Annotated in this window: 208 protein-coding genes, 1 rRNA gene and 1 riboswitch (1 of these 210 cut by a window edge); of the genes, 114 read left to right on the forward strand and 95 right to left on the reverse strand. The window is 77.1% G+C overall.

The window, feature by feature from the left end; genetic code table 11:
• Positions 1-62, reverse strand: a 16S ribosomal RNA gene (locus ACI796_RS00005); the annotation flags it as partial.
• 530 nt (positions 63-592) lie between these two features.
• Here ACI796_RS00005 and ACI796_RS00010 point away from each other — a divergent pair.
• Positions 593-2,713 carry an MMPL family transporter gene (locus ACI796_RS00010; protein WP_456939191.1) on the forward strand — a complete coding sequence of 707 codons (2,121 nt, stop codon included), beginning with the start codon at positions 593-595 and terminating at the stop codon, positions 2,711-2,713.
• 365 nt (positions 2,714-3,078) lie between these two features.
• Positions 3,079-3,462 (forward strand): hypothetical protein, encoded by a 384-nt coding sequence (locus ACI796_RS00015; RefSeq protein WP_456939192.1) that lies wholly within the window; start codon positions 3,079-3,081, stop codon positions 3,460-3,462.
• Between the two features lie 12 nt (positions 3,463-3,474).
• On the opposite strand, the gene ACI796_RS00020 is transcribed toward ACI796_RS00015, so the two are convergent.
• Together ACI796_RS00020 and ACI796_RS00025 are read right to left on the reverse strand one after the other, a co-directional pair.
• Complete coding sequence (locus ACI796_RS00020) at positions 3,475-4,572, reverse strand: permease (RefSeq protein WP_456939193.1); 1,098 nt, start codon at positions 4,570-4,572, stop codon at positions 3,475-3,477.
• A 46-nt stretch (positions 4,573-4,618) separates the two neighbouring features.
• Entirely contained in the window at positions 4,619-4,768 is a 150-nt protein-coding gene (locus ACI796_RS00025) for a hypothetical protein (protein ID WP_456939194.1), read from the reverse strand.
• A gap of 302 nt (positions 4,769-5,070) precedes the next feature.
• Here ACI796_RS00025 and ACI796_RS00030 point away from each other — a divergent pair, with 302 nt between their 5' ends.
• Together ACI796_RS00030 and ACI796_RS00035 are read left to right on the forward strand one after the other, a co-directional pair.
• Positions 5,071-7,116: a SpoIIE family protein phosphatase gene (locus ACI796_RS00030; protein ID WP_456939195.1), complete on the forward strand. Its 2,046-nt coding sequence runs from the start codon at positions 5,071-5,073 to the stop codon at positions 7,114-7,116.
• A 211-nt stretch (positions 7,117-7,327) separates the two neighbouring features.
• A complete protein-coding gene (locus tag ACI796_RS00035) occupies positions 7,328-8,077 on the forward strand; it encodes a hypothetical protein (RefSeq protein ID WP_456939196.1) in 750 nt (249 codons plus the stop codon).
• A gap of 21 nt (positions 8,078-8,098) precedes the next feature.
• On the opposite strand, the gene ACI796_RS00040 is transcribed toward ACI796_RS00035, so the two are convergent.
• Positions 8,099-9,367: an AI-2E family transporter gene (locus tag ACI796_RS00040; protein WP_456939197.1), complete on the reverse strand. Its 1,269-nt coding sequence runs from the start codon at positions 9,365-9,367 to the stop codon at positions 8,099-8,101.
• Positions 9,368-9,515: 148 nt separating this feature from the next.
• Here ACI796_RS00040 and ACI796_RS00045 point away from each other — a divergent pair, with 148 nt between their 5' ends.
• Positions 9,516-10,505: a rod shape-determining protein gene (locus tag ACI796_RS00045; protein ID WP_456939198.1), complete on the forward strand. Its 990-nt coding sequence runs from the start codon at positions 9,516-9,518 to the stop codon at positions 10,503-10,505.
• 16 nt (positions 10,506-10,521) lie between these two features.
• On the opposite strand, the gene ACI796_RS00050 is transcribed toward ACI796_RS00045, so the two are convergent.
• From ACI796_RS00050 to ACI796_RS00060, 3 genes are all read right to left on the reverse strand, one after another.
• On the reverse strand, positions 10,522-13,575 hold the full coding sequence (locus ACI796_RS00050; protein WP_456939199.1) for an FtsW/RodA/SpoVE family cell cycle protein: 3,054 nt from the start codon (positions 13,573-13,575) through the stop codon (positions 10,522-10,524).
• A 17-nt stretch (positions 13,576-13,592) separates the two neighbouring features.
• Positions 13,593-14,732, reverse strand: coding sequence for a hypothetical protein (locus tag ACI796_RS00055; RefSeq protein WP_456939200.1), 1,140 nt, complete (start codon positions 14,730-14,732; stop codon positions 13,593-13,595).
• Positions 14,733-14,912: 180 nt separating this feature from the next.
• Positions 14,913-15,176, reverse strand: coding sequence for a hypothetical protein (locus ACI796_RS00060; protein ID WP_456939201.1), 264 nt, complete (start codon positions 15,174-15,176; stop codon positions 14,913-14,915).
• A gap of 311 nt (positions 15,177-15,487) precedes the next feature.
• Between ACI796_RS00060 and ACI796_RS00065 the strand changes: the two genes are divergently transcribed.
• The 4 genes from ACI796_RS00065 (at position 15,488) to ACI796_RS00080 (ending at position 17,256) form a co-directional block, all read left to right on the forward strand.
• A complete protein-coding gene (locus ACI796_RS00065; RefSeq protein ID WP_456939202.1) occupies positions 15,488-15,739 on the forward strand; it encodes a hypothetical protein in 252 nt (83 codons plus the stop codon).
• A gap of 362 nt (positions 15,740-16,101) precedes the next feature.
• Positions 16,102-16,317, forward strand: a complete 216-nt coding sequence (locus tag ACI796_RS00070) for a DUF1918 domain-containing protein (RefSeq protein WP_456939203.1) — start codon at positions 16,102-16,104, stop codon at positions 16,315-16,317.
• 212 nt (positions 16,318-16,529) lie between these two features.
• Positions 16,530-16,661 carry an SDR family oxidoreductase gene (locus ACI796_RS00075; protein ID WP_456939204.1) on the forward strand — a complete coding sequence of 44 codons (132 nt, stop codon included), beginning with the start codon at positions 16,530-16,532 and terminating at the stop codon, positions 16,659-16,661.
• A gap of 151 nt (positions 16,662-16,812) precedes the next feature.
• A complete protein-coding gene (locus ACI796_RS00080) occupies positions 16,813-17,256 on the forward strand; it encodes a DUF4383 domain-containing protein (protein WP_456939205.1) in 444 nt (147 codons plus the stop codon).
• Between the two features lie 57 nt (positions 17,257-17,313).
• On the opposite strand, the gene ACI796_RS00085 is transcribed toward ACI796_RS00080, so the two are convergent.
• Positions 17,314-17,898, reverse strand: coding sequence for a sensor histidine kinase (locus ACI796_RS00085; protein ID WP_456939206.1), 585 nt, complete (start codon positions 17,896-17,898; stop codon positions 17,314-17,316).
• A 258-nt stretch (positions 17,899-18,156) separates the two neighbouring features.
• Here ACI796_RS00085 and ACI796_RS00090 point away from each other — a divergent pair, with 258 nt between their 5' ends.
• Genes ACI796_RS00090 through ACI796_RS00105 form a run of 4 tightly spaced genes read left to right on the forward strand, consistent with a single transcriptional unit; the run spans position 18,157 to position 22,229 of the window.
• Complete coding sequence (locus tag ACI796_RS00090; protein ID WP_456939207.1) at positions 18,157-18,834, forward strand: hypothetical protein; 678 nt, start codon at positions 18,157-18,159, stop codon at positions 18,832-18,834.
• Positions 18,831-19,652, forward strand: a complete 822-nt coding sequence (locus tag ACI796_RS00095; protein WP_456939208.1) for a glucose 1-dehydrogenase — start codon at positions 18,831-18,833, stop codon at positions 19,650-19,652. The genes ACI796_RS00090 and ACI796_RS00095 overlap by 4 nt, the downstream gene beginning before the upstream one ends.
• Positions 19,649-20,584, forward strand: coding sequence for a cyclase family protein (locus ACI796_RS00100; RefSeq protein ID WP_456939209.1), 936 nt, complete (start codon positions 19,649-19,651; stop codon positions 20,582-20,584). Before ACI796_RS00095 ends, ACI796_RS00100 begins: the two co-directional genes overlap by 4 nt.
• Before the next feature lie 10 nt (positions 20,585-20,594).
• Positions 20,595-22,229 carry a GMC oxidoreductase gene (locus ACI796_RS00105; protein ID WP_456939210.1) on the forward strand — a complete coding sequence of 545 codons (1,635 nt, stop codon included), beginning with the start codon at positions 20,595-20,597 and terminating at the stop codon, positions 22,227-22,229.
• A gap of 200 nt (positions 22,230-22,429) precedes the next feature.
• On the opposite strand, the gene ACI796_RS00110 is transcribed toward ACI796_RS00105, so the two are convergent.
• Both ACI796_RS00110 and ACI796_RS00115 read right to left on the reverse strand, forming a co-directional pair.
• Positions 22,430-23,698: a cation:proton antiporter gene (locus ACI796_RS00110; protein WP_456939211.1), complete on the reverse strand. Its 1,269-nt coding sequence runs from the start codon at positions 23,696-23,698 to the stop codon at positions 22,430-22,432.
• Positions 23,699-23,710: 12 nt separating this feature from the next.
• On the reverse strand, positions 23,711-25,114 hold the full coding sequence (locus ACI796_RS00115; RefSeq protein WP_456939212.1) for a dihydrolipoyl dehydrogenase family protein: 1,404 nt from the start codon (positions 25,112-25,114) through the stop codon (positions 23,711-23,713).
• Positions 25,115-25,229: 115 nt separating this feature from the next.
• Here ACI796_RS00115 and ACI796_RS00120 point away from each other — a divergent pair, with 115 nt between their 5' ends.
• The 6 genes from ACI796_RS00120 (at position 25,230) to ACI796_RS00145 (ending at position 29,951) form a co-directional block, all read left to right on the forward strand.
• Positions 25,230-27,059: a glycoside hydrolase family 15 protein gene (locus ACI796_RS00120; protein ID WP_456939213.1), complete on the forward strand. Its 1,830-nt coding sequence runs from the start codon at positions 25,230-25,232 to the stop codon at positions 27,057-27,059.
• A gap of 103 nt (positions 27,060-27,162) precedes the next feature.
• Positions 27,163-27,879 carry an RNA polymerase sigma factor gene (locus tag ACI796_RS00125; RefSeq protein ID WP_456939214.1) on the forward strand — a complete coding sequence of 239 codons (717 nt, stop codon included), beginning with the start codon at positions 27,163-27,165 and terminating at the stop codon, positions 27,877-27,879.
• Complete coding sequence (locus ACI796_RS00130) at positions 27,872-28,174, forward strand: zf-HC2 domain-containing protein (protein WP_456939215.1); 303 nt, start codon at positions 27,872-27,874, stop codon at positions 28,172-28,174. The genes ACI796_RS00125 and ACI796_RS00130 overlap by 8 nt, the downstream gene beginning before the upstream one ends.
• Before the next feature lie 171 nt (positions 28,175-28,345).
• Complete coding sequence (locus ACI796_RS00135) at positions 28,346-28,594, forward strand: PLD nuclease N-terminal domain-containing protein (RefSeq protein ID WP_456935372.1); 249 nt, start codon at positions 28,346-28,348, stop codon at positions 28,592-28,594.
• 119 nt (positions 28,595-28,713) lie between these two features.
• Positions 28,714-29,247, forward strand: coding sequence for a hypothetical protein (locus tag ACI796_RS00140; RefSeq protein WP_456939216.1), 534 nt, complete (start codon positions 28,714-28,716; stop codon positions 29,245-29,247).
• A 29-nt stretch (positions 29,248-29,276) separates the two neighbouring features.
• A complete protein-coding gene (locus tag ACI796_RS00145; RefSeq protein ID WP_456939217.1) occupies positions 29,277-29,951 on the forward strand; it encodes a hypothetical protein in 675 nt (224 codons plus the stop codon).
• 180 nt (positions 29,952-30,131) lie between these two features.
• On the opposite strand, the gene ACI796_RS00150 is transcribed toward ACI796_RS00145, so the two are convergent.
• Both ACI796_RS00150 and ACI796_RS00155 read right to left on the reverse strand, forming a co-directional pair.
• Entirely contained in the window at positions 30,132-30,584 is a 453-nt protein-coding gene (locus tag ACI796_RS00150) for a thioredoxin family protein (protein WP_456939218.1), read from the reverse strand.
• Positions 30,585-30,665: 81 nt separating this feature from the next.
• A complete protein-coding gene (locus tag ACI796_RS00155) occupies positions 30,666-32,249 on the reverse strand; it encodes a DUF4389 domain-containing protein (RefSeq protein WP_456939219.1) in 1,584 nt (527 codons plus the stop codon).
• Positions 32,250-32,461: 212 nt separating this feature from the next.
• Here ACI796_RS00155 and ACI796_RS00160 point away from each other — a divergent pair, with 212 nt between their 5' ends.
• Genes ACI796_RS00160 through ACI796_RS00170 form a run of 3 tightly spaced genes read left to right on the forward strand, consistent with a single transcriptional unit; the run spans position 32,462 to position 35,040 of the window.
• Complete coding sequence (locus ACI796_RS00160; RefSeq protein ID WP_456939220.1) at positions 32,462-33,550, forward strand: Acg family FMN-binding oxidoreductase; 1,089 nt, start codon at positions 32,462-32,464, stop codon at positions 33,548-33,550.
• A complete protein-coding gene (locus ACI796_RS00165) occupies positions 33,547-34,425 on the forward strand; it encodes a universal stress protein (RefSeq protein WP_456939221.1) in 879 nt (292 codons plus the stop codon). Before ACI796_RS00160 ends, ACI796_RS00165 begins: the two co-directional genes overlap by 4 nt.
• A 3-nt stretch (positions 34,426-34,428) precedes the next feature.
• On the forward strand, positions 34,429-35,040 hold the full coding sequence (locus ACI796_RS00170) for an Rv1733c family protein (RefSeq protein WP_456939222.1): 612 nt from the start codon (positions 34,429-34,431) through the stop codon (positions 35,038-35,040).
• Between the two features lie 15 nt (positions 35,041-35,055).
• Here the strand turns inward: ACI796_RS00170 and ACI796_RS00175 are convergent, their stop codons facing one another.
• The 3 genes from ACI796_RS00175 to ACI796_RS00185 all read right to left on the reverse strand — a co-directional run bounded on the left by ACI796_RS00175 (position 35,056) and on the right by ACI796_RS00185 (position 37,352).
• Positions 35,056-35,343 (reverse strand): hypothetical protein, encoded by a 288-nt coding sequence (locus ACI796_RS00175; RefSeq protein WP_456939223.1) that lies wholly within the window; start codon positions 35,341-35,343, stop codon positions 35,056-35,058.
• Between the two features lie 103 nt (positions 35,344-35,446).
• Positions 35,447-36,445 carry a zinc-dependent alcohol dehydrogenase family protein gene (locus tag ACI796_RS00180; RefSeq protein WP_456939224.1) on the reverse strand — a complete coding sequence of 333 codons (999 nt, stop codon included), beginning with the start codon at positions 36,443-36,445 and terminating at the stop codon, positions 35,447-35,449.
• A 7-nt stretch (positions 36,446-36,452) separates the two neighbouring features.
• Positions 36,453-37,352, reverse strand: coding sequence for a universal stress protein (locus ACI796_RS00185; RefSeq protein WP_456939225.1), 900 nt, complete (start codon positions 37,350-37,352; stop codon positions 36,453-36,455).
• Between the two features lie 277 nt (positions 37,353-37,629).
• Here ACI796_RS00185 and ACI796_RS00190 point away from each other — a divergent pair, with 277 nt between their 5' ends.
• Positions 37,630-38,691, forward strand: a complete 1,062-nt coding sequence (locus ACI796_RS00190) for a TerC family protein (protein ID WP_456939226.1) — start codon at positions 37,630-37,632, stop codon at positions 38,689-38,691.
• A 23-nt stretch (positions 38,692-38,714) separates the two neighbouring features.
• Here ACI796_RS00190 and ACI796_RS00195 read toward each other — a convergent pair whose 3' ends face one another.
• A complete protein-coding gene (locus tag ACI796_RS00195; protein ID WP_456939227.1) occupies positions 38,715-39,698 on the reverse strand; it encodes a universal stress protein in 984 nt (327 codons plus the stop codon).
• A gap of 195 nt (positions 39,699-39,893) precedes the next feature.
• On the opposite strand from ACI796_RS00195, the gene ACI796_RS00200 reads away from it, so the two are divergent.
• From ACI796_RS00200 to ACI796_RS00215, 4 genes are all read left to right on the forward strand, one after another.
• Positions 39,894-40,574, forward strand: a complete 681-nt coding sequence (locus tag ACI796_RS00200) for a CBS domain-containing protein (protein ID WP_456939228.1) — start codon at positions 39,894-39,896, stop codon at positions 40,572-40,574.
• Positions 40,571-41,125 (forward strand): flavodoxin domain-containing protein, encoded by a 555-nt coding sequence (locus ACI796_RS00205; protein WP_456939229.1) that lies wholly within the window; start codon positions 40,571-40,573, stop codon positions 41,123-41,125. Before ACI796_RS00200 ends, ACI796_RS00205 begins: the two co-directional genes overlap by 4 nt.
• Positions 41,126-41,316: 191 nt before the next feature.
• A complete protein-coding gene (locus tag ACI796_RS00210) occupies positions 41,317-41,736 on the forward strand; it encodes a pyridoxamine 5'-phosphate oxidase family protein (protein WP_456939230.1) in 420 nt (139 codons plus the stop codon).
• Between the two features lie 104 nt (positions 41,737-41,840).
• Positions 41,841-43,550, forward strand: coding sequence for a GAF domain-containing protein (locus tag ACI796_RS00215; RefSeq protein ID WP_456939231.1), 1,710 nt, complete (start codon positions 41,841-41,843; stop codon positions 43,548-43,550).
• Between the two features lie 4 nt (positions 43,551-43,554).
• Here the strand turns inward: ACI796_RS00215 and ACI796_RS00220 are convergent, their stop codons facing one another.
• The gene (locus ACI796_RS00220) at positions 43,555-44,226 is read right to left on the reverse strand and encodes a response regulator (protein WP_456939232.1); all 672 of its coding nucleotides are present in this window, start codon (positions 44,224-44,226) and stop codon (positions 43,555-43,557) included.
• 171 nt (positions 44,227-44,397) lie between these two features.
• Here ACI796_RS00220 and ACI796_RS00225 point away from each other — a divergent pair, with 171 nt between their 5' ends.
• Both ACI796_RS00225 and ACI796_RS00230 read left to right on the forward strand, forming a co-directional pair.
• Complete coding sequence (locus ACI796_RS00225; protein WP_456939233.1) at positions 44,398-44,985, forward strand: flavodoxin domain-containing protein; 588 nt, start codon at positions 44,398-44,400, stop codon at positions 44,983-44,985.
• Positions 44,982-45,953 (forward strand): Acg family FMN-binding oxidoreductase, encoded by a 972-nt coding sequence (locus ACI796_RS00230; RefSeq protein WP_456939234.1) that lies wholly within the window; start codon positions 44,982-44,984, stop codon positions 45,951-45,953. Before ACI796_RS00225 ends, ACI796_RS00230 begins: the two co-directional genes overlap by 4 nt.
• Positions 45,954-46,048: 95 nt before the next feature.
• On the opposite strand, the gene ACI796_RS00235 is transcribed toward ACI796_RS00230, so the two are convergent.
• Positions 46,049-48,463 (reverse strand): HAD-IC family P-type ATPase, encoded by a 2,415-nt coding sequence (locus ACI796_RS00235; protein ID WP_456939235.1) that lies wholly within the window; start codon positions 48,461-48,463, stop codon positions 46,049-46,051.
• Positions 48,460-50,160: a phosphatase PAP2 family protein gene (locus ACI796_RS00240; protein WP_456939236.1), complete on the reverse strand. Its 1,701-nt coding sequence runs from the start codon at positions 50,158-50,160 to the stop codon at positions 48,460-48,462. The genes ACI796_RS00235 and ACI796_RS00240 overlap by 4 nt, the downstream gene beginning before the upstream one ends.
• Positions 50,161-50,267: 107 nt before the next feature.
• On the opposite strand from ACI796_RS00240, the gene ACI796_RS00245 reads away from it, so the two are divergent.
• Positions 50,268-52,670, forward strand: a complete 2,403-nt coding sequence (locus ACI796_RS00245) for a phosphatase PAP2 family protein (RefSeq protein ID WP_456939237.1) — start codon at positions 50,268-50,270, stop codon at positions 52,668-52,670.
• Between the two features lie 162 nt (positions 52,671-52,832).
• A complete protein-coding gene (locus ACI796_RS00250; RefSeq protein WP_456939238.1) occupies positions 52,833-53,732 on the forward strand; it encodes a hypothetical protein in 900 nt (299 codons plus the stop codon).
• A 244-nt stretch (positions 53,733-53,976) separates the two neighbouring features.
• Here the strand turns inward: ACI796_RS00250 and ACI796_RS00255 are convergent, their stop codons facing one another.
• Together ACI796_RS00255 and ACI796_RS00260 are read right to left on the reverse strand one after the other, a co-directional pair.
• Positions 53,977-54,276, reverse strand: coding sequence for a hypothetical protein (locus ACI796_RS00255; protein WP_456939239.1), 300 nt, complete (start codon positions 54,274-54,276; stop codon positions 53,977-53,979).
• A gap of 212 nt (positions 54,277-54,488) precedes the next feature.
• On the reverse strand, positions 54,489-55,469 hold the full coding sequence (locus ACI796_RS00260; protein ID WP_456939240.1) for a universal stress protein: 981 nt from the start codon (positions 55,467-55,469) through the stop codon (positions 54,489-54,491).
• Between the two features lie 187 nt (positions 55,470-55,656).
• On the opposite strand from ACI796_RS00260, the gene ACI796_RS00265 reads away from it, so the two are divergent.
• Entirely contained in the window at positions 55,657-56,325 is a 669-nt protein-coding gene (locus tag ACI796_RS00265) for an SRPBCC family protein (RefSeq protein WP_456939241.1), read from the forward strand.
• Between the two features lie 22 nt (positions 56,326-56,347).
• On the opposite strand, the gene ACI796_RS00270 is transcribed toward ACI796_RS00265, so the two are convergent.
• From ACI796_RS00270 to ACI796_RS00285, 4 genes are read right to left on the reverse strand one after another with little or no spacing between them, the layout of a single operon-like run.
• Positions 56,348-56,539, reverse strand: coding sequence for a hypothetical protein (locus ACI796_RS00270; protein WP_456939242.1), 192 nt, complete (start codon positions 56,537-56,539; stop codon positions 56,348-56,350).
• Positions 56,536-57,210, reverse strand: a complete 675-nt coding sequence (locus ACI796_RS00275; RefSeq protein ID WP_456939243.1) for a hypothetical protein — start codon at positions 57,208-57,210, stop codon at positions 56,536-56,538. Before ACI796_RS00275 ends, ACI796_RS00270 begins: the two co-directional genes overlap by 4 nt.
• A 5-nt stretch (positions 57,211-57,215) precedes the next feature.
• The gene (locus ACI796_RS00280) at positions 57,216-58,034 is read right to left on the reverse strand and encodes a DUF6544 family protein (RefSeq protein ID WP_456939244.1); all 819 of its coding nucleotides are present in this window, start codon (positions 58,032-58,034) and stop codon (positions 57,216-57,218) included.
• Positions 58,015-58,932 carry a hypothetical protein gene (locus ACI796_RS00285; RefSeq protein ID WP_456939245.1) on the reverse strand — a complete coding sequence of 306 codons (918 nt, stop codon included), beginning with the start codon at positions 58,930-58,932 and terminating at the stop codon, positions 58,015-58,017. The genes ACI796_RS00280 and ACI796_RS00285 overlap by 20 nt, the downstream gene beginning before the upstream one ends.
• Positions 58,933-59,121: 189 nt before the next feature.
• Here ACI796_RS00285 and ACI796_RS00290 point away from each other — a divergent pair, with 189 nt between their 5' ends.
• Positions 59,122-61,530, forward strand: coding sequence for a phosphoketolase family protein (locus tag ACI796_RS00290; RefSeq protein ID WP_456939246.1), 2,409 nt, complete (start codon positions 59,122-59,124; stop codon positions 61,528-61,530).
• 107 nt (positions 61,531-61,637) lie between these two features.
• Positions 61,638-62,606 (forward strand): universal stress protein, encoded by a 969-nt coding sequence (locus tag ACI796_RS00295; protein WP_456939247.1) that lies wholly within the window; start codon positions 61,638-61,640, stop codon positions 62,604-62,606.
• Between the two features lie 18 nt (positions 62,607-62,624).
• Here the strand turns inward: ACI796_RS00295 and ACI796_RS00300 are convergent, their stop codons facing one another.
• Positions 62,625-63,347, reverse strand: a complete 723-nt coding sequence (locus tag ACI796_RS00300; protein ID WP_456939248.1) for an ANTAR domain-containing protein — start codon at positions 63,345-63,347, stop codon at positions 62,625-62,627.
• 130 nt (positions 63,348-63,477) lie between these two features.
• Between ACI796_RS00300 and ACI796_RS00305 the strand changes: the two genes are divergently transcribed.
• The 3 genes from ACI796_RS00305 to ACI796_RS00315 are packed head-to-tail and all read left to right on the forward strand — an operon-like array spanning position 63,478 to position 69,034.
• Positions 63,478-63,777 carry a hypothetical protein gene (locus ACI796_RS00305; RefSeq protein WP_456939249.1) on the forward strand — a complete coding sequence of 100 codons (300 nt, stop codon included), beginning with the start codon at positions 63,478-63,480 and terminating at the stop codon, positions 63,775-63,777.
• Positions 63,774-66,188 (forward strand): PEP/pyruvate-binding domain-containing protein, encoded by a 2,415-nt coding sequence (locus tag ACI796_RS00310; protein ID WP_456939250.1) that lies wholly within the window; start codon positions 63,774-63,776, stop codon positions 66,186-66,188. The genes ACI796_RS00305 and ACI796_RS00310 overlap by 4 nt, the downstream gene beginning before the upstream one ends.
• Positions 66,185-69,034: an alkaline phosphatase D family protein gene (locus tag ACI796_RS00315; RefSeq protein ID WP_456939251.1), complete on the forward strand. Its 2,850-nt coding sequence runs from the start codon at positions 66,185-66,187 to the stop codon at positions 69,032-69,034. Before ACI796_RS00310 ends, ACI796_RS00315 begins: the two co-directional genes overlap by 4 nt.
• Here the strand turns inward: ACI796_RS00315 and ACI796_RS00320 are convergent.
• The 7 genes from ACI796_RS00320 to ACI796_RS00350 all read right to left on the reverse strand — a co-directional run bounded on the left by ACI796_RS00320 (position 69,006) and on the right by ACI796_RS00350 (position 76,070).
• Entirely contained in the window at positions 69,006-70,292 is a 1,287-nt protein-coding gene (locus ACI796_RS00320) for a wax ester/triacylglycerol synthase domain-containing protein (protein WP_456939252.1), read from the reverse strand. The two genes, ACI796_RS00315 and ACI796_RS00320, sit on opposite strands and share 29 nt — an antisense overlap.
• Before the next feature lie 38 nt (positions 70,293-70,330).
• The gene (locus tag ACI796_RS00325; RefSeq protein ID WP_456939253.1) at positions 70,331-71,521 is read right to left on the reverse strand and encodes a hypothetical protein; all 1,191 of its coding nucleotides are present in this window, start codon (positions 71,519-71,521) and stop codon (positions 70,331-70,333) included.
• 23 nt (positions 71,522-71,544) lie between these two features.
• A complete protein-coding gene (locus tag ACI796_RS00330) occupies positions 71,545-71,979 on the reverse strand; it encodes a nitroreductase/quinone reductase family protein (RefSeq protein ID WP_456939254.1) in 435 nt (144 codons plus the stop codon).
• A gap of 7 nt (positions 71,980-71,986) precedes the next feature.
• Positions 71,987-72,463 carry a hypothetical protein gene (locus ACI796_RS00335; RefSeq protein ID WP_456939255.1) on the reverse strand — a complete coding sequence of 159 codons (477 nt, stop codon included), beginning with the start codon at positions 72,461-72,463 and terminating at the stop codon, positions 71,987-71,989.
• Positions 72,464-72,561: 98 nt separating this feature from the next.
• Positions 72,562-73,989, reverse strand: a complete 1,428-nt coding sequence (locus tag ACI796_RS00340) for a pyridoxal phosphate-dependent decarboxylase family protein (protein ID WP_456939256.1) — start codon at positions 73,987-73,989, stop codon at positions 72,562-72,564.
• Between the two features lie 47 nt (positions 73,990-74,036).
• Positions 74,037-74,465, reverse strand: a complete 429-nt coding sequence (locus ACI796_RS00345) for a hypothetical protein (RefSeq protein WP_456939257.1) — start codon at positions 74,463-74,465, stop codon at positions 74,037-74,039.
• Positions 74,466-74,549: 84 nt separating this feature from the next.
• The gene (locus tag ACI796_RS00350) at positions 74,550-76,070 is read right to left on the reverse strand and encodes a carboxylesterase/lipase family protein (protein ID WP_456939258.1); all 1,521 of its coding nucleotides are present in this window, start codon (positions 76,068-76,070) and stop codon (positions 74,550-74,552) included.
• 185 nt (positions 76,071-76,255) lie between these two features.
• On the opposite strand from ACI796_RS00350, the gene ACI796_RS00355 reads away from it, so the two are divergent.
• The 3 genes from ACI796_RS00355 to ACI796_RS00365 all read left to right on the forward strand — a co-directional run bounded on the left by ACI796_RS00355 (position 76,256) and on the right by ACI796_RS00365 (position 77,948).
• Entirely contained in the window at positions 76,256-76,525 is a 270-nt protein-coding gene (locus ACI796_RS00355; protein ID WP_456939259.1) for a DUF1876 domain-containing protein, read from the forward strand.
• A 156-nt stretch (positions 76,526-76,681) separates the two neighbouring features.
• On the forward strand, positions 76,682-76,876 hold the full coding sequence (locus tag ACI796_RS00360) for a hypothetical protein (RefSeq protein ID WP_456939260.1): 195 nt from the start codon (positions 76,682-76,684) through the stop codon (positions 76,874-76,876).
• Between the two features lie 97 nt (positions 76,877-76,973).
• Positions 76,974-77,948 carry a zinc-binding dehydrogenase gene (locus tag ACI796_RS00365; protein WP_456939261.1) on the forward strand — a complete coding sequence of 325 codons (975 nt, stop codon included), beginning with the start codon at positions 76,974-76,976 and terminating at the stop codon, positions 77,946-77,948.
• A 2,545-nt stretch (positions 77,949-80,493) separates the two neighbouring features.
• Here the strand turns inward: ACI796_RS00365 and ACI796_RS00370 are convergent.
• Complete coding sequence (locus ACI796_RS00370; protein ID WP_456939262.1) at positions 80,494-80,733, reverse strand: hypothetical protein; 240 nt, start codon at positions 80,731-80,733, stop codon at positions 80,494-80,496.
• A 224-nt stretch (positions 80,734-80,957) separates the two neighbouring features.
• On the opposite strand from ACI796_RS00370, the gene ACI796_RS00375 reads away from it, so the two are divergent.
• From ACI796_RS00375 to ACI796_RS00400, 6 genes are all read left to right on the forward strand, one after another.
• Positions 80,958-81,902, forward strand: coding sequence for a hypothetical protein (locus ACI796_RS00375; protein WP_456939263.1), 945 nt, complete (start codon positions 80,958-80,960; stop codon positions 81,900-81,902).
• Between the two features lie 97 nt (positions 81,903-81,999).
• Positions 82,000-82,251, forward strand: a complete 252-nt coding sequence (locus ACI796_RS00380) for a hypothetical protein (protein WP_456939264.1) — start codon at positions 82,000-82,002, stop codon at positions 82,249-82,251.
• Positions 82,248-83,078, forward strand: a complete 831-nt coding sequence (locus ACI796_RS00385; protein WP_456939265.1) for a hypothetical protein — start codon at positions 82,248-82,250, stop codon at positions 83,076-83,078. Before ACI796_RS00380 ends, ACI796_RS00385 begins: the two co-directional genes overlap by 4 nt.
• Positions 83,078-84,874, forward strand: coding sequence for a fumarate reductase/succinate dehydrogenase flavoprotein subunit (locus ACI796_RS00390; RefSeq protein WP_456939266.1), 1,797 nt, complete (start codon positions 83,078-83,080; stop codon positions 84,872-84,874). Before ACI796_RS00385 ends, ACI796_RS00390 begins: the two co-directional genes overlap by 1 nt.
• Complete coding sequence (locus ACI796_RS00395) at positions 84,871-85,701, forward strand: succinate dehydrogenase/fumarate reductase iron-sulfur subunit (protein WP_456939267.1); 831 nt, start codon at positions 84,871-84,873, stop codon at positions 85,699-85,701. The genes ACI796_RS00390 and ACI796_RS00395 overlap by 4 nt, the downstream gene beginning before the upstream one ends.
• 109 nt (positions 85,702-85,810) lie before the next feature.
• Positions 85,811-86,431, forward strand: coding sequence for a hypothetical protein (locus ACI796_RS00400; RefSeq protein ID WP_456939268.1), 621 nt, complete (start codon positions 85,811-85,813; stop codon positions 86,429-86,431).
• 48 nt (positions 86,432-86,479) lie between these two features.
• On the opposite strand, the gene ACI796_RS00405 is transcribed toward ACI796_RS00400, so the two are convergent.
• From ACI796_RS00405 to ACI796_RS00425, 5 genes are all read right to left on the reverse strand, one after another.
• Positions 86,480-87,988, reverse strand: a complete 1,509-nt coding sequence (locus tag ACI796_RS00405) for a peptide ligase PGM1-related protein (RefSeq protein ID WP_456939269.1) — start codon at positions 87,986-87,988, stop codon at positions 86,480-86,482.
• A gap of 46 nt (positions 87,989-88,034) precedes the next feature.
• The gene (locus ACI796_RS00410; RefSeq protein ID WP_456939270.1) at positions 88,035-88,502 is read right to left on the reverse strand and encodes a hypothetical protein; all 468 of its coding nucleotides are present in this window, start codon (positions 88,500-88,502) and stop codon (positions 88,035-88,037) included.
• Between the two features lie 111 nt (positions 88,503-88,613).
• On the reverse strand, positions 88,614-89,882 hold the full coding sequence (locus tag ACI796_RS00415) for an epoxide hydrolase family protein (RefSeq protein ID WP_456939271.1): 1,269 nt from the start codon (positions 89,880-89,882) through the stop codon (positions 88,614-88,616).
• A gap of 29 nt (positions 89,883-89,911) precedes the next feature.
• Entirely contained in the window at positions 89,912-90,898 is a 987-nt protein-coding gene (locus ACI796_RS00420) for a thioredoxin (protein WP_456939272.1), read from the reverse strand.
• Between the two features lie 18 nt (positions 90,899-90,916).
• The gene (locus ACI796_RS00425) at positions 90,917-91,261 is read right to left on the reverse strand and encodes a DUF6510 family protein (protein WP_456939273.1); all 345 of its coding nucleotides are present in this window, start codon (positions 91,259-91,261) and stop codon (positions 90,917-90,919) included.
• 240 nt (positions 91,262-91,501) lie between these two features.
• Here ACI796_RS00425 and ACI796_RS00430 point away from each other — a divergent pair, with 240 nt between their 5' ends.
• The 4 genes from ACI796_RS00430 to ACI796_RS00445 all read left to right on the forward strand — a co-directional run bounded on the left by ACI796_RS00430 (position 91,502) and on the right by ACI796_RS00445 (position 96,246).
• Positions 91,502-94,327, forward strand: a complete 2,826-nt coding sequence (locus ACI796_RS00430) for an AAA family ATPase (RefSeq protein ID WP_456939274.1) — start codon at positions 91,502-91,504, stop codon at positions 94,325-94,327.
• Positions 94,328-94,406: 79 nt separating this feature from the next.
• A complete protein-coding gene (locus ACI796_RS00435; RefSeq protein WP_456939275.1) occupies positions 94,407-95,015 on the forward strand; it encodes a molybdopterin-dependent oxidoreductase in 609 nt (202 codons plus the stop codon).
• The gene (locus tag ACI796_RS00440; protein ID WP_456939276.1) at positions 94,985-95,737 is read left to right on the forward strand and encodes a ferredoxin reductase; all 753 of its coding nucleotides are present in this window, start codon (positions 94,985-94,987) and stop codon (positions 95,735-95,737) included. Before ACI796_RS00435 ends, ACI796_RS00440 begins: the two co-directional genes overlap by 31 nt.
• Positions 95,738-95,769: 32 nt before the next feature.
• Positions 95,770-96,246 carry a CBS domain-containing protein gene (locus tag ACI796_RS00445; protein WP_456939277.1) on the forward strand — a complete coding sequence of 159 codons (477 nt, stop codon included), beginning with the start codon at positions 95,770-95,772 and terminating at the stop codon, positions 96,244-96,246.
• Between the two features lie 30 nt (positions 96,247-96,276).
• Here ACI796_RS00445 and ACI796_RS00450 read toward each other — a convergent pair whose 3' ends face one another.
• The 3 genes from ACI796_RS00450 to ACI796_RS00460 are packed head-to-tail and all read right to left on the reverse strand — an operon-like array spanning position 96,277 to position 99,271.
• Entirely contained in the window at positions 96,277-97,359 is a 1,083-nt protein-coding gene (locus tag ACI796_RS00450; protein ID WP_456939278.1) for a lysophospholipid acyltransferase family protein, read from the reverse strand.
• A gap of 1 nt (position 97,360) precedes the next feature.
• Entirely contained in the window at positions 97,361-98,212 is an 852-nt protein-coding gene (locus ACI796_RS00455) for a patatin-like phospholipase family protein (RefSeq protein WP_456939279.1), read from the reverse strand.
• Between the two features lie 36 nt (positions 98,213-98,248).
• Positions 98,249-99,271: an LLM class F420-dependent oxidoreductase gene (locus tag ACI796_RS00460; protein ID WP_456939280.1), complete on the reverse strand. Its 1,023-nt coding sequence runs from the start codon at positions 99,269-99,271 to the stop codon at positions 98,249-98,251.
• A gap of 119 nt (positions 99,272-99,390) precedes the next feature.
• Here ACI796_RS00460 and ACI796_RS00465 point away from each other — a divergent pair, with 119 nt between their 5' ends.
• Genes ACI796_RS00465 through ACI796_RS00495 form a run of 7 tightly spaced genes read left to right on the forward strand, consistent with a single transcriptional unit; the run spans position 99,391 to position 109,081 of the window.
• The gene (locus ACI796_RS00465) at positions 99,391-100,536 is read left to right on the forward strand and encodes an acyl-CoA dehydrogenase family protein (protein WP_456939281.1); all 1,146 of its coding nucleotides are present in this window, start codon (positions 99,391-99,393) and stop codon (positions 100,534-100,536) included.
• Positions 100,533-101,339: a TIGR03084 family metal-binding protein gene (locus ACI796_RS00470; protein WP_456939282.1), complete on the forward strand. Its 807-nt coding sequence runs from the start codon at positions 100,533-100,535 to the stop codon at positions 101,337-101,339. The genes ACI796_RS00465 and ACI796_RS00470 overlap by 4 nt, the downstream gene beginning before the upstream one ends.
• Positions 101,336-103,120, forward strand: coding sequence for an acyclic terpene utilization AtuA family protein (locus ACI796_RS00475; protein ID WP_456939283.1), 1,785 nt, complete (start codon positions 101,336-101,338; stop codon positions 103,118-103,120). The genes ACI796_RS00470 and ACI796_RS00475 overlap by 4 nt, the downstream gene beginning before the upstream one ends.
• Entirely contained in the window at positions 103,117-104,697 is a 1,581-nt protein-coding gene (locus ACI796_RS00480) for an acyl-CoA carboxylase subunit beta (protein ID WP_456939284.1), read from the forward strand. The genes ACI796_RS00475 and ACI796_RS00480 overlap by 4 nt, the downstream gene beginning before the upstream one ends.
• The gene (locus tag ACI796_RS00485; RefSeq protein WP_456939285.1) at positions 104,694-106,733 is read left to right on the forward strand and encodes an ATP-binding protein; all 2,040 of its coding nucleotides are present in this window, start codon (positions 104,694-104,696) and stop codon (positions 106,731-106,733) included. The genes ACI796_RS00480 and ACI796_RS00485 overlap by 4 nt, the downstream gene beginning before the upstream one ends.
• The gene (locus ACI796_RS00490; RefSeq protein ID WP_456939286.1) at positions 106,723-108,321 is read left to right on the forward strand and encodes an AMP-binding protein; all 1,599 of its coding nucleotides are present in this window, start codon (positions 106,723-106,725) and stop codon (positions 108,319-108,321) included. Before ACI796_RS00485 ends, ACI796_RS00490 begins: the two co-directional genes overlap by 11 nt.
• Positions 108,314-109,081 carry an enoyl-CoA hydratase-related protein gene (locus tag ACI796_RS00495; RefSeq protein ID WP_456939287.1) on the forward strand — a complete coding sequence of 256 codons (768 nt, stop codon included), beginning with the start codon at positions 108,314-108,316 and terminating at the stop codon, positions 109,079-109,081. The genes ACI796_RS00490 and ACI796_RS00495 overlap by 8 nt, the downstream gene beginning before the upstream one ends.
• Here the strand turns inward: ACI796_RS00495 and ACI796_RS00500 are convergent.
• Positions 109,071-109,742 (reverse strand): TetR/AcrR family transcriptional regulator, encoded by a 672-nt coding sequence (locus ACI796_RS00500; RefSeq protein ID WP_456939288.1) that lies wholly within the window; start codon positions 109,740-109,742, stop codon positions 109,071-109,073. The genes ACI796_RS00495 and ACI796_RS00500 overlap by 11 nt on opposite strands.
• Before the next feature lie 121 nt (positions 109,743-109,863).
• Between ACI796_RS00500 and ACI796_RS00505 the strand changes: the two genes are divergently transcribed.
• Complete coding sequence (locus ACI796_RS00505) at positions 109,864-111,411, forward strand: acyl-CoA synthetase (protein WP_456939289.1); 1,548 nt, start codon at positions 109,864-109,866, stop codon at positions 111,409-111,411.
• Positions 111,408-112,568: an acyl-CoA dehydrogenase family protein gene (locus ACI796_RS00510; RefSeq protein WP_456939290.1), complete on the forward strand. Its 1,161-nt coding sequence runs from the start codon at positions 111,408-111,410 to the stop codon at positions 112,566-112,568. The genes ACI796_RS00505 and ACI796_RS00510 overlap by 4 nt, the downstream gene beginning before the upstream one ends.
• On the opposite strand, the gene ACI796_RS00515 is transcribed toward ACI796_RS00510, so the two are convergent.
• The 8 genes from ACI796_RS00515 to ACI796_RS00550 form a co-directional block, all read right to left on the reverse strand.
• The gene (locus ACI796_RS00515) at positions 112,484-113,539 is read right to left on the reverse strand and encodes an alpha/beta fold hydrolase (protein WP_456939291.1); all 1,056 of its coding nucleotides are present in this window, start codon (positions 113,537-113,539) and stop codon (positions 112,484-112,486) included. The genes ACI796_RS00510 and ACI796_RS00515 overlap by 85 nt on opposite strands.
• A gap of 74 nt (positions 113,540-113,613) precedes the next feature.
• Positions 113,614-114,843 (reverse strand): ABC transporter substrate-binding protein, encoded by a 1,230-nt coding sequence (locus ACI796_RS00520; protein ID WP_456939292.1) that lies wholly within the window; start codon positions 114,841-114,843, stop codon positions 113,614-113,616.
• Positions 114,844-114,851: 8 nt separating this feature from the next.
• Positions 114,852-116,087 carry a branched-chain amino acid ABC transporter permease gene (locus ACI796_RS00525; RefSeq protein WP_456939293.1) on the reverse strand — a complete coding sequence of 412 codons (1,236 nt, stop codon included), beginning with the start codon at positions 116,085-116,087 and terminating at the stop codon, positions 114,852-114,854.
• Positions 116,080-116,970, reverse strand: a complete 891-nt coding sequence (locus ACI796_RS00530) for a branched-chain amino acid ABC transporter permease (protein WP_456939294.1) — start codon at positions 116,968-116,970, stop codon at positions 116,080-116,082. The genes ACI796_RS00525 and ACI796_RS00530 overlap by 8 nt, the downstream gene beginning before the upstream one ends.
• The gene (locus ACI796_RS00535) at positions 116,967-117,860 is read right to left on the reverse strand and encodes an ABC transporter ATP-binding protein (RefSeq protein ID WP_456939295.1); all 894 of its coding nucleotides are present in this window, start codon (positions 117,858-117,860) and stop codon (positions 116,967-116,969) included. The genes ACI796_RS00530 and ACI796_RS00535 overlap by 4 nt, the downstream gene beginning before the upstream one ends.
• Positions 117,848-118,639: an ABC transporter ATP-binding protein gene (locus ACI796_RS00540; RefSeq protein ID WP_456939296.1), complete on the reverse strand. Its 792-nt coding sequence runs from the start codon at positions 118,637-118,639 to the stop codon at positions 117,848-117,850. The genes ACI796_RS00535 and ACI796_RS00540 overlap by 13 nt, the downstream gene beginning before the upstream one ends.
• Positions 118,640-118,797: 158 nt before the next feature.
• Positions 118,798-119,985, reverse strand: coding sequence for a YVTN family beta-propeller repeat protein (locus tag ACI796_RS00545; protein WP_456939297.1), 1,188 nt, complete (start codon positions 119,983-119,985; stop codon positions 118,798-118,800).
• Positions 119,986-120,145: 160 nt separating this feature from the next.
• Complete coding sequence (locus ACI796_RS00550) at positions 120,146-121,051, reverse strand: sugar phosphate isomerase/epimerase family protein (RefSeq protein ID WP_456939298.1); 906 nt, start codon at positions 121,049-121,051, stop codon at positions 120,146-120,148.
• Between the two features lie 386 nt (positions 121,052-121,437).
• Here ACI796_RS00550 and ACI796_RS00555 point away from each other — a divergent pair, with 386 nt between their 5' ends.
• Positions 121,438-123,708: an immune inhibitor A domain-containing protein gene (locus tag ACI796_RS00555; RefSeq protein ID WP_456939299.1), complete on the forward strand. Its 2,271-nt coding sequence runs from the start codon at positions 121,438-121,440 to the stop codon at positions 123,706-123,708.
• 83 nt (positions 123,709-123,791) lie between these two features.
• Here the strand turns inward: ACI796_RS00555 and serA are convergent, their stop codons facing one another.
• Both serA and ACI796_RS00565 read right to left on the reverse strand, forming a co-directional pair.
• Positions 123,792-125,000, reverse strand: coding sequence for a phosphoglycerate dehydrogenase (gene serA, locus ACI796_RS00560; protein ID WP_456939300.1), 1,209 nt, complete (start codon positions 124,998-125,000; stop codon positions 123,792-123,794).
• Positions 125,001-125,079: 79 nt separating this feature from the next.
• Complete coding sequence (locus ACI796_RS00565; protein ID WP_456939301.1) at positions 125,080-125,820, reverse strand: HpcH/HpaI aldolase family protein; 741 nt, start codon at positions 125,818-125,820, stop codon at positions 125,080-125,082.
• Positions 125,821-126,079: 259 nt separating this feature from the next.
• Between ACI796_RS00565 and ACI796_RS00570 the strand changes: the two genes are divergently transcribed.
• Entirely contained in the window at positions 126,080-127,459 is a 1,380-nt protein-coding gene (locus ACI796_RS00570) for a diacylglycerol/lipid kinase family protein (protein WP_456939302.1), read from the forward strand.
• Here the strand turns inward: ACI796_RS00570 and ACI796_RS00575 are convergent.
• From ACI796_RS00575 to ACI796_RS00590, 4 genes are all read right to left on the reverse strand, one after another.
• Positions 127,435-129,300 (reverse strand): SulP family inorganic anion transporter, encoded by a 1,866-nt coding sequence (locus ACI796_RS00575; RefSeq protein ID WP_456939303.1) that lies wholly within the window; start codon positions 129,298-129,300, stop codon positions 127,435-127,437. The two genes, ACI796_RS00570 and ACI796_RS00575, sit on opposite strands and share 25 nt — an antisense overlap.
• Positions 129,266-129,505 carry a three-helix bundle dimerization domain-containing protein gene (locus ACI796_RS00580; RefSeq protein WP_456939304.1) on the reverse strand — a complete coding sequence of 80 codons (240 nt, stop codon included), beginning with the start codon at positions 129,503-129,505 and terminating at the stop codon, positions 129,266-129,268. The genes ACI796_RS00575 and ACI796_RS00580 overlap by 35 nt, the downstream gene beginning before the upstream one ends.
• A gap of 73 nt (positions 129,506-129,578) precedes the next feature.
• Entirely contained in the window at positions 129,579-130,289 is a 711-nt protein-coding gene (locus ACI796_RS00585) for a CPBP family intramembrane glutamic endopeptidase (protein ID WP_456939305.1), read from the reverse strand.
• Between the two features lie 18 nt (positions 130,290-130,307).
• Positions 130,308-132,038: an alpha/beta hydrolase gene (locus tag ACI796_RS00590; RefSeq protein ID WP_456939306.1), complete on the reverse strand. Its 1,731-nt coding sequence runs from the start codon at positions 132,036-132,038 to the stop codon at positions 130,308-130,310.
• Positions 132,039-132,149: 111 nt separating this feature from the next.
• Between ACI796_RS00590 and ACI796_RS00595 the strand changes: the two genes are divergently transcribed.
• Complete coding sequence (locus tag ACI796_RS00595) at positions 132,150-132,641, forward strand: hypothetical protein (RefSeq protein WP_456939307.1); 492 nt, start codon at positions 132,150-132,152, stop codon at positions 132,639-132,641.
• Between the two features lie 101 nt (positions 132,642-132,742).
• Here the strand turns inward: ACI796_RS00595 and ACI796_RS00600 are convergent, their stop codons facing one another.
• The 3 genes from ACI796_RS00600 to ACI796_RS00610 all read right to left on the reverse strand — a co-directional run bounded on the left by ACI796_RS00600 (position 132,743) and on the right by ACI796_RS00610 (position 134,243).
• Positions 132,743-133,258: a DUF1269 domain-containing protein gene (locus ACI796_RS00600; RefSeq protein WP_456939308.1), complete on the reverse strand. Its 516-nt coding sequence runs from the start codon at positions 133,256-133,258 to the stop codon at positions 132,743-132,745.
• Positions 133,259-133,304: 46 nt separating this feature from the next.
• A complete protein-coding gene (locus ACI796_RS00605; protein ID WP_456939309.1) occupies positions 133,305-133,616 on the reverse strand; it encodes an SHOCT domain-containing protein in 312 nt (103 codons plus the stop codon).
• 66 nt (positions 133,617-133,682) lie between these two features.
• Entirely contained in the window at positions 133,683-134,243 is a 561-nt protein-coding gene (locus tag ACI796_RS00610) for an HdeD family acid-resistance protein (protein WP_456939310.1), read from the reverse strand.
• A gap of 196 nt (positions 134,244-134,439) precedes the next feature.
• Between ACI796_RS00610 and ACI796_RS00615 the strand changes: the two genes are divergently transcribed.
• Positions 134,440-135,906: a DUF2252 domain-containing protein gene (locus ACI796_RS00615; RefSeq protein WP_456939311.1), complete on the forward strand. Its 1,467-nt coding sequence runs from the start codon at positions 134,440-134,442 to the stop codon at positions 135,904-135,906.
• Positions 135,907-135,964: 58 nt separating this feature from the next.
• Positions 135,965-136,561, forward strand: coding sequence for a potassium channel family protein (locus tag ACI796_RS00620; RefSeq protein ID WP_456939312.1), 597 nt, complete (start codon positions 135,965-135,967; stop codon positions 136,559-136,561).
• Positions 136,562-136,571: 10 nt separating this feature from the next.
• Here the strand turns inward: ACI796_RS00620 and ACI796_RS00625 are convergent, their stop codons facing one another.
• Positions 136,572-138,167, reverse strand: coding sequence for a hypothetical protein (locus ACI796_RS00625; RefSeq protein WP_456939313.1), 1,596 nt, complete (start codon positions 138,165-138,167; stop codon positions 136,572-136,574).
• A 133-nt stretch (positions 138,168-138,300) separates the two neighbouring features.
• Here ACI796_RS00625 and ACI796_RS00630 point away from each other — a divergent pair, with 133 nt between their 5' ends.
• From ACI796_RS00630 to ACI796_RS00645, 4 genes are all read left to right on the forward strand, one after another.
• Positions 138,301-140,178, forward strand: coding sequence for a glycoside hydrolase family 15 protein (locus tag ACI796_RS00630; RefSeq protein ID WP_456939314.1), 1,878 nt, complete (start codon positions 138,301-138,303; stop codon positions 140,176-140,178).
• A gap of 105 nt (positions 140,179-140,283) precedes the next feature.
• Positions 140,284-140,646, forward strand: coding sequence for a carboxymuconolactone decarboxylase family protein (locus ACI796_RS00635; protein WP_456939315.1), 363 nt, complete (start codon positions 140,284-140,286; stop codon positions 140,644-140,646).
• A gap of 45 nt (positions 140,647-140,691) precedes the next feature.
• The gene (locus ACI796_RS00640) at positions 140,692-142,110 is read left to right on the forward strand and encodes an MFS transporter (protein WP_456939316.1); all 1,419 of its coding nucleotides are present in this window, start codon (positions 140,692-140,694) and stop codon (positions 142,108-142,110) included.
• Between the two features lie 14 nt (positions 142,111-142,124).
• Entirely contained in the window at positions 142,125-142,721 is a 597-nt protein-coding gene (locus tag ACI796_RS00645; protein ID WP_456939317.1) for an Rv1733c family protein, read from the forward strand.
• A 24-nt stretch (positions 142,722-142,745) separates the two neighbouring features.
• Here the strand turns inward: ACI796_RS00645 and ACI796_RS00650 are convergent, their stop codons facing one another.
• From ACI796_RS00650 to ACI796_RS00660, 3 genes are all read right to left on the reverse strand, one after another.
• Positions 142,746-143,243, reverse strand: coding sequence for a DUF6325 family protein (locus ACI796_RS00650; protein WP_456939318.1), 498 nt, complete (start codon positions 143,241-143,243; stop codon positions 142,746-142,748).
• A gap of 144 nt (positions 143,244-143,387) precedes the next feature.
• Positions 143,388-143,864, reverse strand: coding sequence for a DUF7144 family membrane protein (locus tag ACI796_RS00655; RefSeq protein ID WP_456939319.1), 477 nt, complete (start codon positions 143,862-143,864; stop codon positions 143,388-143,390).
• Between the two features lie 163 nt (positions 143,865-144,027).
• Positions 144,028-146,715 carry a LuxR C-terminal-related transcriptional regulator gene (locus tag ACI796_RS00660; RefSeq protein ID WP_456939320.1) on the reverse strand — a complete coding sequence of 896 codons (2,688 nt, stop codon included), beginning with the start codon at positions 146,713-146,715 and terminating at the stop codon, positions 144,028-144,030.
• A 315-nt stretch (positions 146,716-147,030) separates the two neighbouring features.
• On the opposite strand from ACI796_RS00660, the gene ACI796_RS00665 reads away from it, so the two are divergent.
• The 6 genes from ACI796_RS00665 (at position 147,031) to ACI796_RS00690 (ending at position 151,903) form a co-directional block, all read left to right on the forward strand.
• Positions 147,031-148,104, forward strand: coding sequence for a hypothetical protein (locus ACI796_RS00665; RefSeq protein WP_456939321.1), 1,074 nt, complete (start codon positions 147,031-147,033; stop codon positions 148,102-148,104).
• Complete coding sequence (locus ACI796_RS00670; RefSeq protein ID WP_456939322.1) at positions 148,101-148,646, forward strand: RDD family protein; 546 nt, start codon at positions 148,101-148,103, stop codon at positions 148,644-148,646. The genes ACI796_RS00665 and ACI796_RS00670 overlap by 4 nt, the downstream gene beginning before the upstream one ends.
• Before the next feature lie 103 nt (positions 148,647-148,749).
• A complete protein-coding gene (locus tag ACI796_RS00675; protein ID WP_456939323.1) occupies positions 148,750-148,953 on the forward strand; it encodes a hypothetical protein in 204 nt (67 codons plus the stop codon).
• 83 nt (positions 148,954-149,036) lie between these two features.
• A complete protein-coding gene (locus ACI796_RS00680; protein WP_456939324.1) occupies positions 149,037-149,756 on the forward strand; it encodes an HDIG domain-containing metalloprotein in 720 nt (239 codons plus the stop codon).
• Positions 149,753-150,349, forward strand: coding sequence for a hypothetical protein (locus tag ACI796_RS00685; RefSeq protein ID WP_456939325.1), 597 nt, complete (start codon positions 149,753-149,755; stop codon positions 150,347-150,349). The genes ACI796_RS00680 and ACI796_RS00685 overlap by 4 nt, the downstream gene beginning before the upstream one ends.
• Before the next feature lie 147 nt (positions 150,350-150,496).
• A complete protein-coding gene (locus ACI796_RS00690; RefSeq protein WP_456939326.1) occupies positions 150,497-151,903 on the forward strand; it encodes an ATP-binding protein in 1,407 nt (468 codons plus the stop codon).
• 9 nt (positions 151,904-151,912) lie between these two features.
• Here ACI796_RS00690 and ACI796_RS00695 read toward each other — a convergent pair whose 3' ends face one another.
• On the reverse strand, positions 151,913-153,115 hold the full coding sequence (locus ACI796_RS00695; RefSeq protein ID WP_456939327.1) for a cation:proton antiporter: 1,203 nt from the start codon (positions 153,113-153,115) through the stop codon (positions 151,913-151,915).
• Between the two features lie 221 nt (positions 153,116-153,336).
• Between ACI796_RS00695 and ACI796_RS00700 the strand changes: the two genes are divergently transcribed.
• The 5 genes from ACI796_RS00700 to ACI796_RS00720 all read left to right on the forward strand — a co-directional run bounded on the left by ACI796_RS00700 (position 153,337) and on the right by ACI796_RS00720 (position 157,725).
• Positions 153,337-153,846 (forward strand): sigma-70 family RNA polymerase sigma factor, encoded by a 510-nt coding sequence (locus tag ACI796_RS00700; RefSeq protein WP_456939328.1) that lies wholly within the window; start codon positions 153,337-153,339, stop codon positions 153,844-153,846.
• Positions 153,830-154,912: a hypothetical protein gene (locus ACI796_RS00705; protein ID WP_456939329.1), complete on the forward strand. Its 1,083-nt coding sequence runs from the start codon at positions 153,830-153,832 to the stop codon at positions 154,910-154,912. Before ACI796_RS00700 ends, ACI796_RS00705 begins: the two co-directional genes overlap by 17 nt.
• Positions 154,909-155,865: an ABC transporter ATP-binding protein gene (locus ACI796_RS00710; protein ID WP_456939330.1), complete on the forward strand. Its 957-nt coding sequence runs from the start codon at positions 154,909-154,911 to the stop codon at positions 155,863-155,865. The genes ACI796_RS00705 and ACI796_RS00710 overlap by 4 nt, the downstream gene beginning before the upstream one ends.
• Entirely contained in the window at positions 155,862-156,710 is an 849-nt protein-coding gene (locus ACI796_RS00715; RefSeq protein ID WP_456939331.1) for an ABC transporter permease, read from the forward strand. The genes ACI796_RS00710 and ACI796_RS00715 overlap by 4 nt, the downstream gene beginning before the upstream one ends.
• A 79-nt stretch (positions 156,711-156,789) precedes the next feature.
• Positions 156,790-157,725: an alpha/beta hydrolase gene (locus ACI796_RS00720; protein WP_456939332.1), complete on the forward strand. Its 936-nt coding sequence runs from the start codon at positions 156,790-156,792 to the stop codon at positions 157,723-157,725.
• Between the two features lie 38 nt (positions 157,726-157,763).
• Here the strand turns inward: ACI796_RS00720 and ACI796_RS00725 are convergent, their stop codons facing one another.
• Complete coding sequence (locus ACI796_RS00725; protein WP_456939333.1) at positions 157,764-158,249, reverse strand: cupin domain-containing protein; 486 nt, start codon at positions 158,247-158,249, stop codon at positions 157,764-157,766.
• A 61-nt stretch (positions 158,250-158,310) separates the two neighbouring features.
• On the opposite strand from ACI796_RS00725, the gene ACI796_RS00730 reads away from it, so the two are divergent.
• Positions 158,311-159,483, forward strand: coding sequence for an MFS transporter (locus tag ACI796_RS00730; protein ID WP_456939334.1), 1,173 nt, complete (start codon positions 158,311-158,313; stop codon positions 159,481-159,483).
• 7 nt (positions 159,484-159,490) lie between these two features.
• On the opposite strand, the gene ACI796_RS00735 is transcribed toward ACI796_RS00730, so the two are convergent.
• Positions 159,491-160,138, reverse strand: a complete 648-nt coding sequence (locus tag ACI796_RS00735) for a formylglycine-generating enzyme family protein (protein WP_456939335.1) — start codon at positions 160,136-160,138, stop codon at positions 159,491-159,493.
• Between the two features lie 151 nt (positions 160,139-160,289).
• Between ACI796_RS00735 and ACI796_RS00740 the strand changes: the two genes are divergently transcribed.
• Positions 160,290-161,465 (forward strand): DUF222 domain-containing protein, encoded by a 1,176-nt coding sequence (locus ACI796_RS00740; protein WP_456939336.1) that lies wholly within the window; start codon positions 160,290-160,292, stop codon positions 161,463-161,465.
• 18 nt (positions 161,466-161,483) lie between these two features.
• On the opposite strand, the gene ACI796_RS00745 is transcribed toward ACI796_RS00740, so the two are convergent.
• Positions 161,484-162,509 carry an aldo/keto reductase gene (locus tag ACI796_RS00745; RefSeq protein ID WP_456939337.1) on the reverse strand — a complete coding sequence of 342 codons (1,026 nt, stop codon included), beginning with the start codon at positions 162,507-162,509 and terminating at the stop codon, positions 161,484-161,486.
• A 37-nt stretch (positions 162,510-162,546) separates the two neighbouring features.
• A complete protein-coding gene (locus tag ACI796_RS00750; RefSeq protein WP_456939338.1) occupies positions 162,547-162,936 on the reverse strand; it encodes a DUF4326 domain-containing protein in 390 nt (129 codons plus the stop codon).
• A gap of 205 nt (positions 162,937-163,141) precedes the next feature.
• Between ACI796_RS00750 and ACI796_RS00755 the strand changes: the two genes are divergently transcribed.
• A complete protein-coding gene (locus ACI796_RS00755; RefSeq protein WP_456939339.1) occupies positions 163,142-164,470 on the forward strand; it encodes a cytochrome P450 in 1,329 nt (442 codons plus the stop codon).
• Position 164,471: 1 nt separating this feature from the next.
• Here the strand turns inward: ACI796_RS00755 and ACI796_RS00760 are convergent, their stop codons facing one another.
• Positions 164,472-165,083 (reverse strand): TetR family transcriptional regulator, encoded by a 612-nt coding sequence (locus tag ACI796_RS00760; RefSeq protein WP_456939340.1) that lies wholly within the window; start codon positions 165,081-165,083, stop codon positions 164,472-164,474.
• 63 nt (positions 165,084-165,146) lie between these two features.
• Here ACI796_RS00760 and ACI796_RS00765 point away from each other — a divergent pair, with 63 nt between their 5' ends.
• On the forward strand, positions 165,147-167,474 hold the full coding sequence (locus ACI796_RS00765) for an MFS transporter (protein ID WP_456939341.1): 2,328 nt from the start codon (positions 165,147-165,149) through the stop codon (positions 167,472-167,474).
• 78 nt (positions 167,475-167,552) lie between these two features.
• Positions 167,553-167,756 carry a hypothetical protein gene (locus tag ACI796_RS00770; RefSeq protein ID WP_456939342.1) on the forward strand — a complete coding sequence of 68 codons (204 nt, stop codon included), beginning with the start codon at positions 167,553-167,555 and terminating at the stop codon, positions 167,754-167,756.
• A 2-nt stretch (positions 167,757-167,758) separates the two neighbouring features.
• Here ACI796_RS00770 and ACI796_RS00775 read toward each other — a convergent pair whose 3' ends face one another.
• Entirely contained in the window at positions 167,759-168,583 is an 825-nt protein-coding gene (locus ACI796_RS00775; protein ID WP_456939343.1) for an alpha/beta hydrolase, read from the reverse strand.
• A 544-nt stretch (positions 168,584-169,127) separates the two neighbouring features.
• Between ACI796_RS00775 and ACI796_RS00780 the strand changes: the two genes are divergently transcribed.
• The 5 genes from ACI796_RS00780 to ACI796_RS00800 all read left to right on the forward strand — a co-directional run bounded on the left by ACI796_RS00780 (position 169,128) and on the right by ACI796_RS00800 (position 172,963).
• A complete protein-coding gene (locus ACI796_RS00780; RefSeq protein ID WP_012948522.1) occupies positions 169,128-169,331 on the forward strand; it encodes a cold-shock protein in 204 nt (67 codons plus the stop codon).
• A 157-nt stretch (positions 169,332-169,488) separates the two neighbouring features.
• Positions 169,489-169,770, forward strand: a complete 282-nt coding sequence (locus tag ACI796_RS00785) for a YciI-like protein (RefSeq protein ID WP_456939344.1) — start codon at positions 169,489-169,491, stop codon at positions 169,768-169,770.
• Positions 169,767-170,234: a heme-degrading domain-containing protein gene (locus ACI796_RS00790; RefSeq protein ID WP_456939345.1), complete on the forward strand. Its 468-nt coding sequence runs from the start codon at positions 169,767-169,769 to the stop codon at positions 170,232-170,234. Before ACI796_RS00785 ends, ACI796_RS00790 begins: the two co-directional genes overlap by 4 nt.
• 96 nt (positions 170,235-170,330) lie before the next feature.
• The gene (locus tag ACI796_RS00795; protein WP_456939346.1) at positions 170,331-171,677 is read left to right on the forward strand and encodes a cytochrome P450; all 1,347 of its coding nucleotides are present in this window, start codon (positions 170,331-170,333) and stop codon (positions 171,675-171,677) included.
• Positions 171,678-171,700: 23 nt separating this feature from the next.
• Positions 171,701-172,963, forward strand: a complete 1,263-nt coding sequence (locus ACI796_RS00800) for a D-arabinono-1,4-lactone oxidase (protein ID WP_456939347.1) — start codon at positions 171,701-171,703, stop codon at positions 172,961-172,963.
• 4 nt (positions 172,964-172,967) lie between these two features.
• On the opposite strand, the gene ACI796_RS00805 is transcribed toward ACI796_RS00800, so the two are convergent.
• Together ACI796_RS00805 and ACI796_RS00810 are read right to left on the reverse strand one after the other, a co-directional pair.
• On the reverse strand, positions 172,968-174,239 hold the full coding sequence (locus ACI796_RS00805; RefSeq protein ID WP_456939348.1) for an RNA polymerase sigma factor: 1,272 nt from the start codon (positions 174,237-174,239) through the stop codon (positions 172,968-172,970).
• Positions 174,240-174,242: 3 nt separating this feature from the next.
• Entirely contained in the window at positions 174,243-174,584 is a 342-nt protein-coding gene (locus ACI796_RS00810; protein ID WP_456939349.1) for a YciI family protein, read from the reverse strand.
• 264 nt (positions 174,585-174,848) lie between these two features.
• Between ACI796_RS00810 and ACI796_RS00815 the strand changes: the two genes are divergently transcribed.
• The 3 genes from ACI796_RS00815 (at position 174,849) to ACI796_RS00825 (ending at position 176,244) form a co-directional block, all read left to right on the forward strand.
• On the forward strand, positions 174,849-175,175 hold the full coding sequence (locus ACI796_RS00815) for a WhiB family transcriptional regulator (protein ID WP_456939350.1): 327 nt from the start codon (positions 174,849-174,851) through the stop codon (positions 175,173-175,175).
• A gap of 83 nt (positions 175,176-175,258) precedes the next feature.
• Complete coding sequence (locus ACI796_RS00820) at positions 175,259-175,831, forward strand: dienelactone hydrolase family protein (RefSeq protein ID WP_456939351.1); 573 nt, start codon at positions 175,259-175,261, stop codon at positions 175,829-175,831.
• Positions 175,828-176,244 (forward strand): PaaI family thioesterase, encoded by a 417-nt coding sequence (locus tag ACI796_RS00825; protein ID WP_456939352.1) that lies wholly within the window; start codon positions 175,828-175,830, stop codon positions 176,242-176,244. Before ACI796_RS00820 ends, ACI796_RS00825 begins: the two co-directional genes overlap by 4 nt.
• Before the next feature lie 19 nt (positions 176,245-176,263).
• Here the strand turns inward: ACI796_RS00825 and ACI796_RS00830 are convergent, their stop codons facing one another.
• Positions 176,264-177,535, reverse strand: a complete 1,272-nt coding sequence (locus ACI796_RS00830; RefSeq protein WP_456939353.1) for a hydroxyacid-oxoacid transhydrogenase — start codon at positions 177,533-177,535, stop codon at positions 176,264-176,266.
• 118 nt (positions 177,536-177,653) lie between these two features.
• Between ACI796_RS00830 and ACI796_RS00835 the strand changes: the two genes are divergently transcribed.
• Positions 177,654-178,625, forward strand: coding sequence for a cyclase family protein (locus tag ACI796_RS00835; RefSeq protein ID WP_456939354.1), 972 nt, complete (start codon positions 177,654-177,656; stop codon positions 178,623-178,625).
• 7 nt (positions 178,626-178,632) lie between these two features.
• Positions 178,633-180,282, forward strand: coding sequence for an AMP-binding protein (locus ACI796_RS00840; protein ID WP_456939355.1), 1,650 nt, complete (start codon positions 178,633-178,635; stop codon positions 180,280-180,282).
• Positions 180,283-180,322: 40 nt separating this feature from the next.
• Here ACI796_RS00840 and ACI796_RS00845 read toward each other — a convergent pair whose 3' ends face one another.
• Together ACI796_RS00845 and ACI796_RS00850 are read right to left on the reverse strand one after the other, a co-directional pair.
• Positions 180,323-181,234, reverse strand: coding sequence for a hypothetical protein (locus ACI796_RS00845; RefSeq protein ID WP_456939356.1), 912 nt, complete (start codon positions 181,232-181,234; stop codon positions 180,323-180,325).
• 133 nt (positions 181,235-181,367) lie between these two features.
• Positions 181,368-182,177 carry a sulfite exporter TauE/SafE family protein gene (locus ACI796_RS00850; RefSeq protein ID WP_456939357.1) on the reverse strand — a complete coding sequence of 270 codons (810 nt, stop codon included), beginning with the start codon at positions 182,175-182,177 and terminating at the stop codon, positions 181,368-181,370.
• A gap of 114 nt (positions 182,178-182,291) precedes the next feature.
• On the opposite strand from ACI796_RS00850, the gene ACI796_RS00855 reads away from it, so the two are divergent.
• Entirely contained in the window at positions 182,292-183,278 is a 987-nt protein-coding gene (locus tag ACI796_RS00855; RefSeq protein WP_456939358.1) for a YihY/virulence factor BrkB family protein, read from the forward strand.
• A 6-nt stretch (positions 183,279-183,284) separates the two neighbouring features.
• On the opposite strand, the gene ACI796_RS00860 is transcribed toward ACI796_RS00855, so the two are convergent.
• From ACI796_RS00860 to ACI796_RS00870, 3 genes are all read right to left on the reverse strand, one after another.
• Positions 183,285-184,217: a hypothetical protein gene (locus tag ACI796_RS00860; RefSeq protein WP_456939359.1), complete on the reverse strand. Its 933-nt coding sequence runs from the start codon at positions 184,215-184,217 to the stop codon at positions 183,285-183,287.
• Between the two features lie 6 nt (positions 184,218-184,223).
• A riboswitch (cyclic di-AMP (ydaO/yuaA leader) is annotated at positions 184,224-184,374 on the reverse strand.
• A gap of 105 nt (positions 184,375-184,479) precedes the next feature.
• A complete protein-coding gene (locus ACI796_RS00865) occupies positions 184,480-185,064 on the reverse strand; it encodes a DNA-directed RNA polymerase subunit alpha C-terminal domain-containing protein (RefSeq protein ID WP_456939360.1) in 585 nt (194 codons plus the stop codon).
• Positions 185,065-185,087: 23 nt separating this feature from the next.
• Positions 185,088-186,917, reverse strand: a complete 1,830-nt coding sequence (locus ACI796_RS00870) for a protein kinase domain-containing protein (RefSeq protein WP_456939361.1) — start codon at positions 186,915-186,917, stop codon at positions 185,088-185,090.
• Positions 186,918-187,165: 248 nt separating this feature from the next.
• On the opposite strand from ACI796_RS00870, the gene ACI796_RS00875 reads away from it, so the two are divergent.
• Entirely contained in the window at positions 187,166-188,050 is an 885-nt protein-coding gene (locus tag ACI796_RS00875; protein WP_456939362.1) for a bile acid:sodium symporter family protein, read from the forward strand.
• On the opposite strand, the gene ACI796_RS00880 is transcribed toward ACI796_RS00875, so the two are convergent.
• Both ACI796_RS00880 and ACI796_RS00885 read right to left on the reverse strand, forming a co-directional pair.
• A complete protein-coding gene (locus ACI796_RS00880) occupies positions 187,957-192,573 on the reverse strand; it encodes an HAD-IC family P-type ATPase (RefSeq protein ID WP_456939363.1) in 4,617 nt (1,538 codons plus the stop codon). The genes ACI796_RS00875 and ACI796_RS00880 overlap by 94 nt on opposite strands.
• Positions 192,574-192,684: 111 nt before the next feature.
• Positions 192,685-193,932 (reverse strand): PucR family transcriptional regulator, encoded by a 1,248-nt coding sequence (locus ACI796_RS00885; protein ID WP_456939364.1) that lies wholly within the window; start codon positions 193,930-193,932, stop codon positions 192,685-192,687.
• Between the two features lie 102 nt (positions 193,933-194,034).
• Between ACI796_RS00885 and ACI796_RS00890 the strand changes: the two genes are divergently transcribed.
• Genes ACI796_RS00890 through ACI796_RS00900 form a run of 3 tightly spaced genes read left to right on the forward strand, consistent with a single transcriptional unit; the run spans position 194,035 to position 197,353 of the window.
• Entirely contained in the window at positions 194,035-195,546 is a 1,512-nt protein-coding gene (locus tag ACI796_RS00890) for a flavin-containing monooxygenase (RefSeq protein WP_456939365.1), read from the forward strand.
• On the forward strand, positions 195,543-196,502 hold the full coding sequence (locus ACI796_RS00895; protein WP_456939366.1) for an alpha/beta fold hydrolase: 960 nt from the start codon (positions 195,543-195,545) through the stop codon (positions 196,500-196,502). Before ACI796_RS00890 ends, ACI796_RS00895 begins: the two co-directional genes overlap by 4 nt.
• The gene (locus ACI796_RS00900; protein WP_456939367.1) at positions 196,499-197,353 is read left to right on the forward strand and encodes an SDR family NAD(P)-dependent oxidoreductase; all 855 of its coding nucleotides are present in this window, start codon (positions 196,499-196,501) and stop codon (positions 197,351-197,353) included. Before ACI796_RS00895 ends, ACI796_RS00900 begins: the two co-directional genes overlap by 4 nt.
• A gap of 91 nt (positions 197,354-197,444) precedes the next feature.
• Here ACI796_RS00900 and ACI796_RS00905 read toward each other — a convergent pair whose 3' ends face one another.
• The 3 genes from ACI796_RS00905 to ACI796_RS00915 all read right to left on the reverse strand — a co-directional run bounded on the left by ACI796_RS00905 (position 197,445) and on the right by ACI796_RS00915 (position 200,227).
• The gene (locus tag ACI796_RS00905; RefSeq protein WP_456939368.1) at positions 197,445-197,966 is read right to left on the reverse strand and encodes an AAA family ATPase; all 522 of its coding nucleotides are present in this window, start codon (positions 197,964-197,966) and stop codon (positions 197,445-197,447) included.
• Between the two features lie 273 nt (positions 197,967-198,239).
• Positions 198,240-199,328: a serine hydrolase domain-containing protein gene (locus ACI796_RS00910; protein ID WP_456939369.1), complete on the reverse strand. Its 1,089-nt coding sequence runs from the start codon at positions 199,326-199,328 to the stop codon at positions 198,240-198,242.
• A gap of 14 nt (positions 199,329-199,342) precedes the next feature.
• Positions 199,343-200,227, reverse strand: coding sequence for a hypothetical protein (locus ACI796_RS00915; RefSeq protein WP_456939370.1), 885 nt, complete (start codon positions 200,225-200,227; stop codon positions 199,343-199,345).
• 272 nt (positions 200,228-200,499) lie between these two features.
• Between ACI796_RS00915 and ACI796_RS00920 the strand changes: the two genes are divergently transcribed.
• Positions 200,500-203,799, forward strand: coding sequence for an ATP-binding protein (locus tag ACI796_RS00920; protein WP_456939371.1), 3,300 nt, complete (start codon positions 200,500-200,502; stop codon positions 203,797-203,799).
• Here ACI796_RS00920 and ACI796_RS00925 read toward each other — a convergent pair.
• The 3 genes from ACI796_RS00925 to ACI796_RS00935 form a co-directional block, all read right to left on the reverse strand.
• Positions 203,762-205,108, reverse strand: a complete 1,347-nt coding sequence (locus tag ACI796_RS00925) for a sensor histidine kinase (RefSeq protein WP_456939372.1) — start codon at positions 205,106-205,108, stop codon at positions 203,762-203,764. The two genes, ACI796_RS00920 and ACI796_RS00925, sit on opposite strands and share 38 nt — an antisense overlap.
• The gene (locus tag ACI796_RS00930) at positions 205,105-206,742 is read right to left on the reverse strand and encodes an FAD-dependent oxidoreductase (protein WP_456939373.1); all 1,638 of its coding nucleotides are present in this window, start codon (positions 206,740-206,742) and stop codon (positions 205,105-205,107) included. Before ACI796_RS00930 ends, ACI796_RS00925 begins: the two co-directional genes overlap by 4 nt.
• Before the next feature lie 158 nt (positions 206,743-206,900).
• Positions 206,901-207,275 carry a cupredoxin domain-containing protein gene (locus ACI796_RS00935; protein ID WP_456939374.1) on the reverse strand — a complete coding sequence of 125 codons (375 nt, stop codon included), beginning with the start codon at positions 207,273-207,275 and terminating at the stop codon, positions 206,901-206,903.
• Between the two features lie 216 nt (positions 207,276-207,491).
• Between ACI796_RS00935 and ACI796_RS00940 the strand changes: the two genes are divergently transcribed.
• Positions 207,492-209,921 (forward strand): flippase-like domain-containing protein, encoded by a 2,430-nt coding sequence (locus ACI796_RS00940; RefSeq protein ID WP_456939375.1) that lies wholly within the window; start codon positions 207,492-207,494, stop codon positions 209,919-209,921.
• Positions 209,922-209,925: 4 nt separating this feature from the next.
• Here the strand turns inward: ACI796_RS00940 and ACI796_RS00945 are convergent, their stop codons facing one another.
• On the reverse strand, positions 209,926-210,927 hold the full coding sequence (locus ACI796_RS00945) for a site-specific integrase (protein ID WP_456939376.1): 1,002 nt from the start codon (positions 210,925-210,927) through the stop codon (positions 209,926-209,928).
• Between the two features lie 125 nt (positions 210,928-211,052).
• Here ACI796_RS00945 and ACI796_RS00950 point away from each other — a divergent pair, with 125 nt between their 5' ends.
• Positions 211,053-212,288, forward strand: a complete 1,236-nt coding sequence (locus ACI796_RS00950) for a hypothetical protein (RefSeq protein ID WP_456939377.1) — start codon at positions 211,053-211,055, stop codon at positions 212,286-212,288.
• Between the two features lie 133 nt (positions 212,289-212,421).
• Positions 212,422-212,583, forward strand: a complete 162-nt coding sequence (locus ACI796_RS00955) for a hypothetical protein (RefSeq protein ID WP_456939378.1) — start codon at positions 212,422-212,424, stop codon at positions 212,581-212,583.
• Positions 212,584-212,594: 11 nt separating this feature from the next.
• Here the strand turns inward: ACI796_RS00955 and ACI796_RS00960 are convergent, their stop codons facing one another.
• Positions 212,595-213,197 (reverse strand): TetR/AcrR family transcriptional regulator, encoded by a 603-nt coding sequence (locus ACI796_RS00960; protein WP_456939379.1) that lies wholly within the window; start codon positions 213,195-213,197, stop codon positions 212,595-212,597.
• The gene (paaK, locus tag ACI796_RS00965; RefSeq protein WP_456939380.1) at positions 213,194-214,534 is read right to left on the reverse strand and encodes a phenylacetate--CoA ligase PaaK; all 1,341 of its coding nucleotides are present in this window, start codon (positions 214,532-214,534) and stop codon (positions 213,194-213,196) included. The genes ACI796_RS00960 and paaK overlap by 4 nt, the downstream gene beginning before the upstream one ends.
• Before the next feature lie 88 nt (positions 214,535-214,622).
• Between paaK and paaA the strand changes: the two genes are divergently transcribed.
• The 7 genes from paaA to ACI796_RS01000 all read left to right on the forward strand — a co-directional run bounded on the left by paaA (position 214,623) and on the right by ACI796_RS01000 (position 219,825).
• Positions 214,623-215,582 (forward strand): 1,2-phenylacetyl-CoA epoxidase subunit PaaA, encoded by a 960-nt coding sequence (paaA, locus tag ACI796_RS00970; protein WP_456939381.1) that lies wholly within the window; start codon positions 214,623-214,625, stop codon positions 215,580-215,582.
• Positions 215,572-215,940: a 1,2-phenylacetyl-CoA epoxidase subunit PaaB gene (gene paaB / locus ACI796_RS00975; RefSeq protein ID WP_456939382.1), complete on the forward strand. Its 369-nt coding sequence runs from the start codon at positions 215,572-215,574 to the stop codon at positions 215,938-215,940. Before paaA ends, paaB begins: the two co-directional genes overlap by 11 nt.
• Positions 215,941-215,991: 51 nt before the next feature.
• Positions 215,992-216,900 (forward strand): 1,2-phenylacetyl-CoA epoxidase subunit PaaC, encoded by a 909-nt coding sequence (gene paaC, locus ACI796_RS00980; protein WP_456939383.1) that lies wholly within the window; start codon positions 215,992-215,994, stop codon positions 216,898-216,900.
• 5 nt (positions 216,901-216,905) lie between these two features.
• On the forward strand, positions 216,906-217,412 hold the full coding sequence (paaD, locus tag ACI796_RS00985; RefSeq protein ID WP_456939384.1) for a 1,2-phenylacetyl-CoA epoxidase subunit PaaD: 507 nt from the start codon (positions 216,906-216,908) through the stop codon (positions 217,410-217,412).
• Positions 217,413-218,489, forward strand: coding sequence for a 1,2-phenylacetyl-CoA epoxidase subunit PaaE (gene paaE, locus ACI796_RS00990; protein WP_456939385.1), 1,077 nt, complete (start codon positions 217,413-217,415; stop codon positions 218,487-218,489).
• Positions 218,490-218,494: 5 nt separating this feature from the next.
• On the forward strand, positions 218,495-218,953 hold the full coding sequence (locus ACI796_RS00995; RefSeq protein ID WP_456939386.1) for a thioesterase family protein: 459 nt from the start codon (positions 218,495-218,497) through the stop codon (positions 218,951-218,953).
• 149 nt (positions 218,954-219,102) lie between these two features.
• Positions 219,103-219,825, forward strand: coding sequence for a DUF6875 domain-containing protein (locus ACI796_RS01000; RefSeq protein WP_456939387.1), 723 nt, complete (start codon positions 219,103-219,105; stop codon positions 219,823-219,825).
• Between the two features lie 121 nt (positions 219,826-219,946).
• Here the strand turns inward: ACI796_RS01000 and ACI796_RS01005 are convergent, their stop codons facing one another.
• Positions 219,947-220,399: a DUF5709 domain-containing protein gene (locus tag ACI796_RS01005; RefSeq protein ID WP_456939388.1), complete on the reverse strand. Its 453-nt coding sequence runs from the start codon at positions 220,397-220,399 to the stop codon at positions 219,947-219,949.
• Between the two features lie 176 nt (positions 220,400-220,575).
• On the opposite strand from ACI796_RS01005, the gene ACI796_RS01010 reads away from it, so the two are divergent.
• Positions 220,576-220,728: a hypothetical protein gene (locus ACI796_RS01010; protein WP_456939389.1), complete on the forward strand. Its 153-nt coding sequence runs from the start codon at positions 220,576-220,578 to the stop codon at positions 220,726-220,728.
• Between the two features lie 3 nt (positions 220,729-220,731).
• On the opposite strand, the gene ACI796_RS01015 is transcribed toward ACI796_RS01010, so the two are convergent.
• The 3 genes from ACI796_RS01015 to ACI796_RS01025 are packed head-to-tail and all read right to left on the reverse strand — an operon-like array spanning position 220,732 to position 224,335.
• On the reverse strand, positions 220,732-222,357 hold the full coding sequence (locus ACI796_RS01015; protein WP_456939390.1) for a bifunctional 3'-5' exonuclease/DNA polymerase: 1,626 nt from the start codon (positions 222,355-222,357) through the stop codon (positions 220,732-220,734).
• Positions 222,358-222,407: 50 nt separating this feature from the next.
• A complete protein-coding gene (locus ACI796_RS01020) occupies positions 222,408-223,214 on the reverse strand; it encodes a DivIVA domain-containing protein (RefSeq protein WP_456939391.1) in 807 nt (268 codons plus the stop codon).
• Positions 223,211-224,335 carry a globin domain-containing protein gene (locus tag ACI796_RS01025; RefSeq protein WP_456939392.1) on the reverse strand — a complete coding sequence of 375 codons (1,125 nt, stop codon included), beginning with the start codon at positions 224,333-224,335 and terminating at the stop codon, positions 223,211-223,213. Before ACI796_RS01025 ends, ACI796_RS01020 begins: the two co-directional genes overlap by 4 nt.
• Before the next feature lie 257 nt (positions 224,336-224,592).
• Here ACI796_RS01025 and ACI796_RS01030 point away from each other — a divergent pair, with 257 nt between their 5' ends.
• Together ACI796_RS01030 and ACI796_RS01035 are read left to right on the forward strand one after the other, a co-directional pair.
• Positions 224,593-225,849 (forward strand): globin domain-containing protein, encoded by a 1,257-nt coding sequence (locus tag ACI796_RS01030; protein ID WP_456939393.1) that lies wholly within the window; start codon positions 224,593-224,595, stop codon positions 225,847-225,849.
• A gap of 26 nt (positions 225,850-225,875) precedes the next feature.
• The gene (locus ACI796_RS01035) at positions 225,876-226,175 is read left to right on the forward strand and encodes a hypothetical protein (RefSeq protein ID WP_456939394.1); all 300 of its coding nucleotides are present in this window, start codon (positions 225,876-225,878) and stop codon (positions 226,173-226,175) included.
• 281 nt (positions 226,176-226,456) lie between these two features.
• On the opposite strand, the gene ACI796_RS01040 is transcribed toward ACI796_RS01035, so the two are convergent.
• Positions 226,457-227,764 carry an FAD-binding oxidoreductase gene (locus tag ACI796_RS01040; protein ID WP_456939395.1) on the reverse strand — a complete coding sequence of 436 codons (1,308 nt, stop codon included), beginning with the start codon at positions 227,762-227,764 and terminating at the stop codon, positions 226,457-226,459.
• A 174-nt stretch (positions 227,765-227,938) separates the two neighbouring features.
• On the opposite strand from ACI796_RS01040, the gene ACI796_RS01045 reads away from it, so the two are divergent.
• On the forward strand, positions 227,939-230,686 hold the 5' portion of the coding sequence (locus ACI796_RS01045) for a BTAD domain-containing putative transcriptional regulator (protein ID WP_456939396.1). Its footprint extends 153 nt past the window's final position; the window shows 2,748 of its 2,901 coding nt (coding positions 1-2,748); its start codon is at positions 227,939-227,941; its stop codon lies off the right edge, out of view.

The raw sequence follows: 230,686 nt of genomic DNA on the forward strand, positions 1-230,686 counted from the left end.
ACTTGCATGTGTTAAGCACGCCGCCAGCGTTCGTCCTGAGCCAGGATCAAACTCTCCGTAGATGAATTTGCATCCGGCTGAGAACCGCGACCTGACCGATCGCGACATCCATCAACCAAAGGAACCCTCACTCCACGATCCGAAGACCGCACAGTGCGGGGGTTTGTTACTTGGCACTGACTTTCGGCACGCTGTTGAGTTCTCAAGGAGCGGACGCGCTCGTACTCGGACCCTTGCGGGCATTCGTTCGAGGCGGTGTCCCCACTCTACACCAGGCTCCGCAACAGTGCGCCCTCAGAGGCGCTTCCGGCGGTTGACCAGGCTGGCGGCCCGGTCCGTTCTCGCTTGGTGCAGGAAGAACCATACACGGCCCCGAAGGGGTCCTGCAGGGGGGGTCCCGAGCGCGACCGGGACCGGCACGGTGCCGCCGGGTGAAGGGCCCGTCACGAGCCGCAGGCGCGCGCCCGGTAGGGCCGGGCGGTGTGATCACCGGGGACCAACGTCGGTGACGGGGCGCCGTGCCCGTCGTTAGCGTCCGGCCCGACAGTCCCCGTCCGGGTCCGCCGGCCCGGTGTTCCCGGAGGGCCCGGTCATGGGCAGGTCCTACGCGTCCCGTGTCAGTTCCCCACGCCTGAAGTGGGTCATCCTCGTCGTCTGGGTGGCGCTGGCCGCAGCGGCCGCTCCCCTGGCCGGCGGGCTCACCGGTGAGCAGGAGAACGACATCGCCGCCTGGCTGCCGCAGGACGCCGAGTCCACCCGCGTCCTCGAGCTCCAGCGCGAACTCGGCTCCAACCCGGACCTCATACCCGCGGTGGTCGTCTACGAGCGGACGACCGGGCTGACCGCGGAGGACCTCGCCGCCGTCCAGGAGGACGTCGGCGTGTTCGGGGAGCTCGACGAGATCTCCGGCAGCGTCGTGGGGCCGATCCCCGCCGAGGACGGGCAGGCCGTGCAGCTCGTCGTCCCCCTGGACGTCGGACCGGACGGGTGGGAGGCCATCGCCCCGATCGTCGACGACATCCGCGCCGAGGCCTCGCAGGCGCCCGACGGGCTCGAGGCCTGGGTGACCGGTCCGGCGGGCAACGCGGCCGACTCGTCCGAGGCCTTCGCGGGCATCGACGGCACGCTGCTGTTCGCCGCGCTCGGCGTCGTCATCGTCATCCTGCTGCTGACCTACCGCAGCCCCGTCCTGTGGATCCTGCCGATCTTCTCGGCGGTCATCGCGCTGGTCTGCGCCCAGGCCGTCGTCTACCTGCTCGCCCGGTACGCGGAACTCACGGTCAACGCCCAGAGCGCGAGCATCCTCACCGTCCTGGTCGTCGGCGCCGGGACCGACTACGCCCTCCTGCTCGTCGCCCGGTACCGGGAGGAGCTGCGGCTGCACACCGACCGGCACGAGGCCATGACCGAGGCCGTCCACCGCGCCGGCCCGGCGGTGGTGGCCAGTGCCGGCACCGTGGTCCTCGGCATGCTCTGCCTGGTCGCCGCGGAGATGAACTCGACCGCGGGCCTCGGCCCGGTCGCCGCGATCGGCGTCGCCGTCACCCTGGTCGTGCTCATGACGCTGCTGCCGGCGCTGCTGGTCATCTGCGGCCGGTGGGTCTTCTGGCCGGTGCGCCCCGCCTTCGGCAGCGCCGAGCCGAGCGCCACCGGTTGGTGGGCCCGCGTCGGGGCCTGGATCCGGCCGCGCCCCCGGGCCACCTGGATGGTCACCAGCGCGCTGCTGCTGCTCGCCTGCCTCGCCGTCTTCCGGCTCGACCCGAGCGGCCTGACCCAGGCCGAGGGCTTCCGCGGGACGCCGGAGTCGATCGCCGGCGAGGAGGTCGCCGCCGAGCACTTCCCCGCCGTCGCCGGCAACCCGGTGGTCGTGGTGACCACGGCGGACGACGCCGAGGCGGTCTCCGCCGCGGTGGCCGCGGACGACGGCATCGCCACGGTGGCTCCCCCGCAGGTCGTCGGGGACGGCGCGCTCGTCGAGGCCTCGCTGGCCGATCCCTTCGACAGCGCGGCGGCCGCCGCCACCGTCGAGCAGCTGCGCACCTCGCTCGACAACGTCGGCGACGGGCAGGCCCTGGTCGGCGGGACGACGGCGCTCAACCTCGACGTCCAGACCGCCTCGCAGCGGGACAACCGCGTCGTGATCCCGCTGATCATGCTGGTGGTGCTCGTCGTCCTGGGCGTGCTGCTGCGGGCGCTGGTCGCGCCGCTGCTCCTCATCGCCACGGTGGTGCTGTCCTTCGGCGCCGCGCTGGGGCTGAGCGCCCTGGTCTTCGACTGGGTGCTCGGCGTGACGGCCACCGACAGCTCGTTCCCGCTGTTCGTCTTCGTGTTCCTCGTGGCCCTCGGGATCGACTACAACATCTTCCTGATGACCCGGGTGCGGGAGGAGTCCGCCGACCACGGCACGCGGCGGGCCGCGCTGATCGGGCTGGCCGCCACCGGCGGTGTGATCACCTCGGCGGGCCTGGTGCTCGCGGCGACGTTCGCGGTGCTCGGCACCCTGCCGCTGACCTTCCTGACCCAGCTGGGCATCGCCGTGGCGCTCGGGGTGCTGCTCGACACGATCGTCGTGCGCTCGGTGCTGGTCACCGCGCTGACCCTCGACGTCGGCCGGTGGATGTGGTGGCCCGGCCGGCTGGCGCGCCGTCTCGACGAGCCGGAGGTGCCGCCCGCGCCGGCGGCGTCGCCGTCGGAGGCGCCGGCCCGGACCTGACGCCGGCGGGCGTGCCGGCACGGCGGCGTTCCGCTCATCGGCACGGGCCTGGGACGCCGGCGGGGACCCGGGGCAGGGTGGACCGGCCCGCGCGACCCGCCGCGGCGGACCGGAGGAGAACCGGGTGGAGCACGGAGGACGGCTGCGCCTCGCCGATCAGTGCCGGGTGGTGGTCGACAACGACTGGGCCGGCGACCCCGACGGTCTCGTCGCGCCGGCCCACCACCTGCTGTCCCCGACCAACCGGGTGGTCGCCGTCACCAGCTCCTTCCTCGACCCGGTGTTCGGCCCGCTGGGGTCGGCGGCGCGCGGGCCGGCGGGGCCGCCGAGTACGACCGGGACACCGACCGGCGGCCGCGGAGCTGGTGCTCGCCCGCCCGGAGCCGGCGATCCGGCAGTTCCCGCCGGAGACCCACCGGCGCTGCGCCTGCACGGTCGCCGCACTCGGGCACGACCTCGCCGGCAGCGGCCGGGTCGGCCGGGTCGGCCGGTGGCTGTGGACCGGCTTCCTCGAGCTCCCGCTGCCCGACTGGATCCGGCTCGGCGGCGTCTGGCCGCTCGGCGACAGCCCGGCTGTGCTGGTCACCGCCCTGGACGACGAGTCGAGCACGTACACCGAGACGGCGGGTGGGACGCGGCGGGTCCACACCGACGTCGACACCCGGCTCCTGTTCGGCGACCTGCCGGCGCGGCTGCGCCTGCACGAGGCGCGGCAGGCCGGCGTCGAGGGAGCGCCGCCGCACAGGTGACCGGCGGGGGTCTCAGCCGGCCAGGACGGTCAGGACGGCGCCGCCCACGAGCCCGCCCCCGGCGACGACGACGGCGGTGACGGCCGTGGTCCGCCAGCCGAAGGCCCGGCCGACCATCGCGATCCCGGGCACGCTGACCGCGGGCAGGGTGAGCAGCAGCGCGCCGACGCCGCCGAGCGACAGCCCGGCCAGCGCCAGGCCCTGCAGCACGGGGATCTCTCCCCCGGTCGGCAGGACGAGCAGGGTGCCGACGACGGCGGCGAGGACCACCACGAGGGGGCCGGCGCCGAGCGAGCCGTCGACGAGCGGCACCAGCCAGCCGCGGAAGGCGCCGACCGCGAGGACCACGAGCAGGTACTCGGGGACGAGGGTGACGAGCAGCCGCAGCAGGGTCCGCCCGAACCGCTCCGGCGCCGTCGCCGCCCAGCTGCGGGCCGGCCCCGGGTCCGCGGGCAGCACCCCGGCGGGGACCTCGCGGCGGTCGGTGAGCCGGGCCACCAGCGCCGCGCCGCCGACGACGACCAGCGCCCCGACGAGCAGCCGGGTGACCGTCCACTGCGAGGGCGCGACCAGCGCGAGGAACACCAGCACCGCCGGGTTGAGCAGCGGGTTGCCCAGCCAGTACGCGACGGCCGCGGCGGTGCCCACGCCGTCGCGGCGCAGCGTCGCCGCCACCGGGGCGGTGCAGCAGGTGCACATCATCGACGGCGTGCTGACCAGCCCGCCGACGGCGGCGGAGCCGAGCGTGCTGCGGCGGTCGAGCACCCGCAGCAGCCAGGCGCGCGGGACCAGGGCCTGCACCGCCGCGCTGATCAGCAGCGCCGCGACCAGCGCCTCCCAGACCGCCGCCAGGTAGGTGCCGGTGAACGTCGTCGCGGCGTGCCAGCTGGGCGCGTCGCCCGGCTCGACGCCGCCCACGGCCAGGATGCTGCCGCCGTCCCAGGTGTGGGTGGCGTGCAGCGACGCCACCCTCGCCCCGTACGGCAGCCACTTGGCCCACAGCAGCACGGCCACCGCGACCCCGAGCGCCAGCAGGGTGCCCACGACGGCGGCCGTGCGGGCCGGCGGCCGGGTGGGGCGCTCGGCGGACAGCCGGCTCGTCGTCGCCACGTCCGGGATCCAACCGGCGCGGGCGGGCGGCCGCAGCGCGGCGGCCTCAGGCCGGGGGCCGGCGCGCCCCGTCCGCCGGGCGCGCCGCCTCCACGGCCGCGACCTCCTCGTCCCGGCTGGTCACCGCGCGGCCCAGCGCGACCACCAGCGCCAGCTCCAGCACCAGGCCCACCACGGTGAGCACCACCCAGCCCACGGCGCCCTCCCCGGGTCCCGTTCCGTGGCCCGCTCAGGACGGGACCCGCTCGGTGTCCGGGCCGTGCACGAGCGGGCCGGGGTGTCGACCGGTGGTCATGCGCCCATGGTCGGGAGCCGGCGGCGACCCGCCTCACCCCTGCCGGGGGATGCCGGGCCGCCCTGAGCGCCCACCGCCGCTGTGCGCTCGGCCACATCCCCCGGGGGACGGACGCGGCCGATGCGTGAACGGGCCCGCCGCCCGGGTAAGCGCGGGGCCCGTGGTGCAGCCGCCCCCGGGTCGGGACTCCGATGGGTGTGCGCGTGACCGACCACGGCGGAGCAGACGCCGACACGACCAGCAGTGCCACCGACGGCGACGGCGCGGCCGGACCGGACGCCGCGGAGCAGCTGGCGCGGCTGGTCGGGGACGCCGACGTCGTCCGCACCGCCTTCGACCAGGTGCCGCTGATCCTCGCCGTCTACGCCGGACCCGAGCACACCGTGGTGGCGGCCAACGCGGCGATGCGGTCGTTCTTCGGCCGGGACGAGCTGGTCGGGGCGCCGATCCGGTCGGCGCTGCCAGAGCTGGCGGGGCAGCACGTCTTCGAGCTGCTCGACGAGGTGCTGGCCACCGGCCGCAGCCGGGTGGCGCGGGAGTGGCGGCTGCAGGTCGACCTCGGTGGCACCGGCGCGCTGCAGGAGGTCTACCTCGACTTCCACATGGCGCCGACGCACGCCGTCGACGGGCGGGTGAGCGGCGTGGCCACCTACGCCTACGACGTCACCGAGTCCGTGCGGGTCCGTCAGGCCGCCCAGGAGCAGGCCGCCGACGCCGAGCGACGGCTCCGCGACGCCCGCGACGTCGTCACCGCGCTGCAGGAGGCGCTGCTGCCCACCGACCTGCCGGTGCTGCCCGGCGCCCGGATCGCCGCCCGGTACCTGGTCGCCGACCGCGACCAGGTGGCCGGCGGGGACTGGTTCGACGCGATCCCGCTGCCCGGCGGCAGCGTCGCGCTCGTCGTCGGCGACGTCGTCGGGCACGGGGTCGCGGCGTCGGCGGCGATGGGCCAGCTGCGGGCGGTGCTCGCCGACGCGCTGGTCACCGGCGCCGGGCCGGCCCAGGCGCTGGCCCGCGCGGACGCGTTCGCCGCGCGCAGCCCGCGGCTGCGCGCCACCACCGTGGCGCTGGTCGTGCTCGACCCGGCCACCGGCGACCTCACCTACGCCTGCTGCGGGCAGCCCCCGCCGGTGGTCGTCGCCCCCGACGGGTCCACCCGCTGGCTCACCGACCTCGGCGGCGAGCCGCTGGGCACCGGCGTCCCCGGCACCGCCCCGGCGCTGTCGGCGGGGACGCTGGCGCCCGGGGAGCTGGTGCTCCTCTACAGCGACGGGCTGGTCGAGCGGCCGCACCGCAGCATCGCCGACGGCATGGCGGAGCTGGCGAAGGTCGCCGCCGACACCGCGACCGGGCACGCGCCGCTCGGCGCCGGCGCCGGCCCGGCCGAGCGGGTCTGCCAGCTGACCGTCGAGCTGCTCACCCGCACCGGCTACGACGACGACGTCACCACCCTCGCCGCGCACCGCCTGCCGGAGCCGGTCCCCGCGCTGCACGTGGAGACGACCACCGACCACGGCAGCATCCGCGGGCTGCGGCGCACCGTCGACGCGTGGATGGACACGCTCGACCCGGCCGACGACGACCGCGACGCCGTGGAGCTGGCGATGTGGGAGGCGATCGCCAACGCCGTCGACCACGCCTACCCGCCGGGGCTGCCCGGGCCGGTGCGGGTGGACGCCGCCCTGCTGCCCGACGGCGTGCTCGAGTGCCGCGTCACCGACGAGGGCAGCTGGCGCGACCCGGACCCCGGGGCCACCCACCGCGGCCGGGGACTGCTCATGGCGCAGCAGCTCACCGACTCCCTGCACGTGTCGCGCGGCGCCGGCCCGACCGACGCCGGCACGGTGGTCACGCTGCGGCACCGGCTGCACCGGCCGGCGATGCTCGGCTCCGACATCGGCCGCGACACCGCGCCCGCCGCCCGCCCGCCGTTCGCCGTCGACGTCGCGCCGGGTGGTGGGGACGGCGGGCCGGCCGGCCGCGACGTGCGGCTGCGGGTGTCCGGGCCGGTGGACGTCACCTCGGTCGAGGCGCTGGCCCGGCAGTTGGCCGCGGCCTCCCGCGGCGGTGTGCTGCCGCTCACCGTCGACCTCAGCGAGGTGACGCTGCTGGCCAGCGCCGGCGTGCAGGTGCTGCACCGGATGCGCGACCAGCTCGCCGGGCACGGCCACGCGCTGACCCTCCTCGCGCCGCCCGGCAGCACCGCCCGCACCGTCCTCGACCTCGTGCGCCTGCCCGCCACCGGCTGACCCGCGGCTCCTCCCGGCGGAGGCCCGGGACGGGGCGCCGGCGGCCTCACCGACCTCACCGTGCGGTGCCCGACCGCGCGCTGCGGGCCGAGGCCGGGCACCACACGGTGGGGTCGGCGCCGTGCCGCGGACCGGACCCGGGGAGCCCCCACCGCCGCCCCGGGCACGGCAGGATCGCGGGCGGTCGCAGCCACGCACGGCGGGAGGTGCCGTGGAGCTGGAACTGGAGTTCCTGCCGGTGGTCAGCGGGCGGCGGGAGCTCGTCGCCTGGCTGGTGCTCGGCTTCCTGGTGACCTTCCTCGTCACCCGCTTCGTCACGCACGCCATCCGGCTCGGCCGCGGGCCGTTCCGGGACGCCAGCGTCGGCGGGGTGCACCTGCACCACGAGGTCTACGGGATCTTCCTGCTGCTGGGCACCGGGACCGTCGAGTTCACCTACCGCCCCGCGGGAGCGGGCGCCGTCCTGGTCGCGGTGCTCTTCGGCGCCGGCGCGGCCCTCACCCTCGACGAGTTCGCCCTGTGGCTGCACCTGGAGGACGTGTACTGGTCCCGGGAGGGCCGCAGCTCGGTGGACGCGGTGCTCATCGCGCTGGTCGTCGGCGTCCTGCTGCTGGCCGGCGCCAACCCGTTCGACGCCGACGACGCCGACAGCGAGGTGGCCCTCGCCCTGACCGTGGTGGTCAACCTGCTGTTCGCGCTGGTCGCCGTGCTCAAGGGCCGCGTCGTGCTCGGCGTGGTGGGGGTCTTCGTGCCGCTGGTCGCGCTCGTGGGCGCGGTGCGGCTGGCCCGGCCCACCTCCCCGTGGGCCCGGCGCCGGTACCCGCCGGACGGCTCCCGCGCGCGGCGCGCGCTGCGCCGGTTCCCGCCGGGCCGGCGCAACCGCTGGGACGGCCTGGTCGACCTGTTCACCGCCGTGCCGCGCACCGCGCCGGCGGCCCCGGGCACCCCCGCCGCCGGCTGACCGCCGGCGGGCCGTCCCGCGTCAGTGCGGCGGCCTCCGCAGCCGCCACCGGCGCGGCCGGGGGCGGGGCGCGGCCGGGGCGTCCACCAGCTCGTAGCGCCGTCCGTAGGTCTCCACCACCGACTCGACGGCGGCGACGACCGGGATGGCCACCAGCGCGCCCATGGGCCCGAGCAGGCTCACCCCGACGATCACCGAACCGAGGGCGACCGCCGGGTGCACGTGCACCGTGCGCGCGGTGATCCGCGGCCCGACGAGGTAGTTCTCCACCTGCTGGTAGACGGTGCCGAAGACCACGACCCACAGCGCGTCCGACGGCTGGCCGGCCAGCGCCACGATCGCCGGCAGGCCGATCGCGAGGTAGGTCCCCACGGTGGGGATGAACTGCGACACCAGGCCGGTCCACAGCGCGAGCGGCAGCCAGAACGGCACGCCGAGCGCCGCCAGGAACACCGCGGTGACGAACGCGCTGAGCAGGGCCAGCAGGAACCGGGAGAACACGAAGCCGCCGGTCTTCTCCACCGCGATCTCCCAGACGGTGGCGATCACCCGCTGCTGGCGGGGCGGGAAGCGGCGGGAGACGGAGTCCCGCAGCGCGGGGGCCTGCGCGGACATGTAGAAGGCGAACAGCAGGAACGTCAGCGTCTGGAAGATCGCGCCGATCACCGTCGTCACGAACCCGAGGACGCCCGGGGTGAGGTCCTCGACGACCTGCTGGACCCGCTCGGGGGTGAGCTGCAGGGAGTCGACGACGTCGCCGGCCTGCAGCTGCGTGCCGAAGGTCCGGTTGACGGCGTCCACGAGGCTGCGGACGACGTCGGGCAGCGAGGTGACCAGCCCGGCGAGCTGGTCGACCAGCAGGGTGCCGAACGCGGCGATCAGGCCGATCGCGAGGAGCACCACGGCGAGCATCACCAGGCCGGTGGCGGCCCCGCGGCGCAGTCCCCGGCGGGTGAGGGCGTGCACGGCCGGCTCGATGCTGATCGAGAACATCCAGGCGAGGAACACCAGGCCGAGGAAGCTCCGCAGGTGGGTGAACGACCAGGCCGCCACCTGGTAGGCGGCGACGGCGAGCAGCACCAGGAGCAGGACCCGGCGCAGCCAGGGCGGCTCGGCACCCCAGCGGCCGGGCGCCGCGCCGTCGGCCGGGCCGGGGGGCGTGACGGGCGGCGTGACGGGCGGCGGGACGGGCGGCGTCAGCGGGGGCGTCACCGGGGGCGCGGCAGCGGGCGGCGGGGCGGCCGGCACCTCGCGCCCGGCGGTCCCGTCGGGCTCCCCACTCCCCGGCACGCTGGCACGGTAGAGGGGACCGGGACCTCCGTCGCGGGCCAGAGGTCTCCGGTCGGCAGGACCTCCGTCGGGGCGCGCCGGGGCATCTGGACCGGACCCGGGACCCGCCGCCAGACTGGCCGGGCACCCGTCGGTCAGGAGGCACCGCGTGGAGCTCGGGATCGATCTCGGCACCGCCACCACCGTCGTGAGCGACGTGCGCCGCGGGATCCTCTACGACGAACCGACCGTCATGCTCGTGCGCCGCGGCAGCGGCCGCCGGGACCGGGTGCTGGCCGTCGGCCGGGAGGCCGCCGACCTGCTCGGCCGCGCGCCGTCCCGGTACGCCGCGGTGCGCCCCCTCGACGACGGGGTGGTCACCGACCTGGAGACCACCCGGACCTACCTGCGCGCGGTGCTGCGGGCGGCGGGCCAGCGGCTGTGGCGGATGCCGGTCCGCGCGGTGGTCACGGTGCCGGTCGGGTCCAGCGCGCTGGAGCACCGGGCGCTGCTGGAGGCCGCCGAGGAGGCGGGCATCCGGCCGGTGACCGCGCTGGACGAGGCGGTCGCCGGCGCCGTCGGCTGCGGCCTGGACCCGCTGGAGCGGCGGGTGCACATGGTCGTCGACGTCGGCGGCGGGCGCGCCGAGGCGGTCGCCTTCTGCTACGGCGGCGTGCTCGCCTCCCGGACCAGCAAGACCGGCGGCGAGGAGATGACGCTGGCCGTCGCCCGGTTCCTGCGCGAGCAGCACCAGCTGCTGGTCGGCGACCTCGAGGCGGAGGCGCTCAAGGTCCGGCTCTCCTCGGCCGGGGACGAGCCGCTCGTCGTCCAGGGCCGGGACGGCGTCACCGGCCGGCCGCGGCTGGCCACCGTCCCGGCGGCGGAGGTGGCCGAGGCGCTGCGCCCGGTCGTCGACGACATCGTGCGGACCCTGGCGCCCTGCCTGGACGACCTCCCGCCGCAGGCGATCGCCGACGTGATGGGCGAAGGCGTGCTCGTCTTCGGCGGGTCCTCCCTGATCCCCGGCCTGCCGCAGGAGCTGGAGCGGGTCCTCGGCCTGCCGGTCAAGCCGGCCGAGGAGCCGCTGACCTGCGTCGCCGACGGCGCCGCGCGGGCGCTGCGGAACCGGGCGCTGCTGTCGGCCTACGGCCGCCGCTGACGCCCGGCGCCGCCGGTCAGGGGGCCTGCACCGGCTCGGTCGCGAGGACGTCGGCCCGGTGGTCCAGGTAGTGGCGCAGGCCCGCGGACACGACGTCCTTGGCGTTGTTGGCCCCCGTCCCCGGCCCCTGCACCATCGCGGTCACGACGATCTCCGGGGCGTCCATCGGGGCGGCGACGGTCAGCCAGTTGTCGTACTCGTCGTCGCGCAGCCCGCCGTCCTGGGCCGTGCCGGTCTTGCCGCCGACCGGAGCCGGCAGGTCCGCGAGCCGGACGGCGGTCCCGCTGGTGACGGCGTCGCGCATCCCCTCGCGGACCGGGCCCAGCTCGGCGGCGTACGGCAGCGGCGCCGGGGCCGGGGTGGGGACGGCGGTGTGCGCCCCCTGGGTCCCGATCGACATGCCCAGCCGCGGGGTGACCAGGGCCCCGGTGCTGAGCGCGGCGGTCCACCGGGCGTTCTGCAGCGGCGTCACCGTGATCTCGCCCTGGCCGATGCCGAGGATGACGGTGGACCCGCCGTACCAGGTGCCGCCGTCGGCCTCCACGGACTCCGGCGTGCCGAGGTACCCGGCCGACTCGCCGGGCAGGTCGATGCCGGTGCGCTGGCCGACGCCGAGTGACTGCGCGGTGTCGATCATCGCCTCGGGGCCGAGGGCGACGGCGAGCTTGTAGAAGTAGACGTCGTTGGAGATGGCGATCGACTCGCGCAGGTCCATCGGCCCCATCGGCCGCCAGTTGCCGAAGGTGTGCCCGCCGTAGGTGAAGCTCCCCCCGGTCGGGATCACCTGGCCGGGGTCCCACACCCGGTGGGCCTGGTTGGCCGCGGCGACGACGAGCTTGAACGTCGACCCGGGCGGCGCGACCGCCTGCGTGACGTGCTCGAGCGTCGGTGCCCCGGGCGCCGAGGCGAGCGCGTCCAGCGCGCCGCGGTCGGCCGGCGGGCCGTAGACGTTGTTGTCGAACGACGGGGCGCTGGCGATGGCGAGCACGTGCCCGGTGCGGGGGTCCATGGCGACGGCGGCGCCGATCTTGCCCTGCGGCCGCGGCTGGGCGCGCAGCGCGGCGGCGAGGCCGGCGTCCAGCTGCCGCTGCAGCCCGAGGTCGATCGCCAGCCGCAGGTCCGCGCCGGGCACGGGCTCCACGCGGCCGGCCAGCGCGACGGGCACGCCCGCCGGGTCGACGTACACGCACTGGCGCCCGTTGGTGCCGCGCAGCACCGCGTCGTACTCCAGCTCCAGGCCGGCCCGGCCGACGATCTCGCCGTTGGGCAGGCCGGACCAGCGCTCCTCCGACTCGGCGGTGGCCACGCCGACGAAGCCGAGGACCGGGCCGAGCAGCGCACCCTCCGGGTACCAGCGGCGGGGCTCCGGGACGACGAGCACGCCGGTGATCCCGGCGGCGGCGACCGTGTCGCCGACGGCCCGGGGCACCTCGGCCACCGGCAGCGACAGCGTGGTGGCCTCCGCCGCGTCGAGCTGGGCCTGCAGCTCGGCGGGCGGGCGGGCGGTCAGGCCGGCGAGCCGCTCGACGGCCGCGGCGTCGTCGCGCACGAGGGCGGGCACCGCGAGCACCCGGTCGACGCCGGTGCCGGCGGCCGCGGCGTCGACGGCCAGCGGGGCGTCGTGCCGGTCGGTGATGGCGCCGCGGGGCGCGGGCAGCCGGATGCAGCGGGTCATCTGCTCCTCGCCGGCGAGGGTGAGCTCCTCGCCGCGGGTGACCTGCATCCGCCAGCCGTAGAGCCCGAAGGCGACGAGCAGTACGGAGAGGGCGGCCGCGGCCAGCCGGAGCAGCCGCGGGCGCGGGTTGCGCCGGCCCGGCGCCGCCCACAGCCGCCGGCGGACGCTGTCCCGGCGGACGCCCAGCACGACACCGATCGCGGCCAGGTGCACGACCAGCGCCGTCCCGCCGTAGCTGAGCAGCGGGAACGGCACGCCGGCCAGGGGCAGCAGACCGAGGTTGGCCCCGATCGAGACGACGGTCTCGACGCCCATGAGGATCGCCAGCCCACCGCCGACCAGCGCGGCCTGCGGCGTGCGCGCCCGGCGACTGGCCAGCGCGAGCCGCCACACGAGGACGACGACGGCGAGCACCACGGCGGCGCCCGCCAGCAGACCCCACTGCCCGACCAGGCTGGCCGGCGCGAGGTCGGTCTGCCCCTCGGGCAGGTACTCGGCGCGCAGCTCGCGCAGCGGGTCGCCGGCCCGCCCGGTCAGCCCGCCGGAGGCGACGGCGATGTGCGCCTGCCGCAGCGCCCAGCCCGAGCCGGTCGGCGACTCGTGGGCGCCGACCAGGAAGGTGCCCAGCCGCTGCAGCTGGTAGGGCTGCAGCAGGCTGATCATCAGCGGCGCGGAGACCACGGCCGCGGCGCCCAGCGGCAGCAGGAAGCGCGCGGGCACCCGGCCGAGGACGAGCATCGACGCGGTGAGGACGACCAGCAGCATGGTGGTGCTCAGGTCCGGCTGGAGCAGGGTGAGCGCGATGGGCACGACCGCCAGCAGCACGGCGAGGCCGAAGCGCCGCCACGCCGGCCGGGCGGAGCCGAGGACGGCGGCGAGGACCAGCAGCAGCCCGAGCTTGGCCAGCTCGGAGGGCTGGAAGGTGACCGCGCCCAGGACGAACCAGCGGGTGGCGCCCTTGACCGTCACCCCGACCGTGAGGACGCCGACGAGGAAGACGACGGCCGCCACATAGGACACCCAGCCCAGCACACCGAGGTACCGGACGCGGACCCGCCAGAGGGCCGCGAGGGCGAGGATGCCCCCGGCGGCGATCAGGCCCTGGCGCAGCGCGAGGTCGTGCGCGCCGATCAGGTACAGGTTGGCCAGCCCCAGCCCGACCAGGGCGAGGGCGGCGACCACGGCGAGCAGGTCGAACAGCGCGCTGCGGCGCTCCCGGCGCTCCTCCCGGGTCCGGCCCCGCCCGCCCTCGGCGGCCGGCAGCCCGCCCGGCTCCAGCGGGGAGTCCTCCGGGACGGCCCACAGCACGCGGCGCTGGCGGCGGCTCCACCGCCGGCCCGCCCGGCGGTCCCCCGCGTCGTCGTCCGGCCGGCCGGCGGGCACCGAGTACGGCATGCGGCTCTCCCGTCGGGTCAGCGGGTGCGGAGCTCGGGCGGGCAGGAGCCCACGGACAGCGGCGCGGAGGCCGCGGTCGCGGGTGAGTCGGTGACGGCCAGGACCGCGACGGCCGGCAGGGGCGGCAGCGCGACGACGCCGACGGCCTCGGCCCGCTCCCCTCCCGGCGGGACGGCGACCGTGCCGCCCGGCGCGGTGGACGTGTCGCCGGTGCAGCGGTCGACGAGCAGGTAGGACCAGGTCACCCGCTGCTCCGCGGCGCCGGGGACGAGCCGCACCTGCACCCGCACGGTGCACGGCTGCCCCGGCTCGCACGCGTCGAGGCCGCGCAGGTCGACCGCGGCCACGCTGCCGGCCGACGCCGGGGCCGGCCGGGTGATCGGCACGCCGTCGGGCTCGGGCTCCGCGGTCGGCTCGACGCCGCTGCGCCCGGCGTCCAGGAGCACGTCGACGTCGGCGGCGATCTCGTCCCGCAGCAGGACCACCTCCGTCGTGACCGCCGCGGCGAGCACCACGACCGAGAGCAGCCACGCCCCGACCCGCCGCGCGGTGCGGGAGGTCTCGCGCCGGACCGGGCGCGAGACGGTGCCGCGGACGGCGGCCGCCGCGGCGGCGCCCACCGGCCCGCCTGTCGCGATGGACCGCACCAGCGCGCCGAGCTCGGCGCGGACGGCGCCGCGGTCGATCCCCGTGGCGGTCTCGCCGACCCGGCGCGCGACGGGAGGGACGCCGGCGTCCGGCAGGGCCGCCACCGCCGCGTCGAGCGCGTCCAGCAGCGGGTCCTCCGCGTCCGCCGCACCGGGGCGGGACCGGGCGGTGGCGACGACGTCGGCGAGCACCGCGGCGACGGCGGGACCCGACGGCGTCGCGGAGGGGTGGAGGCCCACCTGCCCGTCGGTCCCCACCGCGACCCGGTCGAGGAGCGCGCGGCCGCCGGCGGCGTCCGGCACCGGCAGCTGCGCCGCCTGCTCCAGCACGCCGGCGGCCAGCTCCAGGGCCTGCGGCGAGGTGAGCCGGGCCAGGGCGAGCAGGCGGGCGAGCGCGACGCCGTCGGAGGGTGCCGGGGACGGACCGGCCGGCCGCTGCTGGGCCGGATGGGCGGGCGCGGAACCGTCGTCGAGGCCTCCGGACGCCCGTTCGATCGTCAGGTCTGCCACTGACTGTCACCCGCCCATCCGTGCGCTCAGGATGTTCCCCGGGTCCGGCGCCGCCCAGGCTGGTGCACGAGGCCCCGCCTGTCACCGGGTCGGCGCACGCCGTCGCACCGGAACCGGCGAGTCGCGCTGTGGACCGGCGCGTCGCGCCCGCGGTCCCGCCTCCGGAGGGGTGTCCCGGTCTCAGCCGGGCGCCCGCGGGGAGGACCCCACGCCGCGCAGCGCCGCCAGCCGGCTGCGGTACCCGTCCTCGCCGATCTCCCCGCGCGCGAGACGCTCGGCCAGCAGCTCCTCGGCCGTCGGCCGCGGCGGGACGGGCGGCGGCTGCCCGCCCGTCCGCACCAGCGCCCGGAACAGGCCCACCACCACGGCGAGGAGCAGCACGGCGCCGGCGGTCAGGGTGAACCAGCCCCAGCCGCTCATGTGGTCCCAGCCGTACCAGCCCATGGGCGTCCGCCTCCTCGCCGGCGCGTCCTGCTCCCGCCCCGCGACGTCACCGTGCCGGGCCGGGTGCGGTCCGCTCCAGGGGCGGTGGCCCCTCCCGACCGCGGGCGGAGTGCCCTGTCCCCCGAAGGCCGCACACGACGCAGGTCAGCCGCCTGCGGCGGCACGGGTCGGCGCCGCGGCCCGGAGCCCGCCGCCGGCGCGGCCGGGGACCGTCCGCGCGGCCGGAGGGCCTTCCGCCCCTGCCCCGCTGCTCCCGTCCGGGGCCACCGTGACCGTGCACGGCGAGGCCGTCGGAGCGGGAGGAGACCGCGATGCAGGACGGACGCACGTCGCGGCTGCAGGACCAACTGCGCCAGGTGGAGGCCGAGATCGACCGGACCCGGCGGGCGGCGGAGGAGAGCCGCGCCTGGGTCGGGCAGCGGGCCGAGGGGGCCACCGATCCCGAGGACCGGAGCGCCGCCATCGCCGAGGCCGAACTGCAGGAGGCACTGCTCGGCGTCCTGACCCGCCGCCGGGACCGGCTCCTCGACCGCATGCGCGACCTCGACGGAGCGGCACGATGACCCGACCCGGCGCCGGCGGTCAGCGGCCCCCGGTGGAGATCCGCCGGCCGGAGGGCGTGTACCCGTAGCGGCGTCCACCTGGAGCCGCGCGGCTCGCCCCGTCCGCGGCCGCCGCCACGACGACCGGCCGACGGCCGGCGTCGCCCCGGCCACGGCGGCGCCCCCGAGCCACCGGCGCGGGTCCTGCCGTCCACGTCCGCCGGACGGTGACCGACGGTGGCAGCAGCAGGGACCGAGGTCCGTGCCGACGTGGGCCGCACGGCCGTGGCCGGGACCGTCCGTCGGATCGACGCTGGTGTCCCCGGGCGGCCCGCCGGACCCGAGCACCGGGCCGCCCGGCCGGACGGGAGGAGGCGGCCGCCGTGCGGGCGCAGGTGGGCGACTGGCTCGTCGTGCACGGCCGGCGACCGGACGACGGCCACCGCGAGCCTCTGGTCCTCGAGGTCGCGCACGCCGACGGCAGCCCGCCCCGCTCGGTCCGCCGGCTCGACGACGAGCGCACCGGCCTGGTGTACCCCGGACCGGACGCGACGCTGCGTCCCGGGCGGCGGCACGTGGGCGGGTGCGCGGGGGTCTGATCGAGCCGGAGGGCCGCACGTCCGTCGCGTCCCCCGACCTCCGGGTCCGTCGACGGTCCCGGGCCGGGAGTCCGGTGGGGTGACCGCCGGAGCCCGGACGCCGAGCCGCCACCCCGTCGCGCTCGGCTGACGTCGGCACAGGGACGCCGACCGGACCGAGGATGAGTCATGGGCACGCTCGACGGGAGGTCGGTGCTGGTCAGCGGTGGCGCGTGGGGGACATCGGCGCGGCCGTCGCCCGGGCGGTGGTGGCCGAGGAGGTCGCCGCCCTCGTGGTCTTCCTCGCCCGTGACGACAGCAGCTCCTCCACCGGGTCGGAGTCCGTCGTCGACGGGGCCCGGTGACCGGCCAGGTGCCGCCCGGCTGACCGGAGACCTCCGGCACCGCTGCACGCCGACGGAGGTCCCCGCCCCCGGTGACCTGGTCCTCTGGCGCCCCGCCGGGCGCGGCGGCTCACTGGGGCCCTCATCGCGGACGCCGTCGGAGGAGGTACCCATGTCCGCACGAGACCGCACCGTCAGCACTCCCGGGGCGTGGACGTGGCCGCAGGTCGCTGCCCTCGTCGTCGGTGCCGTCTACACGATCGCCGGCATCGCCGGGTTCTTCGTCACCGGGTTCGACGACTTCGCCGCCCACACCGGGGAGGAACTGCTCGGCTTCGAGATCAACCCGCTCCACAACGTGGTCCACCTGGCCGTCGGGGTCGCCGGCCTGGCCCTCGCCCGCTCCCTCGCCCTCGCGCGCACCTACGGCTGGCTGCTCGCCGTCGGCTACGGCGCCGCCCTCGTCTACGGGCTGATCGCCATCGGGGAGACGTGGGACTTCCTGGCGATCAACGCCGCGGACAACTGGCTGCACGCCGTCAGCGCCGCCATCGGGCTGGCCATCGCCCTCGGCCCGGTCCAGGCCGCCGTCGGCCGCCGGACGACGCGGGTCTGACCCGGACTCCGCCCGGGGCCGGCCACGGCCCCGGGCGCGAGCCGTGGCACCGCGCGATCACCGCAGCGGGACCGCCCAGGTCAGCCGGGTGCCACCGGCGGGTCCCGGCTCGACGACGCAGGACCCTCCTCGCGCGCTCGCCCGTCGGTGCAGTTCGGCCAGGCCGCCGTCGTCGGGGAGGTCCGCCGGTGCGCTGCCGTCGGCGACGACCTGCAGGGTGACGCCGCCGTCGGCGACGGTGAGCGCGACCTCGACGGGACGGGAGCCGGCGCGCCGGCCCGGGAGGGTCAGGGCTGCTCGCAGGACGTCGACCAGCTCGCCGACGACGGGCTCGGGCAGGTCACCGAGGGGTCCGGCGACGCTGGTGGTCGGGGCGGGGGTGACCGCGGTGACCGCGTCGAACAGCCGGGACGCGTACCTGCCGGAGTCCGTCACCGGGCGGTCGGCGAGCGCGAGGACCGCCAGCCGGATCCGCTTGATGGCGTCGTCGAGCTCGGCGGTGGCCGCCTGCAGACGCTGGGCGAACGGTCCGGGGCCCAGGCCGGCGGCGACGCCGTAGACGGTCAGCCCGGCCGAGTACAGGTCGCGGACGATCTCGTCGTAGAGGCCCGCCGCGACGTCGTCGTACTCGGACGGCCACATGCCCCCTCGCCTCGGTCCGGCCCACCAGCGGGCGCCTCGGGCACCGGGGGTGCCCGGAACGCATCGGTCCGCAGGCGACGGTAACGCTCCGGGCCGTGCGTGCCGACGGTCGACGGCGCGGCCGGCCCGCCGCGGTCGGTCCGGGTCGCGGGCATCGGCACCCTCCACGCGGAGGGACGGGACACGCGGAGTCGGCGGTCGCGCCTCGTCCGAGGAGGGCCGCGTAACGAACGGGCGCCGGCGTGGGACGACGGGTGCATGACGCGCACCTCGCCGCCGGCACTCGTCACGACCCGGCACAGCTGGCACCTGCTCGCCGAGCACGTCCTCGCCGCCGGGCAGTTCGCCGCCTCCGGGACCATCCGGCTGCGCCCGTTCCCCGGCGGCTACGCCACCACCCGCGGCGTCGGCGGCCGGCAGCTCGCCGTCGTCGCGGACCGGCTGGTGGTCGTCGACGGCGACGCCCGGCACCAGCACCCGCTCACCACGCTCGGGGCCGCGGCTGACGCCGCCGGCGTCGAACTCGGCCTGCGCGGCAGCTACTCCCCCGCCACGGTCCCCGACCCCGACGCGCCCCTGCCGGTCGACGCCGTCGCCGCGCACCGGCTGGCCGCCTGGTACGCACTCGGTGACGCCGCCCTGCGCCGCTTCGCCGCCGCGCTCGGCACCCCGGCCGACCCGGTGCTGTGGCCCGAGCACCTGGACCTGGCGATCACCCTCGACGCCGTCAACTACGGGGTCTCGCCCGGCGACGACGCGACACCGGAGCCCTACCTCTACGTCGGCCCGCACGAGGGGCCGCCGTCGGACGACCCGTTCTGGAACGCCCCCTTCGGCGCCCTGGTCGGCGCCGGCCGCATCCGCACGCCCGACGACGCCGTCGCCTCCTTCACCGAGGGACGGGCACGGGCACTCACCGACAGGAGCAGGACGTGAAGGGTCTGCAGGGCAAGAAGGCGCTGGTCACCGGCGGCAGCTCCGGCATCGGGCAGGCGATCGCCATCCGCCTCGGTCAGGAGGGCGTCGACGTCGCCATCAACTACGTCGGCGCTCCCGAGGGCGCCGAGGAGACCCGGGAGGCGATCGAGCACGGCGTGGAGATCTGCATGAAGGAGATGTCCGCAGCCGGCACGCACCCGATCCTGGTGGCCGCCGACGTGTCCTCCGAGGGCCAGGTCGGCGCCATGTTCGAGCAGGCGCTCGGCGAGTACGGCCGGATCGACCTGCTGGTCAACAACGCCGGCATCCAGGTCGCCGCCGACAGCGACGCGCTCGACGCCGCCGCCTTCGACCGGGTGCTCGCGGTCAACCTGCGCGGCGCCTTCCTGTGCAGCCGGCAGGCCGTCCGCACGTGGCTGGCCACCGGCTCGCCGGGCTGCATCGTCAACGTCTCCAGCGTCCACCAGGTGATCCCGAAGCCCCGCTTCCTCGGCTACTCGGTCTCCAAGGGCGGCATGCAGAACCTCACCCGCACCCTCGCCCTCGAGTACGCCGCCCGCGGCATCCGGGTCAACGGCATCGGCCCGGGCGCGACGGTCACCCCGATCAACCGGTCCTGGATCGACGACCCCGTCAAGCGGCAGATGGTGGAGAGCCACATCCCGATGCGCCGCGCCGGGGACGCCGAGGAGATGGCCGCGATCACCGCGTTCCTCTGCTCGGACGAGGCCGCCTACGTCACCGGCCAGACCCTGTTCGTCGACGGCGGGCTCACCCTCTACCCGTCGTTCGAGACCACCTGGTCCTCGGAGTGACGGCGCTGGACCGCCCGCCCTCGGCCGACGAGCGGACGGCGGGCTGGTTCCCCTCCCGCTGGGGGCCGGACGACGCCGCGGGCGCGCTCAACGAGATCACGCCCGAGGTCGTCGTCGCGGCGGTCGCCCTGGTGCGGACCGGGCGGGTGCTGGACCTGGCGCACGTGCTGCACGCCGACGTCCCGGCCTTCCCCGGGCGGACGTTCCGCTCCTACCTGACGACCAACGCCCACTTCGTCAACCGCCGCCGGCCGGACGGCGGCGGCCCCGAGGGCTGGGGCCGCAACGGGGTGAACTGGGTGGTCGAGCAGATCACCGCCACCCAGCAGATGGGGACCCACCTGGACGCGCTCAACCACCTGCAGGTCGGCGACCGCACCTACAACGGCCACAGGCTGGCCGACATCGCCGAGGAGTGGGGCACCAACCGGCTCGGCGTGGAAACGCTCCCGCAGGTGGTCACCCGCGGCCTGCTGCTCGACGTCGCCGCCGTCCGCGGCGTCGACGCCCTGGGCCCCGGCGACGTCGTCACGGTGGACGACGCCCGGGCCGCGCTCGGCGGGCGGACGCCGCGCCCGGGGGACGCCGTGCTGTTCCACACCGGCTGGGGCCGGTTCTGGAGCGAGGACCCCGGGCGGTACTCCTCCGGCGAGCCCGGCCCGGGACTGGAGCTCGCGGGGTGGCTGGCGGAGCGGCGGATCGCGCTGACCGGCTGCGACACCTGGAGCCACGGCCCGGTGCCGCCCGAGGACCCCGGCGAGCCGTTCGTCGTCCCTCAGACCCTCAACGTCCGGCACGGCGTCGTCGTGCTGGAGAACCTGCGGCTGGCCGAGGCGGCCGCGGCCGGGCTGCGCGAGTTCTGCCTCGTCGTCAGCCACGCCAAGCTACGCGGCGCCACCGGCGCCTGGATCACCCCGCTCGCCATCACCTGAGGAGGACCCCATGGCCGAGCACGCCGACGTCGTCGTCATCGGGTCGGGAGCCGGCGGCGGCGCGGTCGCCTGGGCGCTGGCGCCCACCGGGAAGCGGGTGCTGGTCCTCGAGCGCGGTGACTGGCTGCCGCGGGAGGTCGAGAACTGGGACCCGCGGGCACTGTGGGCCGACAAGCGCTACGCCAACAGCGGCCAGTGGACCGACGGCGCCGACGGGCGGCGGTTCACGCCGAAGCAGCACTACTACGTCGGTGGGAACACCAAGTTCTACGGCGCGGTCCTCTACCGCTTCCGGGAACGGGACTTCGGGCCGGTCCGGCACGTGGACGGCGTCTCGCCGGCGTGGCCGATCACCTACGCCGACCTCGCGCCGTGGTACGACCGGGCCGAGCAGCTCTACCAGGTGCACGGCACCCGCGGCGAGGACCCCGACGACCCGCCGGCGTCCGGCCCATACCCGTGGCCGGCGATCAGCGACGAGCCGCGGATCGCCCAGCTGCGCGCGGACCTGACCGCCGCGGGCCTGCACCCGTTCTCCCTGCCCAACGGCATCCTGCGCGACGAGGCGCAGCCGCACCTGTCGGCGTGCATCCGCTGCGCCACCTGCGACGGCTTCCCGTGCCTGGTGCAGGGCAAGGCGGACGCCGAGGTGATGACCGTCCGGCCTGCGCTGCGGTACCCGAACGTCGAGCTGCGGACCCGGGCGCGCGTGGTGCGGCTGGAGACCGACGCCTCGGGCCGCCGGGTCTCGCGGGTCGTCGTCGAGCGGGAGGGCGTGCGCGAGGAGTACACCGCCGACGTCGTCGTCCTGGCCGCCGGCGCGATCAACTCCGCCGCGCTGCTGCTGGCCTCGGCGTCCGACCGCCACCCGGCCGGGCTGGGCAACGGCTCCGGGCACGTGGGCCGGCACCTGATGCTGCACAACAACTCCGGCCTGGTCGCGTTCTCGAAGACGCCGAACCCGACGCGGTTCCAGAAGACGATCGGCGTGAACGACCTCTACTGGTCCGACCCGTTCGACCCGGACTGGGAGTACCCGGTCGGCTCGATCCAGATGAACGGCAAGAGCGACGCGGTGCTCATCGGCTTCGACGTCCCCGACGCCCGGGACCCCGCCGACCTCGCCCGCCACTCGATCGACTTCTGGCTCACCACCGAGGACCTGCCGCTCGACGAGAACCGGGTGACCGTGGACGCCGACGGCGGGATCCGGCTGTTCTACCGCCGCACCAACGCCGCCGAGGTCGCCCGGCTGCGGATGCGCCTGATGGGCCTGCTGGACTCCATCCGGTGCGAGCAGGACGTGTACGAGAACCGCCAGTACGCGGGCGGGCAGCTGGGCATCGGCGGGGTGGCGCACCAGAACGGGACGATCCGCTTCGGGCCGGACCCGGCGACCGCACCGCTGGACCTGGATTGCCGCATGCACGAGGTCGAGGACCTCTACGTGGCCGACGCGTCGTTCTTCGTGTCGAGCACCGCGGTGAACCCGACGCTGACCATCGTCGCCAACGCGCTGCGGGTCGCCGACCGGATCGCCGAGCGCCTCGGTGTGCCCGGCACGGCCGCCGCCGTGCCGCGGCCGCGGACCGGCTCGCAGCCGGAGGCCGGAGCGTCGCAGGAGGCCGGGGCCGGGATGGCCTGACGCGCCTGACGCGGACGCTCGTGCTCTGCCCACCCCGGGTGGGCAGAGGACGAGTCCGTGGGCAGAGCATCCGCGGGCAGAGCATCCGTGGGCAGAGCATCCGCGTGGGCAGAGCATCCGTGGGCAGAGCACGAGCCGGTCGGCGTGCCGGTCGGCGTGGCACGGGTTCCCCGGGATCGGGCCGCCCGCCCGGCCGTGGGTCAGGCCGGAGGCCGCTCCGGCACGGTCTCCGCCGGGCGCGGCGCCGGCGTCCCGCCCGGCCGCGGACCGGCCGGCCCGGGTTGCGGCTGCACCTGCGGCTCCCGGCCCAGCAGCCCGAGCGCCACCGCCGGGTACACCAGCACCGACAGCAGCCCGGCGCAGACCAGCGCCGCCCCGGTCACCGGGTCCAGCCGGCCGGTGGCCTCCCCGATCTGCACCGCGGTCACCAGGAACGGCAGCGAGGTCGCCTGCAGCAGGCCGACCGCGGCCGCGCCCCGCCGGCCCAGCGCCGGGACGTGCAGCACCGCCGGCAGGCCCCGCACGAGGAGCAGGACGGCGAGGAACACCGGGACCCGCAGCAGCGCGCCCGGCTCTTCGACCAGCCCCCGCAGGTCCAGCCGCACCCCGCTGGCCACGAAGAACACCGGGATGAGGAAGCCGAACCCGATCGCCTCGAGCTTGAGGCGGAAGTGCGGGTGCGTGGCCGAGTCACGGTCGAGCACGCCGACCAGGGCGCCGGCCAGGAAGGCGCCGAGCAGCAGCTCCAGACCGAGCCGCTCGGCGAGGACCACGAACGCGAACAGCAGCACGACCACCAGCCGCACCCGGATCTCCGCCGTCGTGTCCTGCAGCCGGACGAGCACGTCCCCCAGGCGCATCGACATCCCGACCCGGCCCAGCACGACGGCCAGGACCGCGACCAGCACGCCGAGGCCCGCGAGGACGGCCGCCGTCGTCCCCGCGCCCCCGCCGGAGGCCGAGAACAGCAGCGTGAGCAGGACGATGGCGGAGAAGTCGGCCACCGACGCGCCGGCGATCGTGGTCTGCCCCACCGGGGAGGCCACCTGCCCGGCGTCCTTGAGCACCGGGACCACCAGCCCCAGCGCAGTGGCGGTCAGCGCGACGGCGAGGAACAGCGGGCTCGCGGTCCAGCCCAGCGCGTCGGCGCCCAGCCCCACGAGCGCGGCCAGCCCGAGGCTGACCGCGTAGCCCAGCCCCGCCGTCCCCAGGGACCGCCCGCGCAGCCCGCGCAGGTCGATCTCCAGGCCCGCGAGCAGCAGCAGGAAGGCCAGCCCGACCAGGGCCAGCACCTGAACCGGCAGGTCCACCTCGACCCAGCCCAGCACCGAGGGACCGAGCACCACCCCGGCGACGATCTCCAGGACCACCGACGGGACGCGCAGCCGCGGCGCCCAGCCCAGCGCCAGCGGCACCGCCGCGGCGACCGCCGCGACCACCAGCAGGTTCGTGAACGAGACCTCGGGCACGGCGGTCCCCCGTCAGCACCCCGCCGCCTCGAGGGCGTGCAGCCACACCTCGGCGACGGTCGGGAAGGAGGGGACGGCGTGCGCGAGGTCGGCCAGCGGCACCCGGGCGGCGACCGCGACCGTCGCCGAGTGCAGGAGCTCCTGCACGCCGCTGCCGGTGATGGTCACGCCGGCGAGGACGCCGGCCGCCTCGTCCACGACCAGCCGCGTCGTCCCGCCGAGCCCCTCGCCGGAGACGTAGGACCCGGGCACCTCGCCGGTGCCCACGTCGACCACGCGGACGGCGAGGCTGCGCTCCCGCGCCTGGGCCGCGGTGAGCCCGACCGCGCACACCTGCGGGTCGGTGAAGGTGACCCGGGGGACGGCGTCGCGGCTGGCGCGGTCCCGGGCGTCCCGGCCGGTGACCACGTCCGCGGCGACCCGCGCCTGGTACTTGCCCATGTGCGTGAACGGAGCCAGCCCGGTGCAGTCGCCGACCGCGTACAGCCACTCCCCCGCGACGCCGACGGCGCGCAGCCGGTCGTCCACCGCAAGCGGCCGTCCCGGCGTCAGCCCCACGGTCTCCAGCCCGACGTCGCCGGTGCGGGGCCGCCGGCCCACGGCGACCAGCACCTCGTCGGCGGTCACCTCGTCGCCGGTGTGCAGGGCGGCCCGCACCGGCCCGTCGGACCCCTCGCGGCGGATGCCGGTCAGCAGGGTGCCCAGCCGCACGGCGACCCCCTCCCGCTCGAGGGCGTCCCGCACCTGCTCCCCGGCGAAGGGCTCCTCCCGCGGCAGCAGGCGGTCCATCCCCTCGACGACGGTCACCTCGGCCGCGCCCAGCCGCCGGAACGCCTGCGCCATCTCCAGCCCGACGGCGCCGCCGCCGAGGACGAGCAGCCGCCGGGGCACCTCCTTCGCCGACGTCGCCGACCGGTTGTCCCAGGGCCGCACGTCGGCCAGCCCGGGCACCGGGGGCAGCACCGGCACCGACCCGGTCGCGAGCACGACCGCCCGTCGGGCGGTCACGACCGGCCCGCCCGCCACCTGCACGCACCGTGGCCCGGCGAGCCGGCCGGTCCCGCGCAGCAGGCGGATGCCGTGGTCGGCGAGCCACTCCTGCTGGCCGCGGTCGTCCCACGACGCGGTCATGTGGTCCCGGCGGGTGAACGCCGCGGCGGCGTCGACCGGGACGTCGAGCACGGCGCCGGCGCCCGGCACCCGCGCCGCCGCGGCCCGCACGTCCCCCGGGCGCAGCAGCGTCTTGCTGGGGATGCACCCCCAGTAGGAGCACTCGCCGCCGACCAGCTCGCTCTCGACCAGGGCGGTCTCCAGGCCGCGGTCGGCGCAGCGGCCCGCCGCCACCTCCCCCGCCGGGCCACCACCGACGACGACGACGTCCACCTCGAGCACCTCGGACACACCGGACTCGGACATCGGACCTCCTCGCTCTCGCCGTCCCCGTCCCCACGCCCCGGCCGGGCGTTACGCGTAACGGCACCGGCGGCGGCGCGACTGCACAGGCACGACCGCTCGACCCCGGGAGACCGCCATGAGCTCCACCCCCATCGCCGACCTCGCCTTCCTCTCCGACCGGCACTCCTGCGCGCTGGTCGACCGCGCCGGCACCGTGGAGTGGCTGTGCTTCCCGCGCTTCGACGGCCCGGCGGTGTTCGCCCACCTGCTCGACGACGACGCCGGCCACTGGTCGGTGCACCCGGACGGCGAGTTCACGGCCACCCGCCGGTACGCCGGCCGCTCGCTGGCGCTGGAGACGACGTTCCGCACCGCGGACGGCGAGCTCGTGCTCACCGACGCGCTCGGGCTCGGGCCGGACAACGGCGGGCACCGCATCGGCGTCGACGCCCCGCACGTGCTGGTGCGCCGGCTGGCCTGCACCGCCGGTGAGGTGGAGGTGCTCGTCGACTACCGGCCGCGGCCGGAGTACGGGCTCATCGTGCCGCTGCTGTCCCACCTCGACGGCGGGGTCGCGGCCCGCGGCGGCGCGGACTGGCTGGTGCTGACCCTGCCGGCGCCGGCGGAGCTCGACGAGGCCCGGGCCACGGCGCGGCTGCGGCTGCGCGCCGGCGACGTCGTCCACCTGGCGCTGCAGCGCAGCACCCTCGGCGACCCCGTGCCCGCGCACGTGTGGTCCCAGCCGGAGCTGGCCGGGCTGCTCGACCGCACGCTGGAGGCCTGGGAGTCCTGGTGCGCCCTGCACCAGTCCTACGACGGCCCCTGGGCGGACCTGGTCCACCTCTCCGGGCGGGTGCTGCAGGGGCTGTCGTACCAGCCCAGCGGCGCGGTCGTCGCCGCCGCGACGACGTCGCTGCCCGAGGGCGTGGGCGGCGAGCGGAACTGGGACTACCGCTACTCGTGGGTGCGCGACGCCAGCTTCACGATGGAGGCGCTGTGGGTGGCGGCCTGCCCCGACGAGGCCGAGGACTTCTTCGCCTTCATGACCACCGCCGGCGCCGGGGGCATCGGCCCGGACGTGTCGCTGCAGATCATGTTCGGCGTCGCCGGGGAGCACGACCTCAGCGAGCGGACGCTGGACCACCTGCGCGGGTGGCGGGACAGCCGCCCGGTGCGGGTCGGCAACGGCGCGTGGGACCAGCGCCAGGTCGACGTCTACGGCGAACTGCTCGGCGCGGCCGCGCGGCTGCGCGACCAGCTGGCCGGCCTCGACGAGGAGACCCGCTGGTTCCTCGCCTCCTGCGCCGACACCGCCGCGGTCCGCTGGCGGGACCCCGACCAGGGCATCTGGGAGGTCCGCGGCGAGCCGCGGCACTTCCTGTACTCGAAGGTCATGTGCTGGGTGGCGCTGCACCGGGCCATCGAGCTGGCCCCCCGGCTCGGCTGCGAGGACCGGGTCGACGAGTGGGCGAAGACGTGCGAGGAGATCCGCGACACCGTGCTGCAGCAGGGGTGGAACGAGGAGGCCGGCGCCTTCACCCAGTCCTTCGGGTCCACCGCGCTGGACGCCTCGAACCTGGTGCTGCCGATCGTCGGTTTCCTGCCCGCCGACGACCCGCGGATGATGGCGACGATCGACGCGATCGCCGAACGGCTCACCGACGAGCGGGGCCTGGTCTACCGCTACCGCACCCAGGAGGGGGTCGACGGGCTGGCCGGCGAGGAGGGCACCTTCCTGCTGTGCACCTTCTGGCTGGCCGAGGCGCTCGCGCTGGCCGGGCAGGTGGAGCGGGCCCGTGCGGTGTTCGAGCGGGCGGCCGGCTTCGTCAGCGACCTGGGCCTGCTGGCCGAGGAGGTCGACCCGGCCACCGGCGAGCTGCTCGGGAACGTGCCGCAGGCGTTCAGCCACATCGGCCTGGTCAACGCGGCGTGGGCGATCGACCAGGCCGAGCGGGCCCGGAGGTGAGCGTCCCGGCGGGACCTCCTCCCCTGACGTCCCCGGTCCCGGCTCCGCAGGATGGCCGCAGCGGTTCCCCGTCCCCGGTCGTCGCGGCGCGAGGAGCAGGTCCATGCCACAGGAGTCGGGCTCCTCGGCGGTCGCCGCCGCCGTCCGGGAGGGCGGGAGCGAGGCCCAGGCCGAGCTGCTCGGGCGCCTGCGCGCCGGGGACCGCGGTGCCTTCGGGGACCTGGTGGACGCCTGGTCGGGCGCGCTGCTGCGCGTGGCCCTGCTGCACGTGTCGACACGCGCCTCCGCCGAGGAGGTCGTGCAGGACACGTGGCTGGCCGTGATCCGGCAGCTGGACCGGTTCGAGGGCCGGTCCTCGCTGCGCACCTGGGTGTTCCGGATCCTCGAGAACCAGGCCCGCTCCCGGGGCGCCCGGGAGGTCCGCGTGCTGCCGTGGTCCTCCGTCTTCCCCGACGGGGACGGCCCGGACGCCGGCCCCACCGTCGACCCGGCCCGCTTCCGCGGCAGCGCGGACCGGTGGCCCCGGCACTGGACCGACGCCGGCGCGCCGCGCCCCTGGCACCCCCCGCCGGAGGAGGCCGTGGAGGCCGGCGAGGTCCGCCGGGAGCTGCGCACGGCGCTGGCCGAGCTGCCCGAGCGGCAGCGCACCGTGGTCGAGCTGCGCGACGTCCACGGCCTGACGTCGGAAGAGGTCTGCGAGCGGCTGGGGATCAGCGCCGGCAACCAGCGGATCCTGCTGCACCGGGGCCGCGCGCGGCTGCGCGCCCGGCTCGAGGACGTGTACCGCGGTGCCCCGGGGGAAGGAGAGGACCGTGGCTGAGCTGCCGGCGCCCCGCCCCTCCGTCGACGACGTCCTGGAGGTCGCCTGCCAGGAGTTCGTCGAGCTGGTCACCGAGCACCTCGAGGGCGCGCTGCCCGAGCCGGTCGACCGCGCGGTCCACGCGCACCTGGAGCTGTGCGACCCGTGCGTCGTCTACCTCGAGCAGGTCCGCGGCACGGCCGCCGCGCTGCGGGCGCTGCCGGTGCCGACGCTGCCCGACGCGGCCCGCGAGCGGCTGCTCGACGTCTTCGGCGCCCTGCACGGGGACGCCGGGGAGGGCGCCCCGGCCTCCTGAGCGGCCGATCACCTCCACCACCCCGTCGGGGCGTCCGGTCTGGCGCGGCGGCGACCGGCGCCCGGAGTGCCGAACGTCCCGCCCGGCAGGGACGCACCGCCCCTCGCGCCCGGCCGGTCCGCCCCGGAGGCTCGACGGGACGGGACCCGCACCGGTGCCGAGGAGGCCGCCATGACGTCCGCGAGCACGACGTCCGCGAGCCGGGACCGGGCACGCCGCTGGGCGGAGCTGACACCGCGGGAGCGCGGCGTGCTCCTGGCCCTCGGCGCGGTGCAGGTGTCCCTGGCGGTCGCCGCGTGGACCGACCTGGCGCGCCGCCGTCCCGACCAGGTCAACGGCCGCCGGGCCGTGTGGGCGGCGGTCATCGCCGTCAACTGGGTGGGTCCCGCCGCCTGGTTCCTGTGGGGCCGCCGCCGCTGAGCGGCCCTCCTCGGCAGCGACCTCCGGCCCGCCCGCCGGGGCCCTCCGCCCGTGACCGCCGGACGGCGGCGCCGCGCAGCATCGGCAGAAGCGACCGGAACCCGAGGGAGGACGTCCCCGTGAGCCGTGCACTGGTGGTCTACGAGTCCCTGTTCGGCGACGCCGCCGCGATCGCCCGCGCGGTCGCCGCCGGCCTGTCGGAGTCGATGCCGGCCGACGTCGTCGCCGCGGCCGACGCGCCGGCCGAGATCGGCGCCGACGTCACCCTGCTCGTCGTCGGCGGCCCCAACCACGCCTTCGGCATGCCGCGGCCCTCCACCCGGCGCAGCGCGGCGGACCAGTACGGCGCCGCGGTGCCCGATCCCGGCACCGGCCTGCACGAGTGGCTGGAGTCCGTACGCGCGCCCGGCGGGGTGTCCGCCGCCGCGTTCGACACCCGCGGCAGCGGCCACCCGGTGATCGCGAAGATGGACCACGCGTCCCGCACCGAGGAGAAGCTCCTCGGCCGGCTCGGCGCCCGGGTCGTCGCGCCGGCCGAGCACTTCTCCGTCGTCGGCACGAAGGGGCCGCTCGTCGAGGGCGAGGAGGACCGGGCCCGGGCGTGGGGCCGCGACCTCGGCGCCCGGATGACCTCCGCCGCGGCCGGCCGGTAGCCGGGGGACGCGGCCGCGAGGTGGACACCGTGAGGCCCACGACCGCGCGGGTGAGGCCGCCGGAGGACACCGGACCGCGGCTGACCCCGCTGATGGCCGTGCTCGAGGACGTGGCGACCGCCGTCGTCCGCAGCCGGGCGGGCCTGCCGGGACGGTCCGCCGGCGTGGTCCTGCACCCCGACCGGCTCGAGGTCGACGGGCCGTGCGGGACTGCCGCGCCGGCCTCCCTGCTCGCCGCCGGCGGCCTGGTCCTCGACCTCCGCGCGGCGCTGGCGGCCGCGGGCTGGGCCGTCACCGCCGACCGCCTGCCCTCGGGGCCCGGCGGCCCGGTGGCCGTCCTGCACCCCGTGCCCGGCCTGCCGGACCCCGACCTCGCCGCCCTCCCGCCGGTCGCGCCGGCCGGGGAGCCCGGCGGGGACGACGTCCCCGCCCGCGTGGTCGCGCGCCTCGCGGCCGCGGCCGCCGCGGAGGGGGCGCCAGTCGTGTCGGTCGGGAGGCGGCCGCCGGTCCTCGTCCTCGACTGGCGCACCGACGACGCGGCCGCGTGGCTGCGGACGGGAGAGGCGCTGCAGCGCGTGGCCCGCACCGCCGTGGCCCTCGGCTGCACCGCGGTCCCCTCCCCGACCGCCGGCGGGCGCGCGCGGATCGCTGTCCGGCCGGGCCGCCGGCAGGGGCACCCGGCTCTCCCGGGGGAGCCGTCGTGAGGGCCCGTGTGGTCGTGAGGGCCGTGTGGTCGTGAGGGCCGTGTGGTCGTGAGGGCCGTGTGGTCGTGAGGGCCGTGTGGTCGTGAGGGCCGTGTGGGAGCACGTCCTCGCCACCGCGCCCGCGGCCGCGGCGCACACCCCCGCGGCGCGCTGAGCCGCCCGCCGCGACCGGCGGGCGGCTCAGCGACCGGCGGCGGCCAGGGCGTCGTCGAGCCAGCGGCGCAGCGCCGGTGCCGGGAGCGCCCCGGTGACGCGGGCCTGCTCCCGGCCGCCCGCGAACAGCAGCAGCGTGGGGATGCCGCGCACCCCGAGCCGGCCGCTCACCCGCGGCGCGGCGTCGGCGTCCACCTGCACCACCTTCAGCCGGCCGGCCCGCTCCCGGGCGATCTCCTCCACGACGGGGGCGACCGCGCGGCACGGGGCGCACCAGGCCGCCCACACGTCGACGAGCACCGGCAGCGGACCGTCCTCGACGACGGCGGAGAAGTCGGTGTCGTCGGCGGCCACCAGCCAGGGCAGGTCGGCGCCGCACGCGGCGCAGCGGGGCCGTCCGCGGGCGGTCGCGGGCACCCGGTTGCGCCGTCCGCAGCGCGGGCACGCGACGACGTCCGCTCCTCCGCCGTCCGCTCCCATGCCGTCCTCCTCCCGCCCCGTGGGTGGACCGTCGAGCCCGGCGCCGCGGTGCCCCGCCCACCGGCGGGGCACCGCGCGCGGTCAGGGCTGCGGGTTGGGGGACGGCGACGGCTCCGGCTCGGCGCCGCGCGGGTGGGGCAGGACCGGGGGTCCCGCGGCCGGGACCTGGCCGGACGGCGGCAGCGGCCGGGCCCGGTGCGCCCCGAGCGCGACGAGCAGCACGCCGCCGGCCAGCAGCAGCGCCCCGACGCCCAGCAGCGACACGGACACCCACGTCAGCCCGGGCAGCGTCGCGCCGACCCGGACGTCGGCCTCGATGCCGGCGCCGCCGTCGGTCCGCATGAGCACGACGGTCCAGTCGCCCTCGTCCGGCCGCCAGTCCAGCGTCACCGACCCCGTTCCGGTGGCCGAGGCGGTCCAGATGCCGGCCTCCTCCGGCGCGACCGGCGGCGGCCCGCCCGCCTCCTCGTCCACGGCCCACGCCCACTCGTCCCCGGACCACCAGCCCGGCTCGGCCGGCTCGACCTCCGCGCGGCCGACACCGTCGAGGTACCGGTCGACGTCGGCGGTGCGGGCCAGCCCCACGAACAGCTCGTCGTCGGGCCCGGTCGCGGTGGCCTCGACCCGCGCGGTGCCCAGCAGCTCGTCGACGACCCAGTCGGTCCCCTCGCCCTGCAGCAGGAGTCCCTGGCTGACGGCGGCGTGGCCGGCGGTGTCGACCGCGGCCGGCTCCGAGGTCACGAAGCCGCCGTCGCGCTGCGTGGTGTCCGCCCACAGCAGGCTGCCGCCCGCGGCGAGCAGGCCGGTCGCGCCGGCGACGAGCACCGCGCCGGCGACCACGGCCGTGACCGGCCCGGCGGTCCACCGGCTGGCCGCCGCGGCGGGAACGGGAGCCGCGGTCGCGCCCGCGGGAGCCGGCTGCCCGGCGGGGACGGGCGGCGCCACCGGGGCGGGCGCCGGCAGCGCGGCCGGGTCCGGACCGCCCATGTCGAACCGGAAGGGCGGATAGGCGTCGGTCAGCAGCAGCACGTAGCCCGCGACCCGCTGGGCCCACCGGTCCATGCCGAGGACGAAGTCGTACAGCGGTTGGGGATAACGGCCGGTGAACAGGAGGACGACGCCGGCCACGAGGACCAGCAGCGCGACCAGACCGCCGGCCGCCCAGCCCTCGCTCCAGACGCCGTCGCCGTCCCAGTCGCCCGTGCCGAACCAGAGGCCGCCGCCGACGAAGACCGCCAGCACCAGGTAGTGCGGCAGCGCCAGCAGCCACTTGACCAGCACCAGGCCGCGGGAGAGCCGCTCCGGGTACGCGACGTCCAGGCGGGCCGGGTAGCCCGGCTCGTCGGCCAGGGTGAACGGCGGGTACCGGTCGGTGCCCAGCGCGGAGTAGCCGTAGTGCTGGACCCGCCAGGTCCAGCGCAGCACGCCGACGGTGAAGTCGAACAGCGGCCGCGGGTAGTGCGCGGTCACCAGGATCGCGAAGAACGCGACGACGGTGACGACGGCCACCGCGGTCCAGAGGAACACCAGCACCACGAGGTGGGGCACCAGCAGCAGCCACTTGACCAGCCAGAGCCAGCGGGACAGCCGCGCGTCCAGGGCCCCGTCCACCCGCACCGGGTAGGCCGGCGGCCGCGCCGCCCCCGGGGACACGTACTCGCTCACGATGCACCTCCTCCGGCCACCGCGGCGACCCGGGGTCGTCTCCCCGGCGCAGGCGGCCGTCCGGAGCCTCTCCGCCCGCACCGCCGCGGCGACACGGGCGAAGGCGGGTCCTCCCGGGGACGTTGGTCGCTGGGTCCCCGGGACCGCGGGCCCGGGACGGTGGCGCCCGCGCGGACCACGCTCGGGGGAAGTCCGTCCCGAGGAGTCACACCATGGCCCGCCGCGCCACCCGGATCCCGCCGCTCGCACCACTGGAGGCGGCCGCGGACGCCGCGGTGCGGGCCCCGTCCGTGCACAACACCCAGCCCTGGCGGATCGCGCTGCACCCCGACCGGCTGGAGCTGTCCGCCGACCGCAGCCGGCAGCTGGCGGTGCTGGACCCCGTCGGCCGGGCCCTGGCGCAGAGCGTGGGTGCGGCGCTGTTCAACGCCCGCGTCGCGCTGGCCGCCGCGGGTCGCGCCGTCCGGGTCGACCGGCTGCCCGACCCCGCCCACCCGGAGCTGATGGCCGTCCTCCGCCCGGTCGACGGGATCCCCGACCCGGCCCTGGCCGCCCTCGCACCCGCCGTGCGCCGGCGCCGCACCAACCGGCGGCGGTACGGCGCCGACCGCGTCCCCGAGGACGTGCTGCGGGTCCTGGTGGCCGCGGCCGCCGCGGAGGAGACGGTCCTCGTCCCGGTCACCCGGGAGGAGCACCTGCGCCTGCTCGCCCGGCTCACGCAGCAGGCCGACCGGGTCCAGAACGCCGACCCCGCCTACCGGGCCGAGCTGCGGCGCTGGACCACCCGCGACCCCGGGGCCGGCGACGGCGTGCCGGTGAGCGTCGTCCCGCACGTGGACGGGCTGCAGCAGGACGAGCTGCCCGTCCGCGACTTCGACACCAGCGGCGGCGGGCTGCTCCCCGCCGGCACCGCCTCGGGCACCGACCAGACCCTCGTGGTGCTCGCGACGCACCGCGACGACCTGCTGGCGTGGCTGCGCTGCGGCGAGGCCCTCGAGCGGGTGCTGCTGGAGCTCACCGCCCGCGGCTGGGTGGCCGGGCCGCTCACCCAGGCCGTGGAGGTCCCGGTCACCCGCACGCAGCTGCGCTCGGCGCTCACCTGGGACGCGCACCCGCAGTCGGTGCTGCGCATCGGCCGGGCGCCGGCCACCTCGCCGACGCCCCGCCGGCCGCGCGGCACCGTCGTCGAGAACAGCGCCGTCCCCGCCCAGCGCCAGCTCCCCGGCGCCTCCTCGGGGACCCGGGCCGGACCGGGCCCCCGCCCGGTCTCCGACGGCCGCGGGGGGACGACGTGGGTGTGACCTCCCGGCTGGCCCCGGTCGTGGCCGGGATCGGCCCCGACCGCTCCGCGCCGGCGGTGGCGGCGGCCGCCGCCGACCGGGCGCACCGCGAGCTGCGCCCTCTGCTGCTGGTGGCCGCGGTGGAGGGCGCGCACGACCCCGGCCGCGCCCACGACGGGCCGTGGCACCGGGCACTCGCGCGGCTGGACGTGCTGCGCCGTGACCTCACCGCCCGTACCCCCGCCACCGCGGTGCGGACCGTCGTGCACACCGGGCCCGCGGCCGAGGTGCTGCGCGAGGAGTCCGCCGGGGCGGCGGTGCTCGTCCTCGGCACGGGTCCCGCGGCCGGGGGGCTCGGCCCGGTCGCCCGGGACCTGCTCGCGTCCGCGGCGTGCCCGGTGCTCGCCGTCCCCCCCGGAGCCACGGGAGGGACCGACGTGGTGGCCGGCGTGGACGGGACCCCGGGCACGACGGCGGTGCTCGCCGCGGCGGCGCTGGAGGCCGGCACGCGGGGCTGCCCGTTGCGCGTGGTGCACACCTGGCACCGCCGCCCCGGGGCCGCCGCGGACCCGCGCTCGTCGGCGGCGGTCACCGCCGCCGTGGCCGAGGCCGAGCGCCGGCTCGTCGAGACGCAGGCCGCCCGGGTGCACGAGGGCTGGCCGGCGGTGCCGGTGACGGTCGACGTCCGCGAGGGCGACCCCGTCCCGGCACTGGTCGGCCTGTCGCGGGACGCCGGGCTGCTGGTCCTCGGGCAGGCGCGCACCGCGGCCGGACCGGCCCTCGTCGAGGCGGTCGCGGGGCACGCGCGCTGCCCCGTGCTCGTCGTGCCGCCCCCTCCCCCGCCGCACCCCGACGACGCCCCCCGGCGCCCGGCCGCCGTCGCGCCGACGAGGTGACCCGTGAACCCCGCCCCCGCCCCCGCCCCCGCGCCGCCGGGCTACCTGCGCGCGCTGGTGCGCCGCGGCCTCGGCCCGGGTGCGCGCACGACGGACCGGGTGGAGCTGGTCTCCTGGCTGGCGAGCGTCCTGCTCGCCGTCGCGGTCGTGCCGGTGGCGCTGGCGGTGGCGAGCGTGGTGGCCTCCGACACCGGCGCGCTGGCCGAGCGCCAGGCCGCCCAGCTGCGGCAGGTCCCGGCGGTGCTCCTCGCGGACGCGGAGGTGCTGCCCGGGTCCCCGACGTCGCTGCGGGCGACCGCGCCGGCGCGGTGGCGGGCCCCGGACGGCGCCACCCACGAGGACACGGTGCCGGTCGTGCCGGGGACCCCGGCCGGGGCGACGGTGCCGGTGTGGACCGGCCCCGACGGCGGGCGCTCCGCCCCGCCGATCGAGGGCACCGACGTCGCCGTGGTCAGCGTGACCAGCGGCGTGCTGACCCTGCTGCTGGGGCTGGCGACGGCGGCGGTCACGCACGCCGGCGTCTGCGCCTGGGCCGGCCGGGCGCGCGACCGCGCCTGGGCCCGCGAGTGGGCCGAGGTCGAGCCGCTGTGGGCGCACCGGTTCCGGCTGCGCTGAGTGCCCCGCCGGCCCTCACGGGCGGCCGAGCAGGCGCCGCCACCACGGCCGCCGGGGCTCCGGCCGGGCCGGACGGGGCGCCGGCGCGTCCGCGGCCGGGGGCGCCGCCGGGCGGACCGGCTGCCCGTGCCCGCGCTCGTCGGCGTGCGCCCGGCTCAGGTAGTGCTGGACGGCCATGGGGTCGGCGTGCGAACCGCGGGCGGCCACGTCGTGGCGCGCCTCCCACTGCGCGATGAGCTTCTCGTCCTCGGACATCTCCCGGCGCGGGCGGTCCTCGGGGGTGGGGGTGCCGGTCACGGTCATCTCGGGGCCTCCTGCGCGGTGCGGTCCGTCCGTCCCCACGCTCGCCGCCACGGGACCGGCCGGGGAGGGGGCCACGGTCCCGGGGGCCGGGACCTACGGCACCTCACACGTGCAGCACCGCGGCCCCGGCGAAGCGGCCGTGCGCGAGGTCGGCCAGCGCGCGCGGGGCGTCGTCGAGGGCGTAGGCGGTCGTGGTCGCGCGCACGCCGAGCCGGGCGGCGAGGACGAGGAACTCCTCGGCGTCGCGGCGGGTGTTGGCCGTGACGCTGCGCAGCCGGCGCTCCTGGAACAGCTCGCCCGCGTAGGACAGTGCCGGCACGTCGGACAGCCAGATGCCGGCGACGGCGAGCGTGCCGCCGCGGTCCAGGGCGCGCAGCGCCACCGGCACCAGCTCCCCGGCCGGCGCGAACAGCACCGCGCCGTCCAGCGGCTCCGGGGGCGGGTCGGCGGGGCCGCCGACGGAGTCCACGCCCAGCTCCCGCGCCAGCGCCCGGTTGGCGGCGCCGCGGGTGAGCACGTGCACCCGCAGCCCCTGCGCCAGCGCGACCTGCGCGGTGAGGTGGGCGCTGCCGCCGAAGCCGTAGACCCCCAGCCGGCCGCCGGGCGGGACCGCGGCGCAGCGCAGCGCGCGCCAGCCGATGATCCCGGCGCACAGCAGCGGCGCGGCCGCCTCGTCGTCGAGGCCCGCGGGCAGCCGGTGGGCGAAGCGCTCGTCGACCAGGCAGGCCTCGGCGTAGCCGCCGTCGAGGTCCCAGCCGGTGAACCGCGGGTCGGTGCACAGGTTCTCGTCGCCGCGGCGGCAGAACCGGCAGCTGCCGTCGGTGCGGCCGAGCCACGGGACGCCGACCCGGTCGCCGGGCGCGAAGCGGGCCGCCCCGGGCCCGAGCGCGTCGACGCGGCCGACCACCTCGTGCCCGGGGACGACGCCCGGCCGCCGCGGCGGCAGGTCGCCCTCGGCCAGATGCAGGTCGGTGCGGCACACGCCGCAGCAGCTGACCGCGACCCGCACCTGCCCCGGGCCGGGCACGGGCGGCTCGCGCTCCACGAGACGCAGCGGCCCCGCGTCGGCCGGCGCCGGCGTCCCGACCACCCAGGCCCGCACGCCCGCCTCAGACCGTCGTGACGGCGGCCGGCACCCGCTGCGGGTGCAGCACGAGGACGGGACAGGGCGCGGCCACCACGCAGTGCAGCGCGGTGGAGCCGAGCAGCATCCCGCCCAGGCGGCTGCGGCTGCGACTGCCCACGACGAGCAGCGCGGCGCCCTGCGCAGAGCGCACCAGGACCTCGGCGGCCGGGCCGGGCAGCACGGCCACCCGCACGGCGTCCGGCCGGGCGCCCAGTTGCTCGTGCACGAGGGCCTCGGCATGCGCCCCGGCGTCCCCGCCCGTCGGCGGCCCCTCCGGGACGAGGGCGGCCGCCCAGGGCTCGGGCGGGCGGCGGGCGACCACGACGTCGAGGTCGGCACCCATCCGGTGGGCCTCGGCCGCCGCGCGCCACAGCACCTCGCGGGCCCCGTCGGTGTCGTCGAGCCCGACGACCACCCGCGGCCGGCCGGGGCCGGGCGCGGCCGGGTGGACGACGACCACGGGGCACCGGGCGCGGGGCACGCAGCCCAGGGCGACCGAGCCGAGCAGCGTGCTGCGGGCGGCCCCGCGGCCCCGGCTGCCGACCACGAGCAGCCCGGCGTCGGCCGAGCGCGCGACCAGCTCCTCGACCGGGCGGCCGGGGAGCACGGTCGTAGTCACCGGCACCTCCGCGTGCTGCTCGTCGAGCAGGTCGCGCACGTGCGCCGCGACGTCGGAGCGCACGAGGTCCACGCGCGCGGGGTCGAGCAGCTCGGCGTCGTCCCACGCGTCCCCGACCGGGAGCACGGTGACCACCTCGAGGCCGGTGCCGGCGCGCTCCGCAGCGGCCAGGGCCCAGACCGCCGCCGCCCGGGCGGCCGGCGACCCGTCGAGGCCCACGACCACCCGGCCGCCGGGCTCCTCCGCCGTCGTCCGCTCCGTCACGCGTGCTCCTCCCCACCCGCCCCGCCGGTCGCCGGGCGCCCCGGTCACCCTCCGCCGGAGCCGGGGGCCCGGGCCGCCGCCGGACGTCCCCCCCACGGCGGACCTTGGTCCCGGTGGCGCCGACAGCTGAAGTCTGCTTCACTTGTTCTCGCGGAGGGGAGTATCCCCACACGTCCCGTCGTCAGGACGGCGCTCCGGCGCCCGGCGGGACGGGCACCGGTCAGCGGCGCCGGGAGAGACCTCCGGTTGATGGACGTCGACCGGAGGGAGGGGACGCGTGGACGTCCCGTCGTGGGTGTGGCTGGCCGTTCTCGGCGTGATCGTGGGGATGCTCGCGGTGGACCTGTTCGCCCACCGCCGGGCGCACGTGATCGGGGTCCGCGAGGCCGCCGTGTGGTCGGGGGTCTGGGTGACGCTCGGGATCGCCTTCGGCGCCTGGGTGTGGTGGGCGTACGGCGCCGACCACGGCCAGCAGTACTTCGCCGGCTACCTGATCGAGAAGTCCCTGGCCGTGGACAACGTGTTCGTCTGGGCCATCGTCTTCACCTTCTTCGCGGTGCCCCGGGAGTACCAGCACCGCGTGCTCTTCCTCGGCGTCCTGGGCGCCCTGGTCTTCCGCGGGCTGTTCATCGCCGGCGGCTCGGTGCTCATCGCGAGCTTCGGCTGGGTGCTCTACCTGTTCGCCGCGTTCCTGCTGTGGACCGGCTGGCGGATGATCCGGCAGCGCGACGAGCACGTCGACCCGGAGCGGTCCCGGACGCTGCGCCTGTTCCGCCGCTACGTGCCGATGACCGACGCCTACCACGGCCAGCGGCTCCTGATCCGCCGCGGCGGCGTCCTGCTGGCCACCCCGCTGCTGGCGGTGCTCGTCCTCGTCGAGGTCACCGACGTCGTCTTCGCCGTCGACTCGATCCCGGCGATCTTCGCCGTGACCGACGAGCCGTTCCTCGTCTTCACCGCCAACGCCTTCGCGATCCTGGGCCTGCGGGCGATGTACTTCCTGCTCGCCGACCTGATCCACCGCTTCGTCCACCTGAAGACCGGACTGGCCCTCGTGCTGATCTGGGTGGGCGTCAAGATGCTGCTGAAGGTCGACCTGTTCTACGTGCCGACCGCGGTCAGCCTCGCGGTCATCGCCACGATCATCGGCGTCTCGGTCGCCGCCAGCCTGCGGGCCACCCGCGGCGAGGGCCGGCGCGCGGTGCAGACCCCCTCGGCCCCGCCGTTCCGGACCGCCACCGCCGACGAGCTCGCGGCCCTGGAGCCGCTGTGGGGCCGCCGCCGCGCCGACGAGCCGTCCGCGGCGGCGGCCGGCCCGTCTCCCGGGGAGCGGCCGTGAGCCCCGCCCCCGGGGGCACCCGGTCAGGCCCGGGCCGGCTCGGCCGTGTCCACCGCGACCTCGGTGCGCCGGCCGGCGGGGTGGACGACCAGGACCGGGCAGGCCGCGTGCATCGCGCAGTGCAGCGCCACCGACCCGACCAGCAGCCCGCGCACCGCCCCGCGCCCGCGGCCGCCCACGACCAGCAGCGCGGCGTCGCGCGCCCGGTCGACCAGCACGTCGGAGGCGGCGCCCTCGACCACGTCGACGTCGACCCGCGGGACCGGCGCGTCCGCGGGCCGGCCGCCGAGCACGCCGTCGACGGCCTCGTCGACCCGCCGGCGCAGGTCGCCGCGGACCTCGTCCCGCGAGGGCACGACGACCGAGGACAGGTCCACCCAGTAGTCGGTGAAGACGTAGGTGGCCAGCACGTGCAGCTCCGCGCCCGTCCGTGCGGCCTCCTCGACCGCCGCGGCGAGGGCCGCGCGCGCCGTCGCCGAGCCGTCGAAGCCCACCACCACCCGCGGCGGGGCGGCCGGCTCGTCCGGCCTCGGGTGCACCACGAGCACCGGGCACCGGGCGTGGGTGACGGTGTGCAGGGCGACCGACCCGAGCAGCGCGCTGCGCACCGCCCCCCGCCCGCGGTTGCCGACGACGACGAGCTGCGCGTCGGCCGAGCGGCCCACCAGCGCCCCCGCGGGCGCCTCCCCGGTGACCTCCACGGTCACCGGTACCCCGGCCGCCTCCGGGACATCGGCGCGGACCTCCGCGACCAGGTCGTCGGTCAGCTCCCGGGTCGCGCGCCGGACGTCGTCGACCGCGGGCACCAGGACCCCGTCGTGGCCGAACCAGTACAGGTCGGACGCGAAGCTGCTGACCACGACGAGTCCGGCGGAGCGCTCCGCGGCGCCGCGGAGGGCCGCGCGCAGGGCGGCACGGGCCGGGACCGAGCCGTCCACTCCGACGACGACCGGCGCGACGACGACGGGCGCGCCGGCGCGGGGCTGCTGCTGCGGGATGGCGTCCATCGGGTGTCCTCACGTCGTCCGGGCCCGGCTCGGTCCCGGGCGGCGGCCCCGACACTGCGCGACCGGGGTGCCGGTCGGCGCGGGGCGAGGGACCCCGGGTCCCGGGACCTCCGTCCCTGCGCACGGCGGCTGCCGACCCTGGGGGGCGGTGCCCGGCCTCCCTAGCGTCCGGGGCACCGACCGCGAGGAGGGGCCGTGCAGACCAGGGACGTCATGACGCGCGAGGTGGTGACGGTGGGCCCGCACACCGCGGTGCACTACGCCGCGGAGGTGATGGCCGAGCGGGGCTTCGCCGCCCTGCCGGTGCTCGACGACGAGGACCGGCTGGTGGGCATCGTCGCCGAGGCCGACCTGCTCCGGCACCGCCTCCCCGAGGACCCCCGCCTGCACCTGCGCCGCGACGAGCCGGACGCCGGTCCCCCGCCGGCCCTCGTGCACGACGTCATGACCCGGGACGTGCGGGCGGTCGACGCCACCGCGGACGTCGCCGACGTCGCCCGGCTGTTCGTCGACGCGGGCCTGCGCAGCGTTCCGGTGACCGACGGCGGCCGGCTGGTCGGCATCGTCAGCCGCCGCGACCTGCTGCACCTGCTGGCGCGCCCCGACGACGACGTCCGGCAGCAGCTGCTGCGCCTCGTCGAGGGCTACACCGGCGAGCTCGACGCCTGGGACGTGGACGTGCGCGACGGCGCCGCGACCATCCGGCGGCTGCGCGGCGGGCCGCAGGGCTCCGAGGAGGTCGAGCAGCGGGCGCTGACCGCGCTGGCCCGCACCGTCGGCGGGATCACCGACGTCCGCGTGCTGCCCGCCGGGGAGGCGGCGGACGCCGAGCCGGTCCGCCCCCTGTCGGCCCCGGCGCCGGGGAGCCGGCCGTGAGCCGGCCGCGGGTCCTGGTCGCCTACGCCAGCCGCCACGGGTCCACCCGCGAGATCGCCGAGGCCCTGGCCCGCGACCTGGGAGAGTCGCCGGCCGGGCGCTCGGTCGGCCTCTACGCGGCGGCGCTGCCGGCCGAGTCACGGCCCGACCCCGCCGCCTGGGACGGGGTGGTGCTGGGCAGCGCCGTCTACGCCGGCCGGTGGCTGCCGCCGGCCCAGGAGCTGGCCGTCCGCTGCGCGGGGGTGCTGCGCCGGCGGCCGGTGTGGCTGTTCTCCAGCGGGCCGATCGGCGACCCGCCGTACCCGCCGGACGAGCCGCAGGACGCGGCCGCGCTGGCCGCGCTGCTGGCCCCGCGCGGCCATCGGGTCCTGCCGGGCCGGCTGGACCGGGCCCGGCTCGGCTTCGGCGAGCGGGCGATGGTCACCGCGATGCGCGCCCCGGTCGGCGACTTCCGGGACTGGGAGGCCGTCCGGTCGTGGGCGGGCGAGATCGCCGGCGCCGTGGCCGTGGGCCGGCCGGCCGTGGCGCCGCAGGGACTGCCCGGTGCCTGACCGCCGCAGCCGCGCCACCGTGCCGCCGGGGCGGCCGTCCGGTCCGCGGACCCGGGACTCCCGGCCCCTCCGCCCGGGACCGTCGCCCCGCTGCGGTCCGGCCTGCGGCAGGGCAGCCTGGGGAGTCGGCGCCCGTCCGGGCGCACGTGGGGGCCGCGCCGCCCCCGGGGCACGCTGAACGGGGAACGCACGTGACCGGTAGGGGGACCATCCGCACCTCCCTGGACGACGGGGAGTGCCGCTCCCTGCTCGGCAGGGCCACGCACGGGCACCTCGCCTTCACCCGGGACGCCCTGCCGGCGATCGCACCGGTCCGCTACGCGCTGGACGGGGATCGCGTTGTCATCCCCGCGTCCCCGGACAGCGACCACCTGCCCCCGGCCCGCGGCGCCGTCGTCGTGCTCGGCGTGGACGGCTGCGACGGCGACGCCGAGTGGTCCGTGACCGTCGTCGGCCCGGCGCGGACCGTCACCGACGCCGCCACCGCCGCCGCCCTCGCCGCACGGGACTGGCCCCGGCCACTGCTGGTCGGGGACGGCCACCGGTTCGTGCTCCTGACCATCGGGGTCCTCCGCGGCTGGCGGGCAGCGCCTCCGGACGGGGCCGCGTGACCCCGTCGGCACGGAACGGGGAGGGAGCGCCGGGCGCCTACCACCGGCCGGGGTCCCGTGCCAGGCTGACCCGGCGAGATCAGGCCTCGGTGAGGGGTGCCGACATGACCGGTCCGGCGTCGCCGCGCGGGCCCGGGCCCGCGGGCGGGTCGGCCCTGGCCGGGATGCGGCTCACCGAGCTGGTCGACGAGGTGCAGGACCGCCTGACCGCCGTCGCCCGCAGCCAGGAACGCATCCAGCACCTGCTCGACGCGTTCCTGTCGGTCTCCTCCGGTCTGGACCTGGAGACCACCCTGCGGCGCATCGTGGAGAGCGCCTGCGACCTGGTCGAGGCCCGGTACGGGGCGCTCGGCGTGCTGGCGCCGGAGGGCGGGCTGGCGGCGTTCATCCACGTCGGCGTCGACGAGCGGACCGCCGCCGCGCTCGGCTCGCTGCCCGAGGGCAAGGGCGTGCTCGGACAGCTGATCACCGAGCCGTACCCGCTGCGGATCGCCGACCTGAGCAAGCACCCGGCGTCGGTCGGCTTCCCCCCGGGGCACCCGGAGATGCACAGCTTCCTCGGGGTGCCGGTGCTCGTGCGCGGCACGGTGTTCGGGAACCTCTACATGACCGAGAAGCGGTACGGGGAGTTCACCCCCGAGGACGAGGCGGTGCTGACCGCCCTCGCCGGTGCCGCGGGCGTCGCCGTCGACAACGCCCGGCTCTACGAGGAGGCCGAGGAGCGCCGCCGGTGGGCGACCGCGCTCTCCGACGTCCGGGCCAGCCTGCTCGACACCGGCTCCGGCGAGCGGGCGCTCGCCCTCGTCGCCGAGCGGGTCCGCGACCTCACCGGCGCCGCGGCGGCGTGGATCATGGCGGGTCCCGACGCCGCCGGCCGCTACGAGGTCCGGGTCCAGGTCGGTGACGGGTTGCGGGACCTCACCGGGACCTGGGTGGACGTCGCCGACAGCCCGGTCCTGCAGGCCATGGGCGACGACGCCGGCGAGGTCGTCACCCTCGACATGACCGGCCTGGCCTACGACGGGCCCAACGCGCACGTCGACTGGGGTCCCTGCCTGGGCGTCCCGCTGCGCGGCACCGAGGCGGAGTCCGCGGTCGTGGTCGCGGCCCGCCGGGCGGGGTCGCCGGCGTTCGACGACGCGCTGCCCCCGCTGGTCGGCTCGTTCGCCGACCAGGCCGCGGTCGCCCTGGACCTCGCCGCCCGGCAGCGCCTCGCCCGCCAGCTCGACGTCTACGAGGACCGCGACCGCATCGCCCGCGACCTGCACGACCACGTCATCCAGCGGGTCTTCGCCGCGGGGCTGAGCCTGCAGTCGGTCCTCCCGCGGGTCGCCGACCCGCAGGTGCAGCGCCGGATCCGCGACGTCGTCCGCCAGCTCGACGACACCGTCCGCGACATCCGCACGAGCATCTTCGACCTGCACACCGTCGACCAGCCCGACGGCGGGCTGCGCCGTCAGGTGCTGGACACGGTGGCCGGCACCGCGGGCGACCTGGAGTCCACCGTGCGCACCTCCGGGGCGGTCGACACCCTCGTCACCGGCGACCTGGCCACCGACGTGGTCGCCGTCGTCCGGGAGGCGGTGAGCAACGCGGCCCGCCACTCCGGCGCCCGGCACGTGACCGTCACCCTCGACGTCGGCGACGAGCTCGTGCTCGAGGTGGTCGACGACGGTCGGGGCATCGACACCCGGGCCGCGCGCAGCGGGCTGCGCAACCTGGAGCAGCGGGCCACCGGCCGCGGCGGCGGCCTCGAGGTCGCGGCGGTCCCGGACGGCGGGACCCGGCTGCGGTGGTGGGCGCCGCTGTCCTGACCGGTCAGCCCGGGCGGGGGGGCGCGCCGCGCAGCTCGGTCGCCAGGACCGCGGCCTGGGTGCGCCGCTCCAGCCCCAGCTTGGCCAGCAGGTGGGACACGTAGTTCTTGACCGTCTTCTCGGCCAGGAACATCCGCTCGCCGATCTGCCGGTTGGTGAGCCCCTCGCCGATGAGCTCGAGCACCGTGCGCTCCTGCTCGCTGAGCCGGGCCAGCGGCCCAGCCGGCTCCGCGGCCCGCCGCATCCGCTCGAGCACCGCGGTGGTGGCCGCGGGGTCGAGCAGCGAGCCGCCGGCGGCGACCGTGCGCACCGCGCTGACCAGGTCCGCGCCGAGGATCTGCTTGAGCAGGTAGCCCGACGCGCCGGCCATGATCGCCTCGAACAGCGCCTCGTCGTCGCTGTAGCTGGTCAGCATGATCACCCGCAGCTCCGGCATCCGGCTGCGGAGCTCGCGGCAGACGGAGACGCCGTCGCCGTCGGGCAGCCGGACGTCGAGCACGGCGACGTCGGGCCGGAGCGCGGGCACGCGGGCCAGGGCCTCGGAGGCGTTCTTCGCCTCCCCGACGACGCGGATGCCGGGGTCGCTCTCCAGGACGTCGGCGACGCCGCGGCGCACCACCTCGTGGTCGTCGAGGAGGAAGACCCCGATCGGCTGCCGCTGCGCGTCCGTGTCCACCGTGGCCTCCCGTCCCGCCGTCGGCCTCCGAGGCTAGGGCCTCGACACCACCCGGTGCTCAGGGTCGGAGGTCCCGCCCTCGGGGCCCTCCGACCGGCGGCGACCTCCGGCCCACCGAGCGGGGACGTCCGGCCCTCACCGCCGCCCGGCCGGGGGCGCGAGCGTCGGGACGTGGACGACACCTCCCTCCGGGTCCTCGTCGGATACGCCACCGCCGACGGCTCCACGCGCGGCGTGGCCGAGCGGGTGGCCGGGCGCCTGACCGAGGCCGGCCACGCCGTGGACCTGCGGCCGGCCGGTCCCGAGGCCGACCCGGCCGGCTACGACGCGGTGGTCCTGGGCAGCGCCGTGCACTCGATGCGCTGGCTGGCCGGTGCCCGCGACCTGCTCGCCCGGCTCGCCGCCGCCGACGACGCACCGCCGGTCTGGCTGTTCAGCGTGGCGGGCATCAGCCCTCGCGGCCGCGTGACCCGGTGGCTCGCGCGGCAGGAGGCGGCGCGGCTCGAGCAGGACCTCCCCCGCGGACTGCGGCCGCGGTCGCACCGCCTGTTCGCCGGTGTCGTGCGGACCCGCGGCGTCCCGCTGTGGGGCCGGCTGTTCTACCGCGCCGTCGGCCAGCACCCCGGTGACCACCGCGACTGGCCGGCGATCGACGGCTGGGCCCGGCAGGTGGCCGCCGAGCTGACCGCGACACCGCGGCGCCCACCGGCACCCCACCCCCCGTCCGTCCCCGCCGCCTCCACCCCGGAGGAGCCGTGACCCCGCCGACCGTGCTCGACCGCGCCACCGCCCGCGGGGCCGTCGCGCTGGCCGACCGCGCGCCGTCGCTGCACGACACCCGGCCCTGGCGCTGGCGGATCGGGCGCACGTCGGTCCACCTGTTCGCCGACCCGTCCCGCTGGCTGCCGGCGACCGACCCCGAGAGCCGCGACCTGCTGATCGGCTGCGGCGCCGCGCTCCACCACCTCCGCGTCGCCCTGCGCGCCGCCGGCCTGACCCCGTGCGTCCACCGGCTCCCCGACCCCGCGCACGTCGCACACCTCGCCACCGTCGACGTGTCCCCCGCCGAGCCGGCCCCGGAAGACCTCGCCCTGGCGCAGGCGATCGAGCACCGCCGCAGCGACCCGCGCGTGTACTCGCGCTGGCCCGTCCCGGCGGAGCTGCTCGCCGACGTGGCGCGCGCCGCGGCCGGGGAGGCGGCGCGGCTCACCGTCCTCGGCCCCCGCGCCCGGCGGGAGGTGGTGCGGCTGGTCGAGGAGGCGGCCGTCGAGCAGGCGCTCACGCCCGGGCCGGCGCGGGAGGCCGCCGCCTGGAGCGGGCGGTCCCGTGGTGCGGTGGACGGCGTCGGGGTGCGGGACCTCGCCGGCGGTGCGCTCGGCGAGGACCAGCTCGGCGGGAACGGGTCCGACGGCGGCGTCCTCGCGGTCCTCACCACCCCCGGCGACGGCCCGGCCGACGAGCTGCGGGCCGGCGAGGCACTCAGCGCGGTGCTCCTCACCGCGACCGCGGTCGGGCTGGCCACCGACCCGGTCAGCCAGCCGCTCGAGGTCCCGTACACCCGGGCCCGGCTGACCGCGCTGTGCGCGGGCGGCTCGCCCGACGCGCCGGGCATGCCGCAGGCGGTCGTGCGGCTGGGCTGGGCACCGGTCAGCGCCGACCCGGTCCCGGCAGCCCGGCACCGCCCGGTCGACGACGCCATCGACCTGCTCGACGCCCCCTGGCCCTGATCAGGAGACCGCCGAGCACACCGCCGTGCACCTCCGCTGATCCGCCCGTGCAGGTGCGCGGAGGTGCGCGGGACCGGTCGCCACCCGTGCCGTGCTCACCGCCGGTCCCCCGCCCGCGGGAGCCGGGCCCCCGGCACCCGGGACACGACCTCCACCAGCAGGGCCCCGGCCGCGCCGAGTCCCGTGCCGAGCAGCAGCGTCGTCGGGGTGAGGTCGAGGAGCAGGACGTCCTCGCGGAGCACCGGCACGGACAGCACGAGCACGACCACCGCGGCCAGCGACGCCACCAGGACCACCCGTCCCGGGGTGAGCGGCCGGGCCAGCACCACCACCGTCCACAGCGCGACGACGAGCACCGTGAGCAGCGCCGTCGTCCGGGCCGCGGCCACCCCGCCGCCGGGCTGCAGCTGCCGGGTGAGCGCGTAGCCGGCGTAGGTCACCCCGCCCGTGACGACGCCCACGGGCACGGAGAAGGTGAGCACGCGGCGCAGGAACCCCGGCCGGTAGCGGCGCCGGTTCGGCGCGAGCGCGAGCACGAGGCCGGGCGCGCCGATCGTCACCGCCGAGACCAGCGTCAGCTGCACCGGCGCCAGGGGGTAGGCCACCAGCGTCACGACGGTGACCAGCGACAGCACCAGGCTGTAGACGTTCTTGACGAGGAACAGGTTGGCCGCCCGCTCGATGTTCGCGATGACCCGGCGGCCCTCGGCGACGGCGTGCGGCAGGGCGGCGAAGCGGCCGTCGAGCAGCACCAGCTGGGCGACCGCGCGGGTGGCCGGGGAGCCGTTGCCCATCGCCACGCCGACGTCGGCGTCCTTGAGCGCCAGGGCGTCGTTGACGCCGTCGCCGGTCATGGCCACCACGTGGCCGCGCCGCTGCAGCGCCCGCACCACGGCCCGCTTCTGCTGCGGGGTCACCCGGCCGACGACGGACACCGACTCCAGGACGTCGGCGAGCGCGTCGGGGTCCTCGGGCAGGGTGCGTGCGTCCACGGCGTCCCCCGCGCCGGACACCCCGGGGAGGCCGACCGCGGCGGCGACGACGCCGACGGTCCGGGGGTTGTCGCCGGAGAGCACCTTCAGCGCCACGCCCTGCTCGGCGAAGTAGCGCAGCACGTCGGGAGCGTCCTCGCGCAGCCGCTCGGCGAGCAGCACCAGCGTCACCGGGACCAGCCCGGCGGGCAGCCCCGGCACCCCGGCGCGGACGCTCCACGGCGCCGGCGTGCAGGCCAGCAGCAGCACCCGCCGTCCCCCGGCGGCCAGCACGTCGGCGCGGTCCCGCGCCGCGGTCTGCGCCGGCCCCGCGGGGACGGGCAGGACCAGCTCGGGCGCCCCGAGCACCCAGGTGGTGCCGGCCGCGGTGCGCACCGCCGACCACTTGCGCGCCGAGTCGAACGGGACGGCGTCGGCCGCCCGCTCGCTGCCCGGGTCCGGGAACGCCGCGGCCAGCGCCCGGGCGGTGGCGTTGCCGGCGTCCGCGGCGCCCAGCAGCGCCAGTGCCGGCCCCGGGGGCGGGCCGGAGGACAGCTGCTCCAGCCGGTCGAAGCCGACGTCGCCGTGGGTGAGCGTGCCCGTCTTGTCCAGGCACACGACGTCGACCCGGGCCAGGCCCTCGACGGCGGGCAGCTCCCGCACCAGGGTGCGCCGCCGGGCCAGGCCCGCGGCGCCGAGGAGGAACGCCAGGGTGGTGAGCAGGACCAGACCCTCCGGGATCATGCCGACCAGCGCGCCGACGGTGCCGGTGACGGCGTCGCGCCAGCCGGCGTTCTCGTCGGTCCGGAACTGGCTCCACAGCACCGCCGGGCCGACGACGAGCAGGCCGACGGCGATCCAGCGCAGCAGCCGGGTGGTCCCCTCGACCAGCTCCGAGCGCGTCCGGGTGAACACCCTCGCCTGGGCGGCCAGCTCCGCGGCGTAGGCGTCGTCGCCGACGGCGGTGGCCTGCGCGCGGCCGCTGCCGGCCACCACGATCGAGCCGGACAGCACCGGGTCGCCGGCCTCCTTGGGGACGGCGTCGGCCTCTCCGGTGAGCAGCGACTCGTCGACGGCCAGCCCGCGGGCCGACCGCACGACGGCGTCGACCGGCACCTGGTCGCCGGCCCGCAGCACGAGCAGGTCGTCGAGGACCACCTCGGCCACGGGGACCTCGCGCTCGGCCCCGTCGCGGACCGGACGGGCACGCGGCGTCTGCAGCACCGCCAACCGGTCGAGGGTCCGCTTGGCGCGCAGCTCCTGGACGATCCCGATCCCCGAGTTGACCACCACGACCCCGCCGAACAGGGCGTTCTGCCAGCGCCCGGTCATCAGCGTGAGCACCCACAGGGTGGCGAGCAGGCCGTTGAAGAACGTGAACACGTTGGCCCGGACGATCTGGCCCACGGTGCGGCTGGTCCGCGTCGTCACCGCGTTGACCCGGCCGGCCGCCACCCGCTCGGCCACCTGGGCGGAGGTCAGCCCGGCCGCCGCCGTGGGGTGGGGGGCCTCCGTGCGGGCGGACGGGGCGGCGGTCACAGCAGCCCCCCGGCGCGCAGGTTGAGCGCGGCCAGCACCAGGGTGAGCACCGCCCCGCCGCCGGTCGCCAGGGCCAGCAGCACGCGCCGGGCGCTCCAGCGCTGCACCCGGATCCGCGGGTGCGGCGGCAGCAGGTCGCGCAGGCGCCCCACCAGGTCCCGGCCGTCGGCGGCCAGCAGCCGCCGCAGCTGCGTGGGCAGGGTGAGCGACGAGGTCGCGGCCACCGCCTCGGCCAGCTCGTCGTCGGTGAACTGCCGCCTGGCCCGGTCGAGGACGCGATCGGCGCCGGTGACCAGCGCACAGGTGAGCAGCACGTTCGCGAGGTCGGCGGCCTGCCGCCAGCGGCTGGGCCGCAGCTCGCCGAAGGAGACGTCGACCAGCACCACCCGCGCCTCGTCCTGGACGAGCACGTTGGAGGGCTTGAGGTCGCGGTGCGCCGCCCCGGCCGACCACAGCAGCCGGACCTGGCCCAGCGCGTCGTCCACGACGGCGTCGTCCACCCGGGAGCGGAGGATCTCGACGGTGCGCGGCACGAGCTCGGTCACCAGCAGGTACTCGCGGCCGGGCAGCACCTCGACCACGCCCGTCGGCGCGGGCACCCGGACCCCGCCGTCGCGGAGCAGCCGCAGCAGGTAGTCCTCGTGCTCGACCAGCCGGCGCACCGAGGCGAACGGCGCCTCGTCCTCCAGCCGGCCGTACCGGAGCACGCGCAGCACCTTGTACCAGCGGTCCGACCGCAGGTGGGTCGCCGAGTAGAGCTTCCCGAACAGGGGCGGCCCGGACGCCCGGACCAGCCGGCACGGGGTGGACCCGGCCGACCCGTCGAGCCGGAACGGCTCCACGGCGGTCACGCCGACGCCGAGCTGCTCGAGCACCGCGGCGCGGACCCGGCCGACGCGGGCGTCGTCGAGCGCGAGGTGGGCGGCCACGTGGCGGCGCCAGGTGACCGGGAACGCGTCCTCGGGCGCCAGCACCGTGCAGACCAGGGCCGCGGCGGAGGCGCCGAGGACCGCGGCCGGGACGGCGACGGAGGGGCCGTCGAGGCCGAGGGCGACACGGGGCACGACGGCGGTGAGGAGCAGGACGGCGACCGCCAGCCAGCCCCACCGCCGGGCGGGGCCCGACGGCGCCAGCACGTACAGGGTCGCCACCGACACGGTGGCGAGGACCAGGACCGGCCAGGCGGAGAGTTCGACGGCGGCGGGCGTCCCGATGACCTCGTCGCGGACGGCCCGCACGAGCACGCCCTCGCCGACGGCGAGCTGGGCGACGGCGGCGACGACCGAGATCGTGCCCGCGTACACGAGCAGGTGCCGCCACCGCGCCGTCCACACCAGCACCGCGACCGTCGGCACCCACAGGCAGCGGTAGCCGAGCACCGCGCCGATCCGCGCGAGGTCCGCGGCCCCGCGGTGGCGCTCCGGTGGGCCCGTCACCCCGGCGACGGCCCGGTCCAGGCCCAGCAGGCCGCCGGGCCGGTCGGCGAGGACCAGGAGCACGACGGAGACGACGAGGACCCCCGTCCACGCCCAGACCGCCGCCGGCACCTGCCGCGGCAGCCGCTCCCGGCCCGAGGGACGCCGGCGGCCGGGGCCGGCCGGCCAGGACGGGCGCCGCGGCCGGCCGGTCGGGGCGGCGCGCAGGCCCGCCTGCCGGTGCTCCTCGAGCACGGACGCCCCCCGTGCGGCCTCGGTCACCGGCCCAGGCTCGCCTCCCCCGTCCCTGCCCCGCCCGGGCCGGGCGGCACGACCGGCAGGGCCGGAGGACCCTGCCCGGAGGCGGGGGTGGGCGCTGGACTGGGGCCGTGACCACCGGCACCGCCCCCGCAGGGCAGCTGGGCCGCGGGGCCCGTCCGGCCGCACGCGGGCGGGCGCGTCCGCAGCGCCTGACGACCGACCTGGTCCGCGTGGCCCTCGGGCTGGTCGTCCTGGGCACCGGCGTGCTGATCGCCCAGCGGGGGCAGCTGTCCGCCCTCGAGCGGGACCTGTTCCGGCTGTTCAACGACCTGCCGGCCGGCATCATGCCGGCGGTCTGGGTGGTCATGCAGCTGGGCAACGTCCTCGCCGTCCCGGCGCTCGCCCTCGTCGCCGCGCTGTTCCGTCGCTTCCGCGCGGCGCGGGACCTGCTCGTCTCCGGCTTCGCCGCCTACCTGGCCGCAGACCTGGTGAAGTCGCTGGTCGGCCGGGAACGGCCCGCGGGCCTGCCGGTCGGCGCGGTCCTGCACGAGGGCACGGTGGGCGGGGCCGGCTTCGTCTCCGGCCACTCCGCGGTCGCCGCGGCCCTCGCCACCGCCGCCGCCCCGTACCTGACCCGGCGGGGACGCCGCGTCGCGTGGGCGCTGGCGTGGTCGGTCGCGCTCGCCCGCGTCTACGTGGGCGCCCACCTGCCCCTCGACGTCGTCGGGGGCGTGGCCCTGGGCTGGGCGATCGGCTCCCTGGTGCACTGGGTGTTCGGGGTGACGCCGCGGGAGGTGCTGCCCGGCCGGGTCGAGGCCGTGCTGCGGCGCTTCGGGCTCCCGGTGACCGGGGTGGCGCCGGCCGCCGTCCGGGCGCGTAGCTCGCAGCCGTTCACGGCGGTCGACGCCGACGGCCGGCGGCTGTACGTGAAGTACCTGGAGCCCGACCGGCACGAGCGCGACCGGCTGCACCGGATGTGGCGGGTGTTCGCGGTCGGCGACGTGAAGGACGCCGACGCGCTGGCCCCGCTGGGGCACCAGGCCGAGCACGAGGCGGTGGCCGCGCTGACCGTCGAGCGGCGGGGTGTGCGGGTGCCGTCGGTACTGCTGGCCCGCGGCGGGTCCGGGGACGCCGTCGTCGTGCAGGAGTTCGTCGAGGGCCGGCCGCTGGACGAGCTGGACCCGGCGGAGCGGACCCCCGGCCTGCTGCGCGAGGTGTGGAGCGAGGTCGCCCGGATGCACGCCGCGAACGTGGCGCACCGCGACCTGGTGGCCGCGAGCGTGCTGGTCGACCCGGCGGGCCGGCCGTGGCTGGTCGACTTCGGCAACGCGCGCACCGGCGCCACCGACGACGAGGAGGCCGCCGACGTCGCCGAGCTGCTGGCCTCGCTGACCGCCGCGCCCGCGACCACCTGCGACCCGGTCGCGCTGGTGGCCGCGGCGGTCGACGTCCTCGGCGAGGCGGCCGTCGCGGCGGCACTGCCGTCGCTGACGCCGCTGGCGCTGTCGTCGGAGACACGGCAGCGGCTGCGCGCCGAGCCCTCCCGCCTCGCGGCGCTGCGGGCGGCCGTCCACGCCCGGCTGGACCTGCCCGACCCGGACCGCCCGGTGTTCCCGCCCGCGGGGCCGGTGGCGCGGGTGCTCGTCACCCTCGGCTGCGCGGTCGCGTTCGCCGGGCCGGTGGTCGTCGCCGGGATCGGCGCCACGGTCGACAGCGTCGGTCCGCAGGGGTGGCGGTGGCTGGGCGGCGCGGCGCTGCTGGCCGCGGCGGCGGCCCTGGCCCGGGCGACCGCCGTGCGGCACGCCGCCGACCGCCAGGTGTCGGTCGGCCGCGCGCTCGTCGTCACGCTGGTCGCCCGCAACGTGGGACTCGTCCACGGTCGCGAGGGCGAGCGCCGGGCCCGTGCGCGGTTGCTGGAGCGGGCCGGGCTGCTACCGGCGACCGCGCACGCGGCGACGGTCCGGGCCGCGGTCGCCGGCCTGGCCGGGGCGGCCGCGGCAGCGGTGGCGATCGTCGCCCTCGCCGCCGTCGACGGCTCGATCCCGGACTGGCGGTCCCCGTCCGCGGTCCTGCCGGCGGCCGCCGCCGGCCTGGCCGCCTGGGTGCTGGCGGGTGTCGGGCAGCTGGCGGCCCGCCGCGGCGCCGACGAGCCGGTCCCGCCCGCCGACCCACGCCGCCCGGTCCCGCGCCGGGAGCAGGCGGCCCTCCTGGGGTGGGTGGCCCTCGCCGTCGCGATCGAGGCCGCGGTCCTGTCGGCCGCGGTGGAGGCGGCCGGCGGCGGGGTCCCCTGGCTCGCCGTCGCCGGCGGCTACGCCGTCCTGCGCCTGGTGTGGATCGCGCTGCCCGTCTCCGCCCTGCCCGGCGCGCCCGAGGTGCTGCTGCTCCTGCTGCTCGGCACCATGGGTGTGTCCGCGGCGGCCGCCTGCGCCGCCGTCCTGGTCACCCGGGCGCTGACCGTCTGGATCCCCGCCGCCGTGGGCGTCGCACTGGACCGGCGCTCCCACCCGGCCACCGTCCCCGCGTCGGTCTGACCGGCGCGATCCCTCGACCGTGCCCGCCGGCGTGCCGTCCGGGCCACCGGCCCGCGCGCCGGGCGGCTGCCCTGGCGCCGGCACCGCTTCCCCGCGCCGGATCTCTCTCCTCACGCCGCTGACCTGCGGGAACTGTCGCACCCCGGCCGTGGCGTGCGGGGTGTGCAGGAGGTCGCGGAGTACGTGTCGCCGGTGGAGCGCGCGCTCGCCGGCTGGCTGCTCGAGCGGCCGGTGTCGATCCCGCGGCTGCCGGTCGCCCTGCTGTCGCGGGAGCAGAAGGCCGCCGAACTGCAGCGGGTCCAGATGCGTAACCCGCCCGGCCTGACGGTGCGCAAGCTCAAGGACCGGGCGCTGGCGCTGCTGCAGGAGGCCGACGCCGACGCCATCGACGGCCGCCGCCAGCAGGCCGAACGGCACGCCGACGTGCGGCTCCACGACTGCCCGTTCGACGGCACGGCCACCCTCGCCGCCGACCTGCCCGCCGACGTCGCCGCCGCCTGCCACGCCGTCGTCGACGCCCTGGCCCGGACGCTGAAGGCCGACGGCGATCCCCGCCCGATCGGGCAGCTGCGCACCCTGGTGTACGCCGACCTGCTGCAGCGCCCGTGGGAGAGCGGCCGGCCGGCGGTGACCGCGCACCTGCAGGTCATCGCCACCCTCAGCGCGCTGGCCGGCCGCAGCACCGAGGCCGGCCAGGTCAACGGGTTGCCGATCACCGCCGCCCACCTGCGCGAACTGCTCACCCAGCTCGACGCCCTGGGGCTGCGGGTGCCGGAGGGTGGCTCGGTGACGCTCGCGCTGGTCGACGACGACGGCGCCCTGCGCGCCACCACCACGCTGGACCGGCTCCGCCGGCTGGCCCGGCTCGACTGCCCCGACCACCGCGACACCGACGCCGCACCTGCCGCTTGCCCACCTGCGGCCAGCGCGTCGGGTGGGCCGACGCCGACCACGTCGTCCCGCACACCCACGGCGGCACCACCGACTGCGCCAACCTGTGCTGCCTGTGCCGCAGCCACCACCGCCTCAAGACCTTCGCGAAGGGCTGGCGCTTCGAGATGACCTCGGACGGGGTGCTGCCGGTGACGACACCGTCCGGGATCACGCGGACGACCCGGCCACCGGGCATGCGACCACCACCGGCCGAGCCTGACCCACCGGTTGGTCCCGGACCACCACCGTCCGACCCGGCCGACGACCCACCACCGTTCTGACCGGCGTCACGGCCTCGGGCGTCGGCTCACCCGCACTGCGGTGAGCCGACGCCCGGAACGGTCGTGCCCGCGCACCCTGGCTGCGACCGGGGTCAGGTCCCGAGCCGTCCGCCGCCGTTCCCGGCCGCGGCCGCCTCGACCGGGCTCGCCTCGGCCGCGTCCGCCGTCGTCGGCAGTCCCGAGGTGCGGCCGACCACGAACTCGTCGATCTCGAGCCGCGCCACGCGCACGGTGCGCAGGTCCGTGCGTGCCACGGCCACCCGTCCCGCGGCCAGGCGTCCCACGGTGAGCGAGCCGACCGCGAGGCCACCGACCGCCGCCGAGCCGAGGGCCACCGCGCCGACCGCCAGCGCGCGTACCGCCAAGGCCCGCACCGCCAGGGGGCCGATCACGCGCCTACGGGCCGCCCGCCCGCCGGCCCGGCGTCCGCGGGCCGCGTGCCCACCGACCACGCCTCCGCGGCGCACCCGCGTCACCTCTCGCGTCTGCATGGCTGCTCCCTCCGTCGGACGGACCTGCCCCCGGACCCTGCACCCCCGGGCCGGGGAGGCGGAGGGGCGCAAGGCCCCGGGGACGGCGGGACCAAGGGCACGGGCGGTGACGGTCAGACCGACGGCTCCGGCACCGCGGTGGTGACGACGGGCTCCCCGGCGGTCGCCTGCTGCGGGACCGGCTCGGGGTGCACGACCATGACCGGGCAGGGCGCGTGCACCGCGCAGTGCAGGGCCACCGAGCCGAGGACCAGCCCGGCGACCCGGCTGCGGCTGCGGCTCCCGACGACGAGCAGTGCGGCGCCGTCCGCGTGCCGGACCAAGGCGTCCCCCGGAGGTCCCTGGACCACCCGCAGGTCGATCCCGGCCACCGACCCGAGCACGTCGGCGACGAACGCCGTCACCCTGGTGCGCGCGTGCTCCTCCGTCTCGGAGGCCGGCGGGGCGGTGATCGCGTACAGGTCGCTCCAATACGAGGCCGGCTGGTAGGCGGCGACCACCTCGAGCCGAGCGCCGAGGCGCTCGGCCTCGCGTGCGGCGCGGGCGAGGGCGGCACGGGACGTCGCCGAGTCGTCCACGCCGACGACGACGCGCGGCGGGGGCTCGACCGCCCCCGGGTGCACGACGACGACCGGGCACGGCGCGTGGGCCGCACAGTGCAGGGCCACCGAGCCCAGCAGGGTGCTGCGGACGCCGCCCCGGCCGCGGCTGCCGACCACGAGGACGTCCGCACCCTCCGCCAGGGCGACCAGGTGCTCGGCGGGCGCCCCGGCGGCCACCACGACGTCGGCGCGCACCTCGGCGGAGCCGGGGACGGCGGCCACGGCCGGGTCGCGGCGGACCTCCTCCACGAGCGCGCGGGCCCGCTCCTCGACGTCGGCGCGGACCGCGTCCAGCCGTCCGGTGTCGGCCAGGAACGGGTCGGTCCAGTAGAAGTCGACCGGGTAGGCGCTGGCCACCTCGAGCCGCGCCCCGGTGCGGGCGGCCACGGCCAGGCCCCAGCCGAGCGCGGTGCGCGCCCCCGGCGACCCGTCCACGCCGACGACCACGCGGCCGGGCCTCGTCGCGTCGCTGGTCCCCTGCTGTGTCGTCACCGGTCCGCCTCCGCTCCCTGCCCGGTCACCCGCCGGGCCGGTTCCGACCCTGCGCCGTCCGCGTGCGGGAGTCCGCGGGCCGACGTCCCCGCGTCCGGGGACCTTCGTCCCGGCCGGGCCCACCGGCACTGCCGCACGCCGACGACGGGCCCTGCCCCCAGCGGCGGGTGCGGTCGACGCTGGCCGCGTGACCGCACTGCTGCCACCCCGCCCGCGTCCCGCCCGGCCGACCGCCGCCGACCTGGTCCGGGAGGTGCGTGACGTCGTCGCCGACCTGCCCCTGTTCGTCGCCGCTCCCCTGCTGCGCCCGTGGCACCGGCACTGGGGCGCCGGCGCGGCGGAGGTGGCCGCGCCGATGCCCGGGGACCACCTGGAGCCCCGGGCGCAGTACCGCTGCACGCGGGCGATCACCGTCTCCGCCCCTCCGGAGGAGGTGTGGCCGTGGCTCGTGCAGGTCGGCTGCCTGCGCGGCGGCTGGTACGCCGACGACCTGCTCGACCACCTCGGCCACCCGAGCGCGCGGGAGATCGTGCCGGAGCTGCAGGACCTGCACCGGGGCCTGTGGCTGCCGATGTCACCGCGCCCGACCGAGACGACGGCGTTCGTCGTCGAGTCGTTCGACGCGCCCCGGGAGATGCTCTGGCGGACGCCGACGAGCACCTGGGCCTGGCGGCTGGTCCCGCTGGAGGGCGGGCGCACGCGCCTGGTGACCCGGTTGCGGACGCGCCACGACTGGCGGAGCGCCGCGGGCCTCGTCGGCGTCCTGCTCATGGAGCTGGGCGACTTCCCGATGATGCGGCGGATGCTGCGCGGCATCCGCGACCGGGCCGAGGCCGCGCACGACCGGCACGCCTGAGCCGCACCGGGCACCGGACCCGTCAGGCCACGCCGCCCCCGGGTGGGCCGAAGGCGGCCGGCGGCACGTCCCACGGTCCCCTCATGCGGCCGCAGCGACGGCACACCTGCTGGTCGGGGCCCTCGTAGCGCTCGTCCGGCGGGTGGCGGCGCGTCCAGTCGTGCAGGCCCACCAGGCAGGTCAGGGGCTTGTGGCGGCCCCGGGGCGTCGTCACGGCGCACCCGTCCCGTCCCTGGCGGGCAGCGCCGCGAGGGGACGGCGGGCGCGGCGCTCGGCCCGGTCGCGGATGCCGTGCAGCATCCGCCGGGTCATCACCAGCGTGACCGGCTCCACCACCCGGCCGGCGAGCCGGGCGCCCACCCGGGGGTCGGTCTCGGTGCGCGAGCGGGCCAACAGCCGGCAGCCGCCCGCGGCCTCCCGCACCACGTGGAAGGACCAGACGCCGTTCCACGGGTGCTCCGGCGGCGCCTGGCGGAGGACCAGCGTCCGGGGCGGGTCGACCCGCGCGACCCGGAAGGCGTAGCCGTCCGGCAGCGGCCCCCAGCCCTCGGGCACGACGACGACCCGGTCGCCGACGGCGAGGTGCTGCCACTCCTCGCGGACCTCGTCGGCGGTGTGGATGTCCAGGCCGATGAGGTTCTCGAGCCAGTCGTAGCTGTACATGCCGCCGCGGCCCTGCCCCATCTGGACCAGCCACGCCCAGACCTCCTCGGCGGGCGCGGCGACGGACACCCCCAGGGTGGTCTGCTCGGCCGGCCCGGGGACGAGCTCGTCGCCGGGCAGGACGCCGGCCACCTCGCCGGGCGTGGCGCCCCAGTCGCGGTGGCGGTGCACGTGGTCCAGGCCGGCGGCCCCGGCGCCGGCCAGCAGGAGGCCGCGCAGCACGGTCCTCACCTCCCCGGCAGGAGGTCGAGGTCGAGGTCGGCGAGGGCCATCTCGCCGTAGCGGTGGTCCCCCTCGGGTCGGTGCCAGACGGCCGAGACGGCGGTCGGGGTGGGCCGGCCTCCCCGGACCGTCCACCCGGTCACGGGGGTGGTCCACGGCGTCCGCACCGGACCGCCGGGCAGGTCGGCCCAGCGGTCCTCGGTCCGGAAGTCCAGGGGCCGGCCGGACCCGTCGAGGGCCACCACCGCGCTGACGGTGCGCCCGGCGTCGGTCACCGAGACGACGAACCGGTCCTCGCCGCGGTCCTCCCACCCGGTGCGGGGGTGCAGCAGCATCGCCGGGGCCAGCAGGACGGCGTCGTTCAGCCAGGTGACGAGCTCCCCGGCGTCGAACGCCGGCCCCGACCCGTCGGCCACGGTCACCAGGCCGAGCGCCTTGCCGAGCATCCGCCCGTGGCCCGCGCGATAGGTGTCCCAGCCCCACATCGGCACGACACCCCCGACCAGCAGCCGCATCCGGTACAGGCGGGCCACCTCGGCCGCGGTGTTGACCTGCCACGAGTCGGCGGGCATCCACGACCCCCCGGGCCGCAGCCGGAACCTGCCGGTGAAGTGGGCCCGCAACGACCGGGGGCGCGGCCGGCCGAGCACGCCCATCGCCTCCAGGTAGCGGACCGCGGCGGACGGCAGGCCGGCGAGGTCGTCCTGGGTCACCGGCGCGGGGTCCACCGGCCCGGCGCGCAGGCCCGCGGCGGCGACCCGCCGGGTGAAGGCGGACGGCGGGCGGGCCGTCGTCCGCGGCCGGTCAGACGTGGACGTGCCCATGCGGCACCTCGCTCGGGGGGACGGGACGGGCGGCGGGCACGGCGCGCAGCAGCCGGGTGAGCAGCCACGCCCCGACGGCGCCGAGGACGCCGAAGCCCGCGATCGGGCCGGCGACCTGCGGCGGGGTGAAGGAGACCCCGGCCGCGGCCTGCAGGGCGGTGCTCAGCGCGATGGTGGGCAGCAGCAGCACGATCAGGACGAGCAGGGGGACGGCCAGCAGGTGACCCCACGGGTCGCGGCGGCGGACCAGCAGGCCGGCCAGCGCCGCGGCCGGCGCGACGACCGCCAGGTCGAGCGCGGAGGTCACCGGCGTCGTGTAGACGTCGAGCAGCTCCGGCGGCCCCCCGGTCAGCAGCGCGGTGACCAGCGGCGAGGTCCAGACGACGGCGGTCACCGCGGCCGCGGCCAGCAGGAACCGCGACAGGGCGCGGTGCGGCACCCGGGGGTCCGCGGCCAGCGCGCGCAGAGCCGCCCGGTCGGTGCCCACGAGGGCCGACAGGAAGCCGGCCAGGCCCGTCGCCACCAGCGTCACATAGGCCAGGAACAGCGGGTTGTAGGCGACGCCCAGGGCGTAGTTGGCGTAGACGTAGAGCAGGTACCCGAGGGCGCCGGTGAGCAGGAGCGACCCTCGCGCCGACTCCCTCCGGTGCTGCTGCCAGGCGGTGAGCACCAGCGGCACCCCGAACGCCAGCACGACGGCGTCGACGGCGGTGTTGCCGGCCGCGGTGAAGACGGTGTCGTGGGCGTACAGCCCGCTGCCCGCCAGCTCGGCGGGCTGCCCCCGCGGGGTGACCACCCGCACCGGTTCCCCGGTGGGGCGCCGGACCAGCCCGGTCGCGGCGGTCACGGCGGCGAGGGCCGCGACCAGCCCGGGCAGCCGGCGCAGTCTCGTCCTCACGGCGCGCTCCTCGTCGTCGCGGGGCCCGGTCGTCGTCGCGGGGCCGGTGTGGGAGGAGGCCGACGCTAGGGAGGCGCGGACCGGGGTGGGTCGGAGCGAAGGGCACCCGGAGTCGGGACGTAGGTCCCCCGCGCCGGCGCCCGGCGGTCCCGAGGATCGGGGGGATCCCGCCGACCGGAGAGGCTCCCCATGACCGCGCTCGACGTCCCGGCCCCCGCCTCCGCCGAGGACCTCGCCCTCGACCTGCGCTGGTGGGCCGCGGCCGACCACCTGACCGCCGCGCAGATCTACCTGCGGGCCAACCCGCTGCTGCGCGAGCCGCTGCGGCCGGAGCACGTCAAGCCGCGCCTGCTGGGCCACTGGGGCACCAGCCCGGGTCTGACCATGCTGCACGCGCTGCTCAACCGGCTGATCCGCCGCACCGGCCAGCAGGTCCTGGTGGTGACCGGCCCGGGGCACGGCGGCCCCGCCGTGCTCGCGGGTGCCTACCTCGACGGCACCTACAGCGAGGTCCACCCCGAGGTGTCGCAGGACCTCGCCGGGCTCACCCGGCTGGTGCGGCAGTTCTCGACACCGGGCGGCGTCAGCAGCCACGCCGGGCCGCACATCCCGGGCAGCATCCACGAGGGCGGGGAGCTGGGCTACGCGCTGCTGCACGCGGCCGGCGCCGCCTTCGACGACCCGGACCTGCTGGTGGCCTGTGTCATCGGCGACGGCGAGGCCGAGACCGGACCGCTGGCCGCCTCCTGGCGGCTGCCGGCCTTCCTCGACCCGCGCCGCGACGGCGCCGTGCTGCCGGTGCTGCACGTCAACGGCTGGAAGATCTCCGGGCCGACCGTCCTCGGCCGCTCCTCCGACGACGACGTGTGCGGCTACCTGCGCAGCCAGGGCTGGGACCCCGTCGTCGTCGCCGGCGACGACCCCGCTCGCGTCTTCGCCGACCTCGACGCCGTCCTGGCCGACGCGCACGCCCGCATCCGGGCGGTCCAGGACGCCGCCCGCTCCGGGCAGGAGCAGGGGGTGCCGCGCTGGCCGGCCGTCGTCCTGCGGACCCCCAAGGGCTGGACCGGGCCGCGCACGGTCGACGGCGTGCCGGTCGAGGGCACGTGGCGCTCGCACCAGGTGCCGCTGGCCGGCGTGCGGGAGAACCCCGAGCACCTCGCCCAGCTGGAGGCCTGGCTGCGCTCCTACCGGGCCGACGAGTGCTTCGACGCCGACGGCCGGCTGGTGCCCGAGCTCGCCGCGCTGACCCCGCCGGGCGACCTGCGCATCTCCGCCTCCCCCCGCGCCGGCGGGCCGCGGTACCGGGTCCGGCCGCTGCCGCTGCCCGACCTCGCCGACCACGCGCTGCCCGTCGCCTCCCCCGGCGTGCTGCACCACGAGACCACCCGCCCGCTCGGCACGTACCTGCGGGACCTGTTCGTCCGCACCGCCCGGGCCGACGGCGGCGGCGACTTCCGGCTGTTCTCGCCCGACGAGACGGTGAGCAACCGGCTGGGCGCCGTCTTCGAGGTCACCGAGCGGTGCACCCAGCTGCCGGTGCTGCCCGGCGACGAGGCGCTGGGCCCGCACGGGCGGGTGATGGAGGTGCTCAGCGAGCACCTGTGCGAGGGCTGGCTCGAGGGCTACACGCTCACCGGCCGGCACGGGCTGTTCGCCACGTACGAGGCGTTCGCGATGGTCAGCGCCTCGATGGTGGTGCAGCACGCGAAGTGGCTGCAGCAGTCGGCGCTCGAGCCGGGCCGCCCGCCGGTGCCGTCGCTGACCGTGCTGCTGACCAGCACGACGTGGCGGAACGACCACAACGGCTTCTCCCACCAGGGGCCGGGCCTCATCGACACCGTCGCGCCGCTGTCCCCCGACGTCACCCGGATCTGGTTCCCGCCGGACGCCAACAGCACGCTGGTCGTCGCCGAGGAGTGCCTGGGCAGCCGCGACAGGGTGAACCTGGTCGTCGTCGACAAGCAGCGGCACCTGCAGTACCTGGACCTCGAGCAGGCGCGCACGCTCGTCTCGGCCGGCGGTGCCGTCTGGGAGTGGGCCGGCACCGAGGAGCCCGACCGGGTGCGCACCGACATGCCCGACGTCGTCCTCTGCGCCATCGGCGACGTGCCGACGCAGGAGGTCCTGGCCGCCGCCCAGCTCCTGCGGGAGCACGTGCCGCACCTGCGGGTGCGCGTGGTGAGCGTGGTGGACCTGCTCGGCCTGCTCCCGCCCGGGGAGCACCCCGCGGCCCTCTCCCCCGAGCGGTTCGCCGACCTGTTCACCGACACCGTCGACGTCGTCGTCGCCTTCCACGGGCACCCGCGGGCGATCCACCCGCTGCTGCACGGCCGGCCCGACGTCGACCGGTTCCACGTCCGCGGCTTCACCGAGCACGGCACCACGACGACGCCGTTCGACATGGTCGTGCTCAACCGCATGAGCCGCTACGACCTCGTGCTGGAGGCGCTGCGCCGCTCCCGCCGGGTGCCCGAGGGCGGCGACGCGCTGGCCCGGCTGTGCCGCGAGCAGCTGCTCCGGCACCGCGAGCACGTCGTCGAGGCGCTCGAGGACCTGCCCGAGGTGCGCGACTGGACCTGGTCGCCCGCGACCTGACCACGGGTGCCGCAGGTCCCGCGCCGGGGGGACCTGCGGCACCGGTGTCGGCAGGGCTGTCCGGCCCAGGGTGGGGCGTCCGGACGACGGCGCCGACGGGAGGACCCGTGACCTCCGTGCCCGAGCCGCCCCCTGCGGTGACGACGCCGGACGCGCCCCCGCGGGGCGGCGCCGACGTCCGCCCCGTGGTGGCCGGGGTCGACGGGTCGCGGGGCGGGCTCCGGGCGGCGCGGCTGGCCGCGCAGGAGGCGGCCGGCCGCCGGACGACGCTGCGGCTGGTGCTCGCCGTCCCCGGCCCCGGCGGCCGGACCCGCCCGCCGGACGAGGTGGTCGACGCCGTCGAGGTGCTCCGCACCGCGTGCGGCCTGGTGCTCGACGCCACCGCGGCGGAGCTGCGCCGTGCCCACCCCGGGCTGACGATCGCCCCCCTGCTGGTCGACGGCGACGCGGTCGGCGTCCTGCGCGACGCCGCGACCGGCGCCCAGCTGCTGTGCCTGGGCGCCTCCGGCTCGGGCAGCGCCCGTGACCCGCTGGGACCCACCGCGGCCGCCGTCCTCCGCGCGGCGCCCTGCCCGGTCGCCGTCGTCCCGGTCCGCACCGGCCGGTCCGGTGAGCGCAGCGGCGTGGTCGCCGGGCTCGACGCCGGGCCCGGGACCGAGGCGGTGCTCGTCGAGGCGCTGCGGGCGGCGGCGCCACGCGGCACCGGCGTGGTGGCCGTGCACACGTGGGCGCGCGGGTCCGTGCTCCCGCTGTCCGCCGCCGAGCGCCTGGTCGACGACGCGGCCGCGCAGCACCGGGCCGAGGCCCTCCTCGACGACCTGCTGGCCCGCGCGGGAGCGGTCCGCGACCAGTGGCCGGACGTGCCCCTCCGCGCGGTGGTCCGCCAGGGCCGCGCGGCCGAGACCCTCCTGGCCGCGGCGCTCACCGCGGAGCTGCTGGTGGTCGGGCACCGGCGGCACGGGCCGCTGGGCCGGCCGCTGCGCCCGGTCACCTCCGCGGTGGTGCACTCCGCCGGCTGCCCGGTGCTCGTGGTGCCGCTGCCCCTCCCGCCGGCCGGGGCGGACGCCGCCGGCTGAGCGGGCGGCCGGCCGGGCTCAGCGGCTCCGCTGGACGGCGGCGACGAGCTCGGCGGCGACGACGCGCAGCTTGCGGTTCCGGTGCTGCGACTCGCGGGCGAGCATCGTGAACGCCTCGTCCGCGGTGCAGCCGTGCTGGGCCATGAGCACGCCCTTCGCCTGCTCGACGACCGCCCGCGACTGCATCGCCCGGCGCAGGTGGCGGCCCAGCTCCTCGGCTCCGGCGTAGGCCGCGGCGTGGTCGACGGCGCCCGCGGCGAACCGCGCGAAGGTCTGCGCCGCCTCGAGCGCCGCGTCGTCGGACGCCCCGCCGTCGGTGCGGTAGAGGTTGAGCGAGCCGACCACCCGGTGGTCGAGCGGCATCCCGACCGACAGGACCCCCGTGACGCCGTGGCGGCGGGCCAGCGCGGCGAAGTCGCGGTAGCCCTCCTCGGTGGCGGTGTCCGGGATCGTGACCGTGACCCCGCTCGTGGCCGCGTCCGTGCAGGGGCCGAAACCGGCGTCGTACTGCCGCTCGTCCAGCTCGGCCGCGACCGGCCCGGTCACGCCGACGGTGACGGCGCCGGCCGAGCGCACCAGCGTCACCGAGGCCTCCGCGGTCCCGGCGAGGGCCGCGGCGGCCAGCTCCGCGACCCGGGTCAGCGTCGCGGCGAGCGACGAGGGGTCCAGCTCGACACGGCTGAGCTCCAGGAGGGCGTCCTGGAGACCGTGCCGCTCGCGCGGGCCGTCGTCGGCGGGCATCGGGTCCCTCCGTCCGTCGGAGGAGGCCCAGTCCACGCGCCCGGCGGTCGCGGCCGCAGTGCCGAACGTCCCGGCAGGCAGGGCCGGTCAGCCGCCGCGCCCGCGGTGCCGAGGAGCGCAGGCTCGGCGCGTGCCCCGGACCGTCGTCCTCCAGCTCGTCGCGCTGCTCGGCGTCGTGGTCGCGATCGTCGACGCGCTGCGCGACTCCGACGGCGACCTGCTCCTGCTGCTGGGCGCCGTGGCGCTCGTGCAGCTGGCCGCGCTCGCGGCCCGCGCCCGCGGCCGCTCGGCGGTCGCGCTGCGGCCGGACCTCGCGGGCTGGCTGCACCGGCAGGCGGCGGCGACCGGTGAGCCGGTGGAGCGCCTGGCCGACCGCTGCGTCGCCGCCTACCGGGCCGGCCTGACCGGGACACCGGCCGAGCGGTCGTGACCACCGCGACGGGCCGGGCGCCGGCCGCGACCGCCGTCCTCCGGCTCACCGCCGGCACGCCCGCCCCGCCCGGCCAGCTGGGCGGCAAGGGCGCGTCGCTGGACCGCCTCGTGCAGCGCGGCACCCCCGTCCCGCCGACCGCGGTGGTGACCGCGGACGCCTACCGCACCGTGGCCGCCGACCCCGGGCTGGCCGCGTTCCTCACCACCCTGCGCGGCGGGGCGCCGGTACCGGCCGCCGAGGTCGACGCCGCCTTCCGCGCCGTGCCGGTGCCGCCCGCGCTGGCCGCCGCCGTCGTCGCCGCCGCGCGCGAGGTCGCGGCCGGCCGTCCCCTGGCGGTGCGCTCGTCGGCGACGGTCGAGGACATGGCCGCGGCCTCGTTCGCCGGCCAGTACCGCTCGTCGCTCGACGTCGACCCGGAGGCGGTCCTCGACGCCGTCCGGCTCACGTGGGCCTCGCTGTGGCACCCCGCCCCGGTCGCCTACCGGCGGGCGTGGGGCATCCCCGACGGGGACGTGGCGATGCCCGCGGTGCTCATGCGGATGGTGCCCGCCCGCTCGGCCGGCGTGGTGTTCACCGTCGACCCCGGCGGCGCTCCCGACCGGGTGCGGGTGGAGGCGGTGCAGGGCCTCGGCGAGTCGCTGGTCTCCGGCGCGCGCACCCCGGAGGTGTTCCTGCTGCCGCGCGGCGGCGACCCGGACCCCGCGCTCCCCGTCGCGGTGCGCGAGGCGACCGCGCTGGCCCTGCAGGTGGAGCGGGACGAGGGCCGGCCCCAGGACGTCGAGTGGGCGTGGGACGGCACGCGGACCTGGGTGGTCCAGGCGCGCCCGATCACCACCGGGCCCGCGCGTACCGACGACGGCTGCGACACCGCTCCCGACGACGACGAGCTCACCACCGAGGGCATCGGCGAGACGCTGCCGGGCCTGCTCCCTCCGCTGGTGTGGGACGTCGCCTCGTTCCTCGTCGAGGAGGCACTGCGCGAGGTCCTCGGCAGGCTGTGGGGGCTCCCGGCCGACCGGACCGGCCCGCACGAGCTGGTGCGCCGGGTCCGCGGCCGGGCCGCCCTCGACCTGGACCTGATGCGGGCCGCGGCCCGGGCGGTGCCCGGCGGCTCGGAGGCCGAGCTGGAGCGGCAGTACCTCGGCGCCCCGGTCTCCGGTGCCGCCGTCCCCGGTGCCGCCGTCCCCGGTGCCGCCGTCCCCGGTGCCGCGACGGGACGGCGGGCCCCGTGGTGGCGCACCGCGCGGCTGCAGCTGCGGGCCGGCACCGCCCGCCGCCGCGCGGCCGTCGAGGCCGGCGTCGTCCTGGGTGCTGCCGACGCCGTGCTGGCCGACCCGCCCGCGCTCGCCGACCTCGACGCCGCCGGGCTGCTGGCCTACCGCCGGCGGCTGGTCGACCTCGGCGCCCGCGCGACGACCGTCGAGCTCGCCGTCGCCTCCGCCGCCGTCGCCGCCTACCGGGAGCTGGAGGCCCGCCTCGCCGGGCACCTCGGGGAGGAGTCCGCGGCGGCCTGGGCCCAGCGGGTGACCGGGGGCGGCGCGACCGGCCGCGACCGGTCGCCGGCGGCGTCCCGGTCGGTGTTCGCCGGCCCGACCTGGGCCGAGACCGGGCAGGCGGCCGTCCCCGCCCCGCCCTCGCGCCGGGAGGAGCGGGACGCCGCCCGCGCCGCGCTCGAGGAGGACCTGCGCAGCCGCCCGCGGTGGCGGCGGGTGCGCGTGCTCACCGGCCAGCTGGTCGACGTCCGGATGCACGTGCTGCGCCGGGAGGTCACCGACGCCACCGCGGGGCTGACCCGGCGGGAGGACGTCAAGGCCGCCGTCCTCGCCGTCGGCGGCGAGGTCCGCCGGGCGCACCTGGAGGCCGGCCGCCGGCTGACCGCCGCCGGGGTGCTGGCCCGCGCGGAGGACGTCGACCTGCTGCGCGACGCCGAGCTGGGCCCGGCGCTGGACGGCGCTCCCCCGCCGCCGGCCGAGCTGGCCCGCCGCCGCCGGTGGCTCGACCAGCGCGCCGCGGACCCGCCCCCGCCGCTGCGCTGGACCGGCGTGCCCGCGCCCGCCCCGGCCGCGGTGCTCCACGGCGACCGCCTGTCCGGCTGGGCGGCGAGCCCGGGACGGCACACCGGCCGGGCCCGCGTCCTGACCGAGCCGCGGCCGGAGCTGCTGGCCGAGGGCGAGGTGCTCGTGGCCGCCGCGACCGACGCCGGGTGGTCCCCGGTGTTCCTGCGCGCGGGCGCGATCGTCGTCGAGCGCGGCGGGCCGCTGTCGCACGCGGCGATCGTCGCCCGCGAGCTCGGCCTGCCGGCCGTGCTCAACCTGCCCGGTGCCGCGGCGGTGCTGGACGGGCGCACGGTCACCGTCGACGGCGACACCGGCACCGTGCTGCTGCACCCCGACGGGGAGCCGGCGTGAACCCCCGCCGGGTCCGCGAGGACTGGTGGGACGACGCCGACGTCGACCGCGCGCAGATCTTCGTGCCGGCGATCCTGGGCGCCGGGCTGCTGATCTCGGGCGTCACCCTGCTCCGGGACGCGCTGCACGGCCGGCACCGGCGCGGCCGCGACCGCGAGACCGAGCTGCACGCCCGCGCCGCCGCGGCGTTCGTGCGGACCGGCGCGCCGCCCCACACCGCCCTCGCCGCCGGCCTGCGGCCGCGGGTGCACTACCTGCTCCTGACCCTCACCGCGGGCGGACTCGCCGTCTACGGCGCCCGCGGTGCGACCAAGAACTACGCGCCGGAGACCGGCATGTTCGCCGGGACGGCGTGGCTCTACGCGCTGCTGCTGCTGCTCGTCGCCGGGCTGGGCGCGGTCGCCACCTGCGCCGCCGTCGCGCTGGTCACCTGGCCCGACCCGCCGGCCCGGCTGCGCCCGCTGCTGGCCGGCACGCCCCTCGGGCAGCGGCCCGGCGACGGCACCCGCCGCGGTGTGCTGCTGCTCGGCTGGGCCGCGGTGCTCACCGCCGCCGCCGCGGTGCAGTTCGTCTTCACCACCGCCGGGGCGCCGCAGCTGCTGGCCGAGATCGACGACGAGGTCGGCCGCCGCAGCGACGCCCTGCTGCCCTGGGACGTGCTGGGCAGCGTGCCGGTCGCGGTCGGCCTGGCCGTGCTCGTCGGCCTCGTCGGCCGGCGCTGCGCCGTGTTCTCGCTGGGCGTGCTGGCCGTCACGGCCGCCGTCCTGGTAGCGCAGGCCGTGGTGGCCGACCGGCTGGAGCGGGCGTACCCGCCGGACGGTCCGCTGGCCGGGCTGACCGGGTCGCTGCCCAGCGCGCCGGTCGTGCAGGCCACCCTCCTCGCCGGCTTCCTGCCCCTGGCCGTGTACGCCCGCACCCGGCGCCGCGGGCCGGCCCTGGCGATGCTCGCCGTCACCGCCGCCGTGCTGGCGGTGGTGGTCGTCGACGTGGTGCGCAGCCGCTCCGCGTGGCCCTCCGACGCCGTGGCCGGGGTGCTGGCCGGCGCCGCCGTCGTCCTCGCGTCCTGGTGGGCGCTGGAACGGACCCGGTGGCACCGCGGGTGCTCCGGCTGCCCGTGGGAGGCCCCGGCCGACACCGCCGCGGGGCCGGGCCTGCTCCGGCTCCGCCCGGACGAGGAGACCGCCGTCCGCCGGCTGGCGCGCGGCTGGCTGCTCGGCATGGTCACGCTGTTCACCTCGCTGGCGCTGGTCGAGGGCCTGCCGGTGGCACCCGAGGGTTCGGCGATCGGGCCCTCCCTCAGCCGGTGGCTGCAGCTGGGGCTCCTCGGCCTGGCCGCGGCGGCGCTGCTGGTCGCACGCCGGTGGCAGGCCGTCGGCGCCGTGCTGGCCGCCGTCGCCGGCACCGGGCTGGCCGTCTTCGCCGCCACCACCTACCAGCCGTGGGTCAGCGTGCTCATCGGGGTGGCGTTCCTCGCGCCGGCGGTCGGCCTCTGGCTGGCCTGGCAGCACCGCCGCACGATGCGCTCGGTGGTGACCCTGGCGATGGTCACCGGGCTGCTCCTCGCCGGCACCACCGGGGCGGCCGCGGAGGTCCACGACCGCCTCTTCGGGCCGCTGCACCCGCGCTCGGCGGCGCTCGCGCTGCCGGTCGAGTCCGTGGAGTGGGCCTGGTCGGGCGGGGTCACCTCGAGCGGCGCGCGGGTCGTGGCCCTGCTCGACCGGCCGGACGCGCGGGAGGCCCGGCTGGTGGTCGAGCCCGAGGACGGCGGGCCCGTGGTGCGCTCGGCCGCGGTGGCCCCGTCGGCCGACGGCGTCGTGCGGCTGTCCGTCGACGGGCTGACGCCGGCCACCCCCTACCGCTGGACCGTCGAGGTCGACGGCGACCCCGACGGCTCCCGCGGCACCGGGCGGTTGACGACGATGCCGGAGGGGCCGGCCTCGTTCACGCTCGCGGTCGCCTCCTGTGCGCGCACCGGCTCCAGCGGCGCGGTGTTCGACGCGGTCCGCGCCGTCGACCCGCTGCTGTTCGTGCACACGGGCGACCTGCACTACTCCGACGTCCCCGCCGACGGTGACGCGGCCGCGTTCGGTGAGCGCTACACCCGGGTCCTCACCGCTCCCGCCCAGGCGGCGCTGTACCGGGCGGTGCCGGTGGACTACGTGTGGAGCGACCACGACTACGGCGGGGAGAGTGCCGACGCCGGCTCCCCCACCCGGGACGCCGCGCGCGCGGCCTACCGCGCGTACGTCCCGCACCACGTCCTCGCCGAGGGCGGCGGCGGGTCCATCGCCCACGCCTTCACCGTCGGGCGGGTGCGGGTCGTCGTGACCGACACCCGGTCGGAGCGGACGGCCACGTCGATGCTGGGCGCGCGACAGCTGGCCTGGCTCGAGGAGGAGCTGGTGACCGGCAGCCGGTCGCACGCCGCCGTGCTCTGGGTGAACCCGGAGCCCTGGGTCGCCCCGGACGAGTCCGGCCGCGACGACTGGGGCGGGTACGCCGCCGAGCGCCGGCGCATCGCCGACACCCTCGCCGCGGCGGACGTCGCGAACCTCGTCATGGTCAGCGGGGACGCGCACATGGTGGCCGTCGACGACGGCACCAACACCGACTTCAGCACCGCCGGCGGTGCCGGGTTCCCGCTGCTGCACGCCGCGGCGCTGGACTCGCCGGGCAGCGTCAAGGGCGGGCCGTACAGCGAGGGCGCGTTCCCCGGCGCCGGGCAGTTCGGGACCGTGACCGTCACCGACGACGGCGGCGACACCGTCGGTGTCGAGCTCGCCGGCCGGGACTGGCGCGGGGACGTGCTGGTGTCCCTCAGCGTGACGCTGCCGGCGCCGGGGTGACCAGCGCGGCGAGCTGGTCGCGCAGCGCCGCGGTGAGGACCGGCAGGTCGGGCACCCGGTCGGGGTCGGCGACCGCGGTGACGGTCAGGGTGCCGGCGTAGGACAGCGCGTCGAAGGAGACGGTGACGTTCCCGGCCTCGCCGGAGGCGATCGGCAGCACCTGCTCGACCGGCCGCCCGGCGAGGCCCAGCGGGGTCGGCGGTCCGGGCACGTTGCTGACCAGGGTGTGGAACCGGTGCTGGTGGCGCAGCCACCAGCGGTAGGCACCGGTCGCGGCGAGCAGCCCGAACAGCGACCCGAGCAGCGCGGTCAGCGGCGGGCCGGTGGCCGCGTCGCGGGCCCGCCGGACCGTGCCCGCGAACCGGCGCAGCCGCTCCTGCGGGTCCCCGGCGGCCGGGACGGCGACCACCAGCGGGGTGGTCGCGTTGCCGAGCTCGGTGACCCCGGCCGCCCGCCGCCCGGTGACGACGACGGTGACCGCCACCGGGTCGACCGACTCGCCGCGGCCCTCCAGCAGGGCGCTGAGCGCGCCCGCGACCGCGACGAGCAGCGCGTCGTTCACGGTGCCGCCGGCCCGGTGGGCCGCCGCCCGCAGCGGCTCGAGCGGCACCTGCACCGCCGCCGTCCGCCGCCGGGGTCCGGTGCGCGCCAGCAGGCTGCACGGTGCCGCCCGGGCCGGGCGGAGGCCGCCGGCCGACCAGCCCGCGTCCCGCACCAGCCGGACCGCCGCCGGCAGCCGGGCCACGGCCCGGGCGCGGCGGCGCCAGGCGTCGGCCGCGAGGGACCGGTAGGGCGGCAGCAGGCGGGGCGGCGTGCGATCGGGCGGCGGGCCGCCGTCGGCGAGGGAGGCCAGCAGCGCCAGCCCGCCGATCCCGTCGGCGAGCACGTGCGACAGCACCACGACCACCGCGCTGCGGCAGCCGGGCAGGCCGGGGACGACGACCGCCGCCCAGCCGGGCCGGCCCGCCGGCAGCGGGGTGGCTACCAGTTCCGTGGCCAGGTCGAGCAGCGTCTGCGTGTCCCCGGGGCCCGGCACGGTGCGGACGTGCGCCGCCGGGTCCGGGCGCGGCTCGTCCACCCAGACCGGCCGGCCCGCGCCCGGGGGCACCCGGACCAGCCGCTGCCGCAGCCGCCGCACCCCGCCCAGTCGCTCGGCCACGACGTCGGCCAGGTCCCCGCTTCCGACCCCGTTCCCCGGGCCGAGGACGAGCAGCGCGCCGAACTGCATGGGCGCGCCACCGCGGCCGAGCGCGCGCATCCCCAGGTCCTCCGCGCTCGCCCGGAGCACGGGGCCGGTCACCGCTGCGGGACGGCGAGGCCGCGGCCGCCCGGGACGGCGGCGACCACCCGCCGGGCGAGCCGGTCCATCACCGCCTCCTCGTCGACGGGGACGGCGAGCACGCGCACCCCCGCGCCGGCCAGCCGCTCGCTGGGCGCGCCGCCGGTTCCCGGGACGGGCCGCAGCGGCAGCAGCCGGGCGCACACCCGCTCGCGCAGCTCCGCCGAGTTCCGGCCGACGCCCCCGCTGAACACGACGGCGTCCCAGGTGTCCAGCGTCGTCGCCGCGCCGGCCCCGGCCATCGCGACCGACCGGACGAGGACCCGGAGGGCGAGGTCGGCGGCCCGGTCGCCCGCGGCGAGCAGCTCCCGGACGTCGGTGCGCCCGCCGGAGAGCCCGGCCACGCCGGACCTGCGGTGCAGCAGCTCGCGGACGGCGGGCACCGACCCGTCGGCGAGCTCGACCAGCCGCAGCACCACCTCCGGGTCGAGGTCCCCGCTGCGGGTCAGCGACGGGATCCCGCCCGCCGGGCTCAGGGCCATGGTGGTCGAGCGTGGCCGCCCGTCCTGCACCGCGCTCACGCTGCAGCCGCTGCCCAGGTGGACGACGACGGCGCCACCCAGGCCCGGGAGGAGGTCGACCACGCTCTGCACCGCCAGTCCGTGGAAGCCCCACCGCCGCAGCCCGGCGGCCCGTGCGTCGGCCGGGAGCGGCAGGGTGACCGCCTCGTCGGGCAGGTCGGCGAAGAACCCGTCGTCGGGGACGAGCACCACCTCGGCCCCGGGCCAGCAGGTGCGGGCCTCGTCGAGGACGGCCAGCTGCCGCGGCAGGTGGAGGGGGTCCAGGTGCGCCTCGGCCCGCAGCCGGTCCACCAGCGCCGGGTCGGCGCGGCGCGGCCCGGTCAGCAGCCGGCTGCCGTGGACCACGCGGTGGGCGACGACGTGCGGGTGCAGGCCGCGGCGGGCCAGCACGTCGGCGACCTCGGGCAGCGCGCCGGCCCAGCCGCCGGGCAGCCGGGCGCGCTCGACGGAGGAGCCGGTGCCGGTGACGGTGACGTGCGCCGGCTCGCCGCCCGGCCCGTCCCGCAGGCCCGCGATCTCCACGTGCACGCGGAGGTCGGGGTCGCGGACGGCGGCCTTGAGCGAGGACGAGCCGACGTCCAGGGACAGCACGACCGGCGGGCCGGCCGCGGCGGGCGGGGAGGGCACGGACCGAGGCTCCCGGGGCCGGGTCAGGGGCCGGGAGGGCCGAACGACCCGGCCGGGGCGCGGGAGGTCACGACCGGCTCGAGCAGCACCACCGGGTCTGCGGGCGGGACGACCACGCGGGGGAAGGCGGCCCGGTAGGCGCGGACGGCGTCCTCGCGGCCGGGCGTTCCGGGCCGCAGCAGCCGGGCGCGGAAGGCCAGGACGCGCCCGCCCCGCCGGACGCTGACGGGCCGGGGCCCGCCGTCGAGGTTCTTCCACCACGTCTTGCCGGCCGCGCCGCCCACGAGGACGACGAGGTCGTCGCCGGCCGGCGCCACCATCACGGGCAGCTCGTACCGCCGGCCGGTGCGGCGGCCGGTGTAGCCGAGGACGACGAGGTGCTGCCCGAGCACGCGGTGCGCCGGGCCGCGGGCGAGCGCGCGCACGACCGGGCCCAGCACCCGGTGGCGGACCGCCACGACGGCCTCAGCCGACCAGCCGCTCGAGCGCGGTGGCGGCGAGCAGCCGGGCCCACCACGGCCGCCGGACGCGCGCCGTCGGACGGGTGCGCCGCCAGAGGCGCCGGGCCGGCCGGACGGCCATCGCGCCGCCCTTCATGCTCACCCAGCCGCCGGGGCCCATCGTCACCTTCGCGACGGCCCCGCTCGGCCGCCGCGCGAGACGGGACGCCACCGCGACCGCACCGAGCACGACCTCGGCGGTGGTGACCACGCGGGTGACGTCGACGACGGGGTGCCACCGCACCCGGCCGTCGCGCACCTCGAACGCGCCCAGCGGCCGGGCGCCGGCCATCTCCGCGGCGGGGCGCCGCCCGGTGCGGGGGTCACCGGTGCTCGCGGTGTGGCTGGTCGACCGCGACGCGGTGATCACCGTGGCGCCGTCCCGTTCCACGGGCGTCCCGAACGCCGTGCTGTCGCTCACCGGTGCGGTGCTGTCGGTCATGGGTCCTCCCCGGTCGGTCGTCGGGTCGACCGTCACACCCGCGGCCCGGTCACCCCCCGGGGTCGGAGGTCCCGGGTCCGGGGACCTCCGACCCCGGGTCACCGGGCCGTCGGAGCACCTCGTGCCGCCCGCACCCCGTCCCACGCGGCGGACACGGCGGCGACCGCGCGGTCGACGTCGGCCCCCGTCGTCGTGGCGTTGGACACCGACACCCGCACCAGCCGCCGGCCGTGCCAGGTGGTCGCGCCCATCCAGGCCTCGCCCGACCGCTGCACCGCCGCGACCACCGCGTCGGTCGCCGCGTCGTCGCCGAAGCCGAGCAGCACCTGGTTGAGGACGACGTCGTTCGCGACCTCGACCCCGTCGAGCTCCGCCGCCCGCTCGGCGAACCGGCGGGCCAGCGCGCAGCACCGGTCGACCAGCCCGGCGACGCCGCTGCGCCCCAGCTCCCGCAGCGCCGCCCAGGTGGCGAAGCCCCGCGCCCGCCGGGAGGACTCCGGCACGAGGTCGCTGGGCGACCGCACGCCGTCCTGCCCCTGCCCCGTGAGGTACGCCGCGGTGAACGACATCGCCGCCCGGTGGGCCGCGGGGTCGGCGCACAGGACGTAGCCGCTGTCGTAGGGGACGTTGAGCCACTTGTGCCCGTCGGTCGCCCAGGAGTCGGCGGCGGCCAGCCCGGCGACGTGGTGCCGGGTGGACGGGGAGGCCGCGGCCCAGAGCCCGAACGCGCCGTCGACGTGCACCCAGGCGGCGGCGCGGTGCGCCACGTCGACGGCGCCGGTGAGGTCGTCGCAGGCCCCGGTGTTCACGTTGCCGGCCTGCAGACAGACCACCCGGGGTCCCGGTGGCAGCCCGGCGAGCACGCCGGCGAGCGCGGCGACGTCGATGCGGCCCTGGCCGTCGGCGGCCACCGGGACCACCGCCCCCGAGCCCAGGCCGAGCAGCCGCAGCGCCCGGTCGATCGTCGCGTGCCGCTCGACGGAGGCGACCACCCGCACGGCCGGCGCGCCGGTCAGGCCGTCGCGCTCCACGTCCCACCCGGCGTCCGCCAGGACCCGGTGCCGGGCCGCGGCGAGCGCGACGGTGTTGGCGGCCTGACCGCCGGTGACGAAGCCGACGGAGACGCCGGCCGGGAGCCCCAGCAGGTCCGCGAGCCAGGCGCCGGTCACCTCCTCCACCGCCGCGGCCGCCGGGGAGGTGACGGCGTTGAACGCCGGCTGGTCCCAGCCGACGGCGAGCACGTCCGCGGCCGTGGCGGCCGGCAGCGCGCCGCCGACCACGAACCCGAAGTACCGCGGGCCGGTGGTGGCCACGAGGCCCGGCTCCACCGCCGCGACGAGCTCCTCGACCACCCGGGCGGGGTCGGTGGGCCCGTCGCGCAGCGACCCGAGGGCCGCCCGCACCGCGGGGGCGACGTCGGGCGGGGGCGCCACCGGCGCGTCCGGCACCCGCGCCCGGTAGGCCGCCACGCGGGCGGCCGCGTCGGCGAGCAGCGCGGCGAGATCGGCCACGGCGGGGTCGGCCACGGCGGGATCGTGCCACCGGACGGGTCCCGCCGGGAGGTCCCTGCAGCCTAGCGCCGGGTCCCGCGCAGGCGGAGCAGGGCGAGGAGCGCGGTCACGGTCCCGACGATCCCGCCGACGATCCCGAGCCAGAGGACCACCCGGACGGTGACCTCCCAGCCGGGGCCGAGGTCGAACGGGAAGACCTGCAGCACGCGCACCGTGGCGACCAGCCCGACGACCGTCGTCACCAGCGTCCCCGCGGGCACCGACCCGCCACCGGGCCGCGCCAGCTGCACGAGTCCCACGACGATCCCGGCGACGAGCACGGCGTCGACGTACGGCAGGACCCGGGTCGTCTCGTCGGTGAGGAAGGGCACGACGTCCCACCCCGGCCACACGTGGATCAGCAGCAGGAGCACCGCGTCGGCCAGCACGGTGGCGGCGGCGCCGGCGCGGCGGCCGGCCGTCGACGGCGGGCGGGTCCGCAGATCGGTCACGCCCCCGATGCTGGGAACGCCGGGGCCGCCTCCCCAGGGCCGGAGGTCGGCAGGGGGCGGGACGTACGGACGAGGCCGCCCGGGTCAGCGGACGCCGGCCCAGAGGGCGCGCTCGGCGGCGTACGGGTCGTCGACGACGGCCGGCTCGACGTCGAGGCGCATGACCGCCCGCCGGTCGAGGTCGTAGCGCGGCCAACCCGGGTCGCCGTCCGCGGCGAAGCGGACCCAGGCGCCGTGCACCGTGTCGGCGAGCTCCTGCGGCGGGGCGTCCCCGAGCGCGCCGCCCATCATCTGCGGCTCGCCGAGGGTGTCGAAGACGAACGGGATCTCCAGGGCGTGGCAGGCACCGAGCCGGCCGCCCAGGATCGGCGAGGGCCAGGCGAACTCGTACGCGTACGTGGCCCCGGGCGCGGGGGCGTGCGCGTCGGCCAGCCGGAGGGCGGGGACGCGGACCCACCAGTCGGTCATCACCGCCGCCAGCACGTCGCCCGGGCGGCGGGCGGGGTCGGCGGCCCGGTAGTGCCGCAGCGCCGACTCCGGGTCCAGCCCGTACGCGGCGATCGACCAGGAGCCGCCGGCCTCCGCCGGCGCGACGAGGACCTCCGCGGTGACCTGGTCGACGAAGCCGCCCAGGACCGGGCCGAACCGCCAGTCGTCGGCGTTCGTGCCGACCAGCACGTCGACGTCGCCGCCGGCCCCGGCGGCGATCCGGTCGATCGGTGGCGCGGGGAGGACGTCCCCGTCGACGACCGGGTGGAACGGCATGGTGCTGGTCGCGACCTCCGTGCCCCACCGCGCCGGGTCGGGATCCGCCAGCACCTCGGCGTCGACCTGCGCCTGGGCCTCGAGCAGCCGGTCGACCGGCACCCGCGCCACCGCCTCGCGGGTGGCCGGGACGCCGAGCACCGCGGCGAGCCGGGCGCCGACGCGGGCCGCCTCCGCGGCGGGGACCACCTGGTGCGCCGCGCCGCTCTGCAGGACCGCGCCACGGAACAGCCCCTCCGCCCGCGGCATCGACAGCAGGTCGCCGATCGCCATGGCCCCCGCGGACTCGCCGAAGACGGTGACGCGCCCGGGGTCCCCGCCGAACGCGGCGATCTCCTCCTGCACCCACCGCAGAGCCGCCACGTGGTCGAGCAGGCCCAGGTCCGCCGCGTCGTCGTCCTCCCCCAGGTACAGGAAGCCGTCGGCGCCGGTGCGCCAGTTGATGGTCACGCAGACGACGCCGTCACGGGCGAACCGGCTGCCGTCGTAGCTGCCGCCGGAGCTGTAGTGGAAGGCCCCGCCGGGGCTCCACACCACCACCGGCAGCCCGGCCGCCCCGGGGTCGGGCGTCCAGACGTTCAGGTTCAGGCAGTCGTCGCCCATCTCGGCCGGGTCGAACAGCAGCCCCGTCGGGTCGTCGCGGGGGAACCGCGGCTGGGGCGGCTCGGGACCGAGGACGGTGGCGTCGCGGACGCCGGCCCACCGCTCCACCGGCTGCGGCGGCCGCATCCGCAGCGGCCCGACGGGCGGTGCCGCGTAGGAGATGCCCAGGAAGGCGCACACCCCGCCGGCCGCGGTGCCGCGCACGCGCCCCCGGCGGGTCTCGACAATCGGGTCCACGACGACCTCCTCCGCTCAGGTCGGCATCGTCGCCGCGGCGGCCGGCGGCCCCCAGAGGCGCCCGCCCCGCCGTGGCGGGCCGAGCGCCCCCGGGCCACAGGTCCCGGGTACTCCGGCCTTCCGGCCGCGTCGGCCGCCCGCCCGGCCGGGGACCCTCGGAGCCCCACCACCGAGAGGAGGCCGACGTGGACGCGGTGAAGACCTGGACGGTGCGCATCGACATCGGCGAGCACGACGGCCGGACCCGCGCCGTCGCCCACCTGCAGCCCCGCGAGGCCGCGGCGATGACCGGGATCGGGTTCGCTCGGCTCGACCCGGCCGACCGGGACGTCCCCGAGATCGGCGACGAGATCGCCGTCGCCCGGGCACTGTCCGACCTGGCCCACCGGCTGCTGCGGGCCGCGACGGACGACGTCGAGCAGTCCACCGGCGAGGCCGCGCACCTGGTGATGTGACGGGCCGGCCCGGAGGTCCGACCGCACCGGCGGGCCCCCGGCCGGTGCGGTGAGTCCCGGCCGCGCCGGGAGTCCTGGTGGTGACGCGTCCTCCGGGCGCTCCGGAGAACGCGTGGTCGGTCGACGACAGGGGCTCGACACGCAGAGGGGGTCGTCATGGACGTCCTGCACACCGGTCACGAGGACGACCTGCGGATCGAGCTCGGCCTCGCGCGCCTGGAGCTCGACGCTGCCCGGCGGGCGCGGCAGGGGAAGGACACGCCCGCGGCCCGGCAGCGGGTGGTGGACGTCCTGGGCCGCATCGACCGGCTGCTCGACCGGTGGAACGACCTCGCCCGCACCCCCGTCTGACCCGTCCACCCCTCCGTCGGGGTGCGGGACCGCGGCGATCCTGCAGGCTGGGACCGCCGCCCCGGCGCCGGGGCGCCCGGCTGGACGGAGGACACCCATGTGGGCACAGACGCTGCGCGGTCCCTTCCGGTTCGAGGAGGTGGAGGTCCCCGCCCCCGACGCCGGCGCGCTGCCGCCCGGGCACGTGCTGCTGGCGACCCGCGCCGGCGCCATCTGCGGCAGCGACCTGCCCAACTTCCGCGGTGGCGTGTGGCCGCACCCGGCCGCCGAGGACGGCTGGGGCGCCACCCGCGCACCGGGCTTCCCGATGCACGAGATCGTCGGGGAGGTCGTCGCCAGCCGGCACCCCGGCCACGCCCCCGGCGACCTCGTCGTCGGCTGGGCCTCGATGTTCGACGGCATCGCCGAGCTCGTCGTCACCGACGGCGAGGGGCTGGCCGGCTACGACACCGCCCTGCCGCCCACGACCGCGGTCATGCTGCAGCCGCTGGCCTGCGTCCTCTACGCCGCCGAGCAGCTCGGCGACGTGTCCGGGCAGTCGGTGGCCGTGATCGGCCAGGGCCCGATCGGCCTGCTGTTCAGTCACGTGCTGAAGGCGCGGGGCGCGGCGCGGGTGACCGGCGTCGACCCGGTGGACCGCAGCGACGTCGCGTCCGCCTTCGGCGTCGACGAGACGGTGACGGCGCGCGCCGAGCGGTGGGCGGGCACGCTGCCCGACGCCGGCCGGCCCTCCGTCGTCGTCGAGGCCGTGGGCCACCAGGTGACGACGCTCCAGCCGGCGCTGGACGCCGTCGCGCCCGGCGGCCAGGTCTTCTACTTCGGCGTCCCGGACGACCCGGTCTACCCGTTCGACATGATGACCTTCCTGCGGAAGAACCTGACCCTCCGCTCGGGCGTCACCCTGGAGCGCCGCCGGGTGCTGGCCGACGCCGGCGCCTACCTGGCCGCGCACCCGGAGCTGCGCGACTGCTACGTCACGCACGTCCACCCGGCCGCCGACGTGGAGGCGGCCTTCGGCGCCGCGGTCGCACCCCGGCCGGGGCAGCTCAAGATCGCGGTCGACATGACCTGACGGCCGCCGTCTCCGACCCCCGTCGGAGGTCGGAGACGTGTTGCGCCCGCCGCGCGGGCCCCACCATGCTGGCGCGGCACGGGGTTTCGGACGACGACGCACCGCGCCACCACCTGGAGGCTCCATGCGTGCACGACGACGGCGTCCCGCCGGAGACCAGGGCGAGGGCGCGCAGCCCGTCGTCGTCCGTCCCCGCCGGCCCCGGCGCCGCCCCGTCGTCAGCCACGACCCGGGCGCCTCACGGGTGGCGTCCCGCCGCCTCTCCCCGCGAGCCGAGGACGCCGTCACCGTCGCGGGAGCGCTGCTGTTCTCCGCGGTCGTGGTGGGCACCGCCGACGTCGTGACGGGCACGGTCGCCACCCCGGACGCCACCCCGGACGCCGCCGCGGGTCCCGCGTCCTCCGCGACGGTGTGGCTGGTGCTCGGCCTCGCCCTGCTGCTCGGGGGCGGGGTGCTCTCGGCGCTGGTCGCGCGGTGGGTCAGCGGCCGGCGCCCACCGACGGTCCGGCCGGCCGGGGTCCGGTCCCCGGAGCGGACGGTGTGGTGGGCCCGGCTCCCCGGCCGCGCCGCGCGCACCGCGACGGGCGCCGCGGTCCTGCTCGTCACGACGGGCGTCGCCTCGCTGGCCCAGGCCCTGCAGGGCACGCCCGCGACGGGCGGCATCGTCCGCGCCTTCAGCCAGATCTGGGAGGGCACGCCCGCCCCGTCGAGCCCGCCTCCGCCCGCAGCGGCGCCGTCGAGCGAGGCGGCGCCCGAGCCGGAGGCGGCACCCGGGCCGGAGCCGGAGGACGCCGGGACCCCGCGGACTCCGGACGAACCGGCCACCGGCGAGGTGCCAGCGCCCCCGGCGGGCGCCGTCGAGGCCCCGCCACCCGCGGCGGCCCCCACCGAGGCCGCCCCTCCGCCGCCGCCCGCGCCTGCACCCCCGCCGCCCCCCGAGTCCGACGCGCCCGACACCGGTGTCGCACCGGCACCGGCTCCCGAAACGGCACCCCCCGCCGCTGAGGAGACCGCACCGCCGGCCGCGCCGGAGCCGGACGTCGAGGACGAGGCCGGGGCCGCCTCCGGGACCGAGGACACCGCCGAGCCCACGACCGGGTCCGACGAGGTGACGGAGCCGGAGACCGAGCCGGAGACCGAGCCGGAGACCGAGCCGGCGCCCGAGTCCGTCCCGTCGTCGGAGTCGGTCCCGTCGTCGCCGGAGGCTGCGACGGAGCCCGAGTGGCCGGCCGACACCGAGCCGGTGCCCGACACCGAGACCCCGTCCGAGCCCGAGCCGTCGACCGGTTACGAGCCGGAGGCCCCGCCCGAGCCCGGGACAGGGTCGACGCCAGAGCCGGAGACGCCGTCCGAACCGGCGCCGCCGTCCGAGCCGGTGCTGACCGAGCCGGAGACGTCGCCCGAACCGGTGCCCGCTCCCGATGCGGCGACCGAGACGGAGCCGGGAGCAGACACGGCGGGTGAGTCCGAGACGCTGCCGGACCAGGGACCTCCGTGGGCCACCGAGCCGGAGCAGGCACCTCCGTGGGCCACCGGGCCGGAGCCGCAGCCCGCACCGGAGACCTCGGCCGCCCCGGAGACGGGGCCGGAGCCGACGCCCGAGCCAGAGCCGGCTCCCGGATCCGAGGCGGCGTTCCCGCCGGACGCAGCGCCCGCACCGGAGCCCGTGCCGGCACCCGAGCCCGCACCACAGGCGGAGCCGCCTCAGGCGGAGGCACAGGAGCCCAGCCCTCAGCAGCCGGCTCCGCAACCCGAGCCTGCACCTCAGCCTGAGTCTGAGCCTGCACCCGAGTCCGAGGCAGTGCCTGCTCCGGAACCGGCGCCGCAGCCGGAGCCAGCACTGCAGCCGGAGCCAGCACCGCAGCCGGAGCCCACACCGCAGCCGGAGGCAGAGGCCCCGCCGGAGCCAGCACCGCAGCCGGAGCCAGAGGCCCCGCCGGAGCAGGCGCCCCAGCCCGAGCAGGCGCCCCAGCCCGAGCAGCAGCCGGCACCTGCACCGGAGTCGGCGCCCGCGGCCGAGGGGCCACCAGCACCGGCAGGCGACCAGCCACCGGCACCGCAGCCCGAGGGCCCGCCCGCGCCGGCGCCCCAGCCGGAGCCGGCCCCCGAGGCAGCTCCCCAGCCGGATGCGGCGCCCGCACCCGAGCCGCCACCGGCAGTCGAGCCGGCGCCTGGATCGGGTCCGGCACCTGCGCCCGAATCGGCCCCGCAGCCCGAGCCCTCACCGCAGCCCGAGGCTGCACCACCGCCTGAGGCGGAGCCTGCACCGGCACCCGACGCGGGACCCGAACCGGAGCCTGCGCCAGCACCCGAACCCGCGCCTACACCTGGACCCGCGCCCGAACCGGAGCCCACTCCGGAACCGGCACCCGAGCCCGGACCGGCACCCGAGCCCGGACCGGCACCCCAGCCAGAAGAGGCACCCCAGCCAGAAGAGGCACCCCAGCCGGAGGAGGCACCCCAGCCGGAGCCGGCCGGCGAACCGGCGCCCGCGCCCGAGACCGCGGAGGAGTCACCCCCGGCGCCGTGAGACGGCCGGGCCCGGTCAGCCGCGCCCGGCCGCTCCCGGGGTGCCGTCGTGCGGGCCGGCGGACCGGGCGGAGCGGGCGTCCAGCCACGCCTGCCACTCCGAGCGTCCACCGGCGCCGGCCCGCGCCGCGCCGACGACGGCCAGGACCACCACCACGGCCACCAGCAGCAGCAGGCCGCCGACGATGTACTCCCAGCCGAACAGCGGCGGGACGGTCATGCTCCCCGGGTCCGGCGGGGTCGGGACGTCGGCCATGCGCCGAGCGTGCCCGACCGCGCGCCACCGCGACGCCCTGCGGCGGACTTCCACCCGCGAGGGCGACGTCACGCAGAGAGAGCCCCGGAGCCGGGGGCACCCGATCAGGCGCGCCGGGGTCGCCTCCCGGGTGATCGCCCCTCGGAGCGCTGACGGCGCCGCGGTCGGCCGCCCTACCGTCCCGGGGATCCGGAACGGACCCGGACGTGGAGGGAGGCAGCCGGATGACCGCCGAGCTGCAGGTCGACGAGGAGCTCCGCCCGACGGGCCCGGGGCGACGGCGGCCCAACGTCTCCGGGGACCTGCCCACGGTCCTCGAGGCCGGCCCGATGTTCGGCCGCGCCGTGGCCGGCTACGACCGCTTCCAGGTCGACACCTACGTGCAGTGGGCCGAGGACCAGCTCGCCACCGCCGACCGCGAGCGCGAGCACCTCGTCACCCGCCTGCTGAGCACCCGCGCCGAGCTCGACGAGGCCCGGGCGCTGCTCGGCCACTCGTCCGGGGGCGGGGAGTTCCTCCAGCTGTCCCGGCGGATCGGGGCGATGCTCGCCGCGGCGGCCGACGAGGCCGAGGGCATGCGCGCCGAGGCCGAGGCCGCCTGGGCCGCCGCCTCCGAGCAGGCGGAGCGGATCGTCGCCCGCGCGCAGCGGACCCTCGCCGACGCCGAGGCCGAGGCGGACCGGACGGCGGCCGCGGCGGCCGCACACGTCACCGAGACGGCCGCGCGGGCCGCCCGGCTCCTCGCCGACGCCGAGCAGGCGGCCGCCGCCACCCGCGCGGAGGCCGCGGCGCGGCTGGAGGAGATCGGGGCGGCCGGGCGCCGCGCCGCCGCGGACGCCGACCGGGTGCGGCAGCGCGCCGAGGAGGACGCGGTCGCCGCCCGGGTCCGGGCGCGGGCCGAGATCGTCGCGATGCTGGCCACCGGCCGCGAGGAGCGGCGGCGCGCCGACGCCGAGGCGGCCGCCACCCGGGACCGCCTCGACGGCGAGGCCGTGACGCGCCGCGCCGCCCTCCTGGCGGAGGTGGCGGACCTCGAACGGCGGCGGTCCGCGCTCCGGGCGGAGCTCGACCTGCTCGACCGCCCGTCACCCGCCCTCCCGCGCGGGCGGGTGGAGGCCCTCCGGCGGTGGGCGCACCTCCTGCGCGGGGGCCGCCACCGCGCGTCCTGACCCCGGACGGCGCAGCGCCCCCTTCCCCGGCCCCGGCGTCGGTGGTGCACTTCCCCCCTCGGCTTCCCGGCGACGCCAGCAGGGTCTGGAGGCGGCGATGTCCCTGGAGCAGGACGTGGCGGCGGCCCGCCGCGCGGTGGACGCGCTGGAACGGGCGTGCGCACCGCTGACGGGTCGCTTCGGTGACACCGTGGACGCCCGCCGGCTCAGGGTCGACGTCGCCCGGCTGCGCGACGACCTGGACCTCCTGTGCGGGGCCCGGGTCCGCAGGGCCTGGGAGCCGTTCGCGACCGTCTACGGCGACGGCGACGACGAGGGCCTGGGCGGGTCCGGCCGCACCCACCGGTGACCACCACCGCGCCGCGCGGGACGGGGGCGACCTCGGCCGGACGCGGCGACGGCGGGCCGGCCCCGCGCCGCGCGACGATCGCGGCGCGGACCCTGCGCACCGACCGCTGGTGGCTGCAGCCGGCGCTCACGGTCGTGGCGCTGCTCGCGTTCGTCGTCTACGCGACGTTTCGGGCGTTCCAGAACGCCTACTACTTCTCCGAGCCCTACATCTCGCCGTTCTACTCGCCGTGCCTGTCGACCCGGTGCGAGGGCGACACCTTCCCCGAGTTCTTCACCGGCCCGGCGTGGATCTCCCCGGCGATCTACATCCTGGTCTTCCCGCTGGGCATCCGGCTGACCTGCTACTACTACCGGAAGGCCTACTACCGGTCGTTCTGGCTGTCGCCGCCGGCCTGCGCGGTCGCCGAGCCGCACCGGCGCTACACGGGTGAGACGCGGTTCCCGCTGGTCGGGCAGAACGTGCACCGCTACTTCCTCTACGCGGCGCTGGTCATCAACGTCGTCCTCTTCTACGACGCCGTCCTCGCCTTCCGCGACGAGACCGGCGAGTGGGGCCACATGGGGCTGGGCACGCTGGTGCTGCTGGTCAACGCGACGCTGCTGGCCCTCTACTCGCTGTCCTGCCACTCGTGCCGGCACGTCGTCGGCGGGCGGCTGAACCACTTCTCCCGGCACCCGATCCGCTACCGCGCCTGGACGCTGGTGTCCCGGCTCAACGCCCGCCACATGCAGTGGGCGTGGGCGTCGATGGTCAGCGTGGCGCTGGCCGACCTCTACGTCCTCCTGCTCGCCACCGACACGATCCGGGACGTGAGGTTCTTCTGATGGATCTCGAGCGGCACGCCTACGACGTCGTGGTGGTGGGGGCCGGCGGCGCCGGGCTGCGGGCGGCGATCGCGGCGCACGAGGCCGGCGCGCGCACCGCCGTCGTCTGCAAGTCCCTGCTCGGCAAGGCGCACACGGTCATGGCCGAGGGCGGCATCGCCGCGGCGATGGGCAACGCCTGGCCGGAGGACGGCTGGCGGGTGCACTTCCGGGACACCATGCGCGGCGGGAAGATGCTCAACCACTGGCGCATGGCGCAGATCCACGCGCAGGAGGCGCCCGACCGGGTGCGCGAGCTCGAGGACTGGGGCGCGCTGTTCGACCGCACCCCCGACGGGCTGATCAGCCAGCGCGACTTCGGCGGCCACCGCTACGCCCGGCTCGCGCACGTCGGCGACCGCACCGGCCTGGAGCTCATCCGCACCCTGCAGCAGCGCACCGTCGCCCTCGGCGTCGACGTGTTCATGGAGTGCACGGTCACCCGGCTGGTCACCGACGACGAGGGCGTCACCGGGGCGTTCGGCTACTGGCGGGAGTCGGGCCGGTTCGTCGCCTGGGAGGCCCCCTCGGTGGTGCTGGCCACCGGGGGCATCGGCAAGGCCTACAAGGTCACCTCGAACTCGTGGGAGTACACCGGCGACGGGCACTCGCTGGCGCTGCAGGCCGGCGCCGGGCTGGTGAACATGGAGTTCGTCCAGTTCCACCCGACCGGCATGGTCTGGCCGCCGTCGGTGCGCGGGATCCTGGTCACGGAGAGCGTCCGCGGCGACGGCGGCGTGCTGCGCAACTCGGCCGGCAACCGGTTCATGTTCGACTACATCCCGGACTACTTCCGCAAGGAGACGGCGGAGACCGAGGACGAGGCCGACCGGTGGTACGAGGACAAGAAGAACAACCGCCGCCCGCCCGAGCTGCTCCCCCGCGACGAGGTCGCCCGCGCCATCAACAGCGAGGTCAAGGCCGGCCGCGGCTCCCCGCACGGCGGCGTGTTCCTCGACATCGCCACCCGCCGCCCGGCCGAGTACGTCCGCCGCCGGCTGCCGTCGATGTACCACCAGTTCAAGGAGCTGGCCGACGTCGACATCACCGCCGAGGCGATGGAGGTCGGCCCCACCTGCCACTACGTGATGGGCGGCGTCGAGGTCGACCCGGACACCGCCGCGGCGTCCGTGCCGGGGCTGTTCGCCGCGGGCGAGGTCGCCGGCGGCATGCACGGGTCCAACCGGCTCGGCGGCAACTCGCTGTCGGACCTGCTGGTGTTCGGCCGCCGCGCCGGCGCCGCCGCCGCTGAGCACGCGGCCAAGCGGGCCGGCGTGGTGGCGCTCGCCGAGGAGGCGCTGGCCGACGCCGCGCGGGCGGCGCTGGCGCCGTTCGAGCGGGAGGGCGGCGAGAACCCCTACACCGTGCAGCAGGAGCTGCAGCAGACGATGCACGACCTGGTCGGGATCATCCGCACCGCGCCGGAGGTGGAACAGGCGCTGGACCGGATCGCCGGCCTGCGGGAGCGGGTCGCGGCGCTGTCGGTCGAGGGGCACCGGCAGTACAACCCCGGCTGGCACCTGGCGCTGGACCTGCCGCACCTGCTGCTGGTCAGCGAGTGCATCGCCCGCGCCGCGCTGGCCCGCGAGGAGAGCCGCGGCGGGCACACCCGCGACGACTTCCCCGCGACCGACCCGGAGTGGGGCCGCACCAACCTGGTCTGCACGCGGACGGCGGACGGCGGGGTGACCGTGGCCCGGCAGCCGCTGCCACAGATGCCGCCGGAGCTCGCCGAGGTCTTCGAGGAGGGGACGTGACCGAGCCGGGGGAACCGAGCATCGGCGGGACGGACGACGGCGCCGGGCGCGGCGCCGGCGACGGCGGGGACGGCGGCTACGACGCCACCTTCCGGGTCTGGCGGGGCGACGCGTCCGGCGGGGAGCTGCAGACCTTCACCGTCCCGGTACACGAGGGCGAGGTCGTCCTCGACGTCATCCACCGCATCCAGGCGACCCAGGCCGGCGACCTCGCCGTCCGGTGGAACTGCAAGGCCGGCAAGTGCGGCTCGTGCAGCGCGGAGGTCAACGGCCGGCCGCGGCTGATGTGCCTGACCCGCATGAGCACCTTCGCCGAGGACGAGCCGGTCACCGTCACCCCGCTGCGCACGTTCCCGGTGATCCGCGACCTGGTCACCGACGTCTCCTACAACTACGAGAAGGCCGCGCAGGTCCCGGCGTTCACCCCGCGCCCGCGCGATCCCGACGGTAACCACCGGATGCAGCAGGTCGACGTCGAGCGGCCGCAGGAGTTCCGCAAGTGCATCGAGTGCTGGCTGTGCCAGGACACCTGCCACGTCATCCGCGACCACGAGGAGAACAAGGCCGCCTTCGCCGGACCGCGCTTCCTCATCCGGCTGGCCGAGCTGGACATGCACCCGCTCGACGTCGCCGACCGGCGGGACGCCGCCCGCGAGGAGTTCGGCGTCGGCTACTGCAACATCACCAAGTGCTGCTCCGAGGTCTGCCCCGAGGGCATCCACCTCACCGACAACGGCATCATCCCGCTCAAGGAGCGGGTGGTGGACCGCCGGTACGACCCGCTGACCTGGCTGGGGTCGAGGATCGGGCGGCGCCCGCGGCGGTGACGCCGGGGGACGCGCACGGGCCCGTTGCCACGCGCGGGGACCGCGAGAACGCTCCCTCGTGCGGCGGTGCCGCACCGGGCGTCGCCGCGCGCACGAGAGGAGCGGTGACGTGTACGCACGGACGACCACCATCCACGGCACGACCCAGGCGATCGACGACGCGGTCACCTACATGCGCGACGAGGTGATGCCGGTGGTCCAGGAGATGGACGGCTTCGTCGGCCTGTCCTTCCTCGCCGACCGCGGGAGCGGACGCTGCATCGTCGCGACCGCCTGGCAGACCGAGGAGGCGATGAACGCCACGGCGGACCGGGTGCGGCCGATGCGCGACCGGGTCGCGGAGGTCCTCGGCGGTGGAGCGGAGGTGCGGACCTGGGAGATCGCCTCACTGCACCGGCTGCACGAGGCCCCGGCCGGGGCCTGTGCCCGGGTCACCTGGCTGCGCGCGGACCCCGACCGGGTCGAGCAGCTCCTGGACACCTTCCGGATGGGCGTGCTGCCGAGCCTCGAGGAACTGGACGGCTTCTGCAGCGCCAGCCTGCTGGTCGACCGCCGGGAGGGGGCGGCCGCCGCCACCGTGACGTACGCGGACCGCGCGACCCTGGAGCGCACCCGGGAGGCCGGCACGGCCATCCGGGAGCGGGCGAGCCGGGAGAGCGGCGCCGACATCGTCGACGTCGCCGAGTTCGAGCTGGTCCTGGCCCACCTCCGGGTGCCCGAGACCGTCTGAGCGCCACCCCGCGGTGGGGCGGTCCACGCCCCACCGCGGGCCCGTCCGTCAGGACCCGGCGGCCACCGGCCGCCGGGCCAGCCGGTCGACGCACGCGTGGGTGCGCTCGAGCAGCTCGTGCGCCGCGGCGGGGGTCGGCGCGATCGCGGTCAGCCCGAACCGGCCGTCGACCGCCAGCCCCGACAGCATGTGCAGGACGACGCCGCTGCGGGTGCGCCGGTCGAAGCGCAGCCCCTCGCGGTCGACCGCGTCGACGACCTCCCGCGGCGGCAGCCCGGTCCAGGCGGGGTCGACGAGGTTGTCGGTGGCGCAGTAGCAGTGGACGGTGCCGTCGTCGGCGGTCCACCGGCCGAGGTCGGGGTCGTAGCGGCCGGGCACGAGGTTGCGCAGCACCGTGTAGGGGTGCGTCGTGCCGCCCTTGCGGAGGTTGATCTCCAGCCCCTGCAGCGTCTCCCCGCCCGGGCCGGACGTGGCGACGAAGTCGACGCCGTACCGGCCGCGGGCGCCGCACCGGGACAGCGCCTCCCCCGCCGCCCGCCCGTACCGGCCGAGCTCCGCGGCGTAGCGCGGCTCGGCCGGGAAGCGGCACCCGAGGTACACCTGGCCGCTGTCGCCCCCGAGCACCTGCTCGTGGGTGGACAGCACGGTCACGCGCCCGTCCGGGGTGATCTCGCCCTGCACGCTGGGGCTGGCGAACCGCTCCCCGGTCACGAACTCCTCGACCACCCCGCCCAGGGTCAGCGCGGTGAGGTACCAGTCGGGCAGCCGGCGGACGGCGTCACGCAGGTGGCCCGCCGAGCCGGGCAGGCCCTGGCGGCGCAGCACCACGTTGCCGTCGCCGGCGCCGCTGTCGTCGAGCTTGAGCACCACGCCCGCCGCGTCCGGCCGGCGCCGCAGCACGTCGTCGACGGCGCGGTCGACGTCCTCGACGGTGTGCACGTCCTCGCACCCGGCCGGCACCGGGACCCCGGCGCCGGCGAGCAGCCGCCGGCCCGCGCTCTTGAACCCCAGCGGCCACAGCTCCGGCGCGGTGCCGTCGACCGGCACGTCGAGCCGCCGGGCGATCTCGACCTCGTCGGCGGTGACGTTCCACGGCTCGAGGAACGCCGGCCGGCCGCCGATGTGCCGGCGCAGGTCCTCGACCAGGTCCGGCCGGTCGCGCAGCTTCGCGGCGACCGGGCGGTAGGAGGTGTCGGGGACGACGAGCACCCGCAGCCGCCGGCGCACCGAGGCCCGGGCGGCGGGCGGCACCAGGGAGAGGTAGTGGTCGACCAGCGCCTGCGGCGGCGGGGCGCTGCTGACGAAGACCATCTCGCAGCCGGGGACGCGGGGCAGCAGGAGGACGGTCACCAGGTACCGGTGCTCCAGGGCCGGCAGGCGGTCGGCGTAGTGCGACAGCAGCGACTCGCCGATGCTGAACGAGGGCAGGGTGACCAGCACGTGCGGGGTCGAGGAGCCCGGCGCGTTCGCCGCGCAGGCCGGTGCCAGGTCCCGCTGCAGATCGGTGAACTCCCGCACGGCGCCCCCCGGCGCGCTCGTCCCCCGCGCGGGGAGCATCCTCCCGCAGGATCGGCGGCCGGAGGAGCCCGTCGGGCGCGCGGCGTCAGGAGCGGCCGGTCAGCCAGAGCAGGAGGCCGATGACCAGCCCGACCGTCGCGTGGCCGACCACGCCGCGCGCGTGGCTGACCAGCGGGTAGGCGGTCATCGTCGGCAGCGCCGTGCCCTCGTCGACCAGCAGGAAGGCGGCGGCGCCGACGGCCGGCCCGGCGGCCAGCGGGGGCACGCCGCGGCGGACCAGCGTCGCGGCGAGCACCCCGTAGGTCACGCCGAAGGTCCGGTGCACGGCGAGCCCGACCCGGCCCGCCGCCGCGTCGTCGAGGTCGCGGCCCGCGACGGCGCCGAGCTGCTTGCCCAGCTGCACGAGCGCGCCGCCCGGCGCGATCTCCTCCTCCCGCCGCCGGGACTCCGCGCTCTGCCGGCCGTGGAACCAGCCGGTGGCGGCGTCCATGGTGCGGCTGGCCGCGTACCCGGCCAGCGCCCCGGTCCAGAGCGAGCTGCGGCTACCCGTCATGGCGCCACCGTGGCGGTCCGGCGGCGCGCCGGGCAGGGGGTGCGGGCCGCCGCGGGGCCGCCGCCGTCCGGAGCGGGCGCGTCCGGACGGTCGGTGCCCGCGGACCCACGGTCAGGCGGGGGTCCGCGGCGCCGCGGCGTCGGCGGCCGAGGCGCGCGGGCCGGGCACCGGGGGCCGGCGCAGCGGCCGGAACGCGGTCCGCAGCTCGTCGACGAGCAGGTGCGGCTCCTCCCACGCGGCGAAGTGACCGCCCCGCGGCAGCCGGTTGTAGTGGAGGAGGCGGGGATAGGCGCGCTCGGTCCAGCTGCGCGGCGCCTCGTACTGCTCGCCGGGGAACACGCTGACGGCGACCGGGACCTGCACGCCCTTGGCGTCGAAGAAGCCGCCGCGGTACTCCCAGTACAGCCGGGAGGCGGAGACGCCGGTGCCGGTGAGCCAGTAGAGCGTGACGTTGTCGAGGACCTCGTCGCGCGTGAGCTCCCCCGTGCTGCTCGCCGTCCGGTCGAGGGCGGCCATGACGGCGGCGGCGGGCTGGCCGTCGGCGTCGTTGTGGTCCAGCAGCCAGGCGGCCAGGCCGACGGGCGAGTCGGCGATGCCGTAGAGGGTCTGCGGCCGGGCGGCCATGTAGCGGGCGTACTCCACCTGCCCGAACGTCCGGATCAGCTGCCCGTAGGCGCGGCGCTCCTCGTCGGAGAGGCCGGGGGGCGGCGGCTCGCCGGCCAGGGCGGCCGCGTTGACGTCGGCCGGGACGGTGGCCGGCATGTTGGTGTGGATCGCGAGCAGCCCCGGCGGCGCCTGCAGGCCCATCTGGTCGACGACGAACGCGCCCCAGTCGCCGCCCTGCGCGACGTAGCGCTCGTAGCCCAGGCGCTCCATGAGCGTGGCCCAGGCGCGGGCCATGCGCTCGGGCCCCCAGCCGGTGCCCGTCGGCTTGCCGGAGAAGCCGTAGCCGGGCATCGAGGGGACCACCACGTCGAAGGCGTCGGCGGCGTCCCCGCCGTGCGCCGTCGGGTCCACCAGCGGGCCGATGATCTTCAGCTGCTCGACCACGGAGCCGGGCCAGCCGTGGTTGACCACCAGCGGCAGGGCGTCCTCGTGCCGGGAGCGGACGTGCAGGAAGTGGATCTCCAGCCCGTCGACCTCGGTGAGGAACTGCGGCAGGGCGTTGAGCCGGGCCTCGCAGGCGCGCCAGTCGTACGCGGTGGCCCAGTGGTCCGCGAGGGCCTGCATCGTCGCGAGCGGCACGCCCTGGGAGGTGTCCGGGACCGTCTCCCGCTCGGGCCACACCGTCGCCGCGACGCGCCGGCGCAGCTCCGCGAGCGCCTCGTCCGGCACCTCCACCCGGAACGGGCGGACGGTCCCTGCTGTCGCGGTGGTCATGGCCCGCTCCCTCCTGGAGGTGCGTCGGTTCAGCCGAAGGTGAGGACGTACGCGGCCACGCCCGGGGCGGTGAACTCGACCTCGAACAGCCGGTCGCGGACCGGCCCCGGCTGCCGCACCAGCTGGTACAGCCGCCGGTCGGTCAGCACGCCGTGGCCCCGCTCGTCCACGTCGAGCCCGGCGGCGTCGCCCGGCGGCCGGCCGTCGAGGAGCACCCGGAACGGCACCGGGGCCCCGGGAGCGACCGGGCCCGTGACCAGGTGCAGGTCGCGGGCGGAGAAGCGACAGGCGAGGCGGCCGCCCGCCTCGTCGAGGACCGCGGCCTCGCCGCCGACGGTCCACCGGCCGGCCAGGGCCCACGAGCCGAGCCGGAGGCCGGACGGCAGCTCGTAGGTCCGGGACGCGTCCGGGGCGAGGCCGTGCGGGGAGGCGAAGGCGGCGGCCCGGACGTGGCCCAGGTACTCCTCCGGGGACCGCAGGTCGTCCCAGGCGGCCGGGGCCTCGACGCCCTCGCCGGTGACCACCACCGGGTCGAGGTCGGGGACGTCGGCGCCGGCCTCGGCCAGCAGCTGCCGGACCACCGTCTCCGACCGCGTCTCGTCGCCCTCGCCGAACCAGTGGTGCCGGATGCGCCCGGTGCCGTCGACGAAGTACAGCGCCGGCCAGTAGCGGTTGGCGAACGCGTCCCAGATCGCGTACCCGCTGTCGAGCGCGACCGGGTGCGTGACCCGCAGCGCCTCCAGCGCCCGGCGTACGGTGCCGGCGTCCCGCTCGAACGAGAACTCCGGCGTGTGCACGCCCAGGACGACCAGCCCGTGCTCCCGGTACCGGTCGGCCCACGCCCGCACGTACGGCAGGGTGCGCAGCCAGTTGATGCACGTGAAGGTGCAGAAGTCGACGACCACGACGCGGCCGCGCAGCCCCTCGGTGGTCAGCGGCGCGGTGTTCAGCCAGCCGGTCGCCCCGTCGAGCGCGGGCATCCGGCCCTCGGTGGGCAGGAGCGCGGGAGTGGCCACGTGCAGCACCTCCGGGGCTCAGGCCCGGGCGTCGGTCCCCGTGGCCGGCTCCGGGGGCCACCACAGGAACCGGACGCCGGTCATCTCGAACCGGGTGCCGGAGGCGTCCGAGCCGCACCGGAGGACGACCTGCATGCACGTGGGGCACCGGAGCACGAGGGCGGGGGCGTCGGCGTAGACCAGGTGTTGCCCCAGCGGGGCGCGGCCCCCGCAGTACGTGCAGGTGGACACGGCCGCGGTCGCCTCGGCGGTGAGCACCTCCGCGAGGACGCCTGCCGCCGCGTTCCCGTCCAGCCGGCGCTCGTCGACCCCGGAGGGCGCCCCGCCGGTCCCGTCGTCGGACGCGTGCTCGGACAGCTGCATCGCCGTCCCCTCCCCCGGCCGCCGGCGCCGCCGTGCCGGCCACTGTCGCGCCGGGCGCGGCGCCGCGCATCGGTCATCCGACCGTCCCCGCGTCCCGCGTCCGCGGTCGTGAACCCCTGGCCGCCGCCGCATCCGCTGGGGGAGACTCGCACCTCCACGGGGGGCGAGGCCACGACGCCGGCACCGGGCGGTGCGGGAGCCGCGACGCGTCCGGACGGCGGGAGTCGAGGGAGGCCCCTCGTGGACGACGTCCCGGGAGCACGCGGCAGCGGGCTGGTCGGCCGGCGGGCCGAGTGCGAGGTGCTGCGGGCGTTCCTGGAGCGGGCCGCCGCCGGGGGCGACGTCCTCCTGGTGACCGGCGACCGCGGCGTCGGGAGGACGGCGCTGCTCGACGCGGCCGCGGCGTCGGCGGCAGCGGCCGGGGCCCTGGTGCTGCGGGCCGCGGGGGTCGAGTCCGAGGCCGACGTCGACCACGCGGGCCTCCACCAGCTCCTGCTGCCCCTGCCGGGCGGGCCGGTCGACCCGTCCGGACCCCGGGACGACGCGCTGGCCGCCGCCGTGTCCTCCGCGCCGGCCGCGGCGCCCGGCCCGCTGGCGGTGGCCGCGGCCACGTCCGCGCTGCTCGACCGCGCGGCGGGGGGCCGCCCGGTGCTCCTGGTCGTCGACGACCTGCCGGAGCTGGACCGGGCCAGCGCCCGCGTGCTGGGCCTCCTCGCCCGCCGCCTGGCGGGACGGCGCTGGGGCGTCCTCGCCGCCGCGGGGACCGCCGGTGACCCGGTCCTGCGCGACGCCGCGCCGGCGCTCCTGGAGCTGGGCCCGCTGGACGACCCCTCGTCGGCGGAGCTGCTCCGCGCCCGCCGGCCCGACCTGCCCGCCCCGGTGCGCCGGCGGGTCCTCGACGCGGCGCGGGGCAACCCGCTGGCCCTGCTCGAGCTGCCCGACCTCCTCGCCGGGCAGGAGCCGGGCGGGCCGCTCCCCCTCCCACCGGGCACGCGGCTCGACGCGGCCTTCGCCCGGCCGGTCGGCCGGCTGCCGGCGGCCACGCGCGCGCTGCTCCTGCTGGCCGCCCTCGAGGGCACCGGCGACCTGCGCACGGTGCGCGCGGCCGCGCTCGACGAGGACCGGCGCGGGGACCGGGAGCGCGGCGGCGACTGGCTGGACGACCTCGCCCCGGCCGAGCGTGCGGGGATGGTCGACGTCGACGTGGCCACCGGCCGCCTGGTGCTGCGGCACCCGCTGACCGGCGCGGCGGCGGTGGCGCTGGCGACCAGCGGCGAGCGGCGGCGCGCGCACGCCGCCCTGGCCTCGGCGCTGGTCGACGAGCCGGAGCGCTGCGCCCGGCACCTGGCGCAGGCCACCGTGGGACCGGACGCGCACGCGGCCGGCCTGCTCGAGCGGTCGGCCGCCCGGGCCCGGCAGCGGGGGGACGCCGCCCGGGCGGTCGCCGTCCAGCTGCAGGCCGCCCGCCTCACACCGCCCGGTCCCGACCGCGCCGGCCGGCTGGCCGGGGCCGCGGCCGCGGCCGTCGCGACGACCGGCGACCTGCGGGCCGTCCCGCAGCTGCTCGCGGAGGCACGGGTCGCGGACCCGGGGGGCGGCGGGTCGCCGGCGGTCGCGGTGGCCACGGCGCTGCACCTGCTGCACGCCGAGGGCGACGTCGAGACCGCCCACCTCCTGCTCGCGCGCGCCGCCGCGGCCGCACCGGGGCCCGGCGGCGCCGTCGTCGACGACGCCCTGCACGGCCTGCTGCTCGCGTGCCACCTCGCCGGCCGGGAGGACCTGTGGCGCCTCCTGGAGGACGCGCTGGCGCGGCTGGGCCCGGACGCACCTCCCGCGGTGTCCGTCGCCGTCCGCGCGTTCGCCGACCCGGCCCGGGCGACACCCGCCGACCTCGACCGCCTCGACGACCTCCTGACCGCGGCCCAGGCGGACGCCGACCCGGCGCGCGTCGTCCGGGCCGCCCGCGCGGCCTCCTCCACCGACCGGCTCGGCGGCTGCCGGCCGGCGCTGGAGCGGGTGGCGGCCGACGGGCGCCACGGCGGTGCGGCCGCCGCCGCGGTCGACGCGCTGGCGCTGCTGTGCTCCGACGCGTTCCGCCGGGGGCGCTGGGACGAGGCCGCGCGCACCGCCGGGGAGGCGGTCGCCCGGGGCGCGGACCTGGGGTACCGGCTCGCTCCCCTGCCCGCGGCGTACTGCCTGGCCCTGCTGGCCGCCGCGCGCGGCGACGGGGCGGCGGTCCGGGCGCGGGTGCAGGACCTGACCACGGAGGCCGTCGTCCACGGGGTGCGCCTGGCCGGGCATCTCGCCGCCCACGTGTGCGGGCTGGCCGCACTGGGCCGCGGCGAGTTCGACGACGCCCACCGGCACCTGTCGGCGGTCAGCGCGCCGGGCGGGTTCGCCCCCCACGTGCCGATCGCGCCGGTGGTGGCCATGGACCTGGTCGAGGCGGCGGTGCGGACCGGACGGCGGACCGAGGCCGAGGAGCACGTCGCCGCCATGCGACGGGCGCCGCTGTTCCGGTCCCGGCCGGGCTTCGCGCTGCTGCTGGCCGGGGCGGCCGCGCTCGTGGCGCCGGAGGAGGACGCCACGGCGCGCTTCGAGGCCGCGCTCGCCGTCCCGGGGGCGGAGCGGTTCCCGTTCGACCACGCGCGGGTCCGGCTGGCGCACGGGGAGCACCTGCGCCGGTCCCGGGCGACCAGCGCCTCGCGGGTGCAGCTGGCCGCGGCGCTGGAGACCTTCGAGCGGCTCGGCGCCGCACCGTGGGCGGCGCGGGCGTCGGCCGAGCTGCGGGCGACCGGGTCGGCCCCGCGCCGGCCCTCGGGCGGGCCCTCGCCGGCCTCGCTGACCGCCCAGGAGTACGAGATCGCCATGCTCGCCGCCACGGGGTTGTCCAACAAGCAGATCGGCCACCGCCTGTACCTCTCCCCGCGGACGGTGGGCGCGCACCTCTACCGCGCCTTCCCGAAGCTCGGCGTCACCGCCCGTGCCGCGCTGCGGGACGCGCTGGCCGCGGGCGCGACCGCCGGGGCCACCGCCGGCACGCCGCGCTCGTCGCCCGACGGGTGAGCACCGGCGGTGGGTCGATCGACTGATGCCGCCGGGGGTCCCGCTCGGGCAGGGTCGGGCGGCGTCGGGAGGAGCTGCCATGTCCCTGATCTCCCGGGGGTTCGGTCACCGCGCGTCGGCGGACACCCCCCGCGACCGCCTGCCACCGGGCCAGTACGACGTCGGCGCCGGCTTCCCCGTCCTGTCCGCCGGGCCGACCCCGCGGACGCCGCTCTCGGCGTGGGACCTCACCGTGCAGGGCGAGGTGGACGGCGTGCGCCGCTGGACGTGGGAGGAGTTCCGGCAGCTGCCCCGCGAGGCGGTCTCCGTCGACATCCACTGCGTCACCAAGTGGTCGAAGTTCGACACCCGGTGGGAGGGCGTCGCCGTCGACACGCTGCTCGGCGAGGTCCGGCCGGAGGTGGCCTACGTCGTGGCCTTCTGCGACGGCGGCTACACCACGAACCTGCCCCTGGCCGACGTGACCGGCGGCCGGGCCTGGGTGGTCGACACCTACGAGGGCGAGCCGCTGGCCCCCGAGCACGGCGGGCCGGCCCGGCTGCTGGTCCCGCACCTGTACTTCTGGAAGAGCGCCAAGTGGCTGCGCGGCTTCGCGCTGAGCCGCCTGGACGAGCCCGGTTTCTGGGAGACGTTCGGCTACCACGACCGCGGGGACCCATGGCTGGAACAGCGGTACAGCGGCGACTGACCTGGCTGCGGGCCACGGTCGTCGACAGCGTCCCCGAGACGGCCTGGGTGCGGCGGCTGCGCTTCGAGGTGCCCGGCTGGACGGGGCACCTCCCGGGCCAGCACGTCGACCTGCGCCTGACCGCGGAGGACGGCTACACGGTCCAGCGCAGCTACTCGATCGCCTCCGCGCCCGAGGACCCCCTGCTGTCCCTGATGGTCGAGCGGCTCGACGGCGGGGAGGTGTCGCCCTACCTCACCGGCGAGCTGCGCGCGGGCGACGTGCTGGAGCTGCGCGGCCCCATCGGCGGGTACTTCGTGTGGTCGGCGGGCGCGGACCTCGAGCGGGGCGAGACCCGGCCGGTGCAGCTGGTCGCCGGGGGCGTGGGCGTCGCGCCGTTCCTGGCGATGCTCGACCACCGGCGCCGCACCGGGGCCCCGACGCCGGTCCGGCTGCTGTACTCCGCGCGCACGGCCGACCACGTCCTCGGCCGGGACCGGCTGGAGCCGGAGGCCACGATCACCCTCACCCGCGCGGCGCCGCCCGGGTGGCGGGGCCTGACCGGCCGCGTCGACCGCGCGGTGCTCGAGGAGCGGGCGTTCGCGCCGACGGAGCGGCCGCGGACCTTCGTCTGCGGGCCCACGTACTTCGTGGAGGACGTCGCCACCGCCCTGGTCGACATCGGCCACGACCCGTCCTGGATCCGGCTCGAGCGCTTCGGCGGCCCGGGCGCCGGGACGTGACGGGCACCCGCCACCGCACCCGAGGAGCCGCCTTGTCCACGACCGACCCCGCCACCGCGCCCCCGGCCGCGCCGGTCGTCCGCCCGCTGGCGGTGGGCGACCTCGCGCGGCCCGCGGTCACCACCGTGGAGCCGCGGGCCCACCTCGCCGCGGCCGCGTACCTCCTGAGGCACGCCGGGGACGGCGCCCTCGTCGTCCTGCGCGACGCCGACGACCGCGTCCCGCTCGGGCTGGTCACCGACGCCGACGTCGCGCAGGCGGTCGCCGACGGCCGGGACCCGGAGCGGGTGCGGATCAGCGACGTCGTGTCCGGCCCCGCCGTCGTGGTGGAACGGGACACCACGGTCGCCGCGGCGCTGGACCTCGTGCTCGAGCGGGGGCTGATCCACCTCCCGGTGGTCGACGGCGGCCGGCTGGTCGGCATCGTCGGGATGGCGGACCTGTGCCGGGCCGTGCTCCGCGCCCCCGCGGACGCCGCGCAGGACGGGCCGGGGGTCCTCCCGGGTTAGACCCACGAGGTGGGCCGGCCCCCACGCTGGTCACCCCCGGGGCGGCGGGGCATGGGTCATCTGACCGTCCCGGGACCGCTCCCCCGTCCCCGACGCCGCCGAGGTCGTGCTGATCCAGTCGTCGATGGTCTCCCACCAGCGGTAGAGCCAGTCGGTCAGCCCGGCCTCGTCCCGCGGCACCTCCGCGGCCGGGATGAACCACCACCGCAGGTGCAGCGTCTTGTCGATGGGCAGCCCGCGCCAGACGTCCCGGACCGTGCTCAGGTGCTCCAGCCCGGTGTGCGCGACGAGGACGACGTCGGCGTGCGGCGCGGCCTGCAGCGCAGCGACCACGCCGCCGGGGCGCGGGGGCAGCAGGTTCCGCATCGCCTCGGCCCGCCGCACGGCCGCGTGGTGCCCGCGCTCGCGCAGCCGCTGGAGCGCCCGCACCCTGCGCCGCGGCGTGTAGTTGGCGCCCTCGGGGAAGATGAGCAGCGCGTCCTCCTCGCCGAGGTCGCGGGCGAGGTCGGCGATGGCCTCCTCCGGGCTCGGCCCGGCCGCCGGGTCGGCGGAGAGGAAGGAGTTGGGCAGCCGGTTGAGGTAGACGTCGACCAGCGGGTCCAGCTGCAGCACGTCCTTGAGCACGATCCGCGGCTGGCGCAGGTGGTCGCGGTCCATGAGCGTGTGCACCAACAGGAACGAGTCGCCGGGGCCGGCGTGCCGGGAGAGCACCACCATGGCGTTGGTCGAGCCGGGCACCCCGTCGTCCAGCGGCGACCAGGACTCGCCGTCGGTGACCAGCCGCAGCGCGAACAGCCGCTGCGCGGTCCGCATCAGGACGTCGAGCAGCATCCGCAGCACCGTGTAGTGCGCCGCCCGGGAGCGCGGGGAGTCCAGCCGGCGGCCGAAGCCACTCACCACCCACAGCACCGCCGCGGCGGCCAGCCCGGCCACCTCGAGGCCGAGGTAGACCAGCCCGAAGCACAGCAGCCGCAGTGCACGCAGCCGCCCGGGCAGGAAGAACGACACGAGCACCGCTCCGACGACGAGCACCGGCAGCAGCAGGACGGCGACCGCGAGCACGCCGACCAGCAGCGGGCCGGCGACCCGGCGGACGCGGCGCGGGGGCAGCACCTCAGCCCACCCCGCCCCGGCCGGCGGCGACCCGGTCCAGGTACTCCCCCGCCGCGGCGCACGCCCGCTCGATCCGCGCCGGCACGCCGGAGAAGTCGCGGTAGCGCAGGTTGGCCGCCCCCGGCGGGTCCGGGTCTCCCGCGGGCAGCACGTGCACCGTGACCCCCTCCGGCAGCGTGGCGAGGTCGGCGGTGAACCGGTGCCGGCGGGCGATCTCGAAGGCGACGGTGGCCACCTCCCACGGCCGGGACGGCGGGGACAGGGGCCGGTCGATCCGCCCGACGTGCAGCACGTACACCGTCGCGGCGCCCAGCGTCACCGCGCGGCCGACCGGGATGCTGTGCACCAGGCCGCCGTCGAGGTAGTGCTCGCCGCCGATCTCCACCGGCGGCAGCAGCCCGGGCACGGCGCTGGAGGCGAGCACCGCGTCGACCAGGTCGCCGTCGGCGAACCAGTGCTCGGCGGCCCGCTCGATGCTCGCCGCGACGCACTGGAACGGGACGCGCAGCTCCTCGAACGTCGGGACCGGCAGGGCGTCCTCGAGCATCTCCCGCAGCGGCTCGCGCGGGTGCAGGTGCGTGCGGGTCCGGACCAGCGTGCCGACCCGGCCCAGCACCGACCCGGCGAACACCCGCCGCGAGGCCAGCTCCCGCCACAGCGTGCGCAGCCGGTCCACCGCGTCCGGCGTCGGGTCGGCGGCGACGAACGCGCCGTTGATGGCGCCCACCGAGGTGCCCACCACCAGGTCGGGCCGGACGCCGCGCTCGAGCAGCGCCTGCAGCATGCCGACCTCGGCCGCGCCGAGCACCCCCCCGCCGCCGAGGACGAACGCGGTGCCGCCGGTCGCTGCCACACCCCGCATCGTGGCACCCGGGCGGCGCACCGCCACTCAGCCGGCCAGCTCGGCCATCGTCCGCAGCGTCTCCGGCGACCCGGAGACCAGCATCGTGGTCACCAGCGAGGCCTCCCACGCCGCGAGGTCGTCGGCGATCTTGGCGCGCGGCCCGACGAGGGCGACCTTCTCGACCATCGCGAGCGGCACGGCCGCGACCGCCTCGGCCTTCGCGCCGGAGAGGTAGAGCTCCTGGATGCGGGCGCACTCGGCCTCGAACCCCATCCGGGCGAAGACCTCGTAGTGGAAGTTCGCCCCGCGCGCGCCCATCCCGCCGACGTAGAGGGCGAGCATCGGGCGCACCCGGTCGGCGGCGGCGTCGACGTCGTCGTCGACCTCCACCGGCACCGTGCAGGCCACCTCGAAGTCGTCCGCGGTCCGGCGGGCGCCCGGCCGGACGAAGCCCTCGGCGAGCGCCGTGCGGTAGTGGGCGTCGTCGTGCGGTGAGTAGAACAGCGGGATCCAGCCGTCGGCGACCTCGGCGGCCAGCGCGACGTTCTTCGGTCCCTCGGCGGCGAGCAGCACCGGGAGGTCGGCCCGCAGCGGGTGGACGGTCGGCCGCAGCGCCTTGCCCAGTCCGGTGCCGCCGGGGAACGGGATGCGGTACTGCTCGCCGTCGAGGCGGACCACCTCGCGGGCGAAGGCCTGCCGGAGCACCGCCACGTACTCGCGGGTCCGGGCCAGCGGCCGCGGGTAGGGCTGGCCGTACCAGCCCTCGACCACCTGCGGGCCGGAGACGCCGAGGCCGAGGACGAAGCGGCCGCCGGAGAGGTGGTCCAGCGTCAGCGCGGCCATGGCGGTGGCGGTCGGGGTGCGCGCGGACACCTGGACGACGCCGGTGCCCAGCCGCAGCCGCGTCGTCCGGCTGCCGAGCCACGCCAGCGGGGTGAGCGCGTCGGACCCGTAGGCCTCCGCCGTCCACACCGAGTCGAAGCCGAGGTCCTCGGCGAGCGCGACCAGCTCGGCCTGGCCGGGCGGCGGGCCGGCGCCCCAGTAGCCCAGTGACAGCCCCAGCCTCATCGCCCGTCCTCCCGTCGACCCTGCCGATCGTTGTGCAGGTCACACCATCCTGATAGACCTGACGCTGTCGTCAAGTCCGGCCGCGGCCCGCGCCGCGCCGCCTCCGCCGGGGGTTCCCCATGCGCTTCACCAGCGAGCACGCCGCGTTCCGGAAGACGGTGCGCGACGTCGTCGAGCGGGAGATCGCCCCGCACGTCGACGAGTGGGAGCGGGCCGGCACCTTCCCGGCGCACGAGCTGTTCCCCAAGCTCGGCGAGCTCGGCCTGCTGGGCCTGGAGTACGACCCCGAGTACGGCGGGCAGGGCGCCGACCACCTGTTCAGCGTGATCCTCTGCGAGGAGCTGCACCGGTCCGGGTGCGCCGGCGTCCCGATGGCGATCGGCGTGCAGACGATGATGGCCACGCCGTCGCTGCACGAGTTCGGCAGTGACGAGCTCAAGCGCCGCTACCTGGAGCCGGCCATCCGCGGCACCGCGGTCTGCTCGATCGCCGTCACCGAGCCCGGCGCCGGCTCCGACGTCGCCGGGCTGCGCACCCGCGCGGTGCGGGACGGCGACGAGTGGGTCATCAACGGCAGCAAGCTGTACATCACCAACGGCACCCAGGCCGACTGGCTGTGCCTGCTGGCCCGCACCTCCGACGAGGGCGGCCACCGCGGGATGAGCCAGATCGTCGTCCCCACCGACACCCCCGGCTTCTCCGTCTCCCGGAAGCTGGACAAGCTCGGCAACCGCTCCTCCGACACCGCCGAGCTGTTCTTCGACGACGTCCGGGTGCCGGTGTCGAACACCATCGGCACGGTCGGCCGCGGCTTCCAGCAGCAGATGGCGCAGTTCGTCGTCGAGCGGATGTTCGCCGCCTACGGCGCGGTCGGCAGCTGCCGGCACGCGCTGGAGCGCACCCGCCGGTACCTGCAGCAGCGGCAGGCGTTCGGCCGGCCGCTCGCGGCCAACCAGTACGTCGTCTTCCGGCTGACCGAGCTGTCGGCGCAGGTCGACCTGCTGCAGTCGCACAACTACGCGTGCGCGCAGGCGTACGTGGACGGCGAGGACACCACCCGGGCGGCCACGGTGGCCAAGCTGACCGCCGGCCGGCTGCTGCGCGAGGTGGCCGACGCGTGCCTGCAGTTCCACGGCGGCACGGGCTACATGGAGGAGACCTGGACCTCCCGGTTCTTCCGGGACAGCCGGCTGGCCTCGATCGGCGGCGGCGCCGACGAGGTGATGCTGCAGGTGCTGGCCCGGATGGACGGGTTCGACGCGTGAGCGGCGCCCCGCTGCTGCAGGCGCTGGTCGACGACCTCGAGGCCGAGTCCGCCGACCTCGACGCGCGCGTCGCCCCGCTCGACGACGACGCCTGGCTCACCTCCACCCCCGCGACCGGCTGGGACGTCCGCGACACCGTCAACCACCTGCGGTTCTTCGACCGGGACGCGCTGCTCGCCGTCACCGACCCCGCCGGGTTCACCGCGCTGGTGGCCGGACTCGGCGACGGCGCCGGCGACTACGTCGAGCGGCTGACCCGCGAGGGCCGCGCCGATCCGCCGGCGGAGGTGCTGGCCGCCTGGCGGTCCGGCCGGGCGGCGCTGGCCGCGGCCCTGCGCGCGGCCGACCCCGGCGTGCGGGTGCCGTGGTTCGGGCCGCCGATGAGCCCGGCGTCGTTCGTCACCGCCCGGCTGATGGAGACCTGGGCGCACGGGCAGGACGTCGTCGACGCGCTCGGCCAGACCCGGGAGCCGACCGCCCGGCTGCGGTCGGTCGCCGAGATCGGCGTCCGCGCCCGGCCGTTCGCCTACGCCGTCCGCGGCCTGCCGGCGCCCGACCGCCCGGTGCGGGTCGAGCTCACCGGCCCCGGCGGCGAGCGCTGGACCTGGGGGCCCGAGGACGCCGCCGACGTCGTCCGCGGGACCGCGCTGGACTTCTGCCTGCTGGTCACCCAGCGCCGGCACCGCGACGACCTCGACCTCGAGGTCACGGGCCCGGCCGCGCGGGAGTGGGCGGACATCGCGCAGGCCTTCGCCGGACCGCCCGGCGCCGGGCGGGAGCCACGGGGCGGGGCACCGCGGTGACGGCTCCCCTGCGGGTGGCCAACGTGTCCGGGTTCTACGGCGACCGGCACGCCGCCATGCGCGAGATGCTCGACGGCGGCGAGGTCGACGTCCTCACCGGCGACTACCTGGCCGAGCTGACCATGCTCATCCTCGGCCGGCAGAAGGCCGAGGACCCGGCGGCCGGCTGGGCGCGCAGCTTCCTGTCCCAGCTCGAGGAGTGCCTGGGCACCGCGCTGGAGCGCGGCGTCCGCATCGTGGCCAACGCCGGCGGGCTGAACCCGCAGGGCCTGGCCGCCGCCGTCAGCGGGCTCGGGGAGCGGCTCGGGCTGCCGGTGCGGGTGGCCACCGTGAGCGGCGACGACCTGCTCCCCCGCCTCGGCGAGCTGCGCGGCCGGCTGCGCGCCGGCGACCGCCCGCCGGGTGACCGCGACGTCGAGGACGCGCTCACCGCCAACGCCTACCTCGGTTGCCGCGGCATCGTGCGGGCGCTGCAGGCCGGCGCCGACGTCGTCGTCACCGGCCGGGTCACCGACGCGAGCCTCGTCGTCGGGCCGGCAGCGTGGCACCACGGCTGGGGCGGCGACGACCGGGGCACGGCCGACCTCGACGCGCTGGCCGGCGCGACCGTGGCCGGGCACGTGCTCGAGTGCGGCGCGCAGGCCACCGGCGGCAACCACAGCTTCTTCGCCGAGCTGCTCGACGCCGACCCCGCGGCACTCGACCACGTCGGCTTCCCGCTCGCCGAGATCGCCGCCGACGGCACATCGGTGATCACCAAGCACCCCGGCACCGGCGGTGCGGTGACGGTCGGGACGGTCACCGAGCAGCTGCTCTACGAGCTCACCGGCAGCCGCTACGGCGGGCCGGACGTCGTCACCCGCTTCGACACGCTGCGGCTGCGGCAGGCCGGCCCGGACCGGGTGGAGGTGTCCGGCGCCCGCGGGCTGCCGCCCCAGGGGCTGCTCAAGGTCGCGGTCAACCGGCTCGGCGGCTTCCGCAACGCGATGACGCTGCCGCTGACCGGCCTGGAGGTCGAGCGCAAGGCGGAGCTGCTGCGCCGCCAGCTCGCCCCGGCGCTCGCGGGCATCGAGGACGTCACCGTCACCCTCGCCCGCACCGACTCCCCCGACGCCGGCGTGCAGGAGGAGGCCGCGGCGCTGCTGCACGTCACGGTCAAGGACCGCGACCGCCGCAAGGTGGGCAAGGCGTTCACCGTGCCGGTGGTCGAGCTCGGCCTGGCCAGCATCCCCGGCTTCCACGCCACCTCGGCGCCGCCGACCCCGTCCCCCTACGGCGTCTACTCCGCCGCCTGGGTGCCCGCCGAGGAGGTGCCGCAGGTGGTCGGGCTGCCGGACGGGAGCACCGAGACCCTGCCCTCCGCCGTCCCCGCCGCGGCGGCCGCCGACGTCCCGGAGCCGGCCGGGCCGCCCGCGTGGGACGACGACGGGCCGACGCGCAGCGTCCCGCTCGGCCGGGTCGCCGGCGCGCGCAGCGGCGACAAGGGCGGCGCGGCGACCCTCGGCGTCTGGGCCCGCGACGACGACGGCTTCGCCTGGCTGGCCGCCTTCCTCACCCCCGACCGGCTGCGCGCGCTGCTCCCCGAGGCCGCCGCGCTGCCGGTCACCCGCGAGCTGCTGCCCGGGCTGCGGGCGCTGCTGTTCCAGCTGCCCGGGCTGCTCGGCGACGGCGTCGCCGCGGGCACCCGGTTCGACCCGCAGGCCAAGGCCGTGGGCGAGTGGCTGCGCTCCCGCGTGGTCGACGTCCCCGAGCGCCTGCTGCCCCCGGAGGTGGATGCGTGACCGTCCTGGACGAGCGGGCCGCGGGCAACCGCGCGGCGATGCTGGAGCGGCTGGCCGAGCTGGAGGAGCAGCTCCGGCTGGCCACCGCCGGCGGCGGGGAGAAGGCGCTGGCGCGGCACCGGCAGCGCGGCAAGCTCACCGCGCGCGAGCGGATCGAGCTGCTGCTGGACCGGGACAGCCCGTTCCTGGAGCTGTCCCCCTACGCCGCGTGGGGCACCGACTTCCCGGTCGGGGCGAGCACGGTCACCGGCATCGGCGTCGTCGAGGGCGTCGAGGTCGTGGTGTCGGCCAACGACCCCACCGTCCGCGGCGGCACGTCCAACCCGTACACGCTGCGCAAGTCCGCCCGGGCGCACGACGTCGCGCGGGTCAACCGGCTGCCGTTCGTCAGCCTCGTGGAGTCCGGCGGCGCCGACCTGCCCACCCAGTCGGAGATCTTCATCCCCGGCGGCCGCGGCTTCCGCGACCTCACCCGGCTCTCGGCCGCGGGCATCCCGACCGTCGCGCTCGTGTTCGGCAACAGCACCGCCGGCGGCGCCTACGTGCCCGGGATGAGCGACCACGTCGTGATGATCGAGGACCGCAGCAAGGTGTTCCTCGCCGGGCCGCCGCTGGTGAAGATGGCCACCGGCGAGGAGGCCGACGAGGAGTCCCTCGGCGGCGCGGCGATGCACGCGCGGGTCTCCGGCAGCGCCGACCACCTCGCCGTCGACGAGGTCGACGCCATCCGGATCGGCCGGCGGATCGTGCGGAACCTCAACTGGCGCAAGCAGGGCCCCGGCCCCTCCCGGCCGGCCGACCCGCCGCTGCACGACCCGGAGGAGCTGCTCGACCTCGCCCCGGCCGACCTGCGGCAGCCGCTGGACCCGCGCGACGTCCTGGCCCGGGTCGTCGACGGCAGCCGGTTCGACGAGCACAAGCCGCTCTACGGCACCTCGCTGGTCACCGGCTGGGCGAGCATCCACGGCTACCCGGTCGGCGTGCTGGCCAACGCCCGCGGCGTGCTGTTCCGGCAGGACGCCGAGAAGGCCGCGCAGTTCATCCAGCTGGCCAACCAGACCGACACCCCGCTGCTGTTCCTGCAGAACACCACCGGCTACATGGTCGGCACCGAGTACGAGCAGGACGGGATCATCAAGGCCGGCTCGCAGATGATCAACGCGGTCTCCAACAGCACCGTCCCGCACCTGACCGTCAACATCGGCGCCTCCTACGGCGCCGGCAACTACGGCATGTGCGGCCGGGCCTACGAGCCCCGCTTCCTGTTCACCTGGCCCAACGCCAAGAGCGCGGTCATGGGCCCGGCGCAGCTGGCCGGCGTCCTCGACATCGTCGGCCGGGCCAGCGCCCGGGCCCGCGGCCGGGACTACGACGAGGAGGCCGCGGCCGCGATGCGCGCCGCGGTGGAGCAGCAGATCGAGACGGAGTCGCTGGCGCTGTTCCTCTCCGGCCGGCTCTACGACGACGGGATCATCGACCCCCGCGACACCCGCACCGTCCTCGGCCTCGCCCTGTCGGCGGTCCACAACGCCCCGGTGAGAGGACTGCACGACGGATGGGGGGTGTTCCGGCTGTGACCCGCGCGCTCACCTGCGTGCTGGTCGCCAACCGCGGCGAGATCGCCCGGCGGGTGTTCCGCACCGCCCGCGCCATGGGCCTGCGGACCGTCGCCGTGTACTCCGACGCCGACGCCGGGGCGCCGTTCGTGGCCGAGGCCGACGTCGCGGTGCGGCTGCCGGGCAGCACGCCCGCCGAGACCTACCTGCGCGCCGACCTCGTGGTGGCCGCCGCGCTGCGCGCCGGCGCCGACTGCGTGCACCCCGGCTACGGCTTCCTGTCCGAGAACGCCGACTTCGCCCGCGCCGTCGAGGACGCCGGGCTGGTGTTCGTCGGGCCCGGGCCCGACGCCGTGCGGGCGATGGGCAGCAAGCTCGCCGCCAAGGAGCTCATGGGCCGGGCCGGGGTGCCCGTGCTGCCGAGCGTGGACGCCACGGGCCTGTCCGGCGACACCCTGGCCAAGGCCGCCGACGAGGTCGGCTACCCGCTGCTGGTGAAGGCGTCCTTCGGCGGCGGCGGGCGCGGCATGCGGACCGTCCGCGACGCCGGCGAGCTGGCCGAGGCGGTGGAGGGCGCCGGCCGGGAGGCGGCGTCGGCGTTCGGCGACGGCACGGTGTTCCTCGAGCGGCTGGTCGAGCGCCCGCGGCACGTCGAGGTGCAGGTGTTCGGCGACCGGCACGGGACGACGGTGGCGCTGTTCGAGCGGGAGTGCTCCATCCAGCGCCGGCACCAGAAGGTGGTCGAGGAGGCGCCCTCCCCCGCCGTCGGGCCGGAGCTCCGCCGGCGGCTGCAGGACGCCGCCGTGGCCGCCGCGCGGGCGATCGGCTACGTCGGCGCCGGCACCGTGGAGTTCCTGCTCGACGAGGGCGGGGACTTCTGGTTCCTCGAGATGAACACCCGGCTGCAGGTCGAGCACCCGGTCACCGAGGCGGTCACCGGCCTGGACCTGGTGCGCCTGCAGTTCGACGTCGCCGCCGGCCGCCCGCTGCCCCCGGAGGCGGTCTCCCCCACCCTGTCCGGCGCCGCGGTCGAGGTGCGCCTCTACGCCGAGGACCCGGCGCGCGACTGGCTGCCGCAGTCGGGCCGGCTGGCCGATTTCTCGGTGCCGGCCGACGCGGAGTTCCGCACGCCGCCCGGGCCGGGAGTCCGGCTGGACAGCGGCTTCCGCACGGGCGACGACGTCGGCGTGCACTACGACCCGATGCTCGCCAAGGTCGTCGCCTGGGCACCGGACCGCTCGTCGGCCGCGCTGGCGCTGGCCGGCGCGCTCGCCCGAGCCCGGCTGCACGGGCCGGTCACCAACCGCGACCTGCTCGTCCGCGTGCTGCGGCACCCGGCCTTCCTCGCCGGCGAGACCGACACCGGCTTCCTGGACCGGCACGGCCTCGACGTCCTCGCCGCCCCGCTGGTCGACGACGCCGGCCGCCGCGTGCACGCCGTCGCCGCCGCGCTGGCCGGGGCGGCACTGCGGCGGGCGGCCGCGCCGCTGCTGGCCGGCCTGCCCTCGGGCTGGCGCAACAACCCCACGATGCCGCAGACCACCGCGTTCGACGCCGGCACCGTGCACTACCGCCTGCACCGCGACGGCGTGACCGCCGACGTCGACGGCGAGCCGGTGGACCTCCTCGTCCTCGGCACGGAGGTGACCGGCCCGGGCCGGGTCCGGCTCGACGTCGAGACCGGCGGGCTGCGCGGCGCCTACGAGGTGCACGTCGACGGCGACCGCAGCTTCGTCGACGGCCCCGACGGCGCGACGGCGTTCACCGAGCTGCCGCGCTTCCCCGAGCCGTCCGCCGCGGTGGCGCCCGGCTCGCTCACCGCGACCATGCCCGGCGCGGTCACGCGGGTGGCCGTGGCCGAGGGCGACGAGGTCCGCGCCGGGCAGCTGGTGCTGGTCCTCGAGGCCATGAAGATGGAGCACCCCGTGGTCGCGCCGGCCGACGGGGTGGTCACCTCCCTGCCCGCCGACGTGGGCGCGCAGGTGGAGACGGGCGCGGTGCTCGCGGTCGTCAGCCCGACAGCCCCCGAGAGCGGAGGAGACCGCGGTGCGTCCTGACCTGTCCGGCATCGACCCCCTGGAGCTCAACCTCGCCACCCGGTTCTCGGTGGGTGACGTGCTGACCCGCTCCGCGCAGCTGTTCCCCGGCCGCACCGCGATCGTCGACGGCGAGGAGGAGGTCACCTACGCCCGCCTCGACGCCGCCGCCGAGGCGTTCGGCCGCGGCCTGCTCGACGCCGGCGTGCGCCACCAGGAGCCGGTGGCCTTCCTGCTCGGCAACTCGTGGCGCTTCGCCGCGAGCTTCTTCGGCTGCGCCAAGGCCGGGCTGGTCGCGCTGCCGGTCAACCTGATGCTGGCGCCCGAGGACGTCGGGTGGATCCTCGCCGACTCCGGCACGGAGACCGTCGTCGCCGACCCGGTGTTCCTGCCGCTGCTCGAGGCCGTGCTGCCCGGGCTCCCCGCGGTCACCCGGGTGGTCGTCACCGGGGACGCCCCGGCGCAGGTCGCCGGGCGCGACGTGCTGCGGTGGGACGACGTCGCCGCCGACCCGACGCCGGTGCAGGTGATCGTCGACGACCGCGACACCGTGCACTGCCTGTACACCTCGGGCACCACCGCGCGGCCCAAGGGCGTGCTGACCAGCCACCTGGCGGTGCACGTCGGCGTGCTGAGCAACGCGCTGCAGGTCGGCCACCGGCGCGGCGACGAGTTCTCCGTCCTGCCGATCGTGCTGCCGCTGTTCCACACCACCGCGCTGGACACCCTGCTGCTGCCGGTCCTGCTCACCGGGGGCACCGCGGTCCTGCCCGGCGGCTTCGACCCCGAGGCCTTCCTCGAGGTGGTCGAGCGCCGCCGGGCAACCCACCTGATGCTGCTGCCGATGATGTACGCCGCGCTGCTCGCCGCCCCGGGCATCCGGACGCGGGACCTGTCCTCGGTGCAGCTGTGCATCTACGCGATGGCCCCGATGCCGCAGGAGCGGATCACCGCGATCGCCGCCGCGTTCCCGAACGCGAGGGTGCTGCTGGGCTCGGGGCAGACCGAGTGCGTGCCGGCGACGGTGTTCCAGTGGCCCTCGCACCAGGAGACGAAGGCGGCGTCGTGGGGGCCGTCGACGGTCACCGTCGACACCCGCGTCATGGACCCGGCGGGCCGGCTGCTGCCGCCGGGTGAGACCGGGGAGATCGTCTACCGCGGCCCGCACGTGATGAGCGGGTACTGGAACGACCCGGCGGCGAACACCGCCGCGTTCGCGCACGGCTGGTTCCACTCCGGCGACGTCGGCCACCTCGACGAGGAGGGCGTCGTGTGGTTCACCGACCGGGTCAAGGACATGGTGAAGACCGGCGGGGAGAACGTCTCCTCCGTCGAGGTGGAGCGGGTACTGCTGGCGTCCCCGGAGATCGTCGAGGCCGCGGTGATCGGCGTCCCGGACGACCGCTGGGGCGAGGCGGTCACCGGCGTCGTCGTGCCGGCCGACCCGGACGCCGACCCCGCCGCGCTCGCGGAACGGCTGCTCGCCCACTGCCGGGCGCACCTGGCCGGCTTCCAGGTGCCCAAGCGGATCGAGGTCCGCACCGGGCTGCCGAAGACCGCCACCGGCAAGATCCAGAAGCACGAGCTGCGCGACGAGTTCCGTGGCTGACGCGCCCCTGGTCACCGTCGCCCGTCGCGGGCCGGGGGCGGTGGTGACGCTGGACTCCCCCACGAACCGCAACGCGCTGTCCCGCGCCCTGCTCGAGCAGCTGCACGCCGCGCTGCGGGAGGCGCTCGCCGACGACGCGGTGCGGGTGCTGGTGCTGACCGGCGCCGGGCCGGTGTTCTGCTCCGGCGCCGACCTCAAGGAGCAGCGCGCCGGCGGCGGTCCCGGGCCGGTCGGCCTGCCGGAGGTCCTCACCCTGCTGATGGAGGGGCCGAAGCCCGTGGTGGCGCGGGTCAACGGCGCCGCCCGCGCCGGGGGCCTCGGGCTGATCGCGGCCTGCGACCTCACCGTGGGCCTCGCCGGGGCGACGTTCGGCTTCAGCGAGGTCCGCATCGGGGTGGCGCCGGCGGTCATCGCCGTCCCCTGCCTGCGGCGCATGGACCCGCGGGCGGCGCGCGAGCTGTTCCTCACCGGCGAGCCCTTCGACGGCGCCCGCGCCCGGGAGGCCGGCCTGCTCGACCGCGCGGTGGCCGACGGCGACCTCGACGCCACGGTCGACGACCTCGTCGGTCAGCTCGCGCTGGGCGCACCGGAGGCGCTCGCCGTCACCAAGCGGCTGCTGCGCGAGCTGCCCGGCGCCGACCTGCAGGAGGACCTCCGCCGGATGGCCGCGCTGTCGGCGGAGCGGTTCGGCTCGGCCGAGGCGCGCGAGGGCGTCGCCGCGCTGCTGGGGAAGCGCCGCCCCTCCTGGGTCACCGGCTAGGCCGGCCGGCGCCGCCGTCGGGCCAGGCCGAGGCCGGCAGGCCGATGGCGCCGGCCCACAGCCGGGTGAGCACCTCGACGGCGGCGTCCTCGTCGAGGTCCTCCACCGGGTCCTGCCACAGGTGCGCGAACGACTCGACCATCGCCCCGAGCGCGCTGGCCGCCGCGCGCGGCGGCAGGGAGGCGTCGGCCAGCCCCAGCTCCTGCAGCCGCTCCAGGCCCTCCATGCCGCGCCGCACGAACGCCTCCCGGACGTCGACCCGCAGCCGCCGGAACTCCTCGCGGGTGTCGGCCAGCGAGTCCAGGACGCGCAGGATCCGGGCGTGCCGGGTGACCGCCGTGAGGTACAGCCGGTTGGCCGCCTCGATCCGCTCGTAGGGCGCGTCGGCCGGCAGCCGCGGGCCCACCGCGGTGGCGGTGAACAGGTCCTCCACCACGACCGCGACGATCGCCCGCAGCAGCGACTCCTTGGAGTCGAACCAGGTGTAGAAGGTGCCGTGCGAGACGCCGGCCCGCTCGGACACCGCGTCGATCCGGACGTCGGCGAACCCGCGCTCCTCGAACAGCTCGCGGCCGGCCTGCAGCAGCGCGGCCCGGGTGCGCCGTCCCCGGTCGGTCACGGGGAGCTGGTCCTGCTGCGCGCCTGCCTGCGTGCCGGTCATCGCCCCACCTCCGCGTCCTCGGGCCCGGGCAGCCTGACACAGGCCGCAGGCAGTTGACGACCGCGTCAGGTCCTCGCCAGACTCCGTGACCCGGACCACAGCAGCGCGGGAGAGGGCAGACATGGACAGGGGCATCGGCAGCTGGCCGACGCGGCGGGCGTTCCTCTCCGGGGACCGCACCGCCCTGGTGTTCGGGGACCGGCGGCTCACCTACACCGACTTCGACCGGCGCACCGACTCCCTCGCCCGCGCGCTGCGCGACCTCGGCGTCCGCCAGGGCGACCGGGTCGCCGGGCTGCTGCTCAACAGCCCCGCCTTCCTCGAGACGATGTTCGCCACCGCCAAGCTCGGCGCGGTCTTCGTGCCGATGAACCTGCGCCTGGCGCCGCCGGAGGTCGCCTACCTGCTCGCCGACTCCGGCGCCGACGTCTTCGTCTGGTCCGGGCCGCTGGCGCCGGTCGCCCGTGCCGCGCTGGGCGGCGAGGGCGTCCGCGTGCGCCACCGGGTCGTCGCCGACGGCGAGGCCGGCGACGGCGAGCTCCCCTTCGAGCCGCTGCTGGCGTCCGGCGAGCCGCGGGCGCTCGGCACCGACGTCGCCGGCAGCGACCTGTCCTGCCTGATGTACACCTCCGGCACGACCGGCCGCCCCAAGGGCGCGATGCTCACCCACGACAACCACTTCTGGAACGTCGTCAACGTCCTGTCGTTCGGCCGCGGGCTCAAGGAGAGCGACGTGACCGTGACGGTCGCGCCGATGTTCCACATCGGCGGGCTCGGCGTGCACACGCTGCCGCTGCTCTACCTGGGCGGCACCAACGTGGTCCTGCCGTCGTTCGACCCGTCGCAGACCCTCGAGGCGATGGCGCGGTCGCGGGCGACGGTGCAGTTCCTCGTCCCGGCCATGTGGGCCGCGCTGACCGCGGTCCCCGACTTCGACCGGCACGACCTGTCGGCGCTGGAGCTGGCCGTCACCGGCGGCGCGCCGTGCCCGCTGCCGGTCATCGAGTTCTTCCAGGGCAAGGGCCTGCCCTTCCAGGAGGGCTTCGGCATGACCGAGACCGCACCGGCGGTGTCGATCCTCGACGCCGACCACGTCAAGGAGAAGGCCGGGTCGATCGGCCGGGCGCTCATGCACGTGGAGGCGCGGATCGTCGACGAGGACGACCGGGACGTCGCCACCGACGTCGTCGGCGAGCTGGTGGTGCGCGGGCCCAACGTGTTCGCCGGCTACTGGGGCCTGCCCGAGGCGACGGCGGAGGCCTTCCGCAACGGCTGGTTCCACACCGGCGACCTGGGCCGGATGGACGCCGAGGGCTTCGTCACCCTCGTCGACCGCAAGAAGGACATGATCATCTCGGGCGGCGAGAACGTGTACCCGATCGAGGTCGAGCAGGTGCTCTACCGGCACCCGGCGGTGCGCGAGGTCGCCGTCGTCGGGGTGCCCGACCCGCGCTGGGGCGAGACGCCGGTCGCCGTCGTGGCGCTGGCCGAGGGCGCCGGGGCCGACGCGGACGCGCTGCTCGGCTACGCGCGCGAGCGGCTGGCCCACTTCAAGTGCCCAACCCGGGTGGAGTTCGTGCCCGAACTGCCGCGCAACGCGACCGGCAAGGTGCTCAAGACGACGCTGCGCAAGGAGTACGGCGGCGCCGAGGAGGCCGTGCAGCGGTGACGACGGCCGCGCCCGCCGCCGACCCGTGGACCACCCCCGAGCGGGTCGCGCTGCGGCGGCTGGCCCGCGACTTCGTCGCCCGCGAGGTCGCGCCGCACGTCGAGGAGTGGGAGACCGCCGGCGAGCTGCCGCGGGAGCTGCACCGCCGGGCGGCCGCCGCCGGGCTGCTCGGCGTCGCGTTCCCGGAGGAGGTCGGCGGCGGGGGCGGCGACGCGATCGACTCGGCGATCGTCACCGAGGAGCTGCTGCTCGGCGGCGGGTCGACCGGGGTGGCGGCGAGCCTGTTCACGCACGGGATCGCGCTGCCGCACGTCGTGGCCGACGGTTCCCCCGCGCTGGTCGACCGCTACGTCCGCCCGACGCTGGCCGGCGAGCTCATCGGCTCCCTCGGCGTCACCGAGCCCGACGCCGGTTCCGACGTCGCGTCGCTGCGGACCCGGGCGGTGCGCGACGGCGACGAGTACGTGGTCGACGGCGCCAAGACCTACATCACCAGCGGCGTGCGGGCCGACTTCGTCACCACCGCCGTCCGCACCGGCGGCCCGGGCCACGCCGGCATCTCGCTGCTGGTGGTCGACACGGGGACGCCGGGGTTCACCGTCGGCCGGCGGCTGGACAAGATGGGCTGGCGCTGCTCGGACACCGCGGAGCTGTCCTTCACCGGCGTCCGGGTGCCGGCGGCCAACCTGGTCGGCGCCGAGGGCAGCGGCTTCGTGCAGATCATGCGGCAGTTCCAGTCCGAGCGGCTGAGCCTGGCGGTGCAGGCGTACGCCACCGCCGCCCGCTGCCTGGACCTCGCGCTGGACTGGGTGCGGCAGCGGTCCACGTTCGGCCGGCCGCTGTCCTCCCGGCAGGTCATCCGGCACAAGCTGGCCGAGATGGCCCGGGAGGTGGACGTCGCGCGCACCTACACCCGCGCGGTGATGCAGCGCTGGCTCGCCGGCGAGGACGTCGTGACCGAGGTGTCGATGGCCAAGAACACCGCGGTGGCCGCCTGCGACTCCGTGGTCGACGCGGCGGTGCAGGTCTTCGGCGGGCTGGGCTACATGCGGGAGTCGGAGGTGGAGCGGCACTACCGCGACGCCCGCATCCTCGGCATCGGCGGCGGGACCACCGAGATCATGAACGAGGTCATCGCCAAGCGGCTGGGCCTGTAGGCCGCTCCCTCACCGCCGCAGCTCGTCCAGCAGGTCGAGCACCGCGCGGACGACGACCTCCGGGGCGTCCACGTGGACGTCGTGCCCGGTGTCGGCGACGACGAGCCGGCCGCGGGTGGACAGTGCGGCGAGCGAGCGCTGGGAGTCCTGCGCCGGCCGCTCGATCTCCGCGGCCTCCGCCGCGGACACCCCGGGCGCCACGGGCCCGGGCCGGCCGTGCGCGAGGACGACGAGCGGCAGGTCGCCGAGACCGCCCACGTCGGCCATCTCCCGGGCGGCCGCCTCCATGCCGGCGAACTCCGCAGCGGCGGTGCGCAGGCTGCCGCGGCGGGCCCCCAGCCGGCGCGCCCGCGCGCGGTACGGCTGCGGCAGCCGGTCCACGCTCCCCAGCGGCACGAACGGCAGCCGGGCCAGCAGCTGCGGCACACCCACGGCCGAGGCCGCGGCGAGGGCACCGAGGGAGCGGGCGCGAGGGCGAGGCCGCGGCGGTGCGCCTCCGGGTAGCGGTCGGTCCACTCCTCCTCGTGCGTGGCGTCCACCAGCACCAGGCCCGCGACCGCCTCCGGGTGCGCGGCCGCGAACGCGCGCGCGACGAAGCCGCCGAAGGAGTGCGCGACCAGCACCACGGGGGTCGGGGTCCCCGCCGCCGCGAGGACGTCGGAGAGCTCCGCGGCCAGCCGCCGGGGCGAGGTGAGCGGACCGCCGCGGCGCCGCGGGCTCTCCCCGTAGCCCGGCCGGTCGAACGCCAGGGCCCGGGTCGTGCCGGCCACCCGCGCGCGGACCGGCTCCCAGGTCACCGCCGGGCCGCCCGCGCCGCCGACGAACACGACCACGGGCGTCCCGCTCCCGCCGTCGGCGCAGCTGACCGGCCCCGCCCCGGTCCGCAGCAGTCGCAGGGTGTCGTCGGCCGGGGACACCGGCGCGGGAGGGGCGTCGTCGTGCTCTGCCGTCACGGACGCGTGTTCCCCCACGGCCTGCCGCCGACGAGGACGCGCCCGGCGCCCGCCCCCCGGAGGGGACGGGCGCCGGGCGCGGGTCCGGCGGTTCAGCCGGCCAGCTGGGCGGCGAGCTCGCCCTCGAACGCCTCCTGGACGACCTCGGCGCCGCCGGGGACGTCGGCCGGCCGCAGGATGAGGCTCTGCGTGCTCGGCGAGACGCCGGTCTCGAACCCGTTGATCGGCACCAGCAGGCCGCCGGTGTCGACGTCCTCCAACTCGCCGAACGCCGCGACGAGGCCCTCGCGGGTCAGGTCGCCGCTCTCGCAGGCGGCGTCGAGCACCTGGTTCATCACGTCGCCCATCGCGTAGCCGAAGATCGCGCCGAGGCTCGGCGTGACGTTCGGGTAGGCCGCCTCGTACTGCTCGAGCAGCTCGGGCTGGGCGTCCCACGCGGTGACCGGCGAGGCCACGTAGAGGTGGTCCTTGAGCCACTGCGCCGACGCGCCCTGCAGCAGGCCCGGCGCGAACACCGGGTTGCTGCCCAGGATCGGGACGTCGAGGCCCTGGGCCTGCGCCACCGCGGCCACCGAGGCGGTCTGCGTGGGCGCGACGGTGAGCACGATCGCGTCGACGCCGGCCGAGGCGAACTGGGTGACCTGGGCGGACATGTCCTGGTCGGTGGACTTGATCTGCGCCGGGATCACCTCCAGGCCGCGGGCCTCCGCGACGGCCTCGGTGCCGGCCAGGCCGTTCTCCCCGTACTCGCCCTCGAAGTAGATGTGCCCGACGGTGGCGCCGTCCTGCAGCAGCCCCTGGTCGAACAGGTACTGGTAGCCGTTGGCGATCTCGACGTCGTAGGTGGCGCCGAGGACGCCGGTGCCGGGGATCTCGGTGAGCGTGCGCGCCCAGGCCGACGGGAAGTTGACGATCTGGTCGCTCTCGTAGTCCCCGGCCAGCGCGGTGTTGATCGGCGACCCGATCGTCTGCTGCATCGCCAGCACGTTGGGCTCCATCGCGCTGTAGAGCTGCACGCCGGTCTGCGGCACGTAGCCGGTGTCCTGGACGTCGAGCTCGACGTCGTAGGTGTCGCAGACCTGGTTGTCCTCCCAGTACAGGGTGTTGCCGTTGGTGATGTCCTGGCCGAGCGCGGCGAAGACGCCGGTCAGGTCGGTGAGCACCCCGAGTCGGATGGTGGTGTCCTCCACGCCGACGTCGGTGGCGACGTCGCCGCCGCCCTCGCCTCCCCCACCGCCGCCGCTGTCCTCGGCCCGGGTGCTGCAGCCGCTGACGACGACGACGGTGACGGCGGCCAGGACGGTGGCCCCCCGCAGACGCACTGCTGCTCTCATCTGGCGCTCCCTTGCGCTGGTGGATCGGACGGTTCGGGGACGGTGCTGGACGCACCCGAGCCCGGTGTGGCGCTCGGGGATCCGCGGCCGGGTCTGCGTCCCCGGCGGCGGAAGCGGTGGGCGATCCCGACCAGGCCGCCGGGCTCGAAGAGGACGACGAGCACGATCGCCAGGCCGAACAGGTAGCGGGCGGCGGTGCCGGCGGCGATGCCGCCCTCGCCGGGCGCGCTGACGAGCGGCAGCACGTCGGCGAACTGCTGGAACACCAGCGGCAGGGCGGTGACGAACGCCGCGCCCAGCGCCGCGCCGCCCACCGAGCCGAGCCCACCCAGCACGATCATCGCCAGGTACAGCACCGAGACCGTCAGGCCGAAGGACTCCGGCGCGATGCTGCCGATCGACAGCGCGTACATCACCCCGGACAGCCCGGCGTACATGGAGCTGACCATGAACACCCGCGCCTTGTAGGCCTGCACGTTGACGCCCATGACCGAGGCGGCGACCTCGCTGTCGCGCAGCGTCTCCAGCGCCCGGCCGGGCCGGCTGCGCAACAGGTTGCGGGCGAAGACGTAGGCCGCCAGCGCCAGGACGATGCCGAGGTACCAGAGCCGCTCGGCCTCCCGGTAGGGCACGCCGAGGACGAACAGCGTGGGGTCGCTGTTGCCGAAGCTGAAGCCGAACAGCGAGAACTCCGGCACCGAGCGGCCGTTGAACCCGCCGGTGACCGGCGTCCAGGTGTTGAGCACGTGGACGCCGATGAACACCAGCCCGAGCGAGGCGACACCGAGGTAGATGCCGCGCAGACGGGCCGCGATGGGGCTGAACAGCAGGCCGGCGAGGCCGGCGAGCAGCACGCCGAGCACCATGCCGACGATCGGCGGCAGCTCCAGCCCGCGCAGCGCCGCCCGGGTGCCCAGGCCGCCGGACTCGCCGGAGACGTAGGTGTAGGTGGTCGCGCCGACGGCCAGGAAGAAGGCGTGCGCCAGCGACAGCTGGCCGCTGGTGCCGACCAGCAGGTTCAGCCCGATCGCGCCGACGATCGCGCCGGCGACGGCGAAGCCGGTGCGCAGCCAGAACTCCTCGACGTACAGCGGGAGCACCAGCAGCACGACGAGGGCCGCCACGAGCAGCACCGGCCGGAGCCACCGCTGCAGCGGCGAGCGGCCGGCCCCGGACGTGCCCGCGGCCGCGGTCCGCCGGGCCCCGGCGGGGGCGGAGAGGGTGTCAGACACGTGTCAGCTCCTTGGTCCCGAACAGGCCGGAGGGGCGGACGAGCAGCACGATGATCATCACGACGTAGGGCGCGACCTCGCCGAACCCACGGCCGAGGAAGGACAGCTCCTCCTGGTAACCGGCCACCAGCGCCTCGGTGATCCCGATGAGCAGCCCGCCGACCAGCGCGCCGCCGGTGGAGTCCAGGCCACCGAGGATCGCCGCGGGGAACGCGCGCAGCGCGACCGTGTAGGCCGCGGCGCTCACACCCGGCGTCGGGGCGCCCACGAGGAACAGCGCCGCCACCGCGGCGAGCACCCCGGCGACGATCCAGGCCAGCGCCGACACCCGGCCCTGCCGGATGCCCATGAGCGCGGCCGCCTCACCGTCCTCCGCCGAGGCACGCATCGCCACGCCCCAGCTGGAGTACTTGAAGGCGACGAAGAACGCGACGATGAGGATCCCGGCCACGCCCATGGCGATCAGCCGGTTCTCGCTGATGCCCACGCTGCCGATGCGGACCGAGTCGCCGCCCCACGGGTGCGGGACGTTGAGGATGTCCGGGCCGATCTGCCGGATGAGCTCGGTCAGGATGATGATGTCGACGCCGATGGTGACGATCGCCAGGCTGATCACCGGGGCCCCGCGGAGCTGGTTGATGACCAGCCGCTCGACGAGGAACGCCGCCAGCGCCGTGAACCCGACGCCGACGAGCACCGCGGGCAGGAAGCCGATCGGGCCCGACAGCCGGGCGATCGTGTAGGCGCCGAGCAGCAGCAGCGACCCGTGGGTGAAGCTGACCACCTCGCTGGCCTTGAAGATGATCACGAAGCCGAGCGCGATCAGCGCGTAGATGGCCCCCAGCGAGATGCCGTTGAGCAGCAGGGACAGGAACTGGGTCACGGCCGGCTCCCCGGGGCGTCGGTGGCGGTGGCGCCCTCGGTGGGCTGCGGGGCGGCGGTGTGCTGGGCGGCGGCCTCGGCGGGGCCGACCTCGGTGCCCGAGCCGAGGTAGGCGCGGATGACCTCGGGGTCGGACTGGACCTGCGCCGGGGTGCCGTCGGCGATGCGGCGGCCGAAGTCGAGGACGGTCACCCGGTCGGCCAGCGACATGACCATCCCCATGTCGTGCTCGACGAGGATGACCGAGATCCCCAGCGCCGAGCGGATCTCCCGGATGGCGTCGGCCATCCGGTCGGTCTCCTGCGCGTTCATCCCGGCGACCGGCTCGTCGAGCAGCAGCAGCCGCGGCTCGATGCACAGCGCCCGGGCCACCTCGACCCGCTTCTGGTCGCCGTAGGACAGCACGCCGACGGGGGTGTGCAGCTTGGCGCCGAGGTCGAGGAACTCGGCGATCTCGCGGATGCGCTCGCCGTGGACGCGCCCCTCCCGGGTGGCCCGCGGCAGCCGCAGCCCGGAGGACAGGAAGCCCGCCTTCGTGAGGTGGTGGCGGCCGAGCATGAGGTTCTCGGCCACCGTCTGCGTGCCCGACAGCGCGATGTTCTGGAACGCGCGGGCCACGCCCACGCCGGCGATCTGGAACGGCCGCATCGCGTTGAGGCGGGCCTCGCCGAAGCGCACCTCCCCGGCGCTGGCCCGGTAGACACCGGAGAGGACGTTGAACAGCGTCGACTTGCCGGCGCCGTTGGGCCCGATCACGGCGTGGATGGAGCCCGGGACGACGGTGAACGAGACGTCGTTGAGCGCCTTGATCGCGCCGAAGGCGACGCTCACGCCGTCCACCTCGACCGGCGGGACGTCGTCCCGGGTGGTCGCCGCGGTCACGCCGTCCACCGCGAGAGGGTGCGGCGGGGCGCCCGCTCGACGCGCTCGGCGGCGGGCTCGGCCCCGCTGTGGCCGAGGTAGAGCCGCTGCACCTCGTCGGTGGCGGCGAGCTCGCGGGCGTCGCCGGACAGGGACACCTCGCCGACGTCGAGGACGTAGGCGCGGTCGGCGACGCCGAGGGCCATCGTCGCGTTCTGCTCGACCAGCAGCACCGACGTCCCCTGGCGGTTGATCTCGGCGATCACCTCGCCGATCTGGCCGATGACGCGGGGGGCCAGGCCCAGGGACGGCTCGTCGAGCAGCAGCAGCCGCGGGCTGGCCATGAGCGCGCGGCCGATGGCCAGCATCTGCTGCTCCCCGCCGGACAGCAGCCCGGCGCGCTGCCCGGCGCGGTCGCGCAGCACCGGGAACAGGTCGTGCACGCGGGTCACCGCCCGGGCCTTCGCGGCGCGGTCGCGGTTGCCCATCCCGCCGGCGCGCAGGTTCTCCTCGACGGTGAGCCGGCCGAAGATCCGCCGCCCCTCCGGGACCTGGACCACGCCCCGGCGCACGATCTGTCCCGGGTCGCGGCGGGTGAGGTCGGTGTCCTCGAAGCGCACCGTACCGCCGTCGACCCGGCCGCTGTGCAACCGCAGCGTCCCGGAGACGGTGCGCAGCAGCGTGGTCTTGCCCGCGCCGTTGCTCCCGAGCACGGCCACGACCGAGCCGTCGGGGACCTCCATCGACACGCCCCGGACGGCCTGGACGGCGCCGCCGTAGCTCACCTGCAGCCGGTCGACGGTCAGCACGGCGCCCCCCGCCCCCGGAGCACCCCCTGTGAGATGTGCCACATGCGGACGGACGATAGGGGGCACGTCAAGATCGCGGTTCCGGACCGGGAGGAACCGTGACCTGCCGGTGATACGACACCGCCCGGTCCGGCCGACCGGTGCGGGGCCGGGTGCGGTCAGGTCCCGGCGGCGTCGAGGACGCGGACGGTGCCGTCGCCGGAGTTGGTGACGAGCAACCGGCGCCCGTCCGGGGTGACCGTGACGCTCGTCGGGTCGGTCCCGGTGGGGATCCGCGCCGTGACGGCGCCGGTGGCGGTGTCGACCACCGCCACGGTGCCGTCCTCCACGTTGGCGGTGTAGAGGTGGCGGCCGTCCGGGGCCCAGGTGACGTCCTGCGGCCCGGCGCCCACGCCGGACACGGTGGCCACCACGGCGTCCGTCGCCGGGTCGAGGATCGTGACGTCGTCGCTGATGAAGCCGACCACCGCGATCCGCGTCCCGTCCGGCGAGGTCTCCAGGGCGTGCGGCCCGTCGCTGACGGGGATCGTCCCCAGGACCCGGCGGTCGTCGAGGGACAGGACGGTCACCACGTCGGAGAAGTGGTTGGTGACGTAGACGGCCCGGCGGTCGGGCGCGAAGGCGACCCAGTGCGGGGACGGCGCGACGTCGACCCGGTCCACCAGCGCCCCGGTGGCGGCGTCGAGGACGTCGAGGTGGTCCTCGTCGTAGTAGGGCACGTAGAGCAGCCGGCCGCCGGGGTCGGTCGCCATCGCGTACGGGCCGCGGCCCACCGGCACGGCGCCGACCACGGTGTCGGTGGCGGTGTCGATGGTGACGACGACGTCGGTGGCGAACTCCTCGTCGTAGGCGGAGACGAAGACGCGGGTCCCGTCCGGTGAGGTGGTGACCATCTGCGGCGGCGCCTGCGGCACCGGGATGGTCGCCGTCACCGCGGCCGTGCCGGGATCGAGGCGGAGGACGGCGCCCTGGACGGGGTCGGCGACGTAGGCGGAGCGGCCGTCGGGGGTGAGCGCCAGGTGGTGCGGCGACGAGCCGACCGGGACCGCGGGGCCGACCCCCGGGGTGGCGGCGCTGGCGGCCGACGGGGGTGCGGGGCCCGACGACGGGGCGGGGCTCGACGACGTCGTGCCGGCGTCCTCGCCGTGCGCGTGCCCTCCGGCGCCGGCCGGGGTCGCGCCCGCGTCCGCCTGCTGCTCGGGGCTCCCCGCGCCGCCGGGCCAGAGGAGCACACCGACCACCACCGCCGCCGCGAGGAGCGCCAGGCCGAGGCCCAGCGCGACCCCGCGCCGGCGGGCCCGCCGCAGGCGGTGCCTCCCGTGCACGACCGCGTGGTCCTGCTCCATGACGGATCGCCCCCGTCCACCGTCCGGGTGTGCGTGTCGCAGGGGATGCATCGTCGGGGCGCCCGCGGACCGGGACAAGGGGGGCGGACGCGCCGGCCCGCCGCGACGCGGGAGGGGCGGCCCCGGAGACCCGGGACCGCCCCTCGTCAGGTGTCGCGCCTCAGCCGTTCGTGCAGGTGAGGTAGGCGAAGCCCTCCTCGGCGGCCTCGAACGGGTCGAACGTCGCGTCGCCGAAGCGCGGGTCGTGCTCGACGACGTAGTACTTCGTGCTGCCGCCGGCGGCCGCGAAGACCGACGGGAAGTCGATGTCGCCGCGGCCCACGATCTCGATCCGCCGCTCCAGTTCCTCGTTGAGGTCCTTGACGTGGAACAGCTTGATCCGGTTGCCGTACTCGTCGATAACGTCCTCGATCGGGTCCAGGCCGGCGAAGGAGACCCAGTACAGGTCCAGCTGCGAGACGACGTTCTTGGCCTGGGTGTGCTGCATCAGGATGTCGAAGGCGGTGCGGTCACCGAAGACGGTCGTGAACTCGAAGTCGTGGTTGTGGACCATCAGCGTCTGACCCGCCTTGCGCGCCTGCTCGCCGACGGCGTCCAGGTACTCGGCGTAGGCGACCCAGTCGGCCTCGGTCGGCAGCGGCTGCGTCCACGGGGCGCCGGCGCTGCTGCCGGAGCCGAAGTACTTGATCCCGAGGACGCGGTTGTCCTCGAGGATCTGCGCGATGTCGGCCGGCTTCGTGTGCGTGCCGACGTCGACGTGTCGGGCCGACGCCTTGAGGCCGTACCGGTCGAGCAGGGCCCGGTACTCCTCGGCGGACCAGCCGCTGAGGGTGTACGGCTCGACGTTGCGGTAGCCCATGTCGGCCAGCCGGCTCAGGACCTCCTCGTGGCGCTGCTGCTCGTCGCCAGAGCTGATGTAGTCCGCGAAGGTGTAGAGCTGGATCGAGATCTTGTTCAGCGGCACCCGGGCGCAGTCGGCGCCGGTGTGGCCGGCGGTGGAGGGGGCGGCGTTCGCGGGGCCGACGAGGCCCACGAACAGGAGTGCGGACAGGGCGGCCAACAGCACGGCTCGCGTCAGGTAACGCAGGTCTCTCACTGGGTCGATCGGTCCTCTCGGGAGTGACGGCGCACGTCCCACCCCGGAGCGCCCCGGTGGAGCCGACGATCCGCGGTGGTCTGTGCCGTGCGCCACAACCTAGCGAGACTTGCGCTCTCCGCAAAGCACAAGTGCGCGCAGTAGTGAGCGCAACGGGCGACACGACGTAGCGCGCCCATCACCGCAGGTCAAGGGGACGGTCGTACGGACTTCCCCGTCTCGTTAGTCACCGTTTGGTCACGGATTGTCGACTTATTTACTCCCGCTACCTAACGTCTTGCCGGGCTGCCAGAGAGTGATCGCCGGTGGTTCCCCACCGGCGGTCGGCGGTCCTCGTCCGACATGGGAGACGGTCCTTGAAGAAGAGAGCTCTTCCCCTGGTCGTGGGCGCCGCGCTGGTCGCGGTGGCGATGCCCACGACCGCGAACGCGGCACCCCCGCAGGATGACCCCGGCGCGGTCCAGGACCGCGCGCACGACCTGCCCAACCCCCTCGGTGACAAGCAGCGCGAGCTGCGCCAGGAGGCCCTCGAGCAGGTCGTCTCCGGCGAGGCGACGCCGACCGGCGACAACAAGGTCGTCGAGGTCGCCCGGGGCCAGTACGTCGAGCTGGCCCAGGAGGACAGCGACGCCATCTGGACCGTCCTGGGCGAGTTCGGCGACCTGCCGCACAACGAGATCCCGGAGCCCGACCGGTCGGTGGACAACACCACGATCTGGGCCGAGGACTTCTCGCAGCCCTACTTCGACCGGCTGCTCTACAGCTCCGCGGACGGCGTCAACTCGGTCGCGAACTTCTACGAGGAGCTGTCCTCGGGCCGCTACACCGTCACCGGTGAGGTCGAGGACTGGGTGACCGTCACCCAGCACGAGGCGGCCTACTACGGCGAGGGCGACGACGGCCGGCGCCCGTGGGAGTTCGTCAACGACACCGTCAACACCTGGTACGCGAAGCAGCTGGCGTCGGGCAGGACGGCCGAGCAGATCGACCAGTACCTCGCGCAGTTCGACGTCTGGGACCGCTACGACCACGACGGTGACGGCGACTTCGACGAGGCCGACGGCTACATCGACCACTTCCAGGCCGTGCACTCCGGCATGGGCGAGGAGGTCGGCGGCGGCGCCCTCGGCGAGGACGCCATCTGGTCGCACCGCTGGTACAACCAGACCACCCGCATCGGCGCCGGCGGCCCGACCGTCGACGGCGCGGTGAACCCGCTCGGCGGCACCCGGGTCGGCCAGTCGAAGTACTGGATCGGTGACTACACCGTCGAGCCCGAGAACGGCGGCGTCGGCGTCTTCGCCCACGAGTTCGGCCACGACCTCGGCCTGCCGGACCTCTACGACACCTCCGGCAACAGCGGCGGCGCCGAGAACAGCACCGCCTTCTGGACGCTGATGTCCTCCGGCTCCTACGGCAACAGCGGCCGGCCGGCCGACGGCATCGGCACCAAGCCGATCCACATGGGCGCCTGGGAGAAGCTGCAGCTCGGCTGGCTGGACTACGAGGTGGTGGCGCCGGGCGCTCACGCCAGCGTCCGTCTCGGCCCCGCCAGCACCAACACCCGGCAGGCGCAGGCGGTCATCGCCGTCCTCCCCGACCGCGAGGTCACCACGGACATCGGCGACCCGTACGAGGGCGAGGACTTCTGGTACTCGGGCCAGGGTGACGACCTCGACAACTCGATGCTGACCCCGCTGCCCGCCGGCGCGACGACGCTGACCGCCAAGGTCCGGTACGACATCGAGCAGGACTGGGACTACGGCTACGTCGTCTACTCGACCGACGGCGGCAAGACCTTCACCCCGCTGGCGACGAACCTGTCGACGACGACGGACCCCAACGGCCAGAACTTCGGCCACGGCATCACCGGCAGCACCGACGGCGAGTGGGTCGACCTGACCGCCTCGCTGGCCGGCGTCCCGGCGGGTGCGCAGGTGGGCTTCCGGTACTGGACCGACGGCGCCGCCACCGAGCCCGGCCTGCAGGTGGACGCCGTGCAGATCGGCGGCGCCCCGGCGACGGCCTGGACCCTGAACGGGTTCACCACCAGCACCGGGACGGCGACGGAGGAGTTCTTCAACGCCTACATCGCCGAGAACCGCGTCTACCGCGGCTACGACGCCGGCCTGCAGACCGGCCCGTACAACTTCGGCGACCCGTCGCGTCCGGACTGGGCCGAGCGGCTGCCGTACCAGGACGGCCTGCTGATCAGCTACTGGAACGCCCAGTACACCGACAACAGCGTCGGCGCCCACCCGGGTGCCGGTCTGGTCCTGCCGGTCGACGCCCACCCGGGCCTGCTCTACGAGCCGACGGACGACGAGCCCGACAACGGGGCCGACCGCGAGTCCTTCCGGCCGCGGATCCAGTCCTACGACTCCACCTTCGGGCTGCAGCCGACGGACCGGATCACCCTGCACGACCCGGACACCGGCGTGGCCGGCACCTACGGCGGGCTGCCCGCCGTGCCGACCTTCGACGACACGCAGGACTGGTACGTGGCGCCGGGTGAGCAGACCGACGCCAACGGCTGGACCGGCGTCGACGTGCCGGACACGGGCACCCGGATCACCGTGGTCAGCACCAGCGCGCACGACGGCTTCATGCAGGTGCACGTGAACTGACCCGACCGACGCAGACGGCCCCCCGGCATCAGCCGGGGGGCCGTTCCGCGTCCAGGGGCAGCGGGGCCGGCGCCCCACGGGGCTCAGCGGGGCCGGCGCCCCACGGTGGTGAGCCGCACGGTCTCCGGCAGCGCGCGGAGCGCGGCGAGCAGGTCCGCCGGCAGCTCGGCGCCCACGTCGGTGACCGCGTACCCGAGCTCGCCCCGGGTGGCGAGGACCTGGCCGTCGACGTTGAGGCCGTGCTCGCCGACCAGCGCGTCGACGCGGGCGAGCACGCCGGGCACGTTGCGGTGCAGCAGCGCGAACCGGGCCACCGACGACCCGTGCAGGGCCACGGTCGGCAGGTTGACGCTCAGCGTCGTCGTCCCGGTGGTGGTGTAGTCGACCAGCTTGCCCGCGACGAACCGGCCGATGTCGTGCTGCGCCTCCTGCGTCGACCCGCCGACGTGCGGGGTGAGGATGACGTTGGGCAGGCCGCGCAGCACCGAGTCGAACGGGTCGCCCTGCTCGCGCGGCTCCTCGGGGAACACGTCGACGGCGGCCCCGGCGATGTGGCCGGACAGGACGTGCTCGCGCAGCGCCTCGTGGTCGACGACGAACCCGCGGGAGAGGTTGAGGAACAGGCTGCGCCGGCGCATCCGGGCGAACTGCTCGGCGCCGAACAGCCCGGCGTTCCCGGCCCGCCCGTCGACGTGCAGCGTCACCGTCTCCGCCCGCTCGAGCAGCTCCTCGAGGGTGTCGCAGCGCTCCGCGTTGCCCAGCGCCAGCTTGTCCTCGAGGTCGTAGAACAGCACCCGCATGCCCAGCGCCTCGGCGAGCACCGACAGCTGGCTGCCGATGTTGCCGTAACCGACGATCCCGAGCGTGCGCCCGCGGATCTCGTGGCTGCCGGCGGCCGACTTGTCCCAGCTGCCGGCGTGCAGCGCGCGGTCCCGGTCGACCAGCCGCCGCGCCAGGATGATGATCTCCGCGATCGCCATCTCCACCACGCTGCGGGTGTTGGAGTAGGGCGCGTTGAACACCGCGACGCCCGCGGCGGCCGCCGCGGCGAGGTCGATCTGGTTGGTGCCGATGCAGAAGGCGCCGACTGCCGCGAGGCCCGGCCGGGCGCGCACGACCTCGGCGGTCACCTGCGTCTTCGAGCGGATCCCGAGCAGGTCGACACCCTCCAGCGCGTCGACCAGGTCGGCCTCGTCCAGGGCTCCCCGGAGGGACTCGACCCGGTAGCCGGCCTCCCCGAGGATGTCGGCCGCCACCGGGTCGATGTTCTCCAGCAGCAGGGCTCTGGGCACTCGGGGGACCTCCTCGACCGCGGGACCGCCGGCCGGACCCCGTCGGGACGAGTATCCCGCCGTGGCGGGGGCGGTCCGGTCAGCGGGGGTCCGGCCCCCGGCGGGCGGCGCCGAGGTGGCGCGCCCCGGCCTCCCCGAGGACGGCGGCGTCGACGGCGACCGTGACGATCGTGGCGCCCTCGGCGGCGAACCCGGCCGCCTCCTCGCCGCTGTAGGCGTGCACGCCCACGGGCACCCTGGCGGCGACCGCGCGGGCGACGATCGAGGACAGCACGCCGCGCAGCTCCGCGCGGTGCTCCTCCCCCGTCAGCCCGAGCGAGAGGGACAGGTCGCCGGGGCCGACGTACACGCCGTCCAGCCCCTCGACGGCGAGCACGGCGTCGAGGTCCTCCAGCGCGGTCGCGGCCTCCACCATCACCACCACCAGCGGCTCGTCGGCACCCCCGGACAGCCGCCCGATCGACCGGGTCCCGGCCGGCGCGTACCGGGTGGCGGCCACCACCTCGCGGGCGTGCGCGGCGTCGCGGACGTTGGGCACGACGACACCGCGGGCGCCGAGGTCGAGCGGGCGGCCGACGTCGGCGAAGGCGGGGCTGCGGGTCCGGACCAGCGGCACCGCGCCGGCCGCGGTGATCGCCGCCGCGGTCCCCGGCAGGTCGGCCTCGGCGGTGGCGCCGTGCTGCAGGTCGACGACGACGTAGTCCGCGCCGGTGCGCGCCAGCACCTCCCCGGTGACCGCACCGGGCAGCAGGCTCCACAGCCCGTGCGCGGGCTCCCCCGCCGCCCAGCGGCGCCGCAGGTCCGCCGCGCTCGCCACCATGCCGCCCCGTTCCCCGCCGCCCCGTTCCCCGCCGCCCCGTCGTCCACCCGCCCGCCGTGCGCCGTCGTCCCGGCGCGGGCACCCGCCAGGCCGGCGCGCCACGGGCCGGGGCCCTCCGTCGCGGCCTGGCGGGGCAGATCCAGTTTCGGTAAGCCGGGCCCGGCCCGCGACCCGACGAGAACGGAACCGTCCGCGGAGGGTGAGCCCGGACCCCGGACGCGCCCGGCAGCATCCCCGTGCCGGCCGGAGGAGGTGGGTCGTGGAGTCGACGCGTGCCCGACGGTGGGAGGCCCGCGGCGCGCTGGCGCTGGCCGCCGCCGCCCTGCTCGTACTGCTGGAGTCCGCCAACGGGCGCGGTCTGTGGCTGATGGCGCTGGTGGTGGCGACCGCCGTCGCCGTCGTCGCCGGGGTCTTCTGGTTCCTGCGCCACGGCCGGATCAAGCGCTGGTTCGCCCTCGCCCTGGTCGTGGTGGCCCCGCTCGCGCTCGTCGTGGTCTTCCTGGCCGAAGACCTGGTGCTGGCCGCCGTCCTGGCCGCGCTGCTCTGGGCCGCTGCGCTGGGCACCGCGCGGGCCGCGCTGCGGCCGGACCCGTCGGCGTGGGCGCTGCCGGTCACCGAGGTACCCCCGCCCCGGCACCCCTTCCTCGTGATGAACCCGCGGTCCGGCGGCGGCAAGGTCGGCCGGTTCGCGCTGCGGGAGAAGGCGGAGGAGCTCGGTGCGGAGGTGGCGCTGCTGGACCGGCCGGGGACCGACGTGCAGCAGCTCGCCCGCGACGCGCTCTCCCGCGGCGCGGACCTGCTGGGCGTGGCCGGTGGCGACGGCACGCAGGCGCTGGTGGCCGACGTCGCCGCCGAGCACGGCGTCCCGTTCCTCGTCATCAGCGCCGGCACCCGCAACCACTTCGCGCTCGACCTCGGCCTGGACCGGGAGGACCCGTCCCGCTGCCTCGACGCGCTGCGCGACGGGGTGGAGGCGCGGATCGACCTGGGCGCGGTCAACGGGCGGCCGTTCGTCAACAACGCGTCCTTCGGCGCCTACGCCGAGATCGTCGAGGACCCCGGGTACCGGGAGGACAAGGCCGGGACCACCCTCGCGGCGCTGCCCGACCTGCTCAGCCGGCGGCGCGGCGCCCGCCTGCGGGCCGAGGCCGGGTCGCTGGTGGTCGACGGGCCGCAGGCGGTGCTGGTGAGCAACGGCTCCTACGACGAGTCCGACCTCGCCGGGATCGGCCGGCGGTCCCGGCTCGACCGCGGCGTGCTCGGCGTGATCGCGATCCGGGTCGACAGCGCGCGGCAGGCCGTCGAGCTGCTGCGCGGCGCCCACCAGCGGGGCATCCGGACGACGGAGGCGCGCGAGGTGCTCGTGACCGCCGACGTGCCCGAGGTCCCCGTCGGGATCGACGGCGAGACGGTGCGGCTGGCCACGCCGGTGCGGTGCACCGTCCGCCCGGGGGTGCTGCGGGTCCGGCTGCCGCGGGACCGCCCGGGCGTGCGGGCGCCGCGGGCCCGCGTGCAGTGGACGTCCCTGTGGTCCCTGGCCCTGGGCCGGCCGCCCCGGGTCGAGCCGGCCGCACCCCCGGTCCCGCCGGCCCCCGTCGGCGCGGACCGGGCCGCTCAGGCGCCCGGCACGGACGGCTGAGCTCCGCTCCCCCGGCCCGCGTCCGGCGGGGCGCCCCGCGGGCCGGGGACGCCGGGCGGTGGAGCGGCGGGCGGCCCGGCGGCGTCCGGCCAGGCGGCGCCGGTCTCCCGCCGGAAGGCCTCGACCGCGGCCCCGATCGTGGGGAAGAAGTCCTGCGCGCCGATCTCGCCGGCGAGGCCGTAGCGCTCGATCTTGCGGCGGACCGGGTCCTTGAGCTCGGCGAAGACCAGGCTCTGCCCGCGGGCGGCGAGCGTCCGGTCCAGCTCGAACAGCACGTCGGCGGCGGTGGTGTCGACGTCGGTGACCGGCTCGGCCGCGACGACGATCCACCGCGGCGCGGGCTCGGTGCGGGCGAGGGCGGTGACCTCGTCCCGGAAGGTCTTGGCGTTGGCGAAGAACAGCGGCGCGTCGAACCGGTAGATGACCAGCCCGGGCAGCCGGCCGGCCGCCGGGTAGGAGTGCACGTCGTGGTAGCCGGGCAGGCCGTCGACCCGGCCCAGCTCGGTCTCGTACGGGTGCCAGGCCCGCCGGAACACGTTGAGGATGGACAGCCCGACGGCGAGCGCGATGCCCGGCAGCACCCCGAGCAGCGCGACGCCCGCGAAGGCGACCAGTGACAGGGTGAACTCGACGCGGCGCTGCCGCCACAGCCGGACGGTGCCCGGCAGGTCGGCCAACGACAGGGACGCCGTGATGACGACCGCCGCCAGCGCCGCCTGCGGCAGGTCGCGGAAGAGGCCAGGCAGGAACACGATCATCAGGAGCACCAGCGCGGCGCCGGTGACCCCGGTCAGCTGGGTGCGGGCGCCGGCCCGCTCGGCGACCGCGGTGCGGGAGGCGCTGGTGCTCACGGGGAAGCCCTGGAACAGCCCGGCGGCGAGGTTCGCCGTCCCGATGCCCACCATCTCCTGGCCGCCGTGCACCTCCTGGCCCGTGCGCGCGGCGAACGACGACGCCGTCGAGATCGTGTCGGCCAGGGACACCAGCGCGATCGCCAGGGCCCCGGCGACGATCACCCCGAGGTCGGACCAGCCGACCGAGGGGATCGTCAGCGGCGGGAAGCCCTGCGGCAGCTCCCCCACCAGGTCCGCCCCGCGCTCCCCCAGGTCGAAGGCCGCGCTGACGGCGATGGCCAGCACGACCATGACGAGCACCGCCGGCACCTTCGGCCACCACCGCTGGAGTGCGAGGACCAGCGCGACCCCGCCCAGCCCGACCGCCGCCGCGGCGGGCACCGCCTCGCCCTGCGCCACGCCCTCCACGAAGCCTGCCGCCTCGCCGACGACGCCGTCGGCGTCGACGGAGAACCCGAGCAGCTTGGGCAGCTGGCCGACCAGGATGGTCAGCGCCAGCCCGTTCATGTAGCCGATCATGGTCGGCTTGGAGAGCAGGTCGGCGACGAAGCCCAGGCCGGTCCAGCCGGCCACGACCATGACGACCCCGACCACGAGCGCGAGCACCGACGCCAGCGCCACCGCCCGCCCCGGGTCCCCGCCCGCGACCACCAGCGGCAGGATGGTCGCCGCGATCATCGGCCCGAGCGAGGAGTCGGGGCCGAGGACCAGGATGCGGGACGGGCCGAACACGGCGTACGCCAGCAGGCAGGTGATCGTCGTGTACAGCCCGGTGATCGCCGGCAGCCCCGCCAGCTCGGCGTAGGCCATGCCCTGCGGCACGAGCAGCGTGGCCAGCACCACGCCGGCGACGACGTCGCGGGGCAGCCACGCGCGGCGGTACCCGCGCAGGGCCAGGAGACCGGGCGGGACGGCCCTCCGGGTCCCCCGGGACCGGCGCGGGCCGCCCGGGTCAGCCGGCCGTCCGCCGGACGCGGTAGCGCTCACGGAGCCGCTTCTCCACCAGGATCGGGACGAACGCCTGCACCCGCGCGCCGGCGAACGCCGCGAACGCGGCCACCGCCCGCGCCCGGACCTCCCCGGGGTCCGCGCCGTACTCCTCCGCCAGCCGGGCCACGAGCGGACCGAGGAACGCGTCCGCGCCGGGGACGGCGCCGTCGTCCGCCGAGAGCGGCTCGGCGACCACGCTCATCTCGCTCCTCCTCGCCCCGGGGACGGACGGGCCGGGACCGTGCCACGGTCCCGGCCCGCGGTGGTCCCGGGCCTCACCCGCCGAGGACGATGCCCGGCGTCCCGCCCGCCCCGGCGTCCAGCCGGCGCACCAGCGCACCCGCGAGGACGCCGAGCGCGTTGGTGGCCCAGTGCGCGCCGGCCGAGGCGACGACGCTGCCGCTGCGCCGGCGCAGCTCGCCGAACACCAGGCCGCCCGCGGTGGTCACCACGACGGTGCCCCCGACCACGGCGGCGGGGAAGCCGCGGACGCCCTCCCCGGCGGCCAGCACGGTCGGGACGTGCCACAGGCCGAACAGCACCGCGGTGGTGACCAGCACCTGCCAGGGCCGGCAGTGCCGGGCCAGCACCGCCCACAGCACCGAGCGGAACGCCAGCTCCTCGAGCACCACCGTGCCGAGCGGGATGCTGAGCAGCACCTTCGACAGCACGCCGGCGGGCGGGAGGTCGTAGCGGTCGTCCAGGAAGACCGGCCGGGTCGGCGGCAGCGCGACACCCACGGCGTAGACGGCGACGACGACGCCCACCGCCCCCAGCGCCCACCGGCAGCCCGCCCCCAGCCGGTCGCGGCCCAGGCCCAGCTCGGACCAGCCGAACCCGGACAGGCGCGCCCCCGCGAGGAGGGCGGCGCCGGCGAGACCGCGCACCCACCACGGCGGGCGCACGAGCGGGCCGGCCACGGCGAGGACGGCGATCGCCGCGACGACGGTCCCGCTGCGCAGCCGGGCGCGGGTGGAGGAGGTCACGGAGCCGCGCCGGCCGTGTCAGTACCGGCCGAGCAGCGGGCGCAGCCGCGCGGTGTCGGCGTCGGTCCACCCCGGTGGCTGCGCCACCGCGGCCCAGGCGTCGGCGTAGTCGGCCGTGTACCGGTGGCCGTGCCCGTCCGGGGCTCCGGTGGAGAACGCCATGTCGGCGGTGACCTGCCAGAAGGTGACGAAGGGCAGCCACGTCATGGCCTCCGACACGTCCGGCGCCCGCGGCCCCTCGAGCCAGCTCGGCCGGGTCAGCAGCAGCTCCGGGGACCACCAGACGATGGGGTCCGAGGCGTTCTGCAGGTAGACGACCCGGGAGTCCCCCCACGGGGCGGGCGGCGCGGCGAGGTCGGCGGCCTCGTCGGCGAACCGCGCGGTCCGCCCGCCGTCGAGCACCGGGAGCCACTCCGGCGACCCCTCGTCCCGGTCGGCGACCAGGTCCCGCCACAGCGCGTTGAAGTTCGGCGGCCCGGCCCAGACCACGCCGCTGGCCCGGTTCTGGATGTCGGCCAGGCCGCTGAACGCGGCCTCCCCGCCGAAGCTGCCGAGGCTCTCGCCGAGCACCAGCAGGTCCGGCCGCTCGCCCACCGGCAGCCGGGACCACACGCCGTACACCGCGTCGAACAGCGCCCGCCCGGCGTCCCGCGCCTTGGCCTGGTCGACGAGGAAGGAGATCCAGCTGGGCAGGTAGGAGTACTGCATGGACACCATCGCGGTGTCCCCGTTGAACTCGTGCTCCAGCGCGGCGCCGGCCGCGGGGTCGACCCAGCCGGTCCCGGTCGTGGTGACCACGGCGAGCACCGCCCGGTCGAAGCCGCCGGCCCGCACGAGGTCCCGGACGGCGAGGTCCGCGCGCTCCTCGACGTCCTCGGCCGACTCCAGCCCGGCGTAGACCCGCACCGGCGGGAGCGCCGGCCGCCCCGAGAAGGCGGCGAGGTCCCCCGGCGTCGGGCCGGTCCCCACGAAGATGCGCCCCTGCCGGCCGAGCTCCTCCCACCGCAGCAGCGAGCCCGGACCGCCGGACCGCTCGGCGCCGGTGGGGCGGACGGCGCCCTCCCCCGTCTCGTCGTCCTGCACGCTGAACGCGGAGTTCGCTGCCTCGATCAGCCCCTGGAACAGCACGCCGTTGACCAGGACCACCAGGAGCGTCCCGACCGCCACGACGCCGAGCGGCCGGGCGAGGCGCCGCGGGAGGACGCGGCCCAGCAGCCGGACGAGCCCGCGGCCCAGCCACCGGACGCCCCGGCCCAGGGCGACCAGGACCACGAACAGCAGCACCGCCACGACGACGATGCCGGCGGAGGAGTACCCGCGCGGCGGGTCGAGCCCCATGAGCAGGTGGACCTCGCGCTGCCAGCGCGCGCCGAGCCACAGCGAGACCACGACCAGCGCCGTGCCGGCCACGGCGAGCACCTGCCAGGCGCGACGCCGGAAGCGCGCGGACATCCGGCGGTCGGTCGCCTCGGCGACGAACCAGGCCAGCGCGGTCCCCAGCCCGTACCCGATCGCCGCGGTGATGCCCGCGACCAGGCCCTGGATCAGCCAGCCGCGCGGCAGCAGCGACGGCGTCAGGGACAGGCAGCCGAGCAGCACCGCCCCGGCCAGCCCGCTCCACCGGTACCGCGGCAACCACCGCCGCCACCGGCGGACGGGCCGGCGCGGGGGCCCCGCCTCCGTCGCCGCGCGCGGCGCGGGGACGGGAGGGGCCGCCGAGGCGTCCCGGACAGCCGGTTCGGTCGTCATGTCGGGCTCCGCGCGCACGTGGGGGCGTCGACGCTAGGGGTGTCCCGGGCGGCCGGGATCGCACCGGGCGGACGATGTGCGGCCGGGCGGGCGGCCCCCACGCTGCGGCGCATGCGAGCCGGACTCGAGGCGCACCTGGGCTCCCGGCAGGTCGGACGGGTCGTCTACGGCTCGATCATCGGCCTGGCGCTGGTGGTCGCGGTCGAGCAGCACCCGCCGGCCCCCGGGGTCGTGGCCGTGTGGCTGCTGGGGACGGCCGTGGCCGTGGGGCTGGCCGAGGTCTACAGCGGCATCGTGGGCACGGAGACCAGCGCGCGCCGGCGGGTCACGCGTCCCGAGGTCGTGCACATGGCCGAGGACGCCGGGGCGGTCGGGTTCGGCGTGGTGTTCCCCGCCGTCTTCTTCCTGCTCGCCGCGCTCGGCGTGCTCACGACCGGCACCGCGTTCACCGTCGCCAAGTGGTCGGGGGTGGGCCTGATCGGGTTCTACGGCTACTGGGCCGCCCGCTTCGCCGGCTCGCCACCCGGCTCCGCGGCGTTCCGGGGTGCGCTCGTGGCCCTCGTCGGCGCCGGGCTGATCGTGCTCAAGTCGCTCGTGCACTGACCTGCCCCCGCACCGACCTGCCCCTGCACCGGACCGCCCGGGCGGCACGCGACGGGGCCCGGCCGCACGCGGCTGCGGCCGGGCCCCGTCCCGGAGAGCACTCAGCCCGTCGTCGCGGGGGCGGGGTGCTCGGTGTCGGCGAAGACCTCGCGCAGCTTGGCCTCCTGCTCGTTGCTGAGGTTGCTCTCGACCAGGGTCATGTCCTGGCCCGCGAACGCCTCGCGGACCCGGTCCACGACGGCGTCCGAGGAGAGGACGAACAGCGCCGAGGTCCCCGGCCGGATCTCCTCGCGCATCCGGCGGATGAAGGCGTCGTCGATGCCGACGTCGGTCATGCTGCCGGTGAGCGCACCCATCGCCGCGCCGACCGCCATGCCGAGCAGCGGGACGAGGAAGATCAGGCCGAACAGCATCCCCCAGAACGCGCCCCCCAGGGCACCGGCCCCGGCGAGGTTGTTCAGCTGACGGGTCCGCGGCTTCCGCGCGCCCGCCGGGTAGCTGACGATCGCGGCGTCGTGGATCCTGATCAGCTCCCGGCGCTGCAGGTCCGCGAGCGTGGCCTGGGCGCGGTCCGCGCCGTCGGCGGTGGGGAACGTCCAGACGGTCATGGTGGCCATGTACTTCCTCCCTCGGGGATGGGTGGACCGGACCGGCGGCCCGGGGTCAGGAGTCGAGGATCCGGCTCTTCTGGAGCTGGAACTCGGCCTCGTCGAGGACGCCGGAGTCCCTCAGCCGGCCCAGCTCGCGCAGCTGGGCCAGCTTGGTGTCGGTGTCGGTGCGCGGCGGGGGCACCGGCGCGGCCGGCGGCGGCGCGGCGGCGTACGCCGGCGGCGGGGCGGCGTACGCCTGCGGCGCGGCCATCGCGTCCTGCTGGGCCCACCGGTGGGCCTGGCGCCGCCGGACGCGGTCGGACACGGCGGTGGCCGTGCCCGCGACGACGGCCGTGCGCGCGACGCCGCGGAGCAGTCCTGGCATGTCGGCTCCTGTCCTCTCGATCCGTCCTTCTCGTCCCGTACCCCCGTGGCCGGGTGCCCGGTCCGGTCAGCTGCTGCCGGCCGGGCGCAGGAAGCCGACGACCACGAGCGCCAGGCCGAGGAACAGCACCTGGATGCCGAACAGCACGCACAGCACCAGGACGGTGGCCTCCGGCCAGGCGAGGGCCAGCACGCCGACGACGACGTCGACGACACCGAGCGCGGCCAGCCAGCCCCGTCCCTCGACCCGGTCCCGCCCGACGGCGGCCAGGGCGATCCGGCCGGCGCCGTGGACCAGCAGCGACAGCGCGGTGACCAGCACCAGCGTCCAGAGCGTCACGCCGGGCCACACCATGGCCAGGACGCCGCCGACGACGAGGACGCCGCCGAGCAGCACCGCCGCACCGCGGGAGCGCCCGGCGTCCCACCCGACGGCGATCTCCAGCAGCCCGCCGACGACGAAGGAGATGCCGATCAGGACCGCGAGACTGCGCGCGGCGGCGACCGGGTTGGCCAGCAGCACGATCCCGAGGACCACGACGGCCAGGCCGAGCAGTCCGACCACCACGCGCGCACCGCTGCGCCGTGGCGGGACGGTCACGGAGGGACGGGACAGGTGGGTGGTCATCGCGGTTTCCTCCCGGCTGCGTTCCGGCGCCGAGGGTCGCCGTCCGGGGGCGGGACGTCCTCATCCCCGCCGGATGAGGCCACCGCGGTGCCCGCCCCGTCACCGTCGCACCATGAGGACAGGCGCAGCCGGACGCCGGACGCCCGGGAGCACGGCCACGACCCGCGACGCACGCCGCGGAGGCGGCGGCGGCACCGTGATCGACGGGAGCGGGGTGCTGACCGGGACGACCGTCACCGTCGAGGACCGGCCCCCGCACGGGGCCGGCCGGCCGGCGCGGCCCACGCCGCAGCAGCGGCGGGCCGCGGGGAAGGCGCTGCGCGCCACCGCCCCGCTCGACGCGCTCGCCCAGTCCCCGCGGGCCACGCGCACCCGCGACCCGCTCACCCTGCTCGAGGAGCAGGCCGACGGCCGGGTGCCCGAGCTGGTGCCGATCCGCTGGGGGCGGATGCTGCAGTCCCCCTTCGCCTACTACCGCGGCGCCGCCCGCGTCATGGCCGCCGACCAGGCCGGCGCGTCCCGCTCGGGCCTCACCGTGCAGATGTGCGGGGACGCGCACGCGGCCAACTTCGGGCTGTTCGGCTCCCCCGAGCGGCGGCTGCTGTTCGACACCAACGACTTCGACGAGACCCTCCCCGGCCCCTTCGAGCACGACGTCCGGCGGCTGGTCGCCAGCCTGGAGCTCGCCGGCCGGGAGAACGGCCTGTCGCACAAGCAGCGGCGGGCCGTCACCGTCGCCGCGGCCGCGCGCTACCGGACGGCGATGGCGGAGTTCGCGGGGCAGCGGGACATCGAGGTCTGGTACGCCGGCCTCGACGCCGAGGCGCTGCAGCGCGACCTGCCCCCCCTGCTCGGACCGGGCGCCCGCAAGCGGCTGACCCGTGCGCTGGAGCGGGCGCGGACCCGCGACAGCCTCCAGGCATTCGGCAAGCTCACCGAGGTGGTCGGCGGCCGGCTGCGGATCAAGGCCGAGCCGCCGCTGCTGATGCCGCTGCGCGACCTGGTGCCCGGGGCGGAGGGCCCGGACCCGGCCGGCGCGTTCCACGGCCTGATCCGTCAGTACCGCGCCTCGCTCCAGGTCGACCGCCGCACCTTGCTGGAGCGGTACGCGTTCGTCGACATGGCCCGCAAGGTCGTCGGGGTGGGCAGCGTGGGCACCCGCTGCTGGGTGGTCCTGCTCGTCGGGCGCGACGACGACGACCCGCTGCTGCTGCAGGTCAAGGAGGCCGGCCCCTCGGTGCACGCGGAGTTCGTCGGGCCCAGCCGCTACACCCACCAGGGCGAGCGGGTGGTGGCCGGCCAGCGCCTCATGCAGCAGGCGAGCGACGTCTTCCTCGGCTGGGAGCAGACCGCCGGCGTCGACGGCGTGGAGCGGGACTTCTACCTCCGGCAGCTGCGGGACTGGAAGGGGTCGATCGAGCTCGCCGACCTGCGCCCCGAGGGGCTGCAGGTCCTCGGCACGGTGTGCGCCTGGTGCCTGGCCCGGGCGCACGCCCGCACCGGCGACCGCATCGCGATCGCCGGCTACCTGGGTTCCTCTCCGGCGTTCGAGCACGCCCTCGCCGACTACGCGGAGGCGTGCGCCGACGTCACCGAGGGCGACCACCGCCAGCTGGCCGAGGCGGCCGCGGCCGGCCGGGTGCAGGTGCAGCGCGACGTCTGAGCCGGCTCACCCGACTCGGGTGATCCGCGGCGCGGGCGGGCACCGGGACGCTGCGGGCGTGGGGGGCCCCGGGAGCGCCGACCGGCCGTCCGGTACCGCCGCCGCGCCGGCGGAGGTGCCGCACGGCCTGCCCGGGCGCGGGCCGCTCCTGCGGGGCGCCGCGCGGACGCTGCTCACGACGGCAGGGCTGCTGGTCGTCTACGCCCTGCTCCCCCTCGACCGCGCGTTCACCGTGGGCACGGTCCTCGCGCTCGCCGCCGGCGTCCTCGCCGTCGGGCTGCTGGTCGTCGTGCAGGTGCGGGCGATCCTGCGGTCCCGGCACCCGGGGCTGCAGGCGGTCGAGGGGATCGCGCTGTCGCTGCCGCTGTTCCTGCTGCTGTTCGCGACCGCCTTCGTGCAGCTGTCCGGCAGCGACCCGGACGCGTTCAGCGAGCCGCTGGACCGCGTCGACGGCGTCTACTTCGTGGTGACCGTGTTCGCCACGGTGGGTTTCGGTGACATCAGCGCGGTCAGCCCCGTGGCGCGGGTCCTCACCACGCTGCTGATGGTCGGCGACCTCGTGCTCATCGGGCTGGTGCTCAAGCTGTTCCTCGGCGCGGTGGACCGCCGCCGGGCGGCCCAGTCCGGTGCGCAGGCACCCGACGGGGACGCCTGACCCGGCCCGCTCAGGAGGCGAGCAGCCGGCCCTTCACCCGGAGGAACTCCTCCTCGGACAGGACGCCGGCGTCCCGGGCGGCGCCGAGGCGCAGGAGCAGGTCGAGCCGGTCCTCGAGGGTGGAGATCGCCTCCGCGGGCAGGGCCGGGACCAGTCGCTCCGTCTCGGGGACCGGCGCGGGCGCGGGCAGCGACCCGGTCCCGGCCGTCCCCGCCGCCGCGCCGGCCGCCGCCGCTGCCGTCCCGGCGGGCGCACCGACCAGCACGCCGCCCGCCTCGGGCCCCGGGCGCGGGGCCGGCACGCCGGTCGCGACCCCGTCCGCGGCGGGGACGCCCGGCACGGGCGGCGCCGGCGGGACCGCGGCCGGCGCGCGGCCGCTCAGCCACTCCAGGGCACCGATCCAGAGCGCGACCAGGGCGGCGACCCAGATCAGCACCGACAGGGTCGGCGACGGCCAGAGAAGCAGCACCACGGCACCGAGCGTGATGCCGGCCCACCGTGCCGGGCCGAGGTGGTCACGCACCGCCGCGCCCCACCGGGCGGTCCGGCCCGGCAGGTCCAGGCCGTCGGCGAACCCGCGCGCCCAGGCGGCGGTCCGCCGCGTCCAGGGCTCCCGGGCGGCGACCGCGGTCGCGGGCGCGGCGCCGTCGGCCAGGCCCTCGGCGCCGGCCACCCGGGCTTCGTGCGCCCGCTCCCGCCGGCGCTGCAGCTCGTCCCGGGCCGACGCCGCTCCCCGCCGCACGCCGGCCACCAGGCCGAGCCGGCCCCACAGCACGGTCAGCACACCGAGGACGACGGCTCCGGCGAGCAGCCACAGCGTCCAGGACCGCAGGTCGCCGGCGAACACGTCGTACACGGCGCCGACGGCGTCCCGGTTGTCGGGTCGGGCCGCCTGGACCACCAGGCCGCGGCCGATCCGCAGGGCGAGCAGGACGAGCAGGGTGAGGACCGCCGTGGTCACCGCCCACGCCCGCAGCGTGCCGCGCCGGTGCCGGGAGACGGCGAGCGCGCCCGCGAGCAGGCCGAGCGACAGCAGGCCCAGCCACCACCAGACCGATCGGAGCAGGTCGACGCCGTTGTAGACCTCGGGGTTGTCGGCCGGGGTCAGCAGGGTGACGCCGACGTCGTCGGGCACGAGGTCGAGGACCTGGCCGGCGAGGCCGTCCTGCACCGAGGCGGGGATGCGTTCCTTCGCCTGGCCGAGCGTGAACTGCACGGGCTCGCCGGCGACCAGCTGGTCGTGCGCGGAGGTGAGCGCCGACTGCGTCAGCGGGCGGAACGGGTCCGAGGCGAGCAGCCGGCTCACGCCGGCCGACACGAGCGAGCTGACGCCGCCCTCCACCGTCGACCGGTACTGCTGCAGCCGGTCGGGGAGCGCCGCGACGACGTCGTCGATGGCGGTCTGCACCTCGGGGTTGGTCATCACCGTCGCCGTGACCTGCTCGGTGACGCGGTCCTCCACCGCGGGCAGGTCCACGACCGTCTCCACGTTGGACACGAACGCCTGCGTGTCCACCACGTTCTGGCGGACCCACAGCGACGTGCTCGCCAGGACGAGGGCGAGGGCGCTGACGAGCAGCAGCAGCCCGGTGGCGAAGCGGCGCACGGGACCCACCTCCCTGCCGCGGCAGGGGCGGGGTGCCCGCCGGCGGCGCCCCAGCCTGGGGGGCGCCCGGCCGGGGGCTCATCACCCACGGGGGATGAGGCGACCGCCCGTCCCCAGCAGCACGGTCGCCGCCATGACCGACACCCTCCCGCCCGCGACCTCCCGGCCCGAGACGGCCATCGCCGACCACGGGATCATCGGCGACCTGCAGACCGCCGCGCTGGTCACCACCGACGGGTCGATCGACTGGTTCTGCTTCCCGCGGTTCGACTCGCCCAGCGTCTTCGGCGCGATCCTGGACGACGAGCGCGGCGGGCACTTCCGGATCCGCCCTGCCGGCACGGACTGGACGTCCTCGCAGATGTACCTGCCCGACACCGCCGTCCTCGTGACCCGCTTCTTCACGCCGGGCGGCATGGGGCAGGTCCTCGACTTCATGCCGGCCGCCGGCACCGCCGCCACCGACGACCACCGCATCGTGCGCGTGATCCAGTGCGTCCGCGGGCGGATGACCTTCGAGTGCGACGTCGCGCCCCGCTTCGACTACGGGCGGCACGCGCACCGGGTCGAGGTCTCCGCCGGGGGTGCCGTCTTCGCGGCCGACGGCGCGCAGCTCACCCTGCACCTGGTCCGCGAGCCCGACGACGAGCGGCTGGGGCAGGCCCGCATGGACGGCACCGACGTGCACGCCACGCTCGCCCTCGAGGCGGGCCAGCTGCGCGGCGTCGTGCTGCAGACCGGCGAGGGCGTCCGGCCCCGGGAGATCCGCCCCGCGGAGATCCGGGCGCTGCTCGCCGAGACCGTCGCCTTCTGGCGGGGGTGGGTGGAGCGGTCGACCTACACCGGCCGCTGGCGCGAGGACGTCCAGCGGTCGGCGATCACGCTGAAGCTGATGACCTACGCACCCAGCGGCGGCATCGTGGCCGCACCGACCGCGGCGCTGCCGGAGCAGGTCGGCGGGGAGCGCAACTGGGACTACCGCTTCACCTGGGTGCGGGACGCGTCGTTCTCCGTCCACGCGCTGCTGCGGCTGGGGATGCGCGAGGAGGCGGGGCACTTCGGCCGCTGGCTGGGCGACCGGATCCGCGAGCGGGCCGGCAGCGACAGCGGCCCGCTCAACATCATGTACCGGATCGACGGTTCCTCCGAGCTCAAGGAGGACGTGCTCGAGCACTGGCGCGGCTACCGCGGCTCGGCACCGGTGCGCATCGGCAACGGCGCGGCCGAGCAGCTGCAGCTCGACATCTACGGCGAGGCGCTGGACAGCCTGTACAGCGGGATCCGGGCCGGCCTGCCGCTGCCCGCGCAGGGCTGGGCGGCGGTCACCCGGGTGCTGGACTGGCTGGCGGACAACTGGGACCAGCCGGAGGAGGGCATCTGGGAGACCCGCGGCGGGCGCGAGCCGTTCACCTACGGGCGGGTCATGAGCTGGGTGGCCTTCGACCGCGGCATCCGGCTGGCGACCGAGCACGGCCGGCCCGCCTCGCTCGAGCGCTGGACCGCCGAGCGGGACGCCGTCTACCGCCAGGTGCTCGACCGCGGCTTCCACCGCAGCCGCAACGCCTTCGTCCAGCACTACGACACCGACGTCCTGGACTCCGCGCTGCTGCGGATGCCCACCGTCGGGTTCATCGACGGCCGCGACCCGATGTGGGAGTCGACGCTGCGGGCGATGGACCGCGAGCTGGTGACCGACAGCCTGGTGTACCGCTACGACCCCGAGGCCTCCCCCGACGGGCTACGCGGGTCGGAGGGGACGTTCTCGCTGTGCACGTTCGCCTACGTCGACGCGCTCACCCGCGCCGGCCGGCTCGAGGACGCCCGCACCGCCTTCGAGAAGATGCTGACCTACGGCAACCACGTGGGCCTGTACTCCGAGGAGATCGCCCTCACCGGCGAGCAGATCGGCAACTTCCCGCAGGCGTTCACCCACCTGGCCCTCATCGACGCGGCCGTCACCCTCGACGCGGCCCTCGACGGGCGTCCGCCGCACGTCGTCGGCGCCCGCTGAGCCGGCCGGGTCGTCCGCGCAGGGGGAGGTCCGGCGGTGCCCGCCCTCCCGAGGCTGGGCACCGCCGTTCCACCCCCCGGCCACCGACCCACCCCAGGAGGAGCCATGACCCAGACCGCCCCCGACGACACCCTCGACGGCCTCGCCCGCGGAGACGCCCCGGTCATCGAGACCGTCCTCGCCATGAACCTCGACGCGCTCGAGCGCTCCGGCCTGGACCCCGACACGTACCTGCTCGTCCGCCTGGCCGTGCTCGTGGCCGTCGGGGCGCCGCCGGCGTCCTACGCGGTCACCCTCGGCATGGCCCAGGACTCGGGCGTCACAGTCGAGCAGGCGCAGTCCGTGCTCGTCGCCATCGCCCCGCTGGTGGGCACCCCGCGCATCACCGCCGCCGCCGGCAACATCCTGCGCGCCGTCCTGGGCGCGGAGGCCCTGGCCGACGTGATCCCCGAGCAGCGCACCTCCTGACACCGTCCGCCGCGGCGCCGATCCCCGACCGGAGGTGGTCCTCCCGTGACCAGGACCGGCGCCGCAGGCGCGGCGGCCACCGCGACGGCCGGGGCGGTCGTCCTGCCGCTCGCCCTCGCGCAGTTCATCGCCAGCTACGCGGCGTCGAACATGAACGTCGCGATCAGCACGATCGCCGACGACCTGGACACCGACGTCGCGGGGATCCAGACCACCATCACGCTGTTCACGCTGACGATGGCGGCGCTGATGATCCCCGGCAGCAAGCTCACCGACATCTGGGGCCGCAAGCGCTGCTTCGTCCTCGGCCTGGTGGTCTACGGGGCCGGCGCCCTGCTCGCCGCGCTCGCGCCAGGGCTGCTCCTGCTGACCGTCGGCTACTCGCTCCTCGAGGGCATCGGGTCGGCGCTGCTCATCCCGCCGATCTACATCCTCATCACCGTCGTGTTCGACGACGTGAAGACCCGCGCCAAGTGGTTCGGCGTCGTCAGCGGCGCCGCAGGTCTGGGCGCGGCCGCCGGGCCGCTGATCGGCGGCCTGATCACCAGCTACGTGAGCTGGCGGGCGTCGTTCGTGCTGCAGGCCGTGGTCGTGGCCGCGATCGTGCTGCTCGCCCGCCGGATCGACGACCCGCCGCTGCCGGCGCAGCGCCCGCGCTTCGACCTGCTCGGCGCCGTCCTGTCGGCCGCCGGCCTGTTCCTCGTCGTCTTCGGGATCCTGCAGACCGGGACCCAGGGCTGGACCTCGTCCCGGGTGTGGGTCCTGGTCGCCCTGGGCGGCGTGTTCCTGGCGGTCTTCCTCCTCCACGCGCAGAACCGCGAGCGGCACGGCCGCACGCCGCTGGTCTCGCCCTCGCTGTTCCGCAACCGCACGTCGAACCTGGGGCTGACCACCCAGACCGTGCAGTGGCTGGTCATGCAGGGCTCGTTCTTCGTGATCTCGGTGTTCCTGCAGCAGGAGCGGGGCTACTCGGCCGTGCAGACCGGGCTGATGCTCGTGCCGGCCACCATCGGCATCCTGCTGTCCTCCGGCGCGGCGCAGCGGATGGCCAGCCGGCACCCGCAGCGCCTGCTGATCCGGGCCGGCTTCACCCTCACCGTCGCGGGGCTCGCCCTGCTGCTGGCCCTGGCCCGCCAGGACTCCGCGATCTGGACGTTCTGGCCCGGGCTGTTCCTCATGGGCTTCGGCGTCGGGGCGATGCTGACCGCGTCGGTCAACGTGGTGCAGTCGGCGTGGCCGGAGCACGTGCAGGGCGACATCTCCGGGGTCTCCCGCAGCGTCTCCAACCTCGGGTCCTCGCTCGGCGTGGCGATCGCCGGGTCGGTGCTCGTGGGCGCGGCCGCGGCGGGCAACCCCCCGTTCCTCACCGCGATCGTGGTGGTGGGCGGGTTCGCCGTCGTGGGGTGGGTGGCCGCCCTCCTCCTCCCCCACGAGCCGCGCCGGACGGCCGCGCCGTCCGCGTGAGCCGGGGACCCGCCGTGGACGGCCCGCTGCTGCACCCCGTCCGGTGGTTCACCCTGGGCTCGGGGCCGCTCAAGCGCGGCACCGACCGGCTCGAGGTGCTCGGCCGGCTCGCCGTCGTCCTCGCCCTGCTGGCCGCCGCACCGCTGGCGGTGGCCGTCACGACCGCCACGCAGCACTCCCTCGAGGCGCAGGCCGACGCGCAGGCGGCCGAGCGGCACCTGGTGCGCGCCGTGCTGCTCGAGGACGCCCCGGGCACGCTCGACGCCGACGGGTTCGGCGACCGCGTGGCCGGGGCGGTGCCGGCGCGGGCCACCTGGGCGGCGCCGGACGGGCCGCCGCGCGAGGGGTCGCTCAACGTCCGCCCGCAGACCCCGGCCGGGACGGCGGTCTCCGTGTGGGTGGACGACGGCGGCCGGGTCACCCGGGAACCGATGGACCCCGGCAGCATCCCGGCGGCGGCGACCGCGGTGGGGGTCCTGGCCCTCGTGGGCGTGCCGCTGGCGGCGTGGACGCTGCACACCGTCCTGTGCTGCTGCCTGGACGCCCGCCGGGACCGCCAGTGGACGGAGGGCTGGGCCGCCGTCGAGCGGGAGTGGAGCGCCCGGCCCTGAGCGGCCGGGCGCGCCCGGGCCTGCTCAGGTCTGCTCGGCGGGGGCCGGCTGCTCGGCCTCGAGGGCGTCGAGCGCCGCGAGGATGGCCTGGACCGGGACGTGCCCGGAGGCGACCAGCTGGCCGCCGGAACGCCGCAGCGCCCGGGCGAACGGCGCCGCCCAGACGTTCTCGTAGACGAGGATGCCGGCCGCGGTGCCCGGGTCCAGCGCCGCGGCGGCCTCGGCGAGGTCGTCGTCGCCGAGGAGGCCGGAGCGCGCGCCGTCGAACAGCGCCGCCTCGAGGACCTGCATCCGCCGCAGGTCGCTCTGCTCCAGGGCCGTGACGGTCCCGTCGGCGTCCTTGCGCAGGAAGACCAGGTCCAGGATGCGGATGACGCCGCGGTCGACGAGGTCGACCAGCAGCGGGAGGGCCTCACCGGTCATGCGCTCGGCCGGGAAGGCGACGACGAGGTAGTCGACCGGTCCCATCTGGTCGAGGTCGGCCCGGTCGGCGTCGGTCGGCTGCTGGAGGTCCGTGGTCATCTCTGCCCCTGGGAGTGCGGGTGGACGGCGGTCGACCCAGCGTCGGCGCGGGGGCCGCCGGTCCACGTCCCCCCGCACGGACGATCCGCACGACGGCGCGGGGGCACCCGCCTCCGGGACGGGCACCCCCGCGCGCGACGGCGGTCAGCGGTAGTCGGACTTCAGCTCCCGCCCGTGGACGATGATCGCGTAGATCACGATGACGTCGATCGTGATCATGAGGACCGACCACACCGGGTACGCGGCGATGAACGCGAGGTTCACCAGCGCGCTCAGGAACGCGACGCAGACGCCGACCACGCGGGCGGCCATGTTGCCCGCCAGCAGGCCGAGCCCCGCCGCGATCCCGATGGCGCCGATGATCATGTGCGTCCAGCCCCAGACGTCGTAGTCGACGTTCACGGCCAGGCCGGAGTCCGCGACCAGGTAGAAGCCGTCGTCGAAGACGGCGATGAGCCCCTGGATGATCTGGAACGTGCCGAGCATGACGAGCATGACGCCGGCGAAGACGACCCAGCCCGCCCAGCCGCTCGGACGCTCCTCGAGGGGTTGCTGCTCGTAGCGCGGTCGCGGCACCGACGTGCTCGTCGACGTCGCGTCCGCGCGCGAGGTGTCTGTCACGTGCCTCTCCTCCTCGGTCCGGCCCCGGGTCCCGGTGGCCCGTGCGGCGGGCGGGACCGGGGCGTGTGCGGCAGCAGCGTGGGGCCGCGGCGAGCGGGCGGGCATCGTCCGCTCCGCATGACCCCGGCCGTCCGCGGCGCGCCGCGACGCGGCCGCCGGGAGGTCAGACCAGGCCGAGCTCCCGGGCCCGCCGGACCGCCTGGTTGCGCCGGCTCACGGCGAGCTTGCGCAGGATGCTGCGGATGTGCGTGCGGACGGTGTTCACCGAGATGAACATCGTCGCCGCGATCTCCGCCGTGGAGAGCATCCCCGCCAGGTGCCGCAGCACCTCGGTCTCCCGGTCGCTGAGCTCCTGGACCACGTCGGGCACCTCCCGGGGAGCCGCCGGGCGGGTCCCGCCCCGGCGCGGCGGGGCGACCGCCGACGGGTTCAGCCAGGCGGCGGGCCCCTGCAACCGGGTCTGCGTGCGCAGCAACCGCCGGGCCTGGGGCAGGGTGTCGATGAACGGCCAGCGCAGCAGCTCGGGCCGGGCGATCTCCAGGGCCTCGGCGAGCTCGTCCACCGCGGCCGGTGCGTGGCCGGCCTCCAGCAGCTGGCAGGCGCGGATGACCCGGGCCTCCACGACGGCGGCCGGTGCCCGGGTCCCCGTCGGCTCGGTCGACGTCACCGCGGTCGGGTCCCCGGACAGGAGGTCCACCGTCGCCCGCAGCCGGCGGCTCCACGGCTCGTCGGCACGGGTCTCCCGGAGGAGCGACAGCCCCTCCGTCACGTGCCCGCGGGCGACGGCGAGCCGGACCACCTCGCTGATCACCGGCTCGGCCACCCAGCGGGGCAGGCGCGGTCCCCGCAGGTGGGACCCCAGGCACCGCTCCGCCGCGTCGTACTCGTGCCGCAGCCGCAGCAGCTGGCTCTGCAGCACCGCGAGGAGCGGCTCCACCAGGGCGGCGCCGGCCGCGCCGTCGGCCCGGGCCCGCGTGCGGGCGTGTGCCCGGCCCAGCCACTCGCGGGCCGTGGGGAGGTCGTAGCGGCGCAGGTGGGCCCACGCGAGGGCGGTCGCCGACGCCGGCTCGCGGGCGGCGTCGTCCCGACCCTCCTCGGCCGCGAGCGTCTCCGCCTCGCCGGCCAGCTCGACGGCCCGGTTGAGCCGGCCCTCGAGGGCCTCGAGCAGGCCCAGGGAGGCGACGGTGCCGCTGCGCAGGTGCCGCGCGCCCGCCGCCTGGGCCGCGGCCGCCGCGGTGCGCAGCCCGGCGATCAGGTGCGCCGTCGGCTCGTCCGTGCCGAGGGCCGCGGCCGCTCGCAGCGCACCCAGCACCGCCGCGCTCTCCCGCCGGTCCTCGTCCGCGAGCGGGGCCAGCAGCGGGGCCGCGGCGTCGGCGCCGGCGAGCCGGGCGCCGGCGGGGCCCGCGGCAGCGGCGTCGGCCGCCAGGGAGTCGAGCGCGGCCGAGACCCGCAGCGTCGGCCGGTTGCCCTCCCCGCGGGCGGCCGCGACGCCGGCGAGGTCCGCGTCGGTGGGCACCGTCCCGTCGGCCAGGGCGACGGCGGTCCGGAGCACGGCGGCGTCGGGGCCGGAGACCCGGGTGGGGAGCGCGCGGACTCTGGGCAGGGCGGGGTCCGTGCCGTTCGCGAGCAGGCGCGGGACGAGCAGGTCGTCGACCAGCAGCCGCGTGACCACTGACCAGTCCTCCGCGGCGGCGGCGTGACCGACCGCCTCGGGCACCCGGCCGGAGGCGGCGTACCAGGCGGCGCAGGTCCGGTGCAGGGTCGCGACGTCGCCGGGGTGGTCGAAGGCCAGCTGGGCCTGCAGCATCTCCCGGAACAGCGGGTGCATGCGGTACCCGCCGGGTGCGCCGGGCGCGGCCTCGACGAAGGCGTTGGCCCGCGCGAGGCCGGCGAGGACCCGCCGGCCGATCGGCCGCCCGACCAAGCGGTCCACCAAGTCCGGCCACAGCTCCGCGGTCACGCTGACCCGCAGCAGGAACCGCCGCACCGGGGCAGGCTGCCGCTGCAGCACCTCCGCGAACAGGTACTGCGCCACGCTGCCGTCGTCCTGCGCGAGCGAGGTCACCAGGTGCTCGGGGGACGCTCCCTGCGCGAGGGCGGCGCCCGCCAGCCGCAGGCCGACCGCCCACCCCTGCGCCTCCGCGTGGAGGCTCCGGGCGACCTCCGGCGACACCGGCACGCCCATGGCGGCGAACAGGTCCCCGGCCTCGTCCGGGGTGAAGGCCAGCTCCTCCGCGCGGATCTCCGAGACGGTCCCGGCCAGCCGGTACTGGTGCAGCGGCAGCGGTGGGTCGGCCCGGGCGCACAGCACCAGCCGCAGCCGGTCCCCGGCGTTCCGGACGAGCAGGTCCAGGCCCGCACCGATCGAGCGGTCCCGCACGTGGTCGGCGTCGTCGACCACCAGCGTCACCGGCCGGGGCAGCGCCGCCACCCGGGCGGCGAGGGACGGGACGAACCCCGGCGGCTCCGGCTCCCCCGGCTCGAGCGACGGCAGGCCGGTGCCCGCGAGCCCCACCGACGCCAGCGCACCGACGACGTAGGCCCAGAACGTCGCGGCGTCGTCGTAGTCGTCGACGGTGAGCCAGGCGACCGGGCCGTCGTCCGGCCGGGTGCGCGCCCACGAGGCCGCCAGCACCGTCTTGCCCGAGCCCGCCGGGCCGCTGACCAGGGTCAGCGGCGCCCGCTGCACCGCCCGGGACAGCGCGGTGGTCAGCCGCGGCCGGGGGACGGTCGCGGCTCCCGGCTCGGGCGGGGTGAGCTTGGACGCCAGCAGGGACGGGCCGGACCGCGCGGCAGCGGTCGTCGGCGCCGTCCCTGACCCCGTCGCGTGGATCGGCGACAGACTCGCCATGGCGCGTCCTCCCGCGTGCGGTACAGGCCGTCCCCCGTCCCGGAGCCTCCTCCTGGGCACCCTCGGGCCGGACGTGTGACCGGTCCTGCACCCAGCCTCGCCGCGTCCTCCGCGGGACCTCAGAGGCGGAGGTCCCCGGCACTTCCGGCCGAAGTGACCCGGGGCGGAGGCGCAGGAAGCGACCGGAGCCTCCCGCGCCCCAGAGGCGGACGGGTTCATCCATTCCGGATGAGGGAGGGGCCGCGGCCCCTGCCCGACGCTGGCGGCTCCGAGGGCGGGAGGGCGCATGGTCCTGACAGCGGGCGGCGTCCCCCGGTGGCCGTGACCCCCGGCGGTCCACCGGTCGAGGGGCTGCGCCCGGCCGGTGCACCGCCGGCCCGGTCGCCGGAGCGGTTCGACGCCGACGGCGCGGTCCGGGACGTGGTGCAGGCGGCGGTCGCCGTCCTCGAGGTGACGGCGGCGCTGGCCCGCCTCCTCGGTGAGAGCGCCGCCGTCCGCCGCCGGGCCGTCGCCGCGCGCCTGCCGCGGCCCGGCCGCGCGCCGGAGGCGCTCGCCCACCCGGTGGTGGCGGCGGCGCGCGCGCTGGCCGGGGCGGCCGACCGCGTGGTCCCGGCCGTGGCCCGGGGCCTGCTCGCCCGGCTCGACGTCCCGGCGCTGGTCCGCGAGTTCGTGGACCTCGACCGGCTGGCGGCCCAGCTCGACGTCGACGCCGTGGCCGACCGCCTCGACGTCGGCCGGGTGCTGGACCGGGTCGACCTCGACGCCGTCGTCGCGCGGGTGGACCTCGACCGCGCGGTGGCGCGCGTCGACGTCGGTGCCGTGGTCGACCGGGTCGACGTCGACGCCGTGGTCGACCGGGTGGACCTCGACCGGGCCGTGGCGCGCGTCGATCTCGACGCCGTGGTCGACCGGGTGGACCTCGACCGCGCGGTGGCACGGGTCGACGTCGGTGCCGTGGTGGACCGCGTGGACGTCGACGAGGTGGCGGAGCGGCTGGACGTCGCGCGGGTGCTGGAGCGGGTCGACGTCGACGCCGTGGTGGACCGGGTGGACCTCGACCGGGCCGTGGCGCGCGTCGACGTCGACGCCGTCGTCGACCGGGCGGACCTCGACCGCGCGGCCGCCCGCATCGACCTCGACGCCGCGGCGCTCCGCATGGACCTCGCCGGACTGGCCCGGTACGTCGTCGACGTCATCGACCTGCCCGGCCTGCTGCGCGCCTCGACCGGCTCCGTGACCTCCGAGGTGGTGCGCTCCGTGCGCGACCAGGGCGCCGACGCCGACCGGGCGGTGGAGCGAGTCGTCGACCGGCTGCTGCGCCGGACCGCCCGCCGGACCGCCGCGGGCGACGGCGTCCGCGGCTCCGCCGGTCCGGAGCTCCCGCCGTGACCCGGGCCGAGGAGCGACGCGGCACGCACGCCGGCATCCCGGCACCGAGGCCCGCGCCCGCCGCCGAGGGAGCCGGCCCCGCCGAGGGAGCCGGCCGGGGGTCGCGCGCGGGTCTGGTCACGCGCGCGCTGGCCAACGTGGTGGACCTCCTGCTGGTCGCGCTGCTCGTGGTCGGGGGCTACGCGGCGGTCGCGGCCGCCCGGTTCCTCCTGGGCCCGGCGAGCTTCTCCTTCCCCGCGCCGTCGTCCTCGACGCTGCTGGCCTGGGCGCTCGGGGTGCAGGCGGTCTACTTCGCCGTCACCTGGGCCGACGCCGGGCGCACCTACGGCGACCGGCTGCTCGGGCTGCGCGTGGGCGACGACCGCGGGGACCGGCTGGGCTGGGGACGGTCCGCGGTGCGGGCGGTGCTGTGCGTGGCGTTCCCCGTCGGCCTGCTGTGGGTGCTGGTCAGCCGGGGCAACCGGTCGGTGCAGGACCTGGTGCTGCGGACCTCGGTCGTCTACGACCGGCCGCCGCCCGTGGTCGTCCCTGGCGGACGATGACGGTCGCCGGGCCGCGGGGCAGGCTCGGGGTGTCCGGGGCGCCGTGCCGCGTGCGGCCCGGACCCGGCAGCACCCGGCCACGACGACCGGCGGGAGGTCCGCCATGCCCACCCTGGCGACCCCGGACCGCTTCACCGTCCTCGACTCCCTCATCGTGCGGGCGCTGGCCGAGCTCCGGACCGCACGGCGCGCCTGCGGGCGGCCGGGCGACCCGAGGGCCCTCGAGAAGGCCCTCGATCTGCGGACGCAGGCGGAGGCCAACCTCAACGCCCTCCTCGAGTACCGGCACGCCGCGCAGCAGCGGTGACCCGGCCACCCCGCGCGGACGACGCGCCGGTGCGGGACGCCGGAGGAGGGTCGGCCCGCGCGACCCTCGACCGGGGAGGACCCGTGCCACGCCGTGAGGAGACGTCCGGGACGGTCCACGCCGGGACCGCCCCGGCGCACCTCCCGTCGTGGCTGCTCGTCGAGGCCGCGCAGCGGCTGGCCGCCCGCCTGCTCGGCGCCAGCGGCCCGCGCTGGCGGCACGAGCAGGCGGTGGCGCGGCGCGCGGAGGAGGCGGCGGTCACCGTCGCCGCCGACGACCGGCCGCTGCTGCTGGCCGCGGCCTGGCTGCACGACATCGGCTACGCCCCGGAGGTGCGGCGGACGGGCTTCCACCCGCTCGACGGCGCCCTCTACCTGCGCGAGCGGGGCTGGCACCCGGTGGTCGTCGGGCTGGTGGCCCACCACTCCGGTGCCCGGTTCGTCGCCGCCGAGCGCGGCCTCGGGGAGGTCCTGCGGGACCTCGGCACCGGCCGCTACGCCTCCGGTCCGCTGGCCGACGCGCTGACCTTCGCCGACCAGACCACGGCCGCCGACGGCCGCACCGTCGACGTCGACCACCGCTTCGCCGACGTGCTGCGGCGGCACGGCCCCGACAGCGCCACCGCCCGCGCCCACCCCCGGCGCGCGCCGGCCGTGCGGGCCGCCGTCGCGCGCACCGAACGGCGCCTCGAGCGGCTGCGCGGCCTGCCGCCGGGCCGGCGTCCCCTCCCGTCCCACGACAGGGGGACGGGCGTCGCCGGGGACTCCAGCTCCCCGGTCCGGGCGGCCGATGGGACGGCGTGACGCCGCACCGCCCCGCCTCCCGCTGGTACCCCGCCGAGGACCCGTGGGAGTGGGCCGGCCGGCACGGCCTCTGGCGCGGGGACGACGTCGCCGCCACCGCCCTGGTGCTCGCGGTCGCCGAGCGCGCCGAGGACGCCTCGCCCTGGGCGGGCGGCCAGGTGGTGCGGCTGGTCCGGTCCGTCCTCGACGACGCCTCGCCCGCCGCGGGCCTGCTGGCCGCCGCGCTCGCCGGTCCCGCCGCGGGGCTCGCCGGGGTCGCGGCGACGCCGCTGGTGCACGTGCGGGCGGCGGTCGCCGCCCGGCGCGACCTGCCCCGCGACGTCGCGGCCGTGCTCGGCCGGGACGAGGCCCTGCGGCGGGCCCGCGCGCGGGTCGCGGCCGCACCCCCGGAGGACGCGCGGGGCCTGGTCGGGGAGTTCCGGGCGTGGTCGCTGGGCCGGGCGCTCCTGCGGCAGCGGGGCACGTGGACCGGCCGCGCCCGGCTGGCCGTCCGGCTCGGCGACGCGGGCGGGGACCTGCTCGCCGAGCTCGGCCGGACGCCGGCTCCTGACCTGCTCGCCCGCGCCACGGGCGGGCGCGCGGCCCGCGGCTGAGGCGGCGCTCCTCGCGGACGTGCCCGCGCACGGCTGGGCCGCCGTCACCGGCCGAGGTCGCCGCGCCCGGGGGCCTGTCGGCGCCCCCGCGCGCCCGGCATGCTCCGGGCACGCCCCGGGTGCACCGGGGGTCAGGAGGTCGCCCGGATGACCGAGACCACCGACCCCGCCGTCCCGGGCCTGCGCGGGATCGGGCTGTTCGACGGCACCGACGACGACCAGCTGCGCACCCTGGCCGCCGTCGGCACCGAGGTGTCCTTCGCCGAGGGCGACGTCCTGTTCGTGGAGAACGCCCCCGCGGAGTCCTGGTGGGTGCTGCTCGAGGGCAGCATCGACCTGGTCCGCCACCTGGGGTCGGAGGAGACCCGGCTCGGCGTCATGGACGTGCCCGGCCGCTGGGCCGGCGGCTTCCGGGCCTGGGACGAGCACGGCGCCTACCTCGCCACCGGGCGGGCGGCCACCGGCGGGAAGGTGCTGCGGGTGCCGGCCGGCGCGCTGCGGGAGCTGTGGACCAGCCGCTTCCCGCTGGGGCTGTACCTGACCGAGGGCGTGTCCCGGTCGGCGCGCAACTACGAGACGATGGCCCGGCAGCGGGAGGCCCTGGCCGCGCTCGGGACGCTGGCCGCCGGGCTCGCGCACGAGCTCAACAACCCGGCCGCCGCCGCGACCCGGGCGGTCGACGCCCTCGCCGAGGCCCACGAGGCCATGCTGTCCTCGCTGCGCCGGCTGGCCGCCGCCCCCGTCACCGCCGGCGAGTTCACCCGGCTGGACACCCTCCGCCAGGAGCTGGCGGGCCGGCCCGGCGGGGACCCGCTGGAGGTCGCCGACCGGGAGGACGCCCTCGCCGACTGGCTGTCCCGGCACGGCGTGGCACGGGACTGGGCGCTGGCCCCCGCGCTCAGCGGAGCGGGCGCCGACGTCGAGTGGGCCGAGCGCGTGGCCGGGGTGCTCGGGCGGGACCGGCTCGAGCCCGCGCTGGAGTGGGTGGCGAGCACGCTGGAGGCGACCGGGCTGCTGACGGAGGTCAAGGAGTCCACCCGGCGCATCTCCGACCTGGTGGCGGCGGTGCGGTCCTACTCCCAGCTCGACCGCGCCGCCGTGCGGGAGACCGACCTGACCGAGGGCCTGGAGAGCACCCTGGCGATGCTCGCCCCGCGGGTGCCGCCGGGCGTGACCGTCGTACGGGACCACGCGACCGGTGTGCCGCGCATCGAGGCGCGCGCCGCCGAGCTCAACCAGGTGTGGACCCACCTGGTCGACAACGCCCTGCACGCGATGGGCGACCACGGCACGCTGCGGGTGTCCACGCGGGTGGACCGGGACGCGGTGGTCGTGGAGGTCGGCGACACCGGCGCCGGGATGACCCCCGAGGTGCGGGCGCACGCCTTCGACCCCTTCTTCACGACGCGGGGCGTGGGCGAGGGCACCGGGCTGGGCCTGGACATCTCCCGGCGGATCGTCGACCGGCACGGCGGCGACATCGACATCGACCTGCGGCCCGGCGAGACGGTGCTCCGGGTGCGCCTGCCCGTCCGGCGTCCCGGACGCCACTGATCGACCGCGTCAGGCGGGGGCGGCCGGCCCCCCGGCGGCCGGGACGGGCGCGGGGGTGGCCGGCCGCCGGTCCAGGGCGACCGCCAGGGCCGGGAACACCAGCACGGTGACCACGCCGGCGCCGACCAGCGCGGCGGCGTTCTCCGGCAGCATGTGGCCGCTGCGCAGACCGATCTCGGTGAGCGCCACCAGCACCGGCAGCGCGGTGGCGCTGACCAGGGCGGTCTGCGCGCGCTGCCGCAGCGGCAGCACCCGGCGGTAGACCAGCAGCGCCGGGCCGCCGCGGACGGCGAGCATCAGCGCGAAGAACAGCACCAGCCGCAGCGGCGCGTCGGCGATCGAGCCCAGGTCCAGCGCCATGCCCGACGCCACGAAGAACACCGGCACGAAGAAGCCGTAGCCGACCGCGTCGAGCTTGGCCTCCAGCTGGGGCGCCGCCCCGCCGACCCAGCGCCGCAGCACCATCCCGGCGAGGAAGGCCCCGAGCACCGCGTCCAGGTGGAACTGCTCGGTGACCGCGATCAGCGTGATCAGCAGCAGCACGGTGGCCCGCAGGGTGATCTGCGCGGTCGCGTCCTGCCCCGCGGCGACGACCCGGGCGAGCCGGCCGCCCTCGCGGATGCCGCGGCGCAGCACGGCGAGGACGACGGCGAGCGCGCCGACCGCGGCGAGCGACACCAGCGCGGCGATGCGGCCCTGGGTGCCGAGGAACACCGCGATCGCGAGGACGGGCAGCAGCTCCCCGACGCCGCCCGCGGCCAGCAGGTACCGCCCGAGCCGGCCGCCGAGCAGCCCCTTCTCCCGCAGCACCGGCAGCAGCGTCCCCAGGGCGGTGGTGGTCAGCCCGAGCGCCACCGGGAGGAACGCCTCCACGACGTCGCCGGCGTACAGCAGGCCCACGACCCCGAGCGCCAGCAGCAGGGACACCGTCCAGCCGAGCAGCGCGCGGCGGCCGGCGTCCTCCCGGAACAGCCGCGGGTCGAGCTCGTAGCCGGCCAGCAGGAAGACGAAGCCGAGGCCGACGTCGGCGAGCACCCGCACGTCCCCCGCCGTGCCGACGTCGAGGACGTGGGGGCCGAGCAGCATCCCGCCGACGAGCAGCAGCACCACCTGCGGCACGAGCAGCCGCGGGAACAGCCCGACGACGACGGCGGCGACCAGCGACACGGCCGTGACGGCGGCCAGGGTGTCGATCACCACGACGTCGTCCACCCGGTACTCCCCTCGCCGGGGTGCCGGCCGATCCTCCCGCGCACCCCCCGCCGGGGGAACCCGGGCCGGCGCTGTCACATCCGCGGGCGCGGCGGTGCTACCTGGACGTGAGCGCGATCAGGCACGGTGTCAGCGCACCGGCGGCCGCCGTGCCGGCCGTCCTGTCCCGGGCCGGCCGGAGCCGGCGCGTGGGCCGGGCGGATCGGGAGGACGGCGGGGCCGTGTCGGGACGAGGAGCGGTCCGCACCGACCTCGAGCAGGTGTTCCGCGCCGCCTACCCGCGCGTGGTCGGCGTCGCCGCCCGGGTGCTGGGCTCGCGGGACGGCGCCGAGGACGTCGCCCAGGAGGTGTTCCTCTCCTTCGCCCGCACCACGGTGCCGGCCGGCGAGGCGCCGGGCTGGCTCTCGGTCGCCGCGGCCCACACCGCCCTCAACCACCTCCGCTCCGGCCGCCGCCGCGCCACCCGCGAGGAGGCGGCCGGCGGGCCCGGCCCCGCGGTCCCCGACGTCGCCGACGACGTCGTCACCCTCGACGAGCGCCGCCGCGTGCGGGCGGCCCTGGCCCGGCTCCCCCGGCGCCAGGCCGTCGCGCTCGTCCTGCGGCACAGCGGCCTCAGCTACGCCGAGGTCGCGGCCGCCCTCGACCTGTCCCCCGGCAGCGTCGGCACGACCGTGCGACGCGCCGAGTCCGCCCTGCGCGAGGAGTTGACCCGCCATGCGTCATCCGACTGAGGGCACGCTGCGCCGGCTCGTGGACGAGCCGGCCGGTGTCCCCGACGCCGACCGCGAGCACGTCGCCGGCTGCGCGACGTGCCTGACCGGCCTGGCCGCCGCCCAGCGCGACGCCACCGCCGTCTCCGCGGCGCTGACCCCGGGCACCGCGCCCGACACCGGGGCCGCCTGGCACCGGCTGTCGTCCGCGGTCGCCCTGGACGAGCGCCGCAGCACCGCCGCCCCCGCCCCGGCCCGCCGCCGGCGCGGCCGGCTGCGCAGCCCGCTGGTGGCCGCCGTCGGCGTGGTCGCGCTGCTGGCCGGCGGCGGCGTCGCCGCCGCGACGGACTGGCTGCAGGTCTTCCGCACCGAGGAGATCGCGCCGGTCACCGTCACCCAGGCCGACCTGGTCGCGCTGCCCGACCTGTCCGCCTACGGCACCGCGCAGGTGCTCGAGGAGCCCGACGTCCGCGCGGTGGCCGACGCCGCGGCCGCGGAGGACGTCTCGGGGCTGGCCGTCCCACAGGTCGGGCAGCTCCCCGGCGGGGTGGGCGGCGACCCGGCCTACCAGGTCGGCGACCGGGCCGTCGTGGAGTTCACCTTCTCCGCCGAGCGGGCGGCCGAGGCCGCCGCGGCGTCCGGCGAGACGTTGCCGCCCCCGCCGGCCGGGCTCGACGGCGGCCGGTTCCGGCTGAGCGCCGGCCCCGGCGTCGCCGCGGTCTGGTCCAGCGGCAGCGGCGCGCCGGGCCTGGTCGTCGCCCGGGTCGTGGCCCCGACCGCGGAGTCCTCGGGCATCCCGTTCGCCACCGCCCGCGACTACCTGCTGTCGCTGCCCGGCCTGCCCGAGGACCTCGCCGCCCAGCTGCGGTCGTTCTCCGGCGACGGCACGACGCTGCCGCTGCCGGTGCCGGCGGGCCTGGCGACCAGCTCGACCGCCGACGTCGGCGGCGAGGAGGCCACGGTGCTCACCTCGCGGGACGGCTCGGTCGCCGGCGTGGTGTGGGTGACCGACGGCGTCGTCACCGCGGTGGCCGGGTCGCTGGGTGCCGACGAGGTGCTCGCCGTCGCCCGGGGTCTGTCGGAGTGACCTCCCCGACCGCCGCCGCCGAGCGGCTGCTGGCCGACCTGCCGCCGTCGTCGGCGGTGTGGTGCCAGGGGCTGCGCAAGCGGTACGGACGGCGGACCGCGGTCGACGGGGTCTCCTTCACCGTCGGCCGCGGCGAGGTGCTCGGGCTGCTCGGGCCCAACGGCGCGGGCAAGACCAGCGTCATCAAGATGCTGCTCGGCCTCGTCCGGCCCGACGCCGGGGAGGTGCTGCTGCTCGGGCGGGCGGCGCGCGACCCGCAGGCCCGGGCCCGCGTCGGCTACCTGCCCGAGCTGTTCCGCTACCAGCCGTGGCTCAGCGCGGCGGAGGTGCTGACCCTGCACGTGCGCCTGTCCGGCGCGGCGGTGCCGGCGGCCGAGCAGCGCGACGTCCTGGCGCTGGTCGGCCTGGCCGACCGCGCCGGCGACCGGGTGGGCGGCTTCTCCAAGGGCATGCAGCAGCGGCTGGGGCTGGCCGTGGCACTGGTGGCCCGCCCGGAGCTGGTGGTGCTCGACGAGCCGACCAGCGCGCTGGACCCCCTCGGCCGCGTCGACGTCCGCGACGTCGTGCTGTCCCTGCGGGAGCGCGGCGTCGCGGTGCTGCTCAACTCGCACCTGATCGGCGAGGTGGAGCGGGTCTGCGACCGCGTGGTCATCCTCGACCGGGGGCGGGTGGCGGCGGCCGGGACGCTGGCCGAGCTGCTCGGGCAGCGGGAGGTGCGGCTGCGGCTCGACGGCGTCGACGCCCGCGCCGAGGCGCGGCTGGCCGCCACCGGCCGGCTCACCCGCAGCGGCGACCGGTTCACCGTCACGCTGCCCGAGGACGCCGACGCCGCGGTGCCGGCGCTGGTCGCCGACCTGGTCGCGCTCGGCGTCCGGGTGCACGCGGTGGAGCCGGGGCGGATCAGCCTGGAGGAGCGGCTGCTCGACGTCCTCCGCTCGGGGGGTCAGCGGTGAGCACCGCCCGCGTCGTGCTGACCGTCGCCGGCCTGACCCTGCGCGAGGCGGCGCGGCGCAAGGTGCTGCGCTCGCTCGCCGTGCTCACGGTGGCGCTGCTGGGCCTGTCCGCGTGGGGCTTCGCCCGGCTCGACGCCGAGTTCGGCGGGCTGACCAGCGGCGAGGCCCGGATCGCGGCGTCGACCGTGCTCAACCTGGTGATGTTCGGGTTCAGCCTCATCGCCGCGCTGGGGACGGCGTTCCTCGCCGGCCCCACCGTCTCCGGGGAGGTCGAGTCCGGGGCGGCGCTGGCGGTGCTGGCGCGGCCGGTCCGCCGCTCGGCGGTGCTGGTCGGCAAGTGGCTGGGCCTGGTGGCGTTCGGCAGCGCCTTCGTCGCGCTGGCGGGGCTCGCGCAGTTCGTCGTCGTCCAGGTGACCGTCGGCTACTGGCCGCCGCGGCCGGTGGCCGGGCTCGCGCTGCTCGCCGCGCAGACGGCGGTGCTGCTGACCCTGGCGCTGCTGCTGTCCACGGTCATCTCGCCCATGGCCTCGGGCGTGGTGGCGGTCGGCCTGTTCGGCGCCACCTGGATCGCCGGCGTCGTCGGCGGCATCGGCGACGCGCTGGGCAACGAGGGCGTCGCGCGGGTGGGCGCGGTGTCGCGGATGCTGCTGCCCACCGACGGGCTGTGGCGCGGGGCGATGAACGCCTTCCAGGACCCGACGCTGGTCGGCCAGTTCACCGAGCTCGGCGGGTCGCCGTTCTTCGGCGAGGCCCCGCTCACCGCCACCTACCTGGCGTGGGCGGCGCTGTGGGTCGCCGTCGTCCTGGGGCTCGCGGGGATGGCGTTCTCCCGCCGGGACCTGTAGCCGTCCCGGCTCGGTACCGTCCGGAGCCGGGGTCACCCGACCCCGGCTCCCGCCCGACGACGCCGTCTGGAGACGCCCCGTGCCGGTCGACCCGCACATCGCCGCCTTGCTGTCCCTGCTCGCCCAGTCCGGCGCGCCGCCCATGTGGGAGGGCACGCCCGAGGCCGGCCGCGCCCAGTACCTGGCGCTCACCCACGGCGCCCGCTCGCCCGAGCAGGTGGTGCCGGTGGCCGGCATCGAGGACCGCACCGTCCCCGGCGCCGAGGGCGACCTGCGGGCGCGCGTCTACCGGCCCGAGGGCGAGGGGCCGTTCCCCACGGTCGTGTTCTTCCACGGCGGCGGCTGGGTGATCGGCGACCTCGACACCCACGACAACATGGCCCGCAACGTCTGCCGCGGCGCCCGGGCCGTCGTCGTCGCCGTCGACTACCGGCTCGCGCCCGAGCACCCGTTCCCCGCCGCCGCCGAGGACGCCGTCGCCGCGGCGCGCTGGGTGGCGCAGCACCTCGGCGAGCTCGGCGGCGACTCCCGGCTGGGGCTGGCCGGTGACAGCGCCGGGGGCAACCTGGCCGCCGTCGTGGCCCAGGTCCTGCGCGACGACGGCACGAAGGTCGCCGCCCAGTTCCTGGTCTACCCGTCGGTCGACGTCGCCGGCGAGTACCCGTCCCGGGTGGAGAACGGGAAGGGCTACTTCCTCGAGCAGGACACGATGGACTGGTTCCACGGCCACTACGCCGGGACCTGGGAGGACGCCCGCGACCCGCGGCTGTCCCCGCTGCACGCCGCCGACCTGGCCGGCCTGTCGCCGGCGCTCGTGGTCACCGCCGAGTACGACCCGCTGCGCGACGAGGGCGAGGCCTACGGGCGGGCGCTCGAGGCCGCGGGCGTGCAGGCCGACGTGCGCCGCTACGACGGGATGATCCACGGCTTCTTCGACATGGGCGCCTGGTCCCCGGCCGCGCAGGCCGCGATCGACGAGAGCTGCGCGCGCTTCGGCGAGCTGCTCCGGGGCTGAGCGGCGACGGGCCGGCCGTCGCGGCGGCGGCCGGCCCGTCAGACCCAGTACGTGTCGTGGCGGAGCATGAACTCCGCCCGCTCCTCCGGCGTCATCCGCTCACCCCGCGCGAGCGTGCGGAAGTAGTCCTCGCGCGGCCCGCCCGGCGCGAACATCAGCAGCATCGAGGCGTGCTCGCCGCCGCGGAACCCGTGGACCCCGCCCTCGGGGACGTAGAGGAAGTCGCCCGCGCCCGCGGTCACCCAGCTCCGCCCGTCGTAGAGCTCCACCTCGCCGCGCAGGACGTAGAACTGCTCGGAGATCGAGCGGTGGAAGTGCGGGCCCGGGCCGGAGGCCTCGGCGCCGAAGGTCCACCGGTAGAGGCCGAACCGGCCGGTCGTCTGCTCCCCGGTGGCCAGGAACTCGCAGGTGACGCCGGCGGCCGAGACGGTGTCCGGGGGCCGGTCGCTGCGGCGCAGCCAGGCGGTGGCCTCGCCGGTGGTGCCGCGGTAGAGGTCGGGCGGGTAGTGGCGGTGCAGGGACACGGCTCCGGGCTCCTCTCGTCGCCGGCGCCCATCCTCGCAGCGGGGCGGTAGCGTCCGCCGGGTGCCGGACGCTGCGACGGAGCAGGTCGGGCGGCGGCTGGACGCCCTCACGTTCGGGCTCTTCACCGTCGCCCTGGGCACGAACGTCCCGACGCCACTGCTGCTGGTCTACCGCCGCACCCTCGGGCTGTCCGACGCCGACCTCACCGCCGTCTTCGGCTGCTACGCGATCGGCCTGATCGCCGCGCTGACCGTGTCCGGCGCCGCCTCGGACCGGTTCGGCCGGCGCACCGTCGTCGTCCCGTTCGCGGTGCTGGCGGGTCTGGTCTCGCTGCTGTTCGTGCCCGCGGCCGAGCACCTGCCGCTGCTGTACGCGGGGCGGCTGCTGCAGGGCGCGGTGTCCGGCGTCGTGTTCTCGGTGGCCAACGCGTGGCTGCAGGACCTCGCCGGTCCCGGCGGGCAGCAGTCGGCGGCCACCCGCGGCGCGGTGTCGACGTCGCTGGGCTTCGCGATCGCGCCGGCGATGAGCGGGGTGCTCGCCGAGTACGGCCCGGCGCCGACGACGCTGCCCTACCTCGTGCACGTCGCCGTCCTGCTGGTGGGCCTGGCCGCGCTGCTGACCGTGCCGGAGACGGTGCGGGAGCGCCGGCCGGGCCGGCTGATGACCCTCGGCCTGCCGCCGGAGGCGCGGCGGCCGTTCCGCGCGGTGCTCGCGCCGACCGCGACGGGCGTGTTCGCCTTCCCGGCGGTCGCGGCGACCGTGCTGCCACTGCTGGTCGTCCCCGACGGCGTCGGCGTCGCCTACGCCGGGCTGGTCGGCGGGCTGGCGCTGGCGGCGAGCGCGGTCGCCGCCCGGCTCGGGCGGCGGGCCGGGGGCGGCGGCGGGCCGCTCGGGATGACGCTCGGCGCCCTCGGCCTCGCCCTCGGCGTGGTGGCGGTGGCGACGACGTTCGAGCCGCTGCTGCTTCCGGCCGCGGCGCTGATGGGCGCCGGGGGCGGCCTGTGCCTGACCGCGGGGCTGACGCTGACCGCGCAGCTGGCGCCCCCGCACACCCGGGGGGCGATGAACAGCGCCTTCTACGCCTTCGCCTACGTCGGCTTCGGCACCCCGCTGCTGCTCGCCTGGCTGGGCTCGGCCCTGGGCACCGTCCCGGCGCTGGCGGCGTTCGTGGCCGTGCCGCTCGCGCTCGCCGCGTGGCTGTGGTGGGAGCTGCGCTCCACTTCCCACGGCTGAACCGTCCTCAGCCGGCCACGGACCGCGCGACCCGGAAGCCGACGTCGTCGATCCGGAGACGGGGATGGCTCCGGCGCCGCACCGAGGCGCGGCAGCTCCAGTGCTCGTCGAACCACCCGCCGCCGCGCAGCACCCGGTAGGGGCCGTAGACCTCGGCGTCGTAGACGTCCCAGCACCACTCCCAGACGTTGCCCAGCACGTCGTGGAGACCCCAGGCGTTGGGCTGCCTCTCGCCGACGGGATGCGGCCGCTCCCCCGAGTTGCCGCGGTACCAGGCGACGTCGCCGAGCGGCCCGTATCGGGCAGTCGTGGTGCCGGCGCGGCAGGCGTGCTCCCACTCGGCCTCGGTGGGCAGCCGGTAGCCGTCCGCCGCCGGGTCCCACACCACCCCGCCGTCGGGGGCCGCGCGGTAGGCGGGCGCGCGCCCCTCCTGCCGGGACAGGGTGTTGCAGAACCGCACCGCGTCCTCCCAGCTGACCGTCTCCACCGGCAGCCCGTCGCCCCGCGCCGCGCTGGGCCGCTGTCCGGTGATCCGGGCGTAGCGCTCCTGGGTCACCGGGGTGGCAGCCAGCTCCAAGGCGTCGACGGCGACCGTCCACCGGCGCTGCGTGCGCCGGTCCGAGAGGGTCACCCGGCCCGCGGGGACGGGCAGCATCGCGTCACGGGCGGCCGGGTCCACGGTCGGCAGGCGCTACCGGACGGACTGTGCCCGCGGCTCACGTCACGCTCTCCTCCGGATCTGTGGACGGACCCCTGACCTGCGGATTCACCTCGCAGGAGGGTGCGTGATCGGTTAGACTTCGATCATGCGTTCGGATGGGCCGGGCAGCGGAGACGTCCTCGACGACGTCGCTGCGCTGGTCGCCGAGCGCAACCGGATCGACGCCCGGTTGGCCCGCGCGGTGCGGGCCGCGGAGCTGTCCCAGGCGCCGGAGCGGGACGGGCTGAGGTCGATGGCCTCGTGGCTGCGCGGGCACTGCCGGCTGTCGACCGCGGAGGCCGCTCGGCTGGTGCGCAACGGCCGCGCCCTGGAGCACCTGCCGGCGCTGGCCGAGGCGCACGAGACGGGTCTGGTGTCCGCCGAGCAGGTCGCGGTCGCGGCGAAGGCGGTGACCCCCGAACGCCTGGCCGTCGCTGCGGCCGCCGGGGTGGACCTGGCGGTCATCGACGCGGTGCTCACCGGCGTCGCCGTCGAGCGCGAGCACGCCGACCTGGTGCAGGTGGTGCAGCACTACTGCAACGACCTCGACCCCGACGGTCCCGAGCCGGAACCCACCGAGGGCCGGTCGCTGACGCTGGCCAGGCACGCCGACGGCTCGCTCACCATCCGCGGCCACCTCGATCCCGTCGGCGGGGAGAGGCTGCAGACCGCCCTCGAAGCCCACGTGCAGGCCGACCGCCCCGCCGGGGACGAGCGCAGCCGCGCCCAGCGGCTGGGGGACGCGCTGGTGCAACTGTGCGACAACGTGCTGGCCGCCGGGCGCCTGCCGCTGCTGCGCGGGCACAAGCCGCACGTGGTGGCGCGGATCGACCTCGACGACCTCGCCGACCCACATGGCGGCCCGAACGCCGGGCGGATGGGGTTCGGCGCCACCATCTCCGCCGCCCGCGCCCGCTGGCTGGCCTGCGACGGCACGATCTCCCGGGTCGTGTTCGGGGCCGACGGGGTGCCGCTGGACCTGGGCCGGGAGCAGCGGCTGGCCAGCCGGCACATCCGCCGCGCCGCCGAGCTCCGCGACGGCGGGTGCGTGTTCGCCGGCTGCGGCGCCCCGACCTGGTGGTGCGACGTGCACCACCTGGTGCACTGGATCGACGGCGGCGACACCAGCCTGGAGAACTCGGCACTGCTCTGCGAGCGCCACCACACGAAGGTCCACCACGGCTTCCGGGTGGAACGACAACCGACCGGTCGATGGCGCACCTGGCGCCCCGACGGCACCGAGATCACCACCCCGGCGCCGCTGCTCGCCCCCACCGCCTGACGGACACGCGCGCCTGCGTCAGCCCACCGAGCGGCTGCGCTGCTCCGCGCCGATCTCGCCGTAGGGGTAGTCCGCCCAGCCCGGGTCGCTAACGGCGTCGAGCCGCGCGGTCTCCTCGTCGGTGAGCACGAGGCCGGCGGCGCCGAGGTTGCCGCGCAGCTGGTCGGTGGTGCGCGCCCCGAGGATCACCGAGCTGACGCCCGGCCGGGCCAGCAGCCAGGCCAGCGCCACCTGCGGCATCGTCGCGCCGCGCGCCTCCGCGACGTCCTGCACCGCGGACAGCACGTCCCACGTCCGCTCCCGCGTGGCGACCCGGTCGTAGGCCTCCATCCCGCGCGCCGGGTCCTCGCCGAGCCGCGTCGCCCCGGCGGGCCGCTGGTCCCGGGTGTACTTCCCCGACAGCCACCCGCCGCCCAGCGGCCCCCACGGGAGCAGCCCCAGGCCGTTGACCAGGCAGGCGGGCACGATCTCGGCCTCGACGTCACGCACGAGCAGGCTGTACGACGGCTGCAGGGTGACCGGCACGGCGAGGTGCGCGCGCTCGGCGACGTCCACGGCCCGCTGCACCTGCCAGCCGGTGAAGTTCGACAGCCCCGGGTAGCCGATCTCGCCCGCGGACACGGCGTCGTCGAGGAAGCGCAGCGTCTCCTCCAGCGGCGTCAGCGGGTCCCACGCGTGCAGCTGGTAGAGGTCGACGTGGTCCACGCCGAGCCTGCGCAGCGAGTCGTGCAGCGCCCGGCGCAGGTGCCGGCGCGAGGTGCCGAGCGTGTTGGCGTCCTCGCCCGTGGGGAAGCGGCCCTTGGTGGCGAGGACGACGCGGTCGCGGACGTCGACCGGGCGCGCGGCCAGCCAGCGCCCGATCATCTCCTCGGACGCGCCGGCGGAGTAGACGTCGGCGGTGTCGACCAGCGTGCCGCCCGCCTCGACGAACACGTCGAGCTGCTCGTGCGCCCCCGCCTCGTCGGTCTCCGCGCCGAAGGTCATCGTGCCGAGCGCGAGCGAGGAGACGGCACAGCCGCTGCGGCCGAGGGTGCGCAGGTCCATGCGCCCAGCAAGCCACAGGACGCGGGACCGCGCGAGGTCAGCGCAGGGCCGGCACCCCGTTGGCCAGCTCCAGCAGCACGTCGGCGTGGCAGGGCTCGCCAGCCGGGCACCAGCAGGCGAGGTTGCGCCCGCGCAGCTGCCGGCGGGCCTGGGCGGCGAGGTCGCCGGAGGCGGCCCAGCGGCGGAACCACGCGATCGCGGTGGCGCGGTCGGGGCAGCGGACGACGCGGCTGCCGTCCTCCTGCTCCCCCGGCTCGCGCGCGGTCGGCAGCGGCCACGCGGTCTCGTCGTCGCCGGGCAGCCACAGGTAGGTCTCCCCCACCCGGAACGGGTTGCCCCAGCGCGAGGGGCGGGCGACGACGACGGTGTTCGGCGGCTTCCGCCAGCCGCGCGCCCGCGAGAGCTGCACACGCACCGGACCGGTCATGGACCGATGCTGCCGCGCGGGTGTGACAGGACCGCACCACGGCTCCCGGGGCTGCCCCGTCCGGGGACACCCCCAGTCCGACCAGCGCTTTCGGGGGCGTCACCCGATGGTCCGCACGCGGCGCCGTCGGGAGGCTCGAGCTGCCCGGCGGGGCCGAGGTCACGTCCCGCCGGGCTCCACCCCCGTGGCCCGACGACGAGGCGCCGTGTCCGCTCCCGAGTGCACCCTCGACCCCCCGCAGCCGCCGACCTCCTCTCCTACCCGCCGCGGCCCGGCGGCGCTCGTCCGCGGCTGGCTGGGCCGCCTGGCGCTGCGCCGCGTCCGCCGCCGCGGGCTGGACCTCTCCCGCCTCACCTTCCTGCCGGCCGCCGCGACGGTGCCGCTGCGGCGGGTCGACGTCGACCCGGTGCCCGAGCTGCGCGACGGCGGGCCGGTGCGGCGCCTGGACCTGCCCTTCGACCTCTCCGTGCTCCTGGTGACCGGCGCCGCGGAGGCCCGCGCGGTGCTCGCCGACCGCGACGGGTTCAGCACCGACGTCCGCCACCTGTTCAGCGGCACCGGCCCGGCCACGGCCGACGACGTCGGCGGCCTGGGGTTCACCGATCCGCCCGACCACACCCGGCTGCGCGGCCTGGTCGCCCCGGAGTTCACGCGCGCCCGCCTGCAGCGCCTCGAGCCGGCGATCGAGGCCACCGTCGCCCGGCAGCTCGACGAGCTCGCCGCGGCCGGGCCGCCGGCCGACCTGGCGCGGCACGTCTCCGGCCCCGTCCCGATGCGGACCGTCTGCGCCCTGCTGGGCCTCGACCGTCCCGACGAGCAGCTGGTCACCCGGCTGGCGACCCGGCGCTTCGACGCCGCCCGCGGCACGGCCGGCGCGTTCGGCGCGGTGTCCGCGCAGCGCCGGCTGCTGTTCGACGCGGTCGCGCGGCAGCGCCGGGACCCCGGCGACGGGCTGCTCGGGCGGATCGTCCGCGAGCACGGCGACGCCGTCTCCGACGCCGACCTGGCCGGGCTGGCCGACGGCATCGTCACCGGCGGGTTCGAGACGACGGCGTCGACGATCTCGCTCGGCACGCTGGTCCTGCTGCGCGACCCGGCCGCCGCGGCCCTGGTGCGGGAGGGCTCGCGCCGGGACGTCGAGACGGTGGTGGACGAGCTGCTCCGGCTGCTCTCGGTGGTGCAGGTGGCCTTCCCCCGCTTCGCCCGGCGGGACACCGAGGTCGCCGGGCACCGGCTGCGGGCCGGCGACGCCGTCCTCGTCTCGCTGAGCGCCGCGAACCGCGACCCCGCCTGGGCCGGCGCGCACCCCGACGCGCCCGACCCCTCCCGCTCGACCCGCGGCGGCCACCTCGCCTTCGGCCACGGCATCCACCGCTGCGTCGGCGCCGAGCTGGCCCGGCTGGAGCTGCGGGTCGTGCTGCCGGCCCTGTTCCGGCGCTTCCCCGACCTCGCCCTCGCCGTCCCGCCCGAGCGGCTGGCCTTCCGCCGGCTGTCGTTCGTGTACGGGGTCGACGCGCTGCCGGTGACGTTCTGACTCAGCCGGCCGGGTCGGCCCGGAGCAGCGCGGCGCCCGGGACGACGAGGCGGTGCACGTGCGCGTCGACGTCGTCCGGCCCGGGCGCCGGCTCGCCGAAGTCGAGGGCGCCGATGGCGTAGAAGTCCGTCGTCGCGGTGACGCACTGCCAGCGCCAGGTGAGCTCGCGGGCCTCCAGGTGCGGGAGCAGCGGCGCGAGCGCGGCGCAGTACCGCCCGGCCGACGCGCGCACGGCCGCCGCGCCGTTGGCCTCCCAGCGGTCCGGCGGCTGGTCGAAGATCCGGGTGAACACCCGGGCGGCGTACCGGCCGCGGCCGGCGCAGCGCAGGGCCACGATCGGCCGCACCCAGCCGTCGACGAACGCCTCGACGCCGGCGTCGTCGCCCAGGCCCGCCAGCACCCGCTCCCGGTCGGCGACCACGCCGTCCACGACCCGGCGCTCGACCGCGGCGACCAGCCCGTCCTTGCCGCCGAAGTAGTAGCCCACCGCAGCGGCGTTGGCGACGCCGGCCCGGCGCAGCACGTCACGCACCGAGGTGCCCGCGGCACCGCCGGTCGCGAGCAGCTCCTCGGCCGCGTCCAGCAGCCGCACGGGGGTTGCGGTCTCCGTCACGGCCCCTCCATCCTGGGCCACCGCCCTGAGACGGGCGTGTCAGGCGATCGTCTGGAGCACAGCATGCCCGACGCCCGTGGAGTCCGGGGCCGGCGCGGCAGCCTGCTCGCCGTCACGTGCGTCGCCTCGGCCCTGGTGGTCGGAGCCGCCTTCTCGCTGTCGCTGGCCCTGCCCGAGCTCGGCCGCGCCACCGAGGCGACGCAGACCGAGCTGACCTGGGCGGTCCACGCGTACGGGCTGACCTTCGCCGCGCTGCTGCTGCCGCTGGGCGCCGCCGCCGACCGCTTCGGCCGGCGCGGCGCGCTGCTGCTGGGCCTGGCGGTGTTCGCCGCGTGCAGCACGGCGTCGGGGCTGGTCACCGACCCGGCCACCCTCGTCGCGCTGCGCGGGCTGGCCGGCGTCGGCGCGGCGGCGGTCGTGCCGGCCACGCTGGCGGTGCTCGTCGACGCGCATCCCGCCGAGCGCCACGGCTCCGCGGTCCGGGTGTGGGCCGCGGTCTCCGGCGCGGGCGTGCTGCTGGGGCTGCTCCTGTCCGGTGCGCTGCTCGAGGTCGCCTGGTGGGGCAGCGTGCCGGTCGCCTCCGGTGTGCTGGCCGGGCTGGTCCTGCTGCCGTGCCTCGCGGTCGTCCCGGCCTCGCGGGACCCGCACCTGCCGCTGGACCCGCTCGGCGGCGTGCTCGCCCTCGCCGGTCTCGGGGGCGTCGTGTGGGGCGTCGTCGAGGGGCCCGGGCGCGGGTGGACCGACGCGACGACGCTCACCGCCCTCGCCGTCGGCGCGGTGTCCCTGGCCGCGTTCACCCGCCACGAGCTGCGCAGCCGGCACCCGGTGGTCGACGTCCGGCTGTTCCGCGACCGCCGCCTGGCCCTGGGCCGTGCCGTCGTCTTCCTGCAGTTCGCCGCCGCCTGCGGTCTGCTCTTCCTCGCACCGCAGTGGCTCCAGTACCTGCGCGGCCTCTCGCCCGTGCAGGCCGCGCTGTGGCTGCTGCCGATGGCGGTCGGCACCACCGTGGCCGTGCGGATCGCGCCGGTGCTGCGCCGGCAGGGCCCCCGCGCCGTCACGATGCGGGCGCTGGTCCAGATGGGCATCGGGGCGTTCCTGCTGTCCCGGCAGGCCGACGGCGACGCCCCGCTGTGGCAGTTCCCCGCGGCGGCGTTCCTCTTCGGGATCGGCTTCGGCCAGGCCCTCGTCTCGGGGACGGCGCTGATCACCGAGGGCCTGCCCGCCGCCCGGCGCACGCCCGCCGCGGCGGTCGCGGACGCGACCCGCTGGGTCGGCGGCGCGATCGGCGGCGCGGTCGCCGCCGGCGTCCTGCTCGCCGTCTACGGGGATGACCCGTCCCCCGCCGGCGCGGCGGTGGCCGACGGCGCCCGGGAGGCGTTCGCCGCCGGCTACACCGTCGCGTTGCGCGTCGGAGCGGCGGCCCTGCTGGGCGGCGCGCTGCTGGCCGCCGTGCTCGCACCCCGGCGGGCGCAGGCCCGGCACCGCGGCATCATCGGGCGGGCGCTGCGTCCGGTCGTGCCGCTGACGGCACGGCGGCAGCCGGTCGTGGACGTGGCACCGGTGCCGCGGGTGGTCCCGGCCCGGCGCGTGCCGCGCGGGGTGCAGGCGGTCCTGGTGGCCGCGGTGGTGCTGGGCCTCCTCGCCGGAGTCGGTCTGGTGGCCCGCACCCTCACGAGGTCGACCGACCTGCCGGACACCGTCCCCGCCGCGCTGACCGAGGCGCCGCGGACCGCACCGCCGCAGCAGTCCGCCACCGCCGCCGCGGTCGCGCCACCGCCCGTGACCGACCCGGCCGCGCTGCCCGAGACACCCGAGCCGCCCGCCGAAACGACGGCGGCCGCGCCGACCACCCGGGCCGCGGCGGCACCGGCCCCGGCCACGCCGGCCGAGACCACCACCCCACCGGCCGAGACCACCACCCCGCCCGAGGCCACCAACCCGCCGGCCGAGATCGCGACGCCCACCCCGACCACGACACCGCCGGCCGAGACCACCACCCCACCGGCCCCGACCACCACACCACCGGCCGAGACCACGACGCCCACCCCGACCACGACACCGCCGGCCGAGACCACCACCCCACCGGCCCCGACCACCACACCACCGGCCGAGACCACCACCCCACCGGCCGAGACCACCACCCCGCCGGCCGAGACCACCACCCCGCCGGCCGAGACCACGACACCGACCGAGACGACCACGACCACCGAGACCCCGACGACCACCGAGACCCCGACGACCACCGAGACCCCGACGACCACCGAGACCCCGACGACCACCGAGACCCCGACGACCACCGAGACCCCGACCACCACCGAAGGGACCACCGAAGGGACCACCGAAGGGACCACCGCCGGGGAGACGGGCACCTCCGCGCCGGCGAGCCCCTGAGGCCGATCCGGCAGGACCGCTGCGGTACGCGGCGGGGATGACCCTGTCGCGGTCCGGCGTGGCGACCGATCCTGGGGCATGGACATCCTGACCGGGGGCACGGCGGGCCGGGTCCGGGAGGCGGTGGCCCGGTACTGGCAGACCCAGGTGCACCTCTGGGAGACGTACCTCTCCCCGGCCGGCTGGGGCCCGGTGCCCGAGGCCCCGGCGCTCGGGGACGAGCCCCTGCACTGGGTGGGGCGGCGGCTGGTGGGCAGCGTGCTACCGGACGAGCCGCGCTGACCTCACTCCCCCGCGGTCAGCGCGGCCAGCTCGACGACGGCGCCCACCAGCGCCGCGCCGTCGAGCAGGACGAGGTCGTTGTGGTCGGCGCCGGGGACCTCGACCAGCCGGTGCAGAGCCGCGGCGGCGTCGGCGACCCGCCGGCTCTGCGCCGGCGGCACGATCGTGTCCGCGGTGCCGAGGACGACCGTCGTCGGCACCTGCACCCGGGCGATCCCCTCGGCCACCGGGTACCGGTCGCGCAGCAGCAGCCGGACCGGCAGGAACGGGTAGTGCTCGGCACCGACGGCGGCCAGGTCGGTGAACGGCGACCGCAGCACAAGCCCGGCCGGCGGGTCCTCCACGGCCAGCTCGGTCACCACCGCGGCCCCCAGGCTCTCGCCGTAGTAGAGGAGCCGGCCCGCGGGCACGCCGGCCTCCTCGAGCAGCCAGGTCCGCGCCGCCCGGACGTCGAGCGCCAGGCCCTCCTCGCTCGGGCTGCCCGGGTTGCCGCCGTAGCCGCGGTAGTCGAACAGCAGCACCGCCAGCCCGGCGTCCGACAGCGCCCGGGCCAGCGGCGCGCGCAGTCCCCGGTGCCCGCCGTTGCCGTTCGCCACCAGGACGGCGGGTGCGCCGGCGTCCGGGCCGGGGACGAACCAGGCGCCCAGGGCCAGGCCGTCGGCGGTGGTGAGCACGACGTCCCGGGCGCCGGGGACCGCGACCGCCGCGGCGGGCAGCGGGCCGTCGTCGGGGAGGTAGACGAGGCGCCGCTGGAACGTCCACAGCAGGCCCACGACCACAGCCAACAGGAGGACGACGACCAGCGCCGCCCGCGGTCCGGAGCGCACGACCCGATGGTCGCGGACGGCCCGCTCCGCGACCCTCCCGGACCGGGCGGCGACTGTGGGAGCACCCGGGGAGGGCCCGCGACCGGTAGCGTCGGGGCGGACCGGAGGAGGTCCCGTTCCCACACACCGCGGACGCTGCGCCGAAACCCACCTCGGATGTCCCTGCCGGGGCGACGAGACCGTCCACGAGCGTCGCTCGAGTGAGATGCGCGACGCCCGGGACCGGTCCCACGAACCGGTGGACTGCCCCGAGTGTGGCTCGCCGACCACACCGCTGTCCCTGCTCGCCTGGGGGAACTGCCGGGTCTGCCGCACGGCGCAGTCCCGGCTGACCGACCCGCTCCGCTGGTGACGACGGCGGGACGGCCGCCGCCCCCGCGCCGGGAGCCGGTACAGTCGCCTCCGGTCGCTGTCGTGCCTCTGCTTCGTTCTCGGACGTCCGCAGTCGTCTCTGCCTGACGTTCCTCTCGGTCCTGCCGGTCGGTGCGGCGACCCGGCTCCGGCGCCTGCCGGACCGACACCCCAGCACGGAAGAGAGAACGACATGACCCAGGGCACCGTGAAGTGGTTCAACGCGGAGAAGGGCTTCGGCTTCATCGAGCAGGACGGCGGCGGCCCCGACGTCTTCTGCCACTTCTCGGCGATCAGCGGCTCCGGCTACCGGTCGCTGGACGAGGCGCAGCGCGTCGAGTTCGACGTCACCCAGGGCCAGAAGGGCCCCCAGGCGGAGAACGTCCGCGCGATCTGAGCACCACCGGGGGCACGCGGCGCGACCGCGCCGCGTCCTCCCGCCGCACCACCCCGGACCCCCACGGCCCCCCGGCCGCGGGGGTCCCGTCGTCCCCGGACCCGGGACCGGACCGCGGGACGCCCGGCGGGCACGCCTCCGTGTGAGAGTGGCGGCCATGTACCTGCTGCTCGAGTACTCCCTCGCCGACGACTACCTGGAGCGGCGGGCGGCGCTGCGGGAGGACCACCTCGCCCTCGCCCGCGCGGCGCGCGAGCGGGGTGAGCTGCTGCTCGCCGGCGCGCTGCCCGACCCCTTCGACCGGGCGCTGCTGATCTGGACGGCCGACCGCGACGTCGTGGAGCGCTTCGCCGAGGCCGACCCGTACGTCGTCCACGGCCTGGTGACGAGCTGGACGGTCCGGCCGTGGAACGTCGTGGTCGGGGGGCAGGGGTCGTGAGCGGCTTCCCGACCGTCGCCGAGCTCGCCGCCGAGGAGGACGAGCTGCGGTTCACGAGCTTCACCAACGACGACGCCTGGGACCTCGGCTCGGCGCTCGTGGCCACCGCCCGCAGGGCCGACGCGCCGGTGGCCATCGAGATCCGGCGCAACGGGCACCGGCTGTTCTCCGCCGCCCTGACCGGCGCCACCCCGGACAACGCGGACTGGATCGCGCGCAAGGCCCGGACCGTGCAGCGCTTCGGGCACGGCTCGCTGTACGTCCGGCAGACCTGGATCGAGCGGGGCACCACCTTCGAGGAGTCCTCGGGCCTGGACCTCCGGCGGTACGCGGCACACGGCGGCGCCGTGCCGGTGTTCGTGCGCGACGTCGGCCCGGTCGGCGTCGTCGTGGTGTCCGGGCTGCCGCAGCTGGAGGACCACCGGATGGTCGTCGCGGCGATCCGGGCGCACCTCGGCCGCTGAGTACGGGTCGGTACTGGTACCTGTGGGCTCCGTGTCACAGGATGTGCACCGTCGACGGCGACGGGGCCGGCGACGGGACTCCGGAGGCGCGGGGACGTGACGGTGCGCAGTGCGGTCCGCTGGGCCGCGACCCACGGCGCGATGCGGCTGGCGATCCGGGCGCGGGCCCGGGCGGGCAACCCCGACGCCGAGGTGCTCCGCGACCCGGTCGTCCGCGAGGACCCCTACGCCCACTACGAGCGGCTGCGCACGCCCGCGCCGTTCGCCGGGGGCGCGTTCGCGCGGGTCAGCGTGCACCACGACGTCTGCACCGACGTCCTGCGCAGCGACGACTTCGGCCAGATCGGCGGCAACCGCACCGAGGGCCTGCCGCCGGTGCTGCGGCTGGCGCTGCGGCTGGCCGGCCCGCGGCCCAGCGTCGGGCCGATCGACCCGCCGTCGATGCTCGCCGTCGACCCGCCCGACCACACCCGCTACCGCCGGCTGGTCAGCCGCGCCTTCACCGCCCGGGCGGTGGCCCGGCTGCGCGAGCGCACCGGCGAGATCGCGCACGGCCTGCTCGACGACCTCGAGCGCGAGGCCGCGGCCACCGGCGGGCAGGTGGACCTCGTCGCCCGCTACGCCGGCCTGCTGCCGGTCACGGTCATCTCCGAGGTGCTCGGCGTCCCGCTGGCCATGCGCGAGCAGTTCCTCGCCTGGGCCGACGGCGCCACCCCGAGCCTGGACATGGGCCTGTCCTGGCGCACCCACCGCGAGGTCGAGCGCAACCTCGGCGAGCTCGACGCCTGGTTCCGCGGCCACCTGCACCGGCTGCGCCGTGCGCCCGGCGACGACCTGCTGTCCGGCCTGGTCACCGCGGCCGACGACGACGGCGCCGCGCTCACCGAGCAGGAGCTCATGGCCACCGCCGCGCTGGTGTTCGGCGCCGGCTTCGAGACGACCGTCAACCTGGTCAGCAACGGCGCCGCGCTGCTGTTCGCCCACCCGGACCAGCGCCGGCTGCTCGTCGAGGACCCGTCGCTGTGGCCGAACGCCGTCGACGAGGTGCTGCGCCTGGAGTCGCCGGTGCAGCGGACCGGCCGGCGGGCCAGGCGCGCCACCGAGGTGCACGGGGTGCCGATCGCCGAGGGCGACCTGGTGCTGCTCGTCCTCGCCGCGGCCAACCGCGACCCGCGGGTGTTCGACGACCCGCACGCCTTCAACGTCACCCGCCGCAACGCCCGCGACCACGTCGCCTTCTCCAGCGGCATCCACTTCTGCCTGGGCGCCGCCCTGGCGCGGATGGAGGGCGAGGTCGCCCTGCGGGCGCTGTTCGAGCGGTTCCCCGGCCTCACCGCCGCCGGCGCCGGGCACCGCCGGGGCACGGTCATCCTGCGCGGCTGGGAGACGCTGCCGGTCGCGCTCGCCCCGGCGCTGTCCCCCGCCGCCGACGCCGCCCGCTGAGGCCGCCCCGTAGCGTTCCGCCCGTGGAGACCCCGCTGCGCACCTGGGCCGGCAACCTCACCTACCGCGCCACGCGGGTGCACCGGCCGCGGACGGTGGCCGAGGTGCAGGAGGTCGTGGCCGGCAGCGAGCGGGTGAAGGCCCTCGGCTCGCGGCACTGCTTCAACGACATCGCGGACACGACCGCCGACCTGGTGGTCCTCGACGACCTGGACACCGGGGTGGAGGTCGCGCGGGCCGACGACGACGGCAGCGGCGTCCTGTGGGTGCCGGCCGGGATGCGCTACAGCGAGCTGGTCCGGGAGCTGGCCCCGTCCGGGCGGGCGCTGCACAACCTGGCGTCCCTGCCGCACATCACCGTCGCCGGCGCCACCGCCACCGGCACCCACGGCTCGGGGAACCGCAACGGCTCGCTCGCCACGTCGGTCGCCGGGCTGGAGCTGGTGCGCTCCGACGGCGGGGTCGCCGTCCTCGGCGAGGGCGACGCCGACCTGCCCGGCGCGGTCGTGCACCTCGGCGCGCTCGGCGTCGTCACCCGGGTGGCGTTGCGGTTCCAGCCGACGTTCGACGTCGCCAACACCGTGTACGTCGACATGACCTGGGACCGGCTGTTCGCCGACCTCGACGCCGTCGCCGACGCCGCCTACAGCGTCAGCGTCTTCACCGACTGGCACCGGGTCACCTCGGTGTGGGTCAAGTCCCGGCCGGAGGACCCCGCCGCCCCCGAGGACTTCTTCGGCGCCCGCGCGGCCACCGAGCCGACGCACATGCTCCCCGACACCCCGGTCGAGAACCTCACCGAGCAGCTCGGCGTGCCCGGCGAGTGGCACGAGCGGCTGCCGCACTTCCGCGCCGAGTTCACCCCGAGCAAGGGCGACGAGCTGCAGAGCGAGTGGTTCGTCCCCCGCCGGCACGGCCGCGCCGCCGTGGAGGCACTGCGCGGCCTCGCCGACCGGGTCGCGCCGCTGCTGCAGGTCAGTGAGATCCGCACCGTCGCCGCCGACGGGCTGTGGCTGAGCCCGGCGTCGGGCGGCGACGTCATGGCGCTGCACTTCACCTGGGTGCCCGACCAGCCCGCCGTCACCGCGGTGCTGCCGGCGATCGAGGCCGCGCTGCGCCCGTTCGGCGCCCGCCCGCACTGGGGCAAGCTGTTCACCACGGAGGCCGACGAGCTGGCCGGGCTGTACCCGCGGATGGCCGACTTCCGGGCGCTGGTGCGCCGGTACGACCCGCGCGGCGCGTTCCGCAACGACTACCTGGACCGGACGGTCGCCGCGTTCGCCTGACCGCTCAGCCCAGCTCGCGCAGCCGGCCGGCGAGGAACTCCCGCTCGACGGCGTTCTCGGTCAGCAGCAGCGCCTCGGCGTAGGCGTCGCGGGCCTCGGCGACCCGGCCGAGCCGCCGCAGCAGGTCTGCGCGGGCGGCGGGCAGGTAGCCGTAGCCGGCCAGCTGCGGCTCGGCGGCGAGCTCGTCGAGGGCGGCCAGCCCCGCCGCGGGCCCGGAGGCGAACCCGACGGCGACCGCGCGGTTGAGCGCCACCACCGGCGAGGGCCACACCGCGGTGAGGACGCCGTAGAGCGCGACGATCTCCGCCCAGTCGGTGTCGGCCCACGACGGCGACTCGGCGTGCACCGCGGCGATCGCCGCCTGCAGCGCGTACCGCGACGGCGGCCGGGCGCGCAGCGCCTCGCGGGCCAGCGCGACGCCCTCGGCGATGGCGGCCCGGTCCCAGCGTGTGCGGTCCTGCTCCTCGAGCAGCAGCAGCCGGCCGTCGGCGCCGGTGCGCGTCTCGCGGCGGGCGTCGGTGAGCAACAGCAGCGCGAGCAGCCCGGCGACCGCCGGGTCGCCCGGAAGCAGCCGGCGCAGCATCCGGGCCAGCCCGACCGCGCGCTCCACCAGGTCGCGGCGCACCAGGTCCTCCCCGGCCGGGGTGGTGTGGCCGGTGGTGAACAGCAGGTGCACCACCGACAGGACGGCGTCGATCCGCTCGGGCAGCTCCGCGGCCGGCGGCACCCGGTACGGGATGCGGGCGACGGCGATCTTCTTCTTGGCGCGGGTCATCCGCGCGGCCATGGTCGCCGTCGGGACGAGGAAGGCGCGCGCGACCTCGGCGGTGCTCAGCCCGCACACCAGGCGCAGGGTGAGCGCCACCTGCGCCGGGCGGTCCAGCGCGGGGTGGCAGCAGGTGACCACCAGCCGCAGCCGGTCGTCGGGATAGCCGTGCGCCTCGTCGACCAGCGCGGGCGCGATCCCGCCGTCGACACGGTCGTCCTCGACCAGCAGCGGCAGGTGCCGGCGCTCGACGCCGCGGTGCCGGAGCACGTTGAGCGCCCGCCGCCGGGCCGCGGTGGTCAGCCAGGCGCCGGGGCGCGCGGGGACGCCGTGCGCGGCCCAGTCGGTCAGCGCCGCGGCGAAGGCGTCCTGGACGCACTCCTCGGCGACGTCGAGGTCGCGGGTGACGCGCACCGTCGCGGCGAGCACGAAGGCCCACTCGCGACGGTGCGCGTCGGCGACCGCGGCCGCGACGGCGGGGCCGAGGGGACCGGCGGTCGTGGAGGACACCGGTCAGTCGAAGGTCATCACCGGGCGGACCTCGACGCCGCCGAAGCGGGCCGGCACGGTGCGCGCGACGGCCAGCGCGGTGTCGAGGTCGGGCGCGTCGATCAGGTAGTAGCCGCCGAGGGCCTCCTTCGTCTCGGCGAACGGGCCGTCGGTGACCTCGCCACCGCGCACGCTGGTCGCCGTCGTCGTCGGCTCCAGCGCCTCGCCGCCGAGCAGCTTGGCGCCGTGCCGCTCCACGCCCGCGGAGAAGGTCTCGTGCTCGGCGGTGATCTCGCCGTAGACGTCGGGGGTCGCGGTGGCGTACTGCGTCTCGTCCTCGTAGATCAGGACCAGGTACTTCGTCATGCCGTCCTCCGGGCTCCGGGGGCCCGCCTGCCGGGCCCTCCACCTCTACGACACGCAGCACCGCACCAGATCGACAGCTCCCGCGGAAGACCTCCCACGCGCCGTCGTCTCCGGCATGATCTGACAACCGGACGGCCGGGTTCCGCAGATGTTCTGACGGTGCGCGCCGAGGCAGGCACTGATTAGCGTCACTGTCAGCAGTCAGGGCGTACCCGTCCGTCACGTCGCGGTACGCCACCTCCTAGACCCCCCGAGGAGCCCCCCGTGCCGCTCTCCCGCCTCAGCCTGATCACCGAGTCCTCCGCGCAGCCCGACGCCGTCGCCGGCTCGGTCTGGAGCGTGCTGTCCGGTGGCGACGCCGCGTGGCGGCTGGACGCGCTGTGCGCCGAGACCGACCCCGAGGCCTTCTTCCCGGAGAAGGGCGGCTCGACCCGCGAGGCCAAGCGCGTGTGCGCGGGCTGCGACGTCCGCACCGAGTGCCTGGAGTACGCGCTGGCCAACGACGAGCGCTTCGGCATCTGGGGCGGGCTGTCCGAGCGCGAGCGGCGGCGGGTGCGCCTGGCCCGCCGCAGCATGCCGCTCAGCGCCTGACCGCCCGGGCGGGGCGCCGGTCCCGCGGGTTACGGTCCGGCCCAGGTCCCGCCGCCGGACCGTCGCCTGCCGAAGGAGCCGCCGTGGCCGAGGTCGTGCTGTTCCACCACGCGCTGGGGCTGACGCCCGGCGTCACCGCGTTCGCCGACGACCTGCGCGCGGCCGGGCACACGGTGCACACCCCCGACCTGTTCGGGGGCCGCACCTTCGGCTCGGTCGAGGACGGCGTCGCCCACGCGCGGGAGATCGGCTCCGGCGAGGTGGTGGACCGCGGCGCCCGCGCCGTGGCGGACCTCCCCGAGGGTCTGGTCTACGCGGGCATGTCGCTGGGCGTGCTCCCGGCGCAGCACCTGGCGCAGACCCGGCCCGGCGCCCGCGGCGCGGTGCTCCTCTACTCGTGCCTCCCGGCGGAGGAGTTCGGCCGCTGGCCGGCCGGCGTCCCGGTGCAGGTGCACGGCATGGACGCCGACCCGCTCTTCGTCGACGAGGGCGACCTCGCGGCCGCCCGCGCGCTCGCGGAGGAGGCCGACGACGCCGAGGTGTTCACCTACCCCGGCGACCGGCACTACTTCGCCGACCGCACGCTGCCCTCCCACGACCCGGACGCCGCGGCGCTGCTCACCCGCCGGGTGCTCGACCTGCTGGCGCGCGCGTGAGCTCGCCGGAGGTGGCCGCCGCCCGGGTGCAGGCGGTCCTCGACATCCCGCTGCACCGGCACCTGGGCATGCAGCTGCGCGACCCCGCCGACCCGACCGCCGGCATCTGGTTCCCCGTCGCCGCGGCCGCGCAGAACCAGGCGGCGCTGCTGCACGGCGGCGTCGTCTACACCTTCCTCGACGTGGCGGCCTTCCTGTCGCTGCTGCCCTCCCTGGGCGACGGCGAGCACGCGGTCACCCACGACCTCACCGCCTCCCTGCTGCGCCCGGTGCGCGCCGGCGCGCGGGTCGACGTCACCGGCTCGGTGCTGCGCCGCGGCCGCGCGGTGGCGTTCCTGCGGTCCGAGGCGACGGTGGACGGCGCCCTCGTCGCCTCGGCGCAGGTCACCAAGACGATCGTCCCGGCGGGCTGAGGGGCTCACCCCGGCGGCGTCACCAGAGCGTCATCGAGCGGCGGAAGATCCCGGCGACGTCCTCGGCGGTCACCTCGCGCGGGCAGGTGGCCAGCAGCCGCTGCTGCTTCATGGTGCCCTCGACCAGGTCGTCGACGTCGCCCTCGTCGAAGCCGACCGCGGCGATCCCGTTGGGGATGTCGATGTCGCGCATCAGGTCGGTGAGGACGGTGGGCAGGAACTCGGCCGGGTCGTCGGGCTCGCCGGCGTTGGGGGCCAGCAGCTGCGCCGCCCGGACGTGCCGCTCGGGCGCCGCCTCGAAGGTGAACCGGAAGGCCTCCGGCGCGGTCAGCGCCACCGACATCCCGTGCGGCACCATCGGCTCGCCGGCCGGGTAGTCCTTCGGGTGGAAGTCCTTCACCTGCCCGGCGATCGGGTAGGCGTTGGCGTGCGGGACGTGCACGCCGGCGTTGCCGAAGCCCATCCCGGCGAAGGTCGCGGCCATCGCCATGTCGCCCCGGGCGGCCGTGTCGTCGCCGTGCCGCACCGCCCGCCGGAACGAGCCGGCCAGCAGCGACAGCGCCTTCTCCGACCACATGTCCGAGATCGGGTTGGACCCGCAGTAGGGCACCCGCTGCTCGGGCGCCTTGCGGTCGTAGGTCGTGTACCAGCGCGCGGTGTAGCTCTCCAGCGCGTGGCACAGGATGTCCATCCCGGCCGCGGCGGTGACCCCGGGCGGCTGGGTGACGGTGAGGTCGGGGTCGATGACGGCGAGGGTGGGCCGCAGCCGCGCGTGGCTGATGCCGGTCTTCACCCGCTGCGCCAGCACGTCCATCACGCAGATCGTCGTGCTCTCCGACCCGGTGCCGGTCGTCGTCGGGACGGCGACCAGCGGCTTGAGCGGCTCGGACGGCGCCTGCCCCTTCCCCACCGGCACGTTGACGTAGTCCAGCAGCTCGCCGGGGTTGGTGGTCAGCAGGTCGATCGCCTTGGCGGTGTCGATGCTCGACCCGCCGCCGACCGCGACGAACGCGTCCCACGGCCCGGACGCGCGGGCCGCCTCGATCGCCTCGGTCAGGCTGACGTCGGTCGGCTCGACGTGCACGCCGTCGTAGACCCGCGCCTCGATGCCGAAGCGGCCCATCTGGTCGGCGACCCGCTGCGGCAGGCCGGTGGCCGACACCCCGGCGTCGGTGACCACCAGGACCCGCCGCACGCCGAAGCGGCTGAGGTCGTAGCCGATCTCCTCCGACGCCCCGCTGCCGAACTTCAGCTGCGGTGCCCCGTAGGTGAACACGGACTCGGCGGTCATGTCGGCCTCCTCGGCTCGGGCGGATCCGGTTGCACGGATCGTTGCACCCTCCTTGTGGCGGGGACCACAGCGCGGCAGGGTCGGGTGCGCCCACCAACCTTCCCCCTGGAGGTCAGCCGTGACCGCAGAACCCGAGACCACCGCCGTCCCCGCCCTCGACGACCTGCTCGCCGACTCCCCCACCAACTGGGGCAAGTGGGGCGACGACGACGAGGTCGGCGCCCTGAACTACCTCGGCCCCGAGCAGGTGCTGGCCGCCGTCGGGCTGGTCCGGCAGGGCAAGGTGTTCACGCTGCAGCGGCTGATCGGCGACCCGAAGGGCGACCCGGTGTGGCCCGGCCGCTCCCCCGCCGAGCGCACCCAGATCCTCGACGAGTCCACCTGGGACTCCGACGACGCGCCGCAGTACCCCGGCGGCCTGCACTACGCCGACGACAAGATCAACGCCTTCCTGCAGGGCTCCACGCAGTACGACGGCCTCGGCCACGTCTGGTACGGCGGGAAGATCTGGAACGGCTACGACGCCCGCACCACCGTCGGCGGGCTGGACAAGGCCAGCGTCGAGCCGATCGCCCAGCGCGGCGTCGTCGGCCGCGGCGTGCTGCTGGACATGGCCCGCTTCCGGGGCAGGCCCACCCTGGACAAGGGCGAGACGTTCACCCACGAGGACCTGCTGGCCTGCGCGGAGGAGCAGGGGGTGGAGATCCGCAAGCGGGACATCCTGATCATCCGGACGAACTTCCTGCAGCTGTTCTTCGAGCAGGGCGACGCCTTCTACGACGGCTTCAACGAGCCCGGCCTGGTCTACAGCCCGGAGCTGGTGCAGTGGTTCCAGGACATGGAGATCCCCAACCTGGTCACCGACACCATCGCCAACGAGGTCACCACCGACCCGAACACCGGCGTCGCGCTCGTGCTGCACAACGCACTCATGCGCAACCTCGGGGTCACCCTCACCGAGATCGCCGACCTCGAGGCGCTGGCCGCCGACTCCGCCGAGGACGGCCAGTACGAGGGCCTCTACGTCGCCGCACCGCTCAAGGTGCACAAGGGCAGCGGCTCGCCGGTCAACCCCGTCGTCCTCAAGTGAGCCCGTCGTGAGCGTCTACGACGACCGCCCCTGGCTGGCGCTCTACGGCGACCAGCGGCCGGACTACGACATCGAGTTCGGCGACGCCCTGTCGATGTTCCGCGCCGGCGTGCAGCGCGACCCCGACGGCGACGCGCTGCGCTACTTCGACGGCACCGTCGTCCGCCGGGACCTCGACGCGATGACCGACGCGATGGCCGCCGGGCTGCTCGAGTCCGGCTTCCGGCCGGGCGACCGGCTGGCGGTCTACCTGCAGAACGTGCCGCAGTTCGTCATGGCCATGGTCGCCACCTGGAAGGCCGGCGGCGTGATGGTGTCGATCAACCCGATGAGCCGGGCGCGGGAACTGTCCTACCTGCTGGCCGACTCCGGCGCGACGGTGCTGCTGTGCCTGGACACCCTCTACGACGAGGTCGCCCGCGACGTCGTCCCGGGCACCGACGTCCGCCTGGTGCTCACCACCAGCGGGCTGGACCTGCAGACCCGCGACGACGAGCGGCTGTTCGCCGGCGTCACCCGGCAGCGGCACGAGGGCACCACCGACCTGCTCGAGTTCGTCGAGCGGTACCGCGGGCAGGCCCCGCCGCCGGTGGAGCTGGGCCCCGACGACGTCGCGTTCCTGACCTACACGTCGGGGACGACGGGCGTGCCCAAGGGCGCGATGAACACCCACCGCAACGTCGTGTTCACCGCGCAGGTCTACCGGGACTGGGTGCACGCCGGGCGGGACGGCGCGATCTTCGGCATCGCCCCGCTGTTCCACATCACCGGCCTGATCGGCCACGTGGCGGTGAGCATGCTGGTGCCGGCGCCGCTGGTGCTGGCCTACCGGTTCGAGCCGCAGGTGGTGCTCGACGCGTTCCTCGAGCACCGGCCGGCGTTCACCATCGGCGCGATCACGGCCTTCAGCGCGCTGCTCAACGCCCCGGGGTTCCGCAAGGAGCACTTCGACTCGTTCACGTCGCTCTACTCCGGCGGGGCGGCGATCTCCCCGGCCGCCGAGCGCGGGTTCTTCGAGGCCACCGGCAAGCAGGTGCACAACGCCTACGGCCTCACCGAGACGACGTCGCCGATGACGGTGACGCCGTTCGGGTCGCCGTCGCCGGTGGACCCGAACTCGGGGGCACTGTCGGTGGGCGTGCCGGCGCCGAACACCGTCGTCCGCATCCAGGGCGACGACGGGCAGGACCTGCCGCTCGGCGAGGTCGGCGAGATCGTGGCCGAGGGCCCGCAGGTGGTCGCCGGCTACTGGGGCAAGCCCGAGGAGACGGCGGCCAACCTGCCCGGCGGGGCGCTGAAGAGCGGCGACGTCGGGTTCATGGACCCGCAGGGCTGGGTGTTCATCGTCGACCGCAAGAAGGACATGATCAACGCGTCGGGCTACAAGGTGTGGCCCCGCGAGGTCGAGGACGTCCTGGCCGAGCACCCCGCCGTCCGCGAGTCCGCGGTCGTCGGCGTGCCCGACGAGAAGCGCGGCGAGACGGTCAGGGCGTTCGTCAGCCTCAGGCCGGGGACCAGCACCACCCCGGAGGAGCTCATCGCGCACTGCCGGGAGCGGATGGCCGCCTACAAGTACCCGCGCAGCGTGGTCGTGGTCGACGAGCTGCCGAAGACGGTCACCGGCAAGATCCTCCGCCGCGAGCTGCGGGGGACGTGAGACCGGCCGGGTCCCCGCTCTCCCCGGGGCGGGGACCCGGTCACCGCACCGGCGCGCCCGGCCGGTGCGACCGTGCGGGGCGGGCGGCCCGGATCCCGGCCGCGCCGGTGCCCACGACCGCGACCAGCAGGGCCACCCAGACCCACAGCCACGGGTCGTCGGCCTCCACGTCGCGGCGGTACCAGAGCACCACCACGAACTCGAGCGCGCCGAACACGGTGTAGGTGACCGCCGCGACGCCCAGCCGGTCCAGGTCCCGCTCCCGCACCGACAGCGCCGCGGCGAACCCGAGGGCGAGCAGCCAGGCGCCGATCACCTGCGAGCTCAGCGGCGTGATCTCCCACGGCCAGAAGGACGTGACCGCCTCCACGTGGTGGTGCACGGCGAGCCCCCCGGCGAACAGGACCGCGCCGGCCGCCGCCAGCAGCACGCCCTCGACGAGCAGCAGCCCGGTCAGCCCGGCCGGCATCGGCAGCCGCACGGGCGGGCGCCGGCCCCGGCGGACCTCCTGCCCGAGGACCACCGCCAGGCACAGGGCGGGGACGACGAGGTAGACGGCCAGCCAGATCCAGGCCGCCGCCCGGGCGACCGGCCCGCCGGTGAGCAGGTGCAGGCGGTGGGTGTGGATCAGCGTCGCCGCGCAGGTGAGGACCGTGAACAGGGTGACCGTGAGCACCGGCACCCGGATCCGGCTCCACCGGTGCTGCCGGAGGGAGAGGACCGACAGCACCGCGCCGGCGGTGTAGGCGGCGCCGAGGAACGCGGCGGTCGCCTCGGTGCGGATCGACCACGCCCAGAAGCGGTCGGCGACGTCGGCGAGCAGGAGCAGCTGGGAGACGGCGAGCAGGGTGAGCAACAGGAAGGCCGTCAGCAGCCACCGCGTGCCGGGCCGGACCTCGTCGGCGGGGTCCGGCGTCCGCGGTGCGACGGGTTCCAGTGCGACGGGTTCCATCGGCTGCCGCCTGTCGGTCGTGCCCGGCCCACGGTGGGGTCGGCTCGGCGCGCACCCGGCGCCACGACCCGGACCGGCCTCCCAGGCTGGCACGCGCTCCGCCCCGGGTCGAGGGCCGATCGGCTCCCGCCGCTCAGCCGTCGGCGCGGACGTCCTCCGTCCACACGTCCCACCCGAGCCGCAGGACCAGCGCGGTGACCACGACGAGGAACACGACCCGGATGAAGCCGGTGCCGCGGGAGGTCGCCGTCCGGGAGCCGACGTAGCCGCCGAGGGTGTTGGCCGCGCCCAGGCACAGGCCCAGGCCCCAGACGACCGACCCGTGCGGCACGAAGAACGCCAGCGCGCCGAGGTTGGTCGCGACGTTGACGATCTTGGCCTTGGCGCTGGCGTTGAGGAAGTCGTAGCCCAGCAGGTAGACCAGGGCGAACACGAGGAACGAGCCGGTGCCCGGGCCGAGGACGCCGTCGTAGAACCCGATGACCGCTCCGACGGCGAGCGCGGTGCCGTGGTGGCGACGGCCGGTGTGCCGCAGCGCCGTCACCTCCCCGAGGGCCGGGCGGAACGCGGTGAACAGCGCGATGCCGACCAGCGCCACGACGATCACCGGCTTGAGCACCGCGGCCGGCAGCAGGGCCGCCACCGACGCCCCGCAGAACGAGCCGACCAGGGCGACCGCGGCCATGGGCAGCGCCGTCCGCAGGTCCGGGTGCACCCGCCGCTGGTAGGTGACCGCGCTGGTGGTGGTGCCGAACACCGACGCCAGCTTGTTGGTGGCCAGCGCCTGCACCGGGGCCAGCCCCGGCACCAGCAGCAGCGCGGGCAGCTGGATCAGCCCGCCGCCGCCGACGACGGCGTCCACCCAGCCGGCGGCCAGCGCCGCGACGAGCACGAGGGCGAGCAGGGAGGGCGTCAGGCCCTCCGGGAGGAGCAGGTCAGTCACGCGCGCGCCGGAGTCGGTCACGGACAGCCAGCCTCCCCGACGCCGCAGTGGACGCGAGCGCCGGGTCCGGCGAGCCGCGTTGCGGCCGGTCGCGTCCGGCGGTGCGATGGTGCGGTGACAGGGGGCGGGGCGCGCACCCGGGACGAGCGGCCACCCGGCCGTGCAGCGACCGACGCCCACTCGCCGCACCGGCTCACCGCGCGTGACTGGCGCCGGGTCCTGCGCCGCGCCGCGCGCCACGTGCTCAGCGACCGGCTCATGGTGCAGGCGTCGGCGGTGGCGTTCTTCGCGCTGCTGTCGGTCGCGCCGGTGCTGGTGACGGCGGTGTCGGTGTACGGCGTCGTCAACACCCCCGAGGACGCGCTGCACCAACTGTCCGGGGTGGCGGGGATGCTCCCGGACGACCTGCGGTCGCTGGTGGTCGACCAGCTGACGACGATCACCACCGCCTCCACGCACGTGAACACCTGGCGCGGGCTCGGCGGCCTCGTCGCGGCGCTGTGGACGGCGACGACCGCGATGACCTACCTCGTCGACGGGCTGACCCTCGCCTACCACGAGACCGAGACCCGCGGCTTCCTCCGCCGCAGCGCGCTGGCCCTCGTCCTCGTCCTGGGCGGCGCGGTCCTGCTCGGCGGGATCATCGCCGGCGCCGGCGAGGTCTCGAGCGTGCTCGCGGGGGCGCCGGGCGCGGTCCGCGGCGTCGTCCCGGTGCTCACGTGGGTCGCCGCGGCGGTGCTGATGAGCGCCGTGCTCGCCGTCCTCTACCGGCTCGGCCCCGACCGGAAGCAGGCCCGGTGGCGGTGGATCACCCCCGGGGCGGCGCTGACCACCGTGCTGTGGCTGGCGACGACGATCGGCTTCTTCGCCTACGTCCGCAGCCTGGGCGACTACTCCGCGACGTACGGGTCGCTCGCCGGCGTGGCCATCAGCATGTTCTGGCTGTGGACGACGGTCTTCCTCGTGCTCGTCGGCGCGGTCGTGAACGCCGAGACCGAGCGGCAGACCGCCCGGGACTCCACCGTGGGTCCCGAGCGGCCGCTCGGCGAGCGCGGCGCGGTGGTCGCCGACAGCGCGCCGCCCTACCCGGGCGAGCGCTGAGGGCGGCTAGAGGTAGTTGACGTGCACGTGGTCGTAGTGGTTGGCCGTCGTGCCGCCGCGGTCCTCCATCGTCTGCCACGACCCGTTCGGCGAGGACAGCATCCGCTGCTCCCAGATCAGGTAGTCGACGCCGAGCTCGTCCCAGTGCGCGCGGTGGTAGGCGACGATCGCGTCGCCGAGGGCGGCGTCGCTCATGACCATGTAGTCCAGCGCCTTGCCGGAGGGGTGGCCGCCCGGGTCGGCGGCGCTGGCCCGCGTGCCGCCGAGGGTGATCGAGTCCGCCCCCGGCACGTTGCTGACGACGGCGTCCGCGGCGGCCTGCACCTGGGGCTCCACCGGACCGGCGCTGTTGGTGATGCGGGCGACGACCGAGACGGCGGTGGAGCCCGCGGTCTCCGCCGCGCCGGCCTCCTCGTCCGCGGCCTCGGCGGCCTCCTCGTCCGCGGCCGCAGCCTCGGCAGCCTCGGCAGCCTCCGCGGCTTCCGCGGCGGCGGCGGCTTCCGCGGCGGCGGCGGCCTCGGCGGCGGCCTCGGCCTCCGCCGCGGCGCGGGCGGCGGCCTCGGCCTCGGCCCGCTGCCGGTCGACGGTGGCCTGGTCGGCGGCGGCCTGCGACTGCTGCGCCGCGGCCTCGGCGGCCTCCCGCGAGCTGCGGGTGGCCGCGAGGTCCTCGAGCGGCGCGAGGTCGGGCGCGGTGGGCGCGGTGACCGGGCCGGACTGCGCCGACAGCCCCAGTGCCTCGGCGACGGCGACCGACTCGCTCGTCGTCCCGGCCTCGGCGGTGGCGGCCGGCGGCGGGCCGACCAGGACGTTGACCAGGACCGCGCCGGCGGCGGCGACGCCCAGGTACAGGCCCGGACGGCGGTGCGCGGCCAGCGGGCGGCGGCGGGTGGAACGGTTCACGGGCGCGCCGGGGCGGCCGGGGGTGGTGCTCGAGGGCATGGATCGATGTCTCCCGTCAGCCGCCTACCGAGTTAGCTGACGGGTTCGGGCGGGAAGCAACCCTACCCGCCCGGACGCGAGGGTCCGGAGCGGGATTCACCCCAGTACTGCGGTGGGTCCCCGGCTCGCCCAGGGGGCGACTCGGCGGCGACCGCCCGGGTCCCCTGGCGGGGACGGGGCCGGACGGCCTCGGCCACGGTAGCGGCCGTGACCTGTCCGTGACAAACCGCGGCCGTGTTCCGTGGCGGGGACCACGTCCTGGTCAGGCGCGGGCGCGCAGCCGCTCCGCGACGCGGAGCGGGAGCTGCAGGCACCACGCGGTCACCCGCCACGGCAGGACCGCGGCGGCCCGGACGCCGCGGGCGCCGAGGGCGGCGAGGTCGGCCCACTCGGCCGGCCGCGGCGCCGCAGCGGCCGGCGCGGCGGCGGGGTGCGGACCGGCCGGGAGCGGTCCCCCGTCCTCCTCCGGCGTCCCGCCGGCCACCTCGCCCGGCACCCCGTCCGACGGCACGGGCTCCCCCGGGCCCTCCGGCACGAGGACGTCGAGGGCGGTGCGGCGGCGCGGGGCGCGCAGCGAGTCGAACGACGGGATCGCCGGGGACGGCGGCGCGTCGTCCTCGTCGGGCAGCGGCCACAGGCCCACCGCCACGGGCTCGGGGACGACGGCGCGGACGGCGGCGACCATCGCCGGTCCCAGCCCGGGGACGGCCGCCAGCTCGCGGCGGGTCAGCGCGGACAGCTGCTCCACGGTGGTGATGCCGGCGCGGGCCAGCGCGCCCACCGCCCGAGCGGGCAGGCCCAGCTCCCGGACGCTCCCCGTCGGCACGACCCGCGACCTCGTCGACATGGCGTCGGACCCTAGCCCCGGGTTCACCAGGAGGCGTCCGCGGCGCCGTCCGGCGCCGGCTCCGCGGGAGCGGTCCCGGTGGGGCCGCCGTCGGGTGAGGTCGCCGGCGCCTCGTCGGTGGACGTCGTCCCCGCGTCCGGGACCGGGGGCTCCTCCGCCGTCGGCGGGGCGGTGTCCCTGGGCGTCCCGGTCGCGGGCGCCGGGGTCTCCGGCGTCGTGCCGCCGGACGGCTCGGTCTCCGTCGCCTCCGGCGTGCTCCCCGGCGTCGCGCCCGCGGACCCCGTGCCCTCCGCCGGTGTGGTCTCGGGGGTCGTCGCCTCGGGGGTCGTCGCCTCGGGGGTCGTGGCCTCGGGGGTCGTGGCCTCGGGGGTCGTGGCCTCCGCGGCGGGCGCCTCCGGGCTCGGCGCCTCCGGGCTCGGGGTCCCCGGCGCCGGGGCGTCGGGGGTGCTGTCCGCGGCGGGCGCCTCGGACGTCGCGGCCGGGGACTCCGGCGCGGCCTCGTCCGGCGAGCCGGGTCCCGCGCCGGCGGGCGCCTCGGGGGCGGGCACCGCGGTGTCGGGGGCGACCGCGACGAACACCTGCACCCGGTCGCCGGCCGAGAGCTCGACGTCCACCGGGTCCAGCCGCACGACGGTGCCCGGCGCCGCGTCCGGGGTCTGCTCGCTGCGCTGGCCGACGGTGAGGCCGAGGGCGGTCAGGTCGCCGGCCACCTCGGCCACCGGGCGGCCCACGAAGTCCGCGGCCCGCAGCACGATCCCGGCCCGCGGCGTCTCCGCGGCGTCGGCCACCGGCACGTCCCCGGCGCGGGTCGTGGTGAACAGCACGCCCCCGACGACGAGCGCGACGAGCAGCAGCGGCAGCAGGACCAGCGCGCGCCGGCGCCGGCGCGGCTCCGCCTCGGACACGGGCGCGGGGGCCGGCCCGGGCACGGGGGCGGCGGCCGCCACCGGGCGGGTGGGCGGCACCGGGGCGGCCTGGTGGTCTGCGGCGGCCTGGTGGTCTGGGGCGGCCTGGTGGTCCAGCGTCTCCTCGACCGCGGACAGGAAGGCCGCGCCGTCGGGCAGGCGGTCGCCGGGGTCCTTGGTGAGCGCGGACCCGATGAGGTCCTTGACGTCGGGCGGCAGGTCGTCGGGCAGGGGCTCGGGCTGCTCGCGGACCTGCTTGAGCGCGACGGTGACCGGGTTGGTGCCGGTGAAGGCGGCGTGGCCGGTCAGCGACTCGTAGCCGACCAGGCCGAGGGCGTAGACGTCGCTGGCCGGGCTGACCCGCTCGCCGGCGGCCTGCTCCGGGGACATGTACTGCGCGGTGCCGATGACCTGGCCGGTCTGGGTGAGCGGCACGCACTCGGCCGACCAGGCGATGCCGAAGTCGGTGAGCTTCACCCGCCCGTCGGGCCGGACGAGGATGTTCGAGGGCTTGACGTCGCGGTGGACGACGCCGCTGCGGTGCGCCTCCGCGAGGGCGGCCGCGGCCTGGCGCAGCACCGAGAGGGCCGCCCCGGGGTCCAGCGGGCCCTCGGTCTGGATGAGGGTGGACAGCGGCGCCCCCTCGACCAGCTCCATCACCAGGTAGGCCAGGTGCTCGCCGGTGGCGTCGTCGGCGCCCTCGCCGTAGTCCAGGACCGTGGCGATGTTGGGGTGGGTGAGCGCCGCCGCGTGCCGGGCCTCGTTGCGGAAGCGGGCGAGGAAGGTCGGGTCGTCGGCGTACTCGCTGCGCAGCACCTTGACCGCGACCGGCCGGGCCAGCAGCGTGTCCCGGCCCCGCCACACCTGGCCCATGCCCCCGGTGGCGATGAGTTCCTGCAGCTCGTAGCGGTCCCCCAGGGTCCGGCTCCCCTGCTCCACCGTGGTCACTGCCCGACTCCGTCCCGTCCACGCGGCGGGTGCGCCCCGCCTCCTCCGGCCCCCACCGGGAGCTGCGCGGCCGCTCCTCCGCAGGGCGGCCGACCAGTCATCGGTTCCCGGCCGGAGCGCCGGTCAACCACCGGAGCGCCCGCGGCGGCTCCCCCGGTCGCGTGCCGGTGCTTCCCCGGCCGGCTCCCGGTCGGCCAGGATCCGGGCGATCCGCGGCAACGGAGCCGCGGCCGTTCCGGAGGTCGCCCGTGGACTCGGCCCTCAGCGCCGTCGCCCTGCCCGCCGCCCTGGCCGTGATCATGTTCGGGCTCGGGCTGTCGCTCACCGTCGACGACTTCGTCCGGGTCACCCGCCGGCCGCGCGCCGCCGTCGTCGCCCTCGGTCTGCAGCTGCTGGTGCTGCCGGCCCTGTGCTTCGGCCTCGTGGTGGCCGCCGGCCTGGAGCCCGTGCTCGCCGTGGGGATGGTGCTGCTGGCCGCCTCGCCCGGCGGGACGACGGCGAACCTGTTCAGCCACCTGTTCCGCGGCGACGTCGCTCTCAACGTCTCGCTGACGGCGGTCAACTCGCTGCTCGCGGTCGTCACGCTGCCGCTGGTGACCAACCTGGCGGTGACCGTCTTCGACCCGCCCGGCGCCGGGTCGATCGGCCTGCAGTTCGGCAAGACGGTGCAGGTGTTCGCGATCGTGCTGGTGCCGGTGGCGCTGGGCATGCTGGTGCGGCGCGCGGCGCCGGCGTTCGCCCGCCGGATGGACCGGCCGGTGCGGGTGCTGTCCGCGGTCGTGCTCGCGCTGGTGATCGCCGGGACCGTCGTCGCCGAGCGGGAGGACGTGGCCGGGTACCTGCGCGAGGTCGGGCTGGTCGCGCTCGCCTTCTGCGCGCTGAGCCTGCTGACCGGGTTCGCCGTGCCGCGCGCGCTCGGCGTCGGCCACCGGCAGGCGGTCGCGTGCGCCTTCGAGATCGGCGTGCACAACAGCACGCTGGCCATCGCGGTCGCGATCAGCGTCCTCGGCAGCGTGGAGCTCGCCGTCCCCGCGGCGGTCTACGGCGTGCTGATGTTCCCGGTGGCCGCGCTCGCCGGCTGGGCGATCACCCGGGCGTCCCGGTCGGGGGCGCCGGAGCGCGTCGCGTCCTGACCCGCCCGCCGACGCACCAGGGCGGGGACCACCTCCGCGCCGGCGGTACCGGCCGCAGCCCAGCCGAGGACGACCAGCCAGGCCAGCGGGTCCAGCGGCGTGCAGCCGAAGAACCGGCTGAGCCCGGGGGTCTGCACGACCACGGCCAGGGCGGCCAGCGACCCGGCCGCGGTCGCCAGCACCAGCGGGCTGCGCCGCCCGGCCCAGGCGGTCTGCCCGAGCTGGGTGGCGATCAGCGCGGCGAGCCCCATCGTGCTGGCCCGCCGGCGCAGCCCGGTGACGCGGCCGGTGGCCCACGCGCCGGTCGCGCCGGCGGTGGTGGCCACCCCGCGGACGGCGACCAGGCGGCGCACCGCGTCGGCGAAGCCGCGGTACGGGCCGGCGAGCAGCACCGGCGCGAGCGGGTGGCCGGCCAGCGGCCCGCCGTCCGCCGCCGGGGCGGCCGCCCGCGGCCGGGCCACCGCGACCGCCAGCGCGGGGAACATGTCGGTCAGCAGGTTGACCAGCAGCAGCTGCCGGGTGCCCAGCGGCGCCCGGCCGCCCAGCGCGGAGCCGAGCACGGTGAACGTGACCTCGCCGGCGTTGCCCCCGACGAGGATGGCGACGGCGTCCCGGACGCGGGACCACAGCGCGCGGCCCTCGGCGACGGCGTCGACCAGCCGGGTCAGGTCCCGGTCGGTGATCACCAGGTCCGCGGCGCTGCGCGCGGCGGGGGACTCGGCGCCGGCCACCCCGACCCCGACGTCGGCCAGCCGGATCGCGGCGGCGTCGTTGATGCCGTCGCCGGTCATGGCCAGCGTGGCGCCGGCGCGGCGCAGCGCCCCGACGAGCAGCACCTTGTGCTCGGGCGTCAGCCGGGCGAACACCGCCGCCTCGCGCACCAGCGCCGTCCGCTCCGACTCCGAGGCCCGCGCCAGCTGCGCGCCGGTGACCACCCGGCCGGCGTCGGGGACCCCGGCCTCGGCGGCGATCGCCGCGGCGGTCTCCGGGTGGTCGCCGGTGGCCACCAGCACCCGGACGCCCGCCGCGGCCAGCTGCTCGACCGCCGCGGCCGACGAGCCGCGCACCGTGTCGGCCAGGCCCACCAGGCCGCGCAGGGTCAGCCCGGTCGCCGCCGCCTCGAGGTCGCCGGGCCGGCCGTCCACCGCGCGGTCGGCGACGGCGAGTACCCGCAGCCCGTCGCAGGCCAGCTCCCGCACCCGGTCCGCGGCGTCGCCCGGGTCGGTGCACAGCCGCAGCACGACCTCCGGCGCGCCCTTGACCACCAGCCGGCCCGAGCGCAGCGCCGCCGAGAACCCGCGCCCGGTGGCGAAGGGCACCGAGGCCTCCGGCTCGCCGTCGCCGGCCACGCCGCGGTCGGTGGCGGCGGCGGCGACGGCGCGGTCGGTCTCGTGCGCGTCGGCGTCGCCGGCGCCGATCCCCGCCGCGGCCAGCCGCAGCAGGCCGTCCTCGCCGCCGACCGGCTCGTCCCCGACGGGCAGCAGCCGGGCCACCCGCAGCCGGTTCTCGGTCAGCGTGCCGGTCTTGTCGAAGCAGACGGTGTCCACCCGGCCGAGCGCCTCCAGGACCCGCGCGCTGCGCACCACCGTCCCGTCCCGTGACAGCCGCCGGGCCGCCGCCTGCTGGGCGACGGTCGCGACCAGCGGCAGGCCCTCGGGGACGGCCGCGACGGCGACCGCGACCCCGGAGCCGACCGCCTCGCGCAGCGGCCGCCGCCACAGCACGCCGAGCGCGGCCACGGTCCCGCCGCCGGCCAGCGTCAGCGGCAGCACCGAGCGGGTGAGCTCGGCCAGCCGGGCCTGGACGCCGGCCGGCGGCGCCCCGCGCCCGGCCGCCCGCGCCGCCCGGCCCGCCTGGGTGGCCGGCCCGACGGCGACGACGACCGCGCGGCCGGTGCCGGCGACGACAGTCGTCCCGTCGAAGAGCATGCAGCGCCGATCGGGCACCTCGGCGCCCGGCGTCGCCGCCACCGACTTGGCCACCGCGAGCGACTCGCCGGTCAGGCTGGACTCGTCGGCCTCGAGGTCCTCGGCGGCCAGCAGCCGCGCGTCGGCGGCCACCACGTCGCCGGACCCGACGAGGACCACGTCGCCCACCCGCAGCGCGCTCGACGGCAGCTCCTCCGCACCGCCGCCGGTCTCCCGGCGGACGCGGGCGTCCTGCTGCAGCAGCAGCGAGGCCAGCGCCGACTCCGCGCGCATCCGCTGCGCCGCGCCGAGCAGCGCGTTGCCGACCGTGACCCCGCCGACGAGGAACGCGTCCGCGGTCTCGCCCAGCACGGCGGTGGCGCCGGCGCCCGCGCCCAGGACGGGGGTGAGCGGGTCGGCGAGCTCCGCGGCGACGGTGCGGCCGAACCGGACCGGTACCCGCACCGCGGGCACGGCGGTCCCCCGCCGCCACGCCCGGGTGAGCGAGCCGGGCGGGGCGTCGTCGTCCCGGGGCAGCTCCGCCAGCCGGCGCAGGACGTCGTCGGGGTCGAGGGCGTGCCAGGGCGTGTGCACCGACGGGGGCGGCGGGGGCCGCCGGGCGGCGCGGACCGCCGTGGCGGTGCCGTCGAACATCGTCCACAGCGCCGCGGTCTTGCCCGGGGCGGTCGCCCGCCGCTGCCCGGCGCGGGCCGAGCCGACGGCGGCGAGCAGACCGCCCAGCACGTTGCCGGTGACCGCGCTCTGCACCGACCGGCGGGCCAGCCGGCGCGCGTCGGGCACGGCCCGGACCACCCGGCAGGCGTCGGCCAGGCCGGTCCCGGTCACCAGGTCCGCCGCCCAGGCCGGCGCCCGGTCCGGCCGCACGGGGGCCACCGCGACGTCGGCGGCCAGCAGCGCGGCCGGGTCGGCGGAGGAGACCAGCAGCACGCCGTGCCCGTCGGCCTGCAGCCGGCGGACGACGCCGGCGAGCGGTTCGTCCGCGGGCGCGACCTCCCCGGCGACGCCGGCGATCTCGCGGGTGCCGGCGTGCGCGGTGAGCACCAGCCGCGCGCCGGTGCCGGCGGCGGTGGTCAGCAGCGCCTCGGCGTGCGGGTCGAGCTCCGGGGCGACCAGGACGGTGCCCACCCGCCGGCGCCCGGCGTACAGCGTGCGCAGCGCGGCCCCGGGCGCGTCCGGGGCTGCCCGGGGCGGGCCCAGCCGGGTGCCGTCCGCGGCCCCGTCGGCGGCCAGCAGCCGCGCCGCGGCCGTCCACACGGCGGCCGTGTCCCACCCGTCGGCCTCGGCGGTGGCCTCGAGGACGACCGGCGGGCCGGTGCACAGGGTGGCCCCGTCGACCACCACGCAGTCGACGCGGTCGAGCCGGCGGTAGGCGGTGGCGTCCAGGGGCAGCACCCCGGCGCGGCACAGCAGCAGGTCGAGGGTCGCCGCGAAGGACTCGCGGCCCTGCAGCGCGGCCTTCGGCGAGAGCGCCTTGACCAGGTCGGCGGCGCGACCGGGGCGGCCGGTCAGGGCGAGGACGGCCAGCACGGCGCCCGTCGTCGTCGGGCCCGTCCGCGCCTGGTAGCGGTCGACGGCGCCGAGCGGGAGCGGCACCGGCCGTTCCCCGGCGCGGGCCGCCGGGGCGGGGTCCTCGGGCTCGGTGGCGTCCGGCTCGGGCCGGCACAGCTGCTCGTGGCGGCGCCGCCACACCTGGCGCCGGGCGCGGGCCTCGAGGACCTGCTGGGCGGAGGCGGCCGCGTTGAGCGCGGGGATCACCGGGCTCTGGGTCGCGGAGTGGAGCACGGCGGAGAGCCCCTCGAGGACCAGGCGGGTGCCGTGCCGGCCGATCCGCCGGCTGAGCGCGTCGGCGATCCAGTCCTGGGTGTCGACCAGGGTGATCGCGAGCGTGGCGTGCCGCGACAGCGCGGGGACCGGCAGCGCCCGGGCGGTGAGCGCGGCGACGACGCCGAGGGCGTCCACCGCCAGCGCCGTCGCGGTGGCCAGCAGCGGTTCGAGGTCGGCGGGGTGGTCGGCCGGCTCGCGCAGGACGTCGCGGCGGTCGTCGGCGTCCTGCAGCGCGCGCACCGTGCCGACGACGTCCTCCACGCCCACCCGCCGCGTGTCGACGGCGACCAGCGCCCGGCCGAGGACCTCGTTCACCGTGGCCCACTGCACGCCCTCGAGCCGCTCGAGGCGCGTGCGCAGCGTGCGGCCGGCGTCGGGCGGCGCGCCGGGGGTGCACTCGGGCAGCTCGACCTGCACCAGGCCGGCGTCGGCCCACACCCGCGGGGTGTGCCGCCGGCCGTCGGGCTCGAACATCCCGGTGGCGACCTGGGCGAGCTCCCGCAGCCGGCCGGTGGGCAGCGGGTCGGCGCCGGTGAGCAGCGTGCCGGCGGCCCGGACGCCGGAGACGGCGGCCTGTGTGAGGTCGACCGGCCGGCCGGCGATCCGGCTGGTCAGGTCCTCCGCCGTCCGCACCGCGGCGCGGGAGGAGGCGCCGAGCAGGCCGGCGGTGAGCACGGCCGGTGCGGCGGCGACCTGCGCGCCGGCGACCGCGAGGCGCGCCGTGGACGCCAGGGCGCGCCGGGCCGTGGCGGCGCGGTGGAGGACGCGCATCGGCAGCTCCCCCCTGCGGGACACCTGCTGCCCACCCATCGTCCACCTCCAGGTGACGGAGGTCACGGGCCTGGACCGGTACGCCGCAGTCCGCACCGACGTCCGGGAGGATCAGTCCGCCGCGCCGCGCCAGCGCAGCACCTCCAGCGCCGCGGCCACGCCGAGGACGTTCTCGGCGAGCGGCCGGGGCAGCAGCTCGTCGGCGCGGGCCAGCCGGCGCAACACGGTGTTGCGGTGGGTGAAGAGCCGCTCGGCGGTGCGGGAGGCGTTGCCCAGCTCCCGCACGTAGGTGAGCACCGCCTCGCGGGTGTCGGGGTCGGCGGTCGCCAGCCGGCCGAGGGTGCCGGCCAGGAACTCCTCGAGCTGGGTCGGCTCGGTGGTCAGCAGCGCGACCAGCTGCACGTCCTCGTAGCGGGCCACCTGCTGCGGGGAGGTCAGCCGCGCCAGCATCCGCTGCGCCGTGGCGGCGTCGAGGTGGCTGCGGCGGAAGCCGTCGACGTCGCGGCCCGGCCGGCCCACCGCGACCCGGACGTCGGGGTGCGCGGCCAGCGGCCCGGCCAGCTCCGCGGCCCGCGGCGCGGTGCCCACCGGCAGCCACACCCACAGCGCGGCCGCGCTGGCGACGACGGTCAGCCGCCGGGTCGCGCCCGCCGCCCGGGTCACCGCCTCCGCGGCGGCCTCCAGCTGCCCGGGCGCGGCGCTGCCGGACCCGGACCAGATGACGGCGGCGGTGTGCGGGCCGGTCAGCCCGTAGCCCAGCTGCGCCTCCGCGCGGGCCCGGCCGATCGGCGCGCCCTCCAGCAACAGGGTGACCGTGGCGCGGCGCTCGGCGTGCGCGCCGCGGGTGAGCTCGGCCCGCTCGGCGGCCATCCGCCCGGACAGCGCCGCGACCGTGTCGTCGATGAACGTGGTGATCGACAGCGCGGAGACGTCGAGCAGCTCGCGCAGCTCGGCCGGGTCGGCGGTCAGCTCGAAGCAGATCTCCATCCACCGCCGCCAGGCCACGCCCTGCGCGGTCCGGTAGGCGTCCAGCCCGCTCTGGTCCAGGCCGCGGCGGACCAGGTCGCGGGCGACGTCGAGCACCTCGCCGCCGGTGTTGGCCGGCACCCGCCGGCCGGGGTGCTGCACGTTGGCCGCCGCCCAGTGCAGCAGGTTGGCCAGGTTGGCCCGGCGGGTGGCGGCGGCGAGGACGGGGTCCTCGGCGACCGGGCGCATCCGCTCGGTGCCCAGCGACGCCCGGTGCAGCTCCTCGATCCAGTCGGCGCGGGGGTCGAGGGCCACCTCCGCGCCCCGGCGGAACAGCTCCCGGGTGCGGGCCGAGACGGCCGGCCAGTCGGCGCTCCCTGCAGCACTCTGCACCGTCCCAGTATCGGGATGGTGCAGTTCGTCGTTGCACCGGGTGAGCGGGACCACGCAGTCTCGTAGGCCGCTGCACCCGTGTCCCGAGGACGGAGCACCGCATTGACCACCACGCAGACGCCGGTCGAGCACCTCGACGTGCTGATCGTCGGCGCCGGGATCTCCGGCATCGGCGCCGGCCGGTACCTGACCACCGAGCTGCCCGCGAAGAGCTTCGCGATCCTCGAGGCGCGCGGCGCCTCCGGCGGCACGTGGGACCTGTTCCGCTACCCCGGCATCCGCTCGGACTCCGACCTGTCGACCTTCGGCTACGAGTTCAAGCCGTGGCGGGACCGCCAGGCGATCGCCGACGCCCCGAAGATCCTCGCCTACCTCCGCGAGACGGCCACCGAGAACGGCCTCGACGAGAAGATCCGCTACCACCACCGGGTGCTGGCGGTGTCGTGGTCCAGCGAGGACGCCCGCTGGACCGTCGACGTCGAGCGCACCGACACCGGCGAGCGGCTGCAGCTGACCGCGGGCTGGGTGTTCTGCGCCGGCGGCTACTACCGCTACGACGAGGGCTTCACCCCGGTCTTCGAGGGCCGCGACCGCTTCCGCGGCGAGATCGTGCACCCGCAGGCCTGGCCCGAGGACCTCGACCTCACCGGCAAGCGGGTCGTGGTCGTCGGCTCGGGCGCCACCGCCGTGACGATCGTGCCCGCCATCGCCGGCACCGCCGCGTCGGTGACGATGCTGCAGCGCACCCCCACCTACGTGCTGCCGGTCCCGCGCGAGGACAAGGTCGCCGCGCTGCTGCGGAAGTGGTTCGGGGACGAGCGCGGCTACGCGCTGACCCGCCGCAAGAACATCGCCCAGCAGCGGGCCATCTGGAGCTTCTGCCAGAAGCACCCGAAGGCCGCCCGCACGGTGATCCGCTGGGTCAACACCAAGCAGCTGCCCGAGGGCTTCGACGTCGACACGCACTTCAACCCGCCGTACGACCCGTGGGACCAGCGGCTGTGCGCCGTCCCGAACGGCGACCTGTTCCGCGCCATCCGCGAGGGGGAGGCCGACGTCGTCACCGACCGGATCGTCACCTTCGACGAGACCGGCATCGAGCTCGCCTCCGGGCGGCACCTGGACGCCGACGTGATCGTGACCGCGACCGGGCTGAACGTGCAGGCCTTCGGCGGCGTCGCGGTCACCGTCGACGGCGCGCCCGTGACGCTGTCGGAGACGGTCTCGTACAAGGGCATGATGCTGTCCGGCGTGCCGAACCTCGCCTACGCGATCGGCTACACCAACTCGTCCTGGACGCTGAAGGTCGGCCTGCTCTGCGAGCACTTCGTCCGGCTGCTCAGGCACATGGACGAGCGCGGCCTGGACACCGCGCGGCCGGTGCCCGCCGACCCGGACATGCCCACCCGGCCCTTCCTCGACTTCGCCGCCGGCTACATCCAGCGCGCCGTCGACCGGCTGCCGCGGCAGGGCGACCGGATGCCGTGGCTGACCTCCATGGACTACCACTCCGACGTCAAGCTGCTCCGGGCCGACAGCGTCGTCGACCCCGAGCTCCGGCTCACCCGGGCGGCCGACCGCGTCGCCCCGCCCGCCGCGGCCGTGCCCGCGTGACCGCCGCCGAGGCACCGGCCCGCGCGGCGGTCACCGCGGACGACACCGCGGAGGACCGCTTCGCCGACCTGCCGGCCGGCCCGCGCATCTGCCACCGCGTCGACGGCCCGGACGACGGCGAGCCGCTGCTGCTGGTCGCGGGCCTCGGGCTGGACCTGACCTCGTGGCCGCAGCGGATGGTCGACGGGTTCACCGGCCGCGGCTTCCGGGTGGTCCGGATGGACAACCGCGACGCCGGCCGGTCGGGCCGGATCGCCACCCCGCCGCCGGGCCGCGCGCGCCAGCTGCTGGCCCGGCCGCGGCCGGACGCCTACGACCTCACCGACATGGCCGCCGACGCCGTCGGCCTGCTCGACGCCCTCGGCATCGGCCGGGTGCACCTGGTCGGCATGTCGATGGGCGGGATGATCGCCCAGGTGGTGGCGGCCCGGCACCCGCACCGGGTGGCGAGCCTGACCTCGATCTTCTCCACCACCGGGTCGCGCCGGGTCGGGCAGCCGACCCGATCGACGATCCTGCGGCTGGCGAAGGCCGCGCCGCGCACCGTCGAGGAGTCGGTCGAGCGGCACCTGGCGATGCTCGGCCACATCGGCGGCCCTGGCTTCCCGCCCGACGACGACCTCGAGCGCGCCTGGGCAGCCGCGGTGTGGGAGCGCGGCGGCGGCGACCGCTCGCAGGAGGTGGCCCGCCAGATCGGCGCCATCCAGGCCTCCGGCGACCGCACCGCCGACCTCGCGCGGATCACCGCGCCGACGCTGGTCGTACACGGCGACGTCGACCGGATGGTCCACCCCAGCGGCGGGCGGGCCACCGCGGACGCGATCGCGGGCGCCCGGCACGTCGAGATCCCCGGCATGGGCCACCACCTGGCGCCGGGCGTCGTCGACCGGCTCGTGGAGCTCACCACCGACCTCGCCCGCGGTGCGGGCGCCCACCTGACGGGAGAGAACCGATGAGCAGCGTGCACGGCAAGGTCGCCGTCGTCACCGGCGCCGGGTCCGGCATCGGCCGGCAGCTGGCCTTCGAGCTGGCGAAGCGGGGCGCGCGGCTGGCGCTGTCCGACGTCGACGAGCTGGGCCTGGGCCAGACCGCCGACCGGGCGAAGGCGCTGGGCGCCGAGGTGCACACCGCGCGGCTCGACGTCAGCGACCGGGACGCCGTCGTCGCCTACGCCGACGCGGTGGCCACGCACTTCGGCGTGGTGCACCAGGTCTACAACAACGCCGGCATCTCCGGCGGCGGCCGCTCGGTGCTCGACACCGACTGGGAGACCTACGACCGCACGCTCGGGGTCAACCTGCACGGCGTCATCAACGGCACCAAGGCGTTCCTGCCGCACCTGGTCGCCTCGGGCGACGGGCACGTGGTCAACGTGTCCAGCCTCAACGGGTTCATGGCCCAGCCGACGCTGTCCGCCTACTGCGCGAGCAAGTTCGCCGTCCGCGGGTTCACCGAGGTGGTGCGCACCGAGATGATCGCCGGCGGCCACCCGGTGCAGGTCACCGTCGTCCACCCGGGCGGGGTCAAGACGAACATCGCCTCGGCCACCGTCAGGGAGGCCGAGGAGCGGGGTCTCGAGCTCACCCCCGCCGAGCTCGCCCGCAACCGCGTCTACAACGAGAAGCTCCTGACGATGCCCGCCGAGCAGGCGGCGCGGATCGTCGTCGACGGCGTCGAGGCCGGGAAGCCGCGGGTGCGGGTCGGGAAGGACGCCGTCCTGGTCGACCGGCTGGTCCGGCTGCTGCCGGCCCGCTACCCGGTGCTGTCGGCCTGGTACGACCGCCGGCTGTTCGGCCGCCGCGCCTGAGGCCCGGGGCCCCGGCCGCCGCCCGGCGGCCGGGGCGCACCGGGTGTGTCCCGATCCCCAGCAGCCGCCGTGCGCGGGTGCCGGGGAGCGGTCAGGGCGTGGAGGGGTCGAGTGTCGGCCACCGGTCCATCGCCCAGGCGAGCCAGGTCGACCGACCGGGTGGCGGGCAGGGGACGTCCTTCCCCGCGATCTCTGCGGCATCGGGCGCCTGGAACCGGTCGCGCCACGAGCGGACGTCGGCCTCGGGCATCGGGAACGTCGCCCGGGGGGTCGTGTCCTGACGGTGCGCGATGCGGGCGAGCTGGGTGGCCAGGTCGACGGGGAGGTACACGACCTGGCAGTGCGCCCCGGCTCCGCCGGCCAGCCAGCGCAGTGCCGACCGCTCGTCCCGGGTCCAGAGTCCGAAGTCGAGGACCACGCTGGTCCCCAGCTGCAGCGTGCGGAGCGCCACCGTGATCAGCCGGCCCTCCAGGACGTCGCGCTTGCCGTCGGCCGTCAGCGACGTGCCGAAGAGGGGGAGGTGCCACTCGTCCGCGGTCAGCCGCAGAGCGCGGTGCGACGTCGCCAGCTCCCGGGCCCTGCTCGTCTTGCCGGCGCCCGGGAGGCCGACCATCAGGAAGAGCGTGGGAACAGCGGGCCCGAGGGGCGGTCCGGACACCTCGTGCTCGTGTGCGGGCATGCGGGACTCCTGGTTGCCGGCAGGGGCCGGGCGCCGTCAGCGAGAACGGCCGGGACGGGTCACGGAGGCGCAGGCGCGCACGGGAGCGACCGTACCGACGGCGGGGACCGGGTCCCGTCGTGCGCCGCCCGTGACCGGGTGCCGTGGGGTGGTCACGCTGCAGGCGACCTCCGGCCACACCGCCGGAGCCGGACGGGACACCCCGGGTCAGAGCCACACGCCGGGCAGGACCCGCCAGATCCGGTCGACGTCGGCCACCCCCGGCTCCTCGCCGTTGCAGGCGACCGCCACCGCGGTGTGCCGGTCCGCCGAGACGCGGAAGGCGCTGCGGAACCCGGCCCAGCTCCCGCCGTGCTCGAGGTCCCCGGCCCGCGTGAGGAAGAGGCCCGCGGCGTAGTCCCGCGCCGCGTTGACCGGGGCGGGGTCGGCGAGCCGGGCCGCGAGCAGGGCCTCGCCCCCGAGCCGGCCGGTGCGGTACTCGTCGGCCCAGCGGACCAGCTCCGACGGCGTCGTGCGGACCGCGCCGTCGCCGACCTGCTCGAACCGCGAGCCGGCCGGCCGCCACGGTCCGGTGGCGGTGTCCTTGACGTGGCCGCGCGCCGAGGACGGGTCGGCAGCGTCCGGGGCGGACGCGGACGGGTCGACCGCCACGGCCAGGTCCAGGGGCTCGAACACGCGGGTGCGGAGGAAGTCCGCCAGGTGCTGCCCGGACGCCGCCCGCACCACCTCGGCCAGCAGCACGTAGTTGGAGTTGGAGTAGGCGAAGCCCTCCGCCGGCGGCAGCTCCGGGTGGGCGGCGATCGCCGCGACCGCCTGCTCCTGCGTGGTCCGGTCGGTGACGGCGATCCCGGCCGCCTCGAAGTCGGCGAGGTAGTCGGGGATGCCGCTGGTGTGGTGCACCAGCTGGTCGAGGGTCACCGTGTCCGCCCAGGCCGGGAGGCCAGGGAGCCACCGGGAGACGGGGTCCTCCAGCGACAGGACCCCGTCCTGCTCGAGCAGGAGCACGGCCGTGGCGGTGAACTGCTTGCCCACCGACGCGACGTCGAACGTGGTCTCCGGGGTGAGCGGGCGTCCCGTCGCCGTGTCGGCCAGGCCCCGGGCGCCGGCCCAGACCACCTCGCCGTCGATCCCGACCGCCGCCGAGCAGCCCGGCTCGTCGGCCGCGAGGACCTCCTCGAGCAGCGCGTCGCTGCGGGCGACCCGTTCCTCGGGGCCGGGCGGGGTCGTCGCCGCGGCCCCGTCCCCGCCCGTCCCGTCGGAGGAGGTGCACGCCGCGAGGACCCCGGCGGCGGCCACGAGGGCCGCGACCCTCAGGAGCGGTGGTGGAGCCCCCGGGGCTGCGGGGCGAGCCGCCAGCCCGCCGCACCCGTGAGGGCGATCGCGGCGGCGACGGCGACGTACAGCCAGGCCGCCGGCCGGTCCCACGCGACGTCGCCGCGGTGCAGCAGGACGACCACGAGCTCCAGGACGCCGAACACGGTGTAGGCGATCGCCGCGGTGCGCAGCCGCTCGAGGTCGCCGGCCAGCGCGGCCAGCGCCGTGGCGACGCCGAAGGCGACCAGCCAGGCGCCCACCACCCGCGCGGTGAGCGGCGTGAGCGTCCAGGGCCACAGCGTCGTCGCCGACGACGGCGCGACCGAGATCGCGGCGCCGACCGCCAGCAGCACCAGCGACTCCACCGCCAGCGCGGTCCGCAGCACGACCGGCACCGGCCGGACGCGCGGCGGGTCGGTGCCCGGCGCCCGCTCCTGGACGGGCAGGACGACGAGCATCGCCAGCGGGATGACCACGTAGACGGCGGTCCAGAACCAGGCGGCACCGCGGGCGAGGAGCGGCGCCGCGGCGAACTCGGCCTGGAAGTGGAACCGGTCGACGTGCACCAGCGTGGCGACCAGCGTCAGCAGGGTGAACACCAGGATGGTGAGCACCGGCACCCGGCTGTGCGCCCACACCGGGTCGCGCAGCGACAGCACCACGAGGGTGAAGCCGGCCGCGTAGCCCGCGCCGAGGAAGGCCGCGGTCGCCGGCGGCTGGATGGTCCAGGCGAAGCTCTCGCTGGTCCGCGTCGACAGCACGAACAGCGCGACGAAGCCGAGCGCGGTGAGGACGCTGAAGGCCACCAGCAGCGCCCGCATGGCCGGCAGCAGCTCGCGCCGGCCGGTCGAGGGCCGCACCGCCGTGGGGACAGGGTCCACCGCGGACCTCCGTGGTTCCTCGGCCCCCGTGCGCGCCCCATTGGAGCACCGGCCCCGGGGGACTGTCACCGGACTTCCTCCCCGTGCCGGTACCGCCCTCGGGACCTTGGCCTCTACGGCCGACCGGCCCGCCGTGCCGATGCTCGACGCGGCAGTGCTCCACCCGTGCAGCGGCCCGGTGGGCGCCCAGCAGCCGGGCTCCGCTGCCGGCGACGGACCAGCGAGGCGTGCTCCATGACCCGACCGGTCTCCCCTCCCCCGGGCGGACGGGCGTGACCGCCGGCGTCGCGCTGTCGGCCGAGACCCGGCTGGCCCGGCTGCTCGAGCGGCTGCTCACCGCCGCCGAGGCGTCGCTGGCGGCCGGCGACCTCGAGCCCGCGCGCGCCACCGCCGAGGAGGTGCGCGCCGTCGACCCCGGGAACCGGCGTGCCGCCCTCGTCCTGCAGCGGGTGGCCGGCCGCCAGGTCGGCGCCGTCGGCGAGCGGGCGCTGATGACCCTGCTCTTCTCCGACCTGGTCGGGTCCGCGCAGCTGTCCGAGCAGGTGGAGCCCGAGCAGCTGCGGGACCTGTTCGCCTTCTACCGCGCGGCGGCCCGCGACGCCGTCGACCGGTACGGCGGCACCCTCATGCACTACTCCGGCGACGGCGTCCTCGCCGGGTTCGGCCACCCGGTCCCGCACGAGGACGACGCCCGGCGGGCGGTGCTGGCGGGACTGGACCTGGTCGTCGCGCTGCACGACGCCCGGGCGCGGCTGGCCGACCGGTTCGGGGTGGCGCTCGAGGTCCGGGTGGGGATCCACACCGGGCGGGTGGTGGTCAGCGACCTGGTCGACGACGGCGCCGTCGCCGAGCGGGACTCCGTCGTCGGCCTGGTGCCCAACCTCGCCGCGCGGGTCCAGAAGGCCGCGGACCCCGGCACGGTGGTGATCAGCGACGTCACCCAGCAGCTGGTCGACGCCGACTTCTACCTGCAGTCGCTCGGCGAGCGCCGGCTCAAGGGGATCAGCCGCCCGGTCGAGGTCTTCCGCGTCGACCGGCCCCGCTACGCCGCGGCCCGCTTCCAGTCCGAGCGGTACCGCAAGGCCGGGCTGGTCGGCCGGGACGGACCCCGCGCCCGGCTGCTCGAGGCGTGGGACGCCGTGCGGCAGGGCGACGCCGGCGCCGCGTTCCTGGTGGCCGGCGAGCCCGGCATCGGCAAGTCGCGGCTGGCGGCGGAGGTCCTCGACCGGGTGGAGTCCAGCGGCGGCCGGGTGGTCGGCGCCGCCTGCCTGCCGTACCACGCGAACGTCTCGCTCTGGCCGATCGCGCGGATGATCGAGCGGCTGGTGAGCCGGGCGGGCGAGGGCGGGGACCGGCTGCGCCCGCTGGTCGCGCACCTGGAGTCCCTCGGGCTGGACCCGGCGGTGGTCGTCCCGCTGGTCGGCCCGCTGGCCGGGCTGCCCGAGACGCCCGAGTACCCGGCGCCCGAGCTGGACCCGGGTGCACTCCTCGACGAGACCCTCGACCGGCTCGTGGACTGGATGGCCGCGAGCGCCGCCCGCCGCCCGCACCTGCTCGTCGTCGAGGACCTGCACTGGGCCGACCCCTCCACCGTGGACCTGCTCGGCCGCCTCGCCGCGCGCCGCCCGCCCGGCCTGCTGATGGTCACGACCAGCCGGGACGAGACCGTCGTCCCGTGGCGGGACGCCGTCGAGGTGCTCCCGCTCGGCCGGCTGGACGCCCGGGCGGCCGACCGGCTGGTCGGCAACCTCACCACCGGCCGGGACCTCGACGGCGCGGTGCGGGCCGCGATCGTCGAGCACGCCGAGGGGATCCCGCTGTTCGTCGAGGAGCTGACCCGCGCCGGCCTCGACGCGCAGCGCTCCGAGCCGATCCCGCTGCGGCTGCAGGAGCTGCTGACCTGGCGGCTCAAGGCGCCGGGGGTCGACCTGCGGGTGGTGCAGACCGCGGCCACGATCGGGCCCACCTTCGACCCGGCCACGGTCGCGGCGGCGGTCGGCGACCCGGACGCCGTGGCCGAGCAGGTCCGGGTGCTGGCCGACCTCGGCGTCGTCGAGCCGGCGGGGCTCGCGTCGGGGACGTATCGCTTCCGCCACGCGCTGATGCGCGACGCCGCCTACGAGACCCAGGTGCTCGACGTGCGCCGCCGGACCCACGCCGCCGTGGCCGAGGCGCTGGCCGCGCGCGGCGCCGAGCCGGCGCTCGTGGCCCAGCACCTGGACCTGGCCGGTGCGGCGATGCCCGCCGAGGGCCGCTACCTGGAGGCCGCGCAGGCCGAGCAGGCCCGGGGTGCCCATGCCGAGGCCGTGCGGCTGCTCTCCCGGGCCCTGGAACTGCTCGAGCCCCTCGCCCCGTCCGAGGAGCGCGACCTGGCCGAGCTCACCGCGCGGATGCTGCGCGGGTTCTCGGTCAGCGCGATGCGCGGCTTCTCCTCCCTCGACGTCGAGGCCGACTACCGGCCGGCGCAGGAGCTCGCCGCGCGGCTCGGCCGCCCGGAGGCGCTGCCCGCGCTGATCGCGCTGTGGGCGTACTGGCTCACCAGCGGGCGGCTGACCACGGGGCGCGGCGTGCTCGACCAGCTGACCGCGATGGTCCGCGAGCCCGCCTTCGCCGCCTTCGGGCCGGAGGTGGACGCGGTCACGGGCGTCCACGAGTTCCACCGGGGGCACCTCGTCGCGGCCCAGGAGCACCTGGAGCGGGCGCTGGCCGGCTTCGCCGCCCGCCCCGCCGGAGGACCGGTCTCCCCCCTCTGGCCGCTGCCCAACGAGCCGGTCTCGGGCGTGACCGCCGCCCTCGCCGCCGTGCTCACCGCGCGCGGCGAGGTGGGCGAGGGCGAGCGCCTGCAGGAGCGGGCCCTCCGCCTGGCCGAGGCGATGGACTCCCCGCACGCGCCGTACAGCCACGCCTTCGCCCGGGTGGGCTGGGGCGCCTGGGTCCGCCGCCTGCTCGGTGACGAGGAGGGGACCCGGCGCCTGGGTCAGGAGGCCGCCGCCATCGGCCGGGAGCACGGCTACGCCTACTGGACGGCGCTCGGCTCCGCCTGGGCCGCCACCGACAGGCCCGGCGGCCCGCCGGACCGGGGGTTCCTCGAGCAGGCCCTCGAGGCCCTGGCGGTCATCGGCCAGCGGGCCTTCGTCGCCTGCCACCTGGCCCTCCTCGCCCGGCTGGACGAGGAGGCCGGCGAGCCGGACCGGGCCGACGAGCACCTGGCCGCGGCGTTCGCCGCGGCCCGGGACAGCGGCGAGGACCTGCACCTGCCGGAGCTCCTGCGCCAGCGGGCCCGGTCCACCCTGACCCGCGGCGGGGACCCCGCGGCGGCGGCGGCCGACCTGACCGAGGCGCTGTGGACGGCGACGGCGCAGAGCGCCCGGCTGTCCCGGCTGCGCGCCGCCCTCGACCTCGCCCGCCTGCCCGCGGAGGTCCGGCCCGGGGACTGGCGGGCCCTCCTCGCGGAGGCGCGGGCGGACGTGCCGGCCTCGACGACGACCGCCGAGACGGTGGCGGCCGACGAGCTGCTGGCCGGCCGGCCGGCGCTCAGCGGCGGCGCGGCAGCACGACCCGCGCCCGGGTGACGCCGTCCTCGGAGGTCAGCGTCAGCCGGCCGCGGTGCTTCTGGGCGACCACCGCCAGCGACGTCGCCAGGCCCAGCCCGGTGCCCGAGCCGACCGGCTTGGTGGTGAAGAACGGGTCGAAGGCGCGCGCGAGCACCTCCGGGGGCACCGGCGGCCCGGTGTCCTCGACGTCGACCACCACGGCGTCGTCCTCCCCGCGGGTCCGCACCGTCACGGTGCCGTCCCGGTCCACCGCGGCGAGCGCGTTGTCGAGCAGGTTGGTCCACACCAGCGCCAGGTCCGCGGCCCAGCCCTGCACCGTCTGCGGCCGCGGGTCGAGGTCCAGGACGACCCGCACGCCGGGCGGCACCGCGTGGCGCAGCAGCACCAGCGCCTGCTCCAGGCTCGCGTGCACGTCGACGTCGGCCAGCGACTGGTCGGAGGAGTAGGCCAGCGGGCGCACCCCGGACACGATGCGGGACAGCTGGTCGGCGCCGGCCGAGACCTCCTCCAACAGGGCGGCGACCTCGGCCGAGCGGGCCAGCCAGCGCACCGCCGGGCCGCGCTCGGCGGCGGGCAGCCCGGCCAGCGCGCCGGCCAGGCCCGCCGGGTCGACGCCCAGGCGCACCAGGTCCGCGGCGACCGACCACCCGCGGTCGACCTCCGCCGCGGCGAGGACGTCGGCGAGCGCCCGCTCCGCGTCGCCGCGGGCGAGCGGGTCCTCCGGGACGGGCACCGCCCCGGTGAGTGCGCGGAGCGGCGCGTCCGGGGCGTCGTCGCCGGAGAGCAGCGCCCGCAGCCGTGCGGCGCCGCGCTGGACGGCGGCCGCCGGGTTGTTCAGCTCGTGCAGCAGGCCCGCCGAGAGGGCACCCAGCGCGGCCATCCGCTCGTGCTGGCGGACCAGGCCCTCCTCCCGGTCCAGCCGCCGGGTGGCCGCGACCAGCATCGCCCGGGCCGACGCGGGGTGGGTGAGCAGCCGGTCCAGCGCCTCGGCGCCGATCCGCTGGACCCGGCTGCGGGTCCGCGCCCGCACGGTCGCCGAGCGGGGCCGGCGGTGGGCCAGGCCGAGCTCCCCGACCAGGTCGCCGGTGCCGCACACGTTGAGCAGGACCTCCGAGCCGCCGACGTTGCGGCTGACCTCCAGGTCGCCGTCCAGGACGACGTACATCGCCTCCGGCGGCGAGCCCTCGGCCATGAGCACCTCGCCGGGGGCCAGCTCGACGGCGCGGCTGGTGGCGGCCAGCGCGGCGAGGTCCTCCTCCGGGAGGTGCTCGAACAGCCGCGAGCGCCGCAGCGCCGCCGCGACGTCCCGGTCCGGGGTGACGGTCACCCCGCGCCCAGCCGCTGGTGGGCGAAGCGGACCGCCATCGCGCCCTCCCCCACGGCCGCGGCGATCCGGTTGCCCGACCCGTGGCGGACGTCGCCGGCGGCGAACACCCCGGGCACGGAGGTCTCCAGCGGCAGCGGCGGGACCGGCAGCGGCCACTCCGGCGTCGGGCCGAGGTCCCCGCCGGTGAGCACGAACCCCCCGGCGTCGCGGCGGACCAGGCCGTCCAGCCACGCGGTGCGGGGTGCCTGCCCGATGAAGACGAACAGCGCGTCGGCCGCCACCTCGCGCTCCGCGGTGCCGGTGCGCAGCCGCAGCCCCTCCAGCCGCCGGGTGCCCAGCGCCCCGGCCACCTCGGTGTGGTACTCGACCGCGATCTTGTCCGAGGCGGCGATCCGGTCGAGCAGGTAGCGGGACATGGAGGCGGCGAGGTCCCCGCCGCGGACCAGCAGCGTGACCGAGGAGGCGAACGTGGCGAGGAACAGCGCGGCCTGGCCGGCGGAGTTGCCGCCGCCGACGACGAACACGTGCCCGCCCGCGTGGTCGACGCCCTCGGCGCGCCCCGCGCCGTAGTAGACGCCGATGCCGGTGAGCCCGGCGGCGCCGGGGACGTCGAGGGTGCGGTACTCGACGCCGGTGGCGACGACCAGCGTGCCGGCGCTGACCTCGCCGCCGTCCTCCAGCCGCACCACCGTGTACGGGTCGGCCCGGTGCACGCCCACCACCTCGGCGGGCACCAGGATCTCGGCGCCGAAGCGGACGGCCTGCTCGCGGGCCCGCAGCGTGAGGTCGGCGCCGGAGAGCCCGACCGGGAAGCCGAGGTAGTTCTCGATCCGGCTGCTGGTGCCGGCCTGCCCGCCGGGCGCGTTGCACTCCAGGACCAGCGTGGCCAGGCCCTCGGAGGCGCCGTAGACCGCGGCGGCCAGGCCGGCGGGTCCCGCACCCACCACCACGAGGTCGTAGGCCGCGCGCTCGGCCCGCGCCCGCAAGCCGATCCGCGCCGCGACCTCGTGCAGGTCCGGCTGCACCAGCACCTCGCCGTCGTCGAGCACCAGCGCCGGCAGCGAGCCGGCGTCGACCCCCGCCACCTCGAGCAGCTCCCGCGCCTGCGGGTCGGCCTCGACGTCGAGCCAGCGGTAGGGCACCAGGTTGCGGGTGAGGAACTCGCGGACCGCGTGGCTGGACCGGGACCAGCGGTCGCCGACCAGACGGAGGTTGGCCGCCGGCGGGGGGCGGCGCCAGGTCTGCAGCAGGTCGTCGAGCACCGGGTACAGCCGCTCCTCCGGCGGGTCCCAGGGCTTGAGCAGGTAGTGCTGCACGTCGGCGTCGTTGATCGCCTTGATGGCGGCGTCGGTGTCGGCGTAGGCGGTGAGCAGCACCCGCCGGGCGTCGGGGTACAGCCGGCGGCTGGCCGCGAGCAGCTCGACGCCGCTCATCCCGGGCATCCGCTGGTCGACCAGGAGCAGCGCGACCGGCTCCTCGCGCAGCCGCAGGCGGCGCAGCAGGTCCAGCGCCTGGTCCCCGGAGGAGGCCGCGTACACCTGGTACCGCTCGCCGTACCGCTCCCGCAGGTCGCGCTCGACCGCGGCCAGCACGGGGGCGTCGTCGTCGACGGCGAGCAGGGCGGGCCGGCTCACGGCGCGTCCCGGAGGACGGGTTCGGCGGGCGCGCGGCGGCTGGTGACCGGGCCGGACGGTGCGTCCACGGGCCCACCTCCCGGCGGCGTGGCTGGTGGCCGTAGGGCGCGGAGTCTAGGGCGACCGGTCGGTGCCCGACCAGCGCCGCCGCCGTCCGGTCAGGTCACGGTGAACGTGCCGTGCATGCTCGGGTGCGGATCGCACATGTAGCGGTACTCGCCGGGCTCCAGGGTGACCACCCAGGTGGTCTCGCCGGTGTCGCGCACGCCCGTCTTCTCGTCGACCGCGCCGTCGCCGCCGTCGAGGTGGAAGTCGTGGACGCCGCTGTGGTCGGTGACGACGACGTTGTACCGGCCGGCCGGCAGTTCGGTCACCGGCGCGCCGGCCTCGTCGACCAGGGCGATCTCGAAGGCGTCCGGCGAGTCCTCGGTCCCGACGCTGCCCTGCAGCGTCGGGGCGCCGGCCACCGTGGTGGCCGCGGCCTCCGTGTCGTCCTCCCCGGAGCCGCCGCACGCGGCCGACAGGAGGAGCACCGTCAGGAGAGCTGCTGCTGGAGCCCTCATCGCCATCACCGGGCACCCCGCCCGGCACCGGGGCGGTCCTGCGTCCCGACGTGGTGCCGTGCGCAGTCGCAACGGTAGTACGCCCGCGACCGCCCGAGGGACGACGGCGTCCCGCCTCCGCCGGCGCGCGGCGGGCCACACTGTGGCCCGCCGCGTGCCCTGCCCCGATGCGCAGAGGAGCCAGCGATGCCCGGTCCCGGCGCGTCCCGGACGGGCGGCCCGACGGCACAGGTGCCGACGCCTCCCCCCGGACCGGCGGCGCCGGGACCGGCCGCCCGCGGCGGGGGCGCCTCCGAGGAGGAGGTCACCGGCTACGAGCGGTCCCCCAGCGACGTGCTGCGCACCGGGGTCCTGACGCTGGTCACGCTGCTGCTGGTGCCGGTGGCCGCGTGGTCGCGCGAGGCGGCGGCCGCGCTCGACGCCGGCCTGGTGGCGCGGCTGTCCGCGGCCGCGCCGACCCTCGAGCGGTTCCTGACCGGGGCCGTGACCGTGCTGGTGGCGCTGTCGCTGGCCGCGGCGGGCACCGCCCCACTGCTGCTCCGCCGCCCCCGCCTGTTCGGGTACCTGCTCGCCGGCGGCGCCACCGCGGCGCTCCTCGCACGCCCGGTCGAGGCCTTGCTCGGCGGGCGGCCGGCCGGCCTGCGCGGCGCGCTGGGGGTGGACGGCCTGGCCGTGGCCGCCGCCGCGTTCGTCGTGCTGGCCCCGTTCGTGTCCCGGCGGTGGCGGCGGGCCGGGGCCCTGGTCCTCGCGGCCACCGCGCTGCTGCAGCTGCTCGCGCCCCGGACGTCGCCGGCCACCCTGGCGGTGTCCCTGGCGCTCGGCGCGGCCGCGGGCTCCGCGACCCTGCTGGCGTTCGGCCGTCCCCTCGCCCGGCCGACCCGGGCGGCCGTGGCCGCGGCCCTGGCCGGCGGCGGCCTGGACCCCGTCGAGGTGGCGCCGGCGGTGGTCGACGCCCGCGGCTCGGTGCCCTGGACCGCGCGGCTGCGGAACGGGGACCGCGTGTTCGCCAAGGTCATGGGTGCGGAGAACCGGGCGGCGGACCTGCTGTTCCGCGCCTACCGGTTCCTCCGGCTCAAGGACGTCGGTGACGAGCGCCCCTTCTCCTCGCTGCGCCGCACCGTGGAGCACGAGGCGATGGTGTCGCTGCTGGTCCGGGACGCCGGTGGGCGGACGCCCCGCCTCCGGACCATCGCCCCCGTCGGACGCGACTCGTGGCTGCTGTCCTACGACCTCGTCGACGGCGCGACGCTGGACCGGGTGCCCGACGCGGCCGTGACCACGCAGGTGCTCCGCGGCATCTGGGAGCAGGTGGCCGTGCTGCGCCGGCACGGGGTGGCGCACCGCGACCTGCGCCGCGCCAACGTCCTGCTCGACCCGTCGGGCCGGCCCTGGCTCATCGACTGGGGGTTCAGCGAGGCCGCCGCCGCCCCCGGTCTGCTCGACGCCGACGTCGCCCAGCTGCTGGTCGCCCTCGCGCTGCAGGTCGGTGTGGACCCCGCGGTGGACACCGCGGTCGCCGGGCTCGGGCCGGAGGCGGTGGCCGCGGCGCTGCCCCGGCTGCAGCCGGACTCGCTGAGCGGCGCCACGCGCGACGCGCTCCGGCACGACCGGCACCTGGCCGCCCGGCTGCGCGCCGCCGTCAGCGAGCGGTGCGGCGTCCCGGAGCCGCGGCTGGTGGACCTGGAGCGCGTCCGTCCCCGGACGCTGCTCGTCGTCGGCGTGCTCGCCCTCGCCTGCTACCTGCTGCTCCCACAGCTCGGCGACGTCGCCGGCATGGCCGAGCGGGTGCGGGACGCGGACTGGGCGTGGGTGCCGCCGGTCCTCGCGACGTCGCTGCTGACGTACGTGGGCGCGGCGGCGAGCCTCGCGGGGGCGGTGTCCGTGCGGCTGCGGGCGGTCCCGACCTTCGTCGCGCAGCTGGCCTCCTCGTTCGCCGGCCGGCTGGTGCCCGCGGGGGTGGGCGGGATGGCGTTGAACGTGCGCTACCTGCAGCGCTGCGGTCTCGACGTCGCGGTCGCCACGTCCGGCGTCGGGCTCAGCTACGCGGCCGGGACCGTCGTCCACGTGGTGTTGCTCGTGGGGTTCGGGATCTGGGCGGGCCGGTCGCTGCCGGATCTCGCCCGGCCGGTCGAGTCGCCGGCCGTCGTGTGGGGCGCCCTCGCGGTGCTCGTCCTCACCGTCGCCGCCGCGGCGGTCCCGGCCGTCCGGCGGTTCACGGCCGCGCGGCTGGTGCCGCCGCTGCGTCGCTCGGCCCACGGCCTGGCCGGCGCGCTGCGCAGCCCCGGCCGGGTGGTGCTGCTGCTGGGCGGCTCGGCGCTGACGACGCTCGGCTATCTGTCCTGCCTGTACCTGTCCACGCGGGCGCTGGGCGGCGACGTGGGCGCGGTCGCCGTGGGTGCGGTGTACCTCGCCGGTGCCGCCGTCGCCGCGGTGGCGCCCACGCCCGGCGGGCTCGGCGCGCTCGAGGCCGCGCTCATCGCCGGGCTGGTCGGCGTCGGGATGGACCACACGGTGGCCGTCCCCGCCGTCTTCCTCTACCGGATCGCCACCTTCTGGCTGCCGATCCTGCCCGGCTGGGCCGCGTTCGCGTGGCTGCGCCGGGAGCACTACGTGTAGGCCCTCAGAGGCCGAGCGCGCCGGAGGCGGGGTCGGCCCACCGGCTGGAGTCGTCGTAGGTGCGGACGACGAGCGACCGCCACCGGCCGGTGCGGCTGATCTCCTTCTCCGGCACGCCGCGGGCGTAGGCGGTCGTGGCGAAGCCGCGACGCAGCGAGTGCGGGGACAGCCCCTCGGTGGGCACCCCGGCCCGCTCGGCCGCGCGCTCCAGGACCAGGGCGACGCTGCGGGTGGTGAGCGCGCCGGCGCCCAGCCGCGGGGCCCGCCCCTTCCCCACCGACCGGAACAGGGGGCCGGAGGTCACACCCTGCTCCGCCAGGGCGGCCAGCCAGGCCCGGGCGGCGCGCACCGGGCAGGTGGCCGCGCGCACCCCCGGCGCGAGGGCGAGGGTCTCCCCCGCGCCCTCCTGGTCGGTCTTGGAGTACCGGAGGAGGACGTCGAGGCCGCCGTGCCCGCCCGGGGTGAGGTCCTCGACCCGCAGCCCGACCAGGTCGGAGGCGCGCAGGCCCAGGGCGTAGCCGACCAGGACCAGCGCCCGGTCGCGGACGCCGGCGAGGGTGCCGGGCAGGTCCTCGACCAGGGCCCGGACGGTCGCGGTGTCCAGCGCACGGGCCCGCCGCGGCCGGACGCCGGCGCGGGCGGCGGTGCGGCGGATGCCGCTCAGCGTGCGGCGCACCCCCTCGCTGTCGCCGGGCGCGGGGTGCCCGGCGGTGCGGGAGGCGTCGTTGAGGGCGGAGAGCCGGCGGGCGACGTAGCGCGGGCTGTGCCCGTCGTCGGCCATCGCGGCGAGCCAGGCGGCGACGGCCAGCGGGTCGGCCGGCAGCGCGGACGGCAGCGACCGGCTCCGGCACCAGGCGGCCCACGCGGCGAGGTCGCGGGCGTAGGCGGTCCGGGTCGATCCGGCCAGCGATGCGGCGAGGTAGGTGCCGACCGCCGTCAGGTCCGTCGCCGGGACGACGCTCCCCCGGTGTCCGTCCCCGGGGCGCGGATCGGCCGGTGAGGCCATGCGGGGCACCTCCGTCGGCTGCCGGATTCCACTTCGCAGAGTAGGGGCTTCTCGGAAGTGATGCCGTCTCGCTCGCTCGTCGGACGGATACATGGATGGGCGCCGTCCATCTATCGTTTCGGGGTATGGCGACGCCCTCCGGCGAGACGGTCCCCGCGACGTGCGCCTATCCGGGCTGCCCGGCGCCACCCCGGCCGCGCACCCCCGGGCGCAGCGGCCCGTCGCCGCGGTTCTGCGAGCGGCCCGACCACAACCCCGAGTCCGCCCGTCAGGCCCGCGCGCGGGCGGCCGGCTCGGCGACCGCCCGGCTGGCGGCGACCACCGCCGCCCTCGTCCAGGACCTGCCGCCCGAGGGCCGGGTCCGGCAGCTGGTGGGCCGCTGGGCGGAGGCGACCCGCGAGGCCGCCCGGACCGCCGAGGCCCAGGCCGCGCTGCTCGCCGCGACGGCGGAGGCGCTGGAGCAGTACCGCGACGAGGCGTCCGTGGAGGCCCGGCTCGCCCGCGCCTCGGCCGACGTCGACGCCGCGCACGCCGCCCGCCTCGACGCCGAGGAGCGCACCCGCGCCGCCGAGGCGCAGCGCGCCGACGCCGAGGAGACGCGCCGGGCGGCCGAGCGCGACGCCGCGGCCGCCCGCGCCGACGCCGACGACCGGATCGCCGCCGCGGAAGCGGAGGCCGCACACCGGGTCGGGCGGGCGGACGGGGCACGCCGGGCGGCCGAGGCCGCCCGGGAGGAGGCGGAGGCGGCGCGCGACCGGGCCGATGCGGAGCGCGCCGCCGCCCGCGCGGAGGCCGAGGAGGCCGCGGGCCGGCAGCGAGCGGCCGAGCGGGAGGCGGAGGCGGCGCGGGAGGACGGGCGCCGGGCCCGCGAGGCCGCCACCCGGGAGCACGACGCGCTCGTCGAGGCCCGCGCGCGGTGGGACGTCACCGAGCGCACGCTGACCACCGACCTGCAGGTGCGGACGCGGGAGCGCGACGCGGCGGCGGCCGCCCGGGACGAGGCGCGCGCCGCCGCCGCGACCGCCCGGGAGCAGGCCCGCGACGCCGAGCGGGACCGGGACGCCGCCCGGCGCGCCGAGCGGGACGCCCGGACCCTCGCGCGGGAGGCGGCCGACCGCGCGGCCGCGGCCGAGGGCGACCTGCGCGAGGCGCTGACCGGGGCAGCGCGCGGCGCGGAACGCGCGGAGGCCGCCACCCGCCGCGCCGCCGAGGCCGAGGCCGCGGCGCGGCGGACCGCGGAGCAGCTCGGCGCGCTGACCGCCGAGGTCGAGGAGCTGCGCGCGCGACTCGCCGGACGGGCCGAGGAGAGCGACGGGGACCAGGGACCTCGGACCGGTCCGCCCGGTCCCGGTGGCGCGTAGCCTCCCCGGACACGGAGCCGCGCGGGCAGCTGTCGTCGGGGAGCCCGCGTCCCGGCTCCGCTCCCCCGGCCGAGCACCCGGCCCCATCTCCCGTCCCGGTGGACCGCCGGGCGGCGACCGAGGGACCCGCGCCATGAGCGACCAGCTGCCGTACCCGGACACCACCGCACTCCCGGTCCCCGGAGGGCCGACGGCCGGCGTCGCCGGCCCGAGCACGGACGAGCTCGCCGACCTCGAGGAGGACCGGCGCCTGCTGCAGGACCTCGAGTACGCCGAGCTGGGCGGCGAGGGCTGAGGCCGGCGCCGTCAGGGCCGGGCGCGCAGCCCCTGGAACGTCGTCCGGACCAGCGCGTCGGCCAGCGCGTCGGCCGACAGGCTGCCGCCGGGGCGGTACCACTCGGTGAGCGAGTTGACGGTGCCGAACAGCAGCCGGCTGGTGACGGCGGGGTCGACGTCGGGGCGCACGTCGCCCTCCTCCTCCGCGGCGCGCACCAGGTCGGTGACGATCCGGTCGAACTCGCGGCGGCGCTGCAGCGCGGCCTGCTCGACCGGGGAGTTGCCGCGCACCCGCAGCAGCAGGGTGACGAACGGCAGCTCGGCGGCCAGCACCCGCACCGACCCGCGCACGACGTGCTCGAGCCGGTCGATCGCCCGGCCGGTGCGCGCGCCGGGCTCCTCGGTGACGGCGAACAGCGCGTCGAGCGCCCGGTCCAGCGCCAGCCGCAGCAGCTCGACCTTGCCGGGCACGTGGTGGTAGATCGCCGACTTGGTGACGCCGAGCCGGCCGGCCAGCTCGTCCATGCTGGTGGCGTCGTAGCCGCGTTCGTTGAACACCGCCACCGCGACGTCGAGCAGCGAGTCCAGCGAGTGCCCGGGGCGGCCCCGGCGGGCCCGCGCGAGTTCCGTCACGGACGGTCGCGGTTGTCGGTCATGCGCTGCAGTTTGCCCATCGAGCGCGGCAGCGTCTCCGGGTCGACGACGAGCACCTCGATGCTGCACCCCACGGTGTCCTTGACGCCCGTGGCGACCTCCGCGGCCGCGGCCTCCCGGCGCTCCGGCGGGCAGTCCGGGCGCGCCTCGACCCGGCAGACCAGGTGGTCCATCCGGCCGCGGGTGACCAGTTCGAGGGCGAAGTGCGGCGACAGGCCCGGCGTCCGCAGCACGACCTCCTCGATCTGCGTGGGGAACAGGTTCACGCCGCGCAGGACGACCATGTCGTCGGTGCGGCCGGTGACCTTCTGCATCCGCCGCATGCCCGGCCGGGCGGTCCCCGGCAGCAGGCGGGTGAGGTCGCGGGTCCGGTACCGGACGACCGGCATGGCCTCCTTGGTGAGCGAGGTGAACACCAGCTCGCCCTCCTCGCCCTCGGGCAGCACCTCGCCGGTGATCGGGTCGATGACCTCCGGGTAGAAGTGGTCCTCCCACACGTGCAGGCCGTCCTTGGTCTCCACGCACTCCTGGGCGACGCCGGGACCCATCACCTCGGACAGCCCGTAGATGTCGACGGCGTGGATGCCGGCGCGCTCCTCCATCTCCCGGCGCATCTGCTCGGTCCACGGCTCGGCGCCGAAGACGCCGATCTCGAGACTCGAGGCCCGCGGGTCCAGCCCCTGCTTCTCGAACTCGTCGAGGACGGTGAGCATGTAGCTCGGCGTCACCATGACCACCCGGGGCGCGAAGTCGGTGATCAGCTGGACCTGGCGCGGCGTCATGCCGCCGGAGACCGGGACGACCGTGCAGCCCAGCGCCTCGGCGCCGTAGTGGGCGCCGAGGCCGCCGGTGAACAGGCCGTAGCCGTAGGCGTTGTGCAGCACGTCGCCCGGCCGTCCGCCGGCGGCGCGGATGGAGCGGGCCATGACCGCCGCCCACGTCGCCAGGTCGCGGTCGGTGTAGCCGACGACGGTCGGCTTGCCGGTCGTCCCCGACGAGGCGTGCACGCGGCGCACCTGCTCGCGCGGGACGGCGAACATGCCGAACGGGTAGTTCTCGCGCAGGTCGGCCTTGCTCGTCGTCGGGAAGCGGGCGAGGTCGGCGAGCTCCCGGCAGTCGTCGGGGTGCACGCCGGCGGCGTCGAAGGCGCGGCGGTAGTGCGGCACGTTGTCGTAGGCGTGCCGCAGCGACCAGCGCAGCCGCTCGAGCTGCAGCGCCCGCAGCTCGTCGGCGCCCATGCGCTCGGCGGGGTCGAGCGTCGCGGGGTCGGGGGTCTCGCCCAGCCGCTGCGCCGTGGTCGTCGTCGATGCCGCCATGACTGCCGTCCTCGTTCCGCGCTTGTCTCTCCCGGTGCCGTGGGTCACACTATTCCTGACCGCTTGGTCAGTAAATGGGAGGAAGTCAATGGCCGCACCCGTCGTGGACCGCGCCGCCGTCGACGAGACCGCGTTGCAGGAGCAGTTCGAGGCGACGATCGCCGCCGACCACCGGATCGAGCCGCGCGACTGGATGCCCGAGGGCTACCGGCGGACGCTGGTGCGCCAGATCGCCCAGCACGCGCACTCGGAGATCATCGGGATGCAGCCCGAGGGCGACTGGCTGCTCGCCGCCCCGAGCCTGCGCCGCAAGGCGATCCTGCTGGCCAAGGTGCAGGACGAGGCCGGCCACGGGATGTACCTGTACGCGGCGGCCGAGACGCTCGGCGCCGACCGGGCCGACCTCACCGACAAGCTGATCGAGTCCAGGCAGAAGTACAGCTCGATCTTCAACTACCCGACGCTGACCTACGCCGACGTCGGCGTGATCGGCTGGCTGGTCGACGGCGCGGCGATCTGCAACCAGGTGCCGCTGTGCCGCTCCTCCTACGGGCCCTACGCCCGGGCGATGATCCGCATCTGCAAGGAGGAGTCCTTCCACCAGCGGCAGGGCTACGAGCTGCTGATGACGATGATGCGCGGCACCGACGAGCAGCGGGCGATGGTGCAGGACGCCGTCGACCGGTGGTGGTGGCCCTCGCTGATGATGTTCGGCCCGCCCGACGACGACAGCCCCAACACCGCGCAGTCGATGGCGTGGGGCATCAAGCGGCACACCAACGACGAGCTGCGGCAGCGCTTCGTGGACATGACCGTGCCGCAGGCGCAGGCCCTCGGCGTCACGCTGCCCGACCCCGACCTGGCCCTCGACGAGGAGACCGGGCACTGGCGGTACGGCCCGATCGACTGGTCGGAGCTCAAGCGGGTGATCAGCGGGGACGGGCCGATGAACGCCGTGCGGATCGCCCGCCGCCGCGCCGCCCGCGACGACAACGCGTGGGTGACCGAGGCGGCCACCGCCTACGCGGAGAAGCACCGTGTCCACTGACCTCACCGCCGAGGGCGGGCACGGCGCGGTCCCCACCGGTCCGGAGGTGCCCACGACGCCGTCGCCCTCGGTCAGCCGCCGCGACTGGCCGCTGTACGAGGTGTTCGTGCGCGGCAAGCGGGGCCTCAACCACGTGCACGTCGGCTCGCTGCACGCACCCGACGACGAGATGGCCGTGCACGCCGCCCGCGACCTCTACACCCGCCGCAACGAGGGCGTGAGCATCTGGGTGGTCAGGGCCGCCGACATCACCGCGTCGAGCCCCGACGAGAAGGACCCGATGTTCGCCCCGAGCGGCGACAAGGTCTACCGCCACCCGACGTTCTACGAGATCCCGGAGAACGTCCCCCACATGTGAGCGGGCCACCATGGCCGCTGTCGCGCCATCGGCTCCCGGGAGGGACAGGTCGTGCACGAGGAGACCGTCTACGACGCGCTGACCAACGCGCACGACGACGCCGGGCACTGGGCGTTCGGCACCGGGTTCGACGACCCGCTGGCCGGGGTGGACACCACCGTCCCCGACGGCGTCGACCCCGCCGACCTGGGCGCCTACTGCCTGATGCTCGGCGACGACGCGCTGGTGCTCGCCCAGCGGCTGACCCAGTGGATCACCGCCGCGCCCGAGCTCGAGGAGGAGGTCGCGTTCGGCAACGTCGGCCTGGACCTGCTCGGCCAGGCCCGGCTGCTGCTGGCCCGCGCCGGGTCGGCCGGCGTCCTCGGCCGGTCCCGCGAGCGGGCGACGGCGTCGATCCCCGACGAGGACGCGCTCGCCTACTTCCGCGACCCCGGCGAGTTCCGCTGCACCGGCCTGGTCGCACCGGAGAACGGCGACTTCGCGCGCACGATGGTCCGGCTGCTCGCGGCGTCGGCCGTCCGGCTGGCGGTGTCCGCCCGGCTGCGGGACTCCCGCGACCCGGTGCTCGCCGCGATCGCCGCCAAGGGCGTGCACGAGCTGACCTACCACCGCGACCACGCCGCCCGCTGGGTGCTGCGCCTGGGCGACGGGACGGCCGAGTCGCACCGCCGCGCGCAGGCCGGCGTCGACGCCGTCTGGCCGCACCTCGCCGACCTGTTCACCGCCACCGACGTCGAGACCCGGCTGGTCGCCGCCGGGGTCGCGGTCGACCCGGCCGCCGTCCGCGACGAGGTGCGCGGCGTGCTCACCACCGTGCTGGAACGGGCGACGCTGACGGTGCCGGCCTGGCCGGCCGACGCCGCCCCGCGCGGCCGGGCCGGCGTCCACGGCCCGGAGCTGACCGAGCTGCTCGGCACCCTGCAGGGCCTCGCCCGGCAGCACCCGGCGGCCACCTGGTGACGGAGATGGCCATCGCTGCCGGCCCCGACCCGCGGGCGGTCGCCGAGACCGTCACCGACCCCGAGCTGCCCACGCTCACGCTCGCCGACCTCGGCGTGCTGCGCGACGTGCGCGTGCACGAGGACACCGTGGTCGTCGACATCACCCCGACCTACACCGGCTGCCCCGCGATGGGCGTCATGCGCGCGGACCTGCTGCACGCGCTGCACGCCGCCGGGTTCGACGACGTCGAGGTGCGCACCGTGCTCTCCCCCGCCTGGTCCACCGACTGGATCACCGAGGAGGGCCGCCGCAAGCTCGCCGCGGCCGGCATCGCCCCTCCCGGCAGGGCGCCGGTCCGCCCCGAGGGGCCGGTCCCGCTGCAGCTCGGCCCGACCCGCCGGACGGCGGCCTGCCCGCTGTGCGGCTCCCCCGACACCGTCGAGATCAGCGAGTTCGGCGCGACGGCGTGCAAGGCGCTGCGCCGCTGCCGGGCCTGCGGCGAGCCGTTCGAGCACGTGAAGGAGATCTGAGTGAGCGCACCGGCCCGCCGCCGTCCGCGGTTCCACCCGCTCCGGGTCGCGAGCGTCGAGCGGCTCACCGACGACGCGGTCGCGGTCACCTTCGACGTCCCCGAGGACCTCGCCGACGACTACGCGTTCCGGCCGGGCCAGGCGCTCACCCTGCGGCGGGTCGACGGCGACCGCGACGAGCGCCGCTCCTACTCGATCTGCGCGCCGGTGGGCGCCCCGCCGCGGGTCGGCGTCCGCGAGGTGCCCGGCGGCTTCTTCTCCTCCTGGCTGGTGCACGAGGTGCGCCCCGGCGACGCGATCGAGGTGCTGCCGCCGTCGGGCACCTTCACCGCCGACCTGTCGCAGCCGGCCGACCACGTGTTCGTCGTCGCCGGCTCCGGGATCACCCCCGCGCTGAGCCTGGCGAGCACCGTGCTGCGCGACGGCGCGTCGACCGTCACCGTGTTCTACGGCAACCGGCGCACCAACACGGTCATGTTCGCCGACGAGCTCGCCGACCTGAAGGACCGCTTCGGCCCCCGGCTGCAGCTGGTGCACGTGCTCTCCCGCGAGCCGCGCGACACCGAGCTGACCAGCGGCCGGCTCGACGGCGACCGGCTGCGCACGCTGGTCGGCGCCCTCGTGGACGCCCCGCACGTGGACCACTGGTGGCTGTGCGGCCCGCACGGGATGGTCACCGACGCCCGCGCGCTGCTGGCCGAGCTCGGCGTCCCGGACGAGCGGGTGCACCAGGAGCTGTTCTACGTCGACGAGGTCCCGCCCGAGCCGGTGCGCGGCGACGAGGAGACCGTCGCCGGCCCGAGCGCCCAGGTCACCGTGGTCCTCGACGGCCGCTCGACGACGCTGGCGCTGCCCCGCGACGTCCCGGTGCTGGACTCCGCGCAGCGGGTGCGCTCGGACCTGCCGTTCGCCTGCAAGGGCGGCGTCTGCGGCACCTGCCGCGCGCGGGTCACCGACGGCGAGGTGGAGATGCGGCGCAACTACGCGCTGGAGCCCGCCGAGGTCGACGCCGGCTACGTCCTGACCTGCCAGACGCTGCCGCGGTCGGACGCCGTCACCGTCGACTTCGACGCCTGACGCCCGTGCGCCCGGTCGCCGTCGGCGAGACCGCGGTCCTCGACGTCGTCGTCACCGCGGCGATGACCGTCGACTTCGACGAGCTGGGGCCGGTGCACCCGGTGTACGCGACCTACGCGATGGCGAAGCACTTCGAGGAGGCCGGCCGGAAGCTGCTGCTCGGCCACCTCGAGCCGGGTGAGGCCGGCGTCGGCACCGCGGTGTCGGTCGAGCACCGGGCACCGGCGTGGGTGGGCGACCGCGTGCGGGTGACCGCCCGCTGCACCGGGGTCCGCGGCAACCGGCTCACCTGCGCGTGCGTCGCGGTGGACGCCGCCGGCCGGGAGCTCGGCCGCGGCACGACCGAGCAGGCGGTCCTGCCCGAGGAGGCCCTGGCGGCGCGGCTCCGGACCCCGGCGCGGGACCGGAGCCCGTCCGGGCCCGGTGGTGCCTCCCGAGATCAGGAGGGTGACTCCGGGTCCTGACATGCCAGGGCAGGCCCTTCGTCCCTGCTGCCTCGTGGTGACCGCGTCCAGAGTGGAGGCCTTCCCGGGGGGGTCCGGATCGCGCCCGCGCGGCGTTCGACCCACCGCATCCGTGACGCCGTCGTCGGTCCGCTCCAGGAGGACGTGTGATGCCCGCACAGACCACCGACCTGTTCCTCCTCGAGGACCTCGAGGACGCCGGGAGGACGAGTCGGCTCGCGCAGGCCGACCTGGACGCGCTCCGCGCCGTCGCGCAGTGGATCCGGGCCTTCGTGGCGAACCCCCACGAGGACCTCGGCCGCCCCGGGCCCGTGTGTCCCTTCGTGCCCGGAGCCCTGTCGCGCAGGACGCTGTGGCTCGCTCCCGAGCGGATCGCCGACCGGGACGGGTCACGGGTCGTCGAACTCCTGGACGGCTACAGGGGACGGTTCCTGGAGACCGACCCCACGGACGGTGACGAAGTGGATCAGAAGGTGATCGTCGTCGTCTTCCCGGACCTGCCGGCGGACCGTGCGGGGAGCGTCTTCGACGACGCCCTGCGGCAGATCGCCGTCCCGGCGTACACCCAGGACGGGATCGTGTTCGGCCCGTTCCACCCGGGCGACGAGGGGACCGCGATCCACAACGCCGACTTCCGCCCGTTCCGGTCGCCCGTGCCGTTCGTGTTCGTGCGGCAGGGGGTCGTCGGCGACTGGAAGTTCTTCCTGGACGACCACGACTGGCTCGACCGCTGGGCGCAGCGCTTCGGACCGTCCGCGGTGCACGCTCTCGCCGAGCAGCTGCGCCGGTTGCCGTGGCGCGAGCTGGGTGAGCAGGGCCCGTCCCGGGGACCTGCGCGCGCAGTGACACCCGAGCCGAGGAGCGGGACGTAGGCCGGACGAGGGGTCCGGCGTCGGGAACCGGCGCCGGCCCGTGCCGACGGCACCCTGACGCCCGGGGCCGGAGCCGCCCCGAGGGCCCGGGCAGCGCCGCACGCGAGGCGCTGGACGGGCGCTACTCGTCCCCGCGGCGCACCAGGTGCACCGCCGCCTCCTCGGCCGACGCCGCCCCGCCGTCGATGCCGAGGTCCTCGCCCAGCAGCTCGTCCTCCCGGTCGACCACGCCGTCGTCGCCGACCTCGGCCAGCCGGCCCGCGCGGGCGTCGCCGACCTCGTCGTCGAGCAGCTCGCCGTCGCTGCCCGTGAGGTCACCGAGGCCGTCGCCGTCCTCGTCGTCCCAGGACCGGTCGGGCAGCTCCCGGGCGAGCCGCCCGGCGAGGCCCTCGCCGATGGCCTCCTCCCGCTCGGTGGTGCCCCACTCGTCGACGCCCCAGGGCCGCTCCGGCGGCGACCAGCCGGTGTCCAGGTCACGCGGGCGGCGGGGGTCCTCGAGGGTGTCCTCGGCCTCGAGCAGGCCGGTGGCCTCCTCGGGGTCGGTGCCGTCGGTGCCGTACAGGTCGCGGTCCACGGTGGGCTCCTCGGGTGCGGGCGGGACGGACGGCGCTGTCCGGGGCGAGCTCACCCTGCCACCGTGCCGGGCCGGGCGGGAGGGCCGCGCGTGTGACCGAACGAGCAGTCCCACCTGCGACCACGCCGTCACCCACCGGCGGACACTGGAGGCAGCCGACCTCCAGGGAGACCGCCGTGGACACCTCGATGACCACGCTGCACGAGCACTACGTCCGGCGGGTCAACGCCGCCGTCGCCGAGGACCGCACCGACCTCGTCCGCGACCTCTACGAGGAGTACTTCGAGGAGGCGCTGCGGCGCCTGCTCGAGACCAGCACCGCCGTCTGACGCTCAACCCGCGTCGGCCCAGGACCGCACGACCGCGACGTCCAGCGGGAAGTCCAGCGGGAACCCCCCGAACAGCAGCCGCCCGGCGGTGACCGCGGCGGCCCGGACCTCCGCGACGACGGCGTCGGCGAGGCCGGCCGGGGTGTGCACGACGACCTCGTCGTGCAGGAAGAACGCCAGGTGCGGCCGCTCCTCCAGCCGGCCCCCGCCGAGCTGCCACAGCCGGTTGCGCAGGTCGGCCAGCCAGCACAGCGCCCACTCCGCCCCGGTGCCCTGCACCACGAAGTTGCGGGTGAACCGCCCCCACGCGCGGCGGGCGCGGTCGGAGTCGCGGCCGCGGGGCTCGGGCGCCTCGCCGAGGTCGGCGTCCCGCTCGGCCCACGCGGCACCCGGCGGCGGGGAGCCGCGCCCGAGCAGCGTGGACACGACCGCGCCGCGCTCCCCCGCCCGCGCCGCCTCCTCCACCAGCCCGATCGCCCGCGGGTAGCGGCGCGCCAGTCGCGGCACCATCCGCCCGCTCTCGCCGCGGGTGCCGCCGTACAGCGCGCCCAGCACCCCGACCTTGGCCTCGGCGCGGGTGGCCACCACCCCGGCGTCGACCATGCCGGCGTACAGGTCCCGCGAGCGGGCCGCGGCGGCCAGCGCGGTGTCGCCGCTCATGCCGGCCAGCACCCGCGGCTCGAGCTGGGCGACGTCGGCCACCACCAGCTCCCACCCGTCGTCGGCCACCGCGGCCGGGCGCACCTGCACCGGCACCGACAGCGCGCCCCCGCCCGAGGACGCCCACCGGCCGGTGACCACCCCGCCGGGCAGGTACACCGGGCGGAACCGCCCGCCACGCACCCAGGCGTCCAGCCAGCTCCAGCCGTTGGCCGCCAGCAGCCGGGCCAGCCGCTTGTACTCCAGCAGCGGCGCGACGACCGGGTGCTCGACCCGCTCCAGCGTCCAGGAGCGGGTGTCCTCGACCGGCAGGCCGGCGGCCTGCAGCGCCCGCAGCAGCGCGGCCGGCGAGTCCGGGTTGAGCTCGGGGACGCCGAGCGCGGCGCGGACCTCCCCGGCCAGCGCCTCCAGCGCCGCCGGCCGCAGGCCCGCGGGCGGGCGCGGGCCGAGCAGCCCGGCGAGCAGGCGGTCGTGGACGTCGGCCCGCCACGGCATCCCGGCGTGCGTCATCTCCGCGGCGGCGAGCGCGCCGGAGGACTCGGCGGCCAGGAGCAGGCCCAGCCGCGCGCGCTGCGGGGACGCGGCGAGCACGGCCTGCTGGCGGCGGTCCTCGGCGACCGGGTCGAGGGCGTCGGCGGGGTCGGCGAGGTCGAACAGCGCCGGGTCGTCCGCGGTCACCGGCTCCAGCGCCGCCCAGCCCGGGTCCGCCGCCGGGCCGGGGCCGGCGTACGGCGAGCCGCGCAGGACGTCGGCGCACAGCCGCAGGTCGGTGCAGCGCGCCACGCGGACGCCGGCGGCCAGTAGCCCCGGGTACCAGCGCGTGGTGTCGTCCCAGACCCACCGGACGCCGCCCCGCTCGCGCTCCCGCACCAGCGCCACGAGCCCGTCCGCGGGGACCTCGGCGACGGCGCCGTCGGCCTCGTGCACCGCCACCGCGTCCCCGCGGCGGCGCAGCAGGACCCGGTCCACCGCCGCAGTCTCCCCGACCGGGCCGACGGTCCCGCGGACCGCCGCGGAGGTCAGGACCGGTCGCCGGCACCCTCCGCGGCCACCTGGGCGGGCGCGCCGTCGGCGGACCCGGGTCCCAGCGACTGCTCGCCGAGCAGCACCGCGGCGGCCTCGACCGTGGGTGGTTCCTGGGCCGGGGCGGACCCGGCCCCGGCCGCCGGGGTCCTGGGTGGCGGGGCCGGCCGGGTCACCGGGGCCCTGGAGTCCAGCACCGGCACGGCCGTCGGGTCGGCGTGACCCCAGGCCCGCTCCACCTCGCCGATCAGCGCCTCCAGGTAGGACCGCAGCTGCGTCCGGCACGCCTGGCCGAACGCCTGCAGGTAGGCCACCTGCTCCTGCAGCTCCTCGGCGGTGCGGGCGTCCCCCGCGGCGGCCGGCGCGCCGCCCTCGGCGACGATCCGGGCCGCGGCCTCGTGGGCGGCCTGGATCATCGCGCCGACCTTCTCGCGCGCGGACTGCAGCTGCTCGTCGTACTGCTGCTGCGCCTCGCTGACCATCACCCGGCTGAACGTCTCCGCCTCCGCCACGTACTGGTCCGCGGTCTGCTGGGCGACCGCGAGCAGGCTCACCGCCTGCGCCGTCGGCTCCTCCCGGGGCCTCTCCTCGCCCACCTGGGCCTGCAGCTCCTGCACCCGGCCGCGCAGCTCGACCTTCTCCGCGTGCAGGCGGGCCAGCTCGTCGCCCACCCGGTCCAGGAACCGGTCGACCTCGGTGTTGCTGTAGCCCGGGTTCAGCATCGACGACCGGGGGAACCGCACCTCGCGCACGTCCGCGGGCGTCAGCCGCCGGCCGCCGGGGGCCACCTGCTCGGTCGTCATGACGTCACCTCTCCATCGACATCGGGTCCGGGACGGCTGGGGGCGAACACCTCGGTGCGGATGCGGCCCCGGGGCAGGCCGTGCCGCAGCAGCCGCTCGACGGTGTCCTCGACCATCGGCCGGGGACCGGCGACGTAGGCCTCCCGACTGCCCCACGGCCCGGAGTGCGCCACCACCTCGCCGACGTCGCCGTGCGCCCACTGCGAGTCCCCGTCCTCGGAGACGGCGACGGTCACGGTGAGCCAGGGGTTCTCCCGCTCGAGCCGCTCCAGGTCCGCCCGGTCGTACAGGTCGCTCTCGGCGCGGACGCCGACGAAGAGGTCCACCCGCCGAGGCGTGCCGTTCCGGGCGACGTGGTCGACGATCGCCTTGAGCGGCGCCAGCCCCGTCCCCCCTGCCACCAGCAGCAGGTCGCGATCGGAGTCGGGGTCGAACTGCATGTGGTCCACCGGGGGCCCGAGCCGCAGGACGTCCCCGACGTCGACCTGCCGCACGAGGGCGGTGCTGACCGGCCCGCCGGCCTGCGCCCTGGCGTGGATCTCCAGCTCGCCGTCGGGCCGGCAGGCGTTGGCCGGCGAGTAGTAGCGCCACAGCCGCGGCCGCAGCTCGGTCTCCAGGGAGATCGACTCCCCGGGGCGGTAGGACAGCGGGACCTTCGTCCGCAGTCGCAGGACGGCGGTGTCGACGGTGCGCCGCTCGTGCGCCACGACCTCGGCGTCCCACCACGGCGGCTCGTCGGCCGTCTCGTCGGCGGCCGCGACCATCACCGAGGCGACCAGCTCGTAGGCCGCCGTCCAGTCCGCGGCCAGCGCGTCGTCCCAGTCCTCGTCGAAGTGCGCGAGCGTGGCCAGCAGGCTCGCTCCCACCGCGGGGTAGTGCTCGGCCACCGTCCCGAACTTGCGGTGGTCGCGCCCGAGCTGCTGCAGGATCGGCACGAGCGAGTCGAGGTCGTCGACCCGTGCCACCACCTCGCCGAGCGCGGCGAAGAGCCGGTCCCGCTGGTGTGCCATCGAGACCGGGAACATCTGCCGGGTCTCGGGATGGGCGAGGAACAGGTGCGAGTAGAACCAGAGCGGCGCCTCGTCCCCGGCGGCCGCGGCCTTGGCGAAGCTCGCTCGCATGGCTGGGATGTCCACGATCGCCCCCCGTGGGCCGTCGGCTCGGCCGTGTGACCTGGCGCACACTAGCGAGGCCTCCGGGCGGCGGCTAGACCTCTCCGGCACCGCTCCGGTCGATTTCCCGAGCCGCTCCTGGCAGGGTCGGTCGCGGGGGCGCGCCGGTGGGGCACCCTCCCCCGCGGACGGCGACGACGGGCGGGCGCGGACACGGGGAGCCCAGCAGGCCACTGCTCGCCCGTCGGCCGGCCGAGGAGGACCGCATGCTGTCTGACCGCTCCCGTCCCGTGATCGAGGCGACCCTGCCCGTGGTCGCCGACAACGTCCAGGAGATCGCCCGGCGCTTCTACAGGCACCTGTTCGGCGCGCACCCCGAGTTGTTCGACGGCGTCTTCAACCGCGGCAACCAGGCCACCGGAGAGCAGCAGGTCGCGCTGGCCGGCTCCGTCGCCGTGTTCGCCAGCACCCTGGTGAAGACACCGGAGCAGCTCCCCGAGCAGCTGCTGTCGCGGATCGCGCACAAGCACGTCTCGCTCGGGATCACCCCGGCCCAGTACGACGTCGTCCACGAGCACCTGTTCTGGGCGATCGCCGACGTGCTCGGGGACGCGGTCACCCCCGAGGTGGCCGCGGCCTGGGACGAGGTCTACTGGCTGATGGCCTACGCGCTGATCCACCAGGAGCGCGGTCTCTACAGCGCCCGGGGGGTGCGCCCGGAGACGGTGTGGCGGGAGTGGGAGGTCGCCGAGAAGGTCCAGGAGACCGCCGAGGTCGTCACCTTCCGGGTGCGGCGGGTCGACGACCGGCTGGTCAAGACGTCGCTGCCCGGCCAGTACGTCACCGTGCAGGTGCCGCTGCCCGACGGCGTCCGCCAGCCGCGCCAGTACAGCCTCACCCGCGCCGACGACGGCGAGCACCGCCACTTCTCGGTCAAGAGGGTGCGTGGCGGGGAGAAGCCGGACGGCGAGGTCTCCAACCACCTGTGCGACCGGGTGCGGGTCGGCGACCGGCTGACGCTGTCGGCGCCCTTCGGGGACGTCGTCCTCGACGACTCCGGCCGCCCCGTCGTGTTCGCCAGCGCCGGCATCGGCATCGCCCCGATGGCCGGGATGCTGTCCCACCTGGCCGCGGCCGGCTCCTCGCTGCCCGTCACGCTGCTGCACGCCGACCTCGACGAGGCCTCCTTCGCGCTGCGCGCCCAGGTGCTCGACGACGTCGCCCGGCTGCCGAACGCGACGGCGCACGTCTGGTTCGAGCGGGGCGCGCGGACCTCGCTGCCCGTCGACGGCGTGCACGAGGGGACCATGGACCTCGACGACGTCGAGCTGCCCGAGGACGCCACCTACTACCTGTGCGGGCCGTTGCCGTTCATGCGCGTGCTCCGCAGCGCCCTGGTCGACCAGGGGGTCGCTCCCCGCGACGTCCAGTACGAGGTCTTCGGCCCCGACCTGTGGCAGGCCGACTTCGCCTCCGAGCCGGCGCCCGGAGCCCTGGCGGAGCCGGCGGGGGCGGCCCGGTAGCCCGGGCGGCCGGGCACACCGGGCCGGTGCCCCCGACCGCTGCCGCCGCCCGCCGCGGGGTGGTCCGCCTGCTCAACACCTCCGCCGGGCGGGTGCTCTGCCTGGCCGGTGTGGTCGACGCGGACGCCGTCGAGGCGTTCTGGCGCTGCTACGGCCTGGAGCCGGTGCGCGTCGACGTCGTCGACGCCCGCTCGGTGACCGCGCTGTCGGCCTCGGGCCGCGAGCTCGTCGCCGACGTCCTGGAGGCGGCGGCGTGGCGCGGACGGGAGGTCGTGCTGCGCCCGTCCGAGCCGGTGCGGCGGTCCCTGGCCGGGCGGCCGGCCTGACGCGACGAGCGTCACGGCCCGCGTTCACCTCCGTGTCACGCGCGGCGGGGACCGTGGGAGACGGCCGCACCCGCGGCCGACGGACGACGACGTCCCCCCGGATCGATCTCGAGGAGACGCCATGAGCACGACCACGCCCACGACGACCCGCCGCACCCTGCGCACCTGGCTGCGGCGCTTCGACGCCTACACGCTGCAGGTGTTCAACGCCGGGACGCCCGCGCGGCCCGGGACCCGCTGAGGCACCGGGGCGGGGAGGCCCGGCCTCCCCGCCCCGCCGGTCACGCCCGCCGGCCCGCCGCCCCCTCGAGGATGCGGTGCGGGTCGGTGGCCGCGGCCAGCGCGGCCAGCCGCTCCCGGACGGCGGGCGTCGGCGTGCGGGCCAGCACGTCGGGCGCCGTCCCCCAGCCGTGCGCGGGGGCACGGCCGCCGAGGTCGCCGTCGAGCGCGGCGGCCAACTCCTCGGCGCAGGCGCGGGTGGCCGCCCGGTCCTCGGCGCCGGCGCCGCCCGCCACCCGCACCGCCAGCCGGGCGTCCCGGTGACAGACGGCGCTGGGCCGCTGCGGCACCCAGCCGAGCGCGCCGCCGAGCAGCCGCACCTCGACCGTGCGCGGCCGGCTCCCGCCCGCCGCGCGCAGCAGCCCCGCGACCGCGCCGTCGGAGAGGCGGTCGAGCAGCAGCGAGGACTCCACGCCGTCGTCGAGCGCGGGCGTGGCCAGGCCCGCCGGCCCGCGCGGCGCCAGGTCGGCCGCCCCGGGCGGTGCGGCCGCGCGCAGGACGTCGAGCAGCCCGTCGCCGTCGTCGGCCTCGCCGGCCCAGGCGAACCGGACGGCGACCGACCCCTCGCCCCGCGCCGGCCGGGTCAGCACCAGCGCGGTGCCCGCCTGCGGGGGCAGCGCCGCCGACCAGGTCCGCCACGCGTCGGCCACCCGCGCGCCGTCGGCCGCGGGCCAGCGCAGCTCGCCGCCGTACCGAGGCCCGGCGGCGAGCAGGTCCAGCTCCACGGCGGTGACGACGCCGAGTGCCGCGCCGCCGCCGCGGACGCCCCAGTACAGGTCGGCGCCGTCGGTGGGGGTCACCCGGCGCAGCACGCCGTCGCCGGTGACCACCTCCACCGCCCGCACCCGGTCCCCGGCCAGGCCGTAGGTCCGGGCCAGCGGGCCGACGCCGCCGCCGGTGACGGTGTCCGCGACCCGCTCGGCGGCCGAGGCCCCGGTGATCGGGGTCAGCCCGTGCCCGGCGGCCCGCGCGGCCAGGTCCCGCCAGCGCACCCCGGCGCCGACCCGCGCCCAGCCGGCGGGCGACACGGTCACCTCGCCCAGCCCCGCGGGGTCCACCAGCAGCGCGCGGGCGTCGTCGCCGGCCCGGCCGGGCGCGCGGACGGCCACGGCCACCCCGTGCCGGCCGGCCAGCCGCAGCGCGGCCACGACGTCGGCGTCCTCCGCGACCCGCACCACCGCCCCGTCGGCGAGCACGGCCGCCGGCGAGAGGCGGGCGCTCAGTGCGGCGGTCAGGTCGGGCGGTAGAACAGCCGGCCGCGGGTCCGCGGTGCGGGGCGGGGGCGGCGAGGGGACGGACAGGGTGCTCACGGGGCGTCTCCAGGTGCGGGGGTCGGTGCACCCGGAGGGTGGTCGGCGGTCCTTGGTGTCCCCTTGGCGACCGCTTGGGCAGCAGGTCACGCGCGCGACCGGGAGGTCACCGGCAGGTCACGGGGCGTCGCGGACACTCCCGCGGGCGGGTCCGGGCCCCTAGCCTGCCCGCCGATGACCGGCACCTCGTACCGCGTGCTCGGACCCGTGGAGGTCTGGCGCGACGGACAGCTCCTCGCGCCCCAGTCCCCCCGCCACCGCGCCGTCCTGGCCGCACTGCTGGTCGACGCCGGGCGGACCGTCCCCGTCGACCTGCTCGTCGACCGCGTGTGGAGCGGCCAGCCGCCCACCGCCGTGGCGGCCACCCTGCAGTCGATCGTGTCCCGGCTGCGCCGGGAGCTCGAGCCCGACGTCACCGGCGGCCGCTGGACGCTGCTGGTCACCCGCGAGCCCGGCTACCGGCTCGCGGTCGCCCCCGAGGACGTCGACGCGGTCCGCTTCGCCCAGCTGCTGCGCACGGCCCGGGACCTCGCCGCCCGCGGGGACGCCGAGGGCGCCCGCGCCGCGGTGGCCGAGGGGCTGGCGCTGTGGCGCGGCCCCGCCTACGCCGACGTCGCGGCCACCTTCGCCGCCGAGGAGTCCGAGCGGCTCGAGCAGCTGCGGCTGGCGGCCCGGGAACTGGCCGCCGAGCTGGACCTGCGGCTGGGCCGGCACGCCGAGATCGTCGACGACGTCCGGGAACTGCTGCGCGCCGAGCCGCTGCGCGAGGGCCTGCGCGCCTCCCTGATGCTCGCCCTGTACCGCTGCGGCCGGCAGGCCGAGGCGCTCGAGGTCTACGACGAGGGGCGCCGGCTGCTCGCCGACGGGCTGGGCGTCGACCCGGGCCGGCCGCTGCAGTCCCTGTACGAGCAGATCCTGCGCCAGGACCCGGCGCTGGCCGGGCCCGCGCCGGCACCCGCCCCGGCCCCCGCGCCGGAGGCCGTGCCGGCTCCCCCGGCTCCCCCGGCGCCTCCGGCGGTGCGTGCCCTGGGCCCCCTTCCGGTCCCGCTCACCGCCTTCGTCGGCCGCACCGCCGAGCTCGGCCGGCTGGCCGCCGCGCTGTCCGGGCAGCGGCTGGTCACGCTGGTCGGGCCCGGCGGCAGCGGCAAGACCCGGCTGGCGCTGGAGGCCGCGCACCGCCGGCCGGCCGGGTCGCCGCCGGCCGCGCTGGTCGAGCTGGCCGGCGTCGAGGACCCCGAGCTGGTCGCCGGGCAGGTGGCCACCGTACTGGGCGTGACGCTGGCCGGCGGGGACCCACTGGGCGCCGTCGCCACCGCCCTGCAGGACCGGCCGCTGCTGCTGGTGCTGGACAACTGCGAGCACGTCGTCGACGCCGCCGCCGCGGTGTGCGCCGCGCTGCTCCCCCGCTGCCCCGAGCTGCAGGTGCTGGCCACCTCCCGGGAGCCGCTCGGGCTGCCCGGCGAGGCGGTGCTGCCCTGCGGTCCCATGCCCGCCGACGCGCCCGGCAGCGACGCCGAGCGGCTGTTCCTCGACCGCGCCCGGCTGGCCGCCCCGCACCTGGCCGACCCCTCCGCGGAGGACCTGGGCCACGTCCGCGACCTGGTCGCCGCCCTCGACGGCCTGCCGCTGGCGGTGGAGCTGGCCGCCGCCTGCCTCACCACCCTCCCGCTGGCCGAGGTCGCCGGCCGGGTCGACGACCGGTTCGCCCTGCTGTCGGGCGGCTGGCGCACCGCGGTGCCGCACCAGCGCACGCTCGCGGCCACCGTGCAGTGGAGCGTCGACCTGCTCGCGCCCGCCGAGCTCGCCGTCTTCCAGGCGGTCTCGGTGCTGCCCGGCACCTTCGGCCCGGACCTGGTCGAGGCGGTGGCCGGGCCGGAGGTCGACGGCCGGGCGCTGGAGCTGCTGCGGGTGCTGGTGGCCAAGTCGCTGGTCGAGCTCGACCACGCGGCCGGGCGCTACCGGATGCTCGAGACGCTGCGGCAGTACGCCGAGCAGGCGCTGGACGAGGCCGCGTCGCGGCGGCTGCGCGACCGGCTGACCGGCTTCGCCGTCGCGCTCACCGAGCGGCTGGAGCCGACGCTGCGCAGCCCGCTGTGGACCGGGAGCGCCCGCCGGCTCGACGCCGAGCAGCCGGCGCTGCGGGCGGCGCTCGGGCACGCGCTGGCCACCGGGCAGGGCGAGGCCGCGCTGCGGATCGGCGGGGCGCTGGGCTGGTACTGGTACCGCCGCGGCCACGTGCAGGAGGGCCGCCGCTGGCTGGCCGCCGCGCTCGACAGCACCCCCGGCGCGCCCGCCGGCGTGCGCAGCGGCGCGCTGCTCGCCGACGCGCTGCTGGCCTACCTGTCCGGCGACGTGCCCTCGCTGTGGGCGCGGACCAGCGAGATCGCCGAGACCGCCGACGACGCCGACCCGGTGCTGCCCCTCGCCCTCGTCCTGCGCGGCTTCGTGCGGGCGCTGCTCGGCCAGCCCGACCCCGACGGCGAGGTCGCGGCGGACATCGCCCGCGGCCTGGCGCTGGCGCAGGCCTCGGGCATCGAGTGGGTGCAGGTCGAGATCGCCATGACCCTCGGCCAGTTCTCGCGGGCCGCCGGCGACCTCGACGGCGCGCTGGAGCACCTCGGCCGCGCCGAGCAGCTCGCGCTGCGCCTGGGCCACTCCTGGGCGCACTCCTCGGTGCTGTGGATCCGGGCCAAGGCGCTCACCGACGTCGGCCGGGCCGCCGAGGCGCTGGCCGACCTGTGGGCGATGGTCGAGCTGACCCACCGCGAGGGCGACGCCACCGGCACCCTCGCCGGGCTGTTGGCCGCCGTCGGCGCGGTCACCGCGTCGGGCCGGCCGCGCACCGCGGCGGTGCTGCTCGGCGCGGTGCAGGCCGTCGCCCGGCAGGTCGGCTACGACCCGCTGCGGATGGACCCGCTGGAC

The organism is Geodermatophilus sp. SYSU D00525 (genome assembly GCF_054050475.1).

Coding starts and splice junctions, on each gene's coding strand:
- ACI796_RS00440 (WP_456939276.1), top strand. CDS start 94,985: ATGGCTGGAACAGCGGTACAGCGGCGACTGACCTGGCTGCGGGCCACG.
- ACI796_RS00865 (WP_456939360.1), bottom strand. CDS start 185,064: ATGTCGACGAGGTCGCGGGTCGTGCCGACGGGGAGCGTCCGGGAGCTG.
- paaK (WP_456939380.1), bottom strand. CDS start 214,534: ATGGCGGCATCGACGACGACCACGGCGCAGCGGCTGGGCGAGACCCCC.
- ACI796_RS00380 (WP_456939264.1), top strand. CDS start 82,000: ATGTCCCTGGAGCAGGACGTGGCGGCGGCCCGCCGCGCGGTGGACGCG.
- ACI796_RS00135 (WP_456935372.1), top strand. CDS start 28,346: ATGACGTCCGCGAGCACGACGTCCGCGAGCCGGGACCGGGCACGCCGC.
- ACI796_RS00600 (WP_456939308.1), bottom strand. CDS start 133,258: ATGGCCACCATGACCGTCTGGACGTTCCCCACCGCCGACGGCGCGGAC.
- ACI796_RS01000 (WP_456939387.1), top strand. CDS start 219,103: ATGCCCGCACAGACCACCGACCTGTTCCTCCTCGAGGACCTCGAGGAC.
- ACI796_RS00690 (WP_456939326.1), top strand. CDS start 150,497: ATGACCGAGACCACCGACCCCGCCGTCCCGGGCCTGCGCGGGATCGGG.
- ACI796_RS00085 (WP_456939206.1), bottom strand. CDS start 17,898: ATGTGGCCGTCCGAGTACGACGACGTCGCGGCGGGCCTCTACGACGAG.
- ACI796_RS00900 (WP_456939367.1), top strand. CDS start 196,499: ATGAGCAGCGTGCACGGCAAGGTCGCCGTCGTCACCGGCGCCGGGTCC.
- ACI796_RS00500 (WP_456939288.1), bottom strand. CDS start 109,742: ATGACCGGCACGCAGGCAGGCGCGCAGCAGGACCAGCTCCCCGTGACC.
- paaD (WP_456939384.1), top strand. CDS start 216,906: ATGGCCATCGCTGCCGGCCCCGACCCGCGGGCGGTCGCCGAGACCGTC.
- ACI796_RS00090 (WP_456939207.1), top strand. CDS start 18,157: ATGACGCGCACCTCGCCGCCGGCACTCGTCACGACCCGGCACAGCTGG.
- ACI796_RS00465 (WP_456939281.1), top strand. CDS start 99,391: ATGCGCTTCACCAGCGAGCACGCCGCGTTCCGGAAGACGGTGCGCGAC.
- ACI796_RS00405 (WP_456939269.1), bottom strand. CDS start 87,988: ATGCTCCCCGCGCGGGGGACGAGCGCGCCGGGGGGCGCCGTGCGGGAG.
- ACI796_RS00860 (WP_456939359.1), bottom strand. CDS start 184,217: ATGCCCTCGAGCACCACCCCCGGCCGCCCCGGCGCGCCCGTGAACCGT.
- ACI796_RS00460 (WP_456939280.1), bottom strand. CDS start 99,271: ATGAGGCTGGGGCTGTCACTGGGCTACTGGGGCGCCGGCCCGCCGCCC.
- ACI796_RS00125 (WP_456939214.1), top strand. CDS start 27,163: ATGCCACAGGAGTCGGGCTCCTCGGCGGTCGCCGCCGCCGTCCGGGAG.
- ACI796_RS00565 (WP_456939301.1), bottom strand. CDS start 125,820: ATGGTGGCGAGCGCGGCGGACCTGCGGCGCCGCTGGGCGGCGGGGGAG.
- ACI796_RS00370 (WP_456939262.1), bottom strand. CDS start 80,733: ATGGCCGACGTCCCGACCCCGCCGGACCCGGGGAGCATGACCGTCCCG.
- ACI796_RS00675 (WP_456939323.1), top strand. CDS start 148,750: ATGCCCACCCTGGCGACCCCGGACCGCTTCACCGTCCTCGACTCCCTC.
- ACI796_RS00735 (WP_456939335.1), bottom strand. CDS start 160,138: ATGCTGCCCGTCCCCGCGGGCCGGGTGACCCTCTCGGACCGGCGCACG.
- ACI796_RS00740 (WP_456939336.1), top strand. CDS start 160,290: ATGCGTTCGGATGGGCCGGGCAGCGGAGACGTCCTCGACGACGTCGCT.
- ACI796_RS00810 (WP_456939349.1), bottom strand. CDS start 174,584: ATGACGAAGTACCTGGTCCTGATCTACGAGGACGAGACGCAGTACGCC.
- ACI796_RS00050 (WP_456939199.1), bottom strand. CDS start 13,575: ATGCCGTACTCGGTGCCCGCCGGCCGGCCGGACGACGACGCGGGGGAC.
- ACI796_RS00945 (WP_456939376.1), bottom strand. CDS start 210,927: ATGGCCTCACCGGCCGATCCGCGCCCCGGGGACGGACACCGGGGGAGC.
- ACI796_RS00745 (WP_456939337.1), bottom strand. CDS start 162,509: ATGGACCTGCGCACCCTCGGCCGCAGCGGCTGTGCCGTCTCCTCGCTC.
- ACI796_RS00595 (WP_456939307.1), top strand. CDS start 132,150: ATGCGAGCCGGACTCGAGGCGCACCTGGGCTCCCGGCAGGTCGGACGG.
- ACI796_RS00010 (WP_456939191.1), top strand. CDS start 593: ATGGGCAGGTCCTACGCGTCCCGTGTCAGTTCCCCACGCCTGAAGTGG.
- ACI796_RS00580 (WP_456939304.1), bottom strand. CDS start 129,505: ATGAGCGTGGTCGCCGAGCCGCTCTCGGCGGACGACGGCGCCGTCCCC.
- ACI796_RS00150 (WP_456939218.1), bottom strand. CDS start 30,584: ATGGGAGCGGACGGCGGAGGAGCGGACGTCGTCGCGTGCCCGCGCTGC.
- ACI796_RS00410 (WP_456939270.1), bottom strand. CDS start 88,502: ATGACGGGTAGCCGCAGCTCGCTCTGGACCGGGGCGCTGGCCGGGTAC.
- ACI796_RS00280 (WP_456939244.1), bottom strand. CDS start 58,034: ATGGGCACGTCCACGTCTGACCGGCCGCGGACGACGGCCCGCCCGCCG.
- ACI796_RS01030 (WP_456939393.1), top strand. CDS start 224,593: ATGCTGTCTGACCGCTCCCGTCCCGTGATCGAGGCGACCCTGCCCGTG.
- ACI796_RS00955 (WP_456939378.1), top strand. CDS start 212,422: ATGAGCGACCAGCTGCCGTACCCGGACACCACCGCACTCCCGGTCCCC.
- ACI796_RS00390 (WP_456939266.1), top strand. CDS start 83,078: ATGGATCTCGAGCGGCACGCCTACGACGTCGTGGTGGTGGGGGCCGGC.
- ACI796_RS00160 (WP_456939220.1), top strand. CDS start 32,462: ATGGCCCGCCGCGCCACCCGGATCCCGCCGCTCGCACCACTGGAGGCG.
- ACI796_RS00605 (WP_456939309.1), bottom strand. CDS start 133,616: ATGCCAGGACTGCTCCGCGGCGTCGCGCGCACGGCCGTCGTCGCGGGC.
- ACI796_RS00705 (WP_456939329.1), top strand. CDS start 153,830: ATGCGTCATCCGACTGAGGGCACGCTGCGCCGGCTCGTGGACGAGCCG.
- ACI796_RS00880 (WP_456939363.1), bottom strand. CDS start 192,573: ATGCGCGTCCTCCACCGCGCCGCCACGGCCCGGCGCGCCCTGGCGTCC.
- ACI796_RS00290 (WP_456939246.1), top strand. CDS start 59,122: ATGACCGCGCTCGACGTCCCGGCCCCCGCCTCCGCCGAGGACCTCGCC.
- ACI796_RS00780 (WP_012948522.1), top strand. CDS start 169,128: ATGACCCAGGGCACCGTGAAGTGGTTCAACGCGGAGAAGGGCTTCGGC.
- ACI796_RS00065 (WP_456939202.1), top strand. CDS start 15,488: ATGCAGGACGGACGCACGTCGCGGCTGCAGGACCAACTGCGCCAGGTG.
- ACI796_RS00830 (WP_456939353.1), bottom strand. CDS start 177,535: ATGACCGCCGAGTCCGTGTTCACCTACGGGGCACCGCAGCTGAAGTTC.
- ACI796_RS00650 (WP_456939318.1), bottom strand. CDS start 143,243: ATGACCACGGACCTCCAGCAGCCGACCGACGCCGACCGGGCCGACCTC.
- ACI796_RS00545 (WP_456939297.1), bottom strand. CDS start 119,985: ATGGAGCAGGACCACGCGGTCGTGCACGGGAGGCACCGCCTGCGGCGG.
- ACI796_RS00425 (WP_456939273.1), bottom strand. CDS start 91,261: ATGCAGCTGTCCGAGCACGCGTCCGACGACGGGACCGGCGGGGCGCCC.
- ACI796_RS00635 (WP_456939315.1), top strand. CDS start 140,284: ATGACCCAGACCGCCCCCGACGACACCCTCGACGGCCTCGCCCGCGGA.
- ACI796_RS01020 (WP_456939391.1), bottom strand. CDS start 223,214: ATGACGACCGAGCAGGTGGCCCCCGGCGGCCGGCGGCTGACGCCCGCG.
- ACI796_RS00060 (WP_456939201.1), bottom strand. CDS start 15,176: ATGGGCTGGTACGGCTGGGACCACATGAGCGGCTGGGGCTGGTTCACC.
- ACI796_RS00360 (WP_456939260.1), top strand. CDS start 76,682: ATGGACGTCCTGCACACCGGTCACGAGGACGACCTGCGGATCGAGCTC.
- paaA (WP_456939381.1), top strand. CDS start 214,623: ATGGCCGCACCCGTCGTGGACCGCGCCGCCGTCGACGAGACCGCGTTG.
- ACI796_RS00175 (WP_456939223.1), bottom strand. CDS start 35,343: ATGACCGTGACCGGCACCCCCACCCCCGAGGACCGCCCGCGCCGGGAG.
- ACI796_RS00940 (WP_456939375.1), top strand. CDS start 207,492: ATGCCCGGTCCCGGCGCGTCCCGGACGGGCGGCCCGACGGCACAGGTG.
- ACI796_RS00415 (WP_456939271.1), bottom strand. CDS start 89,882: ATGACCACCGCGACAGCAGGGACCGTCCGCCCGTTCCGGGTGGAGGTG.
- ACI796_RS00750 (WP_456939338.1), bottom strand. CDS start 162,936: ATGACCGGTCCGGTGCGTGTGCAGCTCTCGCGGGCGCGCGGCTGGCGG.
- ACI796_RS00115 (WP_456939212.1), bottom strand. CDS start 25,114: ATGTCCGAGTCCGGTGTGTCCGAGGTGCTCGAGGTGGACGTCGTCGTC.
- ACI796_RS00105 (WP_456939210.1), top strand. CDS start 20,595: ATGGCCGAGCACGCCGACGTCGTCGTCATCGGGTCGGGAGCCGGCGGC.
- ACI796_RS00195 (WP_456939227.1), bottom strand. CDS start 39,698: ATGGACGCCATCCCGCAGCAGCAGCCCCGCGCCGGCGCGCCCGTCGTC.
- ACI796_RS00375 (WP_456939263.1), top strand. CDS start 80,958: ATGACCGCCGAGCTGCAGGTCGACGAGGAGCTCCGCCCGACGGGCCCG.
- ACI796_RS00435 (WP_456939275.1), top strand. CDS start 94,407: ATGTCCCTGATCTCCCGGGGGTTCGGTCACCGCGCGTCGGCGGACACC.
- ACI796_RS00120 (WP_456939213.1), top strand. CDS start 25,230: ATGAGCTCCACCCCCATCGCCGACCTCGCCTTCCTCTCCGACCGGCAC.
- ACI796_RS00660 (WP_456939320.1), bottom strand. CDS start 146,715: ATGGCGAGTCTGTCGCCGATCCACGCGACGGGGTCAGGGACGGCGCCG.
- ACI796_RS00845 (WP_456939356.1), bottom strand. CDS start 181,234: ATGGAACCCGTCGCACTGGAACCCGTCGCACCGCGGACGCCGGACCCC.
- ACI796_RS00320 (WP_456939252.1), bottom strand. CDS start 70,292: ATGCGCGCGCTCGGCCGCGGTGGCGCGCCCATGCAGTTCGGCGCGCTG.
- ACI796_RS00365 (WP_456939261.1), top strand. CDS start 76,974: ATGTGGGCACAGACGCTGCGCGGTCCCTTCCGGTTCGAGGAGGTGGAG.
- ACI796_RS00080 (WP_456939205.1), top strand. CDS start 16,813: ATGTCCGCACGAGACCGCACCGTCAGCACTCCCGGGGCGTGGACGTGG.
- ACI796_RS00905 (WP_456939368.1), bottom strand. CDS start 197,966: ATGGTCGGCCTCCCGGGCGCCGGCAAGACGAGCAGGGCCCGGGAGCTG.
- ACI796_RS00505 (WP_456939289.1), top strand. CDS start 109,864: ATGGACAGGGGCATCGGCAGCTGGCCGACGCGGCGGGCGTTCCTCTCC.
- ACI796_RS00300 (WP_456939248.1), bottom strand. CDS start 63,347: ATGCCCGCCGACGACGGCCCGCGCGAGCGGCACGGTCTCCAGGACGCC.
- ACI796_RS00610 (WP_456939310.1), bottom strand. CDS start 134,243: ATGACCACCCACCTGTCCCGTCCCTCCGTGACCGTCCCGCCACGGCGC.
- ACI796_RS00630 (WP_456939314.1), top strand. CDS start 138,301: ATGACCGACACCCTCCCGCCCGCGACCTCCCGGCCCGAGACGGCCATC.
- ACI796_RS00215 (WP_456939231.1), top strand. CDS start 41,841: ATGACCGGTCCGGCGTCGCCGCGCGGGCCCGGGCCCGCGGGCGGGTCG.
- ACI796_RS00770 (WP_456939342.1), top strand. CDS start 167,553: ATGGACATCCTGACCGGGGGCACGGCGGGCCGGGTCCGGGAGGCGGTG.
- ACI796_RS00765 (WP_456939341.1), top strand. CDS start 165,147: ATGCCCGACGCCCGTGGAGTCCGGGGCCGGCGCGGCAGCCTGCTCGCC.
- ACI796_RS00950 (WP_456939377.1), top strand. CDS start 211,053: ATGGCGACGCCCTCCGGCGAGACGGTCCCCGCGACGTGCGCCTATCCG.
- ACI796_RS00590 (WP_456939306.1), bottom strand. CDS start 132,038: ATGACGACCGAACCGGCTGTCCGGGACGCCTCGGCGGCCCCTCCCGTC.
- ACI796_RS01025 (WP_456939392.1), bottom strand. CDS start 224,335: ATGCGAGCGAGCTTCGCCAAGGCCGCGGCCGCCGGGGACGAGGCGCCG.
- ACI796_RS00785 (WP_456939344.1), top strand. CDS start 169,489: ATGTACCTGCTGCTCGAGTACTCCCTCGCCGACGACTACCTGGAGCGG.
- ACI796_RS00335 (WP_456939255.1), bottom strand. CDS start 72,463: ATGACCGACAGCACCGCACCGGTGAGCGACAGCACGGCGTTCGGGACG.